Source organism: Neorhizobium tunisiense, from assembly GCF_039631515.1.
GTDB lineage: Bacteria > Pseudomonadota > Alphaproteobacteria > Rhizobiales > Rhizobiaceae > Neorhizobium.
Map to the genome: position 1 here is coordinate 678,962 of NZ_JBDIUU010000002.1, position 218,306 is coordinate 897,267.

A 218,306-nucleotide genomic window follows, 5' to 3' on the forward strand; every position below is an offset into this window, starting at 1 on the left:
AGAAAAACGGCAATTCCGGCTCGGAGGCGAAGAGCGCCGAAACGCGGGGACCGGCAGTGACCGACGTCCGCAGCTTTCTCTATGTCGGCGGTCGTGACTGTCAGGTGGCGCACCTGAGGGAGATCGCCAGCAATTTCGGCGCCGAACTGATCCACCACGACGGCGGACTTCGCGAGGCGGTCTCCCGTATCGACACGGTCCTGCCGTCGGTCGACTGCGTCTTCTGCCCCATCGACTGTATCAGCCACGATGCGTGCCTGAGGGTGAAGACCGGCTGCAAGAAGTTCGGTGTCACCTTCGTGCCGCTCCGCAACGGCTCAAAATCCAGTCTGGAGCGGGCGCTCCAGACCATGAAGGAACGCAATGATGAACGAAGAACGTCGTGACGCCAGCCTTTTCATCGGCCTGCACAAGCTCGCCGCGCAGAATGGCGACGGGCTGGTGCCGGAGCTTTACGCGCTGCTGACGAGGCGAGCCGAAGCGGCTGCGGATATGACCAATGTGGTGGTGCTGCCGAGGGCCGTCCGGGGGACGGCGGTGGAAGCCGCTCCGGCTGAGAGCGCTCGGGTGCTGGCTTTTCGGCGGTAGGGACAAGTCCCCTCTGTGTCCGGGTTTGGAAACCCCTCCCGCCTGCCGGCCACCCTCCCCACAAGGGGGAGGGTTAGGGACGCCGCACCGCCTCAGGTCCCATATGCGAAGGGGAGGGCTAACCCAGCCGCACCCACTCTGGATTGAGGCAAGGCCGTGCCACGAGTCTTCTCCCCCCTTGTGGGGGAGATGGCCGGCAGGCCAAAAGGGGTCTTAAACCTCCCGCACCTTCAAAAACGCCCCCGCCGCCACGATCAGCCAGCCCAGCATCATCCCCGTCCCACCCACGGGAGCGGCCATCGGAAACAGCCGGTCGCCGAGATAGTGGCGCGAGACGAGATCGCCGGCGAAAATGATCGTGCCGAGACCGAGCACCAGAGCGGCAAGCGTCGCCGTGCGAAAATACCGGTGACCGAGATAAAGGCCGAGCAGGACCGGCGCATGCGCCAGGCACATGGTCGAGGCGGAGCCGAGGAAGACCGTATCGCCGCCGTGGCTTGCGGCCGCTGCCAGAGCCACGCCCGCGGCGCCCATCAGGCCGCTCACAAACAGAATCAACGGCCGCAGTTTATGCAAACTTTCCAACGGCCTATTCCTTGTTCTGCATGTGGAAGGCCAGCCGTTCGATCGGCGGCCAGATGATCTCGCGCAGTTTTGGATTTTCGATCGCCTCTTCCATGGCGCGACGGAAACAGAGCATCCATTCGTCGCGTTCCAGCGGGCCGATCGCCGCGCCGAAATGGCGCGAGCGCAGCCGCGGATGGCCGTGTTTTTCCACATAGACCGGCGGGCCGCCGAGATAGCCGGTCAGATAATCGTAGAGTTTCGCTTCGCTGCCTTCGAGGCTCGGCGGATGGACGGCGCGGCAATGGGCCGCTTCCGGCAGCGTGTCCATCAGCTCGTAGAAGCGCTTCACCAGCGCCCGCACCGTCGCGTCACCGCCGATCGCCTCGTAAAGTGTGATGGTGTCGTCCGCCATGCCCGTTCAGCCCGCTTGTCTGATCGTTTCAGACGGTGTTACCCATCCATGCCCGAGCGGGCAAGCGCCAAGGCGTCGCAGATCAGGGCCGCCGGGGTCTCAAGCCTCCAATGCAGCCGTTGAGATTGCCCGGTGACGGACCGGTCAATCCGACCCCGCATCCACCTCTTTCGCACCGGGTTCAGGCAGCGATCCGGCGCCGGGCGTCTTCTCCCTGTCGATCAGATGCTCCTTGGCATGCGGCCCCGACGGCGGATGTTTGGCCGTCTTCACGGGCCTTTGCCTGTGCTCGATAACTTCCTGTGCAGTCCGCTCGTCAACCATTTTGATCCTCCGACATTGGGGTTTCAGAAACCAACGTCGGGGGAGGAGAGGAGTTCCGAGATGCGGGCCGCCGAGAGCCCGCCGGTCTCGCAACGCGGCGAGATCCATCTTGAGAAAGATAAGGCGGAACCGGGGGAGAGGCCCGGTTCCGCCGCTGCGCCACCCTTCTTCAGCGGCGGACCTAAAAGGGCAGGCGCGATCGTTCCGGGTTCAAACCACCTTCATGGCGCCGGGGCCGGGCGTGGCGCCCGGCGGCACCTTGCCGAGGATGATCATGCCGAGCACTTCGTCCTTGGTGACGTCCTCGGTGCGGGCATGGCCGACCACCTTGCCGTTCTTCATCACGAACACGCGGTCGGCGAGGTCGAAGACGTCGTGGATGTCGTGGCTGATGAGGAAGATGCCGATGCCTTCGCGCTTCAGCTGCTTGATGAGGTCGCCCACCTGTGCCGTTTCCTGGGGCCCAAGCGCCGCAGTCGGCTCGTCCATGATCAGGATGCGGGCGTCGAACAGGATCGCCCGGGCGATCGCCACCGATTGCCGCTGGCCGCCGGACAGCGCCTTCACCGGCTCCTTGAAGCGCTTGAAGTTGGGGTTCAGGCGGCCCATCACCTCACGGGTGCTGGCCTCCATGGCGACGTCGTCGAGCGTGCCCCATTTGGTCTGCAGCTCGCGGCCGAGATAAAGGTTGGCGGCGGCATCGACATTGTCGGCGACGGCCAGCGTCTGGTAGATCGTCTCGATGCCGTATTTCTTGGCGTCGCGCGGGTTGCGGATGTCGGCGGCCTCGCCGTTGATCATGATGTCGCCGTTATCGCGCTTGTAGGCGCCCGACAGGACCTTGATCAGCGTCGACTTGCCGGCGCCGTTATGGCCGAGCAGCGCCACGACCTCGCCGGGAAACAGATCGACCGAGGCATTCTCGACAGCGTGGATCCCGCCGAAGGAGATGGAAATGTTCTTCATTTCCACGAGCGGAGTGTTTTGTTCCGTCACGATGAAAACTCCTGTTATTTGGCGCGAGAGCGATAGACGGTGTCGAGCCAGACGGCGGTGACGAGCACCATGCCGACGACGATGCGCTGGAACGGCGAGTCGATGCCGAGCAGCACCATGCCGGACTGAAGCGACTGCATGACGAGCGCGCCGAGCATGGCGCCGGCGATCGATCCCATGCCGCCGGCAAGCGAGGTGCCGCCGATCACGGCTGCGGCGATCGTATAAAGCTCGTCGAGCTCCCCTTGCGCATTGGTGGCGGCGTTGAGGCGGGCGGTGGAAATCGCCGCGGCGATGGCGCAGAGCATGCCCATCAGCGCGAAGATCTTGACCGTCACCCAGCGGGTCTTGATGCCGGCGAGTTCGGCTGCCTCCGGATTGCCGCCGATCGCAAAGACATAGCGGCCGAAGCGCAGGCGGGTGGCGATGAAGGTCATGACGATGCCGACGGCGATCGCCATCAGCACCGGGATGGCGATCCCCTGGGAGATCAGCAGCCCACCTTCCGGCCAGGCGATGTTGTTCGCCTCGGCGTAGCGGCGGGCGATGGCGATCGGCCAGTAATAGTCGTTGGCGATCGCGACCGCGCCGAGCACGACGACGCAGCCGAGCGCGACCAGCACGTATTCGGCCCAGATCGGCCGGCGCGGGAACGAGAAGCGCTTGCGCTGGCGGCGGGCGTTGATGATCGCCGCGATGATGGCGAGACAGGCGATGATACCGACGACCCAGCTCCAGGTGGCGCCGATCGAGCCTTCCGTGCCGCCGCCCATCAGGCGGAAATTGACGTCCATCGGCGCGACTGTCTGGCCGCTCGTCACGAACCAGGTGGCGCCGCGCCAGATGAGCAGGCCGCCAAGGGTGACGATGAACGAGGGCACGCCGAGGAAGGCGATGATGACGCCCTGCAGCGTGCCGATCAGCGCGCCGACGATCAGTCCGCCGGCGAGCGCGACGATCCAGATGGCCGGATGATCGAAGCCGAGCAGTTCGGGAAGAAGTCGGGCCTGCATGACGCCCATGATCATCCCGGTAAACCCGAGGATCGAGCCGACCGAAAGGTCGATGTTGCGGGTGACGATGACGAGCACCATGCCGGTCGCCATGACGGCCACGGAGGCGGTCTGAACCGAAAGGTTCCAGAGGTTGCGCGGCGTCAGGAAGAGGCCGCCCGTCAGGATATGGAACCCGACCCAGATGATCAGCAGCGCGCCGATCATGCCGAGCATGCGCGTGTCGATCTCGGTCGCGCGGAAAAAGCGGGCAACAAAATTGCCTTCCGCCTGTCCTGCCTCCGATGTCTTGGAATTCGTCGTGGACTGTATTGTCTCGGCCATGTTTTGCCGTTCTCCACTTTGTACGAGGCGCTCGGCTCGACATATCGAGCCGGACCGCACCTCCGTGACGTTCAGCCGCCGGGTAAACCTTCGTGCGACCGCGCCATCTTACGCCGAAAACCGACGCCGCGGCAGAAGTGCTGCGGCGTCGGTGATTTTATGATCTGCGGACGACCATGCGTTATTTGCAGGCCGCCACTGCGCCGGCCTTGGCGCCCTGGCAGGCTTCGGCCTTGCTGATCCAGCCTGCCTCGATGACGAGGTTCAGGTTGTCCTTGGTGATGGCCTGCGGCTTCAGGAAGACCGACTGCATCTTCACCTTCTTCGGACCGCCGTCAAAGGTCTGGACGCCCTTGATTTCCGTCAGCTTCTTGCCGCCGGCAAGGGCCAGAGCGATTTCAGCGGCGTTCTTGCCGAGTTCGCGCGAGTCCTTCCAGACGGAGACCGTCTGGGTGCCGAGAGCAACGCGGTTCAGAGCCGCCTTGTCGGCGTCCTGACCGGAGACCGGAACCGATCCTGCCAACCCTTGAGCGTCGAGTGCCGCGATAGCACCGCCGGCAGTGCCGTCGTTGGATGCGACGACCGCGTCGACCTTGTTGTTGTTCTTGGTCAGGAACTGCTCCATGTTCTTCTGGGCGTTCTCAGGCTTCCAGCCGTCGGTGTAGGCTTCGCCGACATTCTTGATCTTACCGCCGTCGATCGCGGCCTTCAGCACTTCCATCTGGCCGGCGAACAGGAAGTCCGCGTTCGGATCGGAGGACGAGCCCTTGATGAAGACGTAGTTGCCTTCAGGCTTTGCCTTGAAGACGCCCTGCGCCTGCAGGCGGCCGACTTCCTTGTTGTCGAAGGTGATGTAGAAGGCAGCCGGGTTTTCGATCAGGCGGTCGTAACCGACGACCGGGATGCCTTCGGCGGTTGCCTTTTCGACGGCCGGGCCGATGGCGCTCGAATCCTGTGCCAGAACGATCAGCGCGTTGGCGCCTTGCGAGATCAGCGACTCGACGTCGGTGAGCTGCTTTGCGGCGGAAGACTGGGCATCAGCGGAAATATACTTGGCGCCGGCAGCCTCGAGTGCCTTCTTGATGGCGGCCTCGTCGGTCTTCCAACGCTCTTCCTGGAAGTTCGACCAGGAAACGCCGACGACGAGATTGGCTGCCATGGTGGCGGAATGCATGGAAACGAGGATGGCCGCGCCGGCCATCAGCTTTACGAATGATTTCATAATGTCCTCCCGAGTGACGGCGGATGGGCCCTAGCCTCCGTGCTCTCCCCCCCGCCAGATAATCTGCCGGATAAAGCGTCCAAGCTTTTTCTCGACAGTCGAGAAATTAGATGTCAGAGATTCCGAAGGCTGTCAATCGGCACTTGTGGAGGGCAAGGCACTGCCGTATCGACAGTTGGAGTGAGGGAGGCTGCAGGCGGAATGCTGGCGAAATCGAGCACGGAACTGGTCCGGCAGCAGAACAGCGCGCTCGTGCTGTCTGCGCTGCGTCGCCACGGCCGGCTCGCGCATACGGAAATCTCGGATGCGACCGGGCTGGCGTCGGCGACGATCTCCTCGATCACCGCCGACCTGGAGCGTGCCCGCATCATCGAAAAGAGCGAGCAGCAGGCGACCGTCGGCCGCGGACGGCCGCGCGTGTTGTTCAGCCAGCGGCGCAATTGCGGCTATCTCATCACCGTCATCATCTCGTCGGACCTGATCCAGTATTCGCTGGTCGACTACGCCGGCACGCTGCTCGACCGGTTCAGCGAACCGCGCGGCGAGGGCGGCGCCGCGGCCTTCCTGGCTGCCATCTCGGCGGGGCTGGAACGGGCCGTCGAACGCTCCCGCATCGACCGCAGCAGCGTGCTGCTCGTATCGGTCAGCAGCAAGGGGCTGGCACATCCGACAGAACCGGTGCTCGTCTGGTCGCCGGTCTTCGGTTCCCAGCCTGTCGATTTCGCCGCGGCGCTGAAAGGCGGCTGGCAGGCCAAGGTCATCCTCAACAACGAGACGCGGCTGGTGGCAGGTGCGCTGCTCGAACGCCAGGTGAAGACGCAGGGCGGCGGCGAGCCGGTTCTGGCCGCGCTTTCGCTCGGCCACAGCATCGGGCTCGGAATCGCGCGCCGGGTCGCTGGCGGTGTTCCGGAAATCTCGGCGCCTAATTTCGGGCACATGCTGCATATGCCGAACGGCGGGCTTTGTCGCTGTGGCGCGCGCGGCTGCGTCGAGGCCTATGCCGGTTTCTACGCCATCCTGCGCGCCGCCTTCGAGGTGCCGGTGGATACGATCCCGGCCAAATTCGTGCCGGTCGCCGAAATCGACAAGATCGCCGCCCGCGCCCGGCAGGGCAATCGCATGGCGCAGCTCGCGTTCCGCAATGCGGGCGCAGCGTTGGGCTACGGCCTCTCGCGGCTTCTCAGCCTGCATGGCCATATGCCGGTCTTCATCACCGGTCCCGGCACCCGCTATCAGGACCTGCTGCAGGCGGGCATCGAGGAGGGGCTGGCGCAGACGCATGTGGTGCGGCTCGGGGGCATGCCGGGCCTGACCGTGGTGCCGGACGAACCCTCCCTGGTATTCGAGGGGCATCTCAACCTTGCATTTTCGATCGTCGACCAGGATATCATCGGTTCACGCCAGAGCATGCAGGCCGCCGGGGAATGACCTATGGCAAGTGACTGGTGGCGAACGACTGGCCGGGAGTTAAGACTATGATCGATCCGAACCATCCCTTCTACGAGCCGCTCTGGCGCCGGGTGCTGATCCCGGCGGTCTGCGCCGCCTGGGCGATATTCGAGCTGGTTGCCGGAGAGCCCTTCTGGGCGATCATCGTCGCCGCCATGGGCGCCTACGCCGCCTACAAGCTGTTCATCGAAAGGAAAAAGCCGCCGGTCGAGAGACCTGCCGACGAGCAGCAGGACCAGGATTTGCGCTAGCGCCAGAACAGGCCTTTGATCGCGGTGTCGATCAGCAGGTTGGCGGTCTTCATGCGGGTATTGGCGTTCTCCCGGAATTCCGGTGCGACGCCGTCTGGATGGTTGGCCTTGGCGAAATGCCGGCGTTTTTCGCCAAGCGTCGCCTCCGTGTCGGCAGCCGTGATGTCAAGCTCCGCCGCGATCTCCTCGGTCGTCAGCCGCAGCAGGTGGGCGGGGATGACTGGTGCCGGCGGTGGCTCTTGCCGCTCCTCTCGCGTCAGCACCGATTCGATTTCGATCTCGGTAACGTCGGGGAGGAAAGCGAAATAGGCCTCGGTCCCGGTGGCCGTCACCACCGGGCCGTCATCCGCCGGCGCGACGAAGCCCATACCGAGCCCCTTGATGCGGAAGCCCGTGCCAGTGTCTTCGGCCTCGTCTTCACCGTGCTCTTGCCTCAGTCGCGTCAGAACCGACTGGAAGACCGATTGCCCAAACAGCATGCGCCACCTCTTTTATGGGGCGGAACCAGAACATGCGAAGGTGGCGTCGAGCTTGTGCGGGAATATCGGCGACCGATCGGATGAGCCCCTTTTGCGGGCCCATCCGCCGTCAGGCTCACTTCAGCGTACGACGGGCTCGCCGTGATATCTGCGTTTTGAGGGTTTCGATACGCCGAACCCGACTTCCATCATCAGCCGGGGGTGATGTTTGGCGACCGTCCCCATATGGAAACCGAAGGGGTCCTCGACGAACCCGTAGCCCGCCTCGCCGGTCAGGGTGACGGCGCTTTCCTCTCCGTAGAATTCGAGCACTTCTTCTGCCGGATGCCCGACGAGCAGTGTCAACTGGTGCTTGAGACGCCGCTTCTTGTGGCTGCCGCGCATATAGACATGCGGTCCCGCGTCCTCATCGACATTCGACAGGTAGAAGAAGAACTTCAGCATCCGCCAGTCGTCGAGATCGAAATGAAACTTGAAAGAGGCACGGCTGAGGTCGGCCTCCGAAGCGGATTGGGTCGGAAAGCTCCACCACGTCCGGGTGGTGATCAGCCTGGCTTCACCACCGAGATAGTGCCTTGCGACATCCAGAAGAAGAGGATCCTGCTGCACCGCGACCGCCGCCTTGCAACCGGCGATCCTTTCGAAATGGTGACCGCTCAAGATCGCCCGCCCGAATCGGCGTTCCGCTTCCGCGTGTTCGCCGGCACGAAATTCGAGCTTCCGCTCGAAATTGCCGAAGCAAGGGGTTTCGGATGCAAAACGGGCGATCTCCTGCCGAATCGCATCGGGCAGGACGAGGCCGGTGAAGATCCCGTTCCGTCTGAGTTCGTCGGCGACCTTATCGGCTTCGATATCGCCGAACATCGATGTTCCCGTCGGCGCGGACTTCGAAACCCGCCTGGCGGTCAGCCAATGCGCCCGCCTGAACGGAATTGTCCGGGCCAGAAGGAACATGGGAAGCCAGGCCGGGTTTTCCCGCAGATCGGTGAAATAGGTGGGCAGGCGTGCGGCCATTCGCCGGAAAGTTCCGCCATGACGCGCGATCGATTCAAGATCCTGCGGCTTGGTTTTGGACGTCTCAAGCATCTGGTATCCTCATTCAGGCATGGCATTTGCCATGCGTTTCGGTAACCCGCAGCCCCGCGCATCGTAGGCAGCAATAGTCCATGCCGCAATGCAGCATAGATTGCCGCCTCCCGGATCTTCAACCCTTGAACTGCTTGCGAAATTGGGAACGCCGCCCGTGGTTAACAAACCATTGCGCCGCGCGACGGTCTGAGCCGGTGATTTTAGGGTCGGCCGAGAACGCCTGCTATGCCAGACAACGCCCCGGTCCCGAAGCGTCTCTCACCCCTGGGACTGCGTCTGCTGGCTTTGGCTTTGCGCCACCGTCAGGGAAACCTTGAGGTTTTCGCCGGCGGGGCCAAGGCGCATGCCGGAGACGGGGGCGCAGTCGCGGTAGCAGAGGCCGGAAGCGACCCGCACATAACTGTCATTCGGGCAGATGTTGTTGGAGGCGTCGAAGCCGACCCAACCGAGGCCCGGCAGAAACACTTCCGCCCATGCATGGGTCGCCGCCTGTTCCGTCGTGCCTTCCATCAGCAGGTAGCCGGAAATGTAGCGCGCCGGGATATCGAGCAAGCGGGCAGCAGCGATGAAGATATGCGTATGGTCCTGGCAGACGCCGGTCTTTGCCTCCAACGCCTGCTCGGCTGTCGTTTCGGTGCCGGTCGCACCGGGCACATAGGCGACGGTCTCGTGGATCGTTTCCATCAAGGCATGCATCCTGGCGAGCTCGCTGTCGCCCTCGAGGCTTTTGGCGAGTTCGCGGATGAGCTTGCCCGGCTTGGTCAGCGCCGTGTCGCGCAGGAACAGCCAGAGCGGGCAGAAACCCTGGTGCGGGCCAAAGACGCCGGCGCGATCCTCGGTCTCCACCTCGCCCGAGGCAGTGATGCGGATCGTGTGCTCGGTGCCTTCGATCGAGACGAGTTCGACCCGGTTGCCGAACTGGTCGGCATATCCGGCCTCGATCTTGGCGCCGTCGACGCTGACGGCCCAGTTGAGCACCTTCTGGCCGGGGCCGTCGATCGGCGTCAGCCTGAGACGTTGCAGCGAATAGGGCACCGGCTTGTCGTAGAGATATTCGGTCGTGTGGGAGATCTTCAGCCGCATGTGCGGTAAATCCTGTGCCTGTTGGGCCTACTGATAAAAGCGGTAGCCTTCGGAGATTTCGGCGCTGAGCTGGTTGTTGCGGCTGACGAAATCCTCGAGGAACTCGTGCAGGCCCTGGTCCATGATGTCGGAGATCGAGCCTCGCTTCAGCGTCGAATGGATCGCTGCCGCCGTCTCGTGGGCCTTCAACTGCTCCCCATAGGTTTCCCCAAGGTAGCCGAGATTGCTGACGATCTTCTCGTAACAGTAAGCCAGTGATCGCGGCATCTGCACTTTCAGGATGAGGAAATCGGCAATGTTGGCGGACTGGTATTCCCCGTCATAGACCCATCCGTAGGAACGGTGGGCCGAGACCGAGCGCAGGATCGATTCCCATTGGTAATTGTCGAGCTTCGAGCCGACCTGGCTGATTGCCGGCAGCAGCACATAATATTTCACGTCGAGAATGCGGCTGGTATTGTCGGCGCGTTCGATGAAAGTGCCGATGCGCGAGAAATTGTAGAGGTCGTTCCTCAGCATGGAGCCGTGGAAGGCGCCGCGAATCAGGCCGCAGCGGTGCTTGATGACGTCGATCAGTTCCGGCAGGTCGGTCTGCTTCAGCTTGCGGGCGAGCCGGGCCTTCAGGTCGATCCAGCATTCGTTGGTCGCCTCCCAGGTTTCGCGGGTCAGTGCGGTGCGCACCATGCGGGCGTTGTTGCGCCCGAAGTCGATGCAGGACATGACGCTCGACGGGTTCGACGTGTCGCGCAACAGGTAATCGACCGCGTCCGCCGCCGTCAGTTCGGCGTGCACTTCCGAATAGGCTTCGCGCACGCCGGCGCTTTCGAGCACGCCGTGCCAGTCCTCGTCGGAGGAGCCGGCGCGGGTCAGTGATACGCGCAGGCCCGCATCGACGAGGCGGGCGATATTCTCCGCCCGCTCGATGTAGCGGAACATCCAGTAGAGGCCGTTTGCAGTTCTTCCGAGCATGTATTTACGACCTCAATCTTCCAGTACCCAGGTGTCCTTGGTGCCGCCGCCCTGGCTGGAATTGACCACCAGCGAACCCTGTTTCAGGGCCACGCGGGTCAGACCGCCGGGGATGATCTTCACCTTGTCGGAGACGAGCACATAGGGGCGCAGGTCGACGTGGCGGGGAGCGATCCCCTTGTTGACGAAGATCGGCACGGTGGACAGCGCCAGCGTCGGCTGGGCGATGTAGTTGCCGGGTTTGGCGGCCAGCTTCTCGGCGAATTCGGTACGTTCCTTCTTGCTTGCCGTCGGGCCGACCAGCATGCCGTATCCCCCCGAACCGTGCACTTCCTTGATGACCAGTTCCTCGATGTGCTCCAGCACGTATTTGAGGCTGTCGGGTTCGGAACAGCGCCAGGTCGGCACGTTCTCGAGCATCGCCTTGCGGCCCGTATAGAACTCGACGATCTCGGGCATGTAGGAATAGATCGCCTTGTCGTCGCAGATGCCGGTGCCGGGTGCATTGGCGATGGTGATGTTGCCGGCCCGGTAGACGTCCATGATCCCGGGAATTCCGAGCGCCGAATCCGCGCGAAAGGTCATCGGATCGAGGAAGTCGTCGTCGACGCGGCGGTAGAGTACGTCGATCGCCTCGTAGCCGCGGGTGGTACGCATCTTGACGCGGCCGTCGATGACGCGCAGGTCGCCGCCCTCGACGAGTTCGACGCCCATCTGGTCGGCGAGGAACGAGTGTTCGTAATAGGCGGAGTTGAATATGCCGGGGGTCAGCACCGCGACCCGCGGCTTGCCCTTGCAGCCGGGAGGGGCAAGCGAGGCGAGCGACTGGCGCAGCAGCCGCGGATAGTCCTCGACGCGCTGCACCTTGTTCTGCGCAAACAGTTCGGGGAACATCTGCATCATGGTTTCCCGGTTTTCCAGCATGTAGGAAACCCCGGACGGCGTGCGGGCATTGTCTTCCAGCACGTAGAACTGGTCCTCGCCGGTGCGCACGATGTCGGTGCCGACGATATGGGTGTAGACGCCGCCGGGCGGCTTGAAGCCGATCATCTCGGGAAGGAAGGTGACGTTCCTCTCGATCAGCGCACGGGGAATGCGGCCGGCCTTGATGATCTCCTGCTTGTGGTAGATGTCGTCGAGGAAGGCGTTGAGCGCCAGGACCCGCTGCTCGATGCCTTGCGCAAGCTTGCGCCATTCACGAGCCGAGATGATGCGCGGAATGATGTCGAAGGGGATGAGCTTTTCGGAACTGTCTGCGTGTCCATAGACCGCGAAGGTTATGCCTGTCTTCCTGAATATGTTTTCCGCGTCCTGGGTTTTGCGGATCAGGTGCGCAGCGTCCTGACTGGCATACCATTCGTGGTAGGTCTTGTATGGCGGTCGCGGAAGGTTTTCCGCAGTCAACATTTCATCAAATGCCAAAGGCGCATTCCCCTTTTTTGGCCATAAGAATACAACGGTGCAGGCAATGCAAGAACTGTGCGCAATTCACGGAAAAGAATTCCGCGCGTCAAAAAACACGGGCTCCATGCTCCACCTGCCAGTAAACGCGCTGATTCTGGCACTCGGCAAGCGTCCTGCTTTAGGACGAGGTGAATAAGCCTCCTGCCTTGAAAAACGTCATCTGCCTCGAGTGCTGTCTAAGCATTGTTCAAGCGCTGCTTATCGCAATCATCAGTTTTTCTGCTTTGACGATGAAACGGGGTGGGAATAAGCAGGCGGCTTCCATGCAAACGGCCGCTGCCGAAATCTCCCCCCGGACATCCCAATCATGCTCGACCGCCTGGCTCCGGCTCTCTTCGTCTTCCTCTGGTCCACGGGCTGGATCGTCGCGAAATATGCGGCGGTGCACGCCGATCCGCTGACGTTTCTGGCCGGACGACACGCGCTTGCCGCTGCGGCGTTTTTCGTCGTCTGCCTGATCACCCGGGCAAAATGGCCGAAGAGCCGTACCCAGATCGGCCATGCGATGTTCTCGGGCGTTTTCCTGCACGGCCTTTATCTCGCCGGCGTCTGGTATGCGATCGGGCAGGGCGTGCCGGCCGGCCTTTCCGGCATCATCGCCGGCCTGCAACCGCTCCTGACCGCCATGGTCGCGCCGCTTTTCCTCGGCGAACGCCTCAAGCCCTTGCAGAAGATCGGCCTGGCGCTCGGTTTTGCCGGCATCCTGATCGCCATCTCGCCGCAGCTTCTCGACCTCTTCGAACGCGGCTTGGCTGGGCTGGCGGTTCCGGTGCTGATCAATCTCGTCGCCATGACCTCGGTCACCTACGGCACGCTCTACCAGAAGCGGCACCTGCAGGAGGGCGACCTCTTTTCGATCGCCACGCTGCAATTCGTCGGTGCTCTGATCGTCACGATCCCGCTGGCGCTCAGCCTTGAAACCTTACGCTTCGACTGGACGCATGAGGCGATCTTTGCCATGGCCTGGTCTGTCCTCGGCCTGTCGATGGGCGCCGTCGGCCTGCTGCTCTACCTCATCCGCCGCGGCCAGGTGTCCCGCGCTGCCTCGCTGATCTACCTGATGCCGCCGGTGGTGGCGATCGAAGCCGCGATCCTCTTCGGCGAGCCGCTGACCCTACCGATGATCGTCGGCACGGTGATCGTGGTCGCCGGCGTCTACATGGTGAACCGGAGGGCTTGAGGGAGTTCTTCATTCGGGTCAGGAAACGGGTGTCGATGCGGGCAGGGCAGGCTTAGACAGCGGATGTAACCCAACAGGAGCTACATCATGCTGACCAACAAAGTTGCTATCGTTACCGGCGCATCAAGCGGCATCGGCCGGGCCGCCGCCCTTCTCTTCGCCCGGGAGGGGGCTGCCGTTGTCGCCAACGCGCGAGGCGAGGCGGAATTGCGGAGGCTTGTTTCCGAGATCGAGGCGGCCGGCGGCCGCGCGATTGCCGTGGCAGGTGATGTCGCGGACGAGGAGACCCATCGCAGATTGCTCGAAGCAGCGCTTGGCCGGTTCGGCGGTCTCGACATCGCCTTGAACAATGCCGGTACGGTCGGGCCCTACAAGCCGCTGGCGGAGGTGACGCGAGAGGAGTGGCAGCATACCCTGGCCATGAACCTCACGAGCGCCTTTCTCGGCGCCCGCCGGCAGGTCCCGGCCATGCTCGAACGCGGCGGCGGGTCGATCATCTTCACTTCCACCTTCGTCGGCACCAGCGTCGGTATCGCTGGCATGGGGGCTTATGGCGCGTCCAAGGCCGGGATCATGGGTCTGGTGAAAGGGATTACCGCCGATTACGGAGCGCGGGGCATACGCGCCAATGCGCTGCTGCCCGGCGGCACGGACACCCCAATGGCCGGCGACGCGGCACAAAAGGAATGGGCGGCGGGCCTGCATGCCCTCAAGCGCATCGCCCAGCCCGAGGAAATCGCCCGGGCGGCACTTTTCCTGGCGAGCCCGATGGCGAGCTTCGTGGCCGGGTCTGCGCTCTATGCCGATGGAGGCAATGCGGCGGTCAAATGACAAAAAAGAGGCCGCGCGAGCGGCCTCTTTGCTTCATTTCCTTACGCAGGGTTTCCTTACGCCGGGCGGCGTGTGCGGCCCTGCTGGCCGGACCGGTTGTCGTTGCCGAACTTTACCGGGCCTCCGTTGCCGCCAGTGGCCGGCCGGGCGGCTTCGACGCGCGGGCCGCGATTGTTGCGCTGGGCAGCTGGCTCATGGGCGCCGTGTGCGGCATGGGGGTTCTGGCCGCCATTGCCGCCCTTGCGGTGTTCCTTGCGGGGCTCGGTGCGGGCCGGACGGCCTTCGCCGTTCTGGGGACCGAACTGCTTCTTGACCGGGCGGAAATCCGACGTGGTCGAGAGGTCGTTGTCGACTTCCGGGCGCGGAGCGTCCTCGCCGCGACGCTGGCCGCGGAAATCGTCGTTGCGACGGTTGTCGCGCTGCGGGCGGTCACCATGGGGACGATCGCCATTGGCGCGGGCCGGACGCTGGGGACGGTCGCCGCTCTCGGCGCCTTCCGCTGCGAAGAACGGCTTGCGGGCCGGACGGTCGCGACGCTCGGGACGGCCTTCGCCGGCGGCACCGCGTGCCTGGCCGTTGCCGCCACGGCCGCGATTGGCCGCGCCGCCGCGGTTGTTGTTGCCGGCACCGCCGCGTGGCTGGCGGCCGCCTTCGGGGCGTTCGCCGGATGCGGTGGTGATCTCGATGTTCATCAGGCGCTCGATGTCGCGCAGCAGACGTGCTTCGTCGGGAGCGCAGAAGGCGATCGCGATGCCGTCACGACCGGCACGTGCAGTACGGCCGATGCGGTGAACGTAAGCGTCCGGTACTTCCGGGAGATCGTAGTTGAAGACGTGGGTAACGCCGGGGATGTCGATGCCGCGGGCAGCGACGTCGGTGGCGACCAGAACGCGGATCTCGTTGTCACGGAAGGCCTTGAGGGCGCGTTCGCGCTGGCCCTGGCTCTTGTTGCCGTGGATCGAGGCGACCTTGAAGCCGACATGCTCGAGATGCTTGGAGAGCTTCTCGGCGCCGTGCTTGGTGCGCAGGAAGACCATGGCGCGGCCGGTCGGGTTTTCTTCGAGCGACTTCTTCAGAAGGTCCGTCTTGTCGTTCTTGCCGACCACGAAGTGGACGAACTGTTCGACCTTGTCGGCAGCCTTGCCCGGAGGCGTGACCGAGACCTGGACCGGATCCTTGAGGAAGTCGGAGGCAAGATCTGCGATCGCCTTCGGCATGGTCGCCGAGAAGAGCAGGGTCTGGCGCTTGTTCGGCACCATCTTGGAAATCTTGCGCAGATCATGGATGAAACCGAGATCGAGCATCTGGTCGGCTTCGTCGAGAACGAGGTAACGAACCGCAGTCAGGCCGATGGCACGGCGGGCGATCAGGTCGAGCAGGCGGCCCGGGGTGGCGACGAGAATGTCGGTGCCCTTCTCGAGCTGGAGCTGCTGCTTGTTGATCGAGGCGCCGCCGACGACGGCGTTGATCTTCATCGGGGTGCCGCGCACGTAGCTCTTCAGGCTGGCGGCGATCTGGTTGACCAGTTCGCGGGTCGGGGCGAGGATGAGCGTGCGGGTGGTGCGGTTGTCAGGACGCTTCGGGTCCTTGGCAAGCATTTCGATGATCGGGAGACCGAATGCGGCGGTCTTGCCGGTGCCGGTCTGGGCGAGGCCGACCATGTCGCGGCCTTCGAGAAGCTGGGGGATGGCCTGGGCCTGGATCGGGGTCGGCGTTTCGTAACCGAGCGCAAAAAGAGTGGCTACGGTCTGCTTGGACAGACCAAGCTCGTGGAAATTCGTCAAGTCGAATACCTTTTCGGGGCGCCAAAAGCGTATCGCCGGACTGGCACCATGCCGTCCGGTCTGCCTTTGGCGTCAAGAACCCCGCGTGAAGTGGGAACTTGCAAGTTGGAAATTGCTCTCCAGCGCTTAAACCCTCCGGGATCGAGGGCGATCTATCTTTGCGCCTTGTTCCTTCTTCGCGGTGTCTTTAATGACGCGGGGCCAACTCACGCGGCGGCCGGAAGGTGAAAGCTGAAGCGCATTTGGTGGTTTTCCGGGCAAAAGTCAAGCAGATGTTTCGCAATCGCGAAATGCAGCGGCCTGCCCGCTGCGGCCGTAGCGGCGCTCAGAATGCCCCCGTCAAAGAAAAGAGCCTGCGTCCGCCGGCGACGGAAACAGGCTCTGTAGGATAGCGATCAGCCTTGTGGGTCAGCGCGAGCAGACCTCGACGCGATAGGGTTCGCCGTAGCGGTTGCGGCGCCATTCGAGCTCGCAGACCGGCGGGTAGTCGCGGTAATAGGCGCGGCGGTAATAAACGGGCGGCGGGGGCGGGGGAGCATAGTCGTATTCCGGCTCCACATATTCAGGCTCGGCATAGACGGGCCGCTGTGATCCGGCGACGATCGCGCCGCCAATGATACCGCCGGCAAGGCCGGCCGCCACGCCGGGCCAAACGTCGCGATGGCGGTCGCGGGCTTCGGCCGCTGGAGCTGTCACCGTCAGGGCGCCCGCAACGGACAGTGCGACGAGGCCGAGTGATATCGTCTTTTTCAGTGCCGACATGTTTTTTCCTTTCCCTTTTTGTCCTCAAGGGGTGGAGAAATCGTGGCGCGCAAAGGCGGCGGATTGATGAAGACGATTTCCCGATAGTCTGAACGGACGTTCAGCTTCATGCCGCTTTCGGTTGATTTTTGTCAAGCCTGAGCAATCGCTAATGGAGATCATGGCGACAACATGGCAGCAAGATGGAGAAGTTTTGGCGCCGCGACCAGGGCCTCGCTTCGGATTTTGTGTCCGATTGCGCCGCAACGCCTCCATCCGAGCCTGCGGGCGATCGATCCCGGCAATAGTGGAATTCGACCTGAGATTGTGCTTTTCGTCACGTCGGGATGCCCCTGATTGACAAATGCCAGAAACAATAAGTCGTACCGTTTCAACAACACGATATTAACACTCGCTATGGTGTTATCAGTCGATTGGGAGACAAACGAATCGAGCCGGATATCGGCCGGCACGAAGGAGCGGGGGAAGGTGGACACGGAAAGCGAACTCTTGAAAACGGCGTGCGAGCGGATCAACGATCTCGCCGAGCCCGCCTTCATCAAGGACAGCGCCCTCATCTACGTGGCGGTGAACGCCGCCTATGCACGCCTTTTCGGCATGCATCCCAGCGAATTTGCCGGCAATACCAGCCGCGGCCTTGCAGGCGCGTCGGACGACGCCGACCGCAAGGAAAAGGAATGCCGGACGATCGTGTTCGGCACCGATGAAACGGCGCTCTGCTTCGACCGCTCGGGCGCCGTCCGCCATGAGATCCATATCGAGCGTTTCCTGACGGAGGACGACCACACCTATCTTTTCGGCACGTTTGCAGCGGTTCCGGGTGCCGCAGTTCCGGGCATTGGCGCCGTTTCCGAGCCAAAGGACGTTGTCCCGCTTGCCGGCACCTCACTCTCCGGTGCAAAGCCCATCGCGCCGTTCTCGCCGTTCAACAACGCGCTTCTCGACGATGCCCTCGACATGCTCGAAATGGGCATCGGCATCTACGACAAGCACAACGTTCTGCTCTACTGCAATTCCCAGTTGATCAATCATTTTGCGTCGATCTCGATCGATGTCCGGCCGGGTATCACGCTCAACGATATTCTCGGATTTGCCTATGATCGCCGCCAGCGCGTGTCGCCGGCGAGTTTCGGTCCCAATGCGCCAGATCGGGAGGCATGGATCGCCGAGCGGATGAAGCCGTTCGAGCTTCCCTATTCCGAAAGCACCGACCAGCTTTCCGACGGGCGCTGGTTGCGGAGCATCAACAAACGCCTCGAAAACGGCCTGCTGATCGCCATCCGCCATGACGTGACCGAATTCAAGGAGCAGGAAATGCTCCTGCGCACCCATGTCTCGGAGACCGACCTGTTCCGCGCCGTCCTCGAAGACTTGCCGGTGCCCGTGTTCGTGCGCAACAGCGACCGCCAGCTCACGTATGCGAACGCCGCGTACGAGGCGATGCTCGGCAAGCCCAGAAGCCATTTTCTCGGCAAGACCGAAACGGAAATGTTCCCTGACGCGGCCGATCGTTTCCGGATCGAAAACGACCGGGTGATGAGCGGCGAGGACATCGAGAAGTCGGAGGAGATCACCTTTCCCGACGGATCGGTCGTCCCGGTCATCACGCATCTGCGCCGGGTGACCACCAATGACGGCGCGCACAACCTCGTCGGTTCGCGCATGGACGTCTCCCGCATCAAGGAGGCGCAGAACAAAGCCGAGAAGATGGGCAAGGATCTGCAGACGATCCTGCACACGATGCCCGTCGGCGTGGCGATCCTCGACCAGCAGTTTCTGTTCGAATACGCCAACCCGGCCTTCTATTCCTTCTGGGATGCCGGCGAGCAGTTCGATCTACCCGGTCGTTCCTACCGGGACTTTCTCAAGGTCAATTTCGACCACGGCATCTATAGCGGCTCGACGCGCAGCTTCGAGGAAATCTACCAGGAGCGCATCGCCGCGCTGACCGATGGCCAGGAGCGGCCGCCGATCGAGGTGAAAAGCCGCAATGGTCTGGTGATCGTCATTTCCGGCACCCAACTCAGCGGTGGAAAGATCCTGCTGAGCTACATGGACATTACGGCCGTGCGCAAGCGCGAGCAGGAGATCCAGGAAGCCCGCGCCGCGCTGGAAACCCACGGCGCGCTGATGCGCGACGCGACGAGCGCGATGTCTCAAGGGTTGCTTATCCTGCACGACGGCGAGATCATCTTCTCCAACGACGCGCTGCCGGCCATGCTCGACATGTCCGCCGAGATGGTGGGCGCCGGGGGGCTGTGGCGCGATCTCTTCCGCCATTGCGTCGAGCGTGGCGATCTCGGCACGCCCGAGGAGGCGGCAGCGACCCTCCAGGCCTGGGAAGACAATGTCGCAGCCGGCAAGCCGGTGTTTGCCGCTTTCCGTGTCGACGGCCGCAAGTGGATCCATGTCGAGGCCAAGCTCACCGGCAGCGACCACTGGCTGGCGGTGTTCACCGACGTCACCGAAATGAAGAGCCGCGAGGAGGAACTGACCCGCCTCCTGCAGCGCGCCGAGGCCGCCGACCGCGCGAAGTCGGAATTCCTCGCCAATATGAGCCACGAGATCCGCACGCCGATGAACGGCGTGCTCGGCATGGCGGAACTGCTCGCCAAGTCCAATCTGGACACCCGTCAGAAGACCTTCATCGACATCATCGTCAAGTCGGGCAACGCGCTGCTGACGATCATCAACGACATTCTCGACTTCTCCAAGATCGATGCCGGCCAGATGAAGCTGCGCAAGGCGCCGTTCGATCCGGTCGAGGCGATCGAGGACGTGGCGACGCTTTTGTCCTCATCGGCCGCCGAGAAGGATATCGAGCTCATCGTGCGCGGCGACGCCTCGATCCGCGAGACGGTGATGGGGGACGCTGGGCGTTTCCGCCAGATTATCACCAACCTCGTCGGCAATGCGGTGAAATTCACCGAAAAGGGGCATGTCTTCATCGATCTGAGGTCGGAGGCGAAAGACCCCGGCGAGATGATGCTGTCGATCCGCATCGAGGACACCGGGCTCGGCATTCCCGAAGAGAAGCTTAAATCCGTCTTCGAGAAATTCTCGCAGGTCGATACGTCCTCGACGCGCCGCCACGAAGGCACCGGCCTGGGGCTGGCGATTACCGCCGGTCTCACCGAACTCTTCGGCGGCTATATCGACGTGACGAGCGAAGTTGGGCGCGGTTCGGTCTTCACCGTGCATCTGCCGTTCCAGGTGGTCAGCGAACGCAACGTCCTGACGGCCTTGCCGATCAACACCAGCGGCGCCCGCATCCTCGTCGTCGACGACAATGCCGTCAACCGCCGCATTCTCACCGAGCAGCTTACCATGTGGGGCTTCGACACGGTCGCAGCCGACAGCGGCGCCGAGGGTCTGGCGATCCTCAGCGAAGCCGCGCGTATCGGCGTTTTCGTCGATGCGATCGTGCTCGACTACCACATGCCGGAAATGAACGGGCTCGATTTCGCAAAACACCTCAGGCGCGACGTGCGCTTCGACGGCACCGGTGTGGTTTTCCTGACCTCGATGGACATGGCCGGCGACGACAGCATGTTCGCCGCCCTCAACATCCAGGCGCATCTGATGAAGCCGGCGCGCGCCAATCTGCTGCGCAGCACGATCATCGACGTGGTCCGTTCGATCCGCACCAAGCGCAAGGCTGCCGACGCGGGTCAGGCGGCGGCTCGGCCTCAGACGACAGTGCGGCCCCCCGGGCCGGTTGCCGTACCCACGCTGGTTGCTTCGACCCCGGCGATTGCCGAAGAGCCGGCGGCCCCGGTCTCAACGCCGCCCATGCAGGCGGCGCCGACGCTCGACGTGCTGGTTGCCGAGGATAACGAGGTCAACCAGATCGTCTTCACCCAGATCCTGCAGACCACCGGCTGGCTGTTCCAGATCGTCAAGAATGGTGCGGAAGCGGTCGAGGCGTGGAAAAAGCACGATCCGGCGGTCATCATCATGGACGTCTCGATGCCGATCATGAACGGGCATCAGGCGACCCAGAAGATCCGCGAGCTGGAGCAGCAGACCGGCACCCATACGCCGATCATCGGCGTCACGGCGCATGCGCTCGAGAGCGACCGCGAACTGTGCTTCCAGGTCGGCATGGACGACTATCTTTCCAAGCCGATCAGCCCGGAGGCGCTGGAAGCCAAGGTCCGCAACTGGCTCGGCGGTGCGATCGTGAGTTCCGTTTCGAACTGAGCGGGCAGGACGTGGCCAAGCCGGTCAATATCGCCTTTCCCGGGCCGCCACCCGCGCGGTGCCGGCAATCGAGAAGGCGGGCATGGTGTCGGTAATCCTCATCTGCACCCTACCCGTTGTCGGGTGAAAGTTGATCCAACGCGCCAGATCGTCGCCGAGGCTGGTGTCGACGAGCTTGATGCCCTCCTCCAGAAGGAACCGCCTGGCGAATGCGGAATTGAGGGATCCCGGATCGTAGCCGCTCGACTTTCGGGTGCGGCCGCCAAAGAGCTTGGCCCTAAGATTTTGGCGTTCGGCACCGGAACCATAAAGAGCGTCGACCAGCGTGCGCATGGCCAGATCGCCGTAACGTTCGGGGTGTTCGGTGATATCCAGCCCGCCGCTCGTGGGCAGGATGAAATGGTTCATTCCCCCGACGTTGGTGACGGGATCATAGATGCAGGCCGCGACACAGGAGCCGAGAACGGTCATCAGTACCGTACCGGGATCGGCAGAGACCGCATATTGACCGCCAAGGACATGAATATGGTGGGGGTCCGTGAAGTTCATCTAATGCTCCATTCCCGTGCATGCGGAGAGTACTTTCGCGCAAAAGTATGAAGGTGCTACGCGAACGGGAAGGCCCAACAATGAATGGCAAGAAATACTGGCCGATACGTATTTCGTAATTCGAAGGGTGGTCCGCGCTTGATCTGGAGCGGCATGGGCGCATTTCGCCGATGTGGAGCGACGATTAGTCCCGCCGCTGATTGGGCAGGATCGAGACTCCGCACGGCGGCGCTTTCGGCAAAGCCCGATGGAGACCGTCCCGGTCGATTCCGTCACAAGGGCCCTTCTGCCAAAAGAGGTTTTTCCGTTCAGGGACCATTAATCACGGCATGTGCATTGTTCGGGAATATCGAGCCTTTTGCCGCCGCTTGCAGGCACTGCTCGGTGGAAACGGAGACGCTTGTGATGAAGAAGATAATTGTCTCGGCGCTGATCCTGGCCGCCACCTGCACCAGCATCGTGATGCCGGCCGGCGAAGCCGCGGCCCAGCAATGGGACAGGCACTACGATCGATACGACCGATACGACCGATACGATCGCCGGCCCCCGCCACCTCCGCCGCGCAGGCATCGCGATAACACCGGTGCGGTGATCGCCGGCGGCTTGGCAGCAGGCGTCATCGGCGGCCTGATCGGCGGCGCTCTCGCCAATGACGGCGGACCGCGCTACATCGACCCGCCACCGCCGCCCCGGCCGCGCTGCTGGTTCGAGGACCGCCGGGTCCGTAACGCCTATGACGGCGGCTGGCACATGGAAAGCCTGCGCGTCTGCCAGTAGGCGGAACACGAGATGGGATTGAGCTGCAGCCGGTCTTCGGGCCGGCTGTCTTGCGTCCGGCCGATCCGATCAGGGTGCCGGCTTGATGCCGCACAGCATCTCGCGCTTGCCCGCAAAACCCGGCCGCCGCTCGACCGTAAAGCCGGCCGATTGAAGGTTTCGGCGCACGAAGCCGGCGGCGGCATAGGTGCCGAACGTGCCGCCGGGCAAGGTCTTGTCGTGGATTGCCTGCATGATCTCAAGCGACCACATGTCGGGATTGCGCGACGGCGCAAAACCGTCGAGGAACCAGGCGTCGAAATCCGCCTCGGCTGCGGAGACCCCTTCGAGCGCCGGGCCGCAGACGACCGTCAGCCGGGTCTGGGCGTCGGCCTCGATCACGACATGCCCGGCGGGTTCGTCCGGCCAGGCTTCGGCCAGCGCCCGCCGTTCCGCATCGATCTCCGGCCACCGGGCGAGCGCCCGGTCGATCTCCTCGCGCTGCATCGGGTAGAGCTCGAACGAGGTGAAATGAAGCTTCGCGCCTGCGGGGCGGACAAGCTTCCACTGCCGCCAGGTCTCGCAGAAGTTCAACCCCGTGCCGAAGCCGAGTTCGCCGATCCGGAAAGTCCGGTGCCCTTCCCAGCGTTCCGGCAGGCCATTGCCGGCCAGGAACGTATGGCCGCATTCCAGCCGGCCGTCGGTGCGGCAATAAAAGTGATCGCCAAACTTTTGCGAATAGGGCATATCGCCGTCATGCCAGTCCAGGGTCTGGCTTTGGGTCGCACGAATTTCAGGATCACGGTTGCTCATGGGACATGCGGATAATCCTGCCGGCTCCGGCGGTCAATCTCATGTCCTGCCACCGTCTGCCGATCTCGTCATCCTTGGTGGTGGCATCATGGGTCTGTGGGCGGCCGTCAAGGCCGAGCGACTGGGTATCCGTACACTGCTTGTCGACGCCGGTCCGTTGGGGCAGGGGGCAAGCGGCGGGTTGCTCGGCGCCCTGATGCCGCATATGCCCGACAAGTGGAACGACAAGAAGCAGTTCCAGTTCGATGCCCTCCTGTCGCTGGAAGACGAGATCATTGAACTCGAAGCCGAGACCGGCGTGCTCTGCGGCTACCGCCGCTCCGGCCGGCTGATCCCGCTGCCGAAGCCGCATTTGCGGAAGATCGCGCTCGGGCACTCGGCCGATGCGGAAGCCTGCTGGCGGCGCGGCGACCGTCGGTTTCATTGGCATGTGCTCGACCGCCCCCTGCAGAAAGGGTGGCCGGATGCCGCATTCGCGGCTGCCGGACTGGTGCATGACACGTTTGCAGCCCGCGTTTCACCGCGCAGCCTCGTCGCGGCGCTCGTCGCCTTCCTTCGGTCGGCCAGCAATGTCCGGATCGTCGAAGGCCTGGAGGCGGAGACGATCGACTCGGCGGCAAGTAGGATTATATTCCGCGACGGCGAAATCGTCACCTTCGGCCACTGCATCGTCTCGGCCGGCCACCGGTCCTTCTCCCTGCTTCAAGGAATTTCGCCGCCGCTGAAGCGTGCTATCGGCCAGCCGGTCAAGGGGCAAGCGGCGCTCCTCAAGGCCGATATCGATCCCGCCCTGCCGGTGATCTTCCTGAACGGCCTTTATGTGGTCGCCCATGAGGGCGGTCACGTCGCGGTCGGCAGTACCAGCGAGGATGTGTTCGACGACCCGTCCTCGACCGATTCTCAGTTGGACGAGCTGATCACGCGCGCCCGGACGCTCGTGCCGGCCCTGGCCCTGGCCCCCGTCGTCGAGCGCTGGGCGGGATTGCGGCCAAAGGCGATCGACCGCGATCCGATGGTCGGCCCGCATCCCGATCACGCCCGAGTGATCGCGCTCACAGGTGGTTTCAAGGTGAGTTTCGGGATCGCGCACAGGTTGGCGGATGCGGCCCTAAACGCCGTGAACGGCCGGGAATCGCGACTTCCGGCGTCGTTCACGCTCGCCAATCACCTTGCCGTCGCCTCGCGTTAAACGCGAACTTTTGATCCCTCGCGTCGTTATTCTGTCACGCAAATCACTTAACCCCCACGGCAGGGATTGTTGAGCAATGCGTAAAACACGGGGTTGCTGAAAAAGGACGTTCAGAAGGTGACGCATGCGCTATGCCATCTATTTCACGCCTCCGGCGCATGATCCGCTGACGCTTGCCGCGGCCCAGTGGCTCGGCCGCAACGCCTTTTCGGGGGAGGCGACGGAGCCGCCGGCGATCCGCGGCATCGGCATTCATGATATCGCCTTCAACACAGCGCTGCCGCGCCGCTACGGTTTTCATGCGACGCTGAAGGCGCCATTCCGGCTGGCGCCCGACGTCACCGAACAAATGCTGCTGCGCCACCTGATGCGGTTTGCCGGAACCCACAGCCCGTTCGAACTGCCCAAGCTCGAAGTCGTGCGGCTAGGCAATTTCTTCGGCCTTGCGCCGGTCGTCCCGTGTGATGCCGCCCGGTTCCTCGCCGCTTCGGTCGTCCAGGAGTTCGACAATTTCCGCACGCCGCTGACCGAAGCGGAACTGGAGCGCAGCGATTCTGGTGACCTCTCGGCGCCGCAATTCGCCAACCTGTATCGCTGGGGCCATCCTTACGTGATGGACGAGTTCCGTTTCCACATGACGCTGACCGGCCCGCTATCGCCGATCGAAATGCCGCGTTTCGATCTTGCGCTGCGCGATTATTTCGAACCCTATCTGAAAAAGCCGGTCGAGATCGCCAATCTGGCGCTGTTCATCGAGGAGGAGCCGGGCGCGCCTTTCCAGGTGCATTCGCTGCATCCGATGGGGCGAGTGGCGGCGCGCAAGATCGCCTGAAAGGCGCCAACGGTCACTTTTGTTCAAGAGGCCGGCGCGGAAATCTGCTATATCGGCGCTATGCAGAATGTCTCCCAGGAACAGGCAGCCGATCACATGCCGCTCGCCCAGGCGGAAACCACCCGCTTCTGGCGCGACAGCCGTTTCGGGGGCATGGAATGCCTGTCCGCGACATTCCTCACCCATGAATTCGCGCCGCATGCGCATGACACGTTCAGCATCGGCGCCATCGAACGCGGCGCGCAGGTGGCGACCATCCGCGGTCTGCGCGAAAGCTCGGGGCCGGGTGATATCTATCTCATCAATCCCGGCGAGATCCACGACGGCGCGCCCGGCGACGGCGGTTATCGCTACCGGATGATCTATCCGGACATGGCGCTGTTTCGCGAAATCCTCGAAGACGTCACCGGCAAATCCTTCCAGGGCACGCCGGCCTTCGGCAAGCAGATCCTTCACGACCAGACGCTCGCCGACGCTTTCCACAAGGCGCACCGGACGCTGGAGGAGGGCTCCGGCGCGCTCGAGACCAGCCAGGCGATGTTCCTGGTGCTGGATGCGATGTTCCGCCGCCACGGCAGCTCGATCATCGTGCCGGTCGATACCACCGAGCGCACCGCCGTGCGCCAGGCCCGCGACTACCTGACCGAAAATTTTTCATCCGATATCGGGTTGGAGGAATTGGCTGGTGTCGCGGGGCTCAGCCGCGCCCATCTCATTCGCTCTTTCCGCAAGGAATTCCACATCACTCCGCATTCCTTCCTCACCGATATCCGCATCCGCGCGGCGCGCAAGCGGTTGAGGGAAGGCGGTCAGCCGGCCGAGATCGCACTCGAATGCGGTTTTGCCGACCAGGCGCATTTCACCCGCCACTTCAAGGCCCGCACCGGGCTGACGCCAGGGCAATACCGGGCTCGCTGATCACTTTCGTTCAAGACGGCTGATGTTGTCCGTTCTAAGCCTCCCCCTGATCCGCCTGCCGGCACCTTCTCCCCGAGGGGAGAAGAGAGATGCGGCACCGTCGCCGTTCCTCCTCTCCCCTTGGGGAGAGGGTGGCCGAGCGAAGCGGGTGCGAAGCACGGTGAGGGGGCGACGTACGCCGACATCAGATCAAGGTTATTGGATGAGCAACAACACAAAATTTCAGGACTTCCTCGGCGGCATGCGGGCGATCTCGCCGCTGATCGCCGCGGTCATCCCGATCGGCCTCGTTTTTGGCGCGGTTGCGGCGACAAAAGGCCTGTCGCCGGCTGAGGCCGGGCTGATGAGTGCGCTGGTCTTTGCCGGCGGCTCGCAATTCGTGGCGATGGATATCTGGATCCATCCGGCCTCCTGGACCGGCGTCGGTTTTGCAGCCCTCCTGGTCAACATCCGCCACGTGCTGATGAGCGCCTCGCTCGGCACAAGGATGGGCGGTTTCAGCGCGCCAGCGCGTTATCTCTCGATGCTGTTCCTCGCCGATGAGATATGGGCGATGGCGGAGTTCCGCGCCAAGGTGGCGCGGCTCACGCCCGCCTGGTTTGCCGGTCTCGTCGCGCCCTTCTACCTCGCCTGGGTGTTTTCCGGACTTGCCGGCGCGGCCCTTGGCGCTTTTCTCGGCGATCCGGTGGTGCTCGGGCTCGATTTCGCTTTCCCGGCCGTCTTCATCGTTCTGGTCATGGGCTTCTGGAAGGGTCCGGAAACCGGGGCCGTGCTGCTCGCAAGCGGTGCCGCCGCCGTCGCCACCCTGCATTTCGTGCCGGGTGTCTGGTATATCGCCGCCGGCGCCGTCGCCGGTCTTGCCGCAGCCATGGTCACCGGAAAAGAACGGGATGCGGAGGTGATGCCATGACCGTCGATATCGCCGCCCTGGTTGCCATCCTCGCCATGGCGGCGGCCACCGTGCTCACCCGCCTGAGCGGCCTCGTCCTCATCCGCCACGTCTCGCTCGAAGGCAGCCGCCGCAAGGCGATCGAATCGATTCCGCCCGCCGTGCTGATGGCCGTCGTCGCGCCGACCGCGTTTGCCACCGGGATTGCCGAAACCTTGGCCTGCGCGGTGACTGCTTTTGCGGCACTTCGCCTGCCGATGCTCGTTTCCGTGGCACTCGGGGTCGCCTGCGTCGCTATCCTTCGGGCGCTTGGCCTGTAGTCGACGTTTCCATCTCGACAGGGCCGGAAAGGGTGCGCTACCGTCCGGCCAGAATTCGTCGAAGGTGATCCATGCAGGCAAAAGACTATCCGCGCGAACTCGTCGGCTATGGCCGTACCACTCCAGATCCGAAATGGCCGGGCGGCGCCCATGTCGCCGTGCAGTTCGTGATCAATTACGAGGAGGGCGGCGAGAGCTCGATCATGGACGGTGATCCGGCCTCGGAAAACCTGCTGTCGGAAATCGTCGGTGCCGCGCCCTGGCCGGGCCAGCGCAACCTCAATATGGAATCGATCTACGAATACGGCTCGCGCGCAGGCTTCTGGCGGCTGTTTCGGATGTTCACCGAACTCAAGGTGCAGACCACCGTCTACGGCGTGACGCTCGCCATGGCCCGCAATCTGGAAGCCGTCGCCGCCATGAAGGAAGCCGGCTGGGAGATCGCCAGCCACGGCTATCGCTGGCTCGAATACAAGGATTTTCCGGAGGCGAAAGAGCGCGAACACATCCTCGAAGCCGTGCGCCTGCATACCGAGTTGGTCGGCGAGCGGCCCTACGGCATGTACCAGGGCAAGCCTTCCGACAATACGCTGAAACTGGTCATGGAGGAGGGTGGTTTTCTCTATTCGTCAGACAGTTACGCCGACGATCTGCCCTATTGGGTCAAGGGTCTCGACCAGAAGCCCTTCCTGATCATCCCCTATACGCTCGAAACCAACGACATGCGGTTTGCGACGCCGCAGGGGTTCAACACCGGCGATCAGTTCTTCACCTACCTCAAGGACGCCTTCGACGTGCTCTACCAGGAAGGCAGGGAAGGCGCGCCGAAGATGATGTCGGTCGGCCTCCACTGCCGCCTCGTCGGTCGCCCAGGCCGCGCCGCGGCGCTGAAGCGCTTCATCGAATATGTGCTCAGCCACGACAAGGTCTGGATCCCGCAGCGCATCGAGATCGCCAGGCACTGGCATGAGCACCACAAGCCGGCTGGCGCCCTGTGACCGCCCGCAGCGATTTCATCCAGATGTTCGGCGGCGTGTTCGAGCACTCCCCCTTCATCGCCGAGCGGGCCTATGACGCGGGGCTGATGCTGGTTCCGCTGTCATCCAAGAGCGTGCATGACGCGCTCACCTCGATCTTTCGCCGGGCAAGCCGCGAGGAACGCCTCGGCGTCCTGCGCGCCCATCCGGACCTTGCGGGCAAGCTGGCGATTGCCGGCGAACTGACCGAGGACAGCAAGAAGGAACAGGCCGGTGCAGGGCTCGACCGATTGAGCGCCGCGGAACATGCCCGCTTTACCGAACTCAACACCGCCTACATGGAAAAATTCAGCTTCCCCTTCATCATCGCGGTCAAGGGTCTTACCAAGGACGACATCCTGGCGGCCTTCGAGAAGCGCATCCACAACTCAGCCGAAGAGGAGTTCGACACCGCCACCGCCCAGGTGGAAAAGATCGCGCTCCTGCGTCTGCAATCGCTGCTTCCGGGACATTGAGCCCGGACGCTGCTTTCCTCAATCCTCTCCGTCGCTTATATTGGCGATATCAGGAGTGACGCCGCATGAGACCGTCGGAAGTGCTGGAGAAGAACCGGGAAGCGATCCGCGAAGCGACAAAACGCTTCAACGCGACCAACCCGCGCGTCTTCGGCTCCGTCGCCCGTGGCGAAGACGGACCGGACAGCGATATCGACATCCTTGTCGATGCACTTCCGGGCACCACCCTGTTCGATCTCGGCGGACTGCGGGACACGCTCGAAACGTTGCTGCAGGTCAAGGTCGATCTCGTCACGTCCGGGGGCATCCGCAATTCGATGCGCGACCGGATCCTGTCGGAAGCGGCACCCATATGAGTGCTGACCGACTGAGGGAATATCTCGACCAGATGCACTCCGCAGCACTTCAGGCCTGCGAGTTCGTGGTCGGCATGGAGCAGGAAACGTTTCTCGGCGACATTCGCACGCAGATGGCGGTCGGCATGGCGTTGGTCCTGATCGGCGAGAGTGCCGCCAGGATCATGACCCATCATCCGGACTTCCCCGTCGATCATCCGGAAATTCCCTGGTCGAAGATAAAGGGCATGCGCAATTTCGTCGTCCATGATTATTACGAGCTGGAGCTTCCCATCGTTCTGGATACGGTGAGAACCTCCCTGCCGCTGCTGGTTTCCCAGCTCGACTCCCTGCGCAACTGGCGTGCTCAGGGCGAATGATTGAAGGCGAATGACTGAAGGCGAATAAATTGACCGAATATCTGGAAATCCTGCCCCTCACAAAGGAAGCCTTCGCGCCTTTCGGCGATGTCATCGAAGCCGATCCGGCGACCATGCGGCTGATCAACGGCGGCACGACCGAACGTTATCATGCGCTCGCCGAGCCGGTGGTGATCGGCGAGCCGGAGCGGCTGATCTTCAGCATCTTCCGCAGCAAGCCGCGGCAGTTTCCTTATGCGATCACGATGATGGAGCGGCATCCTTTCGCCAGCCAGAGCTTTTCGCCGATATCGGGTCAGCCCTTCCTGATCGCGGTTTCCCATGACGAAGACGGCCGGCCGGGCAAGCCGCAGGTCTTCCTCGTCCAGCCGCATCAGGGCGTCAACTACTTCCCCAATTCGTGGCATCATCCCCTGATGGCAATCGGAGTCGTCAGCGATTTCCTGGTGGTGGACAGGGACAATACCTCTGCGAACTACGAGGAGGTTTTCTTCGACACCCCCTACCTGATCTCGGAGCCGAGCCTATGACGGGCCTCACCACCCATGTCCTCGACACCGCCAGCGGCAAACCGGCCGAGGGGTTGTCGATCGACCTCTATCGGCTGGACGGCGAGACCCGCGAAAAACTCACGACCGTCGTCACCAATAGCGATGGCCGCGTGGATGGCGGGCCGATTCTGATCGGCGAGACGTTCCTGACCGGCGAATACGAGTTGGTCTTCCACGCCGGCGCCTATCTTCGAGCCCGCGGCGTCGAACTTGCCGAGCCGGCCTTTCTCGACGTGATCCCCATCCGCTTCGGCATTGCCGACACCACGGCGCACTATCACGTGCCGCTGCTGCTGTCGCCCTACGGTTATTCCACCTATCGGGGGAGCTGATGCGTTTTGCTGCGATCGCCGACATCCACGGGAATTGCGCAGCACTCGAAGCGGTGCTTGCCGACATTCATGCGCAGGGCATTGCCGAGATCGTCAATCTCGGCGATTGCCTGAGCGGACCCCTCGAAGCCGGGCGCACCGCCGACCTGCTGCTGCTTCTCGACACGATGGCGACGCTGACGGTGCGTGGCAATCACGACCGCTACCTGATCGAGAACCCGGCGGATGCCATGCCGTCATGGGAGGTGCATGCCTTTTCCGAGCTGGCGCCGCGCCACCTGCAATGGCTGCGCAAGCTGCCGTTCAGCGCCGTCTATCGCGACGAGGCCTACCTTTGCCACGCGACGCCGCAGTCGGACAACATTTACTGGCTGGAGCAGGTATCGAGCGAAGGTCATGTCTTCCTCAAGCCCCTGGAGGAGATCGAGGCGCTGGCGGACGGTATCGAACAGCCGCTGATCCTCTGCGGCCACAGCCATATCCCGCGGGCAGTGCAACTCTCCGACGGCCGGCTGATCGTCAATCCCGGCAGCGTCGGCTGCCCGGCCTATGACGACGATATGCCTTACTTCCACAAAGTGGAGACCGGCCACGCGATGGCGTCCTACGCGATCCTGGAAAAGACGTCCGCGGGCTGGATACCGCAGTTCCGCAACGTGGCCTACGACCACCTGGCGATGTCGCGGCTCGCCGCCGAAAACGGCCGCGCCGACTGGGCTGTGGCGCTCGCGACGGGCAGGGCGGGTTAGGTCAAATTGACTTCGATAGGGACTTGTACTATTTGTTGTACATGTAATCGAGGAGCCATCCATGCGCACTGTCATGTTTTCCCAGGCCCGGCAAGAACTGGCCAGCCTCCTCGATGAGGTCTCTAACGACCGCGCGCCGATCGAGATTATGCGCCGCGACAAGCCGTCCGCTATCCTGATCGACAAGGATGAATACGAGGGTATGCTGGAGACCCTGCATCTGATGTCGACGCCCGCCAACGCGACGCGGCTGATGGAGGCGATCGCCAATGTCAATGACGGCTCCAAGCTGATAGCGCACGACCTTATCGAACCTGAAGACTATATCCCCAATAAGAAAGCGGATTGATGCCTCCAGCGAAAGCCTACCTGCTTGTCTGGGAGCCGGAGGCTTGGCGGGAGTATATTTTCTGGCAGGAGACCGATCCCAAAATGGTCGGTCGGATCAACGAGCTGATCAAGGACACATTGCGTCACCCGTTCCAGGGCATCGGCAAGCCCGAGCCTTTGCGCAATCAGCTCAAAGGGCATTGGTCACGCCGAATAACTCAGGAACACCGGCTTGTTTACCGAGTGGAGAGCGGTACTGACCAGCCGCGGCTGATCATCCTCCAATGCCGTTTCCACTACTGACGGGGCCTCCTGAAACCTTTCGGCAATCCTTCCCCCCGATACTTCTTTCCGATTCGACAGGAGAGATCGTCATGGCCCAAACGCGTGGCAAATCCGGTTCTCGGCGCAGGAGTTCGCCAAAGCGGTCGTCGGGCTCCGGTTCGTCGCTCTGGCCTTGGCTCGGGACGCTGGCGCTGGTGGCCGGCGGTATCGTGCTTTATGAGAATTCCGCGGAGGCCAGGCGTTTCGTCGCCGGCCTGACTTCGGGTAGACCGGTCCAGGTGGCCGCAAGGCCGGTGCCAGCAAAACCCGTCCAGGCGAGTTCCGGCCCTTCGCACCGGCCGGTGACGCCGAAACCCGTGGTCGCTCCCGACCAGAGCCACACCGCCGCGATCATCCCGCCGGCGCCGATCGGCAAGCCGGTCCTCGACGAAATCCAGAAGGCTGCCGAACCGCCGAAGAGCAACGAGAACCTTGCCGGCGCCTATGAGGCGAAGTTCTATCTGTGCGGCTCGGCCAAGCAGGACGACTGCGTCGTGGCCGCGGACCGTTTCGTGTTCCACGGCCAGAAGATCCGCCTCGTTGGCATCGAGGTGCCGGACATCAGGAAGCCGCGTTGCGAGGCTGAACGGATCAAGGCGAGCGATGCGGAACTGCGGGTGCGCGCCTTTCTCGATTCGGGGCCTTTCGAACTGGTCACCTGGCAGGGGAACGAGGACGAGATCGAAGGCCACAAACTGCGTGAAGTGACGCGCAACGGCCGTTCGCTTGCGGATGTCCTCGTCAACGAGGGACTGGCGAAACGGCCGGGCGCGGGCAAGGGTGGCTGGTGCTGAGATAGCGGCGACCGCCCTCACAGATCATCAGAACGGCATGTTGGCGAGGATGTTGCGGTCGATCTGCTGGATATCCCGCTTGCCGCAGAGCGCCATGGTGATGTCGAGTTCCTTGCGGATGATTTCGAGCGTCGTCGTCACGCCCTCCTTGCCCATGGCGCCGAGGCCGTAGAGGAAAGGCCGGCCTATATGGGTTCCGCGGGCGCCGAGCGCCACCGCCTTCAGCACGTCCTGGCCAGAGCGGATGCCGCCATCCACATGCACTTCGATCCGGTCGCCGACCGCTTCGACGATCCTCGGCAGCATGCTGATCGAGGAGGGAGCACCGTCGAGCTGGCGGCCGCCATGGTTGGAGACGATGATCGCGTCGGCGCCCGTGTCGGCGGCGGCGCGCGCATCCTCTTCGTCGAGTATGCCCTTGATGATCATCTTGCCGCCCCAGAGATCCTTGATCCAGCGGATGTCGTCCCAGGAAAGCCGCGGGTCGAACTGTTCGGCCGTCCAGGCGCCGAGCGAGGAGAGGTCGGAAACGTTGCTCGCATGACCGACGATATTACCGAAACCGCGGCGCTTGGTCTGAAGCATTTCCAGGCACCATCTCGGGCGCGTCACGAGCTGCAGGGCCGCGTTGAGCGTCGGCTTCGGCGGAGCGGCGAGGCCATTGCGCAGGTCCTTGTGGCGCTGGCCGAGGACCTGCAGGTCGGCGGTGACGACGAGCGCCGAGCATTTCGCTGCCTTGGCCCGGCCGATCAGCCGTTCGACGAAGCCGCGGTCCTTCATCACGTAGAGCTGGAACCAGAAGGGTTTCGTGGTCACCGAGGCGACGTCCTCGATCGAGCAGATGCTCATGGTCGACAGCGTGAAGGGCACGCCGAATTCTTCCGCCGCCTTGGCGGCCAGCATTTCACCGTCGGCATGCTGCATGCCGGCCATGCCGGTCGGCGCAAGCGCCACGGGCATCGCCGTCTTTTCGCCGATCATCGTGGTTTCCAGCGTGCGGTTGGTCATGTCGACCAGGACGCGCTGGCGCAGCTTGATCCTGGAAAAGTCCTCCTCGTTCGCCCGGTAGGTTCCCTCGGTCCAGGCGCCGCTATCGGCATAATCGAAGAACATCTTTGGCACCCGACGGCGGGCAAGGATTTTCAGGTCTGCGATGGTCAGCGGCTTGGACATCAGTCGAGTTGCTTTCGAAGGCGGGGAGACAAGGCGGGCCAGGAATTAGCACAAATTTTCGGCGCGGGTCACCGAAAATGATCAGGTTTTTTGTCGCGCGTTCAGGCTTTCCTCAGGTAGGGATGCCGGGCTCTTCGCCGTTCAGTGCCTATCCGGCTTCATGCGGCGAGTTCGACTATCTTCGAGCGTGATGCGCTCTCTTGCAGCAGCTTGATTGCGTTGATCGCATCGGATCTTGTATCGAATGTCTCCGAGTGGAGGATAATTTTGCCGCTGCCGCCTAAAAGGCGAAATGCAAAACGGCCCGCCTTGTCCTTGAAGACCTGAAAGACAAGCTGATCTTCAAGCGACACCGCCAAAGCTTCTTGCTGCTCCTTGCCGAAAGCTGCCAGTGCTTCCGGACTCGGGGCATCTATCGGAAAATGCTCTTTTTCATACGCGTCGATCAACGTCGCGAGAATATCGAGCTGGTCGCCCTCCAGCGTTCCGCTGGCTGCTCCCCAGAGCTGGGAGAGGGTTCGTAGAGCGCCTTCATAGTCCTCCTCCGAGCGGATGGGCCGGATCTCAATCATATTCCACCTTTGCCGCGTCGATGTGATCGTATTCCTTGTGCGTACCGATCCATTTTATCCAGATAATCGACTTGTCGAAATCGATAGCGACCACCAGTCTATAGTCGTTTCCCTTGATATTGAAAATGATGCGCTCGGCATTGATGATGCTCGCCGTGGCGAAAGTTTGCCGAACGTCGGCAGAATTCCTCCATTGAGCTTTGCTGGCGCGATCATGCCAGACATCAATCGCATCCTTGACAGCAGGATGATCCCGCCGACCTGCAAGGCTCTCCACAAATCTAGTTAGAGTCCGGCGGGCAATGATCCTCATGGCAGAGACAGTCTCATATCACACCGACAAGCCCCCCCTTCATCGCCTTGCCCGCCACATAGGTCTCGACCACGGCGCGGTCGTCACCCATGGTCTGTAGCAGGAACAGCTCTTCCGGCAGCGTCTTCACCGTTTCCATCCGCAGCCGCATGGCCGGTGTCGATGCCGCGTTCAGCACCACGAGGTCGGCGGCGGTGCCAGGTTCGAGCGTGCCGATATCGTCCGCCATCGCCAGCGCCTCGGCATTGCCTCTGGTCATCAGGTAGAAGCTTTCGAGCGGGTTCAGGCGCTCGCCGAGCAATTGCTGGATCTTGTAGGCCTCGTCCATGGTGCGCAGCATCGAATAGCTGGAGCCGCCGCCGATATCGGTGGCGACTGCCACCCGCACCGGTTTTTCTCGCCGCATCAGCGATTTCATCGGGAACAGGCCGGAGCCCAGGAAGAGGTTGGAGGTCGGGCAGTGGACGGCGACGGCTCCCGCTTCCGACAGCGCATCCGCCTCGCGCTCCGAGAGATGGATCGCATGGCCGAGCAGCGTCTTTTTTCCGAGCAGTCCGTAGCGGGCGTAGATGTCCGTATAGTCCGTCGCCTCCGGATAGAGCTCCATGGTGTAGCGGATCTCGTCGTGGTTCTCGGAAAGATGGGTCTGGATGTGCAGGTCGGGAAACTCCTGCGCCAGCGCCTGGGCCGCCTTCATCTGGCCGGGTGTCGAGGTGATCGCGAAGCGCGGTGTAATGGCGACATGGTTGCGGCCCTTGCCGTGCCAGTCGGCGATCACGGCGCGCGTCTCGTCATAACCCATTTCGGGCGTATCGAGCAGGCCCTGCGGTGCGTTGCGGTCCATCATCACCTTGCCGCCGACCATGCACATGCCGCGCTTCAGGGCCTCCGCAAAGAAGGCGTCGGCCGAGGTCTTGTGCACGGAGCAGTAGGCGGCCGCGGTCGTGGTGCCGTGGCGCAGCAGCTCGTCGTAGAAATGCGTGGCGATGCGGGCGGCGTGCTCGCTTTCGACGAACCGGCATTCCTCCGGAAAGGTATAGGTGTTCAGCCACTCGAGCAGATTGGCGGCATAGGAGGCGATCACCTGCATCTGCGGGAAATGCAGGTGCATGTCGATGAAGCCGGGCAGGATCAGATGCGGCCGGTGGTCGACTTCCTCGACGCCCTCGGGCGCGATCGCCTTCACCGTTCCATAGCTGCCGGCAACCGAAATCTTGTCCCCGTCGATCAGCAGCGCGCCGTCGCTCTCATAGGCGTAACTATCGGTATCGGTCAGCGAGTGCGGAGCGCGCTTGAAGGAGAGCAGCCGTCCGCGGATCAGCGTCTGGGTCATTGGGATATCGCGCTTTCGTACCATGCCGCCAGCAGCTTGCGTTCTTCCGGGGAAATGGCTGTGACATTACCCGGTGGCATGGCATGGCTGCGGCTTGCCTGGATATAGATTTCCCGCGCATGCGCGGCGATTTCGGCATCCGTCTCCAGTTTGACGGATTTCGGGGTAAAATTGACGCCTTCGTAAACGGGTTCAGCCGCATGACACATGGAACAGCGCGCCTGCACGACGTCCTTCGCTGCGCCGAAATGGCTGTTGGCGGCGAATTTCTGGGCGATGGGGGTCATCGAGGTTTCCGTCTCGCCGGTCAGTACTTTCGGCACGGTCGAGAGCCACATTATGACGATGAACAGCAGCACCGTTACCAGCCAGGTCCAGGTCGGCCGGCCCTTGCGGGCATGGGTGGTGTTGAACCAGTGCCTGATCGTCACGCCCATCAGGAAGACGAGAGCGGCGATCACCCAGTTGAAAGCGGTCGCAAACGCCAGCGGATAGTGGTTCGACAGCATGAAGAAGATGACGGGCAGCGTCAGGTAGTTGTTGTGGAGCGAACGCTGCTTGGCGACCATGCCGTATTTCGGATCCGGCGTGCGCCCGGCGATCAGGTCCGCCACCACGATCTTCTGGTTGGGAATGATGATGAAGAAGACGTTGGCCGACATGATCGTCGCGGTGAAGGCGCCGAGATGCAGGAAGGCGGCGCGTCCGGAAAACACCTGCGTATAACCCCAGGCCATGGCGATCAGCACCAGGAAGAGCAGCGCCATCAGGCCCCAGGTGTTCTTGCCCAGCGGCGATTTGCAGAGCAGGTCGTAGATGATCCAGCCGATCGACAGCGAGGCGAGCGACAGGCCGATCGCCTGCCAGGGGGCGAGATCCATCACCGTCCGGTCGATCAGGAACAGGTCGGCGCCGCCGTAATAGACGATGCAGAGCATCAGGAAGCCGGAAATCCAGGAGAAATAGCTCTCGTATTTGAACCATGTCAGATGTTGCGGCATTTCGGCCGGTGCCACGAGGTATTTCTGCACGTGGTAAAAGCCGCCGCCATGCACCTGCCATTCCTCGCCGTAAACACCGGCAGGCAGGTTGGGGCGCTTGGTCAGCCCGAGGTCCAGCGCGATGAAATAGAAGGACGAGCCAATCCAGGCGATCCCGGTAATGACATGGAACCAGCGAGCGGCAAAACTCAGCCACTCCCAGGCGACGGCATATTCGTACATTCGGTCTTCCCCTTTTTGCCCCCCGACTCGTCACTTTGGGGAAAAAAACCGGCCAAGGGAAGAGGGGGCCTCGGAACACTTTTTGTTCCGTAAGGGAACCGGGACCGTTCGCTTAGAGTTCCCTCGCGGTCCTCTGGATTGCAAATAGTAGGAGGTGCTTACTTGTGCATCGCAATAAATGAGGGTTAGTCCGCTCATGCGACTCACGTAGTGTGACAGCTGTAAGTCAGCCGGCGAAAGCCTGGTAATGTGTGCGGTTCGAGCCGGTGGTGGGGGCATTCATCAACGGAGACTAAGCTCATGCGTGGTATTCTGACAGGTGTGATGATTGCATACGCGTCCTTTGTCCAGGTCGGTTCGGCCGGTGCCCACGAGGCGCACAGTGCGACCGGGGTGACCTGGAAATATGACGGTTTCTGCTGCAATGGCGACAACCATACCGGCGACTGCCAGATGATCTCGACCAGGAACGTCAAGATTATCGACGGTGGCTACGAGATCATCTTGGGGCCGGGCGACCACCGGCTGATCACCCGCCCGCACGATTTCAAACTGCCGCAGAGCCAGGCGAGGCGGAGCCAGGATGAGGAATACCACCTCTGCCTCTATCCGACGGAAGATACGCTGCGCTGTTTCTACGCGCCGGACATGAGCTATTAGGCTTGGCAAGGCAGCCAGATGCGGAATCTTCAGGCGGTTTTCCGTCCAGCAAAGCGGCGGATAGAAAACTGACTGCTAGTCCCGGAACGTCGGCATGGTTTTCCGCATGAAATCGCGGAAGGCACGGATTTTCTTGGAATTCCGGCGCGCCTCCGGATAGACGAGCCAATAGTCGCTTCCGTCATAGCCGAGAATGTCGAAAGGCTGGACCAGCCGCCCCAGCGCGACGTCGTCCGTATAAAATTCCGGCTGCAGGATTCCCACCCCCTGGCCGGCGATCGCAGCGGCCGCCTCGAAGGCCTGCGCACCCATCCTGCTCACCGGGCGGCCGGTGAGGTCGGAATCGGGCAGGCCGGCTGCGGCAAACCAGAACGGCCACCACGGATCGCCGGCATCGATGATCCTGAGCTTCAGGATATCGTCCGGCGTCTTCACCCCACCGATCGTGGCGGCCAGATCCGGGCTCAGCATCGGCGTGAAATGATTGCGCATCAGAAAATGCCGGCGCAGGCCCGGCCATTCGCCTTTGCCACTGCGGATCGCGATATCGGCCTCCGCGCGCGAAAAATCGATCATCTCCTGCGAAGTCTCCAGCCGCACCGCAATGCCCGGATTTTCGAGCTGGAATGTGCCGAGATGGCGCGCCAGCCAGCGCGAGGCGAAAGTCGCCGTCGAATGGATGATCAGCGTGCCCTCCGATGCGTCATGCATGGTGGAGAGCGCATCACCCATGATCGCGAAAGCCTCGGTAATTTTGGGCGCCAGCCGCTCGCCGGCCTCGGTCAGCGAGACCTGCCGCGGCCGGCGCAGGAAAAGCTGTTCGCCGATCATGTCCTCCAGCAGCTTGATCTGGTAGCTCACTGCGGTCTGGGTGAGCCCGAGTTCCTTGCCGGCCTTGGTGAAACTCATCAGCCGGGCGGCGCATTCGAATACCCGAAGCGCATTCAGCGGGAACTGTTTCGACATCTTCATGGATGAGTTCTCTTGATGCATACAGATGGGGATTCGATTGGATTACCATCGCTTCGCAGCGCATATTACCTCCACAACGAACCTATGGAAACGGGTTTATCCCGTTGGAGGTCAACAATGTTTTCGATAACCCATATGCATTTCGGGCGGCTTCTGCCGCATGTCTCTCTGGCTGAATTGTTCAATCGCCTGCTCTTGAAGCATCAAAACAGTGTCGATATGGAAGAGATGCCGGAAAGCTGGCAGCGCGATGTCGGCATGCTCGACGGACGGGACCGGCGCGGTGCTCCGGAAGAAGGCTCGTTCCGAACGGCCCGGATGATCTATACTCAACGAAGCCTCTAGGCGACGCGAAGAGCGTCAGGCCAACGGCGGGGCGAGCTGGCCCGGCGCCAGTGCCAGTTCACGGGCTACGGCCGCCTGGATCCAAGCAGCGAAGGCCTTGACCTTGGCCGCATTCTTGCGCGCAGGCGGATAACAAAGCCAATAGGTCTTGGTATCGCTGAGGGCGAGATCGAAAGGCTGGACGAGGCGACCCGAGGCAAGTTCGGCCTTGAACAGGAAGGGGCTGAGCATGGCAACGCCATGGCCGGCAATTGCGGCATTCGCTTCTAGGTCCAGCGCCCCATATGCGTCGAGCTGCATCTGCCTGATACCGATGGGATCGAGGCCGGCGGCCTGGAACCAGTCGTTCCACAGCCCCTTGCCGTTCGAAATCCACGGCGGCTTCATCAGGTCGGCGGGCGTCTCGATGCCGCCGACGCTTTCGGCGAGTTGCGGATTGAGCATGGGCGCATAGGTTAGGCGTAATATCGGATGGCAGATCAAGCCGGCCCAAGGGTTTGCCCCAATGCGGATCGCCACATCGGTCGGTTGCGGATATTCCCCGTCGTGGGTACCGCTGCGCACGAGCCGCACGGCAATATGCGGATGTTCGAGCTGAAATTCGCCAATATGCCGTGCCAGCCAATGAGACGCAAAGGTTGGCGGGGAGTGGATTTCCAATGTCTCCTCCGTCGTGCCGCGCGCTTCCTGCACCGCTTCAGACAAAAGGGAAAAAGCCTCGGCCACTTTCGGCAGGAGATTTCGGCCAGTTTCCGTCAATTGCAGCGCCCGCGGCCTGCGGATGAACACCGCGTCACCGAGATAGTCTTCCAGCAGCTTGATTTGGTAGCTGACGGCGGTTTGGGTCATGCCCAGCTCTTCCGCCGCGCGGGTGAAATTTTCGAGGCGGGCGACCACCTCGAAGACCCTGAGCGCATTCAGCGGAAAACGGCGAGACAGTTTCATCGATAAGCTCTCTTTATCGTGGCCTATCGTAATTGAATTGGAAATCGCCTGCAATCCAGCGCATTCATTCTTTCAAGTAAGCAATGTTATTTATGGATGTGGAGCAACCATGCTGTCCGCAAGCGCCGATGCCTTGCCTTTGAAACCCTCCCGTCCGGTTCTGGCGTGGCGGCAGATGCGCCGCTTCTTCCACCGGCTCCTGCGACCCGGTAGCCGACATATTCCGGCGCTGCCGGAGGACCTGCGCAGTGATCTCGCGCTCCCTGAAGCCGGGCCGCGAAGCCGCGAGGCGGCATTCTGGGAGGGAAACCGGCGCTCAGGCGGTCGGGACCTGCCGCTTTGAGGGCTGCCCCTGCCGGGCGGCGTAGATCTCCAGCAATTCTGCGGCGACCAGCGCCGCAATCACTGCCGGGCGCTTGTCCCTGACCGCCGTGCCGCCGATCGGCAGCACGAGGCGCGGCAGAAATTCGTCGCCGCCGCCCTCGTTGTCCCCCTGGCGCTTCAGCCAGTTGGCGAAGGTGGCGCGCTTGGTCCGCGAGCCGATCATGCCGACATAGGCAAGGTCGGTGCGCGCCAAGGCGCGCTCAGCGATCAGGAAATCCAGCGCATGGTCATGGGTGAGGATGATCGCCGCGCCGCCGGTCGGAATCTTTTCGACGAAGGCTTCCGGCATGGCGATGAGATGTTTTTCCGTTTCGGCCGGCAGGTCTTCCAGCGCCTCGGCGCGGGTCTCGACGACGGTCACCGCGAAGGGCAGGGGAACCAGCGCCCTTGCGAGCGCCTGGCCCACATGACCCGATCCGAACAGTGCCACCGCCGGGCGATCGTCTTCCTCGTCGCGCTGGCGCTTTTCCAGCGCCTCCGCGAGCTCCGGCGTCAATGGCCGAAAGGCAAGCCGGGTATGGCCGCCGCAGCACTGGCCGATCTCCGGCCCGAGCGGAATGTCCATCACCGCCTCGCCGCCGCCCGACAGCATCGCCCGGGCATTGTCGATCGCCATATATTCGAACTGCCCGCCGCCGATCGTTCCCCAGATCGCCGTTTGCGCCACCAGCATGAAGGTGCCGGCTTCGCGGGGGGTAGAGCCTTTCGCTTCGCGGAGTTCGACGAGGATTGTGCGTGGGTGGGCGGTGATGAACGCAGTCAGGGAGAGGTCGCGCACTAGGCACCCCCCTCTGCCCTGCCGGACATCTCCCCCTCAAGGGGGGAGATCGGATGTGGCCAGGCCTCACTCCTCCTCAATGCGATGGGCTTGCGTCGCAGATAAGGCTGAGAGCAGGGCAAAACAGTGCGTCCTGCCAATCTCCCCCCTTGAGGGGGAGATGCCCGGCAGGGCAGAGGGGGGTATGCCGCAAGGTCAGCCATCACATCGCCTTCATCCGCTCGACCGCCATCAGCACCCGTTCCGGCGTCGCCGGCGCGTCGAGCCTCGGGCAGGCCGAATAATCCGCCACACTTGCCACCGCCATCGACAATGCTTCCAGCACCGAGATCGCCAGCATGAACGGCGGTTCGCCGACGGCCTTGGAGCGGCCGATGGTCGGTTCGGCGTTTTCGGCCCATTCGGCAAGCTTGACGTTAAAAATCTTCGGCCGGTCGGAGGCGAGCGGGATCTTGTAGGTCGAGGGTGCGTGGGTGCGCAGGCGCCCCTTGTCGTCCCACCACAATTCCTCGGTGGTCAGCCAGCCCATGCCCTGCACGAAGGCGCCTTCCACCTGGCCGATGTCGATCGCCGGGTTGAGCGACTTGCCGACGTCGTGGAGGATGTCGGTGCGGTCGACCAGGTATTCGCCGGTCAGCGTGTCGATCGACACTTCGGAAACCGCCGCGCCATAGGCGAAATAATAGAACGGCCGGCCGCGGCCCGCCTTGCGGTCCCAGTGGATGCGCGGCGTCTTGTAGAAGCCGGCCGCCGACAGTTGCACCCGGTCGTAATAGGCGGCCCGGATGAACGTGTCGAAGGGCACGATCTCGCCGCCGATGCGTAGCCGGTTGGGCAGGAACTCGACCTTGTCGCGGCCGACTTTCCATTGCCGCATGGCGAAATCGATCAGCCGTTCCTTGATCTGGCGGGCGGCGTCATAGGCTGCCATGCCGTTCAGGTCGGTGCCGGACGAGGCGGCGGTCGCCGACGTGTTCGGCACCTTGCCGGTCGTCGTCGCGGTGATCTTCACCCGGTCGATATCGACCTGGAACGTATCCGCCACCACCTGCGCCACCTTGGTATAGAGGCCCTGGCCCATTTCGGTGCCGCCATGGTTCAGGTGGATCGAGCCGTCATTGTAGATATGCACCAGCGCGCCCGCCTGGTTATAGGCGGTCATGGTGAAGGATATGCCGAACTTCACCGGCGTCAGCGCGATGCCCTTGCGGATCACCGGGCTGTGCGAGTTGAACTCCAGGATCGCCTGCCGCCGTGCCTGGTAGCCCGACGAAGTTTCCAGCTCGTCGACGATGCGAGCGATGATATTGTCCTCGACGTCCTGGTGATAGGGCGTCATCGTCCGGTTCGAACCGCGCTGGCCGTAAAAGTTCAGCTTGCGGATTTCGAGCGGGTCCTTGCCGACCGCATAGGCGATTTCCTCGATTATCCGCTCGCCGCCGAGCATGCCCTGCGGCCCGCCGAAGCCGCGAAACGCGGTGTTGGAGACGGTGTGGGTCTTCAGCGGCTGCGAGGTCAGGCGCACATGCGGGTAGAAATAGCTGGAATCCGCATGGAAGAGCGCGCGGTCGGTGACCGGGCCGGAGAGGTCGGCGGAGAAACCGCAGCGCGCGGCATAGATGGCGTCGACCGCATGGATGCGGCCTTCCTCGTCGAAGGCGACGTCGTAGTCGACGCGGAAATCGTGGCGTTTGCCGGTGATCGACATATCCTCGTCGCGGTCGGGGCGGAATTTCACCGCGCGCTTCAGCTTCTTGGCGGCGATTGCCGCAAGTGCTGCGAACTGGTTTCCCTGCGTCTCCTTGCCGCCGAAACCGCCGCCCATGCGCCGGGTCTGGACGGTCACCGCGTTGTTGGCCACCCCAAGTACATGCGCCACCATGTGCTGAATTTCGCTCGGATGCTGGGTGGAGGACCAGACGACGATCTCGTCGTCCTCGCCGGGGATGGCGAGCGCGATATGGCTTTCCAGGTAAAAATGTTCCTGGCCGCCGATATACATGTGGTTCTGGACGCGGAGCGGCGCCTTGTCGATCTCGGTTTCCGGCTCGCCGCGCTTCAGCGTCATCGGCTCGACGACATAAGGCGCGTCGTTTTCGCGGGCGCTGTCGATATCGGTCCAGTGCGGCAAGTCGCGATATTCGATCTTTGCGAGTCTTGCGGCGCGGCGTGCCTGGTCGCGGGTCTCGGCGATCACGGCGAAGATGATCTGGCCGTGGAACTGCACGTTGGTGGTGGCGAGCAGCGGCTCGTCGTGCTGGCCGGTCGAGGCGACGTCGTTGAAGCCTGGAATGTCTTCCGCCGTGATCACCCAGACGACGCCGGGTGCGCTTCTGACCGCCGAAAGATCGATCGAGACGATCTCCGCATGCGCCCGGTCGGCAAGCCCGAGGCCGCCGTGCAGCGTACCTGAGGGTTCGGGAATATCGTCGATATATTCGGCGGTTCCGGTGACGTGCTTATGTGCTGAATCATGTTTCAGCGGGGTGTGCATCGGGCCGTTGATGGTCGGCTTGTTGTCGAACGTGGTCTTGTCCATCACGCCTCCTCCAGCTCGAAACGGCGGAGCTCCGCGGGCGCGCCGGCGGTTTCCAGGAAGAAGCGGGTGAGCAGGTTCTTGGCCGTCAGGCTGCGGTACTCAGCGGTCGCCCGCCAGTCGGTCAGCGGCTGGTAATCCTCGCCGAACGCGTCGCGCACGGACGAGACGATGCCCCAGCTCCACTCCTGGCCGAGAAGCGCATCCTCGACGTGTTTGGCCCGTTTCGGGGTCGCCGCCATGCCGCCGAAGGCGATGCGGATGGTCTCGACCTTGCCGTCGGCGTCGAGCCTCAGGTGGAAGGCGCCGCAGAGCGCGGAAATATCCTCGTCGCGGCGCTTGGAGATCTTGTAGACGGCGAAATGGCTGCCCTCTGTCGGGCGCGGCACGAAAACCTTCTCGACGAATTCGGTCGGCAGGCGGTCCTGCTTGCCATAGCTCAGGAAATAATCCTCGAGCGGGATCGTCCGGCGGCCGGAATGGGAGCGCAGCGTCAGTTCGGCGCCGAGCGCAATCAGCGGCGGCGGGGTGTCGCCGATCGGCGAACCGTTGGCGATATTGCCGCCGATCGTGCCCATGTTGCGCACCTGCTGGCCGCCGATCCGGTCGATCAGACGACCAAGCGACGGGATCTCGTCGGAGAGGACGTCGAAAGCCTGGCTATAGCTGACGCCGGCGCCGATGGTGATGCCCGTCTCGTCTGATGCAATCGACTGCAGTTCGGTCAGGTGGTTGATGAAGATCACCGGGTTCAGGAGCCGCATCTGCTTGGTCACCCAAAGCCCGACATCGGTTGCGCCGGCGACGATGGTCGCTTCCGGTTCTTCGGCGAGGATATCGGCAAAGACTGCGACGGATGCCGGGACGATCGAGCGGGCGCCATCCTTCTCGATGGTGATCGTGTCGTTGCCGGAATGGATGCCCCAGAGCTTGGCCATGATCTGGATTCGCTCGCTTTCCAGCGGGTCAAACAGCGAGCTCGGCCGGTTGGCCGCGATATGTTCGGCCGCCTTGACGATCGGCTCATAGCCGGTGCAGCGACAGAGATTGCCCTGCAGCGCGCTTTCGATATCGGCGCGCGTCGGCGCGCCGTTCGAGAGCCACAGGCCGTAGAGCGACATCACGAAGCCGGGGGTGCAGAAGCCGCATTGCGAGCCGTGGAAATCGACCATCGCCTGCTGCACCGGATGCAGCGCGCCGTCACGGCCGGCCAGGTGCTCGACGGTCACCACGTGGGTGCCGTGCAGGGAGCCTAAGAACCGGATGCAGGCATTGACGCTTTCGTAGCGCAGGCCATGGTCCGTCAAACGCCCGATCAGCACCGTACAGGCGCCGCAGTCACCTTCCGCACAGCCTTCCTTGGTACCCGTCAGCCGCCGCCTCAGGCGAAGATAGTCGAGAAGGGTTTCCGTTGGTCCGAAATCTCCAAGGGTGACCTCATCTCCATTCACGATGAAGCGGATGGCTTCGCTCATGTCTCTCCTTCGTCCGCCGTTACCGGCTCCTGTATTCCGTTACTGGCCCGCCCATTTACTGGCCGGTTTCAGTTATTGGCCAGTTATTGCGCGGTCCAGCCGCCGTCTATCGAGATATGCGTCCCGGTAATGCTTCTCGCCGCATCGCTTGCCAGATAGATCGCCGCCTGCGCGACCTCGTCGATCGAGACGAATTCCTTGGTCGCCTGCAGCTTCAGCATCACCTCGGTCTTCACCTGGTCCTCGGTAATGCCGCGCTCGCGGGCGGTATCGGGGATCTGTTTCTCGACCAGCGGCGTCAGCACGTAGCCCGGGCATATCGCATTCACGGTAATCCCGAATTCCGCAAGTTCCAAGGCTGCCGTTTTGGTTAGTCCTAAAATACCATGTTTGGCAGCCACATAGGCGGATTTGAACGGCGAGGCGACCAGCGCGTGGGCGGACGCCACGTTGATGATGCGACCCTTGCCCGCGGCCTTCATCAACGGGATCGTATGGCGCATGGTGTGGAAGGCCGACGTCAACAGGATGGCGATCAGCTGGTCCCACTTTTCCGGCGGAAAATCCTCGATCTTCGCCACATGCTGGATGCCGGCATTGTTGACCAGCACATCGACCGTGCCGAAATTCTTGACCGCGGTTGCGATGAGGTCCTCGATCTCGGCGGGCCTGGTCATGTCGGCGCCATGATAGAGCACGCGGCCGGGCCCAAGCGCATCGAGTTCGCGGCGGGTCGCCTCGATCGCATCCGCCGGCCCGAAGCCGTTGATGACGACATTGGCGCCCTCGGCGGCGAACGCTTTCGCAACACCGAGCCCGATGCCGCTCGTGGAGCCGGTGACGACGACGGTTCTGCTCATGCCCAAATCTCCCTGCGATCCAGCCTTCCTGGGCGGCGTTCTTGTGCGCCGCGATGATCACGGCAGGTTATGCGCAAATTCCGCGGGATGGCAATTGTCCGACCCGGCAAAAGTCTTTTCCGTTTGACAGGCTTTCATTGCTTCTGCTCAAACCGTCCGGGCGCATTGCATGGACGGGGAGGAGCGGCATGGCGGGTTATGTTCTGGCGATCGATCAGGGGACGACTTCGACGCGGGCGATCGTCTTTGACGGCGAGATGAAAATCGCCGGCATCGGCCAGAAGGAATTCACCCAGATTTTTCCGAAATCCGGCTGGGTCGAGCATGATCCGGAGGAGATCTGGGAGACCGTTCTCTGGGCCGTCAAGCAGGCACTCAAGGAAGCCAAGCTCAAGGCCTCCGAGATTGCCGCGATCGGCATCACCAATCAGCGCGAGACGGTGGTCGTCTGGGAGCGCGAAAGCGGCAAACCCATCCACAATGCCATCGTCTGGCAGGACCGCCGCACCGCCAGCTATTGCGAAAAGCTGAAGCGGCAGGACCTCGAAAAGCTGTTCAGCCGCCGCACCGGCCTGCTGCTCGACCCTTATTTTTCCGGCACCAAGCTTTCCTGGATGCTCGCCAATGTGAAGGGTGCGCGGGCGAGGGCGGCCAAGGGCGAGCTGTGCTTCGGAACGATCGACACGTTCCTGATCTGGCGCCTGACCGGCGGAAAAAGCTTCGTCACCGACGCGACCAACGCCTCGCGCACGCTGATCTACAATATCGCCGACAACCGCTGGGACGAAGACCTGCTGGAGATCCTGCGCATCCCGGCCGCGATGCTGCCGGAGGTCAAGGATTGCGCCGACGAGTTCGGCATCACCGATGAAAGCCTGTTTGGCGCGGCGATCCCGATATTGGGTGTGGCCGGCGACCAGCAGGCCGCGACGATCGGCCAGGCGTGTTTCGAACCGGGCATGATGAAATCCACCTACGGCACCGGCTGCTTCGCGGTGCTCAACACCGGCGCCGACATGGTTCGTTCCAGGAACCGGCTGCTCACCACCATCGCCTATCGCCTCAACGGCGAGACGACCTATGCGCTGGAGGGCTCGATCTTCATCGCCGGCGCCGCCGTGCAATGGCTGCGCGATGGGCTCGGCATCATCGAAAGAGCCTCCCAGACCGGTGAGTTGGCGGAGGAAGCCGATCCTCAGCAGGAGGTTTACCTGGTGCCTGCCTTCACCGGTCTCGGTGCACCCTACTGGGATGCGGAAGCCCGCGGCGCGATGTTCGGCCTGACCCGTGCGACCGGTCCTGCGGAAATCTGCCGCGCTGCGCTGGAGGCGGTCTGCTACCAGACCCGCGACCTCTACGACGCGATGCAGAAGGACTGGCGCAATGCGAACGGCAGCACCGTGCTGCGTGTCGACGGCGGCATGGTCGCCTCCGACTGGACGATGCAGCGGCTCGCCGATCTGATCGACGCGCCCGTCGACCGGCCGACCATCCTTGAGACGACGGCGCTCGGGGCCGCCTGGCTTGCCGGCTCGAAGGCGGGCGTCTGGCCGGACCAAAAAGCCTTCGCGAAAAGCTGGGCCAGGCAGCGGCGATTCGAGCCGCAGATGGACGAAAAGACCCGTACTTCCAAGCTGCGCGGCTGGAAGGATGCCGTCAGGAGAACGCTGACAAGTGCGTAAGTCCTTATTTTCGATTAACCATTTATTGAAAATTCGAATCAAATGCGAATCGCGTCATTTTCGCACCATGTTCGTTGCCATATCCTCGCCGGCGACTTAGAGAGGGTGGGCATGTTTAGAATTCCGCAGATTTTGGCTTTCCTGTTGGTGCTTGGCGCCTCTCTGGCGATCAGCCGCGTTCCGGCCGAGGCCGGCTACGCGCATTTCATCTATGATGTGAAGAGCGGCAAGGTTCTGGCGTCGGAGAATGCCGACGAGATCAACCATCCGGCATCGCTCACCAAGATGATGACGCTCTACATGACCTTCGAGGCGCTGCGCGAGGGCCGCCTGAAATGGGACCAGGACATCCCCGTGACGCCGAATGCGGCGTCGAAGATCCCCTCCAAGCTCGGTGTGCCCGCCGGCCGGACAATTACCGTACGCGAGGCCGTCAACGGCATGATCGTGCGCTCGGCCAATGATGCGGCTGCGGCGATGGGCGATTATTTCGGCGGTTCGGAAGAGCGTTTCGGAGAGATGATGACCAGGAAGGCGCGAGCGCTCGGCATGAGCCGCACCGTGTTCCGCAACGCGTCGGGCCTGCCGGACGACAGCCAGGTAACGACGGCACGGGACATGGCCCAGCTGGCGCTGGCGCTCATTCGGGATTTCCCCCGGGAATACCAGCTGTTTTCGCAGAAAAACATGGAGTTCCGCGGCAAGCGCCTGCGCGGCCACAACAACCTCATGTACCGTTATCCCGGCATGGACGGCGTCAAGACTGGCTTTACCAACGCTTCCGGATACAATATCGCCAGCGCCGTCACCATCGACGGCCGGCGGGTGATCGGCGTGGTCATGGGCGGCAAGACCGCCCGCAAGCGCGACGACCAGATGGCGGCGCTTCTCGACCGGTATGTGCCGGGCAACAACAATGCTGCGTCCGGCGGCCTCGTCGCCTACGAGACACAGAAGCGGCCGGCCGAAGACACGATGCCGCTCGCCTTTGCGACGCCTTCGCCGCGCAAGGAGATCACCCTCGGCGTTACGCCGAAAGCGGCGCTCGCCAATCTCTATGCAACGCCCCGGGCCGCCGTTCCGAACACTGCGCCAGCCCCGACCGCGCCGTCCCGGACTGCGTCGTCTCAGGCAATGACGCCGCCGCAACCGGCGGGCTCCGCCTGGCGCATCCAGATCGCCGCGGCCGCAAGCCGCGATCAGGCATCCGCGCTGCTCGAAAAGGCAGTGCCGGTGCTCGCCCAAGGGTATGGCCGTGTCACGCCGAGCGTCGAAAGTTATTCCGACGGCGGCAAGCAAATCTATCGCGCTCGTTTCGTCGGTTTTGCGGATGGCGATTCAGCCGCGCGGGCCTGCTCGGCCCTTCAGGCCAAGACGATCACCTGCTTCGTGGTGCGCTGAAGCCGCGCTATTCGACCGTTTCGTCCGGATAGACGCCCCAGAGCGAGGCCTGGCTGACATAGCCGCGCAGCCGCTCCCTCTGGAGAACGGCCCGGCACCAAGTGCCGTCGCAGTTGACCAGATCGAGGCGGACTTCCGGCAGAAGCCTGGCGATGACGCGGGCGCTTCTGGAGGGTGCCGAGCGGAGCGGTATCGGCTGTTGCAGCCAAGGGCCGATGACGGCGGTTCGCTTGCTCGATATCAGTGGCGCGAACATCCATCCGGTCGTGCCGTCGGCGTCCCTGACCCGCCGCCAGTTGCCGTATTCCTGGGTGATCTCGAGCGGCAGCCCCTGCGCGGTGTAGACCCATATCGTGGCAAAGTCGGTTGACGGCCCAACCCGCAGATAGGCCGTCCTCGCTTTCAGCGATACGAAGCGCGGGATGGGAAGCCCCGTTTCCCGGCCTTTCTTCCAGTCTTCGTTGAAGGCAGGCTTTGCCTGGAGGGGCTGTCCCACCGCCACGGGCGAAAGGAAGACCAGCGCCACGAGGGCCGTTGCAGCAAGAGACCTGATCTTCATTGACCCGCCGAAGTTTAGACCCGCCGAGCCGGCCTAGAACGTAAGGCCGGCCGGGTCCATAGGCGGTGGTGATGGTTGCCGGAAGGTTAATGTCTCTCCGGCAATCGGCGCTCAGGTGTTCACGAACGAAGACTTGAGTTCGGGCCTTATTTGACCGGAGCATTCATCGCCCAGGCGACGCCGAAGGGATCACGCACCTGGCCGTAGCGGTCGCCCCAGAACATCACCTGCAGCTCCGTCTCGATCGTCATTCCGGCGTCGACGGCGCGTTTCCACCAGAAATCGATATCGTCGACCGGCAGCATCATGGTGAAGGCCTGCGGCTTTTCGAGCGGATGGCCGTAGTCCGGATAGGGATCGCAGAGCATCACCGAACTGCCGTTGATATAGAGATGGATGTGCATCGTGCGGCCCTGGTCATCCACCGGATGAAAGGTTTCGATCTCTGCTCCGAGGGCCTTCTTGTAATACTCGGCCGCCTTCATCGCGCCATCGAGCTGAAGATAGGCGACCACGCCGCCGCGGACAGGCGATTGCGCCTGCTTGTCGTTCGTCTGGGCATTCGTATCCATGATTTTCCCTCCTGTTCGGATCGTTCTCGTCCATGGCGGACAATGCAAGGACGAACGGGAGAAGGAGACGCCGACATCGGCTGAGAGAAAATCAGTCCCGTGCCGCAAATTCCTTCGCCAGGCCTTCATAGGCTTCCATCGGCGGGAAGGCTTCGTAGGAATGTACGGCCGGGGTCGTGGCCCAGGGCAGCTTTTCGGACGTGTAGGTTTCGATGAAGGGCACGAACCATTTGGGGTCGTCGAGCATGGTGGGGCGCAGGTTGACGAACCAGTCCATTCCGACCGGCCTGGTGAACATCCAGCTCTTGCAGCGCGGGCAGTGGTAGTGGTGGGCGTCGCTGCCATGCAGGCCACCGATCACCGGTTCGCCCCCGGTCACCTCGAACCCTTGAGAGGGGATCGCGGCGGAGAGCGAGAAGGCGCTGGCGCTCATCTTCTGGCAGCCGGTGCAGTGGCAGGCCATGGTCAGGATCGGCGGTGCGCTGATCTTCAGGCGCACCTGCCCGCAGCGGCATGAGCCTTCCATGGGGAGAGTGGGTTTGGGCATGTGTCTGTCTCCATTTCCCCATGAACTAGGGCCGTTGCGGTATTTGATCAGGCCGGACGCTTCGGAATATCCAGACCACGCTGGACGGCGGGCCGTGCAAGGCCGCGTTCCAGCCATTCCGGCACGCGCTTCAGCTGATCGTATTCGACCAGTTCGCCGGCGCCGTAAAAGCCGATCAGGTTGCGCACCCAGCCGATCATGGCGATATCGGCGATCGAATATTCGTCGCCCATGATCCAGTCGCGGCCTTCGAGCCGGGTTTCGATGACGCGGATGATGCGGTGCGATTCCTTGGCGTAGCGGTCGCGCGGGCGCTTGTCCTCGATGTCCTTGCCGGCAAACTTGTGGAAGAAACCGAGCTGGCCGAACATCGGCCCGACGCCGGCCATCTGGAACATCACCCACTGGATCGTCTCGTAGCGCTTGGCCGGATCGGAAGACAGCAGCTTGCCGGTCTTTTCGGCGAGATAGATCAAGATCGCGCCCGACTCGAACAGCGCCAGCGGCTTGCCGCCGGGGCCATGCGGATCGAGGATCGCCGGGATCTTGCCGTTCGGGTTGAGCGCCAGATAATCCGGCCCCCAGGTCTCGTCGGCGCCGATATTGATGAAATGCGGCTCGTAGGGCAGGCCGATCTCTTCGAGCATGATCGAAACCTTCACGCCGTTCGGCGTCGGCGTCGAATAGAGTTGCAGCACGTCCGGGTTCTCGGCGGGCCATTTGGAGGTGATCGGGAAGGTGGAAAGGTCGGCCATATAGGGATTCCTTGGGAGGTCGAGTTTTGTTCCCGCGGAATATAGCCACCGGCGCACGATGCGCCAGTGGCGATCTCATCGAAATCAGCGGGCGCTGGCCGGGAAAGCCGGCAGCTTGGCGACGTCGTCTGCGTCGTGCTGGACGACCAGCTTGGCACTCAGCTGTTTTGCGATCCGGTTCATCCGATCCATCGAGGCGAGGCTTTCGGCCCGGTCGATGTTGAAGGGCGGCACGCCGTTGTTTCCGATCTGCTCCTCGAAATGCACGACGTCGCCGGAGAGCAGCACCGGTCCGCTCTGCGGCAGTTTGACGAGCAGCGCCGTCTCGCCCTTGGTGTGGCCGGGCATGGCCAGCATCATCACCGAACCGTCGCCGAACACGTCGCGATCGCCCGAGACGGGGTCGATCTTCGCCTTGCCGTCCATCCAGGGCTGGACGAGCGCCGGCATGACCCCGAACGGCAGGGGATTTTCGTGCAGGCTTTCCCAGTCGCCGGCGCCGATCATCAGCGTTGCCTTCGCAAAGGTCGAAGCCTGGCCGATATGGTCGAAGTGGTTGTGGCTGATGCCGACGATGTCGATCTGATCCGGCTTGATGCCGATCTTCTGGAGCTGCGTCGGGATGTCGACGGTCAGCGACGGTGCGAGCGGCTGAGTGAGGTCCGGCGCCTTGCCGATCAGGGCTGCCGGCAGGCCGGTGTCCCAGAGCAGGTAGTCGGTGCCGTGGCGGATCACGTAGCAGCTGTCGGTCAGGGTGCGGCTTTCGCCTTTATAAGCGAACGTATCGGAAAAGATCGACAGGTCCTTGACCACGACCGAGCCGCAATCGAGCCGCCAGAGTTCGAGATCGGCTGCGGCTTGGGCGGAACCGGACAGGGCGAGGAGGCCGAAGCCTGCGGCCAGAACGGAAGCGCCAAGGGTGGAAAGAGTGGCTAAGGTCTTCATCAAAAGTCTCCTGCGTTGAAGCCACCGCCTTCTGCCTGCTTTCCGTGCTCCGCCAGGGCCGGATTTTCGCCGGATTGAGCCCGAAACGCTCGCTTCGGGTATTTTTCCGTTACTATCCTCCGCTATAGTGCGGCCATGAACCTGATCGTCACCCAGCGCCTGCCCGATCTTTCCCGCCGCCTGCTCGACCGCCTGCGCCCGATGGTGGCGGGGCGGCTGAAGCCCGGCATGAACGCCTATGCGGAGCAGCTGTTCATCTATTGCTGTTTCGACCGGGAGAAGGTGAAGGCGCTGGAACTGGACTGCCCGATGGTTTGCATCGTTCTCCACGGCCAGAAAGAAGTCTGGCTCGGCGACCGGACGCAGGTTTTTCCGGCCGGGTCGGTGTTCGTTCTGCCCGACGGAGTGCCGATGGATGTCGTCAACATACCGGACGAGACGAACGGCCTCTATGTGGCGCTGCGGCTCGACGTGCCTTCCCTGCCGGAAGGGATACCGCCGCTCTCGACCGTCGAACGGCTGAAGGGCGGCGAGGCGGGTTGCGTCAGCCTGCCGCTCAGCGAGGATCTCGTGGAAGCGCTCTGCCATGCGGCGACTACGATTGCCGACGGCACGATCGGCGAGACGATCAAACGGCTGCGCATGACCGAGGTTCTGGCCTTGCTGCGCCCGCTGCCGGAAGCGCGGCTGCTGTTCCGCCAGAGCCTTTCGGAGGAGATCGCCTGGCTGATCGCCACCGCACCCTCCGAGCCATGGAGCGTTGCCGACATGGCGGAACAGCTCGGGATCGGTGCTTCGACGCTGCGGCGCCGCCTGTCCTCGGAGGGCGCCTCGTTCCGGGCCATCCTGCGCCGGGAGAGGCTGAAGGCGGGGCAGAACGCGATATCCTCGGGCGCCTCCAGCATCGCTGCGGCAGAGGCCGCCGGTTATGCGTCGCGATCGCATTTTTCCCGCCGTTTCCGCGAGACGTTCGGCACCAGCCCGACTGGACGGCGCTGATCCCACAAAAAAATGCTGCGCCCTGTCGGCACCCGCGATAATCCTTCGTCTTCATTAGGAGAAGGAGCTACGCATGCTTTACGCCATCCTTTGCTACGCCCATGAGGAAACCGTCTTCGCCTGGTCCAGGGAAGAAGAGGAAGCCGTCATGGCAAAGCTCATCGAGGTGCAGACGCCTTATGCTGAGGCCGGCAAGCTCGGCCCGGTCGGACGGCTGATGCCGACGACCGCCGCCACCACCGTGCGAAAAGGCAAGGATGAGCCGCTGGTGCTCGACGGGCCGTTTGCGGAAACCAAGGAAGTGCTGCTCGGTTTCTACACGCTCGACGTCGAGACGCTGGAAGAGGCGGTCGATTTCTCGAAACAGCTTTCCGCCGTCAATCCGGGGTCGAGTTCCTATGAAATCCGGCCCTTCCTCGTCTTCCGTCCCGGCGAGATCAAACAAAGCGAGACCAAGACATGACAGATATTGCCTGGATCGAGCTTGCCCTGACGGCCGCCCGGCCGCAGGCGCTCGGCGCGCTCCTTCGTTATTTCCGCGATCTCGATACCGCGGAAGAGGCCTATCAGGAGGCGTGCCTGCGCGCCGTCCGGACCTGGCCGGAGAAGGGGCCGCCGCGCGATCCCACCGCCTGGCTGATCTTCGTCGGCCGCAACAGCGGCATCGACGTGGTCCGCAAGCGCTCCAAGAACGATCCGCTGCCGGAGGAGGAAGCCTTTTCCGATCTGTCCGATGCCGAAGGCGACATGGCCGACCGGCTCGACAATTCCCATTACCGCGACGACATCCTGCGGCTGATGTTCATCTGCTGCCATCCGGACCTGCCGGCGACCCAGCAGATCGCGCTGGCGCTCAGGATCGTCTCGGGCCTCAGCGTCGCGCAGATCGCCCGGGCCTTCCTCGTCGGTGACAGCGCGATGGAGCAGCGCATCACCCGCGCCAAGGCGCGTGTCGCCAAGGCCGGCGTGCCGTTCGAGACGCCGGGGCCTTTGGAGCGGGCGGAACGCCTCGGCATCGTTTCCTCGATGATCTATCTGGTCTTCAACGAGGGCTATTCCGCCGGCATCACCAATCCCGATAGCGCCGCATTCTGCGACGAGGCGATCCGGCTTGCCCGGCTGCTGCTGCGCATCTTCCCGGCCGAGCCGGAGATCATGGGCCTCCTGGCGCTGATGCTGCTGCAGCATTCGCGTGCCACGACGCGTATCGACCAGGACGGCCAGATCGTGCTTCTCGAGGACCAGGACCGCAGCCGCTGGGACAGCAGGCTGATCAACGAGGCGCTGGCGCTGCTCGACAAGGCGATCCGCCACCGCAAGCCCGGTCCCTACCAGGTCCAGGCGGCGATCTCGGCGCTGCATGCCCGTGCACCGACGCCGAAGGATACGGACTGGCAACAGATCACCATGCTCTACGGCCTGCTGGAGCGCATCCAGCCGTCGCCGGTCGTCACGCTCAACAAGGCGGTCGCCGTTTCGAAGCTCGAAGGACCGGAGGCGGCGCTCGACATGATCGCGCCGCTCGCCGACAAGCTCGACGGCTATTTCTATTTCCACGGGGTCAAGGGCGGTCTGATGATGCAGGCCGGCCACCGGCACGAAGCCCGCGAGGCCTTCGACCGGGCGATCGCGCTTGCCAACTCGCCGGCCGAATGTGCCCATATCCGCCAGCAGATCGACAAGCTCGGCGTTGCCGATACGTAGCCGTGTTAGGCGGTTTCTGTATTGGGGTCCGGACTAGGCGCGCTGCTGAAGCGAAGAAATAGTTCTCCGCAGTCACAAATGATATTTGCGATTTCTAATTTATAATCTCCAGATTGTACCCGCTCGCAGAGACAAGATACAGTTGACTCATCTTGTGAGCTAGGTAATTCTATCCATGGTAGTGGGGCATCAGAGATTAGAAATACCGTCAGCTAGTGGGTTGTATTGCCGGCTGGGTGGTGCTCACGCCAAAATGCTAGCGCGGGTCAACTCCATGGTTATTCCTCCAACCGATAATCATCCACAAGGTCTAATCGACGGCCGAATCAATATAAACAATCTGCTCGGGTTTGGTTTCGGCGTCTTCTTCGTCACCGTCATACTGGTATTCGCGGTGGGATTTCCAAATCCTACGCAGTTTCAATACTACGTTTTTATTGTTGTTCTTTCGCTTTCTGCCGCGGGTGTCGGAGCGATTCTACCGGGCGCTCTTGGTATAGAGTGGGGCGGCGCCATTGCCGGTGTTCCTGTGGTTAAGGCGGGCGGCGCGCTCGGTCTATTTGTTGTGGTGCTGGCGTTCAGCCCGGTCTTGCAGACCGCGGCCGTTCGGCTGGTGGAGCCTACGGTTTCGGTTGAACCTGTTGCCCTTACCTATCTTCAAGCGACCGATACGGGTGACATGCAGAAGGCATGGAATCTTATGGATGAAGAAGCCAAAGGACTGGTCGTGCCGAATGTGCAGGACTGGGAAGTCACATACCGGAATTTCCGGGTGCCACTCGGTTTGTTGGAGTCCCGTTTGCTGGTTGGAACGACCGGAATGAACTCTCCGACGGGTGTGCCCATCGGTCTCTATCGAGGGCTAACTTACAAATCAAAATTCAGTGCCGATGAGGGCCAGTGCCGTGCCGAGGTCGTTGTCTTGCGTGCAACTCAAGACCTGCAATGGAAGGTCTTTAGCCACCAAATTTCACCCGCACGCATGCCGTGCTGACATATGAGGTCGAAAATGAGGCGACGTCAGCTACTCAAGTCATTTGCCGCATTGGGAGTGGGCTCTCTCGTGTCTCCGCAGGCCAGTTACGCCTATAGTCGCTGTATGGCCGCAATGAATCCAATGGGGAAGGTTTGCGAATCCGGAGTTAAGCTCCCACGAGTTCAGCACTCCTATCGCGATCAGAAGCTCAATCAGTGGTGCTGGGCTGCATCCATTTCGATGATCTTTGCATTCCACGGGTATCGCGTCTCACAGCGCGAGATCGTCAAGGCTGTCTACGGTCGAGAGGTCAATCTGCCTGCAATGGCCGGTCGCACCATTTCCTCCCAGCTCAGTCGGGATTGGGTTGACAATGATGGCCTTGAGTTTTCAGTGGAAATTGAAGGTTTGTATGATTTCGATGCCGGCATCACCGGTTTGACCAATTCGATGATCATCGACGCGTTGAATGACGAGCGGCCATTGATTATGGGAACTCGATCCCATGCCATGGTATTGATCAGCATCGCGTATGTTCCTGTCCCTGGAAACCCGTTGATTTTCAATATCGGTTTAGCCGACCCGTGGCCTGGTGCCGGTCTGCGGGGTGCGCGGAATCAGGGAGAGTTATATCCAATGCATCTTGGTGGTGATCTGCGCTACTTGGCGCTCCCTAAAATTGTCTGATGGCTTCAATCGGCCTCCCCACAGGCTTAACCGTCGCCGAATTCGCACCGGTCTTGGTTGGGCTGCTGAATTTCCCCAAAAATTTTCGCGGCGCCTGTCGGGTTTCATCCTAGCCACACGTCCTAGGTTCAACATCGGATGAGATGTTTTGTAGAACCTCAAGGGAGACAGACAATGACCGCCAATACCGCCAAGCACGCCTTGCAGATCGTCCGCGAAATGAACGTTCCAGCCGACAAGCTCTACAAGGCCTGGACCACGCCGGAACGTATGGGCGAATGGTTCTGCCCCAAGCCCTGGAAGGTGACCGAAGCCAGGATGGACGTCCGTGCCGGCGGCTCGAGCTTCATCATGATGGAAGGGCCGAACGGCGAAAAGATCCCCAATTACGGGATCTACCTGGAAGTCGTGCCGAACAAGAAGCTCGTCTTCACCGACGCCTATACCAGCGCCTGGGTGCCGTCGGAAAAGCCGTTCATGACCGCGGTCGTCGAATTCGAAGACCTCGGCAACGGCCGCACGAAATACACGGCGACCGCCTATCACTGGACCGAGGAAGACAAGAACGCTCATCAGCAGATGGGCTTCGAGGAAGGCTGGGGCATCGTCGCCGGCCAACTCGAACAGGTCGCCAAGACGTTCTGAAGCATGAGTTGCCGCCCGGGTCAGGCTCGGGCGGCTTCACGTTCGCTTCGATGCATTCTCGAGATTGATTCAAAAGACGGTAGGAAGTCCTTGAATTCGGATTCGAATCCCGTTTGGCAATTCACCGCTTGCCGGGACGCCGGATCACTGAGGAGCGGGGTTCCTCCGGCTGAGGGATCAGCGCTTCCGGTATCGTCAGGCTCGAATAAACCCGGTTGCGGCCGTTCTTTTTCGCCATGTAGAGAAGCTGGTCGGCGGCGTTGAGCTGGTTGCCGAAGGTCTCGCGTTCCTCCATTTCCATGACGCCGATCGAGATAGTCACCGAAATGCTCTTGTCATGCAGCGGAATGCTCGTGGCCTGGATGCGGGAGCGTATCTGTTCGCAGAACGAATGGGCCTCGAAGGCGTTGGTATCCTTCATGTAGATTGCGAATTCTTCACCGCCGAGGCGGGCGGTGAGATACCGGTTGCCGGCGGTCATCTCGCTCAGGACGCGGGCAAGCCGCTTCAGCACCTGGTCGCCGGCCTCGTGGCCGTAGGTGTCGTTGACCGACTTGAAATGATCGATGTCGAGGATTGCAACCGCGTCGTTTGCCGGTGCGGGCTTCAGGACCGGGTTCTTCTCGAAGAAGAAGCGGCGGTTTGCGAGACCGGTCAGATGGTCGCGTTCCGCCAGGTAACGCAGCCGCTTCAGCTGGGTCAGGGTTTCGACATTGTTGTCGATGCGGCATTGCAGTTCTTCGGGAACGAAGGGACGGTAGATGAAATCCGACGCGCCGGCCTTCAGGAAGCTTGCGGAAAGGCCGCGGTCGGAGGAAGACGAAACGCCGATGATGCGCAGTTCGTCCGAAGGCCGGGTTGCGCGAATGCGCTTCGTCAACTCGTGTCCGTTCATGTCGGGCATGTTGTAGTCGGTGATGACCAGTTCGATTGATGGGTTGTCGGCAAGCATGTCCAGGGCCTCCTTGCCCGATAGGGCTTCGAGGACATGGAAGTTCTGCCGCTGCATGATTTCGACCAGACCGGAGCGGGCCCATCTCGCGTCATCGACGACGAGAACGGAAAAGGCGCTGTTGGTCAGGATGCGGTTCACCGTCCTGACGACCGTATCCACCGTCGTGTTGTCGCTCTTGACGATGTAGTCGATGATCTTCCGCTCGGTGTAGCGGATCGTAGCGTCCGTCTCGGAGGTTGCCGTGAAGACGATTGTCGGAACCGCGTATTCGGCAAGCAGGGCAAGGATCTCGCCGTTGGGTGCATCAGGCAGGTTGAGGCCGGTCAACGCCAGGGTGAACTTCTGCCCCGCCAGCAGCATGCGGGCTTGCTCCAGGGTCGCACAGCAAAAGGTCCTGCCAGCCGTCTCCCGCTCGATCCGCTGCCGCAGCAGGGCCGAAAGGGCGGCGGAATCCTCGACGATCAGGATGTCATTCGATGATCGCAGGTTCGGAACGTCCGAGTCCGGCCGATTTCCGGTGCTGTCATTCATTCGATTTGCCCAACTATTGTTTCTGGCCGGGGAGATTATCCCGGATGGATTACCATTCTCTTAGATCGTAAACCTATATTTGTGCCTGAAATCTCGCAGTCCCGTGCTGGTTGCCAAGTCACGGCGAAGGTGATGCCTGCGACCCCGCACCTATCCATTCCATCGAACGATGTCTTCGAAAGAATAGGATTTGCGCCGGAGACGCCCGATAACTATCTGACGGGGATCAACGAATGGATTTTTCAAGATGGAACTCGGTCTTCATACTTTTGGCGATGTCGATGCCGCAGCACTGGACAAGGGCGCGGAAGGCGCCAGGCGCATCAAGGATCTGCTGGAGGAGATCGCGCTTGCCGATCAGGTGGGGCTCGATGTCTTCGGGCTGGGCGAGCACCATCGCCCGGACTACGTGATCTCGTCGCCCTCGACCGTGCTTGCCGCGGCCGCCGCGATCACCAAAAACATCCGGCTGACCAGTGCCGTCTCGGTGCTGTCGTCCGACGATCCGGTGCGGGTCTTCCAGCAGTTTTCGACCGTCGATCTGATTTCGAACGGGCGGGCGGAGATCATGGCGGGCCGCGGCTCGTTCATCGAGTCCTACCCGCTGTTCGGCTACGATCTCGGCGACTACGACGAGCTGTTCACCGAAAAACTCGACCTGCTGCTGGCCATCCGCGACCAGGAGATCGTCACCTGGCAGGGTGAGAAACGCGCGCCGATCAACGGCCGCGGCGTCTATCCGCGTCCGCTGCAGAAGGAATTGCCGATCTGGATCGCCGTCGGCGGCACGCCGCAATCGGTGGCGCGGGCAGGGGCCATGGGCCTGCCGCTCGCGGTCGCCATCATCGGTGGCGAATATCCGCGCTTTGCGCCGTTCTTCAATCTCTATCGGGAGGCTGCCCGTCGCGCCGGCCAGGATCCGGCCAGGCTGAAGACGAGCATCAACGTGCACGGTTTCATCGCCGACAGCACGCAGGCCGCTGCCGACCAGTTCTACGGTCCGCAGGCCGAGGTGATGAACCGCATCGGCCGGGAACGCGGCTGGGGGCCGACCAACCGGGCGCATTTCGACGAGGCGCGCTCGAAGCTCGGCAATCTCTTCCTCGGCGAGCCGGAACTGGTGGCCGAAAAGATCATCGCCGCCCACCAGGTGTTCGGCATGGACCGGTTCCTGCTGCAGATGGCGATCGGCCCCATGCCGCACGTGCAGGTGATGCGCGGCATCGAGCTCTACGGTACGAAAGTCGCGCCGCTTGTCAGAAAAGAACTGGGGTCGTCAGAAAAGAATTGACGGGCCCGGCCGATGGCGCGAAACCGGCCGCCTGATCAAGTTAGGACGTAAAGCAGACCATGGTTATCTCCACCGAAGACGAACTGGCCAAGCTGAAGGATATCGGCAGGCTTTGCGCGCAGGCGATGGAGAGGATGGCAAAGGCGCTGGAGCGGGGCATCACCACCCGCGAACTCGACGCGATCGGCCGCAAGTTCCTTGAGGAAAACGGCGCTCAATCGGCGCCGGAAACCTGCTACCAGTTTCCGGGCGCCACCTGCATCAGCGTCAACGAGGAAGTCGCCCACGGCATTCCGGGCGACCGGGTGATCCAGGCGGGCGACCTCGTCAACATCGACGTCTCGGCGGTCAAGGACGGTTTCTTCGGCGATACGGGCGCGTCCTACGCCGTGCCGCCGGTGAAGCGCGAGATCGAGAAGCTTTGCCGCGACGGCCGCCGGGCGCTGTGGACCGGGCTGCAGCAGGTAAAGGCCGGCAAGCCGCTTTCCGGCATCGGCAATGCGATTGGCACCTTCGCCAAGAAGAACCGTTATACGCTGATCACCAATCTTTCGAGCCACGGCATCGGGCTGACGCTGCATGACGAGCCGAAGGAAATCCCGACCTGGCCGGACCGCCACGAGACGCGCTCGATGGAAGACGGATTGGTCTTCACCGTCGAGCCGTTCCTGTCGCTCGGCGCCAACTGGGCCGAGGACGGCGGCAACGGGGATCCCTGGACGCTTTACAGCGACCCCAAGGCACCCACCGTGCAATACGAGCACACGATCGTCGCGACCCGCAACGGGCCGCTGATCCTGACCCTCGCGGACTGAGCGAAGACTTCTGCCGTTACGGAAAAATGCTGTCGTTACGGCAGATCGGTCAGTTGTGTTTGTTGCCGCCGGACGCGGCATCGACCCGACGATAGAAGGCATCGGTGCGCTCGGCCTGAAGGTTTCCAAGCATCTGGCGCGTATGGACGCGGGCCGCGCTCTGCAGCAATTGTGCAAAAGCGGCGTAACCGACGGCGTCGGCCTGGCGAAGCTGGGTGATCAACGGATCGACGAGTACTTCGGATAGGGTCAGGTCATGTTCCATGCGCATGCCTCCGCGCCCCGATGGCGATGGCTTAGAGATTGGCTCGCTTTCATGTCAGCAGCAAGACGGTTTCGGTCGTGCACTGCACCAAATCGTCGCGGCACATGCACGATCGCTTGTGTACGGATCCATCATTCCGGTGCATCGCTGCAATGAAAATTCCTCATTTGCCGCGGCCGGACGCGGCTGCGATAACCGTACCATGCTGCAGATCAATACGAGTTATTCGCACCGCCCCCTGCTGATCGGCTTTGCCGGCTCGATCGCCATGGCGGCGGCGATGGGTTTCGGTCGCTTCTTCTACACGCCGATCCTTCCCGGAATGATGACGGGCATCCCGCTTTCGGCCGCCGATGCAGGTTATATCGCCGCGGGTAATTTCGCCGGCTACCTCGCCGGCGCCATCCTGTCGGCCTATGGGTGGGCGGCCGGGCGCGAGCGCAAGGTGGCGCTCGGCGGGCTTCTGGCGACCGGGATACTGCTCGCTGCCATGGCCGCGACCGATTCCGTCGTCGCCTTCATCGTCATCCGGTTTCTGGCAGGCCTAGCGAGCGCACTTGCGATGATCTTCACCTCGTCGATCGTGCTGCCTTATGCGGTTGGCCGCGACAATGTGAACGTCCTGCATTTCGGCGGCGTCGGGCTCGGCATCGCCCTGTCTTCGGCGCTGGTCTTCGTCGTCAACGCGATGGCCGGCGATGGCGCACATGGATGGCGCATGAACTGGCTCGCCGGTGCGGCGATCGTGCTTCTCGTGCTCGCCGTCGTCGCCTGGATCCTGCCGAAACAGGCGATAGGCAGCGGCTCGACGGTCGAGCCGCCGCTTAAATGGCGCCGGCCGCTGGTGCTGCTCACCGCCTCCTACGGCCTGTTCGGCTTCGGCTACGTGATCACCGCGACCTTCCTCGTCACCATCGCGCGGATGGGGAATGCGGGGCCGATCGTCGAATTCCTCGCCTGGTTCCTGACCGGCTCGGCCGCTGCCGTCTCGCTCATCCTCTGGCGGCCGGTGGTCAACCGTTTCGGGCTTGCCAAGGCCTATGCGGCAGCGCTTGCCCTGCAGATGGTCGGCGTGCTGGGGTCGGTCATGCTGCCGCCGATGGCGGGCGCGCTTGTCGGAGGGCTGCTGCTCGGCGTCACCTTCATGGTGATCACCGCCTATGGGCTGCAGATCGGCCGAAAACTCTCACCGGAGAGCCCGCGCCGCGCGCTCGCCTCCGCCACCGCCGCCTTCGGCACCGGCCAGATCATCGGCCCGCTTGCGGCCGGCTGGATCGCCGAAGCAAGCGGCGGCAGTTTTGTCGCCCCGACGCTGATCGCGGCGGCGGTGCTCGTCGTCTGCGTCCTGCTCGCGCTGCCGGTTGCGCGCAGCGCCTGCGAATAATCCCACGGTTACAATTACGTAACCAAGGAACGCGGCCATTGCCGCCCTCTTGGAACTGCCTTAGTTTCCGGTTCAATAGTCGTTCCGACATCCCGTCGACTCGAACTCAGGAAAGCCCAAGCTCCGTGTTCCATTCCTTCTTCCCCCGCCCGCAGCTGTTTTTCACGTCGGCTGCGATCTGGATGCTCATCTGCATCATCGTCTGGTACACTGTCGGTCCTCAGCTCGGAGCCGCCATCGGGCTTCCGCCGCTTGCTCCGGGCGAAACGCCGCCGGTTGGGCTTGCCTATTTCTTCACGCCGGACAATCTTTGGTTTTATCTATACTTTACGATCTTCGTGCTGATCTTCGGGGGGATATGGAAGATCATAGCCGGGGATCATCCCTGGACGAACTGGTCGATCTGGGGTTCGGCGTTCATCGTCTTCATCGCCTATTTCGCAGTGCAGGTGTCGGTTGCCATCAACAACTGGCGCGGACCATTTTTCGACCTCTTCCAGCAGGCTTTGTCCAAGCAGGGGGGCGTGACGGCGGGGCAGCTCTATGCATTGCAGCTCAACTTCCTCGAAATCGGCATGGTCGGCGTGGTTCTCAACGTCATAACGGCGTTCTTCACCAACCATTACGTCTTTCGCTGGCGCACCGCCATGAACGACTACTACATGTCCATGTGGCCGAAGCTGCGCCACATCGAAGGTGCCTCGCAGCGTGTGCAGGAAGACACGATGCGCTTTGCCAATATCCTGGAAGGGCTCGGCGTAACGCTCATCAACTCGGTCATGACGCTGGTCGTCTTCCTGCCGCTGCTCTTCCGCATGTCTGAACAGGTCGGCGACCTGCCGGTGATAGGCGCCGTTCCGCATGCGCTCTTCTGGCTGGCAATCATCTGGTCGCTGTTCGGCACCGCGCTTCTGGCAGTGGCGGGCATCAAGCTGCCGGGCCTGCAGTTCCGCAATCAGCGCGTCGAGGCGGCGTACCGCAAGGAGCTGGTCTACGGTGAAGACCATGCGGACCGCGCCCAGCCCGTCACCGTGCGCGAGCTTTTCGTCAATGTGCGGCGTAACTATTTCCGCATGTACTGGCATTACTGCTACTTCAACATCGCGCGTTACACCTATGGCCAGATCGATGCGATCTTCCTGAACTTCATCCTCATTCCGACCATCGTGGCCGGTCGCATCACCATGGGAACCTGGCAGCAGATCGCCACCGCCTTCGGCGAGGTCAGCAATTCGTTCCAGTATCTCGTGAACTACTGGTCGACGATCATCGAGCTGCTCTCCATCCACAAGCGTCTCAAGGCCTTCGAAGCGGCCATCGACGATCAGCCGCTGCCGGAAATCGACCAGCACTATCTGGAACGCGAAGCCGAAGGTGGAGAGATCGCGGCCGACCGGCCGTATTGATTTCGTCAGCAGGTTTTTAGAACAGCAGTTTTGGCCGCGCCGGACGTCCTGTCCGGCGCGGTTCTGGTTTGGGAGCGGGGCAGGCGGGGTATTTCAATGGTATTGGGTATTCAGGCTTTCCGCCTGCCCCGGCCGCTTCCTGCAGCTTTCCGGGAGTTGTCAGTTCCCGTTCCACCACGTTCGACAGCCATCACCGGAAACCGGGGTCCGAAAACCCTTGGACGAGGATGCCGGTTCGCGAACCCGGTTTCCCATCCGATGACGGGGTGATTATGCGGCGGTTTCGGAGGGCGGGGATGAGGCGCGGGGGTGAATACGGGTAAAGGGTTGATGGAGTTGGATGTGTCTTTCACGGGCGAGGAAAATCGTCCCCGGCAAAGCCCAAATTCTCAGGTCTGCCTCAACCCTAAAGCCCGGACGCCATTTGCGGTTTTTTCCGCTCGCGGATCAGCCTGATCGCCTCCGAATAACTCACGCAGGCAACGTCCTCTTTCGCGCAGACTTCCGTCACCAGCCGTTCCATCGCCCGCCAATAGGCGCCGCCGTTCATTTCGACGAAATGCAGGCCGATCTGGAAGGGGATGCGGTCGCCGTCGTATTCTCGGTCGAAGGCGGCCCTGAAGGCGGAATAGGCGCGTTCTTCGAATTCGGCGGAGCTGCTCGGATTGTCGATGCCGCCGGAATGGCGGATGAAGAGGTTGTAGTCCATGGCGATGATCGGCCGATCGGACGGGCCTTCGGGGATAAGTGGCAGCCCGAAGCGGATGAGGCCGGCCTTTTCCTCCGGCATGGCCGGCCCCTTTGTGACGAGGCTCGCGTCATAACGGATGCCGGCCTTGCGCTCGGCTTCGACCAGACCGGGGCTGGTGGAAAAATAGGGGGCGCGGAAGCCTCCGATCCCGGTCGCGACGAAATCCTTCCAGCCGGCCGGTTCCTCCGATCCGGCGCCCGCCGCCTTCCACGCATTGGTCAGCACATCGTGGAAGGTGTTGAACTCGGCGGTCCAATCGGCTGCCGTCCAGTCCTTGCCGTCGAAATGGCCGCAGGTATGGCTGGAAATATCGTGGCCTTCGAGATGCGCCTGCCAGACGTGGCCGAGCCTTTCGCGGGCCTCGGCAGCCGTTTGGGCAAAGCCGATATTCGATTTGCCGGGCTTCTCGTTCGGCCCCTGATAGCTTCTGGCATTGGCGCGCTCGATCACAAGCGTGCAGGAGAGGAAATAGGTGAAATGGGCATTGGAGCGCCCGGCGAGATCGCGGCTGCGCTGCCAGAGATTGTTGGCGCCGGCGCCGTCGAAGGAGACTATCAGCAACTGTTTCGGCTTGCCAATGGCGTTGTTTGCGGCATCTGCCGCGACGGGGGCAGCGAGGAGACAGAGGGCGAGGGGAAGAGCAAGCGGACGCATCGGGCACCTGAATCATGGCGAAGGGCAGCCGGCCTTGTGGCCGCTGAATAAGGCAAAGCTTTGAGCGGATAGGTTTAAATGTGGATTCCTGCCGAAAGGCCGCGAACGCGCTTTCCCGGCGGGTGTTTTCGGCCTTGCGCTTGCCGTCGTTGCAAAACCGGTGCCCACTTTTGCGCGAGAGGCGTTAAGGGGGGCCTTACATCTCCGGGAAAATAGGCTAGAAGGCGCTTTTCCGCATGATGGGCCGGTTGGGCCGGAGACTTTGATGGCGCAGGACGACGACAGTTTTATTCGCGAAGTGAACGAGGAACTTCGCTCCGATCAGTTCAGGGGTGCATGGCAGCGTTACGGCAGGGTCGTGATCGCGGTCGCCGTGCTGATCGTCGTCGGTACGGCCGCCTATCGCGGTTACGAATACTGGGACACGCATAATTCCTCGCAGTCCGGCGATCGGTTCCTGGCGGCGCTGAAGCTTGCCTCGGAAAACAAGAACGACGAGGCGCTGGCAGCCTTCGACGCGCTCGAGAAGACCGGCACCGGCGCCTATCCCGTGCTCGCCAAGCTGCGCGCCGGTTCGGTGCAGCAGTCCAAGGGCGATGCCACCGGCGCGATCGCCACGTTCTCGGCGGTCGGCAAGGATGCCAAGGCGCCGCAGTCGATGCGCGACCTCGCCCGGATGCGCGCCGCATGGCTCTTGATCGACAACGGCAGCTACGAACAGGTGGCCGCCGAAGTGCAGCCGATGGCGGTGCCCGCCAATCCGCTTGCCAATTCCGCCCGCGAGGCGCTTGGTCTTGCCGCTTACAAGGCCGGCAACTTCGCGCAAGCCAAGGAATGGTTCCAGCAGATCGCCAATGATGCCTCTGCGCCGCGCAACGTCGCCAACCGCGCGCAGATCATGCTCGACAACATCGCCTCATCAGGCAAGGCGCCCTGACGGTTTTCGCCCAGTGCTCCGAGGAAATGGGCTTTAAGGATACAGAATGAGCTTCACCGTCGCCATCGTCGGACGCCCGAATGTCGGCAAGTCCACGCTTTTCAATCGCCTGGTTGGAAAGAAGCTGGCGCTTGTCGATGACACGCCGGGCGTCACCCGCGACCGCCGACCGGGCGACGCGAAGCTTATCGACCTGAAATTCACGATTATCGACACCGCCGGTCTCGAAGAGGCGGGACCCGAGACGCTCGAAGGCCGCATGCGCGCCCAGACCGAGGCCGCGGTCGACGATGCCGACCTGACGCTGTTCGTGGTCGACGCCAAGTTCGGCCTGACGCCGCTCGACAAGACGTTCGGCGAACTCTTGCGCCGCAGCGGCAAGCCGGTGGTGCTGGTCGCCAACAAGTCGGAAGCGCGCGGTTCCGACGCCGGTTTCTACGATGCCTATACGTTGGGCTTGGGCGAGCCGGTGCCGATCTCGGCCGAGCACGGCCAGGGCATGATCGACCTGCGCGACGCGATCGTCGAGGCGCTCGGCGAGGAGCGGGCGTTTCCGGAAGACGATGACGAGGCGCAGACGAATATCGACGTCCGGGATTCCGATTTCGCCGACGACGGCGAGGACGAGACCGAGCCGGAATACGACGAGACCAAGCCGCTGCGCGTCGCCATCATCGGTCGCCCGAATGCCGGCAAGTCGACGCTGATCAATAGGTTCCTCGGCGAGGACCGGCTGTTGACCGGACCGGAAGCCGGCATTACCCGCGACAGCATTTCCGTCGAGTGGGAATGGCGCGGCCGCACCATCAAGATGTTCGACACCGCCGGCATGCGCAAGAAGGCACGCGTCCAGGAAAAGCTCGAAAAGCTGTCGGTGGCGGATTCGCTCAGGTCGATCCGGTTTGCCGAAACGGTGGTGATCGTCTTCGACGCGACCATTCCGTTCGAAAAGCAGGACCTGCAGCTCGTCGACCTGGTGCTGCGCGAAGGCCGCGCCGCGGTGCTCGCCTTCAACAAGTGGGATCTCGTCGACGATACGCAGGCGCTGCTGGCCGACCTGCGCGAGAAGACCGAGCGGCTTTTGCCGCAGGCGCGGGGGCTTCGCGCCGTGCCGATCTCCGGCCAGACGGGCTATGGGCTCGACAAGCTGATGCAGAACATCATCGACACGGACAAGGTGTGGAACAAGCGCATCTCGACCGCGCGCCTCAACCGCTGGCTCGACGGCGTGCAGACCCAGCATCCGCCACCGGCCGTCTCCGGACGCCGCCTGAAGCTCAAATACATGACCCAGGTCAAAGCCCGCCCGCCGGCCTTCATGGTCTCCTGCACCAGGCCCGACGCGCTGCCGGAAAGTTACGTGCGTTACCTGATCAACGGGCTGCGCGCCGATTTCGATATTCCGGGCGTGCCGATCCGCATGCATTTCAAGGCGGGTGAAAACCCGTTCGAGGGACGCAAGAGGAAGCGGTAAGGCAGGCTTCCTCTTCTCCCAGCGGGGAGAAGGTGGCCCGTAGGGCCGGATGGGGGTGGCGCAGCCATATTGTAAGCGCCGAACTCGCGGCCCCCTCATCGCCTCGCATTCGCTCGGCACTTCTCCCCGCTGGGGAGAAGTGGGTGCCACAAGCGGCTGGCTAAACCGTCGAAGGCCGAATTCCGCCGCGCGGTGCCGGCAGTTTCGGCCGCCCTTGCGCGATCAGCACGTTGTTCAGGAACTGCTTTGACGCCGCTTCCCAGGTGAACTTGCGGGCAAGCGCCTGGGCGTTCTCGCGTGAGCAGTGGAGTGCTGCAAGGCAGGCCTCGCGAAGATCTTCGTCGAGCGCGCCGGCTCCGGAACCTTCCTCGATGATGTCGATCGGGCCGGTGACCGGGTATGCGGCGACGGGCACGCCGCTGGCCAGCGCTTCCAGGATCGTGTTGCCGAACGTGTCGGTCTTCGACGGGAAGACGAAGACGTCGGCCTGCGCGTAGGCGCGGGCGAGGTCCTCGCCGGTCTTCATGCCGGTAAAGAGCACGTTGGGGTAGCGCTTCTGCAGGTCGGCGAGGGCGGGGCCGTCGCCGACGACGACCTTTGAGCCGGGCAGGTCGAGATCGAGGAAGGCGGGCAGGTTCTTTTCCACCGCGACGCGACCGACGGTCATGAAGATCGGGCGCGGCAGATCGAAGGGCCGCTCGTCGAGATCCATCGGGTGGAACATGGTCTGGTCGATACCGCGGCTCCAGCGCAGCAGGTTCTTCAGGCCGAGCTTCGAAAGTTCGCGCTCGAGGCTGGCGGTCGCCACCATGCAGCCATTGCCGGCATTGTGGAACCAGCGCACGAAGCCGTGCAGCCAGCGGACCGGGATGGGGAAGCGCGCCGCCACATATTCGGGAAAACGGGTATGGTAGCTGGTCGAGAAGGGAATGTTGTTCTTGAGGCACCAGCGGCGCGCGAGCAGGCCGAGCGGGCCTTCGGTGGCGATATGAACGGCGGTTGGCATCGACGCCTGGATGGCGCTGGCGATCTGCCAGTAGGTGGCGACCGAGAGGCGGATTTCCGGATAGGTGGGGCAGGGAACGCTGGTGAAATCCTGCGGCGTCACCATCGTCACGTCGACGCCCATCTGGGCGAGTTCGCGATTGGTGTTCTCGATCGAACGGACGACGCCGTTCACCTGAGGGTACCAGGCATCCGTCACGATGGTTATTCTTGTCATAAAAGGCCGAACCCGGTTGCCGATCCGTCCACGACTCGCGCGTGACGGAGCGTTGTCGGCCCTCTATCGGAAAAGTTTGTTACAGGCTGATGAAGGGGGCGTGTTGGGGCAGTTGAACGGATATCGGATCGGTGGGATCATCGATCGGTTAAGGAGGATTGCCCATGATTTCGTCGACCGTCGAGCTTCGCAACGTGGCCGGAACCGAGGCGGCGCTGGGGTGGGCCGGCAGCCATACGATCGTCGTCGACCGGGCGGAGGGCAAGGCCGGCGGGCGCAATCTCGGGTTCAACGGCGGGCAATTGCTGGCGCTGGCGATCGGCGGATGTTTCTGTAACGATCTCAGATATGTGGCGCACGAAATGAACATCGATATCGAGGATATCGCGGTTAGCGTCACGCTGCAGCTCGATGGCTCGCCACTGATTGCCGTCAGCGCCGAGCTCGACGTTATCTGCACCTCGGGTGACGGTACCGACACCAGGGCACTGATCGAACGGGCCAAAAGCGTCTGCACTGTCGCCAATTCGGTGATGCGTGGATTTCCGGTATCGTTCCGGGTTGCCGGCTGACCTCCGAGCGAGCCGCCGGCGCTATTCGGCGGCGATGGTGAATTCCTGATCGAATGTCGAGGTCTGGTCGCCGCTCATGTCGTGGATCGTATAGGTCAGCGTATATTTGCCGGCCGGCGCGCCCGTCAGCGTCAGGGTGAAATCCATGGAGAATTCCATATTGGCGTTGTGGCTCTGCAGAACGTTGGTGGAGAAGGCTTTCTTGTCGAGCATGACGTCGCCGTTCGCCGCCTTGATCTTCAGGTCCGACACGAAGTTGAGTTCGTACATGTCGTGGGGAAGCTCTTTCCACCCGTAGCCGATCGGCTCGACATAGGTGATGACCTTTTCACCCGGCTTGAAAATGCTGGACTGCTTTTCCTGGTAGATGCCGTAGCCGGTGGAGGGCGCGGTGACGAAGGTCACCAGACGCTCCGTCAGGCCAAGCTTTCCCCATGCCTCGTAGGTCTTTGTTTCGGCCTTGGTCAGCGCATCGATTGGAGCGGAGTGTGCAGCCGGGGAGAGGGCCAGGACGGCCAGGAGGGCAAGCGCGATACGCATTTTCAGTTCCTCATTGGGAGCGATCGTTTCATCGTCCCAACCCTGTCACATAATGACTGAGAATTGATTTATGACGCAGCACTAAAATCCCACGGACAATTGTCGCCGGTTTCGGCTTTGCCGACGGTCGCAGCCGGCTGTGTCCGTCGGCGTTTCAGCCCGGCAGCAGCGCCGGGCTGATCAGCGCGCCGTGGTGGCCGATGACGACCGACGCGACCGAGGCCCCGTAGGCCGCCGCCTGCGCCGGCGGGGTGCCGCGGATGAGGCGGGACAGGAAAGCGCCGTTGAAACTGTCGCCGGCGCTGGTCGTGTCGACGAGCTGGTCGGCCCTGACCGAAGGGACATGGACGGGGGCGGTGCCGGCGAAGCTCAGCGTCGCGCCATCCGCACCGTTCTTGACCACGACGTTTTCCACTCCGAGCGCATGGTAGCGGGCGATGGTGTCGGCCACCGTCGCGTCGCCGAAATGGGTGGTCTCGTCGTCGAAGCTTGGCAGGACGAGGGAGGCGGCGCGAGCGCCGGCTTCGATCGTCTTCAGCATGTAGTCTTTATTCGGCCAGAGGCGGGGGCGAATGTTCGGGTCGAAGGCGACCATTTTGCCGGAGGCCTTGGCGCGGCGCAGTTCCGACAGCAGCGTCTCGACCGCTTCGGCGCTAAGGATGCCCAGCGTGATGCCGGAGAAATAGAGGATGTCGGCTGCTTCGATCGCGGCGCGCAGATGGTCGGCATCGTCGGCGAGTTTCCTTGCGGCGGCGGTGTCGCGCCAGTAGCTGAAGGTGCGTTCGCCGTTCTTGAGCGTGATCAGGTAAAGGCCCGGCGTCTTGCCTTCGATGCGGCGGATGAAGCCGGTACCGATGCCGGCATCCTTCATCATCGACAGCATTTCCGTCGATAGCGGATCGTCACCGACCGCGGTGAAATAGTCCACCGACCATTCGGCGGGCAGGCAGGCGCGCGCATACCATGCGGTGTTGAACGTATCGCCGGCAAAGCCCTTGCGCAGCAGGCCTTCGCCTGCCTGCGACAACTCCACCATGCATTCGCCGATCGAAAGAAGCCGTCCGCCCAATTGCATCCCTCCCGTATTTTGAAACTCGCATAGGCCGAAGTTTCAGTCGTGGCAAGAGAGTGGTTTCGGAACTTCGCAGAGCCTTGCTTATGCGTTGTCTTTTGATCGGGGGGCACTAGGTTGGGCTGGAACATTTGAGGAAGGAGAGTCGGAATATGGCGACACAGGCGGTCAAGGCAGTCGATGCGAACTGGTGGCGCGGCGCGGTGATCTACCAGATCTATCCGCGCTCCTTTCAGGACTCGACCGGCGACGGGATCGGCGACATCAAGGGCATTACCGCACGGCTGCCGCATGTCGCCTCGCTCGGCGTCGACGCGATCTGGCTCTCGCCTTTCTTCACCTCGCCGATGGCCGACATGGGTTATGACGTCTCCGACTACTGCAATGTCGACCCGATGTTCGGCACGCTCACCGACTTCGACGAGATGATGGCCGAGGCCGAGCGCCTGGGGCTGAAGGTGATCATCGACCAGGTGATTTCCCACACGTCCGACCGCCATCCCTGGTTCGTCGAAAGCCGTTCCAGCCGCACCAATCCCAAGGCCGACTGGTATGTCTGGGCGGACCCGAAACCGGACGGCACGGCGCCGACCAACTGGCTGTCGATCTTCGGCGGGCCGGGCTGGGAATGGGACGGCGTGCGCAAGCAATATTACATGCACAACTTCCTGATCGCCCAGCCGGACCTCAACTTCCACAACCCCGACGTCCAGAACGCCATGCTGGACACGGTGCGCTTCTGGCTCGACCGCGGCGTGCACGGGTTCCGGCTCGATACGGTCAACTACTATTTCCACGACAAGCAGCTGCGCAACAATCCGCCGATGGTCTACGACACCGACGGTGCCGGCATGGAGACGGATACCAACCCCTATTCCATGCAGAACCACCTTTACGACAAGACGCAGCCGGAAAATATCGGCTTCCTGAAGCGGCTGCGTGCGCTGCTTGATAGTTATGAGGGGCGTGCGACTGTCGGCGAAGTCGGCGATGGGCCACGCTCGCTCTCAACGCTGGCGCTCTACACGACCGGCAATGACAAGCTGCACATGTGCTACACCTTCGATTTCTTAGGCCCGGCCTTCGATGCGGCCTATATCCGCAAGGTGATGACGACGGTGGCGGACACGGTCAGCAACGGCTGGGTCTGCTGGGCGTTTTCCAACCACGATGTCGTCCGCCACGTGACTCGTTTCGCCGAGTCCCCGGCGGAGCAGGACCGTGTCGCGAAACTGTCGATCACGCTGCTTTCGGTCCTGCGCGGTTCGATCTGCCTCTATCAGGGCGAAGAACTGGGACTGACCGAGGCGGAGCTCTCCTTCGAGGATCTGCGCGATCCCTACGGCATCCGCTTCTGGCCGGCCTTCAAAGGCCGCGACGGGTGCCGCACACCGATGGCCTGGGAAGCGAGCGAGCCGCATGCGGGCTTCACCACCGGTTCGAAAACCTGGCTTCCAGTGCCGGGCGAACATGCAAGCCGGGCCGTGGATGTACAGGAGGCGCTTCCGGAGTCGGTCTTGAACCATTACCGGGCGGCGCTCGCCTTCCGCAAGGCGCATCCGCCGCTGATCGATGGCGACATGACCTTCCTCGACACCAACCAGGACCTGCTCGCCTTCGTGCGTGAAAAGGGCGGCGAAAAGCTGCTGTTCGTCTTCAACCTGACCCGCGAGCCGCAGAGTTTCACCCTGCCGAAACGGTTCGGCGAAAGCCTGCCGGTCAACCTGCCGGGCTTCATGTCGCGGCTCGAAAAGGGCGTGGTGAAGCTCGACGCCCTCGACGTGTTCTGCGCCCGGGTGTGAAGGCCTTTACGTCGGCGGCATATTCTCGAATTTCGGCAGGGCCGGATCGAGGTGGTCCCAGGCGTGGCCGGCGGCGTGCCAGGTCACGAATTGCGGCTTGTACCGGCTCGGATCGTCGAGGCTGCCGGCGCGGATGACGAAGTAATCCGGGTGGGCGGGGAATGTCATGTAGACGGGCGAACCGCAGGTGGGGCAGAAGGCCCGTCTTTTGACGGTTCCGCCGTCACCGGTCGCCTCCCAGTGGGTCGCCTTGCCCTCGACCTTGACGGCTGTGCTTGCGAAGGTGAGGTGGGAGGCGTGGCCGGTGCCGCTTTCGCGCTGGCACTGGCGGCACTGGCAATCGACCATGACCGCCGGTTCGGCGGAGATTTCATAGCGAAGTGCGCCACAGGCGCATCCGCCCGTAAAAAGGGGGCTCATATCTTGTCTCCATAGGATGGTCCAACCGCGGGCGGAAGGCGTTCGGCCGAAACCTTCGCCCCTGGTCCGGGGCTTGCCTGGATCATGGGGCGAAGGCCGCGACGGTGCTTCAGGCCGGGATGCGACGGTCGTATTCTTCCTTGAGGCGGCTCCAGCCTCCCCAGAACGGTTCAGGTTCGGCGCCGGTCGCCCGGGCGACCAGGATGTCGAGGTGGATGTGCCAGCCGGCGCCGACCATGACCATGTTGCGGCGATCGGAGATCCGCCGATGCGTGACGGTGAGCAGGATTTCGCTGCCGGCGGGCTGTAGTTCAAAGCTGACCTCGCCGCGCGGCGGCCAGGAAAAAACGAGGCGGTGCGGAGGCTCGAACGCGATCACCTCGCTCTGAATGCTGTGTTCGACGGGAAAGCCTTCCGGCCTGCCTTCCGACGAGCCGGACAGTTCGTCGTTGCGCCAGGTGAGTTCGAAGGAGCTGCCCGCTTGCGCCGGTATGATGCCCGATGCGAGCCACTGGCGGCGAAGATCGCTGTCGGTGAGATAATCCCAGATCCTTTCGATCGGACCGGGCAACCGGCGCTGGATGGTGAAGGCGAAAGGTTCGGCCACAGCGCCGTATTTGTTCAACGATGTCATGTCGTTCATCGGTCTTCTCCCGTTTCAGGTTCAGTTTCGGATTTCCGTGGGGCAGGGGATTTCAGCGGATTTTTCTGGAGTTCGTCCCGGGCGTTCTTTTGAGCGTCCTCCTCCCTGAGAAGGCGTTCCAGGATATCGAGCCTGTTGGTCCAGAAGCGCTCATAGAAGGTGAGCCACTCATGAGCGGTCGCAAGCGGCCCGGGTTCGAGGCGGCAGAGATGGGTGCGGCCGTGGATCTCGCGGCGGATCAGCCCTGCGCCTTCCAGCACCTTGATGTGTTTCGAGGCCGCCGCGAGTGACATGTCGTGCGGCTTGGCCAGCTGGCTGACGGTGCGCTCGCCCTGCGCCAGCTCGCGGAGCATGCGGCGGCGCGTGCCGTCGCTGAGGGCGTGAAAGACCGTATCGATCGGATGTGTTTGTAATTCAACCATGTGGTTGAATATGCGCGCGCAGGATTTTATTGTCAACCGATCGGTTGAGTAATTTTTAAGAAGAGAGAAACGGGCGGATCAGGCCTCGGCGTAGCGGGCGGGTTCGCTTCTGAGCCGGGTGATATCCTGGATGGGCGGGGCGCCGAACAGGCGGCGGTATTCGCGGCTGAACTGCGAGGGGCTGTCGTAGCCGACCTGATGGGCGGCGGTGGCTGCATCCATGGCCTTGCCGAGGATGAGGCGGCGGGCCTCCTGCAGGCGCAGCTGCTTCTGGTATTGCAGTGGGCTCATCGCCGTCACCTCCCGAAAATGCTGGTGCAGCGAGGACGTGCTCATGCGCGCTTCGACTGCGACCTGCTCGATCGAAAAGGGGGCGGAAAAGTTCTGGCGGATCCAGGAGATTGCCCGGTTGACCTGCTGCAGCCGGTTTTCGGGCGCCAGAATCTGGCGGATCATCTCGGCCTGGTCGCCACGCAGCAGGCGGAACATCAGCTCGCGCTCGATCAGCGGCGCCAGATAAGCGATCTCGTCGGGCTTATCGAGAAGCTGGGTGAGGCGGAGCGCGGCATCCAGGAATTCCGGCGTGGTATGACCGAGGCCGATGCATTTCTTGCGCATCGTTGGGACACCCGGCCCAGCCGGCATGTCCACCAGCATTTCGCTGAGCAGCTTCAGGTCGAGATCGAGGCGCAGGCATAGATACGGCTGTTGCTCCGTCGCCTCGATGACCTGGCCGGTGACGGGCATGTCGACCGAAACGACCAGATACTGGCCGGGACTGTATCGAAAGATCTCGTCCGCCAGCATGACCTGTTTCGCCCCTTGCGCGATGATGCACACCGCCGGCTGGTGGATGGCGTGCAGCGGCTCGGTCGGCTTCGACATCCGGATCACCGACAGGCGGGGGATCGCGGTTTCGAATACACCGTCGCCATCGGTGTTTTGTGCAATCAGCTGGGCAATTTGATCGAGTTTTTCCATCTTGGGCCTCGTGCGGAAGTGTGAACGCCGAGAGATACGGGATGTCTGCGGTTTGGCGTGAGCATCATATGGTGGCGCTGTTGGCCGTTTCAATTGAGCTTCGGAGGATTGTGCAATCATGCCGGAGGACTGGTCTACCGCTCGCCCGCTGCTTTCCACCATATTCGGCTCGTCCGATCGAACCAGCCCGGACGCAGATGGAGATGGTGATGAGCAATTTTCAGCGCTTACTTGAAAGCCCCTTCCATTGGGCCGCCGATTTTGCCGGCGGCTTCCTCCGACGTTCCCGCGGCACGGAAAGACGCCGTCGCGAACGGATGCTCAGGAGGGAATATCTCAATGGCTGAACGGCTTTTTCGCGCCCCCTCGGGTTTCCGAGCCCCGCTGGCGTTTGCCGCCTTTGCCGCGGCCTTCACCTTCATCGCGACCTTTACGGCGCCTGCGCACGACATCAGACAAGAGGAGAAAACCATGACCGAGCATCCCTATGCCGGAATGTGGGTGACCGAGGACAACCACATCCGCCACGAACTGCTGCCGAACGGCCGCTATGTCGAAGCGCGCGGCACCCGCGAAAAGGCCTATGAGGGCCGCTACTGGGTGACCGGCAATCATATCGACTACAAGGACGACACCGGCTTTACCGCCGACGGCGATTTTCGCGACGGGGTGCTTTATCATGCGGGGATGGTGTTGAGGCGGAGGTGAGCTAACCGATCAACTTGTCGTAATCAGCGTGCGAGCCAATTCAGAACCAGATGAAATCTTCTCTATCTTGGATGGCCAGTGCCCTCCGAGATTTTCCGACCCGAGCCGACCAACGTGTGCCGATGCGTTTGAAGTGCAATGACGGATGCTTCGGATCCCGCTTCAGGAGTTCGAAATTCGCGTCGGCAAGCTTTTGCACCTGTTCGGGCAGCTTTGCATACGCGGCCCAAAAGCCCGAGGTCGCATAGTGCCTCACAGCGATTTTGTCTTGCCGGCGTGGAGTTCGGTCAGGGCTTCCTCGGCAAGGCGATCGAATTTGCCTTCGGCATCGTCTTTCTCGATCTGCCGGTCCCAGCGTTCGGCCTGAAATTCGTCGAACCAGAGCGAGAATGCTTCCAGCTCTTTCGGATCGAGTAGCGCCACGGATTTTTCAATCTGCTCAAGCTTGGTCATAGATCACCTCATTCGCAAGCAAGATAATCGCTGGGAGAGACTTTCAAAGTTACCCGATTAGCATCGACTTTTCCATGTCCACCCTGTCTTGTCCGGTATCTGCAAGCGAGGGATGATCCGGAGGCAGGACGACTTTTTTGGGCTCTCCGCCCTATGCTGGGCGAGCTGTTCGAGGAAATGAAGCAATGAGCAAGAACAGATATCCCTTGAAGCTTCCGGCCTCCATCAAGGCGGCTGCTGCACGGCTGGCCAAAGAGGATGGCGTATTCCTGAACCAGTGGATCGCGTCAGCAGTCGCTCAGAAAATCGGAGCGGTTGAGACGGCTGCGGAGTTTCTAAAGAAACGCGCTGGCAATGCGAAATGGAAGGCGATGAGCTTCCCGAGGGCTGGATGAAAGCCAAAGGCTATCAGAAGTAGGTTTGCTCACCCGATCAGCGCGAACCTATCCACATCCACCATGCCCTTGTCGGAAATCTTCAGGTGGGGGATGACCGGCAGCGGCAGGAAGGCGACCTGGAGGAAGGGTTCCTGGAGCGTCGTGCCGAGCGCGTAGGCGGCCTGGCGCAGGTGGTGGAGGGTGTCGCGAACCGTTTCATACGGTTCGAGGCTCATCAGGCCGGCGACGGGCAGGGCGATTTCGCCGGTGACTTTTCCATCTTCCACGACGACGAAGCCGCCGTGGATTTCGCCGAGCCGGTTGGCGGCGAGCGCCATGTCGTCCTCGCTGACGCCGACGACGCAGATATTGTGGCTGTCATGGCCGACGGTCGAGGCGATGGCGCCCTTCTTCAAACCGAAACCCTGGACGAAACCATTGGCATGGTTGCCGTTCTTGCCATGCCGCTCGATGACCGCGACCTTGATGATGTCGCGGTCGAGATCGACGCCGGTCTGGTTGCCGTTTGCGGGCAGGCGGTAGCGGCGGTGTTCGGTGATGATCTTTCCCGGCATCACGCCGATAACGGGCGTTTCGCCCTCGCTCACCGGCACGCCAAAATGCATCGCCTGCACCGGGTGCGCCTTGACGCTGTCGAGGCCGACCGGGGCGACCGGTTTGCGGGTGGCGAACAGTTCGTCCGTGACCTTGCGGCCGGCCGAGAACACCATCTCGGCCTTGCAGTTTTCGAGGCTGTCGACGACGACGAGATCGGCCCGCCAGCCGGGGGCGACAAGGCCGCGGTCGCGCAGGCCGAAGGCGCGGGCGGCGGAAATCGAGGCGGCACGGTAGACGGCGAGCGGTTGGACGCCATGGGCGATCGCAGTGCGGATCATGTAGTCGAGATGGCCCTGTTCGGCGATGTCGAGCGGGTTGCGGTCGTCGGTGCAAAGGGCGAGATAGGGCGACAGCCGCTCGGTGAGCAGCGGCATCAGCGCGTGGAGATCCTTCGAGACAGAGCCTTCGCGCACCAGGATATGCATGCCCTTGCGGATCTTCTCGAGCGCCTCCTCGGCGGTGGTGCATTCGTGCTCGGTGCGGATGCCGGCCGACAGATAGCCGTTCAGATCATTGCCGCGCAGCAGCGGCGCGTGGCCGTCGATATGGTCGCCGTCGAAGGCGTCGAGCTTGGCGAGGCAGATCGGGTCCTTGTAGATGACGCCCGGGAAATTCATGAACTCGGCAAGGCCGATGACCTTCGGATGGTCGCGGAAGGGCAGCAGCTTTTCGATCGGCAAATCGGCACCGGACGTCTCCAGGTGGGTGGCGGGCACGCAGGAGGAGAGTTGGACGCGGATGTCCATGATCGTTTCCAGCGAGGAATCCAGGAAAAATTGTATGCCTTCGGTCCCAAGCACGTTGGCGATCTCGTGCGGGTCGCAGATCGCGGTCGTTACGCCGTAGGGCAGGACGCAGCGGTCGAACTCGTGCGGGGTGACCAGCGAGCTCTCGATGTGGAGATGTGTGTCGATGAAGCCGGGGACGACGATCCTGCCGGAGATGTCGATCTCGGTCTTGCCGGCGTAGGCCCCGCAGGTGCCGACGATGCGGTCGCCGCAGATGGCGATGTCGGAGGCGACGAGCTCGCCGGTCACCAGATCGAAGAACTTTCCGCCCTTCAGCACGATATCGGCAGGCTCGCGGCCGGTGCCCTGGTCGATGAGGGTTTCGAGGCGGGTGGTCATGGCGGCTCCTCGCGCTGAATCGGTCGCCTAACCTAACCGTTCCATGAGGAAACGGGGAGAGGCGATCAATGCAGGAGGGAGATCATGCGATATCCGCGCGGACATTGCCGCCGCAGAGGATGGTGGCGACGGTTCGGCCCTTGAGGCTTGCGCTGTTTTCCAGGAGACCCGCAATGCCGGCGGCCCCGGCTTCCTCGACGACGAGACCGTAATGGATGCGGCAGAAATCCCGCGCCTGGCGGATTGCCGCCTCGCTGGCTTCCCAGATGTCGTCAACGGTCGCCCTCATGCAGTCCAGTGCGTAAGGAACGCACTCCCGAACCGCGATGCCATCCGCTGCGGTCGCCGCGGTTTGTGTGGTGACAAGCCGGCCGGTTTCCCAGGATTGCTTCATGGCGGGCGCGTTGGCGGCGACCACGCCGATGACCGTGCAGTTCGGTGCCCTGGCGCGGATCCAGGCGCCGATCCCGGTCAGAAGCGCGCCATTGCCGAGCGGCACGAGGATGGCGTCGAGTTCGACGGCCTGGCGGGAGAGGCGCTCGGTGATTTCCAGCGCGATCGTGCCTGCACCTTCGGCGATGGTCCGCAAAGCGCCGTCCTCAACGAAGGGGCAGCCATGCGCTTGCGCATAGGCACGCGCGGCCGCCTTGGCGGCGTCGAAATCACTGCCTTCCAGCCGCACCTCGGCGCCGAGCCGGCGCATGGCTTCGATCTTGCCGGGATTGGCCGTGGTGGCGGAAAAGATCACCACCCTGCGGCCGCGCGCCCGGCCGGCATAGGCGAGCCCCTGGCCGAAATTGCCGGCGGAGGCGGAGACGACGGGATGGTCGCCTGTCGGTTCGTTCTGCATCCACCAGTCGGTGCCGCGTCCCTTGAAGGATCGGATCGGATTGAGCGTCTCCACTTTCGAAAGGAGGCGAATGCCGAGCGCCGTATTGGCCGTCTGTTGCTCGATCAGCGGGCTGTTGGTGAAGACGGGATCGATGCTCTTCGAAGCAGCGAGAATACCGTCGGCGGAAGGGTGTGGCTGGTTCTGTGTCATGGCGTTAAGATGCCAACGAAAAGCCGGCAGGATTCCTGAACTTATGCTCATGATCAGGAATATTTCCCGGAATCTGTTTGAACGCCGGGAAATCCTCTCAATGGCATTGACGAAAGCCGATCGTGAAATCCTCAAGCTCATGCAGCAGGATGCGACCATCACCCTGAACGAGCTTGCCGAGCGTGTGGGTCTATCGCCGTCCTCGGCGCAGCGGCGGCTGCAGAAGCTTCGCGAGGACAAGGTGATCCTGCGGGACGTTTCGATCGTCGATCCGAAAAAGGTCGGCACGGCCGTTTCCATGCTGGTCGAGGTGGAGCTGGAGCGCGACCGTCCGGAGCTCATGCCGCCTTTCCTGCGCTGGCTGGCGGATACGCCGGAGGTGCAGGAGGCCTGGGGCACGTCCGGCCGGGGCGATTTCACGCTGGTCATCCTCGTCCAGTCCGTCGAGCATTTCGACGTGCTGGCGGACCGGATGATGGAGATGAACCCGAATATCCGCAAATTCACGACGAGCGTCGTGCTGAAGACGTTGAAGCGGACGCTGGCGGTGCATATCGAATGAGGCAGCTTGCGTCTGCGGATGTTGGCTCAAAACAAGCGGGCGCCCGTAGGCGCCCGCGGATCATGCGATTTGAAGGATGTCACTCGGCGGAGACGATCTTGCCGTCTTCCCATTTGAACAGGGAAAAACTCTGCGAGGTGAGATCGCCGGTCTTGCCATAGGTGAGCTTGCCGATGGCCGTGGCTATCGGTTCGCCGGACTTCAGCGCCGCGGCGACCGCTTCCGTATCCTCGGCGCTCTTTGCCTTTTCGATGCCGGCCTTGATGACTTCGACGGCGGCATAGGCATTCAGCGTGAAGGCTTCGGCGGGGATCTTGCGGGCGGCGAGCGCTTCGGCGGCAGCCTTGGAGTCGGGGTTCTTGGTCGCGTCCGACGCGTTGGTGAAGACCGTGCCAGCCGCGGCCTTGGTGCCGATGTTCCAGAACTCGCTGTTCGACAGGCCGTCGCCGCCGATGATCGTCGCCTTGACGCCGAGATCGGCGAGCTGGCGGGCGAGCAGGCCGCCTTCCGGGTGGTAACCGCCGAAATAGATCACATCCACATTCTGCGACTTCAGGCGGGTCGTCAGCGCGCTGAAATCCTTGTCGCCGGGCGTGACTGCGTCGTCGAGAACTTCCTTGACGCCGCCGGCGTTCAGCGCAGCCTTGAAGGCGTCGGCGAGGCCTTTGCCATAGGCGCCCTTGTCGTTGATGATCGCGACTTTCTTGTCCTTGAACTTTTTCAGGACGTAGTCGGCGGCGACCACGGCCTGCTGGTCGTCGCGGCCGCAGGTGCGGAACACGTTGGTGAGGCCGCGGGTGGTGAGGGCCGGCGTGGTGGCGGTCGGGGTGACCATCAGCACGCCGTTTTCGGCAAGCGCATCGGAAGCCGGCATGGCGACGCCTGACGTCACCGGGCCGACTACGAAGCGGATGCCTTCGCCGACCAGCTGGTTGGCGGCGGAAACGCCCTGCTTGGGTTCGGCGGCATCGTCGGCGGTCTTGAGCACGACCTTTTCACCGAGAATGCCGCCCTTCTTGTTGATTTCGGCGATGGCGGTCTCGGCACCGTTCTTGACCTGGTCGCCATAGGCCGCGACAGGGCCGGTAAGCGGGGCGATCAGGCCGATGGCGATCTCGGCATGGGCGAGCGGCGCGAAAACGAGCGAGGCGAGGGCGGTTGCCCCCAAAAGCGTCTTGAGATTCATTTTGCTCTCCTTGGGTGGGGGCTTTCGGCCCCGCGGTGAACGCCGCATCCCCTGCCTTTCCGTCTTCGATGCCGCGCCGGGCGCGGTCGTGCCAAGGACGGGAAGGTGGTGCGGTCGATACCGTGCCGAGCCATTTTTGGCTTTCGGCGATCGGCAACCAATTCTGTAGGAATTCCACCGGGTTTCCGCAAGAAGATAACAAAACGGCTGTGGATTTTGTGATTTTCGCCAAGACTTGCGCGAGAAATGCCGGAAGTCGCCCAGATTTCGCGATCCTGACGAAACTAGGCCTTGCGCTCCAAGTCGCCGACAAAGGCGCGGATCTGGCGGTTGAAGGCCTGGAATTCCTTGGGCGTCATGCCAGATCGTTCGATCAGCGTGTCGCCGAGGCATTTGCTCTTCGCGATCAGGGCGCGGCCGGCATCGGTCAGCCAGACATGCACCTGGCGCTCGTCGGTCTTGCTGCGGCGGCGCTCCAGAAGGCCTGCCTGCTCGAGCCGCTTCACGGGCGGGGTGATGGTGCTCGATTCCAGGCCCAGCCTGTCGGCGATCATGCCGATCGTCGAGCCGTCCTGTTCGCCGAGCACGCTTAGCACGAGGTATTGCGGATAAGTGATGCCCATGTCGTCGAGCATCGGCTTATAGGCGCGATTGATGGCGATACTGGCCGTATAGAGCGAAAAACAGAGCTGCTCGTCGAGCGGCGGCAGGGGGGAGGCGGGCATGGTTGCTCCGGTGCTGTTCCAGGTTCGTAGGCATGTATAGCATGATTTTGTTATCGCGATAAATATTTTTGTAGACAAGAGCGGAGGACGTCGTTATCATGATGTTTATCGCGATAACAAATATCGAGATATGGAGATCGCGATAATCCGAAGGGTGTGGTTCAAAGGAACGACACGCAACGGTACTATGAATGTCTGGCCGGCCCATTTTGCTGCCGCGCCCGCCATTCATGTCGCAGTCATTGAAAAATCAGTTTCGAAAGGACACGAGAACCATGGCCAGCAATTTCATCACCACCAAGGACGGTACGCAGATATTTTACAAGGACTGGGGATCGAAGGATGCCCAGCCGGTCGTCTTCCATCACGGTTGGCCGCTCTCGGCCGACGACTGGGACGCCCAGATGCTGTTTTTCCTGCACCAGGGTTTTCGCGTCATCGCCCATGACCGCCGCGGCCACGGCCGTTCGAGCCAGACCGAAACCGGCAACGAAATGGATACGTATGCCGCCGACGTTGCCGAACTCGCGGCCCATCTCGATCTGAAAAACGCCATCCATGTCGGCCATTCGACCGGCGGCGGCGAAGTGGCCCGCTACGTTGCCCAGTATGGCGGCGGCGGCCGGGTGGCCAAGGCCGTGCTGATGGGCGCCGTGCCGCCGATCATGCTGAAGACGGAAAACAATCCGGGCGGCCTGCCGATCGAGGTCTTCGACGGTTTTCGCGCAGCGCTCGCGGCCAACCGCGCCCAGTTCTTCCGCGACGTGCCGGCCGGCCCGTTCTACGGCTTCAACCGGGAAGGCGCGACCGTCTCCGAAGGCGTCATCGCCAATTGGTGGCGGCAGGGCATGATGGGCGGCACCAAGGCCCACTACGATTGCATCAAGGCGTTTTCGGAAACCGACTTCACCGAAGACCTGAAGGCGATCGACGTGCCGGTTCTGGTCATGCATGGCGACGACGACCAGATCGTCCCGATCGCCGACTCGGCCCTGCTTGCGGTCAAGCTGCTCAAGAAGGGCACGCTGAAGGTCTATGAAGGTTTTCCGCACGGCATGGCGACCACAAATGCGGACGTGATCAACGCGGATCTGCTGGCCTTCTTTAAGGGCTGAGATTTAGGCTTTATTGGATGGCTGTCCGTCGGGCTTCCGGCGGGCGGCCTATTCTCTTCCCTCATCCCTGTGACAAGCACAGGGATGAGGGTGCGGTGGGCTTGGCAACGGCCCGAGAGCCGCCTTTTCCGTCATTCCGTATGCGATAGCCTGCCTCAGATATTGCTCGTCAGGATCTCGCGCAGTTTCCCAAAAATCTCGTCGATATGGTGCTTTTCGACGATCAACGGCGGGGACATGGCGATCGTGTCGCCGGTGGTGCGGATCAGCAGGCCGTCCTCGTAGGCCTTCAGGAACGCCGTGAAGGCGCGTTTGGTGGGTTCGCCGGCGATCGGGTCGAGTTCGATCGCGCCGATCAGGCCGAGGTTTCTGATGTCGATGACATTAGGCAGGTCCTTGAGCGAATGCAGGCCCGCTTCCCAATAGGGGGCGATGTCGCGGGCGCGGTCGAACAGGCCTTCTTCCTTGTAGGTTTCAAGCGTCGCAAGGCCGGCAGCCGAGGCGATCGGGTTGCCGGAATAGGTGTAGCCGTGCATGAACTCGATCATGTGTTCCGGGCCGGTCATGAAGGCGTCGTGGATCTCGGAGGTGACGAACACCGCGCCCATCGGGATCACGCCGTTGGTGAGGCCCTTGGCTGTGGTGATGATGTCCGGCTTGACGTCGAAATACTGGGCCGCGAACGGGGCGCCGAGGCGGCCGAAACCGGTGATGACTTCGTCGAAGATCAGAAGGATGCCGTGCTTGGTGCAGATCTCGCGCAGTTTCTGCAGGTAGCCCTTCGGCGGGATGAGCACGCCGGTGGAGCCGGCGACCGGCTCGACGATGACGGCGGCGACGGTCGAGGCGTCATGCAGGGTGACGATGCGCTCAAGTTCGGTCGCAAGGTCGCCGCCGTGCTCCGGCTCGCCCTTGGTGAAGGCGTTCTTGGCCGGCAGGTGGGTGTGGGGCAGGTGGTCGACGCCGGTCAAAAGCGTGCCGAACATCTTTCGGTTGGAGACGATGCCGCCGACCGAGATGCCGCCGAAATTGACGCCATGATAGCCGCGCTCGCGGCCGATCAGGCGGAAGCGCGAGCCGTTGCCCTTCACGCGGTGATAGGCAAGCGCCACCTTCAGCGCCGTCTCGACCGATTCCGAGCCGGAATTGGTGTAGAGGACGTGGTTCATGCCCTCAGGCGCGATATCGACCAGGCGGTTGGCGAGTTCGAACGCCTTGGGGTGGCCGAGCTGGAAGGCAGGCGCATAATCCAGCTCGCCGGCCTGTTCGCGGATCGCCTCGGTGATCTTCGGACGGCAGTGGCCGGCATTGACGCACCAGAGGCCGGCGGTGGCATCGAGCACCTGTCGGCCGTCATGGGTCGTGTAATGCATATCCTTGGCGGCAACGAAAAGGCGGGGTTCCTGCTTGAACTGGCGGTTTGCGGTAAACGGCATCCAGAACGCCCGCAGGTCGTTGGGCGTGGTATTCAGGCGGTTGGACATGACATTCTCCATGGCCATTCGGTTTCTTCGGGTGGCCATTTCCCGGTCGGCGTCATTGCACCAAGTTTTGACTGCATGGTCAAATTATCAGCGGGATCAGGGGCGTCAACCGCCTTCGGAGCGAAGGCGGCCTCGAATCTCGCGTCCTGGCGAAAACGGTCCGGGGCGGCCTTGCCGGTTGACGCGATTGCGTCTGGACGGGCGGTCCGGTCGTACGGGTTTCCAACAAAGACTCAGGATTTCAACGCGGTTTCCGCCGGTTGTGAAATTTGATTGCGTCTCTCTGGTCTTTTGGAGAAAGCTGCCAATATCGCGTTAAACTTCAATTTCGAGACCCTCATTGGCCGATCCCGATCTCAGCGAAGACATGCATATCGAGCGACTGGAAGCGCTCGATGCCTACAACATCATGGACACCGAGCCGGAGCCGGAGTTCGACGATATCGTGCTTGTCGCTTCCACGCTCTGCGGCACGCCGGTGGCGCTCGTCAGCCTGGTCGAGAGGGACCGGCAGTGGTTCAAGGCGCGCGTCGGTTTCGAGGCATGCGAAACGCCGATCGAACAGTCGGTTTGCGCCCATGCGCTCGGCAATTCCGACGTGCTTGTCATCCCCGACCTGCAGTTCGACCCGCGCACCCGGGCCAATACGCTCGTCACCGGCGAACCGCATATCCGCTTCTACGCCGGCGCGCCGCTGATCACGCCCGACGAGGTGGTCATCGGCACGCTCTGCGTCATCGATGTCGAACCGCGGCCGCAGGGTCTGGAGGAGGGGCAGAAGGCCGCGCTTCAGGCGCTTGCCCGGCAGGTCATCGCGCTTCTCGAAATGCGGCGGATCCTGCAGCGCAAGGACGACCTCTTCCGGCGCCAGAAGTCGATCAGCGCCAATATCCGGTCCAGCGTCAATGCGAGCCTGGCGGCCCAAGAGGCAGGCAGGATAGGCACGTTCGAAATCGACATCGCCTCCTCGACGATGCGGGTCTCGCGGGAATTCTGCCGCATCTTCCACTTGCCCATCGCCGAGACCTATCCCACTCGAGTGGTCGAAGACATGGTGCTGCCGCAGGACCAGGGCCTGCAGTCCAGCGATGCCACCAGACGGGAGGGGAGTGCGCCGCTCGACGTCGAATATCGCATTCGCGTGCCGGGATACGGGCTGCGCTGGATCGCCCGCAATGCCAGCTTCCGCCATGACGAGGCGGGTCGGCCGGTCAAGATGATCGGCACCGTCAGGGACGTGACTGCTGCCAAGCGGGAAGCCGCCCGGGTGCAGGCCCTGCTCGATGTCGGCGACCGGCTGCGCGACCTCAGCGACATGGAATCGATGGCGATCGCGGCCGGCGACCTGATGGCCAAGGCACTCGATGCGACACGCGCCGGTTTCGGCATCGTCAACGCGGCCGACGAGACGGTGATGGTGCCACCCGAATGGTGCGCGCCCGGCGTCAGGAGCCTTGCCGGACTGCACCATTTCCGGGACTACGGCTCGTTCATCGACGACCTGAAGCGCGGCGAAGCCGTTGTTGTCGCCGACGTCGCCACCGATCCGCGCACCCGCGACCACGCGCCGGCGCTTCTGGCGCTTGGCATCCGCGTGCTCGTCAACGTGCCTATCTTCGAGCTCGGGCGTTTCGGGCTCGTCGCTTTCATTCACCACGACCAGCCTTACCCCTGGCTCGAGGAGGAAATTTCCTTCGTCCGCAGTTTCGGCAACCGCATCCAGATCGCGATGTCGCGGGTTCAGGCCGAGCTGGAGCAGCAGATGCTCAACAGGGAGATGAGCCATCGTCTCAAGAACACGCTGTCGATGGTGCAGGCGATCGCGACCCAGACGCTCCGGCCGGTTGCGGAGCGGGGCCTTGTGGAGGCGTTCGAAAAGCGCCTGCATGCGCTGAGTACCGCCCACGATATCCTGTTCGAGCAGAACTGGACGAGCGCCTCGGTCTATGCGGTCGTGGACCGGACGATGAATGGGATCGGCGTTCGCGACCGGATCGATGCACAAGGCCCAGATGTGCGGTTCGGGCCGAAAGGCTCGCTTTCGCTCTCCCTGCTCCTGCACGAGTTGACGACGAATGCGGTGAAATATGGGGCGCTCTCCAACGATACGGGGCGGGTGGCGATCGATTGGCGCATCGATGGCACGGGAGACGGCGCGATCTTCCATCTCTCCTGGCGGGAAACCGGCGGGCCGCCTCCGTGTGAGCCGGAGCGCAAGGGTTTCGGCTCCAAGCTTATTCGCATGGGATTGGTCGGAACCGGCGGTGTTCTCGTTAGTTATGATCATCCGGGGTTCAGCGCTGAGATGACAGCCGTGCTCCTTCAGCTAGCACAGGCAGACTGACCGGATGGAACAATCCGCATCGCTAAAAAAACAGGCAGTCCTCGTCGTCGAGGACGAGCCGCTCCTGCGCCTGATGGCAATGGATCTCGTGGAGGACGCAGGCTTCGAGGCGATCGAGGCGGCCGATGCCGATGAGGCGGTGAGGATCCTTGAAGGGCGGACCGATATCCGGATCGTGTTTACCGATATCGACATGCCCGGCAGCATGAACGGGATGAAGCTGGCAGCTGCGGTGCGCGACCGCTGGCCGCCGATCGACATCATCATCGTTTCGGGACACGTCCGCCTCAGCGATGTCGATCTGCCCGACCGCAGCGTGTTCTTTTCAAAACCATACGACTGGCGGAAAGTGACCGCCACACTGCATCGTATGGCGATGCACTGAACGTATCCAGCGCCTGCAGGCTCAATATCCGGTCGGCCGGTTCCGCATGGAAATGCCCCAGCTCCCGACCATCATGGCGGGGGCTGGGGCAGGGCAGCGTGACGTCATGTCAGCGCTGTCATTCTCACGCGGCTGCTGATTTCTTCTGCGCCGGAGTGCAGTAGATCTCTTCCAAGGTATCGAGGACCTTGATGACCGATTCCGACGAGCTGGAGTAATAGATGGTCTGCGCGTCGCGGCGGGTCTTTACCAGCTTCTGGGCCCGCAGCTTGGAAAGGTGCTGGGACAGTGCTGATTGGCTGAGGCCCACTTGCGACGCAAGCGCACCCACGGCCACTTCGCCTTTCACCAGGCAGCACAGGATCATCAACCGTTTCGGGTTGGCCATAGCAGACAGCAGGCCTGCAGCTGCGTTGGAGTGCTCAGAGAGTGCCATCGTATCCATACGTTTTAAATTCCCCTCGTATTCCAAAGCGGTCCCCCCGCTCCAAAATTCGGCCCATCGTCCTATGGGTGAAAATTAGCAAGGAGCAAAAGGGATTGTATATCCCTAAATTTCAGGTAACCCCGTTATCGTATTTTAGTGATCTCAAAAACATAATCAAGAACGGCTTGAGGAGACGCCGCAAGTACCTCGAATTCGTGCCTGAGTTGAAAATCTCCCGCGATAAGGTCGATTCCGGCCCGGTCCACACCTCCAAAGCGCCAGTTTTTCCCGTTTTCCGTGCCGAGACGAGCGGCAATTTTTTGAGCCTGCTCCGACATATTTTTTAATTTTTCTTGCAGGTCCAGCCATTCCGCTGTCATCCCCGGCTCCGGAATCACCAAGTCCGATCCGGTCAGCATGTATGCACGGCCGAATCCTCCGTTCAAGGAGGCTGTCTGCGGAGTGATTCGGAAAAAGCGGAAATCACCAAAATCTGCATACAATTCGGCTTTGGGATGGCGATCCAGAAAACGCTGGCGTATGCGCGCATGTTCGGGCGTATCGCGGGCGACGCCCTCGGCAAGGCACTGGACGGTGATCCGTGGGTGGGCGAGCGGATCGCCCTTGCCGGGCTCGCCGGCCAGAAGCGAGCAGCGCGGATCGGCGACCAGGCCTTTCGTATGGCCGGAGAGGCCCGAGACGAGGATGACCGGTACGCCGTCAACATCGGTGGCGGTGAGCGCGCGGCTGGCGGAGGGGAAACCGGTCTCCGGATCGAGGACCGCCAACGCCATGTAACGCGCGCCGCGCACCAGCGTGCGGGCAAGCCGGCGCGCCTCGTCATCGGTATCGCGCAGCACCTGCGGCTTGTCGGTCTTCTGTTCGTCCACCAACGCGTCCATCTCCCATCCGCCTGCCGGCAAAACGACCGGGCCCGGCCGTCGGCATACCATCCGGCGGCGCTAAACGAAAGGTGATCTGATGCCTCAGCTTATCAGTCGTCGCGCCGCCGATGGCGGGTGAGGCCGGCAATCACGTCATCGGGCGAGATGCTGCCGATGATCGTTCCGTTATCGACCACCCCGATGGCGCCTGGCTGACGCGACAGCGCATCGAGGATATCAACGAGCGGCGTCGTCGGCAGTGCGGTGGCGGAGACGGCCGTGGCGCCTGCCGCAGGGCCTACCCCGATGCGCATCACGTCGCCGGCGGTCAGCATGCTGATCGGGTTGAGGTGCTGCACGAAATCGGCGACATACTGGTCGGCCGGGTCGCGAACGATTTCCTGGGGCGTGCCGCACTGGATGATGTGCCCACCCTCCATGATGGCGATGCGGTTGCCGATCCGGAAGGCTTCGTCGAGATCGTGGCTGACGAAGAGGATGGTCTTCTTCAGCCGCCGCTGGAATTCGAGAAGTTCGTCCTGCAGCCGGGTTCTGATCAACGGATCGAGGGCCGAGAAGGGTTCGTCCATCAAGAGGATCGGCGCGCCGGTCGCAAAGGCGCGGGCGAGGCCGACGCGCTGCTGCATGCCGCCGGACAGTTCGCCGACCTTGCGGCCCGCCCATTTCGTCAGGTTGACCAGTTCGAGCTGCTCGTCGACCCGCTTGGCCCGCTCCGCGTCCGGAACGCCGGCGAGCTCCAGGCCGAAGCCGACATTTTCCGAGACCGTGCGCCAGGGGAGAAGGCCGAACTGCTGGAAGACCATCGAGACGGTGTGCATGCGCAGGTCGCGCAGCACTTTCGGGTTCGACTTGTAGGGATCGACCGGACCTGAGGGGGTTGCGACGCTGACATTGCCGCGCACGACGGGGGCGAGCCCGTTGACGGCGCGCAGCAGCGTCGACTTGCCCGAGCCGGACAGGCCCATCAGCACCAGGATCTCGCCCTCGCGGATGGTGAGCGACGCATTGGCGACGCCCATGACGAGGCCGGTCGCGGCACTGATCTCGTCGCGGGTCTTGCCCTGGTCGACCATGGCCAGAGCCCGTTCCGGCTTGTCGCCGAAGACGATGTCGACATTGTCGAAAACGACGCAATCGGTTGTTTGGGCGGTCATTGGCCGTCTCCCGTCGATGTGCGGAACATGCGGTCGAGGATGATCGCCAGGATGACGATGCACAGGCCCGAATCGAAGCCGCGGGCGACGTTCACGGTATTCAGCGCCCTGAGCACCGGCACGCCGAGGCCGTTGGCACCGACCAGCGCGGCGATGACGACCATGGACAGCGACAGCATGATCGTCTGGGTGAGGCCGGCCATGATCTGCGGCATGGCATAGGGCAGTTCCACCTTGCGCAAGATCTGCGACGGGGTGGCGCCGAAGGCGACGGCCGCTTCCCGAAGCGAGCTCGGTGTCGAGACGATGCCGAGGCGGGTAAGCCGGATCGGTGCCGGGATCGCGAAGATGACGGTGGCGATCAGGCCCGGAACCATGCCGAGGCCGAAGAGGATCAGCGCCGGGATGAGGTAAACGAAGCTCGGCAGCGTCTGCATCAGGTCGAGGACCGGCCGCATGGCTTCGTAGAACCATTGGCGGCGGGCGGCGGCGATGCCGAGCGGCACGCCGACCACCATGCTGACAGCGGTCGATGCCAGCACCAGCGCCAGCGTTTCGGTCGTCTCCTTCCAGTAGCCCTGGTTGAAGATCAGCAGCAGGCCGAGGAAGGTGAAGGCTGCCAGCACCAGGGACCGGCGCAGCCAGAAGGAAAGCCCGGTCATGGCGGCCATGACGACCAGCGGATGCGGCGTCGCAAGACACCACAAAAGGCCGTTGATGACGGCGAGGAGAACGGACGAAAGCCAGTCGAAGAACCAGTCGGCATTCGCCGTCAACCAGTCAACGACCGCCTTCGCCCAGGAACCTATAGGTATTCGATGGTCTGCGATCCAATCCACGAGAAAACTGCCGTCCATAGGGAGAGAAAGGGCGGGCTCCGGGGCAGGTGATCCGCCGCCCCGGAAACATTTTCGGGACTGTTAGAGACCGAGCGCCTTCTTGACGGCGGCAAGGCCGTCCTTGCCGTCATAGGTGGTGACGCCGGCAACCCAGGGCTCGACGACCTTCGGATTGGCCTTAAGCCAGGTCTTGGCCGCCCGGTCGGCATCCTCGCCGTCGTTGAGGATCTTGCCCATGATGGTGTTTTCCATGTCGAGCGAGAACTTCACGTTCTTGAGGAGCTTGCCGAGGTTCGGGCATTGGGCGACAAAACCGCCGCGCGCCACGGTATAGACCGTCGCGCCGCCGTAGTTCGGCCCGAAGATGGTTTCGTCGCCGCCGGCGAGATAGGTAATCTCGTGGGCGACGTTCATCGGATGCGGCGCCCAGGCGAGGAAGACGACCGGCTTGCCGTCCTTGTCGGCGCGGGTGACCTGGGTCAGCATGCCCTGTTCGGAGGATTCGACGACCTGGAAGCCCTTGAGGTTGAAGGCGTTGGCATCGATCAGGGAAACGATCATGCCGTTGCCTTCGTTACCCGGCTCGATGCCGTAGATCTTGCCGTCGAGTTCCTTCTTGTGGGTGGCGATATCCTTGAAGTCCTTGATGCCGAGCTTGGCGCCCGCGGCATTGGTGCCGAGCGTGTACTTGGCGCCTTCGAGGTTGACGGCGATGCTCTCGATCGACTTGTCGTCGAGATAGGGCTGGATCGCTTCTTTCTGTGCCGGCATCCAGTTGCCGAGGAAGAGGTCGATATCCTTGTTCTTCATGGAAGAATAGGTGACCGGGACGCCGAGTGTCTTGACGTCGGCCTTGTAGCCGAGAGCCTCGAGGACGAGGATGAAGGATGCGTTGGTCGAGGCCAGGTCCGTCCAGCCCACGTCCGAAATCCGGACGGTTTTGCAGGCTTCCGGCTCGGCGGCGGCTGCGGTGCCGACGATCGCAAAGATCGATACGGCAGCGACGAGAGTGGTCTTCAGTGAGGTAGTCATGCGCATGGGCTGCTCCCGTTTTTTTGGTTCCCGCCATTATCAATATATGCTGAGATGAGGCAAGCGCGCGCATTCGCGGCGGAGAATGGGGTGCATTTGCGACATTTGCGAATTTCTCGCGCAGCGTTGCCCAGTCTACAGTTTCCTGTGGTTTTCGGCAAAGCCCGCTTTTCTTGGATCCCGATCGGGATCAGAAGGCAGATATGGCCAAGCTCTATTTCCACTACGCCACCATGAACGCCGGCAAGTCGACCATGCTTCTGCAGGCGTCCTATAATTACCGCGAGCGCGGCATGCGCACGGCGATCTTCACCGCCGCCCTCGACGACCGGGCCGGCCAGGGACGCGTTGCCTCGCGCATCGGGCTCTCCTCCGAGGCCATTCCCTTCAACCCGTCGGACGACCTCTATGCGGCGATAGAGGCGATGCATCGGGAAGAGCCGATTACCTGCGTGTTCGTCGATGAAGCGCAGTTTCTGCGCCCCGAACAGGTCTGGCAGCTGGCGCGGATCTCCGACCGGGTCGGCATCCCCGTCATGGCCTATGGGTTGCGGACCGATTTCCAGGGCAAGCTGTTTCCCGGCTCGCTGGAACTGCTGGCGATTGCCGACGAGCTGCGCGAAGTGCGCACCATCTGCCATTGCGGCCGCAAGGCGACCATGGTGGTGAGGCTCGACGACGACGGCAAGCTGGTGCGCGAAGGCGCCCAGGTCGATGTCGGCGGCAACGAGAAATATGTTTCGCTGTGCCGGCGGCACTGGGAAGACCAGATGCGCTGCGAGTGATCCTCGGATTTTAAAGCTCCGTTCACCGTGTGGGATGGAAAGCCACGGCCAGGAGGCGAAAATTGATGCTGGTCAAAGTGTGCGGGCGGGAACATATCTAAGTGTCACATCCGAAACGTCCCGGACCGGCGGGGCGGTGGTTCCCAGCAGGAGCATTCTCGCATGCGCAAGACCACGAAAACCTTTACCCTGGCCACCAGCCTCGCCCTGTTCGCCCTGCCGGCGTTCAGTTCCGAGATCGAGGTGAAGATGCTGAACAAGGGCAGTGACGGCGAGGCCATGGTGTTCGAACCGGCGGCGGTGAAGGCGCAGCCGGGCGATACGATCAGGTTCGTGCCGGTCGACAAGGGGCATGACGTGGTTTCGATGCCCGGCCTGGTGCCTGAAGGGGTTGCCGAAATCAAGGGCAAGATCAGCCAGGAGGTTTCCTTCACGCCCGACAAGCCGGGCGTCTACGTCTTCAAGTGCACGCCGCATTTCGGCATGGGCATGGTGGCGGTGGTCGTCGTCGGCGACGCGCCGGCCAATCTCGCAGCGGTGAAGGGTGCCAAGATGCCGAAAAAGGCGAAGGACCGCCTCGACGCCGAGATCGCCAAGCTCGGGCTCTGACCTTTCCGGTGTTCCGCAATGCCGCCTGCGGCCGAAAGCGCCCCGCGGCGCTGCGGCATGTGTGGAATTATACCACCGACCACCCCGGCCTAAGTATCGGTTTCACCGGCACGAACAGCCCTGGCATCACCGGCGGTCGTGATGCCAGGGCCTGTCTGCGACACATGTATGCGGAACCGCGAATATCCAATTCAGATCAGACACGCACTTCGAAGATCATGTTGAAGGGCGTTTCGCTCGCCCGACGGAAGTGCGAATAGCCAGCGTCGAGCGCCACCTTGCGAAGCTTCATCTCCCCGGCCTGCGCCCCCAGGCCGAGGCCCACCTCCTGAGCCATGGAGGCGGGAGTGCAGATCATGGCCGAGGCGCCGTAGTAAACGCGCCCGACGGGATTGAGATTGTCCTTCAGGCTGTCATGCGCGAAGGGTTCGACGATCATCCAGGTGCCATCCTTTGCCATCGTCTCGCGGATATGGCGGCCGGCGCCGATGGGATCGCCCATATCGTGCAGGCAGTCGAACATCGCGACGAGATCGTATCCGCCGGCGGGGAACTCCTTCGCCGAAGCCTGGCGGAACGTCACCCGGTCGCTGACACCGGCCTCCTGCGCCGCACGCTGTGCACGCTCGATGGAGGGGGCGTGATAGTCGAACCCGTGGAAATGCGATTTCGGAAAGGCCTTGGCCATAAGGATCGTCGAGGCGCCATGCCCGCAGCCGACGTCGGCAACTTCCGCCCCGCGTTCCAGCTTTTCCCGCACGCCCTGGAGGGCGGGAATCCACTCATCGACCAGATGACTGTTGTAGCCGGGCCGGAAGAAGCGCTCCGTGCCGCGGAAGAGGCAGTTGCTGTGTTCATGCCACCCGAGCCCGCGGCCCGTGCGAAAGGCCTCTTCCACCTTCGGCTCATCCATCCACATTGATTGCACGATTTCGAAGGCGCCAGCGAAAAAAGCCGGACTGTCCTCGACGGAAAAAACGAGCGCCTGCTCGGGCGTCATGCCGAACTTGTTCGTCTTTTCATCGAACGTGACATAGTCGGCGGCTGCCATGGCGGCGAGCCATTCGCGTACATTGCGTTCGCTGAGCCCTGTCGTTTCCGCAATCTCCATCGACGATCGGGGTCGTCCGTCCATCATCGCCCGAAACAGACCGAGGTGGTCGCCCAGTACGACGAGAACGCCGGACACCCCGGCCCCGAGATCGCCCACGAGGCGACCGACAAGTGCATCGACTTTCTGCATATCAGCTTCCTGCATAGCATCCTCCCTAGATGCGCCAGCCCGCCCGATAGATCGACCCGCGGTGATTCTACGCTGAGGCGGCAGCCGGTCAATGCTGCATTCGGGCTAGGCGACCGATCAGAAGACTTCAGTTCAGTCGCACCGGAATCCTTTCCAGATTTCGATAACCGCAACCGACATTTCCCGATTTCCGGTTTTTCCTGGCAATAGGGCCGGGACGGCGTGGCATAATTCTGCGACGGCGTTATCTTCTGCCGCGACGGCGGGAGAATGCGCGTGGCGGTACTTAAGAATTTCGACAGCGAGATCGAGCGGATCGGCGGCGTGCTGGCTGCGATGCGCGACGCGCTGGGTCCAGCCTGCATCCTGCTTGCCGAGACGGCGAGAGGTCTCATCCTGCCGGATGAAGAGGACCTGGCCGCAGAGGCCGAACGGCTCGCCGCCGAGATGCCGGAACGGCAGGCGATCGAGGCGGCAATGGCCCGGCTTGTCGCTGACCTGGCCACCGAGATCGACGTTTCTGCTCGGGAGTTCGACAATCGCGACCTGCCGACGCGGCTCGAAACGCTGATCGGCTATATGTCCCGGGCCGCCAAATACCGCCGACAGCAGGCCCGCTGGCGCAGCCCCGCGCCGCTCAACCGGCTGGCGGAACTCCTGCGGCGTGCCGATCGGCTAGCGGGTCTGGTCAAGTCGGAGCGGAACTTCCTGATTGGACAGCGCAGGGACAGCGAGGGCGATCTGGTGACGCTCATCGACCACCGGCCGGAAATCATCGACAAGCTGCGCGGCGATGACGGTACCGCGATGACCGGCCTGGACATAATCGGCCGCACCGAACCCGCGATCAAGGTCTTCCAGGATTTCGTCGCCGGCCTCAACGCCCGGGTGGGAACCTGCAACATCCTTCTGCACAAGCTGATCACCGATACGGAAAACCTTCTTATCCTCTACCGGATGGTTGCGGATGCCAGCCGGCAGGGCGATGCCGGCCTGAAGCCCGAACTTTTTCCGCATCTGGCCCCCGAAATCGAGCGCTTCTCGAACGGCATGCTGACATTGCACGGCCTCGATCGCCGGCGGTATCGCGCCGATCAGGCGTTTGCCGAACGATTTCCCGCGAGGGAGACGGCCGACGCCGGTGGCGGAGCGGGCGGCTTTCGACTGCCGACTATTTTCGGCTTCAAGCTCATCCGGTCCCGATAGGGCGCTGCCGAGGATCGGCTACGCGGCCGTTTTCGGCGGTTGCGGCGAAACGTTGCGCCCCCGTTGTGCTTGTGACGCCGAGCACATATGTGTGAGCCAAGCCAAATCGGGTGCACCCCGCCTCACAAGGAGACAGCGATGCTCGACCGGATTACCGCCTTCTTTCAAGGGATCGGCCAGGCCGTGGGGCGAGGCATAGGGCTGTTGATCGCCTGGTTCGTCTGGCCGTTCATGGCCGCACATGGGTGGTACCGCCAGCGCCACTGGATGGTGAAGGGGCCTATCCTCGCCTTTCTGGTGCTGATGTTCGGGCTCTACGGCTATTTCTTCTGGCAGACGCAGGTCTGGACCAATTTCAATCCGAATTTCGTCGATAGCTACCGCTGGTCGGAGCGCACCGTGCCGGCCGGCCAGGAATTACCTGCAACGGCTCCTGCAAGCGCCAATGCGACAGCTCCGGCGACCGGGGCGAGACAATGCCAGTCGTCGGCGATCGTCGATGCGGCCGCCGATCTCACCGACATGAACGTCAATCAGAATGCCTGGATTTCCTCGATGCTGCTCTACCGGCTGGGGTTCTTCGGCATCGACTGGGATCATACCCCATTCCTCGACAACAAGGCCTCGTTCCAGCGCGGCGTCAATCAGGCAGTGCGGCGCACCTCGACGGAACTCGTCGATTCGCTCGGGCGCGTGCGCGGCACCTCAAGCATCAACAACAATCTCCAGGATGCCCGCGGCAACCTGCAGTTCGACGAATATTCCTGGTATTTCGGGCTCAGCCCCTTCGGACCGAAGACCCCGACCCCAAGCTATTATCGCGCGGCGATCGGCAAGCTGAGGGCCTTCAATACCGATCTGACCGCCTGCAACGCGACCTTCGACAGCCGCGCCGACAACCTGATCCAGTTCATCGACCGGATCGCCAACGATCTAGGCGGCACCTCGGCGATCCTGCGCGAGCGCTCGGAGAACTACAATGCCGGCTGGTTCGATACGCGCGCCGACGACCGCTTCTGGTTCGCATACGGTCAGATCTACGGGTATTACGCCGTGCTGACCGCCGCCGGGGCGGATTTCTCCCAGGTGATCCGCGAGCGCAATATCGGGCCGCTCTGGGCCGATACGCTGTCGCAGTTCAAGTCGGCGCTACGCATCCAGCCGGCGATCATCTCCAACGGCCGCGAGGACGGCTGGATCATGCCGAGCCATCTGGCGGTGATGGGCTTCTATACCCTCCGGGTCCGTTCGAACCTTGTGGAGGTGCGCTCGGTGCTCGACCGGTAAGCCGGCCGGGGCCGGTCAGTCCTTCTGGAGATCCGGTTCGTCGAGGAAATACGTCACGCCGGGACGCTCGGCAAAAAACTCGTAGGTCATGCCGACGACCTCGCCGCTCGTGCCCGGCTTGTCGCGGAATTTGCCGACACTGCGGACGTATTTGTAGTGTTCCGCATCCTCCTTGACCCGGTAGATATTGTGATAGGTCAGGCGTTCGCCGCTGGCGCGTTCGAAGGTTTCCATCAGCTGCGGCATGTCGTCGGGGTGGATCCGCTCGGTGATGGCGACCATGTTCATGGGACCGTCCTTCGGCTCCAGCCCCAGGATGCGACAGACATCCTCCGTCGCGAAGAAATGGCCGGTGTCCAGGTCGATCCGCCAGTAACCGTAGAAACGGAAGGCCGAAGCAAGTTCCACCACCTCGTCGGCCGAGAGCCCCACTTCCTTGTATTGAGTATTGACGCGTTTTTCGGTGTGTTCGACCCAAAACGTCAATCTTTTTCTCCCATAGGCCGGGAGATAACGCCCCAACCTCACACTATGAGTCTCAATCTCAGAGCCTTAGCTACCAACTGGGTGCGGTTGACGCAATCCAGTTTCTTTATGGCGTTGGTCATATATGCGTTAACGGTGTGATCCGAGAGCGAGAGAATCCGTCCGATTTCCGAGGATGTCTTGCCCTGCGCCGTCCAGCGGACGACCTCCAGTTCGCGGGTGGTGAGGGGGCCTGCGGTACCGGTCTTGGCACTGCGGCGGATCTTGTCGAAGACATCGAAGGCATGCAGCGCGATCATGCCGATCTCGTTGAGTTCCACCTGGCTCAGCCGATGCCGGACGCCGTCGAAGCGCAGCATGAAGCGGCCGCCATCGATCGAATGCACCGCCATCGCGACGCTCGTGATGATGTCGTAGCGGCGCTGCAATTCGTCCATCTCGACCGGAATCGGGAAACCGCGCACGCTTTCCGGATCGTCGATCGACCAACAGTAGGGAAGAGCCGATTTCGAGATGATCGACGCAACCGGACAAAGCTTCAAAAGGCGGCGGCGGTCAAATTCCTGGATATAGCTTACGGGCAGCGTCGTCTCGACGATCATCCTCGACAAAAGCGTCTCATCCGCTCTGGTCGCTGCGAAAAGCGTGATGTGGCGAAACCCGAACTCATGGGCAACGCGCTTCAGAGCAGCAAATATTTCCAGCCGCGAATCCGCGGCGGAAATCTCGCTGTTCAGAATCGATTGCCGTTCCAAAGTGATCATGCGGGCGAGCTGACGGATGGTTTATGTGATCGTTAAGAAATATACAAATCGATTTGAATAGCCAGCGAAATTTCGTGCGCTGCAGCAGAAATCGGTGCATTTTCCGATACAAGCTCACTTTATTCCCATGAATTCATGGAGTTACGGGGTCAAGATTTATACGGGGATATATCCGGTTCCCTTAACTTCCTCCATGACGGCATAGGTGTGGGTCTCCCTCACCCCCGGAAGCGGAAGAATCACCTCCGAAAGGAACTGTCGGTAGGCCTCCATTCCGGCGACCCGCGCCTTCACCAGATAGTCGAACCCGCCTGCCACCATGTGGCATTCCATCACGTCGTCGCTGCGCTTCACCGCGGCGGCGAAGGCGTCGAAAACATCGGGCGTGGTGCGGTCGAGCTTGACCTGCACGAAGACGAGCAGATTGCGCCCGAGCTTTTCCGGCGACAACAAAGCGCTATAACCGGTGATGTATCCTTCGCGGGTCAGCCGCTTGACGCGTTCGGCGGTCGCCGTGGGTGAAAGCGAGACGCGATCGGCGAGTTCGAGATTGCTCAGGCGCCCCTCTTTCTGGAGCGCGCGGAGGATTTTTCGGTCGAGACGGTCGATGTCTTTCATGTTTCTCTTAATTTTCCAGAAATTACAGTTATATACACCATAAATGCCATAAAAATCCGCCGAAATCACCAGGGAATTCCCGCTATGGAGAGAATGAAACGGAGATGCGTATGAGCCAGATTCTGACCGAGACCTTCATTCCCTTCAGTGCGCCCTATGCTGGCGACGACGACCGGCTGATCCGGCAGTTCGCCGCCCGCACCAGCTTCACGTCTGCGCAGGACGCGGCGATCGACCAGCGGGCGCGGCGGATGATCAACGCCATCCGCGACGGCTCCGGCAAGGTCGGCGGCGTCGAGGACTTTTTGCGCGAATACGGGCTTTCGACCCGGGAAGGGCTGGCGCTGATGGTGCTCGCCGAAGCGCTGTTGCGCGTGCCTGACGCGCTGACCCAGGACCGGCTGATCGAGGACAAGCTGCGCGAGGGCGGCTGGAGCACCCATGAGGCCTCCGGCGACAGCTGGTTCGTGTCGGCATCGGCCTGGGCGCTTGCCGTTTCGGCGCGCGTCATCGGCCCCGGCGAAACGCCGGAGGGAATCCTGCGCGGTCTCGTCAAGCGCGTCGGCCTGCCGACCGTGCGCACCGCCACCAAGCAGGCGATGCGTTTCCTCGGCCACCATTTCGTGCTCGGCGAGACGATGAAGGACGCGCTGGTGCGTGCCGCCAAGAGCGAGGAGAGGGGCTATCGCCATTCCTTCGACATGCTCGGCGAGGGTGCCCGCACCGCTGAAGACGCCAAGCGTTATTTCCGTTCCTATGCCGACGCGATCCAGTCGATCGGCGCGCATATGAAGAAGCACGGCAAGGGCCGGCAGCTTCCCGACCGGATGGGGATTTCGGTCAAGCTCTCGGCGCTGCATCCGCGCTATCTTGCCACCCATCGCGACCGGGTGATGGCGGAACTGGTTCCGGGTCTGCTCGACCTTGCCCGGATGGCAAAGGAACACCAGCTCAATTTCACCGTCGATGCGGAAGAGGCCGACAGGCTGGAACTGTCGCTCGACGTGATCGCCGCCGTATTCTCCGATCCGTCGCTGGCCGGCTGGGACGGGTTTGGCTTGGCGATCCAGGCCTATCAGAAGCGGGCTCCGGCAGTCATCGATTACATCGACCAGCTCTGCACGACGCATGGCCGGCGGATGATGGTGCGGCTCGTCAAGGGCGCCTATTGGGACACCGAGGTGAAGCGGGCGCAGGAGCGGGGGATCGAGGATTATCCGGTCTGGACCCGCAAGCCGGCGACCGACCTTGCCTATCTCGCCTGCGCCCAGCAGCTTCTTGCCAAGCGGGCCCGGATCTTCCCGCAGTTTGCCACCCACAATGCGCTGACCGTCTCGACCATCCTGGAGCTCGCCGGCCCCGACCGCACCGGCTTCGAATTCCAGCGGCTGCATGGAATGGGCGAGGCGCTCTACGACGATCTGCTCGACAGCAACGACCGGATCGCCTGCCGCATCTATGCGCCGGTCGGCGGGTATCGCGACCTGCTCGCCTATCTCGTCCGCCGGCTTCTCGAAAACGGTGCCAACTCCTCCTTCGTGGCGGTTGCCGGCGACCGCCAAGTTCCGGTCGAAAAGCTGCTCGAACGACCAGCCGCAAGGCTCGGCCTCGATGACGGGATCAGCGCCCGGCACAAGCAGATCCCGCTTCCCTCCGACATCTACGGCCGCCGCAAGAACAGCACCGGTTTCGAATTCGGCCACCGGGTCGAGCTCGAACGGCTGATGGCGAGCGTTTCCAAGCCGTGGGGCGAGGTGAAGGCTGGGCCGCTGGTGGCGGGCGTTACCTCCAAGGCCGAGGAGAAGCCGGTGCGCTCTCCTTCGGACCGCTCGAAGATCGTCGGCACCGTGCGCGATGCGACGCCGGCCGATGTGGATGCCGCTTTTGCTGCTGCAGCCAAGGCCTTCCGGGCCTGGTCGCGCGAGCCGGTGGAAATCCGCGCCGCGTGCCTGGAAAGGGCTGCCGGCCTGATGGAGGAAAACCGCGACCGGCTGCTGGCGCTGCTCGCCGCCGAGGCCGGCAAGACGCTGGACGACGGGATTGCCGAAATCCGCGAGGCGGTGGATTTCTGCCGCTATTATGCCGACAAGGGCCGGGAACTGTTCGCCATGCCGAGCCTGATGCCGGGACCGACCGGCGAGGACAATCGCCATTTTTGGCGCGGCCGCGGCGTGTTCGGGTGCATTTCGCCGTGGAATTTCCCGCTGGCGATTTTCCTCGGGCAGATCTCGGCGGCGCTGGTGGCCGGCAATACCGTGGTCGCAAAGCCGGCGCCGCAGACGCCGCTGATCGCCTATGAGGCGATCAGGCTGTTCCACCAGGCAGGGGTTCCGGCCGAGGTGTTGGCGCTGGTACCGGGCGGTCCGGATGTCGGCGCGGCGATCACCGCGCATCCGAAGCTCGCCGGCATCGCCTTCACCGGTTCGACGAAGACGGCGCATGCGATCAACCGGGCGCTGGCCGCCAAAGACGGGCCGATCGTGCCCTTTATCGCCGAGACCGGCGGCATCAATGCGATGATCGTCGATGCGACGGCACTTTCGGAACAGGTGGCGGACGATGTGGTCGTTTCTGCCTTCCGTTCGGCCGGCCAGCGCTGCTCGGCGCTTCGCATCCTCTTCCTGCAGGAGGATGTCGCCGACGGCATGCTGAAGATGATCGAGGGGGCGGCAGCCGAGCTCAATCTCGCCGACCCCGCCAGGCAGAATACCGATGTCGGGCCGATCATCGACGAGAACCAGAGACAAATGCTGGCCGATCACGTCGCGGACATGCGGGCGAAAAAGCAGAAGATACGTTACGCCGGGGGTGTGCCGCAGACCGGCAATTTCTTCGCGCCTCACATCATCGAGCTCGACAGCGCAGCCGCGCTGACCAAGGAAGTGTTCGGCCCGGTTCTGCATGTGGTGCGCTTCAAGGCGAAGGAGTTCGACAAGGTACTTTCCGCGATCGATGCCACCGGCTATGGCCTGACGCTCGGCATCCACAGCCGCATCGAGGCGACGATCCGCAAGGTGACGGAGGCGCTCGACACGGGCAATGTCTATGTCAACCGCAACATGATCGGCGCGGTCGTTGGCACACAGCCTTTCGGCGGCTCCGGCCTTTCCGGCACCGGCTTCAAGGCGGGCGGCCCCGCCTACTTGATGCGGTTTGCCGAAGAGCAGGTGATCTCGGTCAACACGGCTGCCGCCGGCGGCAACGCCAGCCTGATCGCCATCGGGGAGGGGTGAGACTTGCCGGCAAAATGCTCCAGTGGAGCGTTTTGAGCGCCGAACGCGCTGAGCCTTAGCGAAGCGCCGGAAGGCGCGACGGCTTAGCCGTCAAACGTAGCAGCGCAATCAGAAGGCCCGGAGCGATCCGGGCCTTTTTGCATTCGGTCCTGTTGTATTTTTGCCATCGGACTAGCCTCGCATAAATATGATCATTAGAGTCATGTTTTAATAATTGACAATAACACTCATGTTTTCTAATGGCATGAATAAGGCATTTTCTGCCTCCCGCCACATTCTTGCCAGAATTGAAAAGGGCCGCCGCCTTTCCGGTGCGTTCGCGCGCGCCGACGGTTTCGTGTGCCCTGTTTGAAAGGACAGTCATGGTCACCCGACGTCTGCGATCCACTCTCGCCACCTGCACCGCGCTCGCGGTGTTTTCCCTCGCCTGCGGCGCGGCCGCCCAGCAGGCTACCCAGCCGCAGACGGACACGACGCTGAAGCCAATCGTGCTCAAGGGGAAACGGCTGAAGGCAGGGGATCCGGCCGCGAACACGCCGCTTGCGAGCACGACGACGGCGGAAGAGATTGCCAAGAAGGATATCGGCAGCCTGCAAGATCTCGGCAGGACCACGGAACCCGGCGTGGATTATGTCGATACCAAGCCCGGAAAGCCCGGCGGCCTCTTCATCCGCGGTCTCGGCGGCGCTCGTGTCGTCACCCTCGTCGATGGTATTCCGATCCAGTATTTCGAGAACTTTGCCCGTGAAGGTCAGGCGACGACCAGCCTGAGCAGCACGAACTCCACCTTCGACTTCTCCTCGCTCTCCACGGTGGACGTGGTGCGCGGCGCCGATTCGAGCCGTATCGGTTCCGGCGCGCTCGGGGGCGCGCTCGTCCTGCGTACGCTGGAGCCGGAAGACCTGATCGGTCCGGACAAGGACTGGGGCGGCGTGGCGAAGGCAACTGCCGACAGCGAAGACCGAAGTGTTGGCGGATCGGTCGCGGTGGCCAAGAAGATTGAGAATACCTCCATCCTTTTCCAGGGTGCCTACAAGCGTGGACATGAACATGATAATCGCGGTGTCAGGGATATAGACGGATCCAGCCGGACGGTCCCCAATCCCTCCGATACGGATCAGAGCAACCTGCTGTTCAAGGTTCGCCACGACATCGAGGGCGGCCACCGCATCGGCATCACCGCGGAACGGTTCCTATCGAAAAGCGATACCGATCTAAGGACGCTATGGGGCGGCACAGCGCCCACCTCCTTCCTAACGGGCCAATACAGCGGGAGCGAAGATAGAGAACGGGACCGTGTATCCCTCGATTACGAATACGAGGCGCCGGAAGCCGGTTCGCCGATCAGCCGTGCCAATTTCTCGCTCTATTGGCAGCGCCTTGCACAGGAATCCGGTTCCGGCAGCCTGCGAAACAATGGCACTACTTATATCCGCAACGATAGTATGCAGAACAATGCCTACGGCATCACCGGCGGACTGGAATCCGACTTCTCAAGAGATGGCGTCGACCACACCATTCGCTTCGGTGGCAGTGCTTCGCTGCAGTATTTTAGCGAATATCTTTATGCCAACACGGCCGGTGCGACCACAGCCTCCGAATCAGACATCCCGGATGTCACTGGCAAGTCGCTAGGGATATATCTTGAAGACCAGATGGCTTTCGGCGACAGCGGCTTTACGCTGACGCCGGGAATCCGGTTCGACGCCTATAGTTATGATCCGGATGCGTCCTTGGCGGCCAATACCGGCTATGGCCCGCTCGGCTATCCCGCCAGTACCAACGGCTCGCGCTTCTCACCGAAGCTGCTTGCGACATATAACCTGACGCCGGACGTGCAGCTCTTCGCGCAATGGTCCACGGCCTATCGCGCCCCGACCATGAACGAACTCTACCTGATGTTCCCCAACATCTCCACGGGAGGCTATGCGGTGGTAGGCAATCCCACCCTCAAGGCGGAGACCAGTAACGGCTTCGAAATCGGCGCGGCCTATACGGATGCTGACCTGACCGGTAAGCTGACGGTATTCCACAATAGATACAAAAACTTCATCGATCAGGTCACTGATACCACGACACTCTGGACCAACCCGAGTACCGGTGGCCCGGGATCTATCTTCACCTATCGGAACCGCGCCAATGTCGAAATTTCCGGTGTTGAGGCCAAGATCCGCAAAGAATTTGCCAATGGCTTCTTCACGCATGCTTCGCTTGCTTATGCCTTTGGCAGGGATACCGATACCAACGAGTACATCCGGACGGTTGCGCCGTTCAAAGCCATCCTCGGCGTCGGTTATAACCAGGAAACGTGGGGCACTGAGTTGACTGGAATCTTCTCCACCGGCATGCGTCCCGATGGTCAGGACAACACTTTCGAGGCGCCCGGCTACGGTATTGCCAATCTGACGGGATGGTGGGAGCCGGAGCAGGCCAAGGGGCTTCGCGTTCAGGCCGGAGTCTACAACATCTTCGATACGAGGTACTACAACGCGGTCGGCGTTCGCGGCATCAATCCCAACACCGTCAGCAGTACCAATCAGCCGGTCGCCTTCTATTCCGAACCTGGCCGGTCGTTCAAACTTTCTCTGACTCAGCGGTTCTGAACCAATACAACGGCGGGGATGCCTGAGAAGGGCGGTGCGAAAGATCGCGCCGCCCTTTTCCTTGTGCACGCTCCCGGTAGCTATCCGGTTGCGGCTATTCACATAGCCTTTCCTTCGCTAACCATAACCGCAAGGACATGTTTGATCCGAAAGCACTTGGGGGAGCGAAGTTATGGCAGAGGTCAGATCCGACATCGAAATCGCCCGTGCCGCGAAGAAGAAGCCGATCACGGAGATCGGCGCGAAGCTCGGGATCCCCGTCGAGGCGCTTGCTCCCTATGGCCACGACAAGGCAAAGGTCGGGGCCGATTTCATCTCTTCCCTTTCCGGAAGGAAGGACGGCAAGCTGATCCTCGTCACCGCCATCAACCCGACGCCGGCGGGCGAGGGCAAGACCACGACCACCGTCGGCCTCGGCGACGGGTTGAACCGCATCGGCAAGAAGGCCATCATCTGCGTGCGCGAACCTTCGCTCGGTCCCTGTTTCGGGGTCAAGGGCGGGGCGGCCGGCGGCGGGTATGCGCAGGTCATTCCGATGGAAGACATCAACCTGCATTTCACCGGCGATTTTCACGCCATCACCTCGGCGCACAATCTGCTGTCGTCGATGATCGACAACCATATCTACTGGGGCAATGCCGAGAATATCGATACGCGGCGGATCAGCTGGCGGCGGGTGATGGACATGAACGACCGGGCGCTACGCGAGACGGTCGTCTCGCTCGGCGGCGTCGCCAACGGTTTTCCGCGCGAGAGCGGCTTCGATATCACCGTCGCTTCGGAAGTGATGGCGATCCTGTGCCTTGCGGCCGACCTCGGGGACCTCGAGCGGCGCCTCGGCGATATCGTCGTCGGTTACCGGTTCGACCGCTCGCCCGTCTTTGCCCGCGACCTCAAGGCCGACAAGGCGATGACGGTGCTGCTGAAGGACGCCATGCAGCCGAACCTGGTGCAGACGCTCGAAAACAACCCGGCCTTCGTGCATGGCGGGCCGTTCGCCAATATCGCGCATGGCTGCAATTCGGTGATCGCCACCCGCACGGCACTGAAGCTCGGCGACTATGTGGTGACGGAAGCGGGTTTCGGGGCCGATCTCGGCGCCGAAAAATTCTTCGACATCAAGTGCCGCAAGGCGGGGCTTAAGCCGGATGCGGCCGTCATCGTCGCCACCGTCAGGGCGCTGAAGATGAACGGCGGGGTGAAAAAAGAAGATCTGGGCCGCGAGAATGTCGAGGCGCTGAAGCGCGGTGCCTCCAATCTCGGCCGCCATATCGCCAATGTGCGGAAATTCGGCGTGCCGGTCGTTGTCGCCATCAACCATTTCACCTCGGATACGGAAGACGAGATCGCCGCCGTCAAGGACTATGCGGCGCGGCACGGCGCGGACGGCATCGTCTGCCGGCATTGGGCGGAAGGTTCCGTCGGCATCGAGGAGCTTGCCCTCAAGGTGGTCGAGCTTGCCGAGGGCGGCCAGGCGAAATTCCAGCCGCTTTATCCCAATCACCTGCCGCTTCTCGAAAAGATCGAGATCATCGCCTCTAAAATCTATCACGCCGGCGAAGTCACCACCGACCGGGGCGTGCGCGACCAGCTGAAGGCCTGGGAGGAACAGGGTTACGGCGACCTGCCGATCTGCATCGCCAAGACGCAATATTCCTTCTCGACAGACCCAGCCCTGCGTGGTGCGCCGGAGGGCCACATCGTGCATGTGCGCGAAGTGCGGCTTTCCGCCGGTGCCGGTTTCGTCGTCGCCATCACCGGCGAGATCATGACCATGCCCGGCCTGCCGCGCTTGCCGTCTGCCGAGCGGATCTTTCTAAACGAGGACGGGTTCGTGGAGGGCCTGTTCTGAGGGCTTGAGCGCCCGAACCGCCTTGTGTTAAAGCTCTTCCGTCGAAAAAGGCAGGGCCGGATATGGTAAGCACGGCCTCTTCCGCAAGGAAGCTCTGATCCTTCGGTCCACCGTTGAGAACCCGCGACGAGAAACGGCACATCCCGTGCCGCTCTCGGCGGATTCCCGTGGCCTTTTCCGCGTCGCGCTCCGCCGGGGTAACCTTGCGAGAAAAACGATGCGTATGAACCATATCGATATTCACGTGCCTGACGTTGCGGCAACCAGCGCCTTCCTCATCCGCTATTTCGGCCTGACTCTGCGTGAGATGCGCGGCGTAAACGGTCTGGCCATCCTGGCAGACGATGCGGGCCTGGAAATCGTCGTCAGCCACCCGGTCGAAAAATTCGGCGGGGCCGAGCAGCAGGCACTCGGGGTCGTCACCTACCATCTCGGCTTCATCCAGCCGGAGAGAACCGAGGTCGACAGGCTTTATCGGGAACTCAAGGCGGGCGATGCTGAGTTGGTTGGGGAGCCACGCGAGATGCGCGGCGGCTACCTGTTCTATTGCCTGGCGCCCGGCCGGGTGCTGGTCGAGGTGGGCTGGCGAGAATGAAGGTATCGCCTGCCCGGGCTGTCCGGGCGGGCTTTCCATTGCAGAGAGTTTTATGCGCGCAGTTGGGATGGGGTCGTTGCCCGCTTCAGAAGCGCCATGAACAGATGAGTGCCGCGCTCGAATTCCGGTCCGACGCCATGTGTGTGCTTGATTCCGTCCATCGCGGCGGCGATCAGGGCCGCCAGAGCTGCGGGCTGGCTTCCCACAGCGGTCAGGTCAATTTCTCGATTCTTGTCCGCTTCGGCCAATGCTTTCGTCAACAAGTCCAGCAGCCTCGTTCGTGTGTCAGCCGTGATGTCGCGAGCCAGTTCCATGTTGGCCGCAAACAGTTCTTCAGCATTGTCGCTCCCGCCGAACGGAGCGATCAATCCATCCTGAAAGGCGAGTACGGCGGCCGAAATGCGGTCGAAAATGGATCCTGACCGACCAAGCGTTTTCGCGACGTCATTTATGGACTGGGAATGGGCACGTAGCGACCCGGCGCGGAATAGCTCTTCCTTGCTGTTGAAGCAAAGATAGAGCGAGGCGCGCGATATTCCGGCCGCACGGGCAATATCGGCCATCGTCGTCTTTCGAAAACCGAAACGGATGAACACGGGAAGTGCCGCATCCAGGATCTGGGCCGATTTGGAGTCGATTTCGTACATTTAGACAGATTGACATTTTTTGTCTTTTCCGTCAAAAGTCAATTGGACATATTTTGTCCATATGTCCAATTGATGTAAATTTCCCAGGAGCCGACATGAACGAAGAAGAGCGTATTCGTGAAGCCGAGCGCGCCAGACTGCGCGCCCTGGTGAGTGCCGATATCGTTACCGCGCAGCGCCATCACGCGCCGAATTTCCAGTTGATCACGCCGATCGGCGTTGCCCTGTCGCGAGAACAATATCTCGGCGCGATTGCGGCAGGGCAACTTAAATACCTTGCCTGGGAGCCGGAGGAGATCGCAGTACGCGCTTATGGTTCTGCGGCCGTCATCCGCTATCGCTCGCAGCTCGAGGTCATCTTCGGTGGGCATCATCTACCTCTCAGCGGCTACTGGCACACTGACAGCTATGAGTATCAGGACGACCGCTGGGTCGCCGTCTGGTCGCAGGCGACGGCTGTTAACCGGGAATTCGGATGACCTAGCTCAGGCCGTTGGGGCATTCAACGACAATACCGATACCCATCCTTCCGCTCCAACACATCCAGGTGCAGATGGTTCTGGTGGGCGGCGTCGCTGCCCGGTGACAGGACGGTGGTGAAGTGCAGGCAGGCGCCGGCTGTGGCCGTGCGCTGGAAGGCGCCTTCCATGGTGGAGTCTTCGTCGCGCGGCTTCATGGTTATCTTCTCGCCGTTGTCGAGCTTGAAGGCGGCGACGTCGAAGGCGTTGCCGCGGGCGTGTTCGGAAATCTTGCCCGTCGAGGCGCTGTTGCGCAGGCGGCAGGCATAGGTGGAGCCGGGCACGAGACCGGTGATCCTGCGGCCCGGCATGGCAATATTCAGCGCGGGCTGCACCGTATCCTTCAGCCAATGGGCCATCGAGACCGCGGTCTTGCAGCGCATCGTCGCGCCGCCGAGCGAAACGCCGGGCAGGACTTCGGCAACGTCGATCGGGCTTTCGATGCCGCAGCCGCCGCCCTCGTCGATCGGATCGGTCGGTTCGAATTTCGCGCCGAGCGAGGTGAGTTCGGCAAGGCAGGCCTTCAGCTCATCGGGGTTTTCCTCGACGAGCGGCGGCGGAGGCGGCGGGGGCGGTGCCTCGGCCTGCTGCTCGGCGGGTTGCTTGCCGTCTTCCTTGCCATCCGGCTTGCTTGCGTCCTGTCTGGTCTCTTCCGGCTTTGCCGCATCCTGTTTTGGGGCCGCCGCCTGGTCGGGCTTGTCCGTCGGCTCCGCGGCGGCAGCGGCATTATCCGGCTTCGGGAGCGGTTTTGGAACTTCGGCCTCATGGGCCGGTTCCGACGCGGTCCCGGGCTGCTCGACAACCGGCGGGCTGGGGGCTGGGCTTTGGGGCGGGCTTTGCGGGCTTTCGCTCGGCCGAGCCTGTGCCACCGGCGGCGAGGCTGCAGGTGGCAGGGCCTCAGGCAGCGGGGGGGCCTGAACGACGGGCCTGCTGGTGGCGCGGTCCGCCTGCTGCGGCACCTCAGCGGGCTTCTCCACGTCTCCGACGGGCTTCGGGATCGGCACGGGAACATCTGCCAGGGCCGGCGGTTGGGGCACGGCGCCACGTGCCTGCGATCGTGGGGATTCACGGCGGCGGGGCGCGCGCTCACGCGATCCGCCATCCTGCAGAATGCGGGCCAGGAAGTTCACCTCCATGACGCCCGCCGCGACGCCGGAATGTTGCGCCTGCGGTATCGGTCTTTCGGGCGGCAATCCGGCTCCGATGACTAGTGGCAGGCCGGCCAGAATTGCGATCCATGAATGCTGCATGCCGTATCCTTCTCGGCTGGGCTTCTTCGACCCTTGAGGGACGATAAACGCCGCTCGCCGGTTTTGGTCGCATCGGAGCGCCAGAATTCTGTTTGCCGGTCATGGAAATTCGCTTGCACGGTTTAAAAACCCCAGCTAACAATTCGGCCCATGATGAACTCGATGAACATCGCTAACTGGTGGCCGGCTCGCTCAACGCGGCCTTGACCAGTCATGTCCATCGACAAGACCACAAGCCGCCCGGAACCCGAGGCGGCTTTTTTGTTATCCGCCGCAGGGACCCGGGCAGAGACATTGGAGAGGCAGGACAATGGTAACGATCATTCGGGATGATGGTTCGGAAGTTTACGAGACGAGGGGCGGGATTGCGGTGAGCCGCGAGCGGCGAGCAGCCCCTTATGCGGATGCGATCTCCTCCTATGTCGACAGGCTCGACGAACGGCGCGGCGCGGTGTTCTCCTCCAATTACGAATATCCGGGCCGTTATACCCGCTGGGACACGGCGATCGCCGATCCGCCGCTCGGGATCTCCTCGAATGGCCGTAAAGTGTGGATCGAGGCCTTCAACGGTCGCGGCGAGGTGCTGCTCGGTTTCGTTACGGACAAGCTGAAGACGGTGGCCGACCTGACGCTCGGGGAGCGGACGGCCCGGCGCCTCGACCTCACCGTCAACGAACCGACCCGTGTCTTTACCGAGGAAGAGCGCTCGAAGATGCCGACGGTGTTTTCCGTGCTGCGGGCGATCGTCGACCTGTTCCATTCGGAAGCGGATTCGGCGATTGGCCTGTTCGGCGCCTTCGGTTACGACCTCGCCTTCCAGTTCGATGCGATCAAGCTTTCGATGCAGCGGCCGGAAGACCAGCGGGACATGGTTCTGTTCCTGCCGGATGAAATCCTCGTCGTCGACCATCATGCCGCCAAGGCCTGGATCGACCGCTACGACTTTTCCAAGGACGGGGTGACGACGGAAGGCAAGGACCAGGAGATCGCGCCCGATCCATTCCAGCGCACCGACACCATTCCGCCGAAGGGAGACCACCGGCCGGGCGAATATGCGAACCTCGTCACCAAGGCGAAGGAGAGTTTTCGGCGCGGCGACCTGTTCGAAGTGGTGCCGGGCCAGAAGTTCATGGAGCGCTGCGACAGCAAACCTTCGGAAATCTCCAACCGGCTGAAGGCGATCAACCCGTCGCCCTATTCCTTCTTCATCAATCTCGGCCACCAGGAATATCTGGTCGGCGCCTCGCCGGAAATGTTCGTACGCGTATCGGGCCGGCGCATCGAGACCTGCCCGATTTCCGGCACCATCAAGCGCGGCGAAGACCCGATCGCCGACTCGGAGCAGATCCTGAAGCTCCTGAATTCCAAGAAGGACGAGTCCGAGCTCACCATGTGCTCGGATGTCGATCGCAACGACAAATCCCGCGTCTGCGAGCCGGGTTCGGTGAAGGTGATCGGCCGCCGGCAGATCGAGATGTATTCGCGGCTCATCCACACGGTCGACCATATCGAAGGGCGGCTCAGGCCGGACATGGATGCGTTCGACGGCTTCCTCAGTCACGCCTGGGCCGTCACCGTCACCGGCGCGCCAAAACTGTGGGCGATGCGGTTCATCGAAAACCACGAAAAGAGCCCGCGTGCCTGGTATGGCGGGGCGATCGGCATGGTCGGGTTCAACGGCGACATGAATACCGGGCTGACGCTACGAACGATCCGCATCAAGGACGGTATTGCAGAAGTGCGGGCCGGGGCGACGCTGCTCAATGACAGCGATCCGAACGAGGAAGAGGCTGAAACAGAATTGAAGGCGTCCGCCATGCTGACAGCGATCCGTGATGCAAAGGCCGGCAATGCGGCGAAGGCCGGCCGCGACGTGGCGCGGGTCGGGCAGGGCGTCAAGATCCTGCTCGTCGACCACGAGGACAGCTTTGTCCACACGCTCGCCAACTATTTCCGCCAGACGGGGGCTACGGTTTCGACGGTTCGCACGCCGGTGCCGGAAGAAGTCTTCGACCGTTTCGATCCCGACCTTGTCGTGTTGTCGCCCGGTCCCGGCAATCCGAAGGATTTCGACTGCAAGGCGACGATCAAGCTGGCGCGGTCAAAAGGCCTGCCGATCTTCGGCGTTTGCCTCGGCCTGCAGGCGCTTGCCGAAGCCTATGGCGGCGAACTCCGTCACCTGGCGGTGCCGATGCACGGCAAGCCATCGCGCATCCGGGTGCTGGAGCCGGGCATCGTCTTCTCGGGGCTCGCGAAGGAAGTGACCGTCGGGCGCTATCATTCGATCTTCGCCGATCCGAAGACGCTGCATCCGGATTTCATGATCACCGCCGAAAGCGAGGACGGCACGATCATGGGCATCGAGCACGTCAAGGAGCCGGTGGCGGCGGTGCAGTTCCACCCGGAATCGATCATGACGCTCGGCGGCGATGCCGGCATGCGGATGATCGAGAACGTCGTGGCGCATCTGTCGCGGCGCGCGAAGACCCAGGCGGCGTGAGATGTTGCCGGAAGTCATCCCGATCGAATCCATCCGCGAGGACCATATCGAGAGCTTCCACAAGGCGCTCGACATGGTCTCGCGCGAGCGAAAATACCTGAGCTTCCTGGAGGCGCCGCCGCTTGAAGACGTGCGGCCCTTCGTGCTCGACAACATCGAGAACGGACATCCGCAGGTCGTTGCCGTTGTCGGCGGCGAGGTGGTCGGCTGGTGCGACATCCGCCGGCATCCGCGCCCGACCGCTGCCCATTGCGGCACGCTCGGCATGGGCATCATCCCCGGCTACCGTGACAAGGGGCTGGGGACGCGGTTGATCCGCGCCGCAGTCGGGCAGGCCCGAGACCGCGGCTTCCACCGCGTCGAACTGCATGTGCATGCCGACAACCCACGCGCCATCGCGCTTTATGAAAAGGTCGGTTTCGTGCGGGAAGGCGTGGCGCGGGATGCGGTGAGGATCGACGGGCGGTATGTCGATAGCATCGGGATGGCGGTGGTTTTCGGATAGGGTACTGGTCAATGCTAGTATCAGTGGCTGATACTTGAAGACCTTCGCTCTCCTCCGGGCAATCGGCTGGAAAAACTTTCGGGCGATCGGGAAGGGCAGCATTCCGTCCGCATCAACAAGCAATGGCGGATCTGCTTCGTATGGACAGACGCCGGGCCGGACGAGGTAGAGATTACCGACTATCACTAGGCCAATCGTGGCACACAGGGGATCGATTTGAGTGTCAGCAAGCTTCCGCCCATCCATCCCGGCGAAATCCTGCGCGATCTCTATCTTGAGCCGCTGGAGATGACACCTTGCGCGCTTGCCAAGAAGCTCAATGTTCCACGCACCCGCATCGAGCGGATCGTCGCGCAGAAGACCGGGATCACCTCAGATACCGCTTTGCGGCTCGCCAAATTCTTCAAGACCTCTCCGGAATTCTGGATGAACCTCCAGAACAGTTTCGATCTTAAGATCGAGGCGGAGAATCTCAAGGACGCGCTTGAACATATTCCGGTCTACGAAGCGGCGGCGTGATTGCTTTCGTGTCGGCAGGTCAAGTCGAGTTGAATAGCCCGCCACTCATTCCGCCGCGATCGCATCGCCTGTGGGCACTGCTTTGATCGCCGCCGGCAACCTCTCGCACGTTTCCGCAAACAGCTTCTCACTCAGGAAATCGACCAGCACCCGCACCTTCGGCGACAGGTGCCGGCTGGAAGGCCAGAGGAGGTGGAACTGGCCGGGGGCGTCCAGGTGTTCGTCGAGGATGGTCCGCAGCCGGCCGTCGGCGACCGGTTCCCTTGCCAGGAAGTCCGGCATGCAGCCGATGCCGAGGCCGGCGATGACGGTGCTGCGCAGCGCCTCCATGTTGTTGCAGGCGAGCGCGGTGCGCAGGTGCGGCTCGGCGCCTTCGGGTGGCAGGGTGATCGGCCAGTCCTGCAGCTTGCGGCTGTTCGGATAGCGGAAAAGGATCGCCAGATGGCCGTCGAGTTCTCGCGGGCATTCGGGAATGCCGTGGCGGTCGAGATAGGTCGGGGCGGCACATAGGAGCATCCGGAACGGCCTGAGCGTCCGTGACATCAGCCGCGAATCCGGCAGGTTGCCGCTGCGGATCGCCACGTCGACCTCCTCGTCGATCAGATCGACGATCCGGTCGTTGAAGTCGAGATCGAGTTCGATCTCCGGGTAGCGCTCGACGAATTCCGGCAGGATCGGCAGCAACAGGTGATAGGTGACGATCGGAGCGCTGACCCGGAGTTTTCCGCGCGGTACGGCGATGGCGCTGGCAAGCGAGGCTTCGGCATCGTTCAGGTCGTCGAGCACCCGGCGGCACCGTTCGTGGAAAAGCCGTCCTTCTTCGGTGAGCCTCAGGCTGCGGGTCGAGCGTTGGAAAAGCCGGACTCCGAGTTCTTTTTCGAGATTGGTGACGGCCTTGCCGACGGCCGAAGCCGACAGGCCGAGCACGCGGCCGGCGGCGACGAAGCTGCCGAGATCGGCGGTGCGAACGAAGGCCGTCAGTCCACCCAGGCGATCCATTGCCGTCTCCCATTCGAGCGTTTTCTTCCGCCATATAAGGAACAGACGCGGGATTTTCCAAGCATTGCATCGGATTTATCTTGTGTTGGTGAAACAAGACCCTCCGGCCGGGTGGGTTCAAGGCGGTGGCTTCTCCCAAAGGCCGCCCGCCCTCCTCTTTGCTCCAACACAGCGGAATCTCCGATATGAGAGACAACACATATGCTGTAACGGCAGCCGCGCGGCTGTTCGTTCTGATCGCGGTTTGCTGCGCGGCGGTCGCCATGCCGCTGACCTTCACCGGCACGGCCGTCGGCCTTCCCGCCATCAGCCGGGCGCTCGGCGGCAGCCCGATCGCCCTCAACTGGGCCACCAATGCCTTCATGCTTTCCTTCGGCAGCACGCTGATGGCTGCCGGCGCGCTTGCCGACAGTTATGGGCGCAAGCGGATTTTCCTGGGCGGCCTTTTCATCTTCGCACTCTTTTCGGTCGGTCTCGCCTTTGCAGGCGATATCGTCTGGTTCGATGTCCTGCGGGCGCTGCAGGGCATCGGCGCGGCGGCCGCCTTTTCCGGCGGCATGGCCTCGCTTGCCCAGGAATTCGACGGCGCGGCGCGGCTCAGGGCTTTCAGCATCGTCGGCGCCAGTTTCGGCATCGGGCTCGCCTTCGGGCCGATCGCGTCGGGATGGATGATCGCGATGTTCGGGTGGCCGGCGATCTTCGTGCTGGTGGTTGCGCTTGCGGTGATTGCCTTTGTTCTCGGCGCGACCTTCATGCGGGAATCGCGCGATCCGGATGCCTCCGGCCTCGACTGGAGGGGAGCGCTCAGCTTTACGGCTGCACTGACCGCGCTGACCTTCGGCGTGCTTCAGGCGCCGGAAAGCGGCTGGAACGATCCGCTCGTCATCGTCATGCTTGTGGCCTCGGTCTTGTTGTTTGCAGCCTTCGGGCTGATCGAGCGGGCTGTCGCGCGGCCGATGCTCGACCTCACGCTGTTCCGCTATCCGCGCTTCGTCGGCGTGCAACTGTTGGCGGCCGCTCCGGCCTATGCGTTCGTGGTGCTGCTCATCCTCCTGCCGGTGCGGTTCATCGGCATCGAGGGCATGGACGAGATTGCCGGCGGGCGGATGATGATCGCGCTGTCCGGGCCGCTGCTCATCCTGCCGATCGCGGCCGGGCTGCTGACCCGCTGGTTCGCGCCGGCGACGATCTGCGGTGCGGGCCTGGCGATCTCGGCGGGCGGCCTGTTCTGGCTCAGCCAGTTCCCGGTCGGTTCCCAGCCGATGGCGCTGATTGCGCCGCTCTTGACCATCGGGGTCGGCATCAGCCTGCCTTGGGGGCTGATGGACGGTCTGGCCGTCAGCGTCGTGCCGAAGGAAAGGGCCGGCATGGCGACCGGCATCTTCAGCACCACCCGCGTCGCCGGCGAAGGTGTTGCGCTTGCGGTGGTGACGGCGGTACTTTCAGCGTTCACCAGCGCGAACCTCGGCGCCAGCGCCGGCGACCAGGCGGGTGCCATTGCGCAGCGGCTGGTGACCGGGGACCTGCGGGATGCGGCGGGACTGCTGCCGTCGATGGGGCAGGCGGCCTTGCTGCAGGGCTATAGCCAGGGGTTCTCCTCGCTCCTGTGGCTGCTGACCGCGATCACGGCACTGACGGCGGTCGTTGTGTTCCTCTTCCTCGGGCGGGGAGGTGAGACGGCGGAGGATATCGCGGAGGAGGCGGAACTGGCCGCTGCTGCCGTGACGCGATCCGACGAAACCCGATTACGCCAGCCGGCCCTTTGACAAACCGGCTTATCTGAGCCATATGCAGGCCATCCGGAACCGCCGCAGCGAGACGATCTCGCTGCGGCGGTTTCGCCGTTTTGGGCCTTCGGTCCTGCAAATCATTCGCACGCGCAAAAAGGAAGACACCGTGCCGAGGGAAGTCAAAATCGTCGAGCGGCTCGCCTTCTGGGGCATGCCGCTGTCGCTCGGCGTCATGTCCTTGAAGATGCTGGCCTGGTGGGTGACGGGCTCCGTCGCGCTGCTGTCGGACGGGCTGGAATCCTTCGTCAATGTCGCTGCCGCCTTCATCGCCTATTTCGTGATCCGTTACGCCCAGCGGCCGGCCGACCACGACCACCAGTTCGGCCATCACAAGGCGGAATATATGTCGGCGGTGGTCGAAGGCGGACTAATCATCGTTGCGGCATTCCTGATCATCAGCGAGGCCTGGGACGGGCTGTTCGCGCCGAAACTTCCCGATGCGCCGGTGCTCGGCCTTGCGATCAATGCGCTTGCCGCCGTCATCAACGGTCTCTGGGCAACGACGCTGATCCGGATCGGCACGGCGCATTATTCGCCGGCCATGGCGGCCGATGGCCAGCACATCATGTCCGACGTGGTAACCTCGGCCGGCGTGCTCGTCGGCCTCATCCTCGTCTTCGCGACGGGTTATGCGATCCTCGACCCGGTGCTCGCCATTCTGGTGGCGGTCAACATCCTCTGGCAGGGCTACAAGGTGATCGCGCATTCCATCGGCGGGCTGATGGACCGGGCGCTGGAGCCGGACGAGGAGGCGGCGGTGCGCGAGGTGATCGCCACCCATTCCGTCGGCGCGCTCGGCGTCCATGATCTCAAGTCGCGCCGCGCAGGGGCTGCGGCCTTCATCGATTTTCATCTGGTCGTACCGGCCGCCATGAGTGTCGAAGAGGCGCATGCAATCTGCGACCGCTTGGAAGATGCGATCAAAGCGAGTATTGCCGGCGCCACATTGGCAATCCATGTGGAGCCCGAAGGCGAGCGCGCCCATGGACAGAACGTAGACGTTGAAGGAACAGTCAAATGACGATGACGGATATCAGCGGGCTCTCGCAGCTCGGATCTCACGTGGAAGCCCCGCAGAGCCCGGAAACCGCGGTTCTCGAAAAGGTGCCGAACGGCAACCAGGGCACCGATTACGTGGTGCGCTTCACGGCGCCGGAATTCACCTCGCTCTGCCCGATGACCGGCCAGCCGGACTTCGCCCATATCGTGATCGACTATATTCCGGACGGGTTCCTGGTGGAGTCGAAGTCGCTGAAGCTGTTCCTGCATTCGTTCCGGAACCACGGCGCGTTCCACGAGGACTGCTCGATCTACATCGCCAAGCGGATCGTCGATCTGCTCGCCCCGAAGTGGCTCAGGATCGGCGCCTACTGGTATCCGCGCGGCGGCATTCCGATCGACGTGTTCTGGCAGACGGGCGAGGCCCCGGCCGGCGTTTGGCTGCCGGAGCAGGGGGTGGCGACGTATCGCGGGCGTGGGTGAAGGGAAGACACCTCCCTAACCCCTTCTTTCAAGGGGGAGGGGTCTTTCGTAGGTGTCGTTGTCACTCACACGTCCATCGAATCGTCGCTGCCGATATCGCTGTTGTCGAAATCCGCCTGATCGTCGGAAAAGTCGTCGTTGCCGTAATCGGCCTGCTGCCAGCCGGCATTCGAGCCGGGATTGTCGGCTGCGTCATTGGTGTTGGCGGCGGTGTTTTTGTCATCCGAGGCTTGGCGGATGGCGTCGTCGCCGAAATAGTTGTTGTTGATGATTGTTTCCTCGGCCGGGGCGTTGCCGCTGCCGAACGGGTTGCTGCCGGCGAGCGGCGAGCCCCAGCCGAGCGAGTTCATGTGGCTGCCGAAGATGCCGGAGAGCGAATTGGCGAGCAGCATGCCGCCCGCGACGCCGGCTGCGGTTCCCAAAGCGCCGCGCAAGAAGCTGCCGCCGGCTGACGGAACTGATGGCTGGCCACTCCAGGGGGCGGCGGAGGGCGGGGGCGCGCGGTAACCATCGTCATAATCGCTGCCGGTGCGATAGCTTTGACGTGGGGCGGCGCCCCATGGGCCGGATTGGGGACCGGTTTGAATTCCCGGACGGGGAGCCGGCGCTGATTGCTGAGGCTGGCCGCTGCCGAAGATCGAGCTCAGGAACCCGCCGCTCTGTTCGGCGCGGTGATGTTCGCTTGTCTCCGCTTCGAGCTGGTGGATACGGTCTTCCAGTTCCCGGATACGGTTGGCGGCAGCTTCCAGGCCCTTTTCCTGCACGATGACGGCCTGGGCCAGATAGTAGGTGGCGTAGGGCTGCTCGCGGGTTGCCTGGTCTATCAAGGTCTCGGCATCCCGGTCGCGCGGCGTGGCGGCGGCGGTGCGGATGCGGTCGAAAAGGGCGGTCAGAAGCTGGCGTTCTTCCGGTGACATGTTTGCCTCCTTGCAGGCGTTTGCCGTCACCAAGAAGGTAGGCAGGGATTCCGGCATTTCAAAGCCGGTATCCCTTACATTTCGGTAATCTTCTGGCTCAGGCGAAAGCCAGCGACAGGCCGAGAAGTGCTGTTCCTGCGCCGAGGATACGGGCGGTGTAAGGGCTGAAGCGGGCAATGCCGAGGCCGAGCACTATGCCGGCTGCATGCAGCAAGGCGGTGGCGATCATGAAGCCGATGCCGAACTCCAAGGCACCTGCCGGGCCGAGTTCGCCGCCATGGGCGTGGCCGTGGAACAATGCGAAGACGCCGACGATGGTCGCTGCCGCCGAAACCGGCAGTTTCACCGCCGTTGCGACGAGCAGGCCAAGCCCGATCACCGAGGCGAGGATCGCCGGTTCGACGAAGGGGAGGGTGACGCCGCCGAGTGCGAGCAGGAAGCCGAAGGCCATGGTGCCGACGAAGGCCAGGGGGATTGTCCATAGTGCATTGCGGCGGCTGTCGCTCGCGATCTGCACGGCCCACAAGCCGACGGCGACCATGACCAGGATATGGTCCGCACCGAACAGCGGATGGGAGAAACCTGCCAGGAACGAGCCGTGTTCTGCCGGATCGAGATGTGCGAAGGCGGGTGCGGCGGCGGCAGCAAGAATGGCGGCGGCAAGCGAAAGGCGTTTCAGCATTTGGGTCCCCTGAAATTATGCGGATGCGGAATGGCATCGGAGGATAGGCAAGCGCCTGTTGGCTGTCCATCGGCAATTGTCGCGGCAGAAGGCTCTGTACTACGTCATTCACCTTAGTCCGTGGAAGGTGCCGTCTTAGACTCTGCGCTCCATTGTTTTACGGCGGCGAACACATTATGTCCGGTATATGAATCTGATGCAGGAGACATTCAGCGTGCTCGACGACGAAGACGACAAGGACGACAAGACCAAGGAACTGCCGCTCGGCAAGGAAACGGAAGCGAATCTTTTCAAGTCGCGTTCGATCTTCATCTACGGAACGATCACCCAGGAACTGGCGCAGAAGGTCTGCACCCAGCTCGTGGCGCTTTCGGCCGCCAGCGACGACGACATCCGCATCTATGTGAGCTCGCCCGGCGGCCACGTGGAATCGGGCGATTCGATCCATGACATGATCAAGTTCATCAAGCCGAAGGTCTGGATGATCGGTACGGGCTGGGTCGCATCGGCCGGCGCACTGATCTACGTGTCCGTTCCCAAGGAACGCCGCATCTGCTTGCCGAATACCCGCTTCCTGCTTCATCAACCGTCCGGCGGTACCCGCGGCATGGCATCCGATATCGAGATCCAAGCCCGCGAGATCATCAAGATGAACGAGCGGCTCAACAGGATCATGGCCGAAGCCACCGGCCAGTCGGTCGAAAAGATCGCTGCCGACACGGATCGCGACTACTGGCTGTCCGCCGAAGAGGCCAAGACCTATGGCCTGGTTTCGCGGATCGTGACGTCGCAGAGCGAAGTCTGATCGCTTGCGCCATTTGAATTGAAAAAACCCCGCCGGCGAATGTTGGCGGGGCTTTTTGTTGCGTGCCGGCTCGCACTGCCGCGGAGAGGCGCCTGCCGGTCGGCGGGCCGCTGCGGTTCAGGCGACCTGCGGACGCCAGGCGATGACGCCTTCGGTGCGGGCGCGGACGTCGGGCGCGGCAAGGCAGGTGGCGACGGCTTCGTAGCCGGGTGCACCCGGAATTGGCGCGACGCGGCTCGGCGAGCTGTGGTTGGCGGGGCAGAGGATGATCGCCTCGTCCGGTCCGACGGCGCCGAGATCGAGGATCGCCGAGGATCGGGTCATGATGAAGAGCGGACGGGCGCCTGGTCGGCGATTGCGCAGATAGGCGGCGAGCGCCTCCTGCGATGCCTGGTCGAGGCCCTGTTCGATCATGTCGACGACCGGGATATCGGTTCCGTCGGCCTCCAGCGCGACGAGGAGGGCGGTGAGGGCAGGCGTTTCCGCCGCACCTTCGTCGAGAAGCCAGGAAAGCGCCTGTTCGACGCGAGCCTTCAGAGCCGGATCGGTTCCCATCCGTGCCCTGGCGTCGTCGTTGACGGCCCGTTCGAGACCCACGAAGACCCCGTCCGGAAGGTGTTCGGCAATGGCCTTCGCGAACCGGGTCTTGCCGCTGCCGAGCGGGCCGATGATGTAGTTGAGCGGTCTGACATCCCTGAGTTCGAAGCGCTCGCCGCCCCAGGGCCAGGGAAGGTCGAACGCTGCGACGACCTCGGCCACCGGACGCGTCAGTCGCGTCAGCTCGTGCATTCCGAGCGGCTCTCCGCCGGCAAGGCCCGTGCGCAGAGCGCGGACTTTTTCGACCGTCTCGGCGATCCGGCGGGCCTCCGTTTCAAGCCGCGCCTGATGGGCGGCAAGCGCGGGAGCGAGCTCCTGCGCATCGCCCTTCAGCACGCGCGCCACCTGCGCGAGGCTGAGGCCGAGGGCTCGCAATGCGGCGATCTCGCCGGCGCGGGCCATCTCCGCGGGGCCGTAGGTCCGCCATCCGGCTGCAGTTCGGACGGGAGCGATCAAGCCGCGCTGTTCGTAAAGACGCAGCGCCTTGGGAGATATGCCGAGCCGTTCGGCGGCATCGGACGGGTTCAGATAGTGTGCGGAAGAACTCAAGGAATCACCTCGTCGGTTGTTGACCGCTCTTCCTATCGGGGCAGCCCCAGGGGTCGGGTCAACAGGTGTTTTGCGAGGTTCGTGTTTTTTTCGGGAGATGGCCCACTCAGTCGGCCAGCGCCGCCGATGGTTCCAACGGCGAACGGTTGCCGGCCTGCCAGTCCGTTGCGAAGGCGATGAAGTCGTTGGCAGGCATCGGCTTTGCGAAGACGTAACCCTGCAGCGTCTGACAGCCGAGGCTGCGCAGGATGTCCACATGCGCGGTGGTCTCCACGCCTTCGGCGACGATTTCGATGCCCTGGGAGCGGCCGATCTCAATGATCGAGGCGACCAGACGGCGCTGCGAGCCGGCGGCTTCGAGCGGTGCGATCAGCTTGCGGTCGATCTTCAGCCGCTTGGGCCCAAGTTCGAGAAGACTGACGATCGAGGCGTGGCCAGTGCCGAAGTCATCGATCTCGATATCGATTCCGAGTGCCTTCAGGTCGAGAATTGCGGATCTCTGCTCCTTGTCCTGATCCTCGAAGGAGATCGATTCGAGAAGTTCGAACGACAGGGTCCCGGGGGTGATCGGCAGTTCGGCCAGCCGTTTGAACAGCCTTTCGTCCTTCAGGCGCTGCGCCGAGATGTTGACGGAAAGATGCGGGATATCGAGCCCGAGCGCGCTCCATCTCACCGACTGGAAGAGCGCCTTTTCGAGAATGATGGCATCGATATCGGCCGCCCGGTGCAGGCTCTCGGCGATCGCCAGGAAACTGTCCGGCGCCAGCAGGCCGCGTTGGGGATGCTGCCAGCGCGCCAGCGCCTCGACACCGACGATGGCGAGCGAATGCGCATCGAACTGGGGCTGGAAAAACGGGATGATCTGGTCGCTTTCGAGCGCGCTCAGGAACTCGTCGGACATGCGCTTGCGCAGCACGGCTGCGGAGCGAAGCTCCCTGGAGAACACCTCGACGCGGTTGCGGCCGCGTTTCTTGGCCTCATAGAGCGCGATGTCGGCGTTGATCAGCAATTGGCTCAATTCCTCGCCGGTATCGCTCTGGCAGGCGATGCCGGCGCTGCAGCCGATGCGACATTCGTGTCCGCCGATATCGATGGGGCGGGCAAGGGTGTTGACGATCGACTGGGCTAGATATTCGGCCCGACGCTGCGGTTCCGCACCCCCGGTCACGACGACGAATTCGTCACCGCCGATGCGCGAGGCGAACTCGTCGTGGTCGATCAGATCGAGCAGGCGGGACGTGGCGGCCTTCAGGACGGCATCGCCGGCAGCGTGACCGAGCGTGTCGTTGACTTCCTTGAAGCGGTCGAGATCGATGTGGATGAATGCCAGCCGGTGATCGGCAGCCTGGCTCTTTCCGGTGGTCATGAACTGGTCGAGGAAGCGTCGGTTCGGCAAGCCCGTCAAGGCGTCGTGCAGCGATTGGTGTTCGAGCGTGCGCCTCGCGGCACGCAATTCGTCGTTCTGCAACTCGGCCTGCGTCTGCGCCAGCTGCAGTTCTGAATGCAGCGTGACGTCCCTCGTGACGTCCCAATTGGCGCCGACCACGCGCTTGACGCCGCTCGCGGTCCGGTAGGTGGCGCCGTGCGCGCGGATATGGCGGATTTCGCCGCTACCCGACACGACCCGGAACTCGGTGCGGTAGCTCGTCTCTTCCTTGAGTGTCTTGCGGAAATACGTCTCGGCAGCTTGCAGGTCGTCGGGATGCAGCGCATTGCGCCAGTCCGCATATTCCAGGGCGACCCGGTCCGGCGACACACTGTAGAGTTCGCGCATGCGCCGGTCCCAGATCAGCGTATTGGTCGAAGGTTCATATTCCCAGACGCCGACGCCTGAGGCCTGGAGCGCCAGTTCGAGGCGCTGGGACAGCGTTTCCAGCTGTTCCTCGCGTTGCTGCAGGGTAAGGATATTGCCGTGGCGCTGTTTCATCAGCAGCCCTGCCCAGATCAGCGGGGCGGCAATGCAGAAGGCGATCAGGAGTGCGGTGATCCGGAAGCTGAACATGTCCGGCGGCGAGCCCTGCCATCCGCCTTTCGGGACAGCGGCGAGGTACCAGGTGTCGTAACCGAGCTCGATCCTCGACTTGACGGGATCTTGAGAGAATATGGCCAGGTTGCCGAGGAAGATATCGGGCGCGGCGGGAATGGGCCGTTGCGAAATCGCGATGTCGAGTGTCTGGCGCTGAGTATTGACGTTGCTGTCCGCATAAAGCCGATCGAGATCGATGACAGCCGAAACGACACCCCAGAACCGGCCGTTGGCAAGCGAGAACACCGGATAGCGCGCGATCAGCCCCTGGCCGCCCTGCACCAGGTTGACCGGGCCGGTGATGACGAGCGTCCGCCGCTCGACGGCTCTCATCACGGCATCCCTCTGCAGTTCGTTGGTGCGGTAGTCGAGGCCGAGGCTCTTCTTGTTCGGCTCCTCTGGATAGACCAGGCCGATCACCAGATCCTTGGCGCCGGCGATATTGCGCATCTGCGAAGGAACGCTGAAAATCCGTTCCGAAAGCGCCGTGAATTGCGGTTGGTTGATGTTCGGGTTGGCGGCAATGGCGGCGACCAGCCCGTAGATCAGGTTGACGTTGCCGTGGATATTGGTCTCGAGGCTCGCCGCCACCTTGGCCAGCTGCTCGGCTGCCTTGACCTGCTCCGCCATATGATACTGCTCGCGTTTCTCGATATCGGCGCGAACCACCCCGACCAACAGGCCGGCAACGGCAAGGATGGCCGGGAAAAAATATCCGAGGCCGAAAAACTGAAGGCCAGACGATTTCGATTTCAAGATGAAGGGCAGCCAGGTCATGGAGATTTCCGATGGTATCCCTTACTGTCGCCGACAAAATTTAAGATTGTCTAATTTACCTGCGTGTCAGTTACGCAATCACGCGCCGAAGAGGCACAAAATCCCGTTTGTACGGAAATGGAACCACGCCCGTGCCTATACGGGGCTGATCCGGTTCCTGCCGGCACGCTTGGAACGGTAGAGGCCGTCGTCGGCGCGTTTCAGAATATCCTCGCAGGAGGCATCCGCCGGCAGGAATTCGCTCAAGCCGCCGCTGATCGTGGCGTGATGGCCAAGCGTCTCCCTGACCTCGGAGGCGACACGCTGGCGCAGCCGATCGGCAATGACGGTGCCGTGTTCCTGCCGGGTGGCGGGCATCACTACGACGAACTCGTCGCCGCCGAGGCGAGCCAGGAAGTCGGTCTTGCGCAACTCCCGGCGACACACGTCGGCGATCGCTTTCAGAACCGCATCGCCCACCGCATGTCCAAGCTCGTCGTTGACGGTCTTGAAGTGGTCAATGTCGAACATGAACACCGATGTCGGGATATGCTCGTCGCGAAAAAGCTCAAATTTCAGGGCGAGCACGTCCATCAGCTTGCGGCGGTTGAAGAAGCCGGTCAGCGCATCGGTCTCGCTCTGGTGGCGCAACTGGTTCTCGACGGCATTCTTTTCGGTGATGTTGCTGGCGACCCAAACGATCGCATCCTCGCCGTCGACCTCGAAATCAAGGGCCTGCAAGCGCCCCTCGAACCAGATCGGATGGTCGGGGCCGTCATTCTCCAACCCCTTCACGTCGCTGCCGGAGAGGCTGTATTCGACGATATGCAGGGAACGCGAGGCGAGCGCCTTTTCGATTTCCCGCATGAAGCGGTGCGCCTTCTCGAAGACGAGGACGTCATAGAGGCTCTTGCCGACGAGATTGCTGCCGTCATGATAATAGCGGGTATCCTTGCCGCCGAAGAGCGCGGCATAGCGGCCGCTGCGGGTGAGGACAAAGCAGGGGTCCGGGAGTGCCGACAGAATGAAATAAAGCTGATCGCGGGAAAAGGCGGTCTCCCGTCCGATCTCTATCTCTGGCGCAAGGTAAGCTGCCGTCATTGCGTTTCCCGGGCGTTGATGCAATCCGGGCTGCATGGCCGGGACCGACCGGAAGCAACGGGCGCACGGTTCAAAGACTACCGCCAAACTCCTTCCAAATTATCAACAGATGCGAATATGCGCAGGCACGAACAAAAGGGCGGGGCCGGCAGCCGGCAAAGGCAATTGGTCGACTGCTGCCATGGCTTTCCCACCCGGCCGTACCCTTTTGCCGCAAACGCACCTTGCCTTTGCCGGCGGGCCTATGTTCGATTGCGGACTTTGAAATTCACGAGTCCCCGCCCGTATGTTCAAGGATTTTACCGTTTCGGCCCTGATGATGGGGCTGCTCACCGCTTTTGTCGGGTTCGTCAGCTCGTTTGCGGTGATCATGCAGGGGCTGCAGGCGATGGGCGCGACCGCGCCGGAGATCGCCTCGGCGCTCTTGGCGCAATCGATCTCCATGGGCTTGCTGGCGATCGTATTTTCGAGCTGGTACAGGATGCCGATCAGCATCGCCTGGTCGACGCCGGGTGCGGCGCTGCTGTCCGGCATCAGCGTGATCGAGGGCGGGTTTCCGGCCGTGGTCGGCGCCTTCGTGGTCTGCGGCGTGCTGATCGTTCTCTCCGGCCTGTTCCGGCCGCTCAGCCGGGCAATCCGGCTGATACCCGCGCCGCTTGCCAATGCCATGCTCGCCGGCATCCTCCTGAGCCTCTGCCTCGCGCCGGTGAAGGCCGTCGCCTTCAATGCTGCGCTCGGCCTGCCGATCGTACTGACATGGATGGTTGTCGTTTCCAGGTGGCGCCTGTGGGCGGTGCCGGCTTCGCTCGGCGCGCTGATCCTGGTGCTGATTTTTGGTGTCGATCTTGCTCCGGATGCGATGACGCAGATCGGCGCGGCGATCCATCCGGAGCTCACCTTCATCACGCCGGTCTTTACCCTGCACGGAGCGGTCTCCGTCGCGCTGCCTCTCTTCATCGTCACCATGGCCTCGCAGAACATTCCCGGCATGGCGATCCTCAAGGTGCACCACTACGAGCCGCCGCCGGCCGTGATGTTTGCCGGCACCGGCATCTTCTCGATCCTCGGCGGGCTCGTCGGCGGCGTGCCGGTCAACATGGCGGCGATCACGGCGGCGATGTGCGCCAGCGAGGATGCCAATCCCGATCCTGCCAAACGCTACTGGGCGGCGATCGTCGCCGGCTTCGGTTATATCGTGTTCGGCCTGATCGCCGGCGGCATCATCGCCTTCGTGTCGCTGGCGCCGCCGATCCTTCTGCAGGCGGTTGCGGGCCTTGGCCTGATCGGCGCCTTTGCCAACGCGGCCTTTGCCGCCTATCGCGACCCGGAAACGCGGGAAGCCGCGGCGATCACCTTCCTGGTGACGGCGTCAGGCCTCTCCTTTGCGGGGATTTCCGGGCCGTTCTGGGGGCTGGTGGCTGGCGGAGTGATGATGGGGTTGCAGCGGGCTGTCAAACGCCGGGCTTGAACGAGGGGTGGGGCGGGCGAGTTCACCACGTCCAGAAGGGCGATATCTGCCTTTCGAGAATGGTTTGCCGGCGGGCGGAGAGGGCGGCCAGGAAATCGAACCCGGTGTCTTCCTCGATCGCGTCGATCGTCGTGCGGAATTCCTCTGCCGCATAGGAGGTCTTGCACCGTGCCTCGTTCTTGAAGCGGAAAGCCATGGCCCGTTGTTCCTCCACCGCATAGACGATCTTGAAGAATGCCGTCGGGATCGCGACCGAGCCCGTCGCGACAGCGGATGCGTCGGCGGGTTTCACTTCGGTGGCAGAAGATGCCGGAGGGGCCGGCTGTCCGGTGGCCGGAGATTGAGGGGTGATGGCTGCGGGTGTCGTCGGCGGCGGGTTGGCCACTTTCGCCGCTTTGGCCTGACGTTCGGCCTTGACGTCGTCTACGGTCTTCAACGGGCCTGAGAAGATCGGGCCCGTGAACACGATAAGACGGGGGCGGGTCGGCAACAGGTTGCGGATCGCCGTTTCCAACTCGCGCCAGATACCCTGGTTGAAGCAGGCGCCGACCTGCGGCCCCATGTTGGAGAGGACGAAGGTCTCGTCCATCAGATCCTGCCTTGCCGAAAAATCTCCCGCCGGTGCCTGATGGCCGCGATCGTAGCCGCTGTGTTTGTAATGGGAAAGCAATGCGGAATACCCTTCGGGCAGGGTCTTGTCGACGAAGAAGTCATCGCTGCGTTCTGCGCCGCTGCCGACCTCCTCGGGGACGATATCCTCGGCAACCCAATCCGGCACTTTGGTGACGCCATTGAACCGCAATGCGAAGCCGCCGAGATGACAGCGATAAAGGAATGGCGGATTGGGGGCCGGCGGCAGGCTGCGGTTCTGGAACGTGTATTCGTGCCCGTCGGCCCCATCCGTGCCGGACGGCATCCCCACGGGGTCGAATATCGAAGCACAGGCCTGAAGATCCGCCGGCAGCGCGTCGCCCGCATCCGCCTTGCCGGCCGAGACTGCAAGCATGCCTGCTGAGGTGGCAAGCTGTATCGCGGCTATCATTCCGCCGGAAATGCCAAATACCCTGCGCATCGGGTCCTCCTGTCGCTCCACCCGTCGGTCTCGTTTGTCCGCGGTATCTTATTTGTCGTCGGCGGGCGGCGGCTTCTGGCCGCTGATCACCTTTCCAAGCACATAGGTCCCGCTGCTGATGCCGATCAGCGCAAGAGCACCCTCAGGTATGTCGATGAGCGTCCCCGTTTCCAGGGACAGTACGAGATAGAGCCCCGCGATGACGAATGTGAAGACAAGCATCTGGAACCGGCTGAGGCTCGCCTTCGGCACCTCGTCCGGCGGGGCGCCGGCCTGCGGCGATTCGCTGAGGAGGTGATTGAGGTTGATGTCGTTTTTCCAGATCGCCCTGATGACGGCTGCAGCCAGCGCCAGGATGATGATGCTGACGACGATGGCGACGAGGCGCGAAATGAATTGCGGATCGAATATGGACATGGATCACTTCCCTGGCCGAAATATCTTGCCGAAAATGTAGAGAAAATTGCTGCCCCCGAGCGCCATCACCGCTTCCTGCGGGACAGGCGGAAGCGTTCCGTCGACAACGCCCGTTTTCAACCCATAGGAGAAATAGGCAAGGGCGCCGGTGATCGTGCCGATCAGCATGAGGACACGCTCCGGATCGTTCGGTTGGTCCTTGCCATTTGCCAGCATTCCACCCATGCTGATACTGCCATCCAACAGTTTTATAAGTGTGACAAAGGCGAAAGCCGCCAGCAGCGCGACCAGCGCAATGGTCGCGACAAAAGAGAGGTCAGCCATGGAATATTCCCCCATAGGTTGATTAACCTTAATCTTGGCCGGTCGCCTGTCAAGGGGAATTCCTGATCCAAATTCGCCCATTTGGTGTGATGCGCGGATTTTCCGTAGTCGGTGAGGGTGGGCTTGCCGTCGCCGGATCCAGCGGCTATAAGCGCCTCATGACCATGACAGGCGCAATCATGTCCGACCGTTCGTCTACCCGCCGCACCGCGGCCGGGACGATGGTATTTGCGCTTTCCTCGCTTCTTAGCCTCGACCTTACGCGCGGTTGCCGGGTCCGTTGAGGAGCGCCCGGCGGCCGAAAGCCCGCCCGGCATAAGAGCTCCTCTCACGAACATTCAAGACCAGGCCACAAAAGACCGCTAGAGGTCCGCATCGCCTAACGGCAGTTCCCCTGACGGATGCCGAGCGACGCGTGAAGCGAGAAGAGACGACGACCATGGACGCCAAGACCCATTCCCCGAAATCCGGCCATAAATCCGGCATGCCCGACGCGGCCGTGAAATACCGCGCTTACCCGACCATCAACATTCCCGACCGCACCTGGCCCTCCAAAACCATCACCAAGGCGCCGATCTGGTGTTCCGTCGACCTGCGCGACGGCAACCAGTCCCTGGTCAACCCGATGGGCCACGACCGCAAGGCCCGCATGTTCCGCATGCTGCTCGACATGGGCTTCAAGGAAATCGAGATCGGTTTCCCGTCGGCCTCGCAGACCGATTTCGACTTTGCCCGCTGGTGCGTGGAAGAGGGCGGCGTGCCGGAAGACGTGTCCATGCAAGTCCTGGTGCAGTGCCGGCCGGAGCTGATCACCCGCACCTTCGAATCGCTGCAAGGCGCCCACAAGCCGATCATCCATTTCTACAATTCGACCTCCGAGCTGCAGCGACGCGTGGTGTTCGCCAAGGACGTCGCCGGCATCAAGCAGATTGCCGTCGATGCGGCGAAGATGATCACCGACATGGCGGCGAAGGCGGGCGGCGGGTTTCGCTTCCAGTATTCGCCGGAGAGCTTTACCGGCACCGAACTGGAAGTGGCGCTGGAAATCTGCAACGCGGTCACCGAAGTGATCAGGCCGACCGCCGAGGACAAGCTGATCCTCAACCTGCCTTCGACGGTGGAGATGGCGACCCCGAACATCTATGCCGACCAGATCGAATGGATGTGCCGCAATCTCGACAACCGCGAGAACATCATCATCTCGCTGCATCCCCATAACGACCGCGGCACCGGCATCGCTGCCACGGAACTCGGCCTGATGGCGGGTGCGGACCGTGTCGAGGGCACGCTGTTCGGCAATGGCGAGCGCACCGGCAATGTCGATGTGGTGACGCTGGCGCTCAACATGTACACGCAAGGGATCGATCCGGAGCTGGATTGCTCCGATATCGAGCGGATCAAGGCGGTCTACGAATATTCCAACCAGATGGTCATCCCCGAGCGCCATCCTTACGTCGGCGAACTGGTCTATACCGCCTTTTCCGGTTCGCACCAGGATGCGATCAACAAGGGCATGAAGGCGATCAAGGTTGCCAATCATCCGGTCTGGGAAGTGCCCTACCTGCCGATCGACCCGCGCGATGTCGGCCGTTCCTACGAGGCGATCATCCGCATCAATTCGCAGTCGGGCAAGGGCGGCATCGCCTATATCCTGGCCGAGGATTACGGCTTGAACCTGCCGCGCAACCTGCAAGTCGAGTTCCGCGAGGAGATCCAGCGGATTACCGACGAAGAGGGCGTGGAGCTTCCCGCCAAGCGCATCTATGACAGCTTCATCGAGCGTTATGTGGAACAACCCGGCGGACGGCTGAAATTTGTCGATCACCACACCTTTCCGGCCGGGGTCGACCACAAGGGCGTCCGCGTCGTCGCAGCGGAGATCACCGACGGCGGCGAGACGAAGCGGATCGAAGGCAAGGGCACGGGGCCGATCGACGGCTTCATCAACGCGCTCTCGACCTATCTCGGCATCGAACTCTCGGTCGCCGACTATTCCGAACATTCGCTGCAACACGGCTCGAACGCGTCCGCCATCGCCTATGTGGAGATGGAGCACCCGAACGGAAAACTGTTCGGCGCAGGCATCAACAAGAACATCGTCGCAGCCTCGCTCGAGGCGATCGTCTCGGCGGCGAATAGGGTGCTGGAAGGGAAGCGATGAACCTCGTTACCGCATGGCTATAGGAGAGAAGCCGCCTGATTTTTCGGGCGGCTTTTTTCATTCGCAGGGCGGGATTACTTGCTCGACGTCGCGCTGGCGAACGCAAGAGCGGCTGCAAAGACGGCAAATGCACCCACGATGAAACTGACGACAACTATGGTTTCGATTGGCATGATTGACCTCCATTGGTTTGAACGGAGGTTATGCCGAGGCCATGGGTCCGAGGTTGAGCTAGATCAACTGCACCGCCTTCGCCTAGATCAGCCCCGCAGCCTTCGCCGCGATATCGTCGAGATCCGCTGCCGACGAGGGGCCGACGACCATGTAGGTGGCAAGCGGCGTGACCCAGGAGACGAGGCCGGTGTCGTTGCGGATTTCCTCGATCGAGCGGTTGCCCTCGGGCCGGGTCTTGGTGAAGGAAATGGCGATCACGTCGCCGTCTCCTTCGCCATCGGTGCGGCGGTAGAGAAGCTGGCCGACCGGCCCGCCGCCGGCGGCAAACAGCCGGGCGCCCTGGAAGGTCAGGCCGCTGTCGCTGAGATCGGGGATCCGAAAACCGACGCCGGTATTGGTGGTCAGCCATTCGAGGATATCGGCTGGCCTTTCGGCGGGGATTTCGGCGAGGTGGTTCGTCTGGCGCGAATAGAGGCGGTAATGGGCGATGATATCGTCCAGCCAGTCGCGGCTGCTGGCGCCGGGCATGGAAATCATCGAAAACTGCGGCACCGCGGGGTTGCCGCCGATCATATAGCCGATGCCGCCGCCGAGCACGAAAAACAGGGCGCAGGCCGCGACCGCCTGCAGGCCGGACGGCTTGAAGGAAAGGGTTGGGCGGGGCCCCTGCGGCAGGCGTATGGCCCGGCGCGGCAGCGGCGCATTCTTGATGGTGCGCACCAGATCGAGCGGCACCGGTTCCTTCAGCATGTCGTCAAACGCGCGCCTTCCGAGATCGGCGCCGCGCTTCAGCGCGTCGTGCAGGGATCGGGTCTGCGGGTCGTTGACCAGCAGTTCCTCGACGTCATGCCTGTCATCGTCGCTGGTTCGCCCATCGATATAGGCGGAAAGCCGCAGTTCGAGCGGCGAGGGCCGGGGGGTGTTCATCCTCACGCTCTCCGTTCGCTCGTTTCGGCGGCGGCCGCCGCCAGGCTGAGACGTGCGGTGCAAAGGCGGACAGCAAAGAGATCCGGCTGGATGCCGAGGATGGCTGCCGCCTCCGCATGGGCGAAACCTTCCACATCGGCGAGCAGGAAAACGCTCGCCAGCCCGTCCGGCAGACAGGCGAGGGCGTCCTTCTTCGACGGGCGGGAACTTCCGGCCGCCGAAGCGTCGTCGGCGGCATTGCCTTCAGCGCGACGGCGCTTCTTGGCTTCGTCCACGGAGGTGCTGCGGATCATGCTGAAAATCCAGCTTTCCAGTCGGCCTTCGCCCTTCCAGTGATGGCTTTTCTGGATCGCCCTGCCGGCCGCTTCGCGCACCAGCTCATCGGCCTCGGCAGCGCTTCCGGCCAGCGTCAGCGCGAAACGGCGCAGGCGCGGCAGGAGCGCTACAAGATCGCGCCGGATGTCGGTCGATGGGCTCGGTTGGGTCATGTATAGGAGCGGCTTACCTGTGATCTACTGTAACAAGCGGAACGAACTCATAGCTATGACGGGATTGTGGCGATTCCGCAACAATCGCGCCTTTGATTCTACAACATTCTCGCGACTTGCGGAATCGACATCGTCGCAGGCTCTTCACCGTAGAGAAGCCGGCTGTTGTCGAGCGCAACGCCGTCGGCCCGTTCGGTGAGGCCATAACGGTCGCAGAGAAGGTTCCAGGCGCCGGGCTCACCAGAAAGCGTGAAGAGGTTGTAGGCGGCGCGCGGCTTGTGTCCGCCCGGCCCCTGGGACGCTGATGCGATGCCGACCACCGGCACGTTGCCGGTATGGCTTCGCAGCCAGTAGAGCGTATTGAGATGTGTATGCCCGTGCAGCACCAGTTCCGCGCCGCCGGTGGAGATCGCGGCTGCGAAACGACGGATGCCGAGCATGCGCTTGTGCGAGGAGGCCGCACCGCGGATTGGCGGATGGTGGATCAGCACCACCCGGAAGAGGCCTTCGTCTCCCGCTCTCTTCAACAGGTTGACCGTCTCGCGGGCCTGTCGCGAGCCGTAATAACCCGACGCCGAAAAGGGCAAGGTGGCATTGGAGGTCGAGCAGCCGATGATGGCGAGTGGACCGCGCCGGCGCAGGGTCGGGAAGATATGGTCGTCCTCGGGCCATTCGGCCGGATCGTCGTCGCTCTTGATGAACGGGTACCATTCGTTGACCGACTTGTCGTGCGCGCCGGGCACATAGGCGTCGTGATTGCCGGGCACGACCGTCGTATCATAGGGGTCGCCGATGGTGCGCAGCCACTCGCCGGCAAGCCGCGTCTCGATCCTGGTCGCCAGGTTGACGAGATCGCCGGTGATGACGAGCTGGTCCGGTTCGCGCGTCTTCAAATCGCTTAAAAGCAGGTCGAGCGTATTGACGAAAAGGTGCTTGCGCCGATTGCGGTGCCAGTTCACAAACCCGGTGATCCGCTTCGAGAACAGCTCGCGAAGCGTGAGTTTTGGAAGCGGCCCCAGATGGATGTCGGAGATATGCGCGAATTTGAACATGGCGCACACATAACGCATGAGCGCAGAAATCGTTATCGATTTTCTGGGCGCTCCCGGAGTTATGAATGAGCCGGGAAGGGGTGCCGGAAATCCGCAACGGGCGCACCCGGATCGTCGTCTGGCTGCTGCACCGGGTCTTCATGCTGACGCGCGGCATGACGCTCGGCGTGCGCGCCGCCTGCTTCGACGCACAAGGCCGCGTCTTCCTCGTGCGTCATACCTATGTGCCCGGCTGGTACATGCCGGGCGGCGGCGTCGAGCGCGGGGAGACGGCACTTGACGCGCTCCGCAAGGAATTGCGCGAGGAGGGTAATCTGGAAATCCGCGGGGAGATTTCGCTTTTCCACGCCTACTACAATCGCAATGCCAGCAAGCGCGACCATGTGCTGTTCTATCGGGTGACGGTGGAGCAGACGAAGCCGCGTGCGCCGGACCGGGAGATTGCCGAGAGCGGGTTCTTTGCGCTGGATGCGCTGCCGGAGAATACGACCGCAGCGACGCTGCGGCGGTTGAAGGAGTTGAGCGGCGAGGTAGAGCGGGCGGATTACTGGTGAGGGTGGGAGCGTAGGCGTGGGGCCGACACTTCAAAAAATCAAGCCGCCCGCTTCACCTTCTCCCGCCCATGCGGCGCATCAAGATCCACGATCGGGCCAACAGGGACGATGCCGGTCGGGTTGATGGTCTTGTGGCTCCCATAATAGTGGTGCTTGATGTGGAAGAGGTTGCAGGTCTCGGCGATGCCCGGTTGCTGATAGAGATCAGCGAGATAGCCGGACAGGTTCGGGTAGTCCGCGATGCGGCGGATGTTGCACTTGAAGTGGCCGACATAGACCGGATCGAAGCGCAAGAGCGTGGTGAACAGGCGCCAGTCTGCTTCCGTCGTGGTGTCGCCGAAGAGGTAACGGCTGGATGAAAGGCGCTTTTCCAGCATGTCGAGCGTTTCGAACAGGCGGGTGACGGCGTTCTCATAGGCTTCCTGGGCGGTCGCGAAACCGGCCTTGTAGACGCCGTTGTTGACGGTGTCATAGACGATGGCGTTCAGCTCGTCGATCTCGCCACGCAGCGCCTGCGGGTAAAAATCCGCCGCCGAGCCGGTCAGGCCGTCGAAGGCGCTGTTGAACATACGAATGATTTCCGAACTCTCGTTGGAGACGATCGTGTTCTCAAGCTTGTCCCACAGGACCGGCACGGTGACGCGGCCGGAATAGTTCGGGTCCGCCTTCAGGTAGACCTGGTAGAGATAGTCCGAGCCGAACAGGTCGTCGCCGGTGGCGCCGTCACGTTTTTTGAACTCCCAGCCATTCTCCAGCATCAGGTAGTCGACGACCGAGACGGAGATCAGGTCCTCGAGCTTCTTCAGCTTGCGGAAGATCAGGGTGCGGTGCGCCCAGGGACAGGCATAGGAGACATAGAGATGGTAGCGCCCGGCCTCAGCCTTGAAGCCGCCTTTGCCCGAGGGGCCGGCGGAACCGTCCGCAGTCACCCAGTTGCGGAATTGCGATTCGGCCCGTTTGAAATGGCCCTTGTTTTCCTGGGTGTCGTACCAGACGTCCTGCCATTTTCCTTCGACGAGCCTGCCCATGGCGATCTCCTTGGAGTTTCCTTGAGGCCATAGATACGGCACTGTCCGCCGAATACGAGGCAAGATTTTATGAACGCTGTGTTTTTGCGTTGGACGCGAGAAATTTTTCCTGCTAATGCGCTTTCCGGATTTTGAGGAAAACTCCTCCACTACCGAAGTATGGGTCATGACTGAAGTACGGGCACTGCGACGACGCTGATTTTCGACCAAGACGCCGACATGGCGTCATCGAGATCCCTTGTCCTGTCCGCTCTCTATCCTACGGCTTCGGTCCCCTATGTCTCAGCACAACGTTCTCTATAAGCACGACCTCGTTTATCTCACGGAAGACTCGTCCCATGACGAGGTCATCGAACTCATCAATGCGGAAGCCTTCGGCCCCGGCCGGCATACCCGCGCCGCTGCCCGCATCCGCGAGCAGGGGCCGCATGACCGCACACTCTCCTTCGTCTGCGCCGATGATGGCGAAACGATCGCTTCCGTGCGGATGACGCCGGTTTATGCCGGCTCGGTGAAGGGCCACCTGCTCGGACCGCTTGCGGTGCGGCCGTCGCACAAGAACCAGGGCATTGGCCGGGAACTGGTGCGGATCGCCATCGAAGCGGCGAGGCGCCAGGGTTCGGAAGCGGTGATCCTGGTCGGCGACCCGCCTTATTACGGCCCGCTCGGGTTCGAGAAGGTCGCCTATGGCGCGCTGGAATTCCCAGGCCCTGTCGATCCCGGCCGGGTTCTGGTCGTGCCGCTCGGCGAGGATGTCCATCCGCGGCTGAAAGGCGTCATCGGCTGGCGCGGATAGGCCAATTCCTTTAAGCCTTTCGAGGATCGGTCGGCCATGCCGGCCGTACGATTCGGAACGCGCGAGGGACAGGCCGATGGCAGCAATCACCATGGACGAGGCGCTCGACCGCGCCGGAGCGGGGACCTATCAGCGACGGCTGATGGGTGTGTTCGGCCTGGTCTGGACGGCCGACGCGATGCAGGTTCTGGCGGTCGGTTTCACCGCCGCCTCGATTGCGGCAAGTTTCGGGCTGACCGTGCCGCAGGCGCTGCAGACCGGCACCGCATTCTTCCTCGGAATGCTGCTTGGCGCGCTCGGTTTCGGCAGGCTCGCCGACCGGATCGGCCGGCGGCGGGTACTGATCGTCACGGTTGCCTGCGACGCGCTGTTCGGGACGCTCTCCATCTTTGCACCGGATTTCACCATCCTGCTTGTGCTGCGCTTTCTCACCGGGGCTGCCGTCGGCGGCACGCTGCCGGTCGACTATGCGATGATGGCGGAATTCCTGCCCGCCAGGAACCGCGGCCGCTGGCTGGTCCTGCTCGAAGGTTTTTGGGCGATCGGAACGCTGATCGTGGCGCTTGCTGCTTGGGCCGCAAGCCTTGCCGGCGTCGCGGATGCCTGGCGTTATATCTTCGCGGTCACCGCCATTCCGGCCATCGCCGGCATCGGCCTGCGTTTCCTGGTGCCGGAATCGCCGCTCTACCTGCTGCGCTCCGGCCGCAACGAGGAGGCCAAGGCGATCGTCGAGCGGATGCTCGCCGTCAACGGCCACATGCCGCTGGGGGCCGGCACCAACCTTGTTTCGCCGCCACCGGTCAAGACGACCGGCATCTTTTCGAGCGATCTGCGCCAGCGCAGCATCATGATCCTGGCGATCTGGTTCCTCGTCTCGGTTTCCTATTACGGAGTCTTCACCTGGATGCCGGCGAGACTCGCTGGCGAGGGCTTCGGTTTCGTACGCGGTTACGGTTTCCTGGTTCTGGTCGCGCTTGCCCAGCTTCCAGGTTATGCGCTTGCCGCCTATGGTGTGGAAAAATGGGGTCGCAAACCGACGCTGATCGGATTCTGCCTGCTTTCGGCGCTCGGCTGCCTGATGTTTGTCGTTGCACCGAGTGCCCTCCTGGTCGGGGCAGCGCTGCTGATCATGAGCTTTGCGCTGCTCGGCACCTGGGGTGCTCTTTATGCCTATACGCCGGAACTCTACCCGACCGCGTCGCGGGCGACCGGCATGGGAGCTGCCGGCGCCATGGCGCGCCTCGGCGGCCTGCTTGCGCCATCGCTGGTCGGTTACGTCGTGGTGCAGGGGCTCGGCCTGACAATCGGCATCTTTGCCGGCCTGCTGGTGGTCGCGGCGATTGCCGCCACGATGATCAATGCGGAAACGCGCCAGGTCTCCCTGGCTTAAGCGCCGGTCAGAACCGCTTCTCCAGCCACGTCACCGAATGGCCTCCTTCGAGGCCTTTCAGCGTACCGATCTCGATATAACCCTGCTTGAGATAAAGCTTCAGTGCCGCCGGGTTCATGGTGTCGATATAGGCACCGATCGCTCCGCGGGCTTTGGCTTCGGCCTCGGCCATGTCGAGCATGCGGGCGGCAAGGCCGCGGCCGCGCAGCTCGTCGGGGATGTACAGCATCGACACATAGAGCCAGCCTCGGCCGGTATAGCCGGTCAGCCCGCCGATCAGATTACCGGCCTCGTCATGCAGCGGCACCGCCAGTTCGCGGCGGTTGCCGGGGCCGAAAGTTACGGCATTGTGAGTCATCAACCGTTCGAGGATAAAATCCTCCTCGTCGGCCGTCATGCCTTCGGTGATTTTCAGGTCGATATCCATGCGGCGCTTCTTCGTCCCATCTTCGGAGCGAACGGATAGCTTACAGAGCTTTCCTGAGGAAGGTGCGGGTGCGGCCCTTCGGAAATTCCGGCAGTTCGCCAAAGATCTCGTAGCCCTGGCGCATATAGGCCTTGCAGGCGACCGGGCTGAACGTGTCGATCCAGGCGCCGTGGCAGCCGCGAGCGCGGGCTTCCTCCTCGGCCCGGCTGAGCAGCTTGCCGGCCATGCCTTCACCCCGCAATGTTTCCGGGATGAACAGCCATTGGGTGAAGAGCCAGCCCCAGGCAGTATAGCCGGAAAGCCCGCCGATTACCTTTCCATCCATATCGCGGATCAGGACGGCGAGGGCTTCACGTTCCGACGGGCCGACATCGGCGTCGTTGAAATTGGTCAGCCCCTCACTGATGGCAGCCAGTTCCCCGGGCAGAGGCGAGGCGGTCACTTCGATATCCGTCATGCCTCAGCGACCCTCACGCCACCACATCGCCGCGACCGCGAAGAGCAGGGCGGAGAGGCCGGCGAAACCGGCAAACAGCGGCAGTGTGTTGATGCCGCGCAGCACCGTCTCGTCGGTCATGCGGATGACCATGCGGTCGGGATCGTTGACGCGCACTTCGCCGCGCACCGGGAGGATGTCGGGCAGCGAGACGCTGTCTCCCGATGCGACACGGGTGACGAGACCGCGGGTCTTGTCGGCATAAGGCTTCAGCGTCGCCTCGGTCGAGATCATCGCCTTGAATTCCGGCGCATCGACCGTGCCGACATGCACGAGCGTCGAAAACTGGCCGTTGGTGACCTCGAACAGGCCGGTCTCTTCCATGCGGCGTTCCAGCCGGTACTGGCCGGGGCCGGCCGATGTCATCGGCACGGTCTCGGTGCGGCCGGACGGGTATTTGATCGTCGCAGGACCGGGATCATCGCCGATCGTCTGGCGGGTGGCTTCGAGCGTGCGGCCGACGGCGCGGGCGGTCAGCGCTTCTTCCTCGAGTTCCGGCTCCTTCATCAACCAGTGGGCGATGCGGCGATAGAGCGACACATGCGGGCCGCCGCCTTCGAAACCACGGGCCCAGAGCCAGCCCTGGTCGGAGAGCAGCATGGCGACCCGGCCTTCGCCCTGGCGGTTGAGCACGAGGAGGGGACGGTCGCCGTCGCCTTCCATCACCGTCTGGCCCTGCGGCGTGTCGACGTCGATGGTGCGGAACCAGCGGCCCCAGGCGGGCGGATTGGCGTTGGAGCCGTCGAGCCCACGGGTCACGGGGTGCTTTTCGCCCTCCGGCGACAGATGCGGATAGAAGGCGGCGCTGTGCACTTCGCCGGTCGGCGCAGCCGGCAGGACCTGTTCGAGCGGCGTCGAGGCGATCGAATCCTCGCCGGCATGTTCGGGGCCGGCGGCGATCAGCAGCGCGCCGCCATTGTTCACGTACTGGGCGATGTAGTCGTAATAGAGGATCGGCAGCACGCCGCGGTGCTTGTAGCGGTCGAAGATGATCAAGTCGAAATCCTTGATCTTCTCGACGAACAGTTCGCGGGTTGGGAAGGCGATCAGCGACAGTTCGTTGATCGGCGTACCGTCCTGCTTTTCCGGCGGCCGTAGGATGGTGAAGTGCACGAGATCCACCGAGGCATCGGACTTCAACAGGTTGCGCCAGGCGCGCTCGCCGGCATGCGGTTCGCCGGAGACGAGCAGCACGCGGAGATTCTGGCGGATGCCGTCGATGACGTGGACGGCGCGGTTGTTGGCGGTCGTCACTTCGCCCGGAAGCTCGGCGACGGAAAATTCCATGACATTGTTGCCGCCGCGCGGAACCGTGAAGGAGAAGGGTGTCTCCTGGCCCGGCGTGGCGCGCAGCGTCGCGGTCTGCTGGCCGTTCATGCGCACGGTGACCTGCGCCGGTCCGCCGCCGGTGCGGCCGTCGTCGAAGACCCGTAGCGTCAGTTCCTGTTCCTCGCCGACAATGCCGAAACGGGGTGCGCGGACCACCTCGACACGGCGGTCGAACTCGTCGGGTTTGCCGGTGATCAGGCCGTGGACGGGGGCGTTGAAGCCGAGGTCCTGGTTGATACCCGGCAGGTCGTGGATCTGGCCGTCGGTGAGGAAGACCGCGCCGCCGATGCGGGCCGGCGGGATATCGGAGATCGCCGAGCGCAGGGCGGTGAAGAGTTTCGTCGAGGGCGTATCGGAATCGCCGTCGTCATCGACCTCGACGACGCGCGTCTCGATGCGCGGGTAGCGGGAGAAACGGTCTTGGAGTCTGGCAAGCGCCTCGTCGGTCTGTTCCTTGCGCTGGGCGGTCTCCTGGCTCTGGGAACGGTCGACTATGATCGGCACCACGGTCGAAAGCTGGTCGCGATCCTCCTGCAGCAGCGTCGGGTTGGCGAGCGCAAGTAGAAGGGCGGCGAGCGCCAGCGTGCGCAAAGTGGCGCCGCGGATGCCGCGCCAGAAGGCGAGGCCGGCGAGGATGAGGGCGAAGACGCCAAGCGCGGCGAGGATCGGCCAGGAGAAAAAGGGTGCGAATTCGATGGTCATGAGGTTTTCCCTTCATCCGAGAGGGAAACTACGTTTAGCTGGACCGAGCCGCGAGCTCCCACTGATCTCCCCCCTTGTGGGGGAGATGTCACCGGAGGTGACAGAGGGGAGTAGCGCCGCGAACTCAACTGCCGAAGGGTGTGCTGCGGCACCCCCCTCTGCCCTGCCGGGCATCTCCCCCTCAAGGGGGGAGATCGGCGTGGGGCACCGTCTTCGCACACAAGCGCCATCGGAATGGGGGTTGCCGGCAGAAACGATCGAAGGGCGATGGCGGATGAGGGGCGATTGACCATATGCGACGTTTCCCTCACTGCCCAAGCCGCTCAAGCAGCGCCGGGACATGCACCTGGTCGGCTTTGTAATTGCCGGTCAGCATATACATCATGATATTGACGCCGGAGCGGTAGGCGTATTCGCGCTGCATTTCGTCCGGGGGGACGGTCGGCAGCACGGGGCCGCCCTGGCTATCCACCGCCCAGGCACCGGCGAAGTCGTTGCCGGTGATCAGGAGCGGGGTGACGCCGTCGCCGCTGGAGGAAAGGTGGGCACCGGTATTCTTGGCTTCCTGCCGTGCCTCGACCCAGAGCGGGCTGCCCGTATAGCGGCCCGGGAAATTGGTGAGCAGGTAGAAGGAACGGGTCAGCACATGGTCGTTGGGGGTCGGTTCCAGCGGTGGAATGTCGATATTGGCAAGGATCGCCTGCAGCCGCTCGCCGTTCGGCGTCGTGCCGCCGCCGTCGAGCGACGAATACTGGTCGCGAGTATCGAAGAGCACCGTGCCGCCGTTGCGCATATAGGCGTCGATGCGGGAGATCGCCGCCGGTGACGGCATAGGTGCGGTCGCGGAGATCGGCCAATAGATGATCGGGTAGAAGGAGAGCTCGTCCTTGGTAATGTCGAGGCCGACCGGCGCGCCGGGTTCCAGTGTCGTGCGATAGGTGAGGAACTGGCTTAAACCTTCGAGGCCTTGTTCGGAAATCCGATCGACATCCCGTTCGCCGGTCGCGACATAGGCGAGGTGGGTGGTATCGAGCCGTTCCAGGATCTGCTCGTCGCCGGGCTTGGCGCCGGCACCGGGCGCCATTTCCTGTGCCTGCGACTGGCCCGGCATGAAGACGAAGAGGCCAAAGGCGAGGGCGGTGATCGCCGCTGCGGCAGCACCGCTCGGCCTGCGGCGTCCGCCGGGACCGCGGGAGAAGGCGCCGTTCATGAACAGCACCACAAGGCTGTCGAGGATCAGCATCGCAAAGGCGGCGGCGAACAGGGCGGGGCGCAGCGACACGGCTTGCCCGCCAGCCAAGCCTTCGCGTACCAGCGGCCTGCCTGCCGTGGTCGGGTCGAACCGGGCGATGACTGTCTTCGGCGCGAGCAGGTTGACGGCGGTGAACCCGTCCTCGGTGCCGTAGAGGCCCGGCGGGTGGTCGAAGCTCGCGACCGGCACCTGGTTGGCGGCAATCGCGATCGGACGGGCAGTTCCGGTTTCGGTGGTGAGGACGCCGTCGGCGGTTAGAAGGCGATAGGGAGCAAGCGTCGCAGCGGCTCCCTCCGCTGCCCCTCCGGACGATGCGGCACCGCCGGCGCGAGCGAGCTGGACGAGGCGGCGGAGCATCTCGACGAAATTGCCCGATAGCGGCAGGTTCGACCAGGTCGCCTCGGCGCTGGTGTGGAAGAGCACGATGCGGCCGGCCTCGACCTCTTTTTCGGTGACGAGGGGCGTTCCGTCGGCAAGGCTTGCCCAGGTGCGTTCGGCAAGATCCGGGGTCGGTTCAGCGAGAACCTGGCGGGTGACGGTGATATCGGCGGCGCGCGGCATGCCGGCGAAGGGTCCGAAGCTCGGGAAATCGGCAAGCGACTGCGGCTCGGACCAAGACATGGCGCCGCCGAGCGCCCGTTCGCCCTGGCGCAGGATGACCGGCACCAGCGGATCGTCGGCGGGGGCGGCGGCAAGGCGCGGGCCGGCAAAGCGGATCAGCGTGCCGCCTTGAGCGATCCATCGCTGCAGCGGTGCATAGGTTTCGGAGGGTAGGCGGCCGACATCGGCGAGGATGATGGCGGACGGATTGCCCTGCAGGATCTGCGGGATGGCGACTGCAAGATCGGCGGTGTTCGGCTGGATGACGTCCGCATAAGGCAACAGCGCCCGGCTGATGTAATAGAGCGGCTGCAGGAGCGGCTGGAAGTCGCTGCCGCTCTCGCCGGCCAGAAGCGCAATGCGGCGGCGCTTGAAGCCATCGTCGAGCAGATGCGCCGCACCGGCGGTGGCCAGCCCGTCGATGCTCAACCGCGCGAAATCGTTGCGCAGCTCGAAGGGCGAGGTGATCTCGGCGGTGGCGGTCGCGGCACCCGCATCGAAGCGCAGCGTGCCGGAGGCAAGCGCACGGCCCTGTGCGTCGAGCGCATTGACGTTCAATTGCTGCGCCGATGCAGTCGAAAGACGGGTCGCCGTCACCGACATGGCGGCGGCGTTGTTCACCGCGTCCGTCAGCGCGACGGCGCTATGGCCATCGCCCTCGATCAGCCGCATCTCGGCGGGGGAGAGGGCCGCGAGTGCCGACATGGCCTCGTTGTCGCTGGCGGCCGCCATGCCGTCGGAGAGGATGGCGAGCGTGCCGGGGCGGGTGCCGTTCATGGCCTCCCTGATCGCCTGGGCGGCGCGGGCGCGATCCGGAACCAGCGGCTTGGGGTTGGCGGCCGTCAGCTTGTCGCGGGCAGCGGCAGCGGTGCCGGGCACGGCCTCGTGGCTGGCATCGGCGGTGAAGGTGATCGAGACCGGCACGTCGGCGCTTTCGGCATCGCCGATCAGGAGGTTGGCGGTCTGGACGCGGCGTTCCCAATCGGCGGCGGTCGCCCAGCCATTGTCGACGACGACAACCAACGGGCCGTTGGCATTCAGCGAATTGACGCGCGGATTCATCACCGGGTCGGCGATCGCGAGGATCACGGCAGCGGCGAGAAGCATGCGCAGCAGCGTCAGCCACCAGGGGCTTTTCGACGGGGTTTCCTCGCGCTTGAGGACCGTTGCGAGGATGCGGAGCGGCGGAAAAATTTCCGCCTTCGGGCGCGGCGGGGTGAGCCGCAGCAGCCACCAGATCACCGGCAGCGCGATCAGGCCGAAGAGAATGGCGGGATTGGCGAAAATCAGCGCGCTCATGACCTGTCTCCGGCCGGCTTTCGAGCCGGCATGCCGGACAGGTAGCCATGCACGGCGACCAACGCCTCGGAGGCCAGATGATCGGTGCGGTGGAAGACAAAACTCCAGCCGAGGCGGCGCAGCGATTCACCCAGCGCATCGCGGCGGGCGAAATAGGCACGCTGGTAATCCTCGCGGATCATCTCGGCGCGGCCGGAGACGAGCTTTTCGCCGGTTTCGGGATCGGTGAATTCGGTGCGGCCGGTATAGGGGAAGGTCTCTTCGGCCGGATCGGCGATCTCGACCACATGGCCGCGCAGGCCGCGGCGGCCGAGCGGGGCGATGCGCTCCATCACCCGGTCGGCATCGTCGAGGAAATCGCCGATCAGCACGATGTCGCTATGGCCGCGGATCATCGCGGTATCCGGCAGGCCGGTGGTCAGCGGCGCGTGCATGATCGCGGCAGCCAGCCGCTCGGCAGCGTTGCGGGCCGATACCGGTTCCATGATGCCGGGGCAGCCGATCCGCTCGCCGGAGCGGGCGAGGATCTCGGCCAGCGCCAGCATCAGCACCAGCGCGCGGCTTTCCTTGGAGGCGATCGCGAGCGTCGACTTGTACATCATCGACGGCGACATGTCGGCCCAGAGCCAGACGGTGTGGGCGGCTTCCCATTCGCGTTCCCGGACATAGGTATGGTCGTCGCGGGCAGAGCGACGCCAGTCGATGCGAGACAGGCTTTCACCTTCGGCATAAGGCCGGAACTGCCAGAAATTTTCGCCGATGCCGCGCTTGCGTCGGCCATGCCATCCGGCGATCACCGTGTTGGCGATGCGCTTGGCTTCCACCATGCAGTCCGGCACAAGCGTCGCGCGGGCCTGGGCTCGGGAGAGGAGTTCGCTACTCGGTGTCTGCTCTACGATCTGGCCAATGGTGGATGCCACGCATTATCCTTTCTAGCCGGCGGACTTAGCCGCGGGCCTGCTTCACCAGACCGGCGATGACGTCGCGGACCGACATGCCTTCGGCGCGCGCCGCAAACGTCAGCGCCATGCGGTGTTCCAGCACCGGCTCGGCGAGCGCATAGACGTCGTCGAGCGATGGGGCCAGGCGGCCTTCGTAGAGGGCGCGCGCACGGGCCGTCAGCATCAGCGACTGGCCGGCGCGCGGGCCGGGACCCCAGGCGACGTGCTTGTCGGTATGGGCATTGCCATGGCCGGGACGGGCGGAGCGCACCAGCGAGAGGATCGCATCGACCACCCTGTCGCTGACCGGCATCTGGCGGATCAGCACCTGGATTTCCTGAAGGCGGGCAGCGTCGATGACGCCGCGCGCCTTGGATTCCGAAAGGCCGGTGGTTTCGAGCAGGATCTGCCGCTCGGCGGCGAGTTCCGGATAAAGCACGTCGACCTGCAGCAGGAAGCGGTCGAGCTGCGCTTCCGGCAGCGGGTAGGTGCCTTCCTGCTCCAGCGGGTTCTGGGTCGCGAGCACGTGGAAGGGGGCGGGCAGGTCGTAACGCTGGCCGGCGACCGTGATATGGTATTCCTGCATGGACTGCAGCAACGCCGACTGGGTGCGCGGCGAGGCGCGGTTGATTTCGTCGGCCATCAGGAGCTGGGCGAAGACCGGGCCTTTGATGAAGCGGAAGGAGCGGCGGCCGGCATCGTCCGTATCCATCACTTCCGAGCCGAGAATGTCGGATGGCATCAGGTCGGGGGTGAACTGGATGCGGTTGGCGCCAAGGCCGAGCACGGTGCCAAGCGTGGTGACGAGCTTGGTCTTGGCAAGGCCGGGGACGCCCACGAGCAGCGCATGGCCACCGGAGAGAACCGCGAGCAGCGTGTTCTCGACTACCTTCTCCTGGCCAAAGATCACCTTGGCGATTTCGGTGCGGATGGCGGCGATGTCGGAAAGGGCCATTTCGGCGGAGGCGATGATGGCTTTCTCATCGAGGACGGTATCGGTTGAATTCATCAGGCCCATGTCGCTCTCCATCATCCAGAACCGGCTGGCTTTCCAGGGCCGGGCTCATTCATATCCCGGCAGCGAATCGCTGCGACGCAGCATCCGGCTTATCTGATCAAACTTATTCCCCGAAATATGGCTGACAAGCACGTATCGAATGACTATCTCGTGAGGAACAATTGCCTTCGCCAATGCTTACGGACGAACCGGGACTGAAAGATGGCAGCGCAAACGATAAATTCGGCACCCGATGCCGCAGGGCTTGCGGCCCTGATTTCCCGCGCTTCCGAGCAGACGGGGGAGGGAAAACGGGGTTTGCCGCCCGTGGAGAACTGGAATCCGCCCTTTTGCGGCGATATCGACATGGAAATCCGGCCGGACGGCACATGGTTCTACATGGGCACGCCGATCGGCCGCGCACCGCTTGTGCGGCTGTTTTCGACGGTGCTGCGCAGGGATGAAGACGGCCGGACCTACCTCGTAACACCTGTGGAAAAAGTCGGTATCCGCGTCGTGGACGCACCCTTCCTCGCGGTCGAGATGCAGGTGACGCTGCGTGAAGGCCGGCAGGTGCTCACGTTCAGGACAAATGTCGGTGATGTGGTCGAGGCTGGGTCGGAACACCCCCTGCGCTTCGAAATATCAGGCGAAAACCGCGAGCTGAAACCCTATCTCCTGGTGCGCGGCCGGCTGGAGGCGCTCGTTTCCCGCGCGGTCATGTACGATCTCGTGGAACTGGGCGAGGGGATCGTGATAGACGGGGTGCCGATGTTCTCCGTCCGCTCCGGAACGGAGGTTTTTCCCGTGATGCCCGAGGCCGAATTGGACGCCTTATCGCAATGAGTGATTTTCCCCTTTTTTCGGCCGGCGATTTCCGCCGCCGGGCTCTGAACCAGAACGGCGGACCGATCGACCATGCCTGGCGCCACCACGGCGACCATCTGCTCAATCCGACGCTGGTGGATTTCGCGGCCGGGCTGAAGCTGAAGGATGCAGCGGTGCTGGTGCCGGTCGTCGACGACGGCGACGACGCGAAGGTGATCCTGACGCAGCGGACATCGACGATGCGCAAGCATTCCGGTCAGATCGCCTTTCCGGGCGGCGGGATCGATCCGGAGGACCGTTCGCCGGAACAGGCGGCGCTACGCGAGACGGAAGAAGAGATCGGCCTCGACCGCTCCTTCGTCGAAACGCTGGCGCGGCTGCCGACCTATTATGCCGCGACCGGTTTCCGCATCACGCCAGTGCTGTCAGTCGTCAGGCGCGGCTTCGAGATCACGCCCAATCCGGCCGAGGTCGACGACGTCTTCGAGGTGCCGCTGTCCTTCCTGATGAACGAGGCGAACCACCAGCGCGGCAGCCGCGAATGGGACGGCAAGGAGCGGCATTTCTACGTCATGCCTTACGAGGAACGAAACATCTGGGGCATTACCGCGGGCATTCTGCGTACGCTCTATGAAAGGCTTTATGCATGACGACCGTAGCCGAGGAGGCCTGGTTCCAAGACCCGGCGCTGCAGCGCATCCTGACCCTGCTGAATGCCGACGGCGGCGAGGCGCGGGTTGCGGGCGGTGCGGTGCGTAATGCGCTGATGGGGCTTCCCGTCGCCGATGTCGATGTCGCCACCACGCTTCGTCCGGAAAAGGTGATCGAGCGGGCGGTGACGGCCGGTATCAGGGCTGTGCCAACCGGCATAGAGCACGGCACGGTGACGCTGGTCATCGACGGCCATGCTTTCGAAGTCACTACGTTGCGTCGCGACATGGAGACCGACGGCCGACGCGCCAAGGTCGCCTTCGGCACTGACTGGCAGGTGGATGCCGAACGGCGGGACCTGACGATCAACGCGCTTTATGCGGACGCCCACGGCGAGGTGATCGACCTCGTGAACGGGCTTGCGGATATCGAGACGCGCACTGTCCGCTTCATTGGTGAGGCGGCCGAGCGCATCGCCGAGGACTACCTGCGCGTCCTCCGCTTCTTCCGCTTCTTCGCCCATTACGGGTCCGGCCGGCCGGATGCGGATGGCCTGAGGGCCTGCGCCCGAGCCAAGGACAAGCTTTCGACGCTGTCGGCCGAGCGCGTCTGGGCCGAAACCAAGAAGCTGCTGTCCGCCGTCGATCCCTCCCGAGCGCTGCTCTGGATGCGGCAGGCGGGGGTGCTCACCGAAGTCCTGCCCGAGACGGAAAAGTGGGGTATCGACGGCATCCACGGCCTCGTGGCGGCTGAAAAGTCGCTCGGCTGGGCGCCCGACCCGCTTCTGAGGCTGGCGGCGATCGTGCCGCCGGATGCGGAGCGGCTGGATGCACTCGCGAAGCGGCTCAAGATGTCGAACGCGGAGGCTGCCAAGCTTGCCGCCTGGGCAAATGCGCCGGTGCTGCCGGACGAGGTGACGGATGTCGGCTTCGACCGGCTGCTTTACCGCCATGGGGTGGAGGGGCTGGTCATGCGGCTGAGATTGGCGCTGGCCTCTGCGCGAACTGCGGCCGAGGGCGATCCCGCGGCGATGCGCAAGTCCGCGCGGCTGTCGGTGCTGCTGAAGAGGGCTGAGAACTACGAGAAACCGGTCTTTCCACTCGGTGGTGGCGATATCGTGGCAGCCGGCGTGCCGGCCGGCAAGCGGGTCGGAGAAATTTTGAAGGAGCTGGAAGGCTTCTGGGTGGAGCGCAATTTTGCCCCGGACCGGGCGGCGCTGACCGCCCGGCTGGAGGATATGATCCGCAGCTCGCTTTGACATCAGGCGGCCTGCCGCTGTGAAGCCGGGCGCGAGCACTCCCACGCGGGCGGCCGGCCGCCTCGATACGATTGGGCGTCAGGCCGCGGCCGCGCCGTTTTCGTCGCGAATGCGCGCCTTGATGTTCTCGACCATGTTTTCGCGGATTATCTCTTCCCCGTGCACCGTGCGCAGATGCTCCACGGCGCGGCGGACCACTTCGGCGTCCTCGTCGGCACGGGTATGCCACTGGCAACCGGGCACGAGGGTCCCGCATTCGAACAGTCGCATGACATTTCCTCCTGTTAACGTTGGACTGGAGGCGGCGGATATCTCCCATATCCGCCGGCGCCAACCTCGATAACTCGGAAACTACAAGGACCGTTCCCGACGCTTATTCGGAAAACGCCCAGGCGTGGAAGACGGAAGCCTGTTCCTGTCGCTTTTCCCGCGCCGTCTCGTCATTGGCGGCCGACATGGCGACCGACTTGCCGGCAAGCTGGCGCCTTACCTGGTCCACATAAAAGGCATGGGGGAGCTCTCCGCCGGTTCTCGCGCGCATTTCCGTCGCGAGGCGGTCGATCATGTCAGCAGTATCAAGGGAACGGGCGTCCTTGTCCTCAGACGCTTCCGGCATAGGCATGCTATTCGGTGCCATCATGGCGATCCTCCTCCGCTACAACCAAGGGGACGCTACCACCATCGCAGCGATTCCGATATCGCATTTGTTAAGGATGAGATATTGGCGCCTGTTTTTACCCGAAATCGTTAATTTTGTGATCTTTGATCTAAGGCCACCTTACAACCGGAGGCAGTGACGAGAGGATGGACTCGACGTTGCCACCGGTCTTCAACCCGAAAATCGTGCCACGGTCGTAGAGCAGGTTGAACTCGACATAGCGGCCGCGGCGGATCAGCTGCTCGTCGCGATCATACTCCGTCCAGGGTTTGTTGAAATTGGCACGGACGATCTTCGGATAGACGAGGTTGAAGGCCCGGCCGACGTCCTGCACGAAGGCGAAATCCGCATCCCAGCCGCCTTTTTCCTCGACCGGATGCAGCCAATCGAAGAAAATGCCGCCGACGCCGCGCGGTTCGTTGCGGTGCTTCAGGAAGAAATATTCGTCGCACCAGGCCTTGTAACGATCGTAGTCGGCGACCGCCTCGTGGCGCTTGCAGGTGATTTCCATGACCCGGTGGAAGAGGGTGCTATCGGGGTCCGTCTGGGTGCGGCGCCGGTCGAGGACGGGGGTGAGATCCGCGCCACCTCCAAACCACTGGCTCGACGTCACCACCATGCGGGTGTTCATGTGGACGGTGGGCACGTTGGGATTGACCGGATGGGCGATCAGCGAGATGCCCGACGCCCAGAAGCGTGGGTCTTCCTCCGCACCCGGCATCTGGTTGCGGAAATCGGCGGAAAACTCGCCATGGACGGTCGAGGTGTGGACGCCGACCTTCTCGAAGACACGGCCCTCCATCATCGACATTCTGCCGCCGCCGCCGGCCCCGCCGTCGCGCAGCCAGTCCTTGGGCTTGAAGCGGCCGGGCTCCTGGTCGGAGAGGGTGCCGGTCAGCTCGTCCTCGAGGCTTTCGAGCGAGGCGCAGATCGTGTCGCGCAGGCTCTCGAACCAGGCGCGCGCCGCGGCCTTCTTGTCTTCGATGTCCTCGGGCAGCCCCTTGGGCAGTACCGGCCGTTCCATGTCTTTATCCTCTCGCCATCCCCTTGGCGCGATTCGCATTTTTCCGATCGGGGATTAGCATTTCTGGCTTTCGCGAGCCATTCCATCGGTTGTCGCAGGTGGAAAATGAGACTCGCAAAGCGTGTCGCTGGGCACTATCTTTACCGCATAAACAGGTGCTGATCAGAGGCTTTCATGGCAAAGTTCACACCCCCGCCGCTCGACGGGCTGAAACGCAGGATCGACCGCCACCGGCAGGAAAAGGCCGGCGAGCGCCAGGGCATGTTCGTACGGCAGACCTTCCAGCTCTCGCGTGAAGAAGCGCGCGAAAAGGCGCGCGAATGGTTTCATGAATTTCCGAAGGCAGCCTACTGGACCGAAGTGGAAAGCTGGCGCCAGCTCGAAGGCGACCAGATCGAATTCACCATGCGCAGGTTGCCGACGGCGGATTGATCCGATCCGTCACTTCGGGTCCTCATAGGTGTAGAGCGCGCACATCTCGTCGCTGTTCTTTGGAGGATTTCTCCCCGTAAACACGGCGATCGCCGACATTCCCTTGGCCGACGCCCAATTGGCGACATAGGTCACGTCGCCCGATCCGCAGAGCTGGTTGCCGTTTTCGAGTTCCGGATCGGCCGGTTCCGCGACACGGTAGACCGATGCCGGTACCCGCCTGCCATCGACGCGAAAATTGTCGGCGACGAGGTCGGAGAACTCGAGGGATTCCTCGTTCTCGAAGGTGATGCTGAAATCGTCGAGCCAGACGTCGCCGGTGACGCTCATCGCCGTCTTGCTGACCGCGGCGTAGTGCTCGGCCTCCTGGGCGTGGCCGGATGAAGCCGTGAGGGCAAGAGCGGCAACAGTCATGGGATAGCAAAGCAGATTGCGCATCTTGGTCCTTGGGGGTTTGGGGCTGGGAAGTACGAGGCGATTGCGGAAACATATGCGATCCCCGATGTTTGGCCCATGGGCTTCGACCGGTCTGACATGTGTTTTCTCAAAAGATGCTAAACGGGCGGGAGACGGGTGATCCGCCAGATGCCGATCACGCTCAGGCGGCATCCCCCGTCTTGGCGAGAACCGGCGTGAGTTCGAGACCGGGAGCTTTTCATCACCTTCAGGACCGTAGCGAAGAGCGCCTTTCGGTTCACCCCGACATCGCGGGCGAGTTTGGTCATGCCCCGTGCCCGCGCGACGGTGCCGAGACATCTCGCGATGAAGGCGGGGTCGCCCTCTTCGAATGCTGCCTTCATGAACTCTTCGATGCCCTCTTCGGTATCCAAATGTCCTTCCATTTCCGGGAGCGTTGTTCAGCCGGGTATGATGATCAACTTAAACTAAACCTATCCGTGCAATCAACTGACATTCACCTCTTCATCCGCTTCCAGCAAGATCGGTCCCGCTCCCTTTTCGCCGAGCATGTCGAGCGGGTTCCTGAGCGGGCAGTCCTCCATCGACAGGCAGCCGCAGCCGATGCAGCCGGTCAGGTGGTCGCGGAGCGCCGTGAGGCTGGCGATCCGCGCATCGAGCTGGCGTTTCCAGGTTTCCGAAAGGCGTTGCCAGTCCTTCGCCGTCAGCGGCCGGTCGTGCGGCAGGACGGAAAGCGCCTCGGCGATGTCGGCAAGCGGTATGCCGGTCTTCTGGGCGACCTTGATGACCGCGACCCGGCGCAGCACGACGCGCGGATAACGGCGCTGGTTGCCGCGGTTGCGGCGGCTCTGGATCAGCCCCTTGGTCTCGTAGAAATGCAGGGTCGAGACCGCGAGGCCGCTGCGTTGCGCCACTTCGCCGACCGTCAATTCCAGCGGTATACGTCCCTCGGAATCTTTTTTCATTCGCCATTGACCTCAATATTGCTTGAGGTTTTATAGCAGAGGCTCCCTGAAAGAAAACCGGAGCCCAGTTCCATGGAGACGAAAAACGCCCTGCCGCCGCTCCCCCGCAGCGTATCGCTCGTTCGGGCCGGCAACCCATCTCCCCCGTCGCATTTTTTCCGCAACGTCACACTGCTGTCGGTCAGCACGCTGACCATCATGTCGGGTGCGACGATCTCGGCCTCACTGCCCGGCATTGCCGCGCGTTTTGCCGATCTGCCGAATGTCGAACTCCTCAGTCGGCTGGTCTTGACGCTGCCGGCCCTGTTCATTGCTGTGTTCTCGCCGGTGGCCGGTTGGGTCATCGATCGCTATGGCCGCAAGCCGCTCCTCATCGTCATGCTCCCGCTTTTCGCGGTGGCCGGGTGCTCCGGCCTATTCGCCGACAGTCTTTTCGGCCTGCTTGCCGGACGCGCGGTGCTCGGCATCGCCGTGGGCGGCATCATGACCACCGCGACTGCACTGGTCGGCGATTTCTTTGCCGGCACGGAGCGAGACCGCTACATGGGGCTGCAGCAGGCCTTCGTCGGCATCGGCGGGACGATCTTCCTGACCGGTGGCGGTTTCATGGCGGAACTCCACTGGCGGGCGCCTTTCCTTATTTATGCGCTCGCCTTCCTGCTCCTGCCGGCCGCGCTGACGTTCATCCGCGAGCCGATACGCCCGGCGGCGATGCAGACGAGGACGGCGCCGGACGGCCTCGGCACGCATGGTACGCTGCTTCTTGCAGTCCTGCTCATCGGGGCGGTCCTCAACATGGTCGCCTTTTACATGATTCCGACACAGCTTCCCTTCTACCTGAGGTCGCTCGGCCTTGAGGCGCCGAGCCTTGCCGGCATGGCCATCGGCCTCGGCCAGCTGGTCGGCATCGCCAGCTCGCTGGTCTTTGCCCGTTTCCGGCAGATGCTCGGGGTCATGGGCGTCTTCGCGCTGGCCTTCGGATCGATGGGGTCAGCCTTCGTGCTGCTCTCTGTTGCCGGGACCTATCCGGGCATCCTGTTTGCGATGGCGGTATCCGGCATCGGCATGGGAACGATCATGCCGAATTTCGCCGGTGCTGCGATGCTGCTTGCATCGCCGACCCTCAGGGGACGCGTTTCCGGCTTGCTGGTGGCGAGCGTCTTCACCGGCCAGTTCCTGTCGCCGCTCCTCTCGCAGCCCCTGATCGCCGCAAAAGGCTACGCCGCGACCTACGGCATGGCCGGCCTCATGCTGCTGGTCTTCGCTTTCGGTTCGCTTGTCGTCAGGCTCAGCCCGCGGCCGCGGGATGCCGCGACATGAGGAAGAGAACCTCAGGCGAAGCCCGTCTGCCGCAGCGCCTCGCCAGCAATCATCGCTGCCGACATGGCGACGTTGATGGAGCGTTGGCCCTGGACCATCGGAATCAGGATGCGGCCGTCGGCGGTCTCATGCACGTGGTCCGGCACGCCGGCGCTTTCGCGGCCGAAAAGGAGAATGTCGTCCGGCCGGAAGGCGAAGCTTGTATAGGGCAGGGCGGCCTTGGTGGAGGCAAGCACGACGCGCCGGCCATTCCCTTTGCGCCAGTCATCGAAGCGCTGCCAGTTGACGTGGCGGGCGAGCGTGACGCTCTCCAGATAGTCCATGCCGGAGCGCTTCAGGTTCCGGTCGGAAATGTCGAAGCCCGCGGGCTCGATAATGTCGACCGAAAGGCCGAGGCAGGCGGCGAGCCTCAGGATCGTGCCGGTATTGCCGGCAATATCCGGCTGGTAGAGGGCGATGTGCAGGCCAGAGGAAATGTCGCTCATATGCCGTCCTTACGGGAAACCGGTGTCCGATCTCAAGCCCTTTCGATGCACGGCAGGGCTGTGACGATCGGGCAACAGAAAAGCCCCCGAGTGGTCGCCCGCGCCGATTTGCTCTTTCCAATTTGCGCCCGAAAGGTTAGAAGGCTTGCGTAACTCAACGCCCACTCAAGGAGGCCTACATGGATATGACCGTGCTTTCGCGCCTCCGCAGCCAGATTATTGTCTTTCTGGCCTAGGCGTTCCGCGGTTTCTCGCAAACTTTTCCTTTCCTGATCCGTTACGCGGCCGACATGCGGCCTCGATACCTCAAGTTTTCGTCGCCCGATTCCGGTCGCCTTGCGTGCCGAGCCGGCGCGGCAGTCCGATTTACGGAGCTATTTTCATGTTCTCGTGGTTCGAACGGCGCGTTGATCCCTATCCGGACGAAGCGCCCGCACTACCGCCCTCCGGCCTTGCGGCCTTCCTGTGGCACTATACTAAGCCGGTCTGGCCGTGGGTCGTCATCATGTCGACCTGTACGATGCTGATCGCGATCGGCGAAGTGGCGCTGTTCCAGTTCCTCGGCGATATCGTCGACTGGCTGACCAATGCCGATCGGACGACCTTCCTCGACCGGGAAGGGCCGAAACTGGTCTTCATGGCCTTCGTGGTGCTGATCGGCCTGCCGCTGGTGGCGACGCTCAACTCGCTGATCATGCACCAGATCCTGATGGGCAATTTCCCGATGATCGCCCGCTGGCAGATGCACCGCTTCCTGCTCAGGCACTCGATGACGTTCTTCGCCAACGAGTTTGCCGGCCGCGTTTCGACCAAGGTGATGCAGACCTCGCTCGCCATCCGCGAAACGGTGATGAAGGTGCTGGACGTATTCGTCTACGTCTTCACCTACTTCATCTCGATGATTGCGATCGTCGCGGCCGCCGACCTGCGCCTTGCGGTGCCGCTGGTGCTGTGGATCGTCTTCTACTCGGTCACCGTCGCCTATTACGTGCCGCGTCTGCGGAAGATCTCGGCGGAACAGGCGGATGCGCGCTCGATGATGACCGGTCGGGTCGTGGACAGCTATACGAATATCGCGACCGTCAAGCTCTTCTCGCATGCGGGAAGGGAAGAGGCCTATGCGCAAGATGCGATGGACGTATTCCTGAAGACCGTGCATGCCCAGATGCGCAAGGTGACGGGTTTTCAGGCGCTGGTCTACTTCTACAACTGCGCTGCGCTCTTTACCGTCGGCGCGTTGTCGATCTGGTTCTGGCTGGACGGCGCCATCTCGATCGGGGCGATCGCCATCGCCATCGGCCTTGCGATGCGCATCAACGGCATGTCGCAATGGGTGATGTGGGAAGTCTCGGCGCTGTTCGAAAACATCGGCACCGTCTATGACGGCATGTCGATGATGACCAAGGCGCATGACGTGGTCGACCAGAAGGGCGCTTCGACGCTGACCGCGAAAAGGGGCCATATCCGCTACGACAACGTCCACTTCCACTACGGCAAGGGCAAGGGCGTCATCGAGGGCCTGACGCTCGATATCCCGGCCGGCCAGAAGGTCGGTCTGGTCGGCCGTTCGGGAGCCGGCAAAACGACGCTGATGAACCTGCTGCTGCGCTTCTACGATCTGGAAGGCGGCCGCATCACCATCGACGGGCAGGACATTGCCGGCGTCACACAGGACAGCCTGCGTTCGCTGATCGGCGTCGTCACCCAGGATACCTCGCTGCTGCACCGGTCGATCCGCGACAACATCGCCTACGGCAAGCCGGACGCGACCGACGCGGATATCATCGAGGCGGCCAGGCGGGCGAATGCCTGGGAGTTCATCGACGGGCTCGCCGACATGCAGGGACGCAAGGGTCTCGATGCGCATGTGGGCGAACGCGGCGTGAAACTGTCCGGCGGCCAGCGGCAGCGCATCGCGATCGCCCGCGTCTTCCTGAAGGACGCGCCGATCCTGGTGCTGGACGAGGCGACTTCCGCGCTCGACTCGGAAGTCGAAGCAGCGATCCAGGAGAACCTGTTCGCGCTGATGGAAGGAAAGACGGTGATCGCGATCGCCCACCGGCTGTCGACGCTGACCGAAATGGACCGGCTGATCGTGCTCGATCGCGGCCGGATCATCGAGGCCGGCACACATCGCGAGCTGGTCGCGAACGGCGGCATCTATGCCGACCTCTGGAACCGCCAGTCCGGCGGCTTCATCGGCCATGACGACGTGATCGAGGAAGAGGCGGCGGAGTAAGCTCCGCCGTCATCCCTTTATCGCTCTGATGTGGGTATTCTTCCGCCGAATTCAGATTCGGTTTTCGCGGGTGTGCCAGATACGGAGAAGAAAAATCATCTCGCCCTGTATTTCGTATCGCAACTCGTAGTCACCGATCAAAAGGCGGCGGATTTCACGCGGTGCGAACTCATCGAGCCTTTCGCCAAGCCGCGGATGCTGGATGAGTTTCCTGGGTGCCGCAGCCAGGTTTTGAGCAGTGCGCGCCGCCGCGGATGCGTTCACCGCAGCCAGGAAATCATGAAGGCGGCCGAGATCGGATACCGCCTTTGCCGACCACTTCAATTCCATCAGAGGGGACGTGGCAGAGGTCTGTCAGTTCCCAGGCTGGAAACCCATTTTTCGACCTCCTCCTGATCGACCACGTTTCCCTCATCGACGTCCACCATCGCTTCCAATGTCAGACGCCGCCGCTCTTCTTCCAGCTCGATCCAGTTGGCGAGTGCCTGCTTGACAACCCAGCCCCTTGAGCGTTCCAGGCGGTTGGCCAGTTCGTCCACTTTCTCGGCCAGCTGGACCGGCACATGCGCAGTCAGAACACGGGTTTCCATGGCAAGCTCCTTTGGAGACCAATCATAACGATTGACTGTGATTATGTCCAACTCGCCCGGCGACCGCCCGGCCGGGGTTCTCCATTAAGAAAATGTAAGCCGCCGCCCGGCCGCTTTTGCTTTGCCGCCGATCAGAATCCGCCTATATCCGGGGCATGTTGAAACCTGTCTTCCGCATCTTCGAAAGCTTTATCAAGCCGTTTGCGAGGCGGGACGACCTGAAGCCGCCGACTGGTCTTGTCGGTTTCATCTGGTTCTATGTCAGCCAGGCAAAGCTTCCCTTCTTCGCCATGCTGGTGCTCGGCGGGCTTGCGGCCGGCGTCGAGGCGGCGATGTTCTGGTATGTCGGCCGGCTGGTCGATATCCTCGACACGACCAAACCCGCCGACGGGTGGTCGGGGCTGCTCGCCAATCACGGGACCGAACTGGTGGTCATGGCGCTGGTGGTCGGCGTCGGCCGCTTCCTGATCGGGCTGATGACGGCGCTGGTCGACCAGCAGATCATCACACCCGGTTTCTACAACCTGGTGCGCTGGCAATCCTACATCCACGTATCGCGCCAGTCGCTCTCCTTCTTCCAGAACGATTTTTCCGGCCGCATTGTCACGAAAGTCTGGTCGGCCGGCCAGGCGACCGGCGACGTGCTCACCTCCTTCATGGAAAGCGTCTGGTTCGTCGGCATCTATTCCGTTTCGACCATCGCGCTGGTCGCCGGGCTCGACTGGCGGTTGGCGGTGGTCGTCATCGCATGGCTTTCGATTTTTGCGGTGCTCGCCAGATATTACGTGCCGCGTATTCGCGAGCACTCCAAGGCCTCGGCCGAAGCCGGGTCGATGATCAGCGGCCGCATGGTCGACGCCTATTCGAATATCCAGACGCTTCGGCTGTTCGGCCGCGACGAGGCCAACGACCGCTACATGCTCTCCGGCTTCGAGAGCTTTCAGGACACGATTATCGCGTTCACCCGGCTGCTGACCAGCGTGCGCGCCTCCATGGCCTTCCTCTCCGGCACGATGATCGTCACCATGGCGGCGATGAGCGTGCATCTGTGGCTCTCCGGCCTGATCTCGTCCGGTGCCGTCGCCTTTACCATGGCTCTGATGCTGCGGCTGAACTTCCTGCTCGGCCGGCTGATGACGCAGCTCAACGGCATCATGCGCAATATCGGCACGATCCAGAACTCGGCCGAACTGATCTCGCAGCCGATCGGGCTTTTGGATGCGCCGAATGCGACGCAGTTGGTGGTAAAACGCCCGGAAATCCGCTTCGAGAACGTCAGCTTTCACTACGGCAAGGCGAAGGGCGTCATCGACAACCTGTCGCTCACCATCCGGCCGGGCGAGAAGCTCGGCATCGTCGGTCGTTCGGGTGCCGGCAAATCGACGCTCGTCAACCTGCTGCTGCGCTTCTACGATCTCGAAGGCGGACGCATCCTGATCGACGGACAGGATATCGCGAAAGTGACGCAGGAATCGCTGCGCGCCCAGATCGGCATGGTGACGCAGGATACCTCGCTGCTGCACCGGTCGATCCGCGACAATATCCTGTTCGGCCGGCCGGATGCGACGGAGGCGCAGCTCATCCAGGCGGCGCGCAAGGCGGAGGCCGATATGTTCATTGCGGCCCTCGAAGACCAGCGCGGCCGCAAGGGGTTTGACGCACATGTGGGCGAACGCGGCGTGAAGCTTTCCGGTGGCCAGCGCCAGCGCGTCGCGATCGCCCGGGTGATGATCAAGGACGCGCCGATCCTGGTGCTCGACGAGGCGACTTCGGCGCTCGATTCGGAGGTGGAAGCGGCGATCCAGTCCAACCTGGAGCGGCTGATGCAGGGCAAGACCGTGCTCGCCATCGCGCACCGGCTTTCGACCATCGCAGCCCTCGACCGCCTGATCGTCATGGACGAGGGCCGGATCATCGAGGACGGCACACACAACGAACTGATTGCGCGGGGAGGGCTCTATTCGGAGCTCTGGGCAAGGCAGTCCGGCGGCTTCCTCGCCGCGGACGCCGCCCAATAGCGTCGCCGGCTCACTGACCGGTAACGGCGATCTCGGCGATCAGCCCGAAGTGGTTCGAGCCGTGCGCCTGGGGAATGCGGGTCAGCGACTTTATCTTGAGCGGTGCCCGCGCGTAGACATGGTCGATCGGCACGCCGAACGCGCCCGCCCGGATCGGCCAGGTGGCGGGCTCGAAGCCGGCGGTCGCCAGGTCCGCATTGCGGAGGAACCGGCGCATGTTCGGCGCCAGGCTCGACGCGTTGAAATCGCCCGACAGCAGCAGGGGGCCGCTCGTCTCGCTGATCGCGAGAGCAGCGCGGGTCAGTTCCACGGAGTGGAAATTGTCGAAATACGGCTTGGTCGTATGCATGCCGACGAAATGGATCGTTTGGCCGCGGATGGTCACCTTGGCGAGGATAAAGCGATCCGGAAAGATCTCGCTGAGCGATTGTACCGTCGGCGCTTCGATCGGCACCTTCGACAGCATGAGCTGGTCGCAATCGGCGATCAGCAGGCCGCAGCCCACCCGGTAAGGATAGGTTTTCGCCAGCTCGTCCATATAGACCCGAAGCGGGGCTGCCTCCATGATGTTGACCAGGTCGGCGCCGGACGACCGGATCGTTTCGACGATCTCTTCGGCATTGGCGAAATTGTCGTTGAGGATGTTGAATGACATCAGCTTGATGGTCGGTGCGTTGACCTCCGAAGGTGTCATCGGCGCGGCGAAGTCGCGGCTCATCAGCACCGCGTGGCCGACAAAGAGGAGCGTAGCGGCGAACAGCAGCCAGACCAGGAAGTGGCGCTTGACGACAAGTGCTGCGACCATGGCCGCCACGCAGCCGACAGCCGCATGCAGTTGCAGGCTGTAAAGCGTTCCCAGAATCCAGTGGGGGTGTATGTAACGCGTCCCGATCGCCATCAGCACAAGCGACACGATGACGCAGATGGCAACCGATAGTGTTTGTCTCATTCAGGTCTGTCCGGGACGGCCGCCTTCTGTCGTGGGCTTGGCCTAACATGAGGCCCGATTTGTTGCAATGCGGTGCCCGGCGGGGCAGTTAACGGGAAGTGCGCCATCCCCGCCATTTCCTTTGAAAAACGCCTGGTTTTCCCCGGTCGGAGAGGCCATTGCAGGCCAGGTTTCGCAGGCTTGTGCTCTGCCTGTCACGCTGCTCCGGAACCCTCCGGGTTTTCCGGCGACAAACTGGTCGGCACCCCTTGCCAAGGCTGGACATATTTTGCGATCAAGCATAGAACGCGCCGGATTGCTGGGGAATCTATGGTCGAATTGTGTTCAACTGAGATTCGCCGGGACGGGGGCAGAGCGGTTTCCGCGAATTGCGTGAGAAGGATGATTGAGCCGTGAGCGAGCACGACACACATAGCGAAACACTGGGCGAGCCTACTCGCCGTGATTTCCTTTATCTGACCACCGGCATGGCCGGCGCTGTCGGCGCTGTATCGGTTGCGTGGCCTTTCATCGATCAGATGCGCCCGGACGCCTCGACGCTGGCGCTCGCGTCCATCGAGGTAAATGTCGGAGCTCTCCAGCCGGGCATGTCGCTGACCGTCAAGTGGCGCGGCAAGCCTGTCTTCATTCGCAACCGCACGCCCAAGGAAGTAGAAGAGGCGAATGCCGTGGCGCTGGCGGATCTCAAGGATCCCGTCGCCCGCAACGCCAATCTGCCGGCTGACGCGCAGGCAAGCGATATCGATCGTTCCGCCGGCCAGGGCAAGGAGAACTGGATCGTGATGATCGGTTCCTGCACCCATCTCGGCTGCGTTCCGCTCGGCCAGTCCGGCGATTTCGGCGGATGGTTCTGTCCGTGCCACGGCTCTCACTATGATACGGCGGGCCGTATCCGTAAGGGCCCGGCGCCGCAGAACCTCGCCATTCCGACTTTTGCATTTGCGTCCGACACAGTGATCAGGATCGGGTGAGGGGATAATATTTATGAGCGGTCATTCCACATACCAGCCATCGACCGGCATCGAAAAGTGGATCGATTCGCGGCTTCCGCTGCCGCGCATGATCCATGACAGCTTCATTTCCTACCCCGTTCCCCGCAATCTGAACTATGCCTACACGTTCGGCGCCATGCTGTCGGTCATGCTGATCGTGCAGATCCTCACCGGCGTGGTGCTCGCCATGCATTACACCGCTTCGACAGGCATCGCCTTCGACTCGGTCGAAAAGATCATGCGCGACGTGAACCATGGCTGGCTACTGCGCTACATGCATGCCAACGGCGCCTCGTTCTTCTTCGTCGCCGTCTACCTGCATATCGCCCGTGGCCTCTATTACGGCTCCTACAAGGCGCCCCGCGAAATCCTCTGGATCCTCGGCGTGGTGATCTACCTGCTGATGATGGCGACCGGCTTCATGGGCTACGTTCTGCCCTGGGGTCAGATGTCCTTCTGGGGCGCGACCGTCATCACCGGCTTCTTCTCGGCCTTCCCGCTGGTCGGCGAATGGATCCAGCAGTTCCTGCTCGGCGGCTTTGCCGTCGACCAACCGACGCTGAACCGCTTCTTCTCGCTGCACTACCTGCTGCCCTTCATGATCGCCGGCGTCGTCGTCCTGCACATCTGGGCCCTGCACGTCACCGGCCAGACCAACCCGACCGGCGTCGAGGTGAAGACCAAGACCGACACCGTCGCCTTCACGCCCTATGCGACGATGAAGGATGCGCTCGGCGTCTCCGTCTTCCTGATCGTCTATGCCTGGTTCATCTTCTACATGCCGAACTACCTCGGCCACCCGGACAACTACATCCCGGCCGACGCCTTGAAGACCCCCGCTCACATCGTCCCGGAGTGGTACTACCTGCCGTTCTACGCCATGCTGCGCGCGATCACGTTCAACGTCCTCTTCATCGACTCCAAGCTTGGCGGCGTTCTGGTGATGTTCGGTTCGATCATCATCCTGTTCTTCCTGCCCTGGCTCGACACGTCGAAGGTCCGCTCCGCCGTCTACCGTCCCTGGTACAAGCTGTTCTTCTGGCTGTTCGTCGCCAATGCCATCATGCTCGGCTGGCTCGGTTCCCAGCCTGCGGAAGGCATCTTCACCACGCTGTCGCAGATCGGCACGCTCTACTACTTCGGCTTCTTCCTGGTGATCATGCCGCTTCTCGGCTTGTTCGAAACGCCGAGGCGCATTCCGAACTCCATCACGGAAGCGGTTCTTGAGAAAAAGAACGGCAAATCCGCCGAAGCCCGCGCCTGACGCCTGCGACCGAGAGGGATTAGAATTATGAACAAGCTTGTTACAAGCCTCGTCTCGCTGGCCTTCCTGGCGGGAATGGGCGTTGCCTCGGCCGTGGCGCAGGAAAACCATGCTGCGGCCCCGGCCGCGGAACATGCGGAAACGCCGCATTTTCCGATCCACCATCCCAAGGAAACCGACTGGAGCTTCGCGGGTCCGTTCGGCCATTATGACAAGGGCCAGCTCCAGCGCGGCCTGAAGGTCTATACGGAAGTCTGTTCCGCCTGCCACTCGATGCGTCTGGTCTCTTTCCGCACCCTGGAGGACCTCGGTTATTCGGAAGGCCAGGTGAAGGCCTTTGCCGCCAACTACAAGGTTCAGGACGGCCCGAACGACGAAGGCGAAATGTTCGAACGCACCGCCGTTCCGTCCGACCACTTCCCGTCGCCCTTCCCGAACACCCAGGCTGCCGCTGCCGCCAACAACGGCGCAGCACCGCCGGACATGTCGCTGATCGCCAAGGCTCGCGGCGTGACCCGCGGCTTCCCGCAGTTCGTCATCGACATATTCACCCAGTACCAGGAAGGCGGACCGGATTACATCCATTCGCTGCTGACCGGCTACGAGCAGCCGCCGGCCGGTGTCGAGGTTGCTCCGGGCACCCATTACAATCCGTATTTCGCCGGCGCCGCCGCGCTCGCCATGGCTCCGCCGCTCAGCGCCGACCAGGTGACCTATGACGACGGCACGCCGCAGACGGTCGATCAGTATGCCAAGGATATCTCGGCCTTCCTGATGTGGGCTGCCGAGCCGCATCTCGAAGATCGCAAGCGCACAGGCTTCATGGTGATGATCTTCCTCCTGATCTTCACCGGCCTGATCTACCTGACCAAGAAGTCGGTTTATGCCAGCAAGGAACATTGAGGTTTCCACCTCGTGATCTGAAAAAGGCGGCCTCCGGGTCGCCTTTTTTGTTGGGAGGACGAGCTTCAGTTGATAGGCTCGTTCCCTGTTCCTGCCGCCAAATATGTGGGTCACATGTCTTCCAAAAACGCTCTCTTCGCCGCCATCCGTTCCATCCCGGACTATCCGAAACCGGGCATCATCTTCCGCGACATCACCACGCTGCTCGGCGACGCCGTTGCTTTCGGGCAGGCGGTGGATGAGCTGGTGGCGCCCTATGCAGGCCTCGGGGTCGACAAGATCGCCGGCATCGAGGCGCGCGGTTTCATCCTCGGCGGGGCGCTGGCGCACCAGTTGAAGGCCGGGTTCGTGCCGATCCGCAAGAAGGGCAAGCTGCCGCACCAGACCGTGCGGATGGCCTACAGCCTCGAATACGGCACCGACGAAATGGAGATCCATGTGGATGCGGTGAAGGCCGGCGAGAAAGTGATCCTCACCGACGATCTGATCGCCACCGGCGGCACCGCGGAAGGTGCCGTAAAGCTGTTGCGGCAGCTGGGCGTCGAGATCGTCTCCGCCTGCTTTGTCATCGACCTGCCGGATCTCGGCGGCCGCCGGAAGCTCGAAGCGCTCGGCGTGGAAGTCAGGACGCTCGTCGAATTTTCAGGTCACTGAAGTTTCGGGCAGAGCGACAGGTGGCAGGCGAGGGCGCCTGCCGATACTCCTACGCGAATTCCAGTACGGTGCCTTCGTAGCGCATCACCACGTCGCCATGCTGGTTGATGCCGTCGCAGATGGTCAAGTTGATGAACGTGCCGGCGCGGGAAGTGAGCGGTCGGCTTTCGGTCAGTGCGACGGAATAGGTGATGCTGTCGCCGGCATAGACCGGTTTCAGCCATTGCAGCTTCTTGAAGCCGGCCGAAGGGCCGAGCTTCGGGGCAGTGATGCCCTCGCTTTCGAGGCGCGCCACCTCGGTTTTCCAGTAGGCGATATAGGTCTTCATCCAGCCGGCACAGGTGTGCCAGCCGGAGGCGCAGAGAGCGCCGAAAACGTAGTTCTTCGCCGCTTCGGCATCCACATGGAAGGGCTGCGGATCGAATTTCTTCGCGTAGCGGACGATGTCCTCGGCGGTGAAGAGAAGCGTGCCGGTGATGACTTTTTGGCCGGGCGGAGAAAGCTCGATCAGCCTCATGCGGCGTCCTCCCGGGCGTCGCGCAACCGCATCATGATCGGGTTCTCACCGCGCATGACGATCTCGCCGCGCTGGTTCTCCACCTCGTGCAGGAATTTGACGATGCCGATGCCCGGGCGGGAGCGCAGCGTGCGGGATTCGATCACGGTCGAGCGGCCGGACAGCGTATCGCCGGCCAAAACCGGCCTTTTCCATTCCATGAACTCGATGCCCGGCGATCCCTCCGACGAGCTGCTGGACAGCCAGCCGTCGAACATCATGCGCATGAACATGCTGGCTGTATGCCAGCCCGACGCCGACAGGCCGCCGAGGATGCTCGCCTTGCCGGCCGCCTCGTCGAGATGCATTGGCTGCGGATCGAACTCGGCGGCGAATTCGACCATCTCGTCTGCCGTCACCTGCTTTTCGGCGAGCTGAAAAACCCGCCCTGTCGAAAAGTCCTCGAAATAATACGCGGCTCCCGTCATGTGGCCCTCCCGCCCACGGTCTCAGGTGTTGAAACGGAAGTGGATGACGTCGCCGTCCTGGACGACGTATTCCTTGCCTTCGTCCCGGCCCTTGCCAGCTTCCTTGGCGCCGACTTCGCCCTTGTAGGCGATGTAGTCGTCATAGGAGATCGTGAAGGCGCGGATGAAGCCCCGCTCGAAATCGGTATGGATGACGCCGGCGGCAGCCGGTGCCTTGGTGCCGCGCACGATCGTCCAGGCGCGGGTTTCCTTCGGGCCGACCGTGAAATAGGTGATCAGGTCGAGCAGGTGGTAACCGGCGCGGATCAGCCGGTCGAGGCCGGCTTCCTCAAGCCCGAGGGCCGACAGGAATTCCTTGGCTTCGTCTTCCGGAAGCTGGGCCACTTCGGATTCGATCGCGGCCGAGATGATCACGCATTCGGCGCCCTGTTCCTTGGCCATGGCGGCGACGGCCTCAGTGTGTTCATTGCCGGTCGAGGCATCGGCTTCCGCGACGTTGCAGACGTAGAGGACCGGGTGCGAGGTCAGAAGGTTGAGACCCTTCAGGATCTCGATCTCTTCGGGCGCGAGCGACTTCAGAAGCAGGCGCGCCGGCTTGCCGTCGTTCAGCAGCTTGATCACCGCATCCATGACCGGCAGCTGCGCCATGGAATCCTTGTCCTTGCCGGTGGCGCGCTTGCGGGTCTGTTCGACGCGGCGCTCCAGGCTTTCGAGGTCGGCGAGCATCAGCTCGGTCTCGATCGTGTCGGCGTCGCCGACCGGGTTGATGCGTCCCTCGACATGGGTGATGTCGTCGTCCTCGAAGCAGCGCAGAACGTGCACGACCGCATCGACTTCGCGGATATTGGCGAGGAACTTGTTGCCGAGGCCTTCACCCTTCGAGGCGCCGCGCACCAGGCCGGCGATATCCACGAAGGAGATGCGGGTCGGGATGATTTCCTTGGAGCCGGCGACCGCCGCCAGTTTCTGCATGCGCGGATCGGGGACCGCGACTTCGCCGGTGTTCGGCTCGATCGTGCAGAACGGATAGTTGGCCGCCTGGGCCGCTGCCGTCTTTGTGAGCGCATTGAAGAGAGTGGACTTGCCGACATTCGGCAGGCCCACGATACCGCATTTGAAACCCATGGGTCCGGACCCTGTATCTGAAGAAATTTCGTTGGTGTGGCTATGGGGGAAAGTGCCGGGGCGGTCAAGGCTTGGTCGGGATATTGCAAGGCGAGAGGGCCGGAGCCATTGCCTTGCGGGCAGGGCCGTTTGGCCTTATTTTAGTGGAGAAGGAGTTCCGGCCATGACCGTTTTCACCGTGACGAAAGAGGGTGAGGTAACGCTGACCAGCGATGTGCTGAAAGGTCTCGGCATTCATCCGGGAGACCGGATCGCCGTCGTCGAGCGACCGGGCGGACGGCTCGAATTGTCGCCGGTGAAGGAAGTCGTTGCGGCGGCGGGTCAGGAGACCGGCGGTTTGGAGAAGTTCTTCGGCAGTTTGAAGAACGAACACAACATTCACGCCACGCTGGAAGAAATCCAGGAAGCCATGGAGGCCGGTTGGGCCGGGGAAGTACGGTTCGACGATGATCGTTGATACGAACGTGCTCGTTCGGGCATGGGCTGACGATCATGAGCTGCAATCGCTGGAGGCGCGCTCGCAGTTTGCGACAGCCGAAAAGGTTTTCGTTTCGAATGTCGCACTCTGCGAATTCGTCTGGGTCGCACGGCGAGTCTATCGGCAGAAGCGCATGGAGATCGCGCAAGCCATCCGCCTGCTGATTGCGGACAACCAGATCGTCATCGATCGCGAGGCGGTCGAGACAGGCCTCTCCTTTCTCGATGCCGGCGGGGATTTCGCTGATGGCGTGATCGAGTTCGAAGGCCGGAGACTGGGTGGGGATACGTTTGTGAGTTTCGACAAGCGTGCGGTAGCGATCATCCGTGCACAGGGCCGCGATTGTGTATTGCTCGATGCCGAATGACCCCGCCATTTGCTAGGTGGTTGCTTGAAAAATTCCGGTTGCGGTGCGATATAGCCGACATGTTCTCCCGATAGGATTGCATCGTCAGGAGAGGCCGATGGCCGAAGATACCACCGTAAAACCGAAGACGAAAACCAAGACCAAGCTGGAGCGACCGAAGCTCTACAAGGTCCTGCTCGTCAACGACGACTATACGCCACGTGAATTCGTCACCATGGTGCTGAAGGCCGTGTTCCGGATGAGCGAGGAAACCGGCTACCGGGTGATGCTGACCGCGCACCGGATGGGCCTGGCGGTGGTCGTCGTCTGTACAAGGGACATTGCCGAGACCAAGGCGAAGGAAGCCATCGATCTCGCCAAGGAGGCGGGTTTTCCGCTGATGTTCATCACCGAGCCCGAGGAATAGGGCTCATTTCCCCTTTTTGCCGGCTTTGACACCCAGCGCCTCGGCGCTGATCCAGAAGACGGCATCCTGTGATTCTGCTGTTTCCAGCCAGAGGAAGTCGAGGTCGGGGAATTCCTCCTCCAGGATTTCTCGGCCCGAACCGATTTCACAGATCATTCCACCGTCCGCGTTAAGATGCGCCGGTGCTTCCGCCAGCAGCCGGCGGACGAGGTCGAGCCCGTCCACGCCGCCATCGAAGGCCATGGCCGGCTCCGAGCGAAATTCCTCCGGGAAACTCTCCATCGCCTCGTGGTCCACGTAGGGTGGATTGGTGATGATCAGGTCGTACTTCTTTCCGGCGAGCGGCGCGAAGAGATCGCCGTTGAACAGCGTGAGCTGATCTTCGACGGCGTGTTCCGCCACGTTGAGTTTGGCCACTTCCAGCGCGTCAGGGGAGAGGTCCACCGCGTCGACTGCAGCGTTCGGGAAGAATTTCGCGGCAAGGATCGCCAGGCAGCCGGAGCCGGTGCAGATGTCGACGGCGCTTTCGACGCTCAGCGGATCGGGCAGGAAGGTGGAGCCGTTTTCGCCGAGATATTCGCTGAACAGGATCTCGCCGATATGGGAGCGGGGCACGATGACGCGCTCGTCGACGAGGAAACGGACGCCCTGGATATAGGCGTGGCCGGTCAGGTAGGACGTCGGCTTGCGGGTCGTGACGCGGGCGTCGATCCGCTCGGCCAGCAGGCGCCGTTCGGCCGGCAGCAGGCGTGCGTCGAGAAACGGATCGAGCGCATCGATCGGCAGGTCGAGGCTGTCGAGGATCAGGAAGGCGGCGTCGTCGCTTGCCGTCGTCGTGCCGTGGCCGTAGCTGAGGTTTGCGGCGTTGAAGCTGGAAATGGCGTAACGCCAGTAGTCGCGAAGGGTGACGAGTTCGCCGGTGATGTCATCGATGTTCGAGGTTTTGGTCATGTCGCGCTTCTGATTCCGGTGTTTCAGTTCTGCGGGTGTCTCGCCCGTCATTCACCCTTGCCGCCGAACATCTTCTTCAGCATCTCGGCCATCGGGCCTGATGTCGGAAGGTTCGGCTTGCCGCCGCTGCGAGCCTGATGGATATGCGATTGCCCGGCCGGCTTGGCGACAGGTTTCTTTTCAGGTTTCGGCTTTTCCTCGTCCGGCTTGCCGCCGACGGCGAGCGCCAGCTTGTTCATCAGCTGCGAATCCTCCCCCTTCACCAGCATCTCGGCATTGTCGGCGATTGCGTCGAGCAGAGGCGAGAGCCAGGTCTGGTCGACCTTGGCGAAATCGCCGAGCACGTGGTTGTGCACCAGTTCCTTGGCGCCCGGATGGCCGATGCCGAGGCGAAGCCTGCGGTATTCCCGGCCGCAATGGGCGTCGAGCGATTTGACGCCGTTGTGGCCGCCGTTGCCGCCGCCGGTCTTGATCCGGGCCTTGGCGGCCGGCAGATCGAGTTCGTCGTAGATGGCGATGACGTTCTCCGGGCCGAGCTTGTAAAAGCGCATGGCCTCGCCGACCGCTTCGCCGGAGAGGTTCATGAAGGTCTGCGGCTTGATCAGCAGCACCTTTTCGCCGGCAAGCTCGCCTTCCGAGATCAGCGCCTTGAACTTCTTCGACCACGGCGAAAAGCCGGGCCGGCGCTGGATCGCGTCCACCGCCATGAAGCCGATATTGTGGCGGTTGCCCGCATACTGGGAACCGGGATTGCCGAGGCCGGCGATGATGAGCATGGAGACATCCATCCTTGACTGCTGGCTTTTCACCACCGCGAAACGCCGCCAAAGTCAACCGGTTTCGATGCTTGAGCCTCTATTGGGGCTCCTCGATGCCGTAGCGCTTGAGAATTGCCTTCTGGACGCCGTCCCTGATGAGGCGGTCAAGGCCTGCCTGCATTCCGGCGATCAGTTCGTCGGGCACATCCAGGTGGCAGGCAATGCCGAGATGCTGCTCGGAGAACAGGATGACCTTTTCGATCGGCGTTCCGTCCGCCTTCAGCTTTTGATAGACGCCTTCCGACATGGGCATCATGTCGATACGGTCCTGCAGCAGTTTTCTGAGCGTCGTGTCGACGTCGGCACTGAGGTCGATCTTCGGGAAACCGAAGCTTTTCAGAAGCCCCTCGGTATAATCGGCACGGTGGGTGCCGACCGTATATTGCTTGGCCTCTTCCAGGGTGGTCGCCGCGACCTTGGAACCCGCATGGCGGACGAGGATGTTGCGGTCGATGAACAGCGGCACGACCCATTTGAAACGCGGCTCGCGATCCGGCGTGCGGGCTGCGGCGAAGACGCAGTGCATGGGTTGCGTCTCGGCCATGGCGATGGCGCGTGCCCAGGGCATGATCTCCAGCGTATAAGGCGTGCCCGCGTCACGCATGATGATCTCGACCTGGTCGATACCGACGCCGCGGTAGTTGCCGCCCGGCTCCTGATAGCTGAAGGGCGGGTAGGACTCCGTAGAAAAGGCGACGGGTTGCTGGGCATGGGCACCTGCCGCGAGGCTGAGGCTGGCAAGAAGCGGCGCTGCGATTTTCATCTGTCCCCCTTCCAAACGCACATGTTGTCATTTCTGACCCAGCATCTGGTCCGGAGGTGAGAACTTGTCAGCTCGCCATGGACTCGATTTCGGCCTGCCGGGTGGATAGGGCCGAGAGCAATTCGGAAATTTCGCGGGGCTTCGAGAAGAGATAGCCCTGGGCATAGTCAATGCCCATTTGCCGCAGCAACGAGCGCTGTTCTTCCGTCTCGACGCCTTCGGCGACGACCTTGCAATTCATCTTGTGAGAAATAGCACTGATGCCTTCGACAAGCATCCTGTTCTTACTGCCTATGTCTCCGGTCTGTTCGGTGAGCGAACGGATGAAGGACTGGTCGATCTTGACGATATCGACCGGGAAACGGCTCATATAGCTCAGCGACGAATAACCGGTGCCGAAGTCGTCGAGCGCGATGCGGCAGCCGAAGCGGTGGATCTCGTTGAGGATGGTGCGGATCTCGGGATTGTCGTGCATCAGCACGGCTTCGGTGATTTCCACCACCAGTCGCGACGGATCGATGCCGTAGCGTCCGAGCAGGCCGGCAAGGCGGGCCGGCAGGCCTGGCTCGAATTGCAGCGGCGAGAAGTTGACCGCGACATAGGTCTCGCCCATGCCGGGCAGGCGGGAGACACGGGCGAGGTTCGCCATCGCGTCTTCCAGGATGAGGTTGCCGATCTGGCCGATCGAGCCGGTCTCCTCGGCAACGCTGATGATGCCGGCCGGCGACATCAGGCCCTTCCTCGGGTGACGCATGCGCATCAGGGCCTCGAAGCCGAACGGGTTGCCGGTCTCTATATCGACGATCGGCTGGAAATGCGCCTCGAACCAGCTGGCGGCGATCGCGACTTCGATGTCGCTCTCGATCTCGGCCCGTTCCCGCGTCTGGTCGAGAATGGCGGGATCGTAGACCTGTGCGCCGTTCTTGCCATCGCGTTTGCGGGCATACATGGCCATGTCGGATTTCTGCAGCAGCTCGGCGGCGCTGGCCGCATGGCTTGGATAGAAGGCAAGCCCGATACTGGCGCTCAACCGCACGCCGGTGCCCTCGATCCGGAAGGGAACCTCGAACATGTCGACGATCTTCTGGCTGAGTTCGGTGGCGCGGCGTTCGGCACCGTCCCCGGTGATCAGGATGGCGAATTCGTCGCCGCCCAGGCGCGAGGCGGTATCGCCGTCCCCCAGCATCGGCTTCGTCCGTTCGACGAACTGGCAGAGCACGGCGTCGCCGGCGGCATGGCCGAGATTGTCGTTGATCGCCTTGAAGCGGTCGAGATCGACGAACAGGCAGGCGACCTCGGTGCGCGCCCTGTCGGCCTCGGCGATCTTCTGGTCGAGAGCCGCCTCGAAACCCTGACGGTTCAGGAGCCCGGTCAGATGGTCGGAAATGGCCTGCTGGCGGTTGCGGAGCTCCGATTGCCTGAGTTCCGTGACGTCGGTCATGACGCTCAGCGAGCCGGGAATGCTGCCGCCGGCCGTGCCAAGCTCGGTCTCGACGATCAGTACGTCCATCAGGCGGCCGTCGGTGCACAGGAACCGGACCGTGACTTCGATCGCCGGGCCCGACTTTGCCTGCTGCTTGCGCTTTGCATAGATCTGGCGGTCCGCAGGTGCGACAAGCTCGAAAAAGGGATGGCCGATGACGTCGTCACGGCGATAGCCGGTCGCGAGCAGCCAGTAATCGCTGACGGCGGCGATCTGGTCGCCTGCAGTCAGCGAAAACAGCATGGCCGGCGTCAGGTTGTAGATTTCCGTGGTCTGCTGATGGGCGCGCTTCAGTTCGCGTTCCTCGCGCTCCAGCAGCGTCTGCATCTCGTTGAAGCTTTTTGCCAGCCGCCCCATTTCGTCGTTCGAGCGCCAGTCGACATGGTGGCGCGAACCGAGCCTGCGGGTTGCCTCGATGGCGGCGGTCAGGCGCATCAGCGGCTTGATGACCATGACGCGATTGCCGAGGATCGCTGCGCCGAAGACCGTCAGTATGGTGATGATGAAGATGGAGATGAAGGCCATTTCCATCTGGTGCAGGGCGGAGAACCAGCCGAGCTTCGGCACGTAGACGGTGATGGTGCCGACATTGCGGGTGCCCTGCTGCGACTTGTAGAAGACCGGCTCGGAGATCGCTTGCAGGCTGCGGAAATCGGCCGGATTGACATCGACTTCGGAGATATTGAGCTTGCCCGTATTGTCGGTGATCTGCACGCCGTTGATGGCGGGATCGGCGATCAGCATCGAGGCGACCTGGTGGATGCTGTCGGTGTCGAGATCCCAGAGCGGCTTGCCCAGTGCCTGGGAATTGGTCACCAGCACGACGTTGACATGTTCGCTGAGGTTCTTGGCGGCCTGCTGCGAGGAAAGCGCCAGAAACAGCGTGAACAGCGGAGCGACGACGACCAGAAGGGCGCCCGAAATGATCGCAATAAAACGACTCTCAACGGAATGAGTCATCCGTCTTCCCCGCATTCATCGTCTGGCTGCCGCCGGACTTTCCCCGTCATGCCGAAGTAGCGCGCATCGTTTCACCTATTCATTAAACTTCACTGAAACGACGGTGCCAAGATTCGAACGAAATACGCAGGCAGGGTTACGAAATTGTATTCAGCCGACAATAAAAAACCCGCTTTCGCAAGAAAGCGGGTCCCATTTCAAGAATTTCGGTCTTGGTTATTCAGCAGAAGCCGGTTCTTCCTGGGCAACGCCTGCAGCCGGGGCGACGATCGTCGCGATGGTGAAGTCGCGGTCGGAGATGACCGGACGAACGCCAGCCGGCAGCTTGACGGCGGAGATGTGGAGGCTGTCGCCGATCTTCGCGCCCGTCAGGTCGACGGTCAGGAATTCCGGAATGTCGTTGGCCGGGCAAAGCAGCTCGACTTCGTGACGGACGATGTTGAGAACGCCGCCGACCTTGATGCCCGGGGACTTCTCTTCGTTGACGAAGTGAACCGGAACTTCAACGGAAACTTCCGTGTTGCCCGAGACGCGCAGGAAATCCACGTGCATGGTGAAATCGCGGACCGGATCGAGCTGATAGTCCTTCGGAAGGACCTGGATCTTCTCGCCGTTGACTTCGATCGTGGCAACCGTGGTCATGAAACCGCCGGCATGGATGCGCTTTGTCACTTCGTTGGTCGACAGAGCGATCGCGAGGGGGGACTGCTTGTCACCATAGATGACAGCAGGAATGAAACCGTTGCGGCGAAGTTCACGGGAGGACCCCTTACCTACCCGTTCGCGCGCCTCGGCCTTGAGCTCGTAAGATGCGTGGCTCATGGCATATCCTTTCGAGGTTGTTTGGAGAGTTTTCGGCAGTGAAGCTCACCGCGTCAAACTGAAGGGCACCATCCGATGCGCTTCATCCGCGTTGCCTCCAAGGGTGTCTACGCGGACGGGCGGGCTATAATACAACGATCGAGGATGTGCAAGCTTTTCGGCCTGAAAACAAAGGACTTGCGCTTGACTTCGGCGGCCCGTCTTCCAATTTGGTGCCCGTTGAACGAGGGAAGGGCTTGATTCATGAAACGGACTTTGATCGCGGCCAGTGTTATGGCTGCGTCCTGCGTATATCCGGTTGCAGCGGCTGAGATCAACGACAAGGGTGCCCGCACCCTCAGGGAAAGCCTCACCTACTTCCTGCCGGATACGGTCAGGTCCACGGGCTTCCTCACCGTCAAGCCGGCTGGCGAGCGCTACGAGATCAGCTACGATTTCACCAAACTCCTCAAGTCCATCAACAAGAAGGACTTCACTGTTTCCGGCCTGAAGCCGTATTCGGTCTTCGCCGCACCGCTCGACAACGGCCAGTGGAAGTTCAACGGCGACAGCGACATGAATTTCACCGTCAAGGGCAAGATGCCCGACGGCAAGCCGACGAACCTCAACTATTCCGTTACCGACATGGTGTTTTCCGGCATTTTCGATCCGGCGATCAGTTACTTCCGCTCGGGCGAGGTCACGTCAGGACCGATCCGCATGGTCTCGAAGAGCGGCAAGGAAGAGGTCGAGGCGAGTTTCGCCGGCATGAACTATTCGCTCGCGTCCTCGCCGAGCGCCGCTGCCGGGAGCATGGATTTCACCGGCAAGGGCTCGTTCTCGCGCTTCTATGAACGGGTTGCGACGCCGGAAACACCGCCGGTGCAAATCCGCGCCGAAAGCCTCGATTTCGACGTCGGTGTCCAAGGCGTGATGGCCGAAAAGCTCCGCAATCTCATTGCTTTCGTGTTGGAACTCGTCAACGATGAAAAGCCGTCGCAGGCCGAGATCGCCAAGCTTAAGGATCTCATCCGCGGCGCGATGCCGTTCTTCACGGCGCTTTCGGAAAAATTCACCTTCAACCAGTTCACCGTGGCAAGCCCGATCGGCGATTTCGGCGTCCACAAGTTCGACTACACGTTCACGATGAGCGAGCCCGCCGCGGCGACCCGGATCGGCTTCGGTGCGCGCGTCGAGACTATCTCCACGCCCGCCGGCATCATCCCCCCGCTCTATGCTCAGCTGGTGCCCGACATGGCGGAAATGGAGATCGGGGTCGCCGATCTCAACTTCCAGCGCTTCGTAGACACCTTGATGGAGATCGACCTTTCCAATCCCGCTCCGCTGCCGGACGCGGAGGGCGAGCGCCTCGGTAAGACCTTTCTCAACGATGGGCAGTTGACCGTCGATTTCCCGCGGATTGCCGCGAAATCCGCGCTTTACGACGTCGAAGCCTCCGGCAAGGTCAAGGGTTATCCGGACGAGAAGGATCGCTATACGCTCGAAACCTCGATCCTTGCCCGCGACATCGACAAGCTGATCCAGTATTTCCAGGCCGCCGCCAAGAGCGACCCCGAATTCAACCAGGTTTCATTTGCGATGATGATGGCGAAGGGCATGGCCAAGACGGAACCGGACGGCCGCCTGCGCTGGGACATCAAGTTCGAGGACGGCAAGAGCTTCAGCGTCAACGGGCAGCCGATCCAATGATCTGACGATGCGCCTATGCCTTTTTGCGCTGGCTTCGCTTTTGCAGGTCAGCGGCCATTTACCATCCAAATGAACATTTCAAACACGTTTCGATGTTAAAACTTCTCAACCAATCCAGTTGAAAAGTAACAGGCTTTCATGTTCCGCGTCTTCTCCTGCATCTTCGTCGAGCACGACCTTCGCTATATCGCCTGCGCAGTGCTGATCTGCGTGACAGGATCCTTCCTGACCATCCGGCTTTTTTCCCGTGCTCGGAGAGGGAGCGGGATCGAGAAGGTCATCTGGCTTTTCCTTGCTGGCTTCATGGGCGGATCGACCACCTGGACGACGCATTTTCTGGCCATGCTCGGTTATCTCTCAGGCGGGCAGGCGGGATATGAACCGGCTCAGACGCTCCTGTCTTTCGTGATCGCGGTGGTGACCGCCACGGTCGGTCTCGGCATTGCGATTTATGGCGGCCGTTCCGTGCTCGCCGAGGCCGGCGGCATGATCATGGGGCTCGGTATCGCTGCGATGCATTATACCGGCATGGCCGCCTACGAGGTGCCGGGCGTCATCGGCTGGGATCGCTCCTACGTGATCGCCTCGCTGATCTTTGCGGCCCTGTTCGGCGGTTTGACGACCAATCGCGCCCTGCGCCCGGTGACGCGCTTCTGCCAATATAGTTCCGTGCTGGCGATGATCCTGGCGATTGCCACGACCCATTTCACCGCCATGGGTGCGATGGATGTCATTCTCGACCCCCGCGCCGTGCTGCAGAACGAGGTCGTTTCGCCGGTCGTGCTCGGCTTCGGCGTGCTGTCGCAGATGCTGATCCTGCTGGCACTGACGGCGGCCACCTACCTGATCGATGCCCGCACGACCCAGGCCGCCGTCGAGCAGTATCGCCACCTTTCCCTGCATGACGCGCTGACCGGTCTTGCCAATCGCGCCGCCTTCAACGAGCAGCTCGCCGATATCGCGGCGCGTCCGGTGGACCTTGCCGCTCGCATCGCGGTGTTATCCTTCGATCTCAACCGCTTCAAGGAGATCAACGACGTGCATGGCCATGCGGCCGGCGACGAGGTGTTGCGGGCGATCGGCGGCCGGCTTGCCGAGGCGGCCGGCGAGGGCGAGTTCATCGCCCGTGTCGGCGGTGACGAGTTTGTCGCGCTGAAGCACATGTACTACAAACGCTCCGACGCGATGGCACTTGCCAATCGGCTGCTTGCCGAAATCTGCAAGCCGATCGAATGGAACGGGAATACGCTGACGGTCGGCTCGAGTGTCGGTATCGCGCTCTATCCCGGCGAAGCAAAGACGGTCGACGATCTGCTGGCGCATGCGGATGTCGCCATGTACCGCGCCAAGCAGTCCGGCGACAACGTGATCTGCTTTTACGACTCCTCGATGGACCAGGCGGCCCGCGAACGCAACGCGCTTGCCATGGACATGCGCTCGGGGCTCGTGGCAGGGCAGTTCGAACTTTATTACCAGCTGCAGAACGATACGTTTTCGGGAGAGGTGGTCGGTTTCGAGGTCCTGTTGCGCTGGAACCATCCGGTGCGGGGTCTGGTCTCACCCGGCGAGTTCATTCCGATCGCGGAGCGCACCGGCTTCATCGTCGAGCTTGGCGACTGGGTGCTCCGGAACGCCTGCGCCGAGGCGGCGACATGGAAAAAGCCGTTCGGCATCGCCGTCAACGTCGCCTCCCAGCAGCTTGCCGATCCGAAATTCCCGACCAGGGTTCGTGATATCCTCGGGGAGACAGGGCTCAGCGCCGGCCGGCTCGAGCTGGAGATCACCGAATCCGGCATCATCGCCGACCATCAGCGGGCGCTTCAGACCGTTCGCCACCTGAAGAGCCTCGGCGTCAAGATCGCCATGGACGACTATGGTACCGGCTATTCGTCGCTTTCGACGCTGATGTCCTTCCCGTTCGACAAGATCAAGATCGACCGTACCTTCGTCGATGGGCTTTCCAGCAACGAACAGTCGGCGGCGATCGTGCGCTCGACGCTAATCCTTGCCTCGAGCCTGCACATCCCGGTGCTTGCGGAAGGGGTGGAGACGGATGCGCATATCGCCTTCCTGCGCAGGGAAGGCTGCATGCAGGTCCAGGGCTACCTTTTCGGCAAGCCCGGTCCGCGGGCGGGGATCGAGCACATCGTCAATGGCGAGACCGAGGACGAGATCATCCTGCCGGCTGCCAAGGTCGCCTGAACTCGCGCGTCAGCGCCGGGGTTCGCCCCCCGGCGCATAGACCGTCTTCTGCTCGAAGCGGAACTTGTGGCCGCACTGGCTGCAGCGGATCATGTATTTGCGCGGATCGGTCGAGGCGAATTCCGTCAGGAAGCCTTTCGGCAGCTCATCGATGCGAAAATCGCGATTGCCCTGCCGTCTGTCGTCGGTCTCGGAAACCTCGGCAAAACCGACATTGCCGCACTGGGAACATTCGAGCTTTCGGGAATAGCGGTCGCGTGCGGCCATGCTTGTCTCCTTCTTCGGGGGGCCTTCTAGCCGAAGCTCCGGCACAAAGCAAAACGCCGGAACCAGGTTCCGGCGTTTTCCATCGAGGATTTACCGTTGCTTCAAGCCGGCCGTCTAGCGGCGGCACTCGCCGGACGCGACGACGCCGAAGCCGGCGTTCGCCGCCTCGCAGGCATTCGGGAACGTCTGGGTACGTCCACCCTGCTGGCCGCAGACGGGACGGTATTCTCGCGTGCAGAAGCGGGGTTGCTCTGGCCTTCCGGGACGGCCCGGCTGGTTCCAGTCCGGGCGGTCGGGTCTCTGCGGGCGATCCCAGTCGGGACGGTCTGGCCTGCCGGGGCGATCAGGCCTCTGGGGACGGTCCCAGTCCGGCCGAGGCCGTTCCGGCGGGTAATAGCCGCCAGGCCGGCTGCTGCTATCGACGCAGGCCGACAGCAGCGGTATCAGAAGGAAAATGGCCAGTTTCTTCGACAGGCCAATCAAGGAAGACATTGCGACTCACCCTCGGTTTGAGTTCGGGACCGAGTCTATCCAAATACTTGTGACAGAAGAAGGTCAGTCGAACAGGCTGGAGACCGAGGATTCCATCGCCGTGCGGTTGATCGCTTCGCCGAGCAGGTTGGCGGTGGTGATGACCCGGATGTTGTGCGCCGACTGGACCGCCGTGGTCGGCTGGATCGAGTCGGTGATCACCAGTTCCTTGAGCTTGGAAGCGGCGATGCGGGCGACCGCGCCGCCCGAGAGCACGCCATGAGTGATATAGGCGGTGACGCTGGTGGCGCCGTGGTTCAGAAGCGCCTCGGCCGCATTACAGAGAGTGCCGCCGGAATCGACGATGTCGTCGATCAGCAGGCAGTCCTTGCCATCGACCTCGCCGATGACGTTCATCACCTCGGACTCGCCGGCGCGTTCGCGGCGCTTGTCGACGATCGCCAGCTGACAGTCGATGCGCTTGGCAAGCGCACGGGCGCGGACCACGCCGCCGACGTCGGGCGAGACGACCATGACGTTGTTGAGGTCGTAGTGTTCCTTGACGTCACGGGCGAGAACCGGCACCGCAAAGAGATTGTCGGTGGGGATATCGAAAAAGCCCTGGATCTGACCGGCATGCAGGTCGAGCGTCAGCACGCGGTCGGCACCGGCCTCGGTGATCAGGTTGGCGACCAGCTTTGCCGAGATCGGCGTGCGCGGGCCGGCCTTGCGGTCCTGGCGGGCGTAACCGAAATAGGGGAGCACGGCGGTGATGCGCTTGGCCGACGACCGACGGAAGGCGTCGATCATGATCAGCAGTTCCATCAGGTGGTCGTTGGTCGGGAATGACGTGGACTGGATGATGAAGACATCTTCGCCGCGCACGTTTTCCTGAATTTCAACGAAGATTTCCTGGTCTGCAAATCGCCTTACACTGGCTTTTCCGACTGGAACATTTAGATAGCTGCAGATCGCGTCGGCAAGGTGCCGGTTCGAATTGCCTGCGAAAACCTTCATTGCGGTCCGCCTGTTTTGAAGCTGGATGCGGGCCTTTTACCGCCGCGGCCTTCGAATGCAAGTGCGTTTCTTACCCGCTCACTCTTTTTTATGAAGAAACTGTGACCCGTGGCTTTTGAGGTTCAGTCCGGGATCGGCCCGGCCGGGCCTCTCAGCCTTGGGATTGGCGCCAGGCGACATAGTCCTGGATCGTCTTGGCGGCGATGGTCTCCATGGTCGAAGCGGGAACCGAAGCCCAGGGGTCCTGGCCGCTGCCGGGCACGCTTTCCTGGCCCTGCATGCGGTGCAGCCGGGCGCCGGAACCGTCGAGGATATCCCAGACATAGACGATGGTGACCTTGCCGTTGTCGGTGAAGGCGGAGAAGTAACCTTTCAGGATGTGCTCGGTGCTGTTGTCGCTCGACGGCCGGATCGTCAGCCCGTTGGCGCGGGCCTGGGCACCGAGCTGGCGGGAGAGCGGCGTCACCGCCTGCACCGGAGCGCCGATGATCGGCAGGAAACGGACCGTCGGGCCGGATGCGGGCGGCAGCGAGGCGCCCTGCTGCTGGCGGGATTGCTGCGGCTGGGGCGCGGCCGCTGGCTGCTGCGCCTGAGGTTGCTGCATGGTCTGCTGCTGGCCCTGGCTCCCCTGTCCCTCCCATTGCGGCGGGGCGCCGGAGGAGGAGGGCGAGACGGCGCTGCCGGATTCCAGCGCCCGCGCCTGGGCTTCGAGCGTGTTCTGGGGGCCGGAGCGATAGCCGCCGCTATAGGTTTCCGGCTGCGACGAGCTGGCCATGCGGTCGGTTTCGGCCTGGGTCACCGGCGAGGAGGCCCTCGCGCCACCGCCGACATTCGCCTGCGGGGTCAACGCTTCCGTCGTGTTGCAGGAGGCAAGCACGACCGCCAGCAGGGCAGCGGACAGCAGTGTTCCGAAAAGCCGCATGCCCCGTCTCCTGCCTCAGATTCCTCGGCGGGAGCTTAGGGTTGGCGTTCCCAACCTGTCAATCGCCTGATTTTCGCGGCGTTCAGCGCTGAATGAGCTCCAGGGTGTGGCGGGAAAGTGGCTGCGGATCGCCTTCGGTCGTCAGGTAGGTGTGGCCGAGGGTCATGGCGGCGCCGCTGTCGGAATCCATGATGATCATGTGCACGAACAGCGTCATGTCCGGCAGGATTTCCTGCGGATTGCCGAAATGGAACATCTGGTGCTCCATCCAGGACGGCGAGAACCGCGCCCCGAGCGAATAACCGCAGGCGTTGAGGCGGTGGCGCGACAGGCCGCGCTCGTCGAGAATGCGAGCATGGGTGTCGAAGACGTCGCCGAAAGTCTGGCCGGGGCGCAGAACCTCCTCGATCGCGGTGATGGTTTCGAGGCATGCCTTGTGAAGCTCGCGGTGGCGAGGCGACGGTTCGCCGACGATGACCGTGCGCATCATCGCCGCGTGGTAATGCGCGGCCGCGCCCGCCCATTCGAGCGTCAGCTGGTCGGTCGAGTCGAGCTTGCGGCGCCCGGCCTTGTAGCGGCAGAGCAGCGCGTCGGTGCCGGAGCCGATGATGAATTCGTTGGCGGGGTAATCGCCGCCGCCGAGAAAGACGGCGCCCTGCATGGCGGCGAGGATTTCCGCCTCGTCGCCGCCGGCCTTGATCAGCGGCAGCGCCGCATCGAGCGCGTCGTCGGCAAGTTCGGCGGCACGCCTGGCAAAGGCGATTTCGGCCGGGCTTTTGACGAGACGCAGCGTGCTGACCAGGTAGGAGGCATCGCTGATCTGGCCGAAGGTGGCGAGCTGGTTGTCGATGAGGCGGGCGACGCGCCCGGTCATGCCGTGGGTATCGTATTCGACGCCGATCCTGGCGCCGAGCAGGTCCATGTCGCTCAACAGGTTCTTGAGGTCGAGGGTCGGGTCGGCATTCACCCGGTCCACCCAGACGACGATGTTCTCGACGATCGAGGTGTGGCGGGCCTGGCGCAGGTCGGCGGAACGGGTGAGCAGCGTCATCGCCCCGTCCGCCTTGACGATCAGGGTCTGGAAAAAGCAGTAGCCGAACGTGTCGTAGCCGGTCAGCCAGTACATGCTTTCCTGGGCGAAGATCAAAAGCGCATCCAGCTTGTCGGCGCGCATCTTCTCCGTCAGCCGCGCCAGCCGGTCGGCGTATTCGCTCCTCTCGAAATGCAGTGCCATATCAATTCTCCCGAAGTGCGATTGCTGAAATCTGACGGCCGTAATCCGGCTCTTTGGCATGGGTGGTGCGGCGGTAGGAATAGAACCGTTCCGCATCCGGATAGGTATCGAGACCGAGGCTTTCGGCCCGCACGCCTGATGCCCTCAATCGGTTGATGGTCAGCGACGGCAGATCGAACATAGAATGCCCCGCGTTCGATGACGGTGTGAAGAAAGCCTCGTAGGAGGGATCGTAGCTCAGGAACCGTTCGACGAATTCCGGGCCGACCTCGTAGCTCGCCGGACCGATCGAAGGGCCGAGCACAGCGGTGATGTTTTCGCGCACCGCGCCCAGCGAGAGCATCGCCTCGATCGTGTTCTCGATCACGCCGGTCAGCGCACCCTTCCAGCCGGCATGGGCAGCCCCGATCACGCCGTTCTCGCCGTCGGCAAACAGGATCGGGCCACAGTCCGCGGCAAGCACGCCGAGCGCCACGCCCGGCGCGCTCGTCACCATCGCGTCGACTTTAGGCCGCTCGCCGGAATAGGTCTCGTCGACGATGAAAACATCGGGTGAATGGACCTGGTGCACGGTCGCGAGCTTTTCGAGCGGCAGGCCGAACCAGGCAGCAACGCGGGTACGATTCTCGGTCACCCTCTCGCGGTCGTCGTCCGAGCCGATACCGACATTGAGGCCGGCATAGAGGCCTTTAGAAACGCCGCCCTTGCGGGTGAAGAAACCGTGGCGGATACGGGCGCCGGCCCTGTCGTTCAACAGGGGGCTCTCGATCGGCTCCGGCAAGGGTCTGTCCTGCATCGGCGGTTTCTATCCTGTTGATTTGAAGGGGTTTTGTGCAAGCTTTCGAAATACGCCTGCTGCTTCGATCTAGGGCGAGAGTGGCGCAAAAAAAGGGCGGATGTCAATCGGGGACAGTTGGAAGAAGGCGTGGCAATGGGAGCGGCCCACCCCCTCACCAACAAAATCCAAGACTTAGCCGTCGGCTAAGATCCTGATTTTGTAACCTCTCCCGCCAAGAGAGGGAGGTAGACTCGCGGAGGCTCGGCATCTTTAGCTCTCTCCTGGCGGGAGAGGTAGTAGTTTCAACACCTTAGCTTTGGCTAGGTGTTGGAAATTGCAAGTGAGGTGGTGGGAGTGGCGCCCAAGTGTCCCTCTCACTCCACCGCCCGGAACGGCATCAGGTTCAAGGCCGGGCTCGATACCGCGATAACTTTGAAGAGTTGGCCCATTTTGCCGGCACCTTCGCCGGCCAGCCGGTCGACGGCGGCGGCGATCAGGCGTTGCTCGGGAGGCTCCTTGTCCTTGGCGAGCGCGGTGGCGCGTTCCGCAAGACCAAGGCCGAACAGGAAGTCGCCTTGATGCAGGGCGCCGTTCAGGTGCACGCCCACGGAGACCGCAATGCGCGCCAGGTCCTCGAAGTCCACATGGCTGGTCAGATCCGCTTCGCCGGGATGTTCGAGCGGCGGATCGTAGTCATGGTAACGGATCGCCTGCAACGTATCGCCGAAACCGGTGACCAGATGGCCGTAGTCGATGATCAAAGCCGTGCCGCCGAAGGTCCGCAGGCGTTCGCACAGCGTCAGCATGACGGCCTGCCGGGCCGGTGACAGTTCGAAGATGGTGCCGTCGGGAATGCCGGCGACGGGCGAGGGCAGCAGCTGCGGATCGAGCGTGGCGATGCCGACAGCAAAACCGAGTTCGTCCTCGGCGGTCAAGCCGACGAGGCGTTCGCGAAAACCGGTCGGCGTCTTGACGAACTGGCGGATCGGGATCGCATCGAACAGCTCGTTGGCGGCGATCAGCGTAAAACCTTCGGGAATGTCCTCGAAGCTGTCGTGCCAGGAGATCTTGGTGGAGAAGGCCTCGAGCGTGATGCGCTGGACGCCGCGCAGGCGCTCGCTGGTCTCGACCAGATGCACGTGCAGGTCTTCGAAGAACCGGGGCGCGATGCGCTTGATCACCCGCAGCATGTCGGCCATCATCGTGCCGCGGCCAGGGCCGATCTCCACCAGCCGGACGCCCGTCGGCGTGCCGTGCTGCTGCCAGGCATGCACCATGAAGACGCCGACCATCTCGCCGAACAGCTGGCTGATCTCCGGCGCGGTGATGAAATCACCATGGCGGCCGAAAGGCTCGCGGGTGCGATAATAACCGTATTCCGGATCGGCTAGGCACAGCGCGAAATAGTCGGTCACGCTGATCGGGCCGTTGGTGCGGATCAGGGTCTTGATCTTTTCGGTGAGGGGGGTGCTCAACGGGCGTGCCTCCCCTCAGGCCTTCGCCGCGGACGTTACCGCGGCGCGGGCACGGAGAATGGCCCAGACACCTGCCGCGATCATCGGCAGCGACAGGATCATGCCCATGGTCAGCCAGTTGGTGCCGAGCAGATAACCGAGCTGCGCATCCGGCTCGCGAAAAAACTCCACGAAGATGCGGCAGAGCGCGTAGCCGATGACGAAGGTGCCGGCGATGGTGCCGGGGACCTTCAGCGCCTTGAACCGGAAGATCATCAGGGCGAGGACCAGCACCAGCACGATGCCTTCGAGGCCAGCTTCGTAGAGCTGGCTCGGATGGCGCGAGAACGGCCCGCCGGTCGGGAAGACGACCGCCCAGGGCGCGTTGCTGAGGCGCCCCCAGAGTTCGCCGTTGATGAAATTGGCGATGCGGCCGAAGAACAGGCCGAAGGGCACGACGGCGGCGACCGTGTCGAACATGCTCCAGACCGGAATGGCATTGCGGCGGGCGAAGATGATCATCGCGATCGTTGCGCCGATGAAGCCGCCGTGGAAGGACATGCCGCCGTTCCAGATCTCGATCGCCCGGATGGGGTTCTGTACCACGGACGCCAGGTCGTAGAACAGGATATAGCCGATACGGCCGCCAAGTACGATGCCGGCTGCGACCCAGACGAGGAAGTCGTCGAGCTGGGGGGCCGTGATCGGCGACTGGCCGTCTCTCCACAGCGAGCCGTTCGCCGCCAGCCGGCGCGCATAAAACCAGCCGAGCATGATGCCGGCGACATAGGCGAGCCCATACCAATGGATGGCCAGCGGGCCGATGGAAAAGGCCACCGGATCGATGTTCGGGAACGGCATCAGAGCGAAAAGATGAAGCGCTTCGTACAAATTACAAGGTTCTCATACAAACCGTATTGTCGCGGAACATGGCGTTGCGCTCATCGCCGGTCAAGGCGAATCTCCGGGATTGCCCTTTTAACCCCAGTGAAGTTCCGCGATTGCCCAGAACCCTCAGCTACTCTTCATCTGTATCAACTGAATAAGGTTTCCGCAGGTATCGTCGAGCACCACCATACGGACAGGACCGGCATCCATCGGTTTCTGGGTGAAGGAGACGCCGAGCGAGACAAGCCTTTCATATTCGGAATCGATGTCGTCGACCTGGAACGAGGTTGCGGGGATGCCGTCCTCGACGAGCGCCGTCTTGAAGGGCTTGGCGGCGGGGTGTTCGCTCGGTTCGAGAAGCAGTTCGGTCCCCTCGGGATTTTCGGGGGAGACGACGGTCAGCCAGCGGTGTTCCCCCATGGGGATATCGTGCTTCACCTTGAACCCCAGCACACGTGTGTAGAAGTCCAGGGCTTTCGACTGGTCGTCCACAAGGACGCTCGTGACGTAGATTCTCATGGAAAGATCCTTTCTAGAGATGGTTGCGGAGCCACAGGTCGACGGCTTCTCGCAACGGACCGGGATCGAGAGAATGGATCCTGGTCCGGCCTGACCATTCGACACGAACCAGTCCGGCTTTCTGCAGCATGTCGATGTGCTGGGTGACCGCCTGACGCGAAAGCGCCATGCCGTTCTCCGCGAAAAAGAGAGCGCAGATTTCGAACAATGACTGGCCCGGGCGTTCGCGCAGGCGGTCGATGATCTTGCGACGAGTGGGATCGCCAAGCGCTTTGAATATGTGATCGAGATCGTCATCGTTCATGGCATCGAATATGCAATGAAATTATTGCATGTCAAGGATGAGTCGGCTGCGCAGCAAGCGTACGATTTGTCCGAGGCGCGGTGGCAGGTACATCGGATGATGCTTGCAAGCGGCCCGCACAGGCCCTACTTGATCCCTATGGACATTCGCCGGCCCGGATTGCCGGCCAGACGATATGGGAGTTCAGGACATGGCAACCGGCACGAACCGCATTCTCGACGATTTCGCGCGGCTGATGACCGATGCGGCCGGCGCTGCCCAAGGGGTGCGCAAGGAGGTCGAAACCGCATTCCACGCCCAGGCCGAGCGGTTTCTCAACAATATGGATATCGTCAAGCGCGAGGAATTCGAGGCGGTCCGCGAAATGGCCGCCCGCGCCCGCGACGAAAACGAAGCGCTGAAGGCACGGATCGAAGCGCTGGAAGCCAAGCTTTCGGGGCAGTAATCCGCGTTTTCGGGGACGAGCTTTCTCTCTTACCCGGGATATAGCACTCGGCTTGTTAGCTAAGATGCTGTTTTCCTTCCTCCCCCAAGGGGAGGTGGCGGTTTCGTACCGGAATATCTTCCCCGCCCTTTTGACTCATGCCTACAATCTGCCTGCTTCCGTCGCCGGAGTGTTTCGCGAGACGTTCGCGGGCAGGCGGGGGCCGGCGCTTTCACCGGAACCGTAACGTGCGGGGATGGTGGAAGAGGTGAAAGCCATGGGTCAGGGGCAACCCGAACCCTATCAAGCCTCCCCCTGGCCGCCGGGCCGGGTTCGGTTGAGCCGTGCAAGTGGCAAGGTTTCCCGAAAGGAAGCCGCGAATAAAGCCACGCAGCGAGGCGAGGTGATCACCTGTAGGGGCAGGACACCCCGAAAAGACGCCGAAGGCCACGCGAATGCGGAGCCACCTTTAAAAAATCTATCGAGGTTCCGCATTCGTGTGGGCTCTCCGATCATACCGTGCCGAACAGATTTTCGGCGCGGGCGCAGGTGTTGAAACCAAAAAAATGACGCCCTGTGGACACATTCAAAAAAGCCAGTGTCCAGAGTCGCTTATGACTCCGTTCTGATCTCCGTTGCGAACAAGTTTAACGATTTGCCCATGTAAAAACCGAGGGAGGGGCTGGCAGCCGGACTCCGTCTAGGTACACTGATTTTAAAGGATGATTCGAAACGGCTTGGTAAGCTCCAGACAGGGTGACTGCGTTATTCTGGAAGCGTCGGACGATCATCGACAATGTTGTTCCCGGTCAATTGTTCGCGTGTTTTGGCGTTTTACCGCACGAATTCGCATTCATCCCGGTCAAGAAGGTGCCGCATGACGCTTATGGAAATGGAAATCGAACGCCAGTCGAATCCGGTCGATATGATCGAATTCGTTGCTGCCTCGAACGATTGGACGTTCGAACGGTCGGGTGAAGACGAGATCGCCATGACCGTGGAAGGCCGTTGGACGGACTACCATGTTTCCTTCTCCTGGATGGAGGAGTTCGAAGCGCTGCATCTCGCCTGCGCTTTCGACATCAAGATTCCCGACGCCCGCGTCAACGAGGTCATCCGCCTGCTGAGCCACGTCAACGGCCAGGTGCTGATGGGACATTTCGACGTATGGCGCCAGGAAGACGTCGTCATCTTCCGGCAGTCGCTGCTTTTGGCCGGCGGCGCCGAACCCAACAACCAGCAGGTCGAAGTGCTGCTTTCGAGCGCGCTCGAAGCCTGCGAATCCTATTATCAGGCGTTCCAGTTTGTCGTATGGTCGGGCATGGAGGCGAAAGCCGCCATGGAAGCCGTTCTGTTCGAAACCGTGGGCGAATGCTGATGGCCTTGGGTCATTTGGGATCCATCATTCTGATCGGCGCCGGCAATATGGGCGGCGCCATGCTGTCCGGCTGGCTGAAGAAGGGCGTGCCCGGCGCGTCCGTGACGGTCATCGACCCGTCGCCTTCCGATGCCATGAAAACGATGATCTCCGAGGCTGGTGCGCATCACCTTACCGCGTTGCCCGACGGTGCATCCGCGGATATCCTGTTCCTTGCGGTGAAGCCGCAGCTCATGGATGCCGTCCTGCCACCCCTGAAGCCGGTTGTCGGTTCGAATACCGTGGTCGTGTCGGTCGCGGCGGGCAAGACGCTCGCCTATCTCGAAAAGCATCTCGGCGAAGCCGCCATGGTGCGAGCCATGCCGAACACGCCTGCCATGATCGGCCGCGGCGTGACCGGCGCCTATGCCAATCCCAAGGTCACCGACGCGCAGCGCGAGGCGGTGCAATCGCTGCTCAAGGTCAGCGGACCTGTGGAGTGGGTTTCAAGTGAAGCGGATATCGATGCGGTGACGGCCGTTTCGGGTAGCGGCCCGGCCTATGTGTTCTATCTCGTGGAGTGCATGGCGGAAGCGGGCCGGAAAGCAGGCCTGCCGGCGGACCTCGCCATGCGGCTCGCGCGGGAAACTGTCTCGGGGGCTGGCGAACTCCTTCACCAGTCCCCCGATGACGCGTCCAGGCTTCGTCAGAACGTCACGTCTCCGAATGGCACGACCGCTGCGGCACTCGCCGTGCTGATGGCGGACGACGGCATGCAGCCGCTGTTCGACAAGGCGATCGCGGCCGCCCGCAACAGAGCCGAAGAACTCGGCGCCTGAGTGAGTTCGAATGGCTGAAGAGATTACCTATTCCGACTTCGAGCGTGTCGACATCCGCGTCGGCACGATCGTCGAGGTCGAGGCTTTTCCGGAAGCCCGAAAGCCGGCGTTCAAGCTGAAGATCGATTTCGGCCCGGAGATCGGCATCAAGAAATCCTCGGCGCAGATCACCGTGCATTATACGCCGGAAACGCTTGTCGGACGGCAGGTGCTGGGCGTCGTCAATTTCCCGCCGCGGCAGATCGGGCCGTTCCGCTCGGAAGTGCTGACCCTCGGTTTCGAGGACGAGAGTGGCGCAATCGTGCTTGCCGCCGTCGAACAGCCGGTGCCGAACGGCAGGAAGCTGAATTAGCCCGAGCGGCGGCGCGCTTCATCCCGCCTGATGGGCAGGGTTGATCGTCAGTGGATATCGCGGCTGTCGACCTCAGTTAACCTGAACGACCGGAATTCGACCTCGAAGCCTTCGCGTTGCGGCGAGCAGAAGGTCATGCCGACGGAGAGATCGCTGAGTTCCGGCGGGAAATAAGCGAGCCGCGCCATTCGCCAGTCCGGCTGGGTATCGGTTCGGTACTGGACGAAGAGGGCGTCGCCCATGCGGGTGACGCGGACTGAGATTTCCTCGAAATCGTCGGTGAGGCGGAAGGCGGACCAGTCGGAGTGGCCGTTGGTCACCACCACGCTGAAATGGCGGGCGCCGTCGGTGAATTCGACGCCGCATTTCATCCAGTGTTTTTCGTTATGGCGGATCATCAGGCCGGCCTGGTCGTAGAGTGCCTCGTAGCGGCCGACGAAGGTGGTTTCGGCGGTGAAATCGCCATTTCGCGTCCGATGGAGGAAGTGGCCGCTGTCGCGGTGAAAGCCGTAATAGGTGCCCTGCCAGAAATCGGTCTCAAGGCCGGAGCGGGCGATCAGTCTGCCATCTTCCTCACGACTTTCCGGCGGCGGGTTCAGCCAGGTCATTTGGGAAAGGTCGATCGGCATCGGTTCCTCGAAAGAATGATCAGGCGGGAACGCGCACGACGGCGCGCAGGCCGCCGCGGGGGCTGTCGGCGAGCGTGACGTTGCCGCCATGGGCGCGGGCGATGTCGCGGGCGATCGCGAGGCCGAGGCCGGTTCCGGACGCGTTGAGGTTGCGGGCCTCGTCCAGGCGGTAGAACGGCTTGAAGACGTCCTCGCGAGACTGCGGCGGAATCCCCGGGCCGTCGTCGTCAAGCGTCAGTGTCAGCCACTTGGCGCTATGGCGTGCATCCACATGGAGCGTCCTGGCGTAACGCTCGCTGTTAGAGACGAGGTTGCCGACAAGCCGAGCGAAGGCATTCGGCCGCACCGCGATCTCGTCCTCGCCGTCGATCTCGTAGGTCATGGTCTTGCCGTGCAGCGCAAATTCCGACCGGAGCTTTTCAAGCAATTCACTCAACCGCAGTTCGCCGAAATCTTCTTCCGCTTCGCCTTTGGCGAAGGCGAGATAACCTTCCAGCATCGATTGCATGTCGTCGACATCCTGGCTCATGCCCGCCAGTTCCGGCTTGTTGCCGGCGAGCGCCAGCTGCAGCTTGAAGCGGGTGAGGATGGTCCTCAAGTCGTGGCTGATGCCGGCGAGCATGGCGGTGCGCTGTTCCATCTGGCGCTCGATGCGCTCGCGCATCTGGATGAAGGCAAGGCCGGCGCGGCGGATTTCGTCAGCGCCGCGGGGGGCGAAACCGTCGGTCTTCTGCCCCTTGCCGAAGCTTTCGGCGGCGCGCGCGAGCGTCAGGATCGGCCGGATCTGGCCGCGCAGGAAAAGGATGGAGATGATCACCAGAACGAATGCCGCCCCGATCATCCAGACGAGGAAGATATGGGTGTTGGAGGCATACGTGGAGCCGCGCCGGACAAAGACGCGCAGCACCCTTGTGTCGAACTTGATGCGGATCTCGACGAGCCGGCTGTCTCCGATCGTGTCGATCCAGAAGGGCATCTGGATCTGGCGGGTGATCTGGTCGGCGAGGATATCGTCGAGGATCTCGAAGAAGGGGCGCGAACGGGGCGGCGGCAGCTGGCCGTTTTCCTCGACTGCGATGGTGAGGTTCAGTGCGTCGCTGGCGATGCGGCTGATGGCGTCATAATTGCTGTCCTGGGGATAGGCCTGGATCACCTCGATGATGCCGGCGATATCGCGAACCGTACTTTCCGAAAGGCGTTCGGTCACCATTCGCCAGTGTCGTTCCATGAAGACGGAGGCAACGATGCCCTGCAGCAGCAGCATCGGCAGGATGACGATCAGAAGCGAACGGGTGTAGAGGCCGGTCGGCAGGCGGCGGCGCAGCCAGCGGGTCATCGGGCGCCAGCCCGGCAAGGTGAGCCGGTCCATGTCGCGCTTCAGAGGGTCGAAAAGTGCCATCCTGCCTTCAGCCTGTGCCGGTCTCTTCCCGGCTAATCGATACTCAGCCTGTATCCGATGCCGCGCACCGTCTGGAGATAGACGGGGTTGGCCGGATCCTCCTCGATCTTACGCCGCAAACGATTGATCTGCACGTCGATCGTGCGCTCGCCGACCTCCGCATCGTCGCCGATCAGTTCGTGGCGGGGAATGGTATCGCCGGCCCGCAGCGCGAAAAGCAGCATGATCTCCTGTTCGCGGTCGGTCAGCCGGATGGTCTCGGCTGCCTTGCGCAATTCCTTGCGAGGGATGGAGAAGGTGAACGGGCCGAACATGATCTGCTCGATCTTAGGCGTATCGGGCGAGGTGCTGCGGCGCAGGATATTGTTGATGCGCAGCACCAGTTCGCGCGGATCGAACGGTTTCGACAGATAGTCGTCGGCGCCGGCTTCGAGGCCGGCGATGCGCGATTCCGACTCGGCGCGGGCCGTCAGCAGGATCACCGGGACCGTCTTGTTCTGGTAGAGCGACTGGGTGAGCGAAATGCCGGATTCGCCGGGCATCATCACGTCGAGAATGATCAGATCGAAATGCAGGCCTTCGAGCTTGCGGCGGGCTTCGGCGGCGTCGCCCGCGACGGTGATGCGAAACCCCTGCTCCATCAGGTAGCGGTTCAGAAGGTCGCGGATGCGCGTGTCGTCATCGACCACGAGAAGATGAGGTGCATCATCGGAAGGGGGCGGTGTCGTCATCTCAAAGGTCCCACTTAGTCCAGGTCGCTGTCGATAGGCTCAAGGCTTTCGTCGCGGCCGCGCATGCGGCGCAGGAATTCCTTGACCGAAGCCCGCGTGTCGGGGGTCAATTCCTCCATGGCGCGAGCGATACGGCGCGATTGCGGCTCGGAAAGGGCGAGAGCCAGCTCGCGGCCTGCAAGGGTCGGATAGAGCCTGCGCTGGCGACGATCCTTGGCGCCGGCCATCTGGCGAATATAACCCGATTCGATCAATTGCTTGAGGACGCGCGCAAGGCTCTGCTTGGTGATCTGCAGCGTGTCGAGAAGATCGGTGACCATCATGCCCGGCTGGCGGCAGACAAAATAGACGACGCGGTGGTGGGCGCGGCCCATGCCGATCTTGGCGAGGATCGCATCCGGATCGGACACGAAATCGCGGTAGGCGAAGAAAAGCAGTTCGATGGTCTCGAAGTCGATCTGGGCTTCGTCGACTGCCGGCATTGCCGGCATGACCTTCTTGACGGCTTTTCCCGTCGATGCGCGCGACACTCGCGTTTCCTTTCCCTTTGCGGCTGCTTGCCCCAGGGTCCGAAGATCTTGGGGGCCGAAGCTCTTTATTACCGATCTCGTACTGTAACCTGCCGCACGTCATAAAGCGCGATCAGGCTGAACAATCAACAGCATTTGTTGGGGAGGGCGGAGGGACGCGAGCCACAGAGAAGGGCGCTGCCGAACAGCGCCCTTTGCGGTGGAGCTCAATCGTAGATATGGACGATACGGCGGGTGCCGGGATCGACAAGAACCGGGCGGTCGTTGACGACGACGTAATCGTACTCGTAGTCCGGCACTTGCTGGACCACGACCTCGGGCGGCAGCGTCGCGCCGATCGCCACTTCATTGCGGACATAGACCGGCCGGACCGGGTGCTCTTCGATGTAGCTGATGACGGTTTCCGGCGGTTCGACGGCCTCGACCGCACCGACCGGGCCGAGCAGGATATCGCCCGGACCCGGAACGGGAGCCGGCGGGGTGACGCTTGCGGTCGTCTCATAGGTGACGGACGGTACTTCATACTGGGTGCGGTATTCCTCGACAGCAACCGCCGAGCCGTTGTGGCGGATGGTCAGGTATTCCGCATAAACCCAGCCGCGCATGCCGTTGACGTCGATGCGGCACCATTTGCTACCCTGGAGGCAACCGTCCATCATCGCCGGGCTGCCGCGGGTGGCCATCCCGATCTCTGGATAGTTCTGGCCGGGACCGGAGCGGACGATGATGTCCGAAGCGGTGGTGGTCGTCATCTGCGCCTGGACGGGCAGGGCAAGCGCCGAAAGGACGGCGCCGAGGCCAAGCCACTTCAATTCCGGGCATTTCAACCAAGTCGTCATGGTTTCTCTCCTCATGTTGACTGGCAGGGTAACACCCGCATGTCCCGGTGGTTCCGCCGAATGCGGGTGGATTCTGCAAGCTGTGGCGGGGGTGCCACAGGTAGAATGGGGTACGGAACCTTTGTGCCGCCAACCCATTGACCCCGCCATAAGCACCGGAGAGACCCATGACGAACCCGACCGCGACCGCCCAGACCTTCACCGCACTGCCGCCGATCAGGATGGAAACGTCCAACGCAGCCAATCCGCTCAGAAGTGTTCTGGTGACCGTTTTCGTGCTGAAGATTACGATTGCAGCTTTCCTGATTGCCACCGTATCGCTCGCACCGCCGGTTTCCACCAACGCGCATTACACGACCCTGGCCTCGAACTGATCTTTTCGGCTGAAATGCCCTCCGTTTATCGGTATATCCCGGCAAGCATCATCGTTCAGACCGAGGCATCATGGGCAAGTTACAGGCCGGTATCATTCCGGTTACGCCATTCCAGCAGAACTGCACGATCCTTTTCGACGAGGAGACCAAGCAAGGCGTGGTCGTCGATCCGGGCGGCGACGTGCCGACGATCCTCCAGATCATCAAGGAAAACGGCATCACGGCCACGGAAATCTGGCTGACGCACGGGCATATCGACCATGCCGGCGGCGCCGACGAATTGCGCGAGGCTCTCGGCATCCCGGTGGTGGGGCCGCATGAAGCGGACTTGCCACTGCTGCAGCGCCTGGAAACGCAGGCGGAAAAATTCGGGGTCAAGATGGAGGTGCGCAACGTCTTGCCGGACCGCTGGCTCAACGAAGGAGACACGGTGTCGTTCGGCGAGCATGTCTTCGAGATTTTCCATTGCCCCGGACATGCGCCCGGACACGTGATCTACTACAACCGTGCCCAGGGTTTCGCGCATCTCGGCGACGTGCTGTTCAACGGCTCGATCGGGCGCACGGATCTGCCGGGCGGAGATCACGATACGCTGCTCGCTTCGATCCGCGACAAGGTTCTGCCGCTCGGGGACGAGGTCGGGTTCATCTGCGGCCACGGGCCGGGCAGCCGGATCGGCGACGAACGGCGCACCAATCCATTCCTCCGCGGCCTCTGAGGTTGAAACCGCGACAGCGTATGATCAAAAAAACCCGGCATGTCTGCCGGGCTTCAACTCGAAACAGTAAGCCTCGAAAGGCTTAACCGGCGATCTGCAGATTGACGGCCTTGGGGCCTTTGCCGCGACGATCCGGTTCCGTGTCGAAGCTTACTTTCTGGTTTTCAGACAACCCGGACAGGCCGGAAGCCTGTACGGCAGAGATATGAACAAAGATATCGGCGCCACCATTGTCAGGCTTGATAAAGCCGAAGCCCTTGTCGGTATTGAAGAATTTTACAGTGCCAGTCTCGGCCATGCAGCAGGTCCTTTTCTCTCTGTCCGTGTTCAGCGGCGGACAGCATCACAGTGTAGCCCCGAAGGGCGGCGGCAGGCAGCTTTAAGAAAGGGTCCCTGTCTTTACCGCGATGACCGGCAGGAATTGCTTTGAAATCTCCGCCCCCGGCCTACCGCCCGAAGTCTTAGCGCCTTCGGAGCGCGTCATTATAGGTCTTCCCATGCTCGTAAATTGCCCGAACTTGCACAGAGTGCTGTGTTTATCGAAAATTGGCAAGAAAAAGTTTTTTGAATTGTCGCCACAAAGTCAAATTGCAAATCGCGGGAACCCCTGAAAATGCGGGCTTTGCGCCTTTCCTGATATTGCGGGAACGCGATTCCATCGCTGGCATTGCTTTCCTAACCTTCTTCTGTCCCGTTTTGAGGCAAATGGCGCGAAAAGAAAATTTTTTGCCGCTTATATCTGCGAATGAACGTCGGAGTACGTTTCAGGCCGGTATTGCGGGTGACGGCGGCATGCATCCCAAGCGCTAAAACTGCAGTTCCCTTGTATTATTCCCCGCTGGATTGCCGGCGGCCGAAAGCGCGGGCAGGCCTTGCGAATACCGGTTTGGCCAAGGCCGGAGGAGGTAGGGCTGCGGCAACCCGGCTGACGCCAAGCGTGATGTCGTTGCCAGCTGCCTGAAGCGGCGCGAAGTCGGCCAGGCTTTCCGGAAAGCTCTCATTGAATGTCGTCGGGGCGAGTTCAGGCCTCGCAAGTGCATAACCCTGCATCAGCGGCACGCCGAGTTCTTCGCAGAGATCCACCTGCCAAAGCTCTTCAAGCCCTTCGAAGATCGGTTCGATACCATCGTCGAGTATTTGCCGGACGATGACGCGCAGCAGCGCGTAACCGGCGGAGTTGTCGAGGAAGTCGCGCACCCACGCGGCCTCGAATTTCACGTAGTCCGGCTTGATGCGTTTCAGACGGTCGAGATCGGAATCGCGGGCGCCATAGTCGTCGATCGCGATGCGGAAGCCGATCGCCTGCATGTGCTCGGTGAAGGCGACGACGATGTCGTCGGCCGTGCCGGATCTTTCGGAGATTTCGCAGACGATCCGATCGGGCGCCAGGCCGGCCTCGTGGCTGGCGACCTTGATCCGATCCACTTCCTGGCGCATTTCCTGGGGCGTGCGGAAGAGGCCCGGATGGAACTTGACGAAAATCCCGGCGCGGGACCGGTTCAGCCGGCCGGTGTTGAGGATGTGGATCGTGCGCAGGATACTGTCGACATCAGCCATGTCGACCGGCGAAACGAGCGGAAAAAACTCGGCCGGCGAGACCGGTTCGTTGTCGCGGGAGGCGCGCAGCAGGCCCTCGAAAGCTTCGATTTCAAGGCCGGTTTCCGGGCCTGAGCGAAAGATCGGCTGCAGCGCGGATTGCAGCAGGAAAGGACCGTAGACGGTGGAGAACGACCCATTGTCGCTGCGAACCAGATTGGCGAAGATGCTTCTCGGCGTCATGCCCGTGCCCGTCGATTTCCGTTATCCATCCCTCCTGGTTGTAGCAGCCAAGGGTTACGCGGTTGTAAACAAGGTTTCGAAGGTTTTAATCAGCTTCTTTCATGGCTCACATTCAAGCTTTGTGCTTGAAACGGCGTCATAGTTTAGACATAGAGCGTACGGGCGGTTTTCGGCGCGCGATGCCGCCGTGTTCAACAGCTCTTCAGGACGAAGATTATGGCCTTTCTTGCCGACGCACTTTCCCGCGTAAAGCCCTCTGCCACCATCGCCGTTTCCCAGAAAGCCCGCGACCTGAAAGCAAAGGGCCGCGACGTGATCGGGCTCGGCGCAGGCGAGCCGGATTTCGATACGCCGGAAAACATCAAGAAAGCCGCCATCGACGCGATCAATCGCGGCGAGACCAAATATCCGCCGGTTTCCGGCATCCCGCAGCTTCGCGAGGCGATCGCCAAGAAATTCAAGCGCGAGAACAATCTCGACTACACGCCGGCCCAGACGATCGTCGGCACGGGTGGAAAGCAGATTCTTTTCAACGCCTTCATGGCAACCTTGAACCCGGGCGATGAAGTGATCATCACGGCGCCCTACTGGGTGTCCTATCCGGAAATGGTCGCCATCTGCGGCGGCACGTCCGTCTTCATCAAGGCGAGCCAGGAAAACAATTTCAAGGTGACGGCCGCCGATCTCGAAAAGGCGATCACGCCGAAGACCAAGTGGTTCCTGTTCAACTCGCCGTCCAACCCGTCGGGCGCCGCCTATACCCATGACGAGTTGAAGGCGCTGACCGACGTGCTCGTCAAGCACGAGCATGTCTGGGTTCTGACCGACGACATGTACGAGCACCTGACCTATGGCGACTTCAAGTTCGTCTCGCCGGCCGAAGTGGAGCCAAAACTCTACAACCGGACGCTGACGATGAACGGCGTGTCCAAGGCCTATGCGATGACAGGCTGGCGTATCGGTTATGCGGCCGGCCCGCTCGAACTGATCAAGGCGATGGACATGATCCAGGGCCAGCAGACGTCCGGCGCCTGCACGATCGCCCAATGGGCGTCGGTCGAGGCACTCAACGGCCCGCAGGACTTCATTCCCCAGAACAAGAAGATCTTCGAAGCCCGCCGCGATCTGGTGGTCTCGATGCTGAACCAGGCGAAGGGGATCGTCTGCCCGTCTCCGGAAGGCGCCTTCTACGTCTACCCGTCCTGCGCCGGCCTGATCGGCAAGACCGCGCCGTCGGGCAAGGTCATGGAGACGGACGAGGATTTCGTCACCGAGCTTTTGGAAACCGAAGGCGTCGCCGTCGTCCACGGTTCGGCCTTCGGCCTCGGCCCGAACTTCCGCATCTCCTATGCGGCTTCGGAAGAACAGCTCGAAGAGGCCTGCAAGCGGATCCAGCGCTTCTGCGCCAACTGCAAGTAAGCTTGCCTCGATCTTGACAAGAGAGCCCGCCGGCGACGGCGGGCTCTCTTGCGTTCTGGTCGCCGTTGACCACGGGAGCGGCCGGACATACATTTCCTTTATGAAAACCGTTTCTCTCCGCGAAGCCCAGGATCGCCTCGACGAACTTGCCCAGGATGTGGAGCAGGGCGAGACCGTGACCGTGACACGGGACGGCAAGCCGGTGTTTGATCTGGTGCCGCATACGGAGCGGGGTGGTTATGATCCGGAAGCCGGGGAGGCCTATCTGCGCTCTAAAGGTATCGTGCGTAAGAAGGGCTTCATTGCGGATGACTTCGATGATCCTCTGCCTGAGGATTTTCTCTTAAGGCCACTCCCCTGATATGCGGCTTTTGCTCGATACTCACATTGCACTCGCCATGGTGAATGGAAGTTTCGAGGATCAATTCCCGACCGTCAGACGCTTGCTGATCGAGAACATTGCAACTGGGTTCGTGAGCGTAGCAAGTATCTGGGAAATCGCCATCAAATCCCGGTTGGGGAAACTGGCGACCGATATCCCCGTCGAGCAGATACCGGATTTTCTCCGGTTTTCGGTCCTCACCATCCTCCCGATCGACATCCCGCACGTCATCACCGCCGCAGAACCTGAGCCCGATACGCGCGATCCTTTCGATCGGCTGCTTTTGGCACAATGCCAAGTCGAAGGGTTGCAACTCGTGACGATCGATCGGGCGCTTGTAGGGCATCGGCTGGCGTTCAAATTCTAGGTAAGCGTCGCTTTGTCCGACCTATCCATCAGCTCTTGGTCAACTTCAGGATCGTCGATTCCCCGCCGCCGCGCTGTTCGGTCACCGCATAGACGGCACCGTCGGGGCCGACTTTGACGTCGCGGATGCGGGCGCCGAGCGGCACGCGTTCTTCGTAGGCGACCTTGTCGCCATCCATGTGGATGACCACGATGCCCTGGGCGACGAGGCCGCCGATTAGGAAAGAGTTCTTCCATTCGGGAATGGCATCACCGTCATAATAGGCCATGCCGGACGGGGCGATGACCGGGTCCCAGAAATAGACCGGCTGCTCGGTCTCCTTCATGGCGGTGATGCCCTTGCCGATCGGCCGGCCGCTATAATCGATGCCGTAGGTGACTTCCGGCCAGCCGTAGTTCTTGCCGGCTTCCGGGCGGTTCAGCTCGTCGCCGCCACGCGGGCCGTGTTCTACGGTCCAGAGGCGGCCCTGTCCGTCGAGGGTGGCGGATTGCAGATTGCGGTGGCCGAAGGACCAGATTTCCGGCCGGGCGCCCTGGCGGTCGACGAACGGATTGTCGGGCAGGGCCTTGCCGTTCACGTCGATGCGGAAGATTTTCCCGAGGCCGCTTGAGAGATCCTGGGCCTGGACGCGCGGCTGCGGGTCGGACCGCTCGCCGACCGTCACGTAGAGTTCGTTGGCGGGGCCGAAGACGAGGCGCGAGCCGAAATGTTTGTTGCCGTCATAGCTCGGCATCTGGCGGAAGATGACTTTGAGGTTTTCCAGTCTGCCGCCGCCGCGGTCGTCGGGGACGAGTTTGGCCGAGGCGACCGATGTACCGTTGCCGTCGTCACGCTGTTCGGAGAAGGAAAAGAAGATCGTGCTGGAGGTGGCGAAGTCCGGAGCGAGCGCCACGTCGAGCAAACCGCCCTGGCCTCCGGAGAGCACTTTCGGCACGCCCTCGATTTTCGGGCCAGCCTCGCCTTCTTCCGAGACGATGTGCATGGCACCCTGTTTGGCGGTCACCAGCATCCGGCCGTCGGGCAGGAACTCCATGGCCCAGAGATGCGGCAGGCCATCGGCGACTACCTCCTGCGCGATCTTCGGCATCCGGGCCGGCTGCGGAGCGCGCGTCTGGTTGGCGAAGGCGGGTTTCTGGTCGCGGGCGTTCGGCGCTTTGGTTTCCGCGGGTTGGCCGGCGTTCTGAGCAGGAACGGGGCCGGCCAGCAAGGCGAGCGAGAGGGCCGAACCGGTCGCGAGAAGACTGAGGCGTTTCATCATGGACTCCCTTTAGTAGGGCGGAATTACCGCCGAGACCTGCAACGACACTTCTCGCACGCGGCGAAGGAGTATCTGGCAATGGCCTTCATCTAGGGCGTTCATAGGCAAGCGCCGTACACAGTTCGTTCAAGATTATTTTATTGAGCGGTCGCGAACAAAAGCCCGCCGGTGAAAGCGGGCTTCGTGCGTTCGGACGATGCCGCTGATCAGTCGGCGAGATCGGCCGGGACCTTGCCGCCGTTTTCGGCGAGCTTCTTCATCAGCGCCTTGTGGAGCCAGACGTTCATCGTCGCGGAGTCGTTGGTGTCGCCGGTGTAATGCAGTTCGGCGGCAAGCTCTTTGCGGGCCGTGAGGCTGGAATCGAGATCGAGCGCCTTCATCAGGTCGACGATCGACTTGCGCCAGTCAAGTTTCTGGCCGCTCTTCTTGACGGCGGCGTCGAGTATCGGAGTGATGTCGACGGGGCCGGACATAGCAGAGGTGGACGCCGTTGCCGAAGGGATGGGCGTCGGATTGCCCGCCGGGGCCGCGGACGCGGAAACCGGCGCGGCCGGCTTCAAGGGTTCGGCGGCCGGTGTTGCTTCATCCGCGCCCCAAATCGCATTCTTGATCTTGTCGAATATACCCATTTTAAACGTCTCCCTTAAGTTATCTGTCAGGAGAACGTCGGGCGGGCTTGAAAATTCTCAAGAGGCCGGCCGCAGGTAAATTGCGTACCTGCGGCCGGACATTGGATCAGGCCGTGCCCCAGATGGCTTCGGCGGTCTTGACGACGAGTTCGAGCTTGCGCTTCTGGTCGTCCTCGGTGATCGAGTTGCCTTCCTCGGTCGAGGCGAAACCGCATTGCGGCGCGATGCCGAGCTGGTCGATATCGACGAACTTGGACGCTTCGTCGAAGTGACGACGCAGCGAATCGAGGGTTTCCAGTTCACCGGTCTTGGTGGTGATGAAGCCGGGATAGACGCGCTGCTTGGAACCCTTCTGGAGCAGGGAGAGCGGCTGCAGGCCGCCGGAGCGCTCGGTGTCGTATTCCATGAAGAACATGTCGACGCCGGTCTTGTTGAAGATCGCGTCGGCCGCCGCATCGTAGCCGCCTTCGGCAGCCCAGGTGGAGCGGAAGTTGCCACGGCACATATGCATGCCGATCAGCATGTCCTTCGGACGATCCTTGATCGCTTCATGCATGGTCTCGGCATACTTCTGGATCAGCCAGTCCGGATCGTAGCCTTCCTCGCGCTTCATGGCGCGCTGCTTCTCATCGCCGAGATAGGCGAAATAGATGTCGTCCATCTGCAGGTAGCGGCAGCCGGCTTCGTAGAACTTCTGCACGGCCTTGGCATAGGTGCGGGCGAGAGCGGCGAAAAGCGCTTCCTGATCCTGATATTCCGGATAGGTTACGTCGGCGCGGGCGGTGCGGTAATGGGCGACGCTCGGGCCGGGGATGGAGATTTTCGGCGTCACCTTGGTGTTGGCGGCGAGGAACTTGAAGTGTTCCAGATGCGGGTGATCGTCCGGGAAGTCGAGCTTGCCGTTGATGGTCGGGAAGGTCGGCGGCAGCTTGACGCCGTGGAAGGTGACGCCCTTGTGGGCCTCGCGGGTGACGAATTCCATGCCGTCGAGCAGGCCGAGGAAATCGTAATGCCAGAAGTGGCGACGGGCTTCGCCATCGGTCACGACCTTCAGGCCGACGCTTTCCTGCAGCTTGACGAGTTCCCTGATGCCTTCGTCTTCGACGGCCTTCAACTCGTCTGCGGAAATGCTCTTGTCTTCATAGAACTTCTTGCGGGCTTCCTTGACGGAAGCGGGACGCAGCAGCGAACCGACGTGGTCGGCTCTGTAGGGAGGTGTGGACATTTGAAATCTCCTTCATGCGCAACACGGTGGTCGCGCCCATTGCTGGACGACCGGCTGGCAAGCCGGCCTTCGCTGCGGCGGACACGACCATATTTCAGACATTGATTCAACCTCTTCCCGATCCGATTCCGTTCCCCCGTGCAAGCCTTTGATGCGGAATCTTTTTCGCTTAGAGGCCCAGTGCCGTCAGCATCACGAAAGTGGCGAAAAGGACGAAATGGGTCATGCCTTCGATGGCGTTGGTCTGGCCGTCGTTGAGGTTGATGGCGGCGGCGACGAGGGTGATGGCGACCATCACCGTCTGCACCGGCGTCATCGCCATGACGAAGGGCTGGCCACTGTAGAGCGCGATGCCTTCCATCACCGGCACGGTGAGGATGACGGTCGAGAGCGAGGCGCCCATGGCGATGTTGACGACGGACTGCATGCGGTTGCGGAGTGCCGCGCGCAGTGCGGTCAGGATTTCCGGTGCCGCGGAAATCGCCGCGACCACGACCGCCATCAAGGTCACCGGTGCGCCGCTGCCTTCCAGGCCGGCATTCATCAAGATGGACATGAATTCGGCGAGGAAGCCGATGATCAGGACGCCGACAAGAATGACGCCGATGGAGATCGCCGCGGATTCGTGCTCGGCTTCGTGTTGCGGTGTCTGGCCGCCGGTTGCCGTCTCGGCGCGTGGATAGGTATAGCTGAAGAAATAGCTGTGCGGGCCGACCTGCATCTTCAGGAAGACCGCGTAGAGCGCGATCATCGCGCATATCGTGAAGGCGGAATAATAGTGCCAGCGGTCGCCGGGGATGAATTCCGGGACGATCATGGAAATGCCCATGGCGGTCAGGATCATCACGCTGTAGGTGCGGCTGGAATCGTCGTTATAGGGCTGCTCGCCGTGGCGTAGGCCGCCGAGCAGGGCAGCGAGGCCGAGGATGCCGTTGATGTCCAGCATGACCGCCGCGTAGATCGTGTCGCGCACCAGGGTGGGAGAGCTGGCATTGCCCATCATGATGGCGAGTATCAGCACTTCGACCGCCACCGCCGACAGCGTCAGGATCATCGTGCCGTAGGGGTCGCCGACCTTGCGTGCGAGCACTTCGGCATGGTGGGCGACACGGGTCGAGGCGAGAATGATGATGCCGATCAGGACGACGGCAGCGATCAGCGAAGCCGTCTGGCCGGCCTCGAGCACGGAATGTTCGATGGAATAAGCGACGACGCCTGCGGCCAGCGCGACGATGAGAAATCTTTCCTGCTTCAGCAGGGACAACAAACCCACATTCCACTCCTGACCTTGGCCGATGACAATCTAACGCGGCAATCTGCGGCATCAAGCAAGGTTCCGTTCTTGCGTCGAGGATTTGCGGTCGGAGGCCTTTGATGCCATAATTTATGACGTGATTTGCGATGTGGCTTGGAACTTCGCGGTACCTTTTTCAATTTCTCACCCCGGTGCCGCGACAGGACAAGATCCGAATGGATCGAGGCAGCCGTGAAAGACAGGAGGGAGTATGACCAAGGTTACCTATAAAGTCGTGCCGCATGACGGCGGTTGGGCCTATCGCCAGGGCGACGTCTATTCGGAAACTTTTCCCAGCCATTCCGACGCCTTGCAGGCGGCGCGCATCGTTGCGGCCGAGCAGCAGGTGGGCGGAGACCCGGAGGAGATCAGCTGGCAGGATGAAAAGGGCATCTGGCACACCGAATACAGCGAGGGTGGCGACCGGCCCGAGGCCGAGGTCATGGATGGCGAGGAGGGGTCGACCACCCACTAAAAGCGTCAACCGCGGACATAGTCCAGCAGGCCTTTGACGAGTGCGTCGAAGGTGACGCGCCAGCGGGGAGACGATTTCAGGTTTTCGTGCATGGCAACCCAGGTGTCGAGCGGCAGCTCGAAGACGCCAGGGAGTACCCGGACCAGATCCGGGTCGCGCCGGGCGAGGCCGACCTGGCAGATGCCGATGCCGACGCCGCCGCGGATCGCCGCCAGTTGCGCGAGATTGTTGTCGGCCCGGTAGCTCCAGCGGATATTTTCGATATCGGGAAAGGCCGGAGACGCCATGCGGATACGCTCCGCAGCGGCGCGAACGAAGGCGGTGCGGCGGTCGAAGCCGATCAGCCGGTGGGTTGCCAGGTCACCAGGTTTCTGCGGATAGCCATACCGATCCAGATAGCGGCGATGGGCGAACAGCCCGAGCGGAATCCCGCCGATATGGCGGGTGACGAGCGCATCCTGGGCCGGACTTGTCATGCGCACGGCGATATCCGACTCGCGTCTTAAAAGGTCCTCCAGTGAATCCGAGAGCGACAGTTCCAGTTCCAGCCCGGGATGCTCGTCCTGGAGAGCCGCGAGGATGGTTGGGAGAATCTCGACGCCGATCACCTCGCTTGCGCTGATCCTCACCGTTCCCTTGACCGCGCCGATCTCGCCCGAGGCCAGACGCTGCATTGCGGCGGTCGTGATGGCGAGGTTTTCCGCATAGGGTTGCATCGCCAGCGCCGGTTCGGTCGGCAGCAGGCCTTGCTGCGAGCGGGTGAAGAGCTGGTAGCCCACGGCCTCCTCAAGCGCGTCGATATGGCGGCCGACAGTCGGCTGGGTCAAGCCGAGTTCGCGCGCGGCGGCAGACAGTGAGCCGAGCTGCAGGACGGCGAGGAAGGTTCGGTAAAAGTCCCAGCTGATATCATTCATTTTTGTATGGATGCCAAAAATATTCTGTCAATTCCGTATAGGAGCGAAAGGCGTGATAGTCCAGTCAACGAAACCAGAAGGAACTATCCGCAATGTCTAAGCACTCCACGTCAAAGCCTGTTGCCCTCGTTCTCGGTGCAACAGGTGGGATCGGCGGCCATGTGGCGCGCGGTCTCGTCGCCCGCGGCTGGACCGTCCGGACGCTCAATCGCAAGGCCGGGGCAGCGGCCGAACGCGAGCCGCGCTTCCACTGGCTCCAGGGCGACGCGATGAATGCCGCCGACGTCCGCCGCGCCGCCCAGGATGCGAATCTGATCGTCCATGCGGTCAACCCGCCCGGTTACAAGGATTGGGAAAAGCTGGTTCTGCCAATGCTGGACAATACGATCGCCGCGGCCCGCGCCATTGGCGCCCGCGTCCTACTGCCCGGCACGGTCTACAATTACGGGCCGGATGCCTTTCCCGAGATCACCGAGGAAAGCCCGCAGAACCCGGTGACGCGCAAGGGCGCGATCCGGGTCGAACTGGAGCGGCGGCTCGAGGTTGCGTCGAGCGAGGGGGTGCCGGTGCTGATCGTGCGGGCAGGTGACTATTTCGGTCCGGGATCGGCCAATAGCTGGTTCGCTCAAGGGCTGGTCGAGCCCGGCAAGCCGGTGACGTCAGTCAGCCGGCCGAATGCCAGGGGCATCGGCCACCAATGGGCCTATCTGCCGGACGTGGCCGAGACCATGTTGCGGCTGATCGACCGCGCGGGTGAACTGCCGCGTTTCGCCCGCTTCCAGATGCGCGGTTTCTGGGACCGGGACGGCAGCGAGATGATCGCGGCAATCGGCAGGGTTGTCGGGCACGGGGTCAAGGTGAAGGCATTTCCGTGGTGGCTGCTGAAGCTCGGCTCGCCCTTCGTACCGATCTTCAGCGAGCTCGGCGAGATGCGCTACCTCTGGAAGGTGCCGGTGCGGATGGGCAATGACAAGCTGCTCGCCTTCCTCGGTGAGGAGCCTTCGACGCCGATCGATGACGCAGTTCGGACGACGCTTGTCGATCTCGGCTGCATGGAACCGAAACCAACCGGGGCCGCAAAGCCGGCGGCGCTTCTGGCCTGAGCAATATTCTCAAGAGGAAGGGGCCGCTTTTGGGCGGCCCCTTCCGAAGCTCATCAGGCGACTGCTTCGAGCGCCGGGTAGTCGGTATAGCCCTTGGCGCCGCCGCCATAGAGGGTCGCCTTGTCAAGTTCGTTGAGCGGCCCACCATCCTTGAAGCGCTGCACGAGATCCGGGTTGGCGATGAAGAGCTTGCCGAAGGCAACAGCATCCGCATAACCGCTTTCGACGGCCTTGGAGGCGCTTTCGCGATCGTAGCCGTTGTTGACGAGCCAACCGCCCTTGCCGCCGGCCTTACGGTAGATATTCTTGAGCTCCTGGTAGTCGAAGGGCTTGTCGCCCTGGAAGAAGGCGCGGTCGCCGCCGGTCGCACCCTCGACGATGTGGATGAAAGAGAGGCCGCGGGGCCCGAGTTGTTCGACCACATAGTTGAAGACGGCCTGCGGGTCCGGATCGCTGACGCCGTTGGCGGGCGTCACCGGCGACAGGCGGATGCCGACGCGGCCGGCGCCGATTTCCCTGGTGACGGCATCGACGACTTCCAGCACGAAACGGGCGCGGTTTTCGATCGAGCCGCCGTATTCGTCGGTGCGCTGGTTGGCGCCGGATTTCAGGAACTGGTCGATCAGGTAGCCGTTGGCGCCGTGCAGTTCGACACCATCAAAGCCGGCGTCGATCGCGGCGCGGGCGCCCTTGGCGAAGTCGGCGACGATGCCGGCGATTTCCGAATGTTCGAGCGCGCGGGGATCGGACGTATCGGCGAAGGCGCCGCTGCCATCCGCGTTGATGATGTAAGTCTTGCCGCCGGCAGGAATGGCCGAGGGAGCAACCGGAGCGCCGCCGTTCGGCTGCAGCGAGACGTGCGAGACGCGGCCGACATGCCAGATCTGGGTGACGATCTTGCCGCCCTTGCGGTGAACGGCATCAGTCACCTTCTTCCAGCCTTCGATCGCCTGCGGCAGATAGAGGCCAGGTACGTCCGCATATCCCTGGCCCTGCTGACTGACCGGCGTGCCCTCGGTGATAATCAACCCGGCGCCGGCGCGCTGTTCGTAATAGGTGACGTTGAGGTCGTTGGGGACCGCTTTCGGCGAGCGATTGCGCGTCAGGGGAGCCATGACGACGCGGTTCGAAAGTTCGATATCGCCGAACTTGGTCGGATCAAAAATGCTGGCCATGGGAAAATTCCTTATGCTGTTGGGAGGAGAGGCGGAGGGGTCAGAGGGTCGATCTGAGATCGTCGAGGAAGGCCGCGATGGTTTTCTCGTCGCGGTGGTAGAATGCCCATTGGCCGACGCGGTCGATTTTCACCAGGCCGGCCTTTTCGAGCGTCGAAAGATGCGCCGAGACCGTGGATTGGGAGAGGCCGCAGCGTTTTTCGAACTGGCTGGCGCAGATACCCATTTCGAGCGGATGCGCCTGATCGCAAAAATGACGTTCCGGCTCCTTCATCCATTCCAGGAACTCGACCCGGATCGGATGCGCCAGCACTTTTAGAATTTCCGTCTTGTCCATCGTCAGGATCCAATATCGGAGTTTCCCGATATATAGATCGGCCAAAGACGATTTAAAGGGAGCGATTTGCGAGAAACGGGAGATTGTAAAAAAAATGGGCCGCCGGATCGCTCCGAGGCCCAATAATTGTGAAGGTCAAAACCTCCAGAGGGGAACAGCCGGCACAGACGACAGGGACGTCGCCGAAGCGCGCCAGCTTAACTGAATATGGGGAGGCAAGTTTCGCTCGACAAGGGTATGGCTGGGATATTGAACAGAAGTTTTGACGCGGCTTGCGACGGCGAAAACCGGTGAATGAGCCACGGCTGGATTCAGGGCAAAAAAAGAGGGCCACTGGATCGCTCCAGGGCCCTATAATTGTGAAGGTCAAAAAAAACCTCCAGAGGGGAACAGCTGCTGCGGCGGAACTGGGAGGAAAAGCCGCCATGTGCATCAGCTGTGTGCGATATGGTGGTTTTTTGTGCAGTGAACAATAGCCTTTTGTGCAGGCCAGCCATGCGCAGGTCGCAATGCTTTAATTTAATGCGCTCGGTGGTTACATATCAGGCGGCCGCAGAACCCGCGAAATGCCCGGGATTTCCGGGTTTTTTCGGGCGGCTCCAGCCTAGGGAGCACGCCGTCAGAAATTCCAGTTGCGGGCCTTGCCGACCACGAAATCGCGGAAGACTTTCAGCTTCGCCGCGTTCTTCATTTCATCCGGGTAGCAGAAATAGGTATCGAAGGACGGGATGTCGGCATTGATGGCCAGCTGAATCAGCCCCGGATCGCGGCCGACGATGTAATCCGGCAGGCAAGCGATGCCTATCCCCAGCAGGCAGGCGCGCTTGATCGAGGTCTGGCTGTTGATCTGCAGATGCGGCGTACGGGTATTGTCCGACGACCGGCCCGCGTATTCCAGCCAGTTGACGTCGAGCAGGTAGTTCGGCGCCGGCTCCCCGAAGGTGATGATGCGATGGTGGTCGAGATCCTCGACGGATTGCGGCTCGCCGTAACGGTTGATGTAGGAGGGGGCCGCATAGACGTGCATGTGCACGGTAAAGAGCTTGCGCTGGATGAGGTCGGACTGTACCGGCTGGCGCAGGCGGATGGCGCAGTCCGCATGGCGCATGTTGACGTCCACCTCCTCGTTGTCGAGGATCAGCTGGATCGACATTTCCGGATAGAGTTGCAGGAATTCCTGCACCTTGTCGGTGAGCCAGCCCTGGCCGAGGCCGACGGTCGTCGTCACGCGTAGCTTGCCGGACGGTTTTTCCGTCGTCTCGGTGAGTTGCATCTTCACCGTCTCGAGCTTCAGCAGCACGTCGTGGGCGGTGCGGTAGAGCAGTTCGCCCTGTTCGGTGAGGATCAGGCCGCGCGCGTGGCGATGGAAGAGTTTTACCCCGACATCCTGTTCGAGCGCGCTGACCTGGCGGCTGATCGCCGACTGGGAAAGATGCAGCTTGTCGGCCGCATGGGTGAAGGACCCTGCCTCCGCCGCCGCGTGGAAAATGCGCAGTTTATCCCAGTCGAGCGGCACACCCATCGTTCAACGTCACTCCGCGGCTATGGCAACCGGCTGGATGCCGGAGAGGTAACGTTCGGCTTCGAGCGCTGCCATGCAGCCCATGCCGGCGGCGGTGATCGCCTGGCGGAAAGTGTCGTCGGTGACGTCGCCGGCGGCAAACACGCCGGGCACGTCGGTGGCGGTCGAATCGGGAGCCGTCCAGAGATATCCGTTCGGCTTCATCTTCAATTTGCCCTTGAAGAGTTCTGTCGCCGGCGCATGGCCGATCGCCACGAAGACGCCATGGATCGGGAAATCGGTGACCGTACCCGTCTGGGTGTTGCGCAGCTTGACGCCCTCGACGGACGGCGGCATCGGCGCCTTGGCCGGCTTGCCGGTGATCTCGGCGATCTCGGTGTTCCACAGCACATTGACATTGGGACGCTGGAAAAGGCGTTCCTGCAGGATCTTTTCCGAGCGGAACGAATCACGGCGATGCACGACCGTCACCGACTTGGCGATGTTCGACAGGTAGAGCGCTTCCTCGACCGCGGAATTGCCGCCGCCGACCACGATCACGTCCTTGTTGCGATAGAAGAAGCCGTCGCAGGTGGCGCAGGCGGACACGCCAAAGCCCTGGAACTGCTGTTCGGTTTCGATGCCGAGCCATTTTGCCTTGGCGCCGGTCGAGATGATGATCGTCTCGGCGGTCCAGACGGCGCCAGAATCGGTGCGCACGGTAAAGGGGCGATGGTTGAGCTCGACTTCGGTGACGAGGTCGTTGACGATTTCGGCGCCTACATGGGTCGCCTGTTTCAGCATCTGCTCCATCAGCCAGGGACCCTGGATCGGATCACCGAAGCCCGGATAGTTTTCGACATCCGTGGTGATCATCAACTGGCCACCCTGTTCCATGCCGGCGATCAGGACCGGTTTCAGCATGGCGCGCGCAGCGTAGATGGCGGCCGTATAACCGGCCGGGCCGGAGCCGATGATCAGGACCTCGGTATGACGGGAGGACATGGAGTAATTTCCTTTCAAAGACCGGTCGACGTTTTGTTGCCCCTCATATAGGTGGTCGATGTCCGGTCTGCCGCTTTAGAAGCGCCATGTAAGATCGATCCATGCAGCAATGCAAGGGCAGCCTTGCACTAACAACAGATCAGTTGGCATGGAAACCGGAAGCCAAGCGCCTCAAGACATATTCTTGCTTAAAATTCCTCTTGCGATAAAAGCACTGCAGAATGAAGGGGACCTCCGTGCTTCGCGCCGATCTTGATGCCATCGATCTAAAAATCCTGCGGGAATTGCAGCGCGACGGGCGCATGACCAATGTCGAGCTCGCAGAACGCGTCGGCATTTCGGCGCCGCCCTGCCTGCGCCGCGTGCGCAAGCTGGAAGAAGCCGGCATCATCGAAGGTTATCATGCGCTGCTCAACGCCCCGAAGCTGGGCGTCGATCTCGTCGCCTTCTGCATGGTCGGGCTGAAGCGCCAGTCGGATGCGGACCTCAAGGCCTTCGGGGCGAAGGTTCAGCAATGGCCGATGGTGCGGGAAGCCTGGATGGTCAACGGCGACAGCGATTTCCTGCTGCGCTGCGCTGCCCAGAACCTCACCGTCTTCCAGGACTTCGTCATCGAGGTGCTGACTGCCGACCAGCATGTCGATACCGTGCGTACCATGCTGACCATCCGCCAAGTCAAGCATCTAGGGCTGGTGGAAATCTGAAGCGGACCGTTGCCGGCAGGCGTATCTTCACTTGCTCCCGGCAGGACGAAACCGCTTTTTGTGGATGAAGGCGATCAGCTTGTCTTCCATCAGGCGCCGCTGCTTGGCGAGCGCGTAGAACCACTTCCGCTTGTTGGTCTTTCTGGCCCGGCCGGTGCTCGCCAGGATTTCGCTTGCCGCGTCCGTCGTGGTGACGGGCGAGGGCCAGAAGGAGTAGCCGTGGCCGGTGCGGGTCAGCCAGTGGCGGAAATAATTGTCAACCGGGGCGAACATCTTGCGGTGCTCCGCGAGGAACAGCCGGGCACCTTCGCGAGACCAGACGATGGCGCTGGTCGTCATCGGAAAGTAATGGGCTGCTACCAGTTCGCAGTCGTGGCCGCCGATGCCGTAGCGGGAAAGAGGGGTGGCGATCTTGAGCTTGTTGTTACCGATATTGATCAGCCGCCAGTCGGGATCGGCCTTTTCGAGATCGGGGAGGGCGGCTTGCAGCAGCTCAACGGGGTTGCAGAGCGGCAGCGCGTCGTCTTCGAGCACCAGCGCATAACGGGCATCGGACTTCAGGAAATGCTCGGCGACTTTCAGGTGGCTGCGATAGCAGCCGATTTCGCCGCCAACCAGGGTGCGCCCCATATAGTTCTGGGCGCGCTCGGCGTCGTAGTCCGGGATCGTCGCGAGATCGAATTTGCGGCCGTCGACGGCGGAGATCCGCTCGAAGGCGATGCCGAAGGCTGAAAGACGGTCGCTGATGGTCTGCAGGCGGTCATTGCTGCCATCCAGATTGATGACATAGGTCTCGAGCGATTGCATTTTACCCTTTTTCGGCGAGGAGGCGCAGCGACTTTTGGTCCGCCACGGCCGCTTCCGTCGCCGGTAGACTTGTGATGGTGCATCGACGTGGTCGAAGCTGTTTGCGTTTTGCTATATCGTGGCCGGGCCTTTTTGGGAACAGGCGGGGCTTTCCCCGATAACATCGTCCGAACCGGTGCGGAAGGATCACCGCAGCGGCATCCTGCCCAGCCCCAACATTTCAGCGGCAACCATTCCCATACCCCTTGCGCAGGTTTTTCAACCGTAACATATAGGCGGCGCTGCCTATAGATGCTGGTTTCCGGTATAAAGCGGCGGAAACAGACAGACGAGGCGACATCGATGCGGGTTCACCAGTATATTTTCGGCAAGGACGGCGGGGCGGAGAAGTTCTTCGTGCATCTGGTCGGCGCGCTTGCACGACGCGGCGTTGAGCAGACGGCCGTGATGCGCTGGAACCGCCGCTGGAAGCCGGATGTCGAGGCTCATGCCAAGGTGATCGAGAGCAATTTCCGCAACCTGTCGATCGATCGCATCCTTCTGCCGATGAAGGTGCTCTCCATGGCAAAGCGGGACAAGGCCGACGCGATCATTTCCTGGTCCACCCGCGGTGCTCGCCTGATGCCGGACTATAAGGGGGGTATCAAACTCTCCCGTCTCGGCGACTATCCGACCCACCTCGGTTATTTCAAGAACTCCGACATTCTCGTCTGCAACACGCCGGGCATTGCCGACCATGTGCGCAACAATCTCGGCTGGACCCGCGGCGTCGAGGTCATCTCGAACTTCACCGATACGTCGGTCGTGGCGCCCGTCTCGCGCTCGGTTGCCAACACGCCGGAAGGCGTGCCGCTGATCATGACGATGGGCCGTTTCGTCAAGCGCAAGCGGTTCCACCTGCTGATTGAGGCGATGGTCGCGGTGCCGGACGCTTATCTGTGGATCGCCGGCGACGGCGAGGAGCGGGAAGCGCTGGAGGCTGTCATGCGCCAGCACAAGATGGAGAACCGGGTCCGGTTCCTCGGATGGCACAAGGATACGCGGCCCTATCTTGCCGCCGCCGACATCTTCATCATGCCGTCCAGCCACGAGCCGCTCGGCAACGTCATCTTCGAAGCCTGGGCTCAGAGCAAGCCGGTGATTTCCTCGCGCTCGGAAGGCCCGTCATGGTTCGTACAGGACGGTGAGAACGGCCTGCTCGTCGATATCGACGACGTTCCGGGCTATTCGCGCGCCATCAACCAGTTGATCGCAGACCCTCAGCTGGCTGCGAGCCTTGGCGAAAAGGGCAGGGCGACGCTGGTCGGGCAGTTTTCGGAAGAGGCGGTGGCGAACGCCTATATCGAGCTTTTCAAGCGGAAGCCGTGATCCGGTAGATATTGCCGAGCAATTTGGCCTCGCCGTCGATGCTGAAATTTTCGAGCGCGTGGGCGCGGGAGTGGCCCGAGGCGGCCTTGCGGCGGGCCTCGTTGTCCATGAAGGCGGCTGCGGCCTCTGCCATGGCATCGACGCTGTCGCGGGCGATGATCAGGCCGGTTTCCTCTTCGCCCGTCACCAGGAGTTCCGGGAAGGCGCCGACATCGGTGGCGATCACCGGGACCGCGGTCGCCATGGCTTCCAACGGGGTGAGGCCGAAACCTTCCCAGCGCTGCGGCGCGATGAAGAGGTCGAGGGCGCGATACCATTCGTTGATATCGGTGTGCTCGCCGACGAACAGGATGCGGTCGGCGAGACCGGCGGCGGCGACCTTCTTCTTCAGTCCGTCTTCAAAATCCACATGCGGACCGGTGGCGCGGCCGGCGACGATCGCCGACCAGTCCTTGCGATCGGCAAGCACCCGGATCATTGAATCCACAAAGAGATCGGTGCCCTTCTGGCGCCGCACGCGGCCGAAGCAGCCGACGATCTTCTGTGCGGGGTCGAGGCCGCGAGCGCGCTTGGCCTCCCCTTTGTCCGATGGCGGCGAGAAGCGGTTGGTGTCGATGCCGTGCAGCACGACGGTGTTCCTGACCGTCAGGTAGTCAGCCGTCTTGCCGCTGGTGGCGATCACGCTGTCCATCTTCGAGACCAGCCATTTCGTCCAGCCGGTATGGTGCCTTTGTGAGGCGGACGTGAAGACGATCTTCAGTGGCATGCGCAGCACGTCGCGCATGAAAATTGCCGGCAGCATCTCGATATTGCGGCGCGCGTGCCAGATCCGGCACCGTTTGCCGCGCGGCGGGGTCCACAGGCGGAAGAGGTCGCGGTAACGGATATGCGGCAGATCGGCGGGCAGGCCGGGCCCAAGCGCTGCAACCTTCTGGCCGAGCGATCTCTGGACGGGCACGAGCTGGATGATCGTCGACGTGACGCCGGAGAGGCGCCGCTTGAAATTCGGCGCGATCACTTCGACGTCACGGATATCGATGATGGCGGAATCGCCGTTTTTGCCCACGGGCTTATCAGCCCCAGGAAATGGCGAGGATTTCGTAGGCCTTGGAGCCGCCGGGGGCGACAACTTCGATCGAGTCGCCCTTTTCCTTGCCGATCATCGCACGCGCGATCGGCGAAGAGATTGAGATACGGCCAGCCTTCACATCGGCTTCCTGGTCGCCGACGATCTGGTAGACCTTTTCTTCCTCCGTATCCTCGTCGATGAGTTTCACGGTCGCGCCGAACTTGATCTTGGCGCCGGACATCTTGGACAGATCGATGACTTCGGCGCGCGCGGTCAGGTCTTCGAGTTCCGTGATACGGCCTTCGTTGTGGCTCTGGGCCTCCTTGGCAGCATGGTACTCGGCGTTTTCCGAAAGGTCGCCATGGGCGCGCGCTTCCGCGATTGCCTCGATGATACGGGGACGCTCCTCCTGCTGGCGCCAGCGCAGCTCTTCCTGCAGTTTGGAAAAACCGCTCTGCGTCATCGGTACCTTTTCAACCATTTCCTTGTCCTTCAGGCGCATGCCCGCGGATGCCGCGGACACAAAAAGAAACAGGTTCCGGAGCAAAACTTCGGAACCATCGTAAAATCAGAATGTAGGTCACTATAACAGAATTTCGACAGCGAGCGCTAGGAATTTCGAAACCTTGTCGGTGTGCCCCTCCTTCCACATGAGATTGTAAGCGGCACCGTTTGTCAATGACTTGACAGGCAGAAAGAGAACATATAGAGAACATGCTAATGAAGAAATCGCTGAAAGAACGCTTGGCGATCCTTTCGGACGCCGCCAAACACGATGCGTCCTGTGCCTCCAGCGGGACCATGAAGCGGGACTTGTCCGCGACGGGCGGGCTCGACTCGACGGAAGGTTCGGGCATCTGCCTTCGTGCGCGTCAAGGAACTGCCCCGCTGGCGGAGGGTGCGGCCGGGCATGGCGCGCTGGATCAAGCGCTTGGCGGCGTGAGCGGAGAGAATGATTAAGGCGGCTCAAGGGACGAAAGTCGGCTCTTTCGGCAGGTTGGGCGGGTTGTAGGTGCCGGCATCCAGCCGGGTCTTGACCGAGTCGTGAAGCTTCGCCCCGTCCGGAATGAGGCGCCGGTCTTCGAGCGGAAAATACAGGCCCGTGCGATCGCCCCGTTTGCGCCATGAGCTCTCCGGGACCCGTCGCGGAATGTATTCGAGGATTTTCCAGCCCTTCGTCATCGAGTCGTGCAGCTGGGCTTTGGGATCCGGCGGGACGTATTTGTTGGCGTTCTTGCCGAGCACGATATTGTTGATGGTGCGCGTGACGTAGATGAGGCCGGTCGACCCGGTCTCGCGGATCATCCAGTCGAGCGGGAGCTTGATCTGGCCGCTTTCCGCCTCCGGGTAACCTCCGCCGATATCGCCATGCACGCCGGAAAACCACACTTCCTTGAAGTCCTGTTTCGCGACGGTTTTCGGCTTGAACGGGCCGCCCCAATAATCCTGATCCGGCGTCCAGAGTTCCGGCCGGAACATGGTGCGACGCTCGTCGATCGCCACGGCATGGCGCACGCATTCGACGCTCGGATTCTTGCGGGTGAACGGGTGGGTCTTCAATTGCGGGCGCCATTTGCCCGATTCGATGACCGACGCCACCGTATCGAAAAGGCCGAGGAGCGCGATCGGCGGACGGTCGTTGCGCAGCATTCGCTCGTAGAGGCGCATGCTGGCGAATGCCGAGGATGCGTCTTCATCCTCGATCGCATCTTCGCTGCGCTGTTCCTGCTCGGGAATACCCTTGTAGGTCTTGTAGGCGTAGTCCAGCAGGTTCAGGTGATATTTGGTGGTCAGCCCGAAGGCGTGGATGAAGCCGGCAAGGACACGCGCCGAATAGGCGCCGCGGCTGAAGCCGAATATATAGATGCGGTCCCGATCCGCATGCCGGCCCTCGACGTTCTTGGGGCCGCGCTCATAGTTTTCGACCAGGAAACGATAGGCTTCCTTGACGTTCTCGTCCAAACCCCAGCCGGTGGCCAGCCCCCAGACTTCGAAGGCCTTGCGATAGAATCGCGACCAGGAGTTTGCAGCACCGAAGGTGCCGACACCGGGGTCGTAATAGACGATCTGCTCGTCCGACCGCTTCAGGCAGCCGAACAGCCGCAGGACATTCGTGCGGTCGGCGGATATTTCATTCGATGTGCCGTCGAACAGAATGACGATATTCTTTGACATGGCTTCCCCCCGGATGATCCAGCCCTCAGACTATCATCACCGTGTCATGTTTACAATTTTAAGTAGGTGCATCAATCTCGGTACTTACCATTTTGCGGGAGGCAGGCATGGCCGATTTCAGATTCGCGACTTTCAATCTCTATCACTTCGCCGCACCAGGCATTTTCTGGCATGAGCGGGATCCGAAATCGACTTACACGCCCGAGCAGTGGCAGGCCAAACAGGCCTGGATTTCGGACATGCTGGCGCAGATGAATGCAGATGTGATCGGCTTCCAGGAAGTGGTTTCATTCGAGGCGCTGAAAGACCTGGTTGCCGCTGCCGGCTATCCGCATTTCTACAATGCCGGCGCGCCGATTTTCGACGCTGAGGACAGTGCGATCTACGTGAACGCCACGGTGGCGATCGCCTCGCGTCATCCTTTCGCGGAGGTCGGCGACCTGATCGGTGTTGCCGATATCGACGTCGATACGGTCGTCGATCCCGGTTTCAGGTTCTCGCGTACGCCGGTCGCGGCGCGCATCGACCTGGCCGGGATCGGCGGGTTGGACATCTATGTCTGCCACCTGAAATCACAGGGCGCTTTCGTCGATCCGCGCGATGTCGATCCGATCGAAGACTGGGCAGAGAAGATCAAGACCTACTATTTGCTCCGCAACGCCGCCGGCGTGGACCAGGTCGCCAAGCGGGCAGCGGAAGCCGGTGTCGTCTACCGGCTCTTCCGCCGCGCCATCGACCGCGACAACGATGCGCCGGTCCTGCTGCTCGGCGACCTCAACGAGGGGCCGGATTCGCACACGATCGGCATTCTGACCCAGGGCGAACGGGTGTTTTCCTGGGGCAGCATTCCGGGCAACGGCATTCCGCCGGAATTCGCATTCCTCAAACATGTCTACAAGCTCTACGACACCTGGCCCCTCGTGCCGACCCAACTCCAGGGCCGGCCGATCACCCATAGCAGTTCGGGCCATGGCTCGATCCTCGACTATGCGATCGTTTCCAACGGGCTCAATCCGAACAATCCGCGCCGGCGCGGCGCGGTGACCAAGGTGGAGGTCTTCGACGATCATTTCCGGGACGGGACGCCGAAGGGGATTGCCTCCGACCATGCACCGGTCATCGTCACCATAAATGGGCGCGATGCTTAAAGACGTGGACGCGAAGCGCGGCGGCCGAAGGCGTTTCTTCGGCCGCGCCGTCAGTTTCAGGCGAAGTAGCTCTGCAGCGGGCGGACTTCGAGATTGCCGGCTTTCAATGCCTTGATCGCCATGGCAGCGGCTTCGGCGCCGGCCATGGTGGTGTAATAAGGCACTTTCTGCATCAGCGTGGCGCGGCGGAGCGATTTGGAGTCCGAGATCGCCTTGTTGCCGTCCGTGGTGTTGATGACGAGCTGGACCTGGCGGTTGCGGATCGCATCCTCGATATGCGGGCGGCCTTCCAGCACCTTGTTGATGCGGGTCGAGACAATGCCCTGTTCGGCGAGGAAGCGGGCAGTGCCGCTGGTCGCCAGAACCTTGAAGCCGATATCGGTCAGGATGCGGATCGCCGGGAGCACGCGGGCCTTGTCCTCGTCGCGCACGGAGACGAACACCGTGCCGTCGCGCGGCAGTTCGACACTGGCACCGAGCTGCGACTTGGCGAAGGCGAGCGCGAAATCCGTGTCGAGGCCGATGACTTCACCGGTCGAGCGCATTTCCGGGCCGAGCAGGATGTCGACGCCGGGGAAGCGGGCGAACGGGAAGACGGCTTCCTTGACGGCGATATGCTTCAGGTTGCGCGGATCGGGCTTGGTGCCGTAGGCGGCAAACGTCGCGTCGAGCTTTTCGCCGGCCATGACACGGGCGGCGATCTTGGCGATCGGCGCGCCGATGGTCTTTGCGACGAAGGGCACGGTGCGCGAGGCGCGCGGGTTGACTTCGAGCACGTAGACGGTGCCGTCCTTGATGGCGAACTGCACATTCATCAGGCCAACGACATGCAGGGCCTTGGCCATCGCCTTGGCCTGGCGTTCCAGTTCGTCGATCATTTCCGGCGAGAGGGTGCGCGGCGGCAGCGAGCAGGCGCTATCGCCCGAATGGATGCCGGCTTCCTCGATATGTTCCATGATGCCGGCGACATAGACGTCGGTGCCGTCGCAGACGCAATCGACATCGACTTCGATCGCATTGCTCAGGTAGCTGTCGAACAGCAGCGGGTTCTTGCCGAGCAGGGTGTTGATCTGGCCGGTCTTGTCGTTCGGGTAACGCTGCTTGATATCTTCCGGCACGAGGCCCGGCACGGTGTCGAGCAGGTAGGTCTGCAGCATCGATTCCGAGTGGATGATCTGCATGGCGCGGCCGCCGAGCACGTAGGACGGGCGAACGACCAGCGGGAAGCCGATTTCGGCGGCGACCAGGCGGGCCTGCTCGACCGAATAGGCGATGCCGTTGTTCGGTTGGTTGAGGTCGAGCTTCATCAGAAGCTTCTGGAAGCGGTCGCGGTCTTCGGCAAGGTCGATCATGTCGGGCGCGGTGCCGAGAATCGGGATGCCATTCTTTTCGAGCGCTTCGGCAAGCTTCAGCGGCGTCTGGCCGCCGAACTGGACGATGACGCCGACCACTTCGCCCTTCTCCTGCTCGGCGCGCAGGATCTCGATCACGTCTTCGGCCGTCAGCGGCTCGAAATAGAGCCGGTCCGACGTGTCGTAGTCGGTGGAGACGGTTTCCGGGTTGCAGTTGATCATGATCGCTTCATAGCCGGCATCCTTCAGCGCGAAGGCGGCATGGCAGCAGCAATAGTCGAACTCGATGCCCTGGCCGATGCGGTTCGGACCGCCGCCGAGGATGACGACCTTCTTGGCAGCCGAGACTTCGGCTTCCGAACGGAGGCTGCCGACGAAAGGCGTCTCGTAGGTCGAGTACATGTAGGCGGTCGGCGAGGCGAATTCGGCAGCGCAGGTATCGATGCGCTTGAAGACCGGGCGGACATTGAGGCTGTTACGGAGCTCGGCCACTTCCTTGGGGCGCTTGGAGGTCAGGCTGGCAAGGCGGGCATCGGAAAAGCCCATGGCTTTCAGCATGCGCAGGTTCTCGGCGTCTTCCGGCAGGCCGTGCTCGCGAATGCGGGCTTCCATGTCAGTAATGGCCTTCAATTGCGCGATGAACCAGGGGTCGATCTTGCAGGCCTCGTGAACCTCGCCTTCGGTGAGGCCGAGGCGCAGCGCCTGGGCAACCATGCGCAGGCGGTCCGGAGTCGGCGTGCCGATCGCGGCGCGGATGGCGTTTCTGGAATTCTCGCCGTCCTCGAAGCCGGGGATCTCGATCTCATCGAGGCCGGTCAAACCGGTTTCGAGGCCGCGCAGCGCCTTCTGCAGCGATTCCGCGAAGGTGCGGCCGATCGCCATCACTTCGCCGACCGACTTCATCGCGGTCGTCAGCACCGGCGAGGCGCCCGGGAATTTTTCGAAGGCGAAACGCGGGATTTTCGTCACGACGTAGTCGATCGACGGTTCGAACGAGGCGGGCGTCGCGCCGCCGGTGATGTCATTGTCGAGTTCGTCGAGCGTGTAGCCGATGGCGAGCTTGGCGGCGACCTTGGCGATCGGGAAGCCGGTGGCCTTCGATGCGAGCGCCGACGAGCGCGAGACGCGCGGGTTCATTTCGATGACGACGAGGCGGCCGTCCTTCGGGTTGACGGCGAACTGCACGTTCGAACCGCCGGTCTCGACACCGATCTCGCGCAGCACCGCGATCGAGGCGTTGCGCATCATCTGGTATTCCTTGTCGGTCAGCGTCAGCGCCGGCGCGACGGTGATCGAATCGCCGGTGTGGACACCCATCGGATCGATGTTCTCGATCGAGCAGATGATGATGCAGTTGTCCGCCTTGTCGCGGATCACCTCCATCTCGTATTCCTTCCAGCCGAGCACCGACTCCTCGATCAGCACTTCGGTGGTCGGCGAGGCATCAAGGCCGCCACCGACGATCTCGAAGAATTCCGAGCGGTTGTAGGCAATGCCGCCGCCGGTGCCGCCCATGGTGAAGGACGGGCGAATGATGGCGGGCAGGCCGACCACGTCGATCGCCTGGGCGGCGATCGCCATGGCGTGGCTGATGTAGCGCTGCTTGCGGTCGGTCTCGCCGAGGTTCCACTGGTTTTCGAGCGCATCGAGTGCCCTGTCGAGTTCGGCACCCGTCAGGCTTTCCTTGACCCGGTTGCGCTCGATCTCATGGGTCTTTCGGTCGGCATCCTTGATGTCGGTGGCATTGGCCAGCATCGACTTCGGGGTTTCGAGCCCGATGCGGGACATCGCCTCGCGGAAGAGGGCGCGGTCTTCGGCCATGTCGATGGCGGCCGGCTTGGCGCCGATCATCTCGACATTATAGCGGTCGAGCACGCCCATGCGCTTCAGGGAGAGAGCGGTATTTAGCGCCGTCTGGCCGCCCATGGTCGGCAGCAGCGCGTCCGGGCGTTCCTTGGCGATGATCTTGGCGACGACTTCGGGGGTGATCGGCTCGACGTAAGTGGCGTCGGCAAGGCCCGGGTCGGTCATGATCGTCGCCGGGTTGGAATTGACCAGGATGACCCGGTAGCCTTCTTCCTTCAGCGCCTTGCAGGCCTGGGTGCCGGAATAATCGAACTCGCATGCCTGGCCGATGACGATCGGACCCGCGCCGATTATGAGGATCGATTTCAAATCTTGGCGCTTGGGCATGGGTATCTTTCCGCTTTTTTCCTGCGCAGAAAACCGGCACGGCGTGGAATACCACCGGTCGGGTCGCGCGCGCATGTCTTTTCAGGCTAGACGCGGCTTATAGGCAAATGTTCTGGGGAACGGAACCCCATAAATCGCCAAATCGACAGGAAAAGCGTTCGGCGTGGCTTGCCAACGAAGCCGGCTTTTCGACGAGTTCACCGCTGGCGTTCCCGCGGTACTGTCCGTCGTACCGATCATGCCCTAGCTGGAAGCTCGTCGAAACGCGCGCGCACCGCATCGGCATAGGTCCGGCTCACCGGGATTTCCGTGCCGTCCTTCATGATCAGCACAAGCCTGCCGCCGTCGCGTTTCAACCTGTCGACATGGGTATCGGCCACCCAGTGGGAGCGGTGCACCTGCAGGCCGGGCGTGGCCCCAAGTTCCTTCAGGGCGTCGGCGAAACGCAGAAGGACCAGTTCGTGGCCGCGGCTGGTGACCACGTCGGTATAATGATCCTCGACCGAAAGCCGCAGGAGTGCGCCGCGGTTTTGGGGTTTCAGGCGGGCTAGGATTTCGGGTTCGGATGAGGGCGAGGCTGTCGGCGCCGGTACAAGCGCGGGCGGGGCGGAAACCTCGGCGATCTGACGGTGCATGGCCGTGTAGGTCAGAAGACAGAAGAGGGCGCAAAGCGGCAGCGCGAACAGCGCCCGGTGAAAACCGTTGCCCACGTTGGTCCAGTGGCCGAAGAACGCGAAATCGATGACGCCGAGGGCGAAGCCGATCGGCAGGGCCGCGGCCAGCGAACCGATCATCATGCGGGCGAGCGTGTGGTTGAGATGCGGGCGCAGCAGGATTTCGGCCATCAGCGCGAAACAGATGGCG

At 62.4% G+C, this 218,306-nt stretch carries 224 protein-coding genes and 3 pseudogenes (2 of these 227 running past the window's edge); 100 read left to right on the plus strand and 127 right to left on the minus strand.

Going from position 1 to position 218,306, the window contains the following annotated elements; genetic code table 11:
• Together ABCW43_RS12385 and ABCW43_RS12390 are read left to right on the plus strand one after the other, a co-directional pair.
• A protein-coding gene (locus tag ABCW43_RS12385) for a DUF2325 domain-containing protein (RefSeq protein WP_046632379.1) crosses the window boundary here: on the plus strand, positions 1 to 386 show its 3' portion. Its footprint begins 19 nt before the window's first position; 386 of the gene's 405 nt are visible here — the last part of the coding sequence; its start codon lies beyond the left edge, outside the window; its stop codon occupies positions 384 to 386.
• Positions 367 to 588, plus strand: a complete 222-nt coding sequence (locus ABCW43_RS12390) for a hypothetical protein (RefSeq protein ID WP_345925460.1) — start codon at positions 367 to 369, stop codon at positions 586 to 588. The genes ABCW43_RS12385 and ABCW43_RS12390 overlap by 20 nt, the downstream gene beginning before the upstream one ends.
• Before the next feature lie 213 nt (positions 589 to 801).
• Here the strand turns inward: ABCW43_RS12390 and ABCW43_RS12395 are convergent, their stop codons facing one another.
• From ABCW43_RS12395 to xylF, 6 genes are all read right to left on the minus strand, one after another.
• The gene (locus ABCW43_RS12395) at positions 802 to 1,122 is read right to left on the minus strand and encodes a DUF423 domain-containing protein (RefSeq protein WP_345925462.1); all 321 of its coding nucleotides are present in this window, start codon (positions 1,120 to 1,122) and stop codon (positions 802 to 804) included.
• Between the two features lie 55 nt (positions 1,123 to 1,177).
• Positions 1,178 to 1,567, minus strand: coding sequence for a group II truncated hemoglobin (locus ABCW43_RS12400; protein ID WP_345924687.1), 390 nt, complete (start codon positions 1,565 to 1,567; stop codon positions 1,178 to 1,180).
• Between the two features lie 144 nt (positions 1,568 to 1,711).
• Positions 1,712 to 1,891 (minus strand): hypothetical protein, encoded by a 180-nt coding sequence (locus tag ABCW43_RS12405; protein WP_345924689.1) that lies wholly within the window; start codon positions 1,889 to 1,891, stop codon positions 1,712 to 1,714.
• Between the two features lie 210 nt (positions 1,892 to 2,101).
• Positions 2,102 to 2,887, minus strand: a complete 786-nt coding sequence (locus tag ABCW43_RS12410) for an ATP-binding cassette domain-containing protein (protein WP_345924691.1) — start codon at positions 2,885 to 2,887, stop codon at positions 2,102 to 2,104.
• Positions 2,888 to 2,901: 14 nt separating this feature from the next.
• Complete coding sequence (locus ABCW43_RS12415; RefSeq protein ID WP_345924693.1) at positions 2,902 to 4,224, minus strand: sugar ABC transporter permease; 1,323 nt, start codon at positions 4,222 to 4,224, stop codon at positions 2,902 to 2,904.
• Between the two features lie 181 nt (positions 4,225 to 4,405).
• Positions 4,406 to 5,446, minus strand: a complete 1,041-nt coding sequence (xylF, locus tag ABCW43_RS12420; protein ID WP_345924695.1) for a D-xylose ABC transporter substrate-binding protein — start codon at positions 5,444 to 5,446, stop codon at positions 4,406 to 4,408.
• A gap of 201 nt (positions 5,447 to 5,647) precedes the next feature.
• On the opposite strand from xylF, the gene ABCW43_RS12425 reads away from it, so the two are divergent.
• A complete protein-coding gene (locus ABCW43_RS12425) occupies positions 5,648 to 6,874 on the plus strand; it encodes an ROK family protein (RefSeq protein WP_345924696.1) in 1,227 nt (408 codons plus the stop codon).
• Between the two features lie 47 nt (positions 6,875 to 6,921).
• On the plus strand, positions 6,922 to 7,146 hold the full coding sequence (locus tag ABCW43_RS12430) for a DUF3329 domain-containing protein (protein ID WP_345924697.1): 225 nt from the start codon (positions 6,922 to 6,924) through the stop codon (positions 7,144 to 7,146).
• On the opposite strand, the gene ABCW43_RS12435 is transcribed toward ABCW43_RS12430, so the two are convergent.
• The 5 genes from ABCW43_RS12435 to ABCW43_RS12455 form a co-directional block, all read right to left on the minus strand.
• The gene (locus tag ABCW43_RS12435) at positions 7,143 to 7,625 is read right to left on the minus strand and encodes a hypothetical protein (RefSeq protein ID WP_345924698.1); all 483 of its coding nucleotides are present in this window, start codon (positions 7,623 to 7,625) and stop codon (positions 7,143 to 7,145) included. The two genes, ABCW43_RS12430 and ABCW43_RS12435, sit on opposite strands and share 4 nt — an antisense overlap.
• Positions 7,626 to 7,745: 120 nt before the next feature.
• On the minus strand, positions 7,746 to 8,711 hold the full coding sequence (locus ABCW43_RS12440; RefSeq protein ID WP_345924699.1) for a hypothetical protein: 966 nt from the start codon (positions 8,709 to 8,711) through the stop codon (positions 7,746 to 7,748).
• Between the two features lie 261 nt (positions 8,712 to 8,972).
• Positions 8,973 to 9,797, minus strand: coding sequence for a transglutaminase family protein (locus ABCW43_RS12445; protein WP_345924700.1), 825 nt, complete (start codon positions 9,795 to 9,797; stop codon positions 8,973 to 8,975).
• 27 nt (positions 9,798 to 9,824) lie between these two features.
• Entirely contained in the window at positions 9,825 to 10,766 is a 942-nt protein-coding gene (locus tag ABCW43_RS12450; RefSeq protein WP_345924701.1) for an alpha-E domain-containing protein, read from the minus strand.
• Between the two features lie 12 nt (positions 10,767 to 10,778).
• Positions 10,779 to 12,188, minus strand: coding sequence for a circularly permuted type 2 ATP-grasp protein (locus tag ABCW43_RS12455; protein WP_345924702.1), 1,410 nt, complete (start codon positions 12,186 to 12,188; stop codon positions 10,779 to 10,781).
• 346 nt (positions 12,189 to 12,534) lie between these two features.
• Between ABCW43_RS12455 and ABCW43_RS12460 the strand changes: the two genes are divergently transcribed.
• Together ABCW43_RS12460 and ABCW43_RS12465 are read left to right on the plus strand one after the other, a co-directional pair.
• Complete coding sequence (locus ABCW43_RS12460; RefSeq protein ID WP_345925464.1) at positions 12,535 to 13,410, plus strand: DMT family transporter; 876 nt, start codon at positions 12,535 to 12,537, stop codon at positions 13,408 to 13,410.
• A gap of 87 nt (positions 13,411 to 13,497) precedes the next feature.
• Positions 13,498 to 14,241, plus strand: a complete 744-nt coding sequence (locus tag ABCW43_RS12465; RefSeq protein ID WP_345924703.1) for an SDR family oxidoreductase — start codon at positions 13,498 to 13,500, stop codon at positions 14,239 to 14,241.
• Between the two features lie 56 nt (positions 14,242 to 14,297).
• Here the strand turns inward: ABCW43_RS12465 and ABCW43_RS12470 are convergent, their stop codons facing one another.
• Both ABCW43_RS12470 and ABCW43_RS12475 read right to left on the minus strand, forming a co-directional pair.
• The gene (locus ABCW43_RS12470; protein WP_345924704.1) at positions 14,298 to 16,025 is read right to left on the minus strand and encodes a DEAD/DEAH box helicase; all 1,728 of its coding nucleotides are present in this window, start codon (positions 16,023 to 16,025) and stop codon (positions 14,298 to 14,300) included.
• Positions 16,026 to 16,433: 408 nt separating this feature from the next.
• A complete protein-coding gene (locus ABCW43_RS12475) occupies positions 16,434 to 16,787 on the minus strand; it encodes a hypothetical protein (RefSeq protein ID WP_345924705.1) in 354 nt (117 codons plus the stop codon).
• A gap of 468 nt (positions 16,788 to 17,255) precedes the next feature.
• Between ABCW43_RS12475 and ABCW43_RS12480 the strand changes: the two genes are divergently transcribed.
• Complete coding sequence (locus tag ABCW43_RS12480; RefSeq protein ID WP_345924706.1) at positions 17,256 to 20,990, plus strand: PAS domain-containing hybrid sensor histidine kinase/response regulator; 3,735 nt, start codon at positions 17,256 to 17,258, stop codon at positions 20,988 to 20,990.
• 24 nt (positions 20,991 to 21,014) lie between these two features.
• Here the strand turns inward: ABCW43_RS12480 and ABCW43_RS12485 are convergent, their stop codons facing one another.
• Positions 21,015 to 21,539, minus strand: a complete 525-nt coding sequence (locus ABCW43_RS12485) for a chemotaxis protein CheD (protein WP_345924707.1) — start codon at positions 21,537 to 21,539, stop codon at positions 21,015 to 21,017.
• 405 nt (positions 21,540 to 21,944) lie between these two features.
• Between ABCW43_RS12485 and ABCW43_RS12490 the strand changes: the two genes are divergently transcribed.
• Entirely contained in the window at positions 21,945 to 22,316 is a 372-nt protein-coding gene (locus tag ABCW43_RS12490) for a hypothetical protein (protein WP_445738932.1), read from the plus strand.
• Between the two features lie 69 nt (positions 22,317 to 22,385).
• Here the strand turns inward: ABCW43_RS12490 and mnmC2 are convergent, their stop codons facing one another.
• Entirely contained in the window at positions 22,386 to 23,108 is a 723-nt protein-coding gene (gene mnmC2 / locus ABCW43_RS12495) for a tRNA (5-methylaminomethyl-2-thiouridine)(34)-methyltransferase MnmC2 (protein ID WP_345924709.1), read from the minus strand.
• Here mnmC2 and ABCW43_RS12500 point away from each other — a divergent pair.
• From ABCW43_RS12500 to ABCW43_RS12570, 15 genes are all read left to right on the plus strand, one after another.
• On the plus strand, positions 23,107 to 24,297 hold the full coding sequence (locus ABCW43_RS12500) for an NAD(P)/FAD-dependent oxidoreductase (protein WP_345924711.1): 1,191 nt from the start codon (positions 23,107 to 23,109) through the stop codon (positions 24,295 to 24,297). The two genes, mnmC2 and ABCW43_RS12500, sit on opposite strands and share 2 nt — an antisense overlap.
• 124 nt (positions 24,298 to 24,421) lie before the next feature.
• The gene (locus tag ABCW43_RS12505; RefSeq protein ID WP_345924713.1) at positions 24,422 to 25,129 is read left to right on the plus strand and encodes a DUF1045 domain-containing protein; all 708 of its coding nucleotides are present in this window, start codon (positions 24,422 to 24,424) and stop codon (positions 25,127 to 25,129) included.
• 60 nt (positions 25,130 to 25,189) lie between these two features.
• Complete coding sequence (locus ABCW43_RS12510; RefSeq protein WP_345924715.1) at positions 25,190 to 26,047, plus strand: AraC family transcriptional regulator; 858 nt, start codon at positions 25,190 to 25,192, stop codon at positions 26,045 to 26,047.
• Between the two features lie 202 nt (positions 26,048 to 26,249).
• On the plus strand, positions 26,250 to 26,957 hold the full coding sequence (locus ABCW43_RS12515) for an AzlC family ABC transporter permease (RefSeq protein WP_345924717.1): 708 nt from the start codon (positions 26,250 to 26,252) through the stop codon (positions 26,955 to 26,957).
• Positions 26,954 to 27,256 (plus strand): branched-chain amino acid transport AzlD family protein, encoded by a 303-nt coding sequence (locus ABCW43_RS12520; protein ID WP_345924719.1) that lies wholly within the window; start codon positions 26,954 to 26,956, stop codon positions 27,254 to 27,256. The genes ABCW43_RS12515 and ABCW43_RS12520 overlap by 4 nt, the downstream gene beginning before the upstream one ends.
• Positions 27,257 to 27,327: 71 nt before the next feature.
• On the plus strand, positions 27,328 to 28,254 hold the full coding sequence (puuE, locus tag ABCW43_RS12525; protein WP_345924723.1) for an allantoinase PuuE: 927 nt from the start codon (positions 27,328 to 27,330) through the stop codon (positions 28,252 to 28,254).
• Positions 28,251 to 28,748, plus strand: a complete 498-nt coding sequence (uraD, locus tag ABCW43_RS12530) for a 2-oxo-4-hydroxy-4-carboxy-5-ureidoimidazoline decarboxylase (RefSeq protein WP_345924725.1) — start codon at positions 28,251 to 28,253, stop codon at positions 28,746 to 28,748. The genes puuE and uraD overlap by 4 nt, the downstream gene beginning before the upstream one ends.
• Positions 28,749 to 28,813: 65 nt before the next feature.
• Positions 28,814 to 29,104 carry a nucleotidyltransferase family protein gene (locus tag ABCW43_RS12535; protein WP_345924727.1) on the plus strand — a complete coding sequence of 97 codons (291 nt, stop codon included), beginning with the start codon at positions 28,814 to 28,816 and terminating at the stop codon, positions 29,102 to 29,104.
• On the plus strand, positions 29,101 to 29,463 hold the full coding sequence (locus ABCW43_RS12540) for a HepT-like ribonuclease domain-containing protein (RefSeq protein ID WP_345924729.1): 363 nt from the start codon (positions 29,101 to 29,103) through the stop codon (positions 29,461 to 29,463). Before ABCW43_RS12535 ends, ABCW43_RS12540 begins: the two co-directional genes overlap by 4 nt.
• Before the next feature lie 29 nt (positions 29,464 to 29,492).
• On the plus strand, positions 29,493 to 29,993 hold the full coding sequence (locus ABCW43_RS12545; protein WP_345924731.1) for an ureidoglycolate lyase: 501 nt from the start codon (positions 29,493 to 29,495) through the stop codon (positions 29,991 to 29,993).
• A complete protein-coding gene (gene uraH, locus ABCW43_RS12550; protein ID WP_345924733.1) occupies positions 29,990 to 30,346 on the plus strand; it encodes a hydroxyisourate hydrolase in 357 nt (118 codons plus the stop codon). The genes ABCW43_RS12545 and uraH overlap by 4 nt, the downstream gene beginning before the upstream one ends.
• Positions 30,346 to 31,095 (plus strand): metallophosphoesterase family protein, encoded by a 750-nt coding sequence (locus ABCW43_RS12555; RefSeq protein WP_345924735.1) that lies wholly within the window; start codon positions 30,346 to 30,348, stop codon positions 31,093 to 31,095. Before uraH ends, ABCW43_RS12555 begins: the two co-directional genes overlap by 1 nt.
• 61 nt (positions 31,096 to 31,156) lie before the next feature.
• Positions 31,157 to 31,444: a type II toxin-antitoxin system Phd/YefM family antitoxin gene (locus ABCW43_RS12560; protein WP_038544445.1), complete on the plus strand. Its 288-nt coding sequence runs from the start codon at positions 31,157 to 31,159 to the stop codon at positions 31,442 to 31,444.
• Positions 31,444 to 31,728, plus strand: coding sequence for a Txe/YoeB family addiction module toxin (locus tag ABCW43_RS12565; RefSeq protein ID WP_345924740.1), 285 nt, complete (start codon positions 31,444 to 31,446; stop codon positions 31,726 to 31,728). The genes ABCW43_RS12560 and ABCW43_RS12565 overlap by 1 nt, the downstream gene beginning before the upstream one ends.
• Before the next feature lie 71 nt (positions 31,729 to 31,799).
• Positions 31,800 to 32,543, plus strand: a complete 744-nt coding sequence (locus ABCW43_RS12570; protein WP_345924741.1) for a hypothetical protein — start codon at positions 31,800 to 31,802, stop codon at positions 32,541 to 32,543.
• A gap of 27 nt (positions 32,544 to 32,570) precedes the next feature.
• On the opposite strand, the gene ABCW43_RS12575 is transcribed toward ABCW43_RS12570, so the two are convergent.
• From ABCW43_RS12575 to puuD, 5 genes are all read right to left on the minus strand, one after another.
• Complete coding sequence (locus ABCW43_RS12575) at positions 32,571 to 33,716, minus strand: alpha-hydroxy acid oxidase (protein WP_345924743.1); 1,146 nt, start codon at positions 33,714 to 33,716, stop codon at positions 32,571 to 32,573.
• A 158-nt stretch (positions 33,717 to 33,874) separates the two neighbouring features.
• A complete protein-coding gene (locus ABCW43_RS12580) occupies positions 33,875 to 34,288 on the minus strand; it encodes a DUF1508 domain-containing protein (protein WP_345924745.1) in 414 nt (137 codons plus the stop codon).
• Positions 34,281 to 34,601 carry a type II toxin-antitoxin system HigB family toxin gene (locus tag ABCW43_RS12585; protein ID WP_345924747.1) on the minus strand — a complete coding sequence of 107 codons (321 nt, stop codon included), beginning with the start codon at positions 34,599 to 34,601 and terminating at the stop codon, positions 34,281 to 34,283. Before ABCW43_RS12585 ends, ABCW43_RS12580 begins: the two co-directional genes overlap by 8 nt.
• A gap of 13 nt (positions 34,602 to 34,614) precedes the next feature.
• Positions 34,615 to 35,934 (minus strand): guanine deaminase, encoded by a 1,320-nt coding sequence (guaD, locus tag ABCW43_RS12590; RefSeq protein ID WP_345924748.1) that lies wholly within the window; start codon positions 35,932 to 35,934, stop codon positions 34,615 to 34,617.
• A complete protein-coding gene (puuD, locus tag ABCW43_RS12595; RefSeq protein ID WP_345924750.1) occupies positions 35,931 to 37,157 on the minus strand; it encodes a urate hydroxylase PuuD in 1,227 nt (408 codons plus the stop codon). Before puuD ends, guaD begins: the two co-directional genes overlap by 4 nt.
• Before the next feature lie 300 nt (positions 37,158 to 37,457).
• On the opposite strand from puuD, the gene ABCW43_RS12600 reads away from it, so the two are divergent.
• Complete coding sequence (locus ABCW43_RS12600; RefSeq protein WP_210008812.1) at positions 37,458 to 37,817, plus strand: hypothetical protein; 360 nt, start codon at positions 37,458 to 37,460, stop codon at positions 37,815 to 37,817.
• Between the two features lie 75 nt (positions 37,818 to 37,892).
• Here ABCW43_RS12600 and ABCW43_RS12605 read toward each other — a convergent pair whose 3' ends face one another.
• Entirely contained in the window at positions 37,893 to 38,789 is an 897-nt protein-coding gene (locus ABCW43_RS12605; RefSeq protein WP_345924754.1) for a LysR substrate-binding domain-containing protein, read from the minus strand.
• 117 nt (positions 38,790 to 38,906) lie between these two features.
• Between ABCW43_RS12605 and ABCW43_RS12610 the strand changes: the two genes are divergently transcribed.
• Entirely contained in the window at positions 38,907 to 39,134 is a 228-nt protein-coding gene (locus ABCW43_RS12610; protein ID WP_345924756.1) for a hypothetical protein, read from the plus strand.
• A 15-nt stretch (positions 39,135 to 39,149) separates the two neighbouring features.
• Here ABCW43_RS12610 and ABCW43_RS12615 read toward each other — a convergent pair whose 3' ends face one another.
• The 5 genes from ABCW43_RS12615 to ABCW43_RS12635 form a co-directional block, all read right to left on the minus strand.
• Positions 39,150 to 40,079, minus strand: a complete 930-nt coding sequence (locus tag ABCW43_RS12615; RefSeq protein ID WP_345924758.1) for a LysR substrate-binding domain-containing protein — start codon at positions 40,077 to 40,079, stop codon at positions 39,150 to 39,152.
• Between the two features lie 316 nt (positions 40,080 to 40,395).
• Positions 40,396 to 41,241 (minus strand): xanthine dehydrogenase accessory protein XdhC, encoded by an 846-nt coding sequence (gene xdhC, locus ABCW43_RS12620; RefSeq protein WP_345924759.1) that lies wholly within the window; start codon positions 41,239 to 41,241, stop codon positions 40,396 to 40,398.
• Between the two features lie 202 nt (positions 41,242 to 41,443).
• Positions 41,444 to 43,780 carry a xanthine dehydrogenase molybdopterin binding subunit gene (xdhB, locus tag ABCW43_RS12625; protein ID WP_345924761.1) on the minus strand — a complete coding sequence of 779 codons (2,337 nt, stop codon included), beginning with the start codon at positions 43,778 to 43,780 and terminating at the stop codon, positions 41,444 to 41,446.
• A complete protein-coding gene (xdhA, locus tag ABCW43_RS12630) occupies positions 43,780 to 45,252 on the minus strand; it encodes a xanthine dehydrogenase small subunit (protein WP_345924763.1) in 1,473 nt (490 codons plus the stop codon). The genes xdhB and xdhA overlap by 1 nt, the downstream gene beginning before the upstream one ends.
• Before the next feature lie 83 nt (positions 45,253 to 45,335).
• Positions 45,336 to 46,112 carry a 3-hydroxybutyrate dehydrogenase gene (locus ABCW43_RS12635; protein ID WP_345924765.1) on the minus strand — a complete coding sequence of 259 codons (777 nt, stop codon included), beginning with the start codon at positions 46,110 to 46,112 and terminating at the stop codon, positions 45,336 to 45,338.
• A gap of 188 nt (positions 46,113 to 46,300) precedes the next feature.
• On the opposite strand from ABCW43_RS12635, the gene glpK reads away from it, so the two are divergent.
• Entirely contained in the window at positions 46,301 to 47,794 is a 1,494-nt protein-coding gene (gene glpK / locus ABCW43_RS12640; protein ID WP_345924767.1) for a glycerol kinase GlpK, read from the plus strand.
• Between the two features lie 111 nt (positions 47,795 to 47,905).
• Positions 47,906 to 49,195, plus strand: coding sequence for a serine hydrolase (locus tag ABCW43_RS12645; RefSeq protein WP_345924769.1), 1,290 nt, complete (start codon positions 47,906 to 47,908; stop codon positions 49,193 to 49,195).
• A 7-nt stretch (positions 49,196 to 49,202) separates the two neighbouring features.
• Here the strand turns inward: ABCW43_RS12645 and ABCW43_RS12650 are convergent, their stop codons facing one another.
• The 5 genes from ABCW43_RS12650 to ABCW43_RS12670 all read right to left on the minus strand — a co-directional run bounded on the left by ABCW43_RS12650 (position 49,203) and on the right by ABCW43_RS12670 (position 52,573).
• On the minus strand, positions 49,203 to 49,754 hold the full coding sequence (locus tag ABCW43_RS12650) for an SH3 domain-containing protein (RefSeq protein ID WP_345924771.1): 552 nt from the start codon (positions 49,752 to 49,754) through the stop codon (positions 49,203 to 49,205).
• Positions 49,755 to 49,900: 146 nt separating this feature from the next.
• Positions 49,901 to 50,326, minus strand: coding sequence for a VOC family protein (locus ABCW43_RS12655; protein WP_345924773.1), 426 nt, complete (start codon positions 50,324 to 50,326; stop codon positions 49,901 to 49,903).
• Positions 50,327 to 50,417: 91 nt separating this feature from the next.
• Entirely contained in the window at positions 50,418 to 50,873 is a 456-nt protein-coding gene (locus ABCW43_RS12660; RefSeq protein WP_345924775.1) for a GFA family protein, read from the minus strand.
• A 47-nt stretch (positions 50,874 to 50,920) separates the two neighbouring features.
• Positions 50,921 to 51,628, minus strand: a complete 708-nt coding sequence (locus ABCW43_RS12665; RefSeq protein ID WP_345924777.1) for a glutathione S-transferase N-terminal domain-containing protein — start codon at positions 51,626 to 51,628, stop codon at positions 50,921 to 50,923.
• Positions 51,629 to 51,712: 84 nt separating this feature from the next.
• Complete coding sequence (locus ABCW43_RS12670) at positions 51,713 to 52,573, minus strand: N-acyl homoserine lactonase family protein (protein ID WP_345924778.1); 861 nt, start codon at positions 52,571 to 52,573, stop codon at positions 51,713 to 51,715.
• Between the two features lie 135 nt (positions 52,574 to 52,708).
• On the opposite strand from ABCW43_RS12670, the gene ABCW43_RS12675 reads away from it, so the two are divergent.
• The 6 genes from ABCW43_RS12675 to ABCW43_RS12700 all read left to right on the plus strand — a co-directional run bounded on the left by ABCW43_RS12675 (position 52,709) and on the right by ABCW43_RS12700 (position 57,584).
• Positions 52,709 to 53,572 carry a helix-turn-helix domain-containing protein gene (locus ABCW43_RS12675; protein WP_345924780.1) on the plus strand — a complete coding sequence of 288 codons (864 nt, stop codon included), beginning with the start codon at positions 52,709 to 52,711 and terminating at the stop codon, positions 53,570 to 53,572.
• Positions 53,573 to 53,645: 73 nt separating this feature from the next.
• Positions 53,646 to 54,035: a YciI family protein gene (locus ABCW43_RS12680; RefSeq protein ID WP_345924782.1), complete on the plus strand. Its 390-nt coding sequence runs from the start codon at positions 53,646 to 53,648 to the stop codon at positions 54,033 to 54,035.
• On the plus strand, positions 54,032 to 55,276 hold the full coding sequence (locus ABCW43_RS12685) for an RNA polymerase sigma factor (RefSeq protein WP_345924784.1): 1,245 nt from the start codon (positions 54,032 to 54,034) through the stop codon (positions 55,274 to 55,276). The genes ABCW43_RS12680 and ABCW43_RS12685 overlap by 4 nt, the downstream gene beginning before the upstream one ends.
• Before the next feature lie 274 nt (positions 55,277 to 55,550).
• A complete protein-coding gene (locus ABCW43_RS12690) occupies positions 55,551 to 56,270 on the plus strand; it encodes a DUF4019 domain-containing protein (protein ID WP_345924786.1) in 720 nt (239 codons plus the stop codon).
• 15 nt (positions 56,271 to 56,285) lie between these two features.
• Positions 56,286 to 56,939, plus strand: coding sequence for a papain-like cysteine protease family protein (locus ABCW43_RS12695; protein ID WP_345924788.1), 654 nt, complete (start codon positions 56,286 to 56,288; stop codon positions 56,937 to 56,939).
• A 174-nt stretch (positions 56,940 to 57,113) separates the two neighbouring features.
• Entirely contained in the window at positions 57,114 to 57,584 is a 471-nt protein-coding gene (locus ABCW43_RS12700; RefSeq protein WP_345924790.1) for an SRPBCC family protein, read from the plus strand.
• Positions 57,585 to 57,705: 121 nt separating this feature from the next.
• On the opposite strand, the gene ABCW43_RS12705 is transcribed toward ABCW43_RS12700, so the two are convergent.
• Entirely contained in the window at positions 57,706 to 59,070 is a 1,365-nt protein-coding gene (locus ABCW43_RS12705; protein WP_345924792.1) for a GGDEF domain-containing response regulator, read from the minus strand.
• 247 nt (positions 59,071 to 59,317) lie between these two features.
• On the opposite strand from ABCW43_RS12705, the gene ABCW43_RS12710 reads away from it, so the two are divergent.
• On the plus strand, positions 59,318 to 60,361 hold the full coding sequence (locus ABCW43_RS12710) for an LLM class flavin-dependent oxidoreductase (RefSeq protein WP_345924794.1): 1,044 nt from the start codon (positions 59,318 to 59,320) through the stop codon (positions 60,359 to 60,361).
• Positions 60,362 to 60,420: 59 nt separating this feature from the next.
• Entirely contained in the window at positions 60,421 to 61,176 is a 756-nt protein-coding gene (map, locus tag ABCW43_RS12715; RefSeq protein WP_345924796.1) for a type I methionyl aminopeptidase, read from the plus strand.
• A 49-nt stretch (positions 61,177 to 61,225) separates the two neighbouring features.
• On the opposite strand, the gene ABCW43_RS12720 is transcribed toward map, so the two are convergent.
• The gene (locus ABCW43_RS12720; protein WP_345924798.1) at positions 61,226 to 61,441 is read right to left on the minus strand and encodes a hypothetical protein; all 216 of its coding nucleotides are present in this window, start codon (positions 61,439 to 61,441) and stop codon (positions 61,226 to 61,228) included.
• Positions 61,442 to 61,643: 202 nt separating this feature from the next.
• Between ABCW43_RS12720 and ABCW43_RS12725 the strand changes: the two genes are divergently transcribed.
• Both ABCW43_RS12725 and sbmA read left to right on the plus strand, forming a co-directional pair.
• Positions 61,644 to 62,825: a YbfB/YjiJ family MFS transporter gene (locus tag ABCW43_RS12725; RefSeq protein ID WP_345924800.1), complete on the plus strand. Its 1,182-nt coding sequence runs from the start codon at positions 61,644 to 61,646 to the stop codon at positions 62,823 to 62,825.
• Positions 62,826 to 62,950: 125 nt separating this feature from the next.
• The gene (sbmA, locus tag ABCW43_RS12730; protein ID WP_345924802.1) at positions 62,951 to 64,231 is read left to right on the plus strand and encodes a peptide antibiotic transporter SbmA; all 1,281 of its coding nucleotides are present in this window, start codon (positions 62,951 to 62,953) and stop codon (positions 64,229 to 64,231) included.
• 406 nt (positions 64,232 to 64,637) lie between these two features.
• Here sbmA and ABCW43_RS12735 read toward each other — a convergent pair whose 3' ends face one another.
• Positions 64,638 to 65,636 carry a polysaccharide deacetylase family protein gene (locus ABCW43_RS12735; RefSeq protein WP_345924804.1) on the minus strand — a complete coding sequence of 333 codons (999 nt, stop codon included), beginning with the start codon at positions 65,634 to 65,636 and terminating at the stop codon, positions 64,638 to 64,640.
• Between the two features lie 265 nt (positions 65,637 to 65,901).
• Between ABCW43_RS12735 and ABCW43_RS12740 the strand changes: the two genes are divergently transcribed.
• Together ABCW43_RS12740 and der are read left to right on the plus strand one after the other, a co-directional pair.
• On the plus strand, positions 65,902 to 66,573 hold the full coding sequence (locus ABCW43_RS12740) for a tetratricopeptide repeat protein (RefSeq protein WP_345924806.1): 672 nt from the start codon (positions 65,902 to 65,904) through the stop codon (positions 66,571 to 66,573).
• A gap of 46 nt (positions 66,574 to 66,619) precedes the next feature.
• Positions 66,620 to 68,047: a ribosome biogenesis GTPase Der gene (gene der, locus ABCW43_RS12745; RefSeq protein WP_345924808.1), complete on the plus strand. Its 1,428-nt coding sequence runs from the start codon at positions 66,620 to 66,622 to the stop codon at positions 68,045 to 68,047.
• Between the two features lie 160 nt (positions 68,048 to 68,207).
• Here der and ABCW43_RS12750 read toward each other — a convergent pair whose 3' ends face one another.
• Positions 68,208 to 69,269: a glycosyltransferase family 4 protein gene (locus ABCW43_RS12750; protein WP_345924810.1), complete on the minus strand. Its 1,062-nt coding sequence runs from the start codon at positions 69,267 to 69,269 to the stop codon at positions 68,208 to 68,210.
• 164 nt (positions 69,270 to 69,433) lie between these two features.
• On the opposite strand from ABCW43_RS12750, the gene ABCW43_RS12755 reads away from it, so the two are divergent.
• Positions 69,434 to 69,841, plus strand: a complete 408-nt coding sequence (locus tag ABCW43_RS12755; RefSeq protein ID WP_345924812.1) for an OsmC family protein — start codon at positions 69,434 to 69,436, stop codon at positions 69,839 to 69,841.
• A gap of 21 nt (positions 69,842 to 69,862) precedes the next feature.
• Here ABCW43_RS12755 and ABCW43_RS12760 read toward each other — a convergent pair whose 3' ends face one another.
• The gene (locus tag ABCW43_RS12760; RefSeq protein ID WP_345924813.1) at positions 69,863 to 70,381 is read right to left on the minus strand and encodes a hypothetical protein; all 519 of its coding nucleotides are present in this window, start codon (positions 70,379 to 70,381) and stop codon (positions 69,863 to 69,865) included.
• 154 nt (positions 70,382 to 70,535) lie between these two features.
• Positions 70,536 to 71,450 carry a sugar kinase gene (locus ABCW43_RS12765; RefSeq protein ID WP_345924815.1) on the minus strand — a complete coding sequence of 305 codons (915 nt, stop codon included), beginning with the start codon at positions 71,448 to 71,450 and terminating at the stop codon, positions 70,536 to 70,538.
• Positions 71,451 to 71,605: 155 nt separating this feature from the next.
• On the opposite strand from ABCW43_RS12765, the gene bglA reads away from it, so the two are divergent.
• Entirely contained in the window at positions 71,606 to 73,255 is a 1,650-nt protein-coding gene (gene bglA, locus ABCW43_RS12770; protein WP_345924818.1) for a beta-galactosidase BglA, read from the plus strand.
• 6 nt (positions 73,256 to 73,261) lie between these two features.
• On the opposite strand, the gene ABCW43_RS12775 is transcribed toward bglA, so the two are convergent.
• The 4 genes from ABCW43_RS12775 to ABCW43_RS12790 form a co-directional block, all read right to left on the minus strand.
• Positions 73,262 to 73,675, minus strand: coding sequence for a GFA family protein (locus tag ABCW43_RS12775; protein ID WP_345924820.1), 414 nt, complete (start codon positions 73,673 to 73,675; stop codon positions 73,262 to 73,264).
• Between the two features lie 109 nt (positions 73,676 to 73,784).
• Positions 73,785 to 74,318 carry an SRPBCC family protein gene (locus tag ABCW43_RS12780; RefSeq protein ID WP_345924822.1) on the minus strand — a complete coding sequence of 178 codons (534 nt, stop codon included), beginning with the start codon at positions 74,316 to 74,318 and terminating at the stop codon, positions 73,785 to 73,787.
• Positions 74,315 to 74,740: an ArsR/SmtB family transcription factor gene (locus tag ABCW43_RS12785; RefSeq protein ID WP_345924824.1), complete on the minus strand. Its 426-nt coding sequence runs from the start codon at positions 74,738 to 74,740 to the stop codon at positions 74,315 to 74,317. The genes ABCW43_RS12780 and ABCW43_RS12785 overlap by 4 nt, the downstream gene beginning before the upstream one ends.
• Before the next feature lie 78 nt (positions 74,741 to 74,818).
• On the minus strand, positions 74,819 to 75,721 hold the full coding sequence (locus ABCW43_RS12790) for an AraC family transcriptional regulator (protein WP_345924826.1): 903 nt from the start codon (positions 75,719 to 75,721) through the stop codon (positions 74,819 to 74,821).
• Positions 75,722 to 76,060: 339 nt separating this feature from the next.
• On the opposite strand from ABCW43_RS12790, the gene ABCW43_RS12795 reads away from it, so the two are divergent.
• On the plus strand, positions 76,061 to 76,429 hold the full coding sequence (locus ABCW43_RS12795; RefSeq protein WP_345924828.1) for an Atu4866 domain-containing protein: 369 nt from the start codon (positions 76,061 to 76,063) through the stop codon (positions 76,427 to 76,429).
• A 252-nt stretch (positions 76,430 to 76,681) separates the two neighbouring features.
• On the opposite strand, the gene ABCW43_RS12800 is transcribed toward ABCW43_RS12795, so the two are convergent.
• Complete coding sequence (locus ABCW43_RS12800) at positions 76,682 to 76,882, minus strand: hypothetical protein (protein WP_345924830.1); 201 nt, start codon at positions 76,880 to 76,882, stop codon at positions 76,682 to 76,684.
• A 185-nt stretch (positions 76,883 to 77,067) separates the two neighbouring features.
• Here ABCW43_RS12800 and ABCW43_RS12805 point away from each other — a divergent pair, with 185 nt between their 5' ends.
• On the plus strand, positions 77,068 to 77,277 hold the full coding sequence (locus ABCW43_RS12805) for a pilus assembly protein HicB (RefSeq protein WP_345924832.1): 210 nt from the start codon (positions 77,068 to 77,070) through the stop codon (positions 77,275 to 77,277).
• Between the two features lie 29 nt (positions 77,278 to 77,306).
• Here ABCW43_RS12805 and ade read toward each other — a convergent pair whose 3' ends face one another.
• Both ade and ABCW43_RS12815 read right to left on the minus strand, forming a co-directional pair.
• The gene (ade, locus tag ABCW43_RS12810; protein WP_345924834.1) at positions 77,307 to 79,004 is read right to left on the minus strand and encodes an adenine deaminase; all 1,698 of its coding nucleotides are present in this window, start codon (positions 79,002 to 79,004) and stop codon (positions 77,307 to 77,309) included.
• Positions 79,005 to 79,086: 82 nt separating this feature from the next.
• On the minus strand, positions 79,087 to 80,046 hold the full coding sequence (locus ABCW43_RS12815) for a threonine ammonia-lyase (RefSeq protein WP_345924836.1): 960 nt from the start codon (positions 80,044 to 80,046) through the stop codon (positions 79,087 to 79,089).
• 100 nt (positions 80,047 to 80,146) lie between these two features.
• Here ABCW43_RS12815 and ABCW43_RS12820 point away from each other — a divergent pair, with 100 nt between their 5' ends.
• A complete protein-coding gene (locus tag ABCW43_RS12820) occupies positions 80,147 to 80,608 on the plus strand; it encodes an Lrp/AsnC family transcriptional regulator (protein WP_037076470.1) in 462 nt (153 codons plus the stop codon).
• A 79-nt stretch (positions 80,609 to 80,687) separates the two neighbouring features.
• Here ABCW43_RS12820 and ABCW43_RS12825 read toward each other — a convergent pair whose 3' ends face one another.
• The gene (locus ABCW43_RS12825) at positions 80,688 to 81,794 is read right to left on the minus strand and encodes a branched-chain amino acid ABC transporter substrate-binding protein (protein ID WP_345924838.1); all 1,107 of its coding nucleotides are present in this window, start codon (positions 81,792 to 81,794) and stop codon (positions 80,688 to 80,690) included.
• Positions 81,795 to 82,078: 284 nt separating this feature from the next.
• Entirely contained in the window at positions 82,079 to 82,519 is a 441-nt protein-coding gene (locus ABCW43_RS12830) for a MarR family winged helix-turn-helix transcriptional regulator (protein ID WP_345924840.1), read from the minus strand.
• A 275-nt stretch (positions 82,520 to 82,794) separates the two neighbouring features.
• Here ABCW43_RS12830 and ABCW43_RS12835 point away from each other — a divergent pair, with 275 nt between their 5' ends.
• The gene (locus ABCW43_RS12835) at positions 82,795 to 83,634 is read left to right on the plus strand and encodes an alpha/beta fold hydrolase (protein WP_345924842.1); all 840 of its coding nucleotides are present in this window, start codon (positions 82,795 to 82,797) and stop codon (positions 83,632 to 83,634) included.
• A 155-nt stretch (positions 83,635 to 83,789) separates the two neighbouring features.
• Here ABCW43_RS12835 and aptA read toward each other — a convergent pair whose 3' ends face one another.
• A complete protein-coding gene (aptA, locus tag ABCW43_RS12840; protein ID WP_345924844.1) occupies positions 83,790 to 85,118 on the minus strand; it encodes an omega-aminotransferase AptA in 1,329 nt (442 codons plus the stop codon).
• Positions 85,119 to 85,458: 340 nt separating this feature from the next.
• Here aptA and ABCW43_RS12845 point away from each other — a divergent pair, with 340 nt between their 5' ends.
• Positions 85,459 to 87,462: a GAF domain-containing protein gene (locus tag ABCW43_RS12845; protein ID WP_345924846.1), complete on the plus strand. Its 2,004-nt coding sequence runs from the start codon at positions 85,459 to 85,461 to the stop codon at positions 87,460 to 87,462.
• A 4-nt stretch (positions 87,463 to 87,466) separates the two neighbouring features.
• Positions 87,467 to 87,847 carry a response regulator gene (locus ABCW43_RS12850; protein WP_345924848.1) on the plus strand — a complete coding sequence of 127 codons (381 nt, stop codon included), beginning with the start codon at positions 87,467 to 87,469 and terminating at the stop codon, positions 87,845 to 87,847.
• Positions 87,848 to 87,971: 124 nt separating this feature from the next.
• Here ABCW43_RS12850 and ABCW43_RS12855 read toward each other — a convergent pair whose 3' ends face one another.
• The 5 genes from ABCW43_RS12855 to choX all read right to left on the minus strand — a co-directional run bounded on the left by ABCW43_RS12855 (position 87,972) and on the right by choX (position 92,210).
• Positions 87,972 to 88,292 carry an ArsR/SmtB family transcription factor gene (locus ABCW43_RS12855; RefSeq protein ID WP_345924850.1) on the minus strand — a complete coding sequence of 107 codons (321 nt, stop codon included), beginning with the start codon at positions 88,290 to 88,292 and terminating at the stop codon, positions 87,972 to 87,974.
• 125 nt (positions 88,293 to 88,417) lie between these two features.
• Positions 88,418 to 89,176, minus strand: a complete 759-nt coding sequence (locus ABCW43_RS12860) for a HugZ family pyridoxamine 5'-phosphate oxidase (RefSeq protein ID WP_345924852.1) — start codon at positions 89,174 to 89,176, stop codon at positions 88,418 to 88,420.
• Positions 89,177 to 89,268: 92 nt separating this feature from the next.
• Positions 89,269 to 90,333 carry a choline ABC transporter ATP-binding protein gene (gene choV / locus ABCW43_RS12865; RefSeq protein WP_345924854.1) on the minus strand — a complete coding sequence of 355 codons (1,065 nt, stop codon included), beginning with the start codon at positions 90,331 to 90,333 and terminating at the stop codon, positions 89,269 to 89,271.
• The gene (choW, locus tag ABCW43_RS12870; protein WP_345924856.1) at positions 90,330 to 91,172 is read right to left on the minus strand and encodes a choline ABC transporter permease subunit; all 843 of its coding nucleotides are present in this window, start codon (positions 91,170 to 91,172) and stop codon (positions 90,330 to 90,332) included. The genes choV and choW overlap by 4 nt, the downstream gene beginning before the upstream one ends.
• An 81-nt stretch (positions 91,173 to 91,253) precedes the next feature.
• Positions 91,254 to 92,210: a choline ABC transporter substrate-binding protein gene (choX, locus tag ABCW43_RS12875; RefSeq protein WP_345924858.1), complete on the minus strand. Its 957-nt coding sequence runs from the start codon at positions 92,208 to 92,210 to the stop codon at positions 91,254 to 91,256.
• Positions 92,211 to 92,407: 197 nt separating this feature from the next.
• Between choX and ABCW43_RS12880 the strand changes: the two genes are divergently transcribed.
• Complete coding sequence (locus tag ABCW43_RS12880; protein WP_345924860.1) at positions 92,408 to 92,989, plus strand: thymidine kinase; 582 nt, start codon at positions 92,408 to 92,410, stop codon at positions 92,987 to 92,989.
• A gap of 162 nt (positions 92,990 to 93,151) precedes the next feature.
• Positions 93,152 to 93,598, plus strand: a complete 447-nt coding sequence (locus ABCW43_RS12885) for a pseudoazurin (protein WP_345924863.1) — start codon at positions 93,152 to 93,154, stop codon at positions 93,596 to 93,598.
• Positions 93,599 to 93,794: 196 nt separating this feature from the next.
• Here the strand turns inward: ABCW43_RS12885 and ABCW43_RS12890 are convergent, their stop codons facing one another.
• On the minus strand, positions 93,795 to 94,856 hold the full coding sequence (locus tag ABCW43_RS12890) for a methyltransferase domain-containing protein (RefSeq protein ID WP_345924865.1): 1,062 nt from the start codon (positions 94,854 to 94,856) through the stop codon (positions 93,795 to 93,797).
• A gap of 261 nt (positions 94,857 to 95,117) precedes the next feature.
• Here ABCW43_RS12890 and ABCW43_RS12895 point away from each other — a divergent pair, with 261 nt between their 5' ends.
• Positions 95,118 to 96,047: a hypothetical protein gene (locus tag ABCW43_RS12895; RefSeq protein ID WP_345924867.1), complete on the plus strand. Its 930-nt coding sequence runs from the start codon at positions 95,118 to 95,120 to the stop codon at positions 96,045 to 96,047.
• Positions 96,048 to 96,185: 138 nt separating this feature from the next.
• Positions 96,186 to 97,334 (plus strand): DUF2333 family protein, encoded by a 1,149-nt coding sequence (locus ABCW43_RS12900; RefSeq protein WP_345924868.1) that lies wholly within the window; start codon positions 96,186 to 96,188, stop codon positions 97,332 to 97,334.
• 15 nt (positions 97,335 to 97,349) lie between these two features.
• On the opposite strand, the gene ABCW43_RS12905 is transcribed toward ABCW43_RS12900, so the two are convergent.
• The 3 genes from ABCW43_RS12905 to ABCW43_RS12915 all read right to left on the minus strand — a co-directional run bounded on the left by ABCW43_RS12905 (position 97,350) and on the right by ABCW43_RS12915 (position 99,202).
• On the minus strand, positions 97,350 to 97,820 hold the full coding sequence (locus ABCW43_RS12905) for a PAS domain-containing protein (RefSeq protein ID WP_345924869.1): 471 nt from the start codon (positions 97,818 to 97,820) through the stop codon (positions 97,350 to 97,352).
• Positions 97,821 to 97,858: 38 nt separating this feature from the next.
• Positions 97,859 to 98,584, minus strand: coding sequence for a helix-turn-helix transcriptional regulator (locus ABCW43_RS12910; protein WP_345924871.1), 726 nt, complete (start codon positions 98,582 to 98,584; stop codon positions 97,859 to 97,861).
• 156 nt (positions 98,585 to 98,740) lie between these two features.
• Positions 98,741 to 99,202: an Lrp/AsnC ligand binding domain-containing protein gene (locus ABCW43_RS12915; RefSeq protein WP_345924873.1), complete on the minus strand. Its 462-nt coding sequence runs from the start codon at positions 99,200 to 99,202 to the stop codon at positions 98,741 to 98,743.
• A 110-nt stretch (positions 99,203 to 99,312) separates the two neighbouring features.
• Between ABCW43_RS12915 and putA the strand changes: the two genes are divergently transcribed.
• From putA to ABCW43_RS12935, 4 genes are all read left to right on the plus strand, one after another.
• On the plus strand, positions 99,313 to 102,435 hold the full coding sequence (gene putA / locus ABCW43_RS12920; protein ID WP_345924875.1) for a bifunctional proline dehydrogenase/L-glutamate gamma-semialdehyde dehydrogenase PutA: 3,123 nt from the start codon (positions 99,313 to 99,315) through the stop codon (positions 102,433 to 102,435).
• A gap of 362 nt (positions 102,436 to 102,797) precedes the next feature.
• Positions 102,798 to 105,038, plus strand: a complete 2,241-nt coding sequence (locus tag ABCW43_RS12925) for a TonB-dependent hemoglobin/transferrin/lactoferrin family receptor (RefSeq protein WP_345925468.1) — start codon at positions 102,798 to 102,800, stop codon at positions 105,036 to 105,038.
• A 172-nt stretch (positions 105,039 to 105,210) separates the two neighbouring features.
• Positions 105,211 to 106,890 (plus strand): formate--tetrahydrofolate ligase, encoded by a 1,680-nt coding sequence (locus ABCW43_RS12930; protein WP_345924877.1) that lies wholly within the window; start codon positions 105,211 to 105,213, stop codon positions 106,888 to 106,890.
• A 217-nt stretch (positions 106,891 to 107,107) separates the two neighbouring features.
• Complete coding sequence (locus ABCW43_RS12935; protein WP_345924879.1) at positions 107,108 to 107,485, plus strand: VOC family protein; 378 nt, start codon at positions 107,108 to 107,110, stop codon at positions 107,483 to 107,485.
• A gap of 50 nt (positions 107,486 to 107,535) precedes the next feature.
• On the opposite strand, the gene ABCW43_RS12940 is transcribed toward ABCW43_RS12935, so the two are convergent.
• Positions 107,536 to 108,132, minus strand: a complete 597-nt coding sequence (locus ABCW43_RS12940; RefSeq protein WP_345924881.1) for a TetR/AcrR family transcriptional regulator — start codon at positions 108,130 to 108,132, stop codon at positions 107,536 to 107,538.
• A 95-nt stretch (positions 108,133 to 108,227) separates the two neighbouring features.
• On the opposite strand from ABCW43_RS12940, the gene ABCW43_RS12945 reads away from it, so the two are divergent.
• A complete protein-coding gene (locus ABCW43_RS12945; protein WP_345924883.1) occupies positions 108,228 to 108,611 on the plus strand; it encodes a nuclear transport factor 2 family protein in 384 nt (127 codons plus the stop codon).
• Between the two features lie 23 nt (positions 108,612 to 108,634).
• Here ABCW43_RS12945 and ABCW43_RS12950 read toward each other — a convergent pair whose 3' ends face one another.
• The gene (locus tag ABCW43_RS12950) at positions 108,635 to 109,900 is read right to left on the minus strand and encodes an extensin-like domain-containing protein (RefSeq protein ID WP_345924885.1); all 1,266 of its coding nucleotides are present in this window, start codon (positions 109,898 to 109,900) and stop codon (positions 108,635 to 108,637) included.
• Between the two features lie 310 nt (positions 109,901 to 110,210).
• On the opposite strand from ABCW43_RS12950, the gene ABCW43_RS12955 reads away from it, so the two are divergent.
• The 4 genes and pseudogenes from ABCW43_RS12955 to ABCW43_RS12970 all read left to right on the plus strand — a co-directional run bounded on the left by ABCW43_RS12955 (position 110,211) and on the right by ABCW43_RS12970 (position 113,424).
• Entirely contained in the window at positions 110,211 to 112,400 is a 2,190-nt protein-coding gene (locus tag ABCW43_RS12955; protein WP_345924887.1) for an anthranilate synthase, read from the plus strand.
• 1 nt (position 112,401) lies between these two features.
• A complete protein-coding gene (locus ABCW43_RS12960) occupies positions 112,402 to 112,905 on the plus strand; it encodes a GNAT family N-acetyltransferase (protein ID WP_345924889.1) in 504 nt (167 codons plus the stop codon).
• A 33-nt stretch (positions 112,906 to 112,938) separates the two neighbouring features.
• Positions 112,939 to 113,094, plus strand: a pseudogene (locus ABCW43_RS12965) (type II toxin-antitoxin system RelE/ParE family toxin); the annotation flags it as partial.
• A gap of 27 nt (positions 113,095 to 113,121) precedes the next feature.
• Positions 113,122 to 113,424, plus strand: coding sequence for a HigA family addiction module antitoxin (locus tag ABCW43_RS12970; protein ID WP_345924890.1), 303 nt, complete (start codon positions 113,122 to 113,124; stop codon positions 113,422 to 113,424).
• A 45-nt stretch (positions 113,425 to 113,469) separates the two neighbouring features.
• Here the strand turns inward: ABCW43_RS12970 and ABCW43_RS12975 are convergent, their stop codons facing one another.
• On the minus strand, positions 113,470 to 114,423 hold the full coding sequence (locus ABCW43_RS12975) for a LysR family transcriptional regulator (protein ID WP_345924892.1): 954 nt from the start codon (positions 114,421 to 114,423) through the stop codon (positions 113,470 to 113,472).
• Between the two features lie 185 nt (positions 114,424 to 114,608).
• On the opposite strand from ABCW43_RS12975, the gene ABCW43_RS12980 reads away from it, so the two are divergent.
• The 3 genes from ABCW43_RS12980 (at position 114,609) to queF (ending at position 117,695) form a co-directional block, all read left to right on the plus strand.
• The gene (locus tag ABCW43_RS12980) at positions 114,609 to 116,189 is read left to right on the plus strand and encodes an MFS transporter (RefSeq protein ID WP_345924894.1); all 1,581 of its coding nucleotides are present in this window, start codon (positions 114,609 to 114,611) and stop codon (positions 116,187 to 116,189) included.
• A 130-nt stretch (positions 116,190 to 116,319) separates the two neighbouring features.
• Positions 116,320 to 117,234, plus strand: a complete 915-nt coding sequence (locus tag ABCW43_RS12985) for a cation diffusion facilitator family transporter (RefSeq protein ID WP_510749645.1) — start codon at positions 116,320 to 116,322, stop codon at positions 117,232 to 117,234.
• Positions 117,231 to 117,695 carry a preQ(1) synthase gene (gene queF / locus ABCW43_RS12990; RefSeq protein WP_345924898.1) on the plus strand — a complete coding sequence of 155 codons (465 nt, stop codon included), beginning with the start codon at positions 117,231 to 117,233 and terminating at the stop codon, positions 117,693 to 117,695. Before ABCW43_RS12985 ends, queF begins: the two co-directional genes overlap by 4 nt.
• A 65-nt stretch (positions 117,696 to 117,760) precedes the next feature.
• Here queF and ABCW43_RS12995 read toward each other — a convergent pair whose 3' ends face one another.
• Together ABCW43_RS12995 and ABCW43_RS13000 are read right to left on the minus strand one after the other, a co-directional pair.
• Positions 117,761 to 118,612: a DUF2076 domain-containing protein gene (locus tag ABCW43_RS12995; protein ID WP_345924901.1), complete on the minus strand. Its 852-nt coding sequence runs from the start codon at positions 118,610 to 118,612 to the stop codon at positions 117,761 to 117,763.
• A gap of 97 nt (positions 118,613 to 118,709) precedes the next feature.
• Positions 118,710 to 119,294 (minus strand): HupE/UreJ family protein, encoded by a 585-nt coding sequence (locus ABCW43_RS13000; protein WP_345924903.1) that lies wholly within the window; start codon positions 119,292 to 119,294, stop codon positions 118,710 to 118,712.
• A 214-nt stretch (positions 119,295 to 119,508) separates the two neighbouring features.
• Here ABCW43_RS13000 and ABCW43_RS13005 point away from each other — a divergent pair, with 214 nt between their 5' ends.
• Positions 119,509 to 120,099: an ATP-dependent Clp protease proteolytic subunit gene (locus ABCW43_RS13005; RefSeq protein WP_345924906.1), complete on the plus strand. Its 591-nt coding sequence runs from the start codon at positions 119,509 to 119,511 to the stop codon at positions 120,097 to 120,099.
• Positions 120,100 to 120,216: 117 nt separating this feature from the next.
• Here the strand turns inward: ABCW43_RS13005 and ABCW43_RS13010 are convergent, their stop codons facing one another.
• From ABCW43_RS13010 to ABCW43_RS13020, 3 genes are all read right to left on the minus strand, one after another.
• Entirely contained in the window at positions 120,217 to 121,245 is a 1,029-nt protein-coding gene (locus tag ABCW43_RS13010) for a MerR family transcriptional regulator (protein WP_345924908.1), read from the minus strand.
• Between the two features lie 106 nt (positions 121,246 to 121,351).
• The gene (locus ABCW43_RS13015; protein WP_345924910.1) at positions 121,352 to 124,048 is read right to left on the minus strand and encodes a bifunctional diguanylate cyclase/phosphodiesterase; all 2,697 of its coding nucleotides are present in this window, start codon (positions 124,046 to 124,048) and stop codon (positions 121,352 to 121,354) included.
• A 135-nt stretch (positions 124,049 to 124,183) separates the two neighbouring features.
• On the minus strand, positions 124,184 to 125,128 hold the full coding sequence (locus ABCW43_RS13020) for a sensor domain-containing diguanylate cyclase (RefSeq protein ID WP_345924912.1): 945 nt from the start codon (positions 125,126 to 125,128) through the stop codon (positions 124,184 to 124,186).
• A gap of 286 nt (positions 125,129 to 125,414) precedes the next feature.
• Between ABCW43_RS13020 and ABCW43_RS13025 the strand changes: the two genes are divergently transcribed.
• A complete protein-coding gene (locus ABCW43_RS13025; protein ID WP_345924914.1) occupies positions 125,415 to 126,596 on the plus strand; it encodes a benzoate/H(+) symporter BenE family transporter in 1,182 nt (393 codons plus the stop codon).
• Between the two features lie 22 nt (positions 126,597 to 126,618).
• Here the strand turns inward: ABCW43_RS13025 and ABCW43_RS13030 are convergent, their stop codons facing one another.
• From ABCW43_RS13030 to ABCW43_RS13040, 3 genes are read right to left on the minus strand one after another with little or no spacing between them, the layout of a single operon-like run.
• Complete coding sequence (locus ABCW43_RS13030) at positions 126,619 to 127,668, minus strand: DNA/RNA non-specific endonuclease (protein WP_345924916.1); 1,050 nt, start codon at positions 127,666 to 127,668, stop codon at positions 126,619 to 126,621.
• A 48-nt stretch (positions 127,669 to 127,716) separates the two neighbouring features.
• The gene (locus ABCW43_RS13035) at positions 127,717 to 128,085 is read right to left on the minus strand and encodes a hypothetical protein (protein WP_345924918.1); all 369 of its coding nucleotides are present in this window, start codon (positions 128,083 to 128,085) and stop codon (positions 127,717 to 127,719) included.
• Between the two features lie 3 nt (positions 128,086 to 128,088).
• Positions 128,089 to 128,409 (minus strand): hypothetical protein, encoded by a 321-nt coding sequence (locus ABCW43_RS13040; RefSeq protein ID WP_345924920.1) that lies wholly within the window; start codon positions 128,407 to 128,409, stop codon positions 128,089 to 128,091.
• A gap of 439 nt (positions 128,410 to 128,848) precedes the next feature.
• On the opposite strand from ABCW43_RS13040, the gene leuA reads away from it, so the two are divergent.
• Positions 128,849 to 130,570, plus strand: coding sequence for a 2-isopropylmalate synthase (leuA, locus tag ABCW43_RS13045; protein WP_345924922.1), 1,722 nt, complete (start codon positions 128,849 to 128,851; stop codon positions 130,568 to 130,570).
• A 255-nt stretch (positions 130,571 to 130,825) separates the two neighbouring features.
• Here the strand turns inward: leuA and ABCW43_RS13050 are convergent, their stop codons facing one another.
• The 3 genes from ABCW43_RS13050 to ABCW43_RS13060 all read right to left on the minus strand — a co-directional run bounded on the left by ABCW43_RS13050 (position 130,826) and on the right by ABCW43_RS13060 (position 133,211).
• Positions 130,826 to 131,671, minus strand: coding sequence for an anti-sigma factor family protein (locus ABCW43_RS13050; protein ID WP_345924924.1), 846 nt, complete (start codon positions 131,669 to 131,671; stop codon positions 130,826 to 130,828).
• A gap of 2 nt (positions 131,672 to 131,673) precedes the next feature.
• On the minus strand, positions 131,674 to 132,159 hold the full coding sequence (locus ABCW43_RS13055) for an RNA polymerase sigma factor (RefSeq protein ID WP_345924926.1): 486 nt from the start codon (positions 132,157 to 132,159) through the stop codon (positions 131,674 to 131,676).
• A 98-nt stretch (positions 132,160 to 132,257) separates the two neighbouring features.
• Positions 132,258 to 133,211, minus strand: a complete 954-nt coding sequence (locus ABCW43_RS13060) for a metallophosphoesterase family protein (protein ID WP_345924928.1) — start codon at positions 133,209 to 133,211, stop codon at positions 132,258 to 132,260.
• 65 nt (positions 133,212 to 133,276) lie between these two features.
• On the opposite strand from ABCW43_RS13060, the gene ABCW43_RS13065 reads away from it, so the two are divergent.
• Positions 133,277 to 133,765, plus strand: a complete 489-nt coding sequence (locus tag ABCW43_RS13065) for an NUDIX domain-containing protein (RefSeq protein WP_345924930.1) — start codon at positions 133,277 to 133,279, stop codon at positions 133,763 to 133,765.
• 38 nt (positions 133,766 to 133,803) lie between these two features.
• Here ABCW43_RS13065 and ABCW43_RS13070 read toward each other — a convergent pair whose 3' ends face one another.
• Positions 133,804 to 134,793 carry a glutathione S-transferase family protein gene (locus tag ABCW43_RS13070; protein WP_345924932.1) on the minus strand — a complete coding sequence of 330 codons (990 nt, stop codon included), beginning with the start codon at positions 134,791 to 134,793 and terminating at the stop codon, positions 133,804 to 133,806.
• A 277-nt stretch (positions 134,794 to 135,070) separates the two neighbouring features.
• Here ABCW43_RS13070 and ABCW43_RS13075 point away from each other — a divergent pair, with 277 nt between their 5' ends.
• Positions 135,071 to 135,589: a GNAT family N-acetyltransferase gene (locus ABCW43_RS13075; protein WP_345924933.1), complete on the plus strand. Its 519-nt coding sequence runs from the start codon at positions 135,071 to 135,073 to the stop codon at positions 135,587 to 135,589.
• 76 nt (positions 135,590 to 135,665) lie between these two features.
• Positions 135,666 to 136,979 (plus strand): MFS transporter, encoded by a 1,314-nt coding sequence (locus tag ABCW43_RS13080; protein WP_345924935.1) that lies wholly within the window; start codon positions 135,666 to 135,668, stop codon positions 136,977 to 136,979.
• A gap of 7 nt (positions 136,980 to 136,986) precedes the next feature.
• On the opposite strand, the gene ABCW43_RS13085 is transcribed toward ABCW43_RS13080, so the two are convergent.
• The 6 genes from ABCW43_RS13085 to ABCW43_RS13110 all read right to left on the minus strand — a co-directional run bounded on the left by ABCW43_RS13085 (position 136,987) and on the right by ABCW43_RS13110 (position 145,043).
• Complete coding sequence (locus tag ABCW43_RS13085) at positions 136,987 to 137,406, minus strand: GNAT family N-acetyltransferase (protein WP_345924937.1); 420 nt, start codon at positions 137,404 to 137,406, stop codon at positions 136,987 to 136,989.
• A gap of 40 nt (positions 137,407 to 137,446) precedes the next feature.
• The gene (locus ABCW43_RS13090; protein ID WP_345924939.1) at positions 137,447 to 137,863 is read right to left on the minus strand and encodes a GNAT family N-acetyltransferase; all 417 of its coding nucleotides are present in this window, start codon (positions 137,861 to 137,863) and stop codon (positions 137,447 to 137,449) included.
• Between the two features lie 3 nt (positions 137,864 to 137,866).
• Positions 137,867 to 139,933 carry a hypothetical protein gene (locus ABCW43_RS13095; RefSeq protein ID WP_345924940.1) on the minus strand — a complete coding sequence of 689 codons (2,067 nt, stop codon included), beginning with the start codon at positions 139,931 to 139,933 and terminating at the stop codon, positions 137,867 to 137,869.
• Between the two features lie 307 nt (positions 139,934 to 140,240).
• On the minus strand, positions 140,241 to 143,084 hold the full coding sequence (locus ABCW43_RS13100; RefSeq protein ID WP_345924942.1) for a DUF4159 domain-containing protein: 2,844 nt from the start codon (positions 143,082 to 143,084) through the stop codon (positions 140,241 to 140,243).
• Positions 143,081 to 144,004 carry a DUF58 domain-containing protein gene (locus ABCW43_RS13105; RefSeq protein WP_345924944.1) on the minus strand — a complete coding sequence of 308 codons (924 nt, stop codon included), beginning with the start codon at positions 144,002 to 144,004 and terminating at the stop codon, positions 143,081 to 143,083. The genes ABCW43_RS13100 and ABCW43_RS13105 overlap by 4 nt, the downstream gene beginning before the upstream one ends.
• Positions 144,005 to 144,029: 25 nt before the next feature.
• Positions 144,030 to 145,043, minus strand: a complete 1,014-nt coding sequence (locus ABCW43_RS13110) for an AAA family ATPase (protein WP_345924946.1) — start codon at positions 145,041 to 145,043, stop codon at positions 144,030 to 144,032.
• A 201-nt stretch (positions 145,044 to 145,244) separates the two neighbouring features.
• Between ABCW43_RS13110 and ABCW43_RS13115 the strand changes: the two genes are divergently transcribed.
• Genes ABCW43_RS13115 through ABCW43_RS13125 form a run of 3 tightly spaced genes read left to right on the plus strand, consistent with a single transcriptional unit; the run spans position 145,245 to position 147,759 of the window.
• Entirely contained in the window at positions 145,245 to 145,868 is a 624-nt protein-coding gene (locus tag ABCW43_RS13115) for a DUF1285 domain-containing protein (protein WP_345924948.1), read from the plus strand.
• Positions 145,865 to 146,500 carry a CoA pyrophosphatase gene (locus tag ABCW43_RS13120; protein ID WP_345924950.1) on the plus strand — a complete coding sequence of 212 codons (636 nt, stop codon included), beginning with the start codon at positions 145,865 to 145,867 and terminating at the stop codon, positions 146,498 to 146,500. The genes ABCW43_RS13115 and ABCW43_RS13120 overlap by 4 nt, the downstream gene beginning before the upstream one ends.
• On the plus strand, positions 146,497 to 147,759 hold the full coding sequence (locus tag ABCW43_RS13125) for a CCA tRNA nucleotidyltransferase (protein ID WP_345924952.1): 1,263 nt from the start codon (positions 146,497 to 146,499) through the stop codon (positions 147,757 to 147,759). Before ABCW43_RS13120 ends, ABCW43_RS13125 begins: the two co-directional genes overlap by 4 nt.
• 78 nt (positions 147,760 to 147,837) lie before the next feature.
• On the opposite strand, the gene ABCW43_RS13130 is transcribed toward ABCW43_RS13125, so the two are convergent.
• The 3 genes from ABCW43_RS13130 to hemF all read right to left on the minus strand — a co-directional run bounded on the left by ABCW43_RS13130 (position 147,838) and on the right by hemF (position 149,441).
• Positions 147,838 to 148,029 carry a DUF1059 domain-containing protein gene (locus ABCW43_RS13130; RefSeq protein WP_037076377.1) on the minus strand — a complete coding sequence of 64 codons (192 nt, stop codon included), beginning with the start codon at positions 148,027 to 148,029 and terminating at the stop codon, positions 147,838 to 147,840.
• A 103-nt stretch (positions 148,030 to 148,132) separates the two neighbouring features.
• Positions 148,133 to 148,399: a hypothetical protein gene (locus tag ABCW43_RS13135; RefSeq protein WP_345924957.1), complete on the minus strand. Its 267-nt coding sequence runs from the start codon at positions 148,397 to 148,399 to the stop codon at positions 148,133 to 148,135.
• A gap of 127 nt (positions 148,400 to 148,526) precedes the next feature.
• Positions 148,527 to 149,441: an oxygen-dependent coproporphyrinogen oxidase gene (hemF, locus tag ABCW43_RS13140; RefSeq protein WP_345924959.1), complete on the minus strand. Its 915-nt coding sequence runs from the start codon at positions 149,439 to 149,441 to the stop codon at positions 148,527 to 148,529.
• 174 nt (positions 149,442 to 149,615) lie between these two features.
• On the opposite strand from hemF, the gene ABCW43_RS13145 reads away from it, so the two are divergent.
• Positions 149,616 to 149,873 carry a hypothetical protein gene (locus tag ABCW43_RS13145; RefSeq protein WP_037076370.1) on the plus strand — a complete coding sequence of 86 codons (258 nt, stop codon included), beginning with the start codon at positions 149,616 to 149,618 and terminating at the stop codon, positions 149,871 to 149,873.
• A 9-nt stretch (positions 149,874 to 149,882) separates the two neighbouring features.
• On the opposite strand, the gene ABCW43_RS13150 is transcribed toward ABCW43_RS13145, so the two are convergent.
• From ABCW43_RS13150 to soxR, 3 genes are all read right to left on the minus strand, one after another.
• Positions 149,883 to 150,311 carry a hypothetical protein gene (locus tag ABCW43_RS13150; protein WP_345924961.1) on the minus strand — a complete coding sequence of 143 codons (429 nt, stop codon included), beginning with the start codon at positions 150,309 to 150,311 and terminating at the stop codon, positions 149,883 to 149,885.
• 116 nt (positions 150,312 to 150,427) lie between these two features.
• Positions 150,428 to 150,703: an addiction module antidote protein gene (locus ABCW43_RS13155; RefSeq protein ID WP_345924963.1), complete on the minus strand. Its 276-nt coding sequence runs from the start codon at positions 150,701 to 150,703 to the stop codon at positions 150,428 to 150,430.
• Positions 150,704 to 150,775: 72 nt separating this feature from the next.
• Positions 150,776 to 151,255 (minus strand): redox-sensitive transcriptional activator SoxR, encoded by a 480-nt coding sequence (gene soxR / locus ABCW43_RS13160; RefSeq protein ID WP_345924965.1) that lies wholly within the window; start codon positions 151,253 to 151,255, stop codon positions 150,776 to 150,778.
• Between the two features lie 72 nt (positions 151,256 to 151,327).
• On the opposite strand from soxR, the gene ABCW43_RS13165 reads away from it, so the two are divergent.
• Positions 151,328 to 152,575, plus strand: coding sequence for an MFS transporter (locus ABCW43_RS13165; RefSeq protein ID WP_345924967.1), 1,248 nt, complete (start codon positions 151,328 to 151,330; stop codon positions 152,573 to 152,575).
• A gap of 11 nt (positions 152,576 to 152,586) precedes the next feature.
• Here the strand turns inward: ABCW43_RS13165 and ABCW43_RS13170 are convergent, their stop codons facing one another.
• The gene (locus tag ABCW43_RS13170) at positions 152,587 to 153,060 is read right to left on the minus strand and encodes a tRNA (cytidine(34)-2'-O)-methyltransferase (protein WP_345924969.1); all 474 of its coding nucleotides are present in this window, start codon (positions 153,058 to 153,060) and stop codon (positions 152,587 to 152,589) included.
• A 382-nt stretch (positions 153,061 to 153,442) separates the two neighbouring features.
• Between ABCW43_RS13170 and ABCW43_RS13175 the strand changes: the two genes are divergently transcribed.
• The gene (locus tag ABCW43_RS13175; RefSeq protein WP_345924972.1) at positions 153,443 to 155,299 is read left to right on the plus strand and encodes an ABC transporter ATP-binding protein; all 1,857 of its coding nucleotides are present in this window, start codon (positions 153,443 to 153,445) and stop codon (positions 155,297 to 155,299) included.
• 51 nt (positions 155,300 to 155,350) lie between these two features.
• Here ABCW43_RS13175 and ABCW43_RS13180 read toward each other — a convergent pair whose 3' ends face one another.
• Together ABCW43_RS13180 and ABCW43_RS13185 are read right to left on the minus strand one after the other, a co-directional pair.
• The gene (locus tag ABCW43_RS13180) at positions 155,351 to 155,629 is read right to left on the minus strand and encodes a type II toxin-antitoxin system RelE/ParE family toxin (protein WP_345924974.1); all 279 of its coding nucleotides are present in this window, start codon (positions 155,627 to 155,629) and stop codon (positions 155,351 to 155,353) included.
• Positions 155,629 to 155,889 (minus strand): CopG family ribbon-helix-helix protein, encoded by a 261-nt coding sequence (locus tag ABCW43_RS13185; protein ID WP_345924975.1) that lies wholly within the window; start codon positions 155,887 to 155,889, stop codon positions 155,629 to 155,631. Before ABCW43_RS13185 ends, ABCW43_RS13180 begins: the two co-directional genes overlap by 1 nt.
• 155 nt (positions 155,890 to 156,044) lie before the next feature.
• Here ABCW43_RS13185 and ABCW43_RS13190 point away from each other — a divergent pair, with 155 nt between their 5' ends.
• Positions 156,045 to 157,907 (plus strand): ABC transporter ATP-binding protein, encoded by a 1,863-nt coding sequence (locus ABCW43_RS13190; protein WP_345924977.1) that lies wholly within the window; start codon positions 156,045 to 156,047, stop codon positions 157,905 to 157,907.
• Positions 157,908 to 157,917: 10 nt separating this feature from the next.
• On the opposite strand, the gene ABCW43_RS13195 is transcribed toward ABCW43_RS13190, so the two are convergent.
• Positions 157,918 to 158,856: an endonuclease/exonuclease/phosphatase family protein gene (locus tag ABCW43_RS13195; RefSeq protein WP_345924979.1), complete on the minus strand. Its 939-nt coding sequence runs from the start codon at positions 158,854 to 158,856 to the stop codon at positions 157,918 to 157,920.
• Between the two features lie 392 nt (positions 158,857 to 159,248).
• Here ABCW43_RS13195 and petA point away from each other — a divergent pair, with 392 nt between their 5' ends.
• The 4 genes from petA to ABCW43_RS13215 all read left to right on the plus strand — a co-directional run bounded on the left by petA (position 159,249) and on the right by ABCW43_RS13215 (position 162,669).
• Complete coding sequence (petA, locus tag ABCW43_RS13200; protein ID WP_037076345.1) at positions 159,249 to 159,827, plus strand: ubiquinol-cytochrome c reductase iron-sulfur subunit; 579 nt, start codon at positions 159,249 to 159,251, stop codon at positions 159,825 to 159,827.
• 13 nt (positions 159,828 to 159,840) lie between these two features.
• A complete protein-coding gene (locus ABCW43_RS13205) occupies positions 159,841 to 161,112 on the plus strand; it encodes a cytochrome b (protein ID WP_345924980.1) in 1,272 nt (423 codons plus the stop codon).
• A 27-nt stretch (positions 161,113 to 161,139) separates the two neighbouring features.
• Complete coding sequence (locus ABCW43_RS13210) at positions 161,140 to 162,015, plus strand: cytochrome c1 (protein WP_345924983.1); 876 nt, start codon at positions 161,140 to 161,142, stop codon at positions 162,013 to 162,015.
• Between the two features lie 114 nt (positions 162,016 to 162,129).
• Entirely contained in the window at positions 162,130 to 162,669 is a 540-nt protein-coding gene (locus tag ABCW43_RS13215) for an adenine phosphoribosyltransferase (protein WP_345924985.1), read from the plus strand.
• A gap of 49 nt (positions 162,670 to 162,718) precedes the next feature.
• Here the strand turns inward: ABCW43_RS13215 and ABCW43_RS13220 are convergent, their stop codons facing one another.
• From ABCW43_RS13220 to ychF, 3 genes are read right to left on the minus strand one after another with little or no spacing between them, the layout of a single operon-like run.
• Positions 162,719 to 163,186, minus strand: coding sequence for a MaoC family dehydratase (locus tag ABCW43_RS13220; RefSeq protein ID WP_345924987.1), 468 nt, complete (start codon positions 163,184 to 163,186; stop codon positions 162,719 to 162,721).
• A complete protein-coding gene (locus ABCW43_RS13225; protein WP_345924989.1) occupies positions 163,183 to 163,653 on the minus strand; it encodes a MaoC family dehydratase in 471 nt (156 codons plus the stop codon). The genes ABCW43_RS13220 and ABCW43_RS13225 overlap by 4 nt, the downstream gene beginning before the upstream one ends.
• A 21-nt stretch (positions 163,654 to 163,674) precedes the next feature.
• A complete protein-coding gene (gene ychF / locus ABCW43_RS13230; protein WP_345924991.1) occupies positions 163,675 to 164,778 on the minus strand; it encodes a redox-regulated ATPase YchF in 1,104 nt (367 codons plus the stop codon).
• A gap of 163 nt (positions 164,779 to 164,941) precedes the next feature.
• On the opposite strand from ychF, the gene ABCW43_RS13235 reads away from it, so the two are divergent.
• The 3 genes from ABCW43_RS13235 (at position 164,942) to clpS (ending at position 166,029) form a co-directional block, all read left to right on the plus strand.
• Positions 164,942 to 165,235 (plus strand): AbrB/MazE/SpoVT family DNA-binding domain-containing protein, encoded by a 294-nt coding sequence (locus ABCW43_RS13235; protein WP_345924993.1) that lies wholly within the window; start codon positions 164,942 to 164,944, stop codon positions 165,233 to 165,235.
• Positions 165,225 to 165,623: a type II toxin-antitoxin system VapC family toxin gene (locus ABCW43_RS13240; RefSeq protein WP_345924995.1), complete on the plus strand. Its 399-nt coding sequence runs from the start codon at positions 165,225 to 165,227 to the stop codon at positions 165,621 to 165,623. Before ABCW43_RS13235 ends, ABCW43_RS13240 begins: the two co-directional genes overlap by 11 nt.
• 97 nt (positions 165,624 to 165,720) lie before the next feature.
• On the plus strand, positions 165,721 to 166,029 hold the full coding sequence (gene clpS, locus ABCW43_RS13245; RefSeq protein WP_210008923.1) for an ATP-dependent Clp protease adapter ClpS: 309 nt from the start codon (positions 165,721 to 165,723) through the stop codon (positions 166,027 to 166,029).
• Positions 166,030 to 166,032: 3 nt separating this feature from the next.
• Here clpS and prmB read toward each other — a convergent pair whose 3' ends face one another.
• The 5 genes from prmB to ABCW43_RS13270 form a co-directional block, all read right to left on the minus strand.
• Positions 166,033 to 166,980 carry a 50S ribosomal protein L3 N(5)-glutamine methyltransferase gene (prmB, locus tag ABCW43_RS13250; RefSeq protein WP_345924999.1) on the minus strand — a complete coding sequence of 316 codons (948 nt, stop codon included), beginning with the start codon at positions 166,978 to 166,980 and terminating at the stop codon, positions 166,033 to 166,035.
• Between the two features lie 47 nt (positions 166,981 to 167,027).
• Positions 167,028 to 167,756 (minus strand): aminoacyl-tRNA hydrolase, encoded by a 729-nt coding sequence (gene pth / locus ABCW43_RS13255; RefSeq protein WP_345925001.1) that lies wholly within the window; start codon positions 167,754 to 167,756, stop codon positions 167,028 to 167,030.
• Between the two features lie 79 nt (positions 167,757 to 167,835).
• Positions 167,836 to 168,561 carry a substrate-binding periplasmic protein gene (locus ABCW43_RS13260; RefSeq protein WP_345925003.1) on the minus strand — a complete coding sequence of 242 codons (726 nt, stop codon included), beginning with the start codon at positions 168,559 to 168,561 and terminating at the stop codon, positions 167,836 to 167,838.
• Between the two features lie 67 nt (positions 168,562 to 168,628).
• Positions 168,629 to 171,004 (minus strand): EAL domain-containing protein, encoded by a 2,376-nt coding sequence (locus ABCW43_RS13265; protein ID WP_345925005.1) that lies wholly within the window; start codon positions 171,002 to 171,004, stop codon positions 168,629 to 168,631.
• A 216-nt stretch (positions 171,005 to 171,220) separates the two neighbouring features.
• Positions 171,221 to 171,826, minus strand: coding sequence for a 50S ribosomal protein L25/general stress protein Ctc (locus tag ABCW43_RS13270; protein WP_345925007.1), 606 nt, complete (start codon positions 171,824 to 171,826; stop codon positions 171,221 to 171,223).
• 243 nt (positions 171,827 to 172,069) lie between these two features.
• Here ABCW43_RS13270 and ABCW43_RS13275 point away from each other — a divergent pair, with 243 nt between their 5' ends.
• Both ABCW43_RS13275 and ABCW43_RS13280 read left to right on the plus strand, forming a co-directional pair.
• Entirely contained in the window at positions 172,070 to 173,515 is a 1,446-nt protein-coding gene (locus ABCW43_RS13275) for a hypothetical protein (protein ID WP_345925009.1), read from the plus strand.
• Positions 173,516 to 173,653: 138 nt separating this feature from the next.
• Positions 173,654 to 175,717 carry a putative bifunctional diguanylate cyclase/phosphodiesterase gene (locus tag ABCW43_RS13280; protein ID WP_345925011.1) on the plus strand — a complete coding sequence of 688 codons (2,064 nt, stop codon included), beginning with the start codon at positions 173,654 to 173,656 and terminating at the stop codon, positions 175,715 to 175,717.
• Between the two features lie 9 nt (positions 175,718 to 175,726).
• Here ABCW43_RS13280 and ABCW43_RS13285 read toward each other — a convergent pair whose 3' ends face one another.
• The 10 genes and pseudogenes from ABCW43_RS13285 to ABCW43_RS13330 form a co-directional block, all read right to left on the minus strand.
• Entirely contained in the window at positions 175,727 to 175,984 is a 258-nt protein-coding gene (locus ABCW43_RS13285) for a hypothetical protein (protein ID WP_037076303.1), read from the minus strand.
• 114 nt (positions 175,985 to 176,098) lie between these two features.
• Positions 176,099 to 176,242: pseudogene (locus ABCW43_RS13290) on the minus strand (hypothetical protein); the annotation flags it as partial.
• 297 nt (positions 176,243 to 176,539) lie between these two features.
• Positions 176,540 to 177,472 (minus strand): ribose-phosphate pyrophosphokinase, encoded by a 933-nt coding sequence (locus ABCW43_RS13295; RefSeq protein WP_210008933.1) that lies wholly within the window; start codon positions 177,470 to 177,472, stop codon positions 176,540 to 176,542.
• A 151-nt stretch (positions 177,473 to 177,623) separates the two neighbouring features.
• Positions 177,624 to 178,394 carry a hypothetical protein gene (locus tag ABCW43_RS13300; protein ID WP_345925014.1) on the minus strand — a complete coding sequence of 257 codons (771 nt, stop codon included), beginning with the start codon at positions 178,392 to 178,394 and terminating at the stop codon, positions 177,624 to 177,626.
• A gap of 82 nt (positions 178,395 to 178,476) precedes the next feature.
• A complete protein-coding gene (locus ABCW43_RS13305) occupies positions 178,477 to 179,628 on the minus strand; it encodes a M24 family metallopeptidase (RefSeq protein ID WP_345925016.1) in 1,152 nt (383 codons plus the stop codon).
• Position 179,629: 1 nt separating this feature from the next.
• Positions 179,630 to 180,424, minus strand: coding sequence for a peptidoglycan editing factor PgeF (pgeF, locus tag ABCW43_RS13310; RefSeq protein ID WP_345925018.1), 795 nt, complete (start codon positions 180,422 to 180,424; stop codon positions 179,630 to 179,632).
• Between the two features lie 356 nt (positions 180,425 to 180,780).
• Positions 180,781 to 181,881, minus strand: coding sequence for a class I SAM-dependent methyltransferase (locus ABCW43_RS13315; protein ID WP_345925020.1), 1,101 nt, complete (start codon positions 181,879 to 181,881; stop codon positions 180,781 to 180,783).
• Between the two features lie 15 nt (positions 181,882 to 181,896).
• Entirely contained in the window at positions 181,897 to 182,721 is an 825-nt protein-coding gene (gene lgt, locus ABCW43_RS13320) for a prolipoprotein diacylglyceryl transferase (protein ID WP_445738943.1), read from the minus strand.
• A gap of 153 nt (positions 182,722 to 182,874) precedes the next feature.
• A complete protein-coding gene (locus ABCW43_RS13325; protein WP_345925024.1) occupies positions 182,875 to 183,267 on the minus strand; it encodes a VOC family protein in 393 nt (130 codons plus the stop codon).
• A 13-nt stretch (positions 183,268 to 183,280) separates the two neighbouring features.
• Positions 183,281 to 183,571: an ArsR/SmtB family transcription factor gene (locus ABCW43_RS13330; RefSeq protein WP_345925026.1), complete on the minus strand. Its 291-nt coding sequence runs from the start codon at positions 183,569 to 183,571 to the stop codon at positions 183,281 to 183,283.
• Between the two features lie 190 nt (positions 183,572 to 183,761).
• Between ABCW43_RS13330 and ABCW43_RS13335 the strand changes: the two genes are divergently transcribed.
• From ABCW43_RS13335 to ABCW43_RS13350, 4 genes are all read left to right on the plus strand, one after another.
• A complete protein-coding gene (locus ABCW43_RS13335) occupies positions 183,762 to 184,016 on the plus strand; it encodes an accessory factor UbiK family protein (protein ID WP_233953679.1) in 255 nt (84 codons plus the stop codon).
• Between the two features lie 856 nt (positions 184,017 to 184,872).
• Positions 184,873 to 185,373 carry a type III secretion system chaperone family protein gene (locus ABCW43_RS13340; protein ID WP_046631097.1) on the plus strand — a complete coding sequence of 167 codons (501 nt, stop codon included), beginning with the start codon at positions 184,873 to 184,875 and terminating at the stop codon, positions 185,371 to 185,373.
• Positions 185,373 to 186,191, plus strand: coding sequence for a pyrroline-5-carboxylate reductase (gene proC / locus ABCW43_RS13345; protein WP_345925030.1), 819 nt, complete (start codon positions 185,373 to 185,375; stop codon positions 186,189 to 186,191). The genes ABCW43_RS13340 and proC overlap by 1 nt, the downstream gene beginning before the upstream one ends.
• Before the next feature lie 10 nt (positions 186,192 to 186,201).
• Positions 186,202 to 186,543 (plus strand): tRNA-binding protein, encoded by a 342-nt coding sequence (locus ABCW43_RS13350; RefSeq protein ID WP_345925032.1) that lies wholly within the window; start codon positions 186,202 to 186,204, stop codon positions 186,541 to 186,543.
• A gap of 47 nt (positions 186,544 to 186,590) precedes the next feature.
• Here the strand turns inward: ABCW43_RS13350 and ABCW43_RS13355 are convergent, their stop codons facing one another.
• The 5 genes from ABCW43_RS13355 to ABCW43_RS13375 form a co-directional block, all read right to left on the minus strand.
• On the minus strand, positions 186,591 to 187,172 hold the full coding sequence (locus ABCW43_RS13355; protein WP_345925034.1) for a DUF1349 domain-containing protein: 582 nt from the start codon (positions 187,170 to 187,172) through the stop codon (positions 186,591 to 186,593).
• Between the two features lie 19 nt (positions 187,173 to 187,191).
• On the minus strand, positions 187,192 to 188,571 hold the full coding sequence (locus ABCW43_RS13360; RefSeq protein WP_345925036.1) for an ATP-binding protein: 1,380 nt from the start codon (positions 188,569 to 188,571) through the stop codon (positions 187,192 to 187,194).
• 32 nt (positions 188,572 to 188,603) lie between these two features.
• A complete protein-coding gene (locus tag ABCW43_RS13365) occupies positions 188,604 to 189,302 on the minus strand; it encodes a response regulator (RefSeq protein ID WP_210008943.1) in 699 nt (232 codons plus the stop codon).
• A gap of 14 nt (positions 189,303 to 189,316) precedes the next feature.
• Positions 189,317 to 189,793 (minus strand): MarR family winged helix-turn-helix transcriptional regulator, encoded by a 477-nt coding sequence (locus ABCW43_RS13370; protein WP_345925470.1) that lies wholly within the window; start codon positions 189,791 to 189,793, stop codon positions 189,317 to 189,319.
• 245 nt (positions 189,794 to 190,038) lie between these two features.
• Entirely contained in the window at positions 190,039 to 190,686 is a 648-nt protein-coding gene (locus tag ABCW43_RS13375; RefSeq protein ID WP_445738933.1) for a DUF1236 domain-containing protein, read from the minus strand.
• 152 nt (positions 190,687 to 190,838) lie between these two features.
• On the opposite strand from ABCW43_RS13375, the gene ABCW43_RS13380 reads away from it, so the two are divergent.
• Together ABCW43_RS13380 and ABCW43_RS13385 are read left to right on the plus strand one after the other, a co-directional pair.
• The gene (locus tag ABCW43_RS13380; protein ID WP_345925041.1) at positions 190,839 to 191,045 is read left to right on the plus strand and encodes a hypothetical protein; all 207 of its coding nucleotides are present in this window, start codon (positions 190,839 to 190,841) and stop codon (positions 191,043 to 191,045) included.
• Between the two features lie 70 nt (positions 191,046 to 191,115).
• Positions 191,116 to 191,763 carry an MBL fold metallo-hydrolase gene (locus tag ABCW43_RS13385; protein ID WP_345925043.1) on the plus strand — a complete coding sequence of 216 codons (648 nt, stop codon included), beginning with the start codon at positions 191,116 to 191,118 and terminating at the stop codon, positions 191,761 to 191,763.
• An 82-nt stretch (positions 191,764 to 191,845) separates the two neighbouring features.
• On the opposite strand, the gene ABCW43_RS13390 is transcribed toward ABCW43_RS13385, so the two are convergent.
• The gene (locus ABCW43_RS13390; RefSeq protein ID WP_003494703.1) at positions 191,846 to 192,061 is read right to left on the minus strand and encodes a cold-shock protein; all 216 of its coding nucleotides are present in this window, start codon (positions 192,059 to 192,061) and stop codon (positions 191,846 to 191,848) included.
• 530 nt (positions 192,062 to 192,591) lie between these two features.
• The gene (locus ABCW43_RS13395) at positions 192,592 to 193,542 is read right to left on the minus strand and encodes an EAL domain-containing protein (protein WP_345925096.1); all 951 of its coding nucleotides are present in this window, start codon (positions 193,540 to 193,542) and stop codon (positions 192,592 to 192,594) included.
• Between the two features lie 216 nt (positions 193,543 to 193,758).
• Here ABCW43_RS13395 and ABCW43_RS13400 point away from each other — a divergent pair, with 216 nt between their 5' ends.
• The 3 genes from ABCW43_RS13400 to ABCW43_RS13410 all read left to right on the plus strand — a co-directional run bounded on the left by ABCW43_RS13400 (position 193,759) and on the right by ABCW43_RS13410 (position 195,710).
• Positions 193,759 to 194,961: a pyridoxal phosphate-dependent aminotransferase gene (locus ABCW43_RS13400; protein WP_345925098.1), complete on the plus strand. Its 1,203-nt coding sequence runs from the start codon at positions 193,759 to 193,761 to the stop codon at positions 194,959 to 194,961.
• Between the two features lie 100 nt (positions 194,962 to 195,061).
• Positions 195,062 to 195,322 carry a type II toxin-antitoxin system Phd/YefM family antitoxin gene (locus ABCW43_RS13405; RefSeq protein WP_345925100.1) on the plus strand — a complete coding sequence of 87 codons (261 nt, stop codon included), beginning with the start codon at positions 195,062 to 195,064 and terminating at the stop codon, positions 195,320 to 195,322.
• A gap of 1 nt (position 195,323) precedes the next feature.
• Positions 195,324 to 195,710 carry a type II toxin-antitoxin system VapC family toxin gene (locus ABCW43_RS13410; protein ID WP_345925102.1) on the plus strand — a complete coding sequence of 129 codons (387 nt, stop codon included), beginning with the start codon at positions 195,324 to 195,326 and terminating at the stop codon, positions 195,708 to 195,710.
• Positions 195,711 to 195,738: 28 nt separating this feature from the next.
• On the opposite strand, the gene ABCW43_RS13415 is transcribed toward ABCW43_RS13410, so the two are convergent.
• The 4 genes from ABCW43_RS13415 to ABCW43_RS13430 all read right to left on the minus strand — a co-directional run bounded on the left by ABCW43_RS13415 (position 195,739) and on the right by ABCW43_RS13430 (position 200,095).
• A complete protein-coding gene (locus ABCW43_RS13415; RefSeq protein WP_345925471.1) occupies positions 195,739 to 196,965 on the minus strand; it encodes a PQQ-dependent sugar dehydrogenase in 1,227 nt (408 codons plus the stop codon).
• Between the two features lie 209 nt (positions 196,966 to 197,174).
• On the minus strand, positions 197,175 to 197,597 hold the full coding sequence (locus ABCW43_RS13420; protein ID WP_345925104.1) for a DUF3597 domain-containing protein: 423 nt from the start codon (positions 197,595 to 197,597) through the stop codon (positions 197,175 to 197,177).
• 106 nt (positions 197,598 to 197,703) lie between these two features.
• Positions 197,704 to 198,822: a 5-methyltetrahydropteroyltriglutamate--homocysteine S-methyltransferase gene (locus ABCW43_RS13425; RefSeq protein WP_345925106.1), complete on the minus strand. Its 1,119-nt coding sequence runs from the start codon at positions 198,820 to 198,822 to the stop codon at positions 197,704 to 197,706.
• Between the two features lie 169 nt (positions 198,823 to 198,991).
• Positions 198,992 to 200,095 (minus strand): calcium:cation antiporter, encoded by a 1,104-nt coding sequence (locus ABCW43_RS13430; RefSeq protein WP_345925108.1) that lies wholly within the window; start codon positions 200,093 to 200,095, stop codon positions 198,992 to 198,994.
• Positions 200,096 to 200,327: 232 nt separating this feature from the next.
• Between ABCW43_RS13430 and ABCW43_RS13435 the strand changes: the two genes are divergently transcribed.
• On the plus strand, positions 200,328 to 200,591 hold the full coding sequence (locus ABCW43_RS13435; RefSeq protein ID WP_345925110.1) for a DUF2188 domain-containing protein: 264 nt from the start codon (positions 200,328 to 200,330) through the stop codon (positions 200,589 to 200,591).
• Between the two features lie 5 nt (positions 200,592 to 200,596).
• On the opposite strand, the gene ABCW43_RS13440 is transcribed toward ABCW43_RS13435, so the two are convergent.
• Complete coding sequence (locus tag ABCW43_RS13440; protein WP_345925112.1) at positions 200,597 to 201,505, minus strand: LysR family transcriptional regulator; 909 nt, start codon at positions 201,503 to 201,505, stop codon at positions 200,597 to 200,599.
• 92 nt (positions 201,506 to 201,597) lie between these two features.
• Between ABCW43_RS13440 and ABCW43_RS13445 the strand changes: the two genes are divergently transcribed.
• Positions 201,598 to 202,608: an NAD-dependent epimerase/dehydratase family protein gene (locus ABCW43_RS13445; RefSeq protein WP_345925114.1), complete on the plus strand. Its 1,011-nt coding sequence runs from the start codon at positions 201,598 to 201,600 to the stop codon at positions 202,606 to 202,608.
• Positions 202,609 to 202,661: 53 nt separating this feature from the next.
• On the opposite strand, the gene ABCW43_RS13450 is transcribed toward ABCW43_RS13445, so the two are convergent.
• The 4 genes from ABCW43_RS13450 to trxB all read right to left on the minus strand — a co-directional run bounded on the left by ABCW43_RS13450 (position 202,662) and on the right by trxB (position 206,626).
• Complete coding sequence (locus ABCW43_RS13450) at positions 202,662 to 203,783, minus strand: alkene reductase (RefSeq protein ID WP_345925117.1); 1,122 nt, start codon at positions 203,781 to 203,783, stop codon at positions 202,662 to 202,664.
• A 40-nt stretch (positions 203,784 to 203,823) separates the two neighbouring features.
• Positions 203,824 to 204,120, minus strand: a complete 297-nt coding sequence (locus tag ABCW43_RS13455) for an ArsR/SmtB family transcription factor (protein ID WP_345925119.1) — start codon at positions 204,118 to 204,120, stop codon at positions 203,824 to 203,826.
• Between the two features lie 619 nt (positions 204,121 to 204,739).
• Positions 204,740 to 205,636 (minus strand): LysR family transcriptional regulator VtlR, encoded by an 897-nt coding sequence (locus tag ABCW43_RS13460; protein WP_038549439.1) that lies wholly within the window; start codon positions 205,634 to 205,636, stop codon positions 204,740 to 204,742.
• Positions 205,637 to 205,651: 15 nt separating this feature from the next.
• Entirely contained in the window at positions 205,652 to 206,626 is a 975-nt protein-coding gene (trxB, locus tag ABCW43_RS13465; protein ID WP_345925121.1) for a thioredoxin-disulfide reductase, read from the minus strand.
• Positions 206,627 to 206,847: 221 nt separating this feature from the next.
• Between trxB and ABCW43_RS13470 the strand changes: the two genes are divergently transcribed.
• Positions 206,848 to 207,330 carry an Lrp/AsnC family transcriptional regulator gene (locus tag ABCW43_RS13470; protein WP_445738934.1) on the plus strand — a complete coding sequence of 161 codons (483 nt, stop codon included), beginning with the start codon at positions 206,848 to 206,850 and terminating at the stop codon, positions 207,328 to 207,330.
• 27 nt (positions 207,331 to 207,357) lie between these two features.
• On the opposite strand, the gene ABCW43_RS13475 is transcribed toward ABCW43_RS13470, so the two are convergent.
• On the minus strand, positions 207,358 to 208,137 hold the full coding sequence (locus ABCW43_RS13475) for a glycosyltransferase family 25 protein (protein ID WP_345925123.1): 780 nt from the start codon (positions 208,135 to 208,137) through the stop codon (positions 207,358 to 207,360).
• Between the two features lie 342 nt (positions 208,138 to 208,479).
• Between ABCW43_RS13475 and ABCW43_RS13480 the strand changes: the two genes are divergently transcribed.
• Positions 208,480 to 209,505 carry a glycosyltransferase gene (locus tag ABCW43_RS13480; RefSeq protein ID WP_345925125.1) on the plus strand — a complete coding sequence of 342 codons (1,026 nt, stop codon included), beginning with the start codon at positions 208,480 to 208,482 and terminating at the stop codon, positions 209,503 to 209,505.
• On the opposite strand, the gene ABCW43_RS13485 is transcribed toward ABCW43_RS13480, so the two are convergent.
• Together ABCW43_RS13485 and greA are read right to left on the minus strand one after the other, a co-directional pair.
• Entirely contained in the window at positions 209,489 to 210,547 is a 1,059-nt protein-coding gene (locus ABCW43_RS13485; RefSeq protein ID WP_345925473.1) for a glycosyltransferase family 4 protein, read from the minus strand. The genes ABCW43_RS13480 and ABCW43_RS13485 overlap by 17 nt on opposite strands.
• A gap of 31 nt (positions 210,548 to 210,578) precedes the next feature.
• Positions 210,579 to 211,055, minus strand: a complete 477-nt coding sequence (greA, locus tag ABCW43_RS13490) for a transcription elongation factor GreA (RefSeq protein ID WP_345925127.1) — start codon at positions 211,053 to 211,055, stop codon at positions 210,579 to 210,581.
• Between the two features lie 239 nt (positions 211,056 to 211,294).
• Here greA and ABCW43_RS13495 point away from each other — a divergent pair.
• Positions 211,295 to 211,435: pseudogene (locus ABCW43_RS13495) on the plus strand (putative DNA modification/repair radical SAM protein); the annotation flags it as partial.
• A 105-nt stretch (positions 211,436 to 211,540) separates the two neighbouring features.
• Here ABCW43_RS13495 and ABCW43_RS13500 read toward each other — a convergent pair.
• Entirely contained in the window at positions 211,541 to 212,749 is a 1,209-nt protein-coding gene (locus ABCW43_RS13500; protein WP_345925129.1) for a T6SS phospholipase effector Tle1-like catalytic domain-containing protein, read from the minus strand.
• Positions 212,750 to 212,856: 107 nt separating this feature from the next.
• On the opposite strand from ABCW43_RS13500, the gene ABCW43_RS13505 reads away from it, so the two are divergent.
• Complete coding sequence (locus ABCW43_RS13505) at positions 212,857 to 213,897, plus strand: endonuclease/exonuclease/phosphatase family protein (RefSeq protein WP_345925132.1); 1,041 nt, start codon at positions 212,857 to 212,859, stop codon at positions 213,895 to 213,897.
• 56 nt (positions 213,898 to 213,953) lie between these two features.
• On the opposite strand, the gene carB is transcribed toward ABCW43_RS13505, so the two are convergent.
• Together carB and ABCW43_RS13515 are read right to left on the minus strand one after the other, a co-directional pair.
• A complete protein-coding gene (carB, locus tag ABCW43_RS13510; protein ID WP_345925134.1) occupies positions 213,954 to 217,442 on the minus strand; it encodes a carbamoyl-phosphate synthase large subunit in 3,489 nt (1,162 codons plus the stop codon).
• Positions 217,443 to 217,678: 236 nt separating this feature from the next.
• On the minus strand, positions 217,679 to 218,306 hold the 3' portion of the coding sequence (locus ABCW43_RS13515) for a LytTR family DNA-binding domain-containing protein (protein ID WP_345925136.1). 191 nt of this gene lie beyond the right edge of the window; 628 of the gene's 819 nt are visible here — the last part of the coding sequence; its start codon lies beyond the right edge, outside the window; its stop codon occupies positions 217,679 to 217,681.

What these genes read in the sequence shown, in the direction of transcription:
- prmB (WP_345924999.1), bottom strand. Translation starts at nt 166,980, where the DNA reads ATGACCAAAACCTCGAACATCGATGACATCACCGGCGAACTCGTCACC.
- choV (WP_345924854.1), bottom strand. Translation starts at nt 90,333, where the DNA reads ATGACCGCCCAAACAACCGATTGCGTCGTTTTCGACAATGTCGACATC.
- ABCW43_RS12855 (WP_345924850.1), bottom strand. Translation starts at nt 88,292, where the DNA reads ATGGATACGATGGCACTCTCTGAGCACTCCAACGCAGCTGCAGGCCTG.
- ABCW43_RS12940 (WP_345924881.1), bottom strand. Translation starts at nt 108,132, where the DNA reads ATGTACGAAATCGACTCCAAATCGGCCCAGATCCTGGATGCGGCACTT.
- ABCW43_RS12505 (WP_345924713.1), top strand. Translation starts at nt 24,422, where the DNA reads ATGCGCTATGCCATCTATTTCACGCCTCCGGCGCATGATCCGCTGACG.
- ABCW43_RS12935 (WP_345924879.1), top strand. Translation starts at nt 107,108, where the DNA reads ATGCGTATGAACCATATCGATATTCACGTGCCTGACGTTGCGGCAACC.
- ABCW43_RS13075 (WP_345924933.1), top strand. Translation starts at nt 135,071, where the DNA reads ATGTCTCAGCACAACGTTCTCTATAAGCACGACCTCGTTTATCTCACG.
- uraH (WP_345924733.1), top strand. Translation starts at nt 29,990, where the DNA reads ATGACGGGCCTCACCACCCATGTCCTCGACACCGCCAGCGGCAAACCG.
- ABCW43_RS12880 (WP_345924860.1), top strand. Translation starts at nt 92,408, where the DNA reads ATGGCCAAGCTCTATTTCCACTACGCCACCATGAACGCCGGCAAGTCG.
- ABCW43_RS13205 (WP_345924980.1), top strand. Translation starts at nt 159,841, where the DNA reads ATGAGCGGTCATTCCACATACCAGCCATCGACCGGCATCGAAAAGTGG.
- glpK (WP_345924767.1), top strand. Translation starts at nt 46,301, where the DNA reads ATGGCGGGTTATGTTCTGGCGATCGATCAGGGGACGACTTCGACGCGG.
- ABCW43_RS12680 (WP_345924782.1), top strand. Translation starts at nt 53,646, where the DNA reads ATGCTTTACGCCATCCTTTGCTACGCCCATGAGGAAACCGTCTTCGCC.
- ABCW43_RS12390 (WP_345925460.1), top strand. Translation starts at nt 367, where the DNA reads ATGAACGAAGAACGTCGTGACGCCAGCCTTTTCATCGGCCTGCACAAG.
- ABCW43_RS12830 (WP_345924840.1), bottom strand. Translation starts at nt 82,519, where the DNA reads ATGCCCGCCTCCCCCCTGCCGCCGCTCGACGAGCAGCTCTGTTTTTCG.
- ABCW43_RS12665 (WP_345924777.1), bottom strand. Translation starts at nt 51,628, where the DNA reads ATGGCCGACCTTTCCACCTTCCCGATCACCTCCAAATGGCCCGCCGAG.
- hemF (WP_345924959.1), bottom strand. Translation starts at nt 149,441, where the DNA reads ATGGAACGGCCGGTACTGCCCAAGGGGCTGCCCGAGGACATCGAAGAC.
- ABCW43_RS12950 (WP_345924885.1), bottom strand. Translation starts at nt 109,900, where the DNA reads ATGCAGCATTCATGGATCGCAATTCTGGCCGGCCTGCCACTAGTCATC.
- ABCW43_RS13420 (WP_345925104.1), bottom strand. Translation starts at nt 197,597, where the DNA reads ATGGGTATATTCGACAAGATCAAGAATGCGATTTGGGGCGCGGATGAA.
- ABCW43_RS13375 (WP_445738933.1), bottom strand. Translation starts at nt 190,686, where the DNA reads ATGAGGAGAGAAACCATGACGACTTGGTTGAAATGCCCGGAATTGAAG.
- ABCW43_RS12705 (WP_345924792.1), bottom strand. Translation starts at nt 59,070, where the DNA reads ATGAATGACAGCACCGGAAATCGGCCGGACTCGGACGTTCCGAACCTG.
- choX (WP_345924858.1), bottom strand. Translation starts at nt 92,210, where the DNA reads ATGCGCATGACTACCTCACTGAAGACCACTCTCGTCGCTGCCGTATCG.
- ABCW43_RS13015 (WP_345924910.1), bottom strand. Translation starts at nt 124,048, where the DNA reads ATGACCTGGCTGCCCTTCATCTTGAAATCGAAATCGTCTGGCCTTCAG.
- ABCW43_RS12600 (WP_210008812.1), top strand. Translation starts at nt 37,458, where the DNA reads ATGCGTGGTATTCTGACAGGTGTGATGATTGCATACGCGTCCTTTGTC.
- ABCW43_RS12755 (WP_345924812.1), top strand. Translation starts at nt 69,434, where the DNA reads ATGATTTCGTCGACCGTCGAGCTTCGCAACGTGGCCGGAACCGAGGCG.
- ABCW43_RS12775 (WP_345924820.1), bottom strand. Translation starts at nt 73,675, where the DNA reads ATGAGCCCCCTTTTTACGGGCGGATGCGCCTGTGGCGCACTTCGCTAT.
- ABCW43_RS12555 (WP_345924735.1), top strand. Translation starts at nt 30,346, where the DNA reads ATGCGTTTTGCTGCGATCGCCGACATCCACGGGAATTGCGCAGCACTC.
- ABCW43_RS13405 (WP_345925100.1), top strand. Translation starts at nt 195,062, where the DNA reads ATGAAAACCGTTTCTCTCCGCGAAGCCCAGGATCGCCTCGACGAACTT.
- ABCW43_RS13070 (WP_345924932.1), bottom strand. Translation starts at nt 134,793, where the DNA reads ATGGGCAGGCTCGTCGAAGGAAAATGGCAGGACGTCTGGTACGACACC.
- ABCW43_RS12510 (WP_345924715.1), top strand. Translation starts at nt 25,190, where the DNA reads ATGCAGAATGTCTCCCAGGAACAGGCAGCCGATCACATGCCGCTCGCC.
- clpS (WP_210008923.1), top strand. Translation starts at nt 165,721, where the DNA reads ATGGCCGAAGATACCACCGTAAAACCGAAGACGAAAACCAAGACCAAG.
- ABCW43_RS13125 (WP_345924952.1), top strand. Translation starts at nt 146,497, where the DNA reads ATGACGACCGTAGCCGAGGAGGCCTGGTTCCAAGACCCGGCGCTGCAG.
- ABCW43_RS12515 (WP_345924717.1), top strand. Translation starts at nt 26,250, where the DNA reads ATGAGCAACAACACAAAATTTCAGGACTTCCTCGGCGGCATGCGGGCG.
- ABCW43_RS12415 (WP_345924693.1), bottom strand. Translation starts at nt 4,224, where the DNA reads ATGGCCGAGACAATACAGTCCACGACGAATTCCAAGACATCGGAGGCA.
- ABCW43_RS13000 (WP_345924903.1), bottom strand. Translation starts at nt 119,294, where the DNA reads ATGCTGAAACGCCTTTCGCTTGCCGCCGCCATTCTTGCTGCCGCCGCC.
- ABCW43_RS13085 (WP_345924937.1), bottom strand. Translation starts at nt 137,406, where the DNA reads ATGGATATCGACCTGAAAATCACCGAAGGCATGACGGCCGACGAGGAG.
- ABCW43_RS13435 (WP_345925110.1), top strand. Translation starts at nt 200,328, where the DNA reads ATGACCAAGGTTACCTATAAAGTCGTGCCGCATGACGGCGGTTGGGCC.
- ABCW43_RS13285 (WP_037076303.1), bottom strand. Translation starts at nt 175,984, where the DNA reads ATGGCCGCACGCGACCGCTATTCCCGAAAGCTCGAATGTTCCCAGTGC.
- ABCW43_RS13425 (WP_345925106.1), bottom strand. Translation starts at nt 198,822, where the DNA reads ATGTCCACACCTCCCTACAGAGCCGACCACGTCGGTTCGCTGCTGCGT.
- ABCW43_RS12890 (WP_345924865.1), bottom strand. Translation starts at nt 94,856, where the DNA reads ATGCAGGAAGCTGATATGCAGAAAGTCGATGCACTTGTCGGTCGCCTC.
- ABCW43_RS12400 (WP_345924687.1), bottom strand. Translation starts at nt 1,567, where the DNA reads ATGGCGGACGACACCATCACACTTTACGAGGCGATCGGCGGTGACGCG.
- ABCW43_RS12955 (WP_345924887.1), top strand. Translation starts at nt 110,211, where the DNA reads ATGGTAACGATCATTCGGGATGATGGTTCGGAAGTTTACGAGACGAGG.
- ABCW43_RS13095 (WP_345924940.1), bottom strand. Translation starts at nt 139,933, where the DNA reads ATGACCATCGAATTCGCACCCTTTTTCTCCTGGCCGATCCTCGCCGCG.
- ABCW43_RS12575 (WP_345924743.1), bottom strand. Translation starts at nt 33,716, where the DNA reads ATGTCCAAGCCGCTGACCATCGCAGACCTGAAAATCCTTGCCCGCCGT.
- ABCW43_RS13215 (WP_345924985.1), top strand. Translation starts at nt 162,130, where the DNA reads ATGTCTTCCAAAAACGCTCTCTTCGCCGCCATCCGTTCCATCCCGGAC.
- ABCW43_RS12785 (WP_345924824.1), bottom strand. Translation starts at nt 74,740, where the DNA reads ATGGTTGAATTACAAACACATCCGATCGATACGGTCTTTCACGCCCTC.
- ABCW43_RS13120 (WP_345924950.1), top strand. Translation starts at nt 145,865, where the DNA reads ATGAGTGATTTTCCCCTTTTTTCGGCCGGCGATTTCCGCCGCCGGGCT.
- ABCW43_RS13185 (WP_345924975.1), bottom strand. Translation starts at nt 155,889, where the DNA reads ATGGAAACCCGTGTTCTGACTGCGCATGTGCCGGTCCAGCTGGCCGAG.
- mnmC2 (WP_345924709.1), bottom strand. Translation starts at nt 23,108, where the DNA reads ATGAGCAACCGTGATCCTGAAATTCGTGCGACCCAAAGCCAGACCCTG.
- pgeF (WP_345925018.1), bottom strand. Translation starts at nt 180,424, where the DNA reads ATGCAGGACAGACCCTTGCCGGAGCCGATCGAGAGCCCCCTGTTGAAC.
- ABCW43_RS12780 (WP_345924822.1), bottom strand. Translation starts at nt 74,318, where the DNA reads ATGAACGACATGACATCGTTGAACAAATACGGCGCTGTGGCCGAACCT.
- ABCW43_RS12820 (WP_037076470.1), top strand. Translation starts at nt 80,147, where the DNA reads ATGGCATTGACGAAAGCCGATCGTGAAATCCTCAAGCTCATGCAGCAG.
- ABCW43_RS12900 (WP_345924868.1), top strand. Translation starts at nt 96,186, where the DNA reads ATGCTCGACCGGATTACCGCCTTCTTTCAAGGGATCGGCCAGGCCGTG.
- ABCW43_RS13330 (WP_345925026.1), bottom strand. Translation starts at nt 183,571, where the DNA reads ATGAACGATGACGATCTCGATCACATATTCAAAGCGCTTGGCGATCCC.
- ABCW43_RS13370 (WP_345925470.1), bottom strand. Translation starts at nt 189,793, where the DNA reads ATGCCGGCAATGCCGGCAGTCGACGAAGCCCAGATCGACTTCGAGACC.
- ychF (WP_345924991.1), bottom strand. Translation starts at nt 164,778, where the DNA reads ATGGGTTTCAAATGCGGTATCGTGGGCCTGCCGAATGTCGGCAAGTCC.
- ABCW43_RS13130 (WP_037076377.1), bottom strand. Translation starts at nt 148,029, where the DNA reads ATGCGACTGTTCGAATGCGGGACCCTCGTGCCCGGTTGCCAGTGGCAT.
- ade (WP_345924834.1), bottom strand. Translation starts at nt 79,004, where the DNA reads ATGACCACCCGCCTCGAAACCCTCATCGACCAGGGCACCGGCCGCGAG.
- proC (WP_345925030.1), top strand. Translation starts at nt 185,373, where the DNA reads ATGGCCTTGGGTCATTTGGGATCCATCATTCTGATCGGCGCCGGCAAT.
- ABCW43_RS12585 (WP_345924747.1), bottom strand. Translation starts at nt 34,601, where the DNA reads ATGAGGATCATTGCCCGCCGGACTCTAACTAGATTTGTGGAGAGCCTT.
- ABCW43_RS12565 (WP_345924740.1), top strand. Translation starts at nt 31,444, where the DNA reads ATGCCTCCAGCGAAAGCCTACCTGCTTGTCTGGGAGCCGGAGGCTTGG.
- ABCW43_RS12490 (WP_445738932.1), top strand. Translation starts at nt 21,945, where the DNA reads ATGAAGAAGATAATTGTCTCGGCGCTGATCCTGGCCGCCACCTGCACC.
- xylF (WP_345924695.1), bottom strand. Translation starts at nt 5,446, where the DNA reads ATGAAATCATTCGTAAAGCTGATGGCCGGCGCGGCCATCCTCGTTTCC.
- ABCW43_RS12540 (WP_345924729.1), top strand. Translation starts at nt 29,101, where the DNA reads ATGAGTGCTGACCGACTGAGGGAATATCTCGACCAGATGCACTCCGCA.
- ABCW43_RS13445 (WP_345925114.1), top strand. Translation starts at nt 201,598, where the DNA reads ATGTCTAAGCACTCCACGTCAAAGCCTGTTGCCCTCGTTCTCGGTGCA.
- greA (WP_345925127.1), bottom strand. Translation starts at nt 211,055, where the DNA reads ATGGTTGAAAAGGTACCGATGACGCAGAGCGGTTTTTCCAAACTGCAG.
- ABCW43_RS13040 (WP_345924920.1), bottom strand. Translation starts at nt 128,409, where the DNA reads ATGGCTGACCTCTCTTTTGTCGCGACCATTGCGCTGGTCGCGCTGCTG.
- ABCW43_RS12725 (WP_345924800.1), top strand. Translation starts at nt 61,644, where the DNA reads ATGCTGCAGATCAATACGAGTTATTCGCACCGCCCCCTGCTGATCGGC.
- ABCW43_RS12485 (WP_345924707.1), bottom strand. Translation starts at nt 21,539, where the DNA reads ATGAACTTCACGGACCCCCACCATATTCATGTCCTTGGCGGTCAATAT.
- ABCW43_RS12735 (WP_345924804.1), bottom strand. Translation starts at nt 65,636, where the DNA reads ATGCGTCCGCTTGCTCTTCCCCTCGCCCTCTGTCTCCTCGCTGCCCCC.
- ABCW43_RS12910 (WP_345924871.1), bottom strand. Translation starts at nt 98,584, where the DNA reads ATGATCACTTTGGAACGGCAATCGATTCTGAACAGCGAGATTTCCGCC.
- trxB (WP_345925121.1), bottom strand. Translation starts at nt 206,626, where the DNA reads ATGTCCTCCCGTCATACCGAGGTCCTGATCATCGGCTCCGGCCCGGCC.
- queF (WP_345924898.1), top strand. Translation starts at nt 117,231, where the DNA reads ATGACGATGACGGATATCAGCGGGCTCTCGCAGCTCGGATCTCACGTG.
- ABCW43_RS12790 (WP_345924826.1), bottom strand. Translation starts at nt 75,721, where the DNA reads ATGGAAAAACTCGATCAAATTGCCCAGCTGATTGCACAAAACACCGAT.
- xdhA (WP_345924763.1), bottom strand. Translation starts at nt 45,252, where the DNA reads ATGAGCGAAGCCATCCGCTTCATCGTGAATGGAGATGAGGTCACCCTT.
- ABCW43_RS12675 (WP_345924780.1), top strand. Translation starts at nt 52,709, where the DNA reads ATGAACCTGATCGTCACCCAGCGCCTGCCCGATCTTTCCCGCCGCCTG.
- ABCW43_RS12850 (WP_345924848.1), top strand. Translation starts at nt 87,467, where the DNA reads ATGGAACAATCCGCATCGCTAAAAAAACAGGCAGTCCTCGTCGTCGAG.
- ABCW43_RS13480 (WP_345925125.1), top strand. Translation starts at nt 208,480, where the DNA reads ATGCGGGTTCACCAGTATATTTTCGGCAAGGACGGCGGGGCGGAGAAG.
- ABCW43_RS13190 (WP_345924977.1), top strand. Translation starts at nt 156,045, where the DNA reads ATGTTGAAACCTGTCTTCCGCATCTTCGAAAGCTTTATCAAGCCGTTT.
- ABCW43_RS13500 (WP_345925129.1), bottom strand. Translation starts at nt 212,749, where the DNA reads ATGTCAAAGAATATCGTCATTCTGTTCGACGGCACATCGAATGAAATA.
- ABCW43_RS12475 (WP_345924705.1), bottom strand. Translation starts at nt 16,787, where the DNA reads ATGTCGGCACTGAAAAAGACGATATCACTCGGCCTCGTCGCACTGTCC.
- ABCW43_RS12690 (WP_345924786.1), top strand. Translation starts at nt 55,551, where the DNA reads ATGGTTATTCCTCCAACCGATAATCATCCACAAGGTCTAATCGACGGC.
- ABCW43_RS13210 (WP_345924983.1), top strand. Translation starts at nt 161,140, where the DNA reads ATGAACAAGCTTGTTACAAGCCTCGTCTCGCTGGCCTTCCTGGCGGGA.
- ABCW43_RS12670 (WP_345924778.1), bottom strand. Translation starts at nt 52,573, where the DNA reads ATGAAGACCTTAGCCACTCTTTCCACCCTTGGCGCTTCCGTTCTGGCC.
- ABCW43_RS13180 (WP_345924974.1), bottom strand. Translation starts at nt 155,629, where the DNA reads ATGGAATTGAAGTGGTCGGCAAAGGCGGTATCCGATCTCGGCCGCCTT.
- ABCW43_RS13065 (WP_345924930.1), top strand. Translation starts at nt 133,277, where the DNA reads ATGAGCCGGGAAGGGGTGCCGGAAATCCGCAACGGGCGCACCCGGATC.
- ABCW43_RS13350 (WP_345925032.1), top strand. Translation starts at nt 186,202, where the DNA reads ATGGCTGAAGAGATTACCTATTCCGACTTCGAGCGTGTCGACATCCGC.
- lgt (WP_445738943.1), bottom strand. Translation starts at nt 182,721, where the DNA reads ATGCCGTTCCCGAACATCGATCCGGTGGCCTTTTCCATCGGCCCGCTG.
- ABCW43_RS12995 (WP_345924901.1), bottom strand. Translation starts at nt 118,612, where the DNA reads ATGTCACCGGAAGAACGCCAGCTTCTGACCGCCCTTTTCGACCGCATC.
- leuA (WP_345924922.1), top strand. Translation starts at nt 128,849, where the DNA reads ATGGACGCCAAGACCCATTCCCCGAAATCCGGCCATAAATCCGGCATG.
- ABCW43_RS12750 (WP_345924810.1), bottom strand. Translation starts at nt 69,269, where the DNA reads ATGACAAGAATAACCATCGTGACGGATGCCTGGTACCCTCAGGTGAAC.
- ABCW43_RS12535 (WP_345924727.1), top strand. Translation starts at nt 28,814, where the DNA reads ATGAGACCGTCGGAAGTGCTGGAGAAGAACCGGGAAGCGATCCGCGAA.
- ABCW43_RS13400 (WP_345925098.1), top strand. Translation starts at nt 193,759, where the DNA reads ATGGCCTTTCTTGCCGACGCACTTTCCCGCGTAAAGCCCTCTGCCACC.
- ABCW43_RS12915 (WP_345924873.1), bottom strand. Translation starts at nt 99,202, where the DNA reads ATGAAAGACATCGACCGTCTCGACCGAAAAATCCTCCGCGCGCTCCAG.
- ABCW43_RS12800 (WP_345924830.1), bottom strand. Translation starts at nt 76,882, where the DNA reads ATGACCAAGCTTGAGCAGATTGAAAAATCCGTGGCGCTACTCGATCCG.
- ABCW43_RS12425 (WP_345924696.1), top strand. Translation starts at nt 5,648, where the DNA reads ATGCTGGCGAAATCGAGCACGGAACTGGTCCGGCAGCAGAACAGCGCG.
- aptA (WP_345924844.1), bottom strand. Translation starts at nt 85,118, where the DNA reads ATGTCCAACCGCCTGAATACCACGCCCAACGACCTGCGGGCGTTCTGG.
- ABCW43_RS12450 (WP_345924701.1), bottom strand. Translation starts at nt 10,766, where the DNA reads ATGCTCGGAAGAACTGCAAACGGCCTCTACTGGATGTTCCGCTACATC.
- ABCW43_RS13270 (WP_345925007.1), bottom strand. Translation starts at nt 171,826, where the DNA reads ATGAGCCACGCATCTTACGAGCTCAAGGCCGAGGCGCGCGAACGGGTA.
- ABCW43_RS12610 (WP_345924756.1), top strand. Translation starts at nt 38,907, where the DNA reads ATGTTTTCGATAACCCATATGCATTTCGGGCGGCTTCTGCCGCATGTC.
- puuD (WP_345924750.1), bottom strand. Translation starts at nt 37,157, where the DNA reads ATGTACGAATATGCCGTCGCCTGGGAGTGGCTGAGTTTTGCCGCTCGC.
- ABCW43_RS12740 (WP_345924806.1), top strand. Translation starts at nt 65,902, where the DNA reads ATGGCGCAGGACGACGACAGTTTTATTCGCGAAGTGAACGAGGAACTT.
- ABCW43_RS13080 (WP_345924935.1), top strand. Translation starts at nt 135,666, where the DNA reads ATGGCAGCAATCACCATGGACGAGGCGCTCGACCGCGCCGGAGCGGGG.
- ABCW43_RS13355 (WP_345925034.1), bottom strand. Translation starts at nt 187,172, where the DNA reads ATGCCGATCGACCTTTCCCAAATGACCTGGCTGAACCCGCCGCCGGAA.
- ABCW43_RS12445 (WP_345924700.1), bottom strand. Translation starts at nt 9,797, where the DNA reads ATGCGGCTGAAGATCTCCCACACGACCGAATATCTCTACGACAAGCCG.
- ABCW43_RS13275 (WP_345925009.1), top strand. Translation starts at nt 172,070, where the DNA reads ATGAAACGGACTTTGATCGCGGCCAGTGTTATGGCTGCGTCCTGCGTA.
- ABCW43_RS13050 (WP_345924924.1), bottom strand. Translation starts at nt 131,671, where the DNA reads ATGAACACCCCCCGGCCCTCGCCGCTCGAACTGCGGCTTTCCGCCTAT.
- ABCW43_RS12805 (WP_345924832.1), top strand. Translation starts at nt 77,068, where the DNA reads ATGAGCAAGAACAGATATCCCTTGAAGCTTCCGGCCTCCATCAAGGCG.
- ABCW43_RS12395 (WP_345925462.1), bottom strand. Translation starts at nt 1,122, where the DNA reads ATGGGCGCCGCGGGCGTGGCTCTGGCAGCGGCCGCAAGCCACGGCGGC.
- ABCW43_RS13470 (WP_445738934.1), top strand. Translation starts at nt 206,848, where the DNA reads ATGAAGGGGACCTCCGTGCTTCGCGCCGATCTTGATGCCATCGATCTA.
- ABCW43_RS12405 (WP_345924689.1), bottom strand. Translation starts at nt 1,891, where the DNA reads ATGGTTGACGAGCGGACTGCACAGGAAGTTATCGAGCACAGGCAAAGG.
- ABCW43_RS13455 (WP_345925119.1), bottom strand. Translation starts at nt 204,120, where the DNA reads ATGGACAAGACGGAAATTCTAAAAGTGCTGGCGCATCCGATCCGGGTC.
- ABCW43_RS13035 (WP_345924918.1), bottom strand. Translation starts at nt 128,085, where the DNA reads ATGTCCATATTCGATCCGCAATTCATTTCGCGCCTCGTCGCCATCGTC.
- ABCW43_RS13380 (WP_345925041.1), top strand. Translation starts at nt 190,839, where the DNA reads ATGACGAACCCGACCGCGACCGCCCAGACCTTCACCGCACTGCCGCCG.
- ABCW43_RS13025 (WP_345924914.1), top strand. Translation starts at nt 125,415, where the DNA reads ATGTTCAAGGATTTTACCGTTTCGGCCCTGATGATGGGGCTGCTCACC.
- ABCW43_RS12650 (WP_345924771.1), bottom strand. Translation starts at nt 49,754, where the DNA reads ATGAAGATCAGGTCTCTTGCTGCAACGGCCCTCGTGGCGCTGGTCTTC.
- ABCW43_RS12520 (WP_345924719.1), top strand. Translation starts at nt 26,954, where the DNA reads ATGACCGTCGATATCGCCGCCCTGGTTGCCATCCTCGCCATGGCGGCG.
- ABCW43_RS13395 (WP_345925096.1), bottom strand. Translation starts at nt 193,542, where the DNA reads ATGACGCCGAGAAGCATCTTCGCCAATCTGGTTCGCAGCGACAATGGG.
- ABCW43_RS13265 (WP_345925005.1), bottom strand. Translation starts at nt 171,004, where the DNA reads ATGACTCATTCCGTTGAGAGTCGTTTTATTGCGATCATTTCGGGCGCC.
- ABCW43_RS13505 (WP_345925132.1), top strand. Translation starts at nt 212,857, where the DNA reads ATGGCCGATTTCAGATTCGCGACTTTCAATCTCTATCACTTCGCCGCA.
- ABCW43_RS12885 (WP_345924863.1), top strand. Translation starts at nt 93,152, where the DNA reads ATGCGCAAGACCACGAAAACCTTTACCCTGGCCACCAGCCTCGCCCTG.
- ABCW43_RS13175 (WP_345924972.1), top strand. Translation starts at nt 153,443, where the DNA reads ATGTTCTCGTGGTTCGAACGGCGCGTTGATCCCTATCCGGACGAAGCG.
- ABCW43_RS13090 (WP_345924939.1), bottom strand. Translation starts at nt 137,863, where the DNA reads ATGACGGATATCGAAGTGACCGCCTCGCCTCTGCCCGGGGAACTGGCT.
- ABCW43_RS12710 (WP_345924794.1), top strand. Translation starts at nt 59,318, where the DNA reads ATGGAACTCGGTCTTCATACTTTTGGCGATGTCGATGCCGCAGCACTG.
- ABCW43_RS13225 (WP_345924989.1), bottom strand. Translation starts at nt 163,653, where the DNA reads ATGACGGGAGCCGCGTATTATTTCGAGGACTTTTCGACAGGGCGGGTT.
- guaD (WP_345924748.1), bottom strand. Translation starts at nt 35,934, where the DNA reads ATGACCCAGACGCTGATCCGCGGACGGCTGCTCTCCTTCAAGCGCGCT.
- ABCW43_RS13450 (WP_345925117.1), bottom strand. Translation starts at nt 203,783, where the DNA reads ATGGCCAGCATTTTTGATCCGACCAAGTTCGGCGATATCGAACTTTCG.
- ABCW43_RS13340 (WP_046631097.1), top strand. Translation starts at nt 184,873, where the DNA reads ATGACGCTTATGGAAATGGAAATCGAACGCCAGTCGAATCCGGTCGAT.
- ABCW43_RS13165 (WP_345924967.1), top strand. Translation starts at nt 151,328, where the DNA reads ATGGAGACGAAAAACGCCCTGCCGCCGCTCCCCCGCAGCGTATCGCTC.
- ABCW43_RS12930 (WP_345924877.1), top strand. Translation starts at nt 105,211, where the DNA reads ATGGCAGAGGTCAGATCCGACATCGAAATCGCCCGTGCCGCGAAGAAG.
- ABCW43_RS13195 (WP_345924979.1), bottom strand. Translation starts at nt 158,856, where the DNA reads ATGAGACAAACACTATCGGTTGCCATCTGCGTCATCGTGTCGCTTGTG.
- ABCW43_RS13100 (WP_345924942.1), bottom strand. Translation starts at nt 143,084, where the DNA reads ATGAGCGCGCTGATTTTCGCCAATCCCGCCATTCTCTTCGGCCTGATC.
- ABCW43_RS13260 (WP_345925003.1), bottom strand. Translation starts at nt 168,561, where the DNA reads ATGAAAATCGCAGCGCCGCTTCTTGCCAGCCTCAGCCTCGCGGCAGGT.
- ABCW43_RS13300 (WP_345925014.1), bottom strand. Translation starts at nt 178,394, where the DNA reads ATGCGGCTTTTCGGAACACTGCTGTCCGCTGCCCTGCTGGCGGTCGTG.
- ABCW43_RS13305 (WP_345925016.1), bottom strand. Translation starts at nt 179,628, where the DNA reads ATGGCACTGCATTTCGAGAGGAGCGAATACGCCGACCGGCTGGCGCGG.
- ABCW43_RS13135 (WP_345924957.1), bottom strand. Translation starts at nt 148,399, where the DNA reads ATGATGGCACCGAATAGCATGCCTATGCCGGAAGCGTCTGAGGACAAG.
- ABCW43_RS13440 (WP_345925112.1), bottom strand. Translation starts at nt 201,505, where the DNA reads ATGAATGATATCAGCTGGGACTTTTACCGAACCTTCCTCGCCGTCCTG.
- ABCW43_RS13415 (WP_345925471.1), bottom strand. Translation starts at nt 196,965, where the DNA reads ATGAAACGCCTCAGTCTTCTCGCGACCGGTTCGGCCCTCTCGCTCGCC.
- carB (WP_345925134.1), bottom strand. Translation starts at nt 217,442, where the DNA reads ATGCCCAAGCGCCAAGATTTGAAATCGATCCTCATAATCGGCGCGGGT.
- ABCW43_RS12980 (WP_345924894.1), top strand. Translation starts at nt 114,609, where the DNA reads ATGAGAGACAACACATATGCTGTAACGGCAGCCGCGCGGCTGTTCGTT.
- ABCW43_RS13030 (WP_345924916.1), bottom strand. Translation starts at nt 127,668, where the DNA reads ATGCGCAGGGTATTTGGCATTTCCGGCGGAATGATAGCCGCGATACAG.
- ABCW43_RS13055 (WP_345924926.1), bottom strand. Translation starts at nt 132,159, where the DNA reads ATGACCCAACCGAGCCCATCGACCGACATCCGGCGCGATCTTGTAGCG.
- ABCW43_RS12795 (WP_345924828.1), top strand. Translation starts at nt 76,061, where the DNA reads ATGGCTGAACGGCTTTTTCGCGCCCCCTCGGGTTTCCGAGCCCCGCTG.
- ABCW43_RS12500 (WP_345924711.1), top strand. Translation starts at nt 23,107, where the DNA reads ATGGGACATGCGGATAATCCTGCCGGCTCCGGCGGTCAATCTCATGTC.
- ABCW43_RS12580 (WP_345924745.1), bottom strand. Translation starts at nt 34,288, where the DNA reads ATGATTGAGATCCGGCCCATCCGCTCGGAGGAGGACTATGAAGGCGCT.
- ABCW43_RS12435 (WP_345924698.1), bottom strand. Translation starts at nt 7,625, where the DNA reads ATGCTGTTTGGGCAATCGGTCTTCCAGTCGGTTCTGACGCGACTGAGG.
- der (WP_345924808.1), top strand. Translation starts at nt 66,620, where the DNA reads ATGAGCTTCACCGTCGCCATCGTCGGACGCCCGAATGTCGGCAAGTCC.
- ABCW43_RS12605 (WP_345924754.1), bottom strand. Translation starts at nt 38,789, where the DNA reads ATGAAGATGTCGAAACAGTTCCCGCTGAATGCGCTTCGGGTATTCGAA.
- ABCW43_RS13410 (WP_345925102.1), top strand. Translation starts at nt 195,324, where the DNA reads ATGCGGCTTTTGCTCGATACTCACATTGCACTCGCCATGGTGAATGGA.
- ABCW43_RS12635 (WP_345924765.1), bottom strand. Translation starts at nt 46,112, where the DNA reads ATGAGCAGAACCGTCGTCGTCACCGGCTCCACGAGCGGCATCGGGCTC.
- ABCW43_RS12440 (WP_345924699.1), bottom strand. Translation starts at nt 8,711, where the DNA reads ATGCTTGAGACGTCCAAAACCAAGCCGCAGGATCTTGAATCGATCGCG.
- ABCW43_RS12615 (WP_345924758.1), bottom strand. Translation starts at nt 40,079, where the DNA reads ATGAAACTGTCTCGCCGTTTTCCGCTGAATGCGCTCAGGGTCTTCGAG.
- ABCW43_RS12825 (WP_345924838.1), bottom strand. Translation starts at nt 81,794, where the DNA reads ATGAATCTCAAGACGCTTTTGGGGGCAACCGCCCTCGCCTCGCTCGTT.
- ABCW43_RS12570 (WP_345924741.1), top strand. Translation starts at nt 31,800, where the DNA reads ATGGCCCAAACGCGTGGCAAATCCGGTTCTCGGCGCAGGAGTTCGCCA.
- ABCW43_RS12430 (WP_345924697.1), top strand. Translation starts at nt 6,922, where the DNA reads ATGATCGATCCGAACCATCCCTTCTACGAGCCGCTCTGGCGCCGGGTG.
- pth (WP_345925001.1), bottom strand. Translation starts at nt 167,756, where the DNA reads ATGCTCATCATCGCCGGCCTCGGCAATCCCGGTTCCCAGTATGCGGGC.
- ABCW43_RS13365 (WP_210008943.1), bottom strand. Translation starts at nt 189,302, where the DNA reads ATGACGACACCGCCCCCTTCCGATGATGCACCTCATCTTCTCGTGGTC.
- ABCW43_RS12560 (WP_038544445.1), top strand. Translation starts at nt 31,157, where the DNA reads ATGCGCACTGTCATGTTTTCCCAGGCCCGGCAAGAACTGGCCAGCCTC.
- ABCW43_RS13220 (WP_345924987.1), bottom strand. Translation starts at nt 163,186, where the DNA reads ATGAGGCTGATCGAGCTTTCTCCGCCCGGCCAAAAAGTCATCACCGGC.
- bglA (WP_345924818.1), top strand. Translation starts at nt 71,606, where the DNA reads ATGGCGACACAGGCGGTCAAGGCAGTCGATGCGAACTGGTGGCGCGGC.
- ABCW43_RS13060 (WP_345924928.1), bottom strand. Translation starts at nt 133,211, where the DNA reads ATGTTCAAATTCGCGCATATCTCCGACATCCATCTGGGGCCGCTTCCA.
- ABCW43_RS13325 (WP_345925024.1), bottom strand. Translation starts at nt 183,267, where the DNA reads ATGAGAATCTACGTCACGAGCGTCCTTGTGGACGACCAGTCGAAAGCC.
- ABCW43_RS12975 (WP_345924892.1), bottom strand. Translation starts at nt 114,423, where the DNA reads ATGGATCGCCTGGGTGGACTGACGGCCTTCGTTCGCACCGCCGATCTC.
- soxR (WP_345924965.1), bottom strand. Translation starts at nt 151,255, where the DNA reads ATGAAAAAAGATTCCGAGGGACGTATACCGCTGGAATTGACGGTCGGC.
- ABCW43_RS12645 (WP_345924769.1), top strand. Translation starts at nt 47,906, where the DNA reads ATGTTTAGAATTCCGCAGATTTTGGCTTTCCTGTTGGTGCTTGGCGCC.
- ABCW43_RS12835 (WP_345924842.1), top strand. Translation starts at nt 82,795, where the DNA reads ATGGCCAGCAATTTCATCACCACCAAGGACGGTACGCAGATATTTTAC.
- ABCW43_RS13170 (WP_345924969.1), bottom strand. Translation starts at nt 153,060, where the DNA reads ATGAGCGACATTTCCTCTGGCCTGCACATCGCCCTCTACCAGCCGGAT.
- ABCW43_RS12960 (WP_345924889.1), top strand. Translation starts at nt 112,402, where the DNA reads ATGTTGCCGGAAGTCATCCCGATCGAATCCATCCGCGAGGACCATATC.
- puuE (WP_345924723.1), top strand. Translation starts at nt 27,328, where the DNA reads ATGCAGGCAAAAGACTATCCGCGCGAACTCGTCGGCTATGGCCGTACC.
- ABCW43_RS12465 (WP_345924703.1), top strand. Translation starts at nt 13,498, where the DNA reads ATGCTGACCAACAAAGTTGCTATCGTTACCGGCGCATCAAGCGGCATC.
- ABCW43_RS13110 (WP_345924946.1), bottom strand. Translation starts at nt 145,043, where the DNA reads ATGGGCCTGATGAATTCAACCGATACCGTCCTCGATGAGAAAGCCATC.
- ABCW43_RS12660 (WP_345924775.1), bottom strand. Translation starts at nt 50,873, where the DNA reads ATGCCCAAACCCACTCTCCCCATGGAAGGCTCATGCCGCTGCGGGCAG.
- ABCW43_RS13475 (WP_345925123.1), bottom strand. Translation starts at nt 208,137, where the DNA reads ATGCAATCGCTCGAGACCTATGTCATCAATCTGGATGGCAGCAATGAC.
- ABCW43_RS13280 (WP_345925011.1), top strand. Translation starts at nt 173,654, where the DNA reads ATGTTCCGCGTCTTCTCCTGCATCTTCGTCGAGCACGACCTTCGCTAT.
- ABCW43_RS12685 (WP_345924784.1), top strand. Translation starts at nt 54,032, where the DNA reads ATGACAGATATTGCCTGGATCGAGCTTGCCCTGACGGCCGCCCGGCCG.
- ABCW43_RS13385 (WP_345925043.1), top strand. Translation starts at nt 191,116, where the DNA reads ATGGGCAAGTTACAGGCCGGTATCATTCCGGTTACGCCATTCCAGCAG.
- ABCW43_RS12655 (WP_345924773.1), bottom strand. Translation starts at nt 50,326, where the DNA reads ATGGATACGAATGCCCAGACGAACGACAAGCAGGCGCAATCGCCTGTC.
- xdhB (WP_345924761.1), bottom strand. Translation starts at nt 43,780, where the DNA reads ATGGACAAGACCACGTTCGACAACAAGCCGACCATCAACGGCCCGATG.
- ABCW43_RS13240 (WP_345924995.1), top strand. Translation starts at nt 165,225, where the DNA reads ATGATCGTTGATACGAACGTGCTCGTTCGGGCATGGGCTGACGATCAT.
- ABCW43_RS12695 (WP_345924788.1), top strand. Translation starts at nt 56,286, where the DNA reads ATGAGGCGACGTCAGCTACTCAAGTCATTTGCCGCATTGGGAGTGGGC.
- ABCW43_RS13360 (WP_345925036.1), bottom strand. Translation starts at nt 188,571, where the DNA reads ATGGCACTTTTCGACCCTCTGAAGCGCGACATGGACCGGCTCACCTTG.
- putA (WP_345924875.1), top strand. Translation starts at nt 99,313, where the DNA reads ATGAGCCAGATTCTGACCGAGACCTTCATTCCCTTCAGTGCGCCCTAT.
- ABCW43_RS13115 (WP_345924948.1), top strand. Translation starts at nt 145,245, where the DNA reads ATGGCAGCGCAAACGATAAATTCGGCACCCGATGCCGCAGGGCTTGCG.
- ABCW43_RS13335 (WP_233953679.1), top strand. Translation starts at nt 183,762, where the DNA reads ATGGCAACCGGCACGAACCGCATTCTCGACGATTTCGCGCGGCTGATG.
- ABCW43_RS12760 (WP_345924813.1), bottom strand. Translation starts at nt 70,381, where the DNA reads ATGCGTATCGCGCTTGCCCTCCTGGCCGTCCTGGCCCTCTCCCCGGCT.
- ABCW43_RS12720 (WP_345924798.1), bottom strand. Translation starts at nt 61,441, where the DNA reads ATGGAACATGACCTGACCCTATCCGAAGTACTCGTCGATCCGTTGATC.
- ABCW43_RS12945 (WP_345924883.1), top strand. Translation starts at nt 108,228, where the DNA reads ATGAACGAAGAAGAGCGTATTCGTGAAGCCGAGCGCGCCAGACTGCGC.
- ABCW43_RS12700 (WP_345924790.1), top strand. Translation starts at nt 57,114, where the DNA reads ATGACCGCCAATACCGCCAAGCACGCCTTGCAGATCGTCCGCGAAATG.
- ABCW43_RS12860 (WP_345924852.1), bottom strand. Translation starts at nt 89,176, where the DNA reads ATGGACGCGTTGGTGGACGAACAGAAGACCGACAAGCCGCAGGTGCTG.
- ABCW43_RS13235 (WP_345924993.1), top strand. Translation starts at nt 164,942, where the DNA reads ATGACCGTTTTCACCGTGACGAAAGAGGGTGAGGTAACGCTGACCAGC.
- ABCW43_RS13145 (WP_037076370.1), top strand. Translation starts at nt 149,616, where the DNA reads ATGGCAAAGTTCACACCCCCGCCGCTCGACGGGCTGAAACGCAGGATC.
- ABCW43_RS13020 (WP_345924912.1), bottom strand. Translation starts at nt 125,128, where the DNA reads ATGACGGCAGCTTACCTTGCGCCAGAGATAGAGATCGGACGGGAGACC.
- ABCW43_RS12925 (WP_345925468.1), top strand. Translation starts at nt 102,798, where the DNA reads ATGGTCACCCGACGTCTGCGATCCACTCTCGCCACCTGCACCGCGCTC.
- ABCW43_RS13295 (WP_210008933.1), bottom strand. Translation starts at nt 177,472, where the DNA reads ATGAAGGTTTTCGCAGGCAATTCGAACCGGCACCTTGCCGACGCGATC.
- ABCW43_RS12815 (WP_345924836.1), bottom strand. Translation starts at nt 80,046, where the DNA reads ATGACACAGAACCAGCCACACCCTTCCGCCGACGGTATTCTCGCTGCT.
- map (WP_345924796.1), top strand. Translation starts at nt 60,421, where the DNA reads ATGGTTATCTCCACCGAAGACGAACTGGCCAAGCTGAAGGATATCGGC.
- ABCW43_RS13390 (WP_003494703.1), bottom strand. Translation starts at nt 192,061, where the DNA reads ATGGCCGAGACTGGCACTGTAAAATTCTTCAATACCGACAAGGGCTTC.
- ABCW43_RS13150 (WP_345924961.1), bottom strand. Translation starts at nt 150,311, where the DNA reads ATGCGCAATCTGCTTTGCTATCCCATGACTGTTGCCGCTCTTGCCCTC.